Genomic DNA, 221084 nt, shown 5'->3' with positions numbered 1-221084 from the left:
AGATCCTAAGGTCCGACCCCACCCGCCTGACCCCGGCCGCCGGGCTCCGTCCGGTGGCTCAGGACAGCGTGCTGCCAACCGCGGGGCTGGTGGTCGGGCCGGGCGAGCTGGCCTACGTCGCCCTGCTCCCCGAGGTCTACCGGCTCCACCGGCTCGAGATGCCCGCCGTGCTCGAGCGGCTCTCGGCGCTGGTCCTCGAACCCCCTATCCAGCGAATCCTGGACAGTTACGGCCTCGACCCGTGGGATTTCGTCCAGAGCCCGAAGAGCGCCATGACCCGCGCGCTCGGTGAAACCCAGGCCACCGCCCGGAAAATTCGCGACTCGCTGGCCCGCATCGAGCAGGAATTCGAGGACCTGTTGCTCGCCGTTATGGCGCTCGACCCTACGCTCAAGCGGGCCGCACTCCGGAGCCGAGAGCGAGTGCGCGGCGAACTCACCCGCCTCAAAGACAAAGTGGCCCGGAACGAGCTTTTGAAAAACGAAGTGGTTCGCGGCCATTTCTCACGGCTCTGCCGGCACCTCGTGCCCGAAGGGAAGGTCCAGGAAACGATCGTCCCCTACCTCAACTACGTCCTCAAACACGGCCACTCGGCCATGCGTCAGCTGGAAAAAGCCCCCGATCAAGGCCGGGCCAACATTGTCATCGGCAGCGAAGAAGGTGAATCGCATGAACGAATTGCCCATCGAAGTCTTTGATTTTCACGCCCATCTCCCCTACCGCGGGAGCAGCCTCTGGGGAGGCTGGGGGAAGAGGTTCGCCCGCAGGTTTGGCGAGGCGAAACTGCGACTTTGGGCCGAAAAGAACGCCGAGGCGCAAAAGGCCTGGTGGCGGGCCTACGGCTTTCCCTTTCCCGAACGGCCGCAGCCACCGCCCGAGCAGTGCGCCGCGCATTACGCCAGAGAAGTCGAGACCCTGGGGCTTTTGGGAATGGTCTTCGTCACCGGCGGTGGCAACGAGACCCTGGCCGGGGCGCTCGCGCCTCACCGCAAGCTCTTCGGGTTCGCCCACCACGACCCTTTTTTGCCCGACGCGGCTCAAAAACTGGAAGAAGCGGTGGTGCAGCTGGGGCTCGTCGGCTACAAGGTCTTCGCCCCGGCACTCAGCGGTTCCATCGCCGATCCGGCGCTCGATCCGGTTTGGGAAACCGCGGAGCGGCTCGGCATCCCGGTGCTGATCCACTTCGGCCCCCTGGCCGGGGCCATGGGGGTGGCCGCCGGTGAAAACATCAACCCTCTGGTCCTGCACGACGTCGCCAAGGGGTTTCCCAGGCTCAAGTTCATCATTCCCCACTTCGGCTGCGGATACACCCGCGAACTTCTGCACCTCATGTGGGCGGCCGACAACGTCTATGTCGATACCTCGGGCAACAACGAATGGCGTCGGTACCAGTGGCCGGTGCCCACCATCAAGGATCTCTTCCAGGCCTTTTACGAAGTCTTCGGCGCCGAGCGGATCGTCTTCGGCACCGACAGCTCTCACCTCCCCCGGGGCTGGGTCAGGGCCTACTTCCAAGAGCAGTTCCGAGCGACGAACGAGCTCGGCCTGGCCGAGGATGAGATGCGAGCGATCTTCTCCGGAAACGCCCTGCGTCTCCTGAACCTCAAGCCGGAAACGCTCAAGGCAGGGGGTTCGCTCGCCGGGGCCGGGGAACGGTAGACTCCATTACGCGATGGACGATCTGCTCGCTTCGCTCAACGACGAACAACGACGCGTTGTCCTCCACCACCTCGGCCCGGCCCTGGTGGTCGCCGGGGCCGGCTCTGGGAAAACGCGCACCGTGGTCCACCGGATCGCCTACCTGATCGCCGAGCGCGGGGTTCACCCGGCGGAGATCCTGGCCGTCACTTTTACCAACAAAGCCGCTCAGGAAATGCGGGAGCGGCTTGAAGCGATGATCGGCCGGGCGGCGAGCGAGCTCTGGGTGGCCACCTTCCACGCCGCCGCGCTCAGGATTCTCCGCGTCTACGGCAACCGGATCGGCCTACCGAGCGGCTTCCCGGTTTACGACGACGATGATCAGCTCTCGCTCATCAAAGCGATCCTTGCCGATCTCGGCCTCGAGGCCCGGCCCACCGCCGTCCGCAGCTGGATCGACCGCGTCAAATCGAGCATGGCCGGCAGCAACACGACCCGCTGGGTCGAGGCCCTGCCCGAGTGGGTGGCCGGCCTCCACCGGGAACGCTTCGCCGAGGTCTTCAGCGCCTACCAAGGCCGGTTGAAGGCACTGGGGGCGGTCGATTTCTCCGATTTGCTCCTCCGCACCATCGAACTCTTCCAAAGCAACCCCGAGGCGCTTCGCCGGGTGCAGAGCCGGGCACGCTTCATCCACGTCGACGAGTACCAGGACACCAACCCCGCCCAGTACCGGCTCACCCGCTTGCTCGCCGGCGAAGCGGCCAACCTCATGGTGGTCGGCGACCCCGACCAGTCGATCTACGCCTTCCGGAGCGCCGACCTCCGGAACATCCTTCGCTTTACCGAAGACTACCCGGGCGCCACCGTCTATCGGCTGGAAACCAACTACCGCTCAAGCGCCGCGATCCTCAAAGTCGCCAACGCGGTCATCGAAAAAAACGAAGCCCGACTCGAGAAGGTGCTCAGGCCCTCGAAGAGCGAAGGCGAACCGGTGCGCCTTTTCGCGGCCTACGATCACCGAGACGAAGCCGAGTTCGTGGCCAGCGAAGCCAAATCCCTGTTGGTGCGCTATCGCCCGGGCGAAATCGCTGTCCTCTACCGGACCAACGCGCAGTCGCGGGTTTTGGAAGAGGCGTTCAGACGCGAAAACGTCCCCGCCAAGGTGGTGGGTGGGGTCGGGTTCTTCTCGCGCAAGGAGATCAAGGACGTCCTCGCCTACGCCCGCGCCGCGCTCAATCCCCGCGACGACGTGGCCATGAAGCGCATCATCAACACCCCGCCGCGGGGTCTGGGGGCGAAAAGCCTGGAAAAGATCGAAGCTCAGGCGAAAGAGAACGGCCTTGGGTTCCACGCCGCCTTGCGCCTGGCGACGACGATCCTGGCACCCCGCCAGGCCCAGGCGGTCCGCGGCTTTATTGAACTCCTGGACACCCTGGCGGAGCAGGCGGATAAACTCGGGCCACGGGCCTTTTTTGAGCTGGTGCTCTCGGAAAGCGGTTATAAGCAGGCCTTGGCCCTCGAGGCCAGCGGCAAGGAGCGGCTGGAAAACCTCGAGGAGCTGCTCCGCGCCGCCGGCGAGTGGGAGGAGGCCCAAGGTGGCACGGTGGCCGAGTTCCTCGACGAGATCTCGCTCACCGCACGCGCCGAGGAACCGGGGGGCCCAGAGGGCGACGCCGTCAGCCTGATGACGCTCCACAACGCCAAGGGTCTCGAGTTCCCGGTCGTCTTTTTGGTGGGGGTCGAGGAGGGACTCTTGCCCCACCGTTCGAGCACGACCCTGGAAGCCCTGGAGGAAGAACGACGGCTGTTCTACGTCGGGGTCACCCGGGCCATGGAACGCCTCTACCTCTCCTACGCCCGCGAGCGCGAAACCTACGGCCGGCGGGAGAAGACCCAAAAGAGCCGCTTCATCGAAGAGATCCCGGCCGGGCTGCTCCAGCCGGTCCACACCGCCAGCGCCCCTCCCCCAGCCCCGAAGTCACCCCGGCCGACGGCGAGCAGCCACGCCACGTTCAAGGGCGGCGAGCGGGTCAGGCACCCCCGGTTCGGCGTGGGGGTCGTGGTCGCGGCCAGGGGCGAGGGCGCCCGGGCCGAGGTCACGGTTCACTTTGACGGGGTCGGTCTCAAGAAGCTTTTGGTGAAGTACGCCGGGCTCGAACGTCTACCGGGGCCTCGAGGTAGCGACGGCCCCAGCGCTCGATCGCGGCGATAACCGCATCAAGGTCCCGCCCGGCTTCGGTGAGCCGGTAACGGGTCCGAGGCGGCATGCTGGAGAGCACTTCCTTTTCCACCACGCCGATCTCCACCAACTGCTCCAGGCGCTGCGCCAGCGTGGTGGGGTTGACGCCTCCAACCGCCCGGGCCAGCTCGTTGAACCCTTTCGGGCCGGCGAGGAGGGCACGGACGATGTGCAGCGTCCACTTGCCTTGCAGCACGTTGATGGCTTCGTAAACGGGGCAAAATGCCCGATCCTCGGTCACTTCTGTATTCTACCACGACCAAGTGATATGTGTTTCATAGCACTTGACAAAATGTAGCCTTAGAAATAGGGTGTCCTTTGGAGGTGAGAGCATGAAGATCAAGGTCACCGCGCTGGAAAACGGCCCCTACCTGGTCCCAACCGGGGGGAAGTACGCGCTCAACGGCGAGGAGAAGGAAGGCAAACAGGTCGCGCTTTGCCGCTGCGGCCATTCCAAAAATAAGCCCTTCTGCGACGGGGCCCACAAAGAGGCCGGATTTACGGCCCCGGCGGCCGAGATCGAAATCGAGGTCGAATAACAAACGGGCAGCAAAGCATCACGCGCACCCCACTCGGCGGTGCGCGCGCTTTGCTGCGGGACTCGGGCCGTCATTACAGGCGGGGTTCGCTCTTTCGAACATCAACCACGGTTTCGCCCGCGGCCTTCAGCCGCTCCGGGACGTCCTCAGCCCCGTCGCCGGTGACGCGCATGACGATCCGGCGCAAGCCACCGTGCATTCCCGCCGTGGCCACCGAAACGATGTTCGCCGGCGGAACCGCCTGCGCCGCCCTGGCCAGCGCACCGGGGCGGTCGGGGGTATCGAAGGTAATCCGGAGCCCTCCTTCCTTCAGCCCCATGACCTCGATGAAGGATTTGAGCACATCGGTGATGGTGATGATGCCGACCAGGCGGCCGCCCTCGAGGACAGGCAGACCGCCAATTTTATACTCTTCCATTAAAAGAGCCGCTTCCTCCAGGGGCTCGTCAACCCCCACCGTGATCACCGGCTTGGCCATCACCTCACTGACGGTGAGCTTGGACAGGAGGTAGTTGAGCTCCCACACCGAGAGGGTGGTCGCCTTTGACGGCATGGCGTCTTTCAGGTCCTTATCGGTAACGATCCCCACCAAGCGACCGTTTTCGACCACGGGCAGGCGTCGGAACCCCTTCTCCTTCAAATGGCGCATGGCTTCGAGAACCGGCGTATCCGGTCGGATCGTCACCGGATCCGGCGTCATCCACTCACGAACCAGCATTCTCCACCTCCACGGAACGATTATAGTCATGGGTTTACGAACAAACGTCCCCGCTCTCACCGCTCTCACCGCACCTTCACCCGCACGGCCTAGACTTTCCAGCATGAAACGGTCTTACCTCGCCTTATTCGCGCTGGCGCTTCTGGCCCTCGCCGCCTACCCCTATGCACAAAACAAGAACGTGCCAGCACGCGTCGGTTTCGTCGATGCCGAAAGCCTCATCCAGGCACATCCCGCCTATCCCGAGGTCCAAAAACTCCAGCAGCAGGCCGATGCCGCCATGCGCCCGTTGATCGAAAAGCTGACCCCGCTGGAACAAAAGCTCCGCGCCGGAACCGCGACGGAAAAGGAGCGGCAGGACTACCAGACCCTGAGCCAGGCGCTCAAGAAGGTGCAGGACGAATGGCGTCCAAAGATTCAGGACAAACTGAACCCCATCGTCAAGGATGTCGACGCCGCCATTGCCCGCGTGGCCGAGGCGCAGGGGTTTTCCGTGGTGATGAACCGGCGCGTCGCCGCTCAGTCGAACCTGGTGGTCTACGCCGCGCCCTCCACCGACCTTACCGAAGCGGTCATTCAGGAACTGCAAAAAACGAAACCTTAAAATCACGCCAAACGCGCCGTGCCCCCCGGAAAAATCCCGGGGGGCATGCGTATACGTCGCAGGGAACGGGGTAGAATAAGCCCGCATGGCGCGGCCAAAGAAGAAGAAAAGGAACGTCTCGCGTGGTGATGCCGAAGCCCTGGCGCTGGTCCTCTTTGGGTTTTTCCTTTTTCTGGCCGCCAGCCTCTATCCAGCGAAGCCGCTCTCGGGGGAGCTCGGCCAGGCAGTGAACCGGGCGCTGAAGACCGGTCTGGGGGCCGCGGCTTACCTGCTCCCCATTCCCCTCGGGCTCAGCCCCTACTGGATCCTGGCCCGAAAACCCCTCGGCGGGCTGATCCGGGGGAGTGCGTACGCTTTTATCGCAGCGTTGCTCGCCCTGCCGCTCCTCGCGCCCCTCGACCCCGGGCTCGGCGGGGAAGCCGGGCGTTTGGCGTATGAGGCCCTGGTGCGCGCCCTGGGCTCCGTCGGCCTGGCCCTGCCCGTGCTGGGCATCCTCCTCACCTACGACCTGGCCCGGCGCCGCCGCCCTTTGGAAACGCTCGTTCGCGTGAGCCGGGCGCTCGGAGCGCTCTGGCGTATCTACCGTGACCACCGTCAGAAAAAGGCGGAGCGAAAACGCCTCAAGCGACAGAGCGCGGCATTGCTCCGGGAAGCCACGTCGCTGCTCGAGCGCTATCCCGAACACACCTCGCTGCAAACGCTCGTCGCCGACCTCAAGCAACTCCTCAAAAAGCCCGACGCCGAGGCGCTCGAAGCCTGGCGAACCCTGCTCGATACCTTCCGGGACGAGCGGGTCTACGAGCTCCGGATCCGCCTCAAGGAAGAACCCCTACCCCTTTTGGCGGCGATCGAGCAGGACCTCAAGACACTCAGAGAAACCAGCACACGGGCCCACCCGCGGTTACGGCCCCTAGAAGAGCGCCGCCGGGCACTCATTCTCGAGTTCAAAGCCCTGCTCGCGCGGGCCCGGAACCTGCACCGCGAGCTCGATGGCGCTCTTTCGCGCCTCGAGAGCGACGACTTTTCCCTCGAGGCCGAACTCGAAGCCCACGAAGCACGAAAAAAGGCCTGGCAGTCCCTGGCCGAAGAACTCGAAGACCTCAAAACCCGAGCCGAGCGGTTCGAACTCTGGCGGACCTGGCTCCTTAAAGCCCCCGAAGAGGCGGTAGCGGCGGGGCTTAGGATCCTGTCGTCCCAGGGGATGCGGGCCCTTCCTCCAAAGATCAGCCAGGCGGAGGACGAAGCGGGGCTTGAGATCGAGCTGCCGGATCCGACCCCTAAAGCCGAACCCGACACCGGCCGCCCAAAATCCGAGCCCAAAGCGCCGCCCCCACCCACGCCGATTCCCCTCTCCCGGGAACTGGCCCCGCCCCCGCCCGAGCTCTTCGACCCCCCCACCAGCACCCAGGTCGACCGCGGGGCCCTCGAGGCCGAGGCCGCCGAGCGCGCCGAGGTCATCAACAAGACGCTCACCCAGTTCGGTTTGAAAGCCCGGGTCGTGAACTGGGCCCGGGGTCCCGCCGTGACCCGCTACGAGGTGGAGCCGGCACCGGGGGAAAAGATCGCCCGCATCGCCAGCCTGGCCAACGACATCGCGCGGGCGCTCGCGGTTGGCTCGGTCCGCATCGAGGCCCCCATCCCGGGCAAGAGCGTGATCGGCCTCGAGGTCCCAAACCGGGACCGCGAGCTGGTCCGCTTTTCGGAAGCCCTGACGAACAGCAGCTACCAGCGATCGAGGGCGGCTTTGCCGCTCATCCTCGGTAAGAGCATCGAAGGCGAGTACTGGGTCAAAGACCTGGCCAAGATGCCGCACCTCCTCATCGCCGGTTCAACCGGCTCGGGGAAGTCGGTCAGCGTCAACACGCTGGTCATGAGCCTGCTTTGCAAGTACCTCCCCACCGAGCTCCGGCTTTTGATGATCGACCCCAAGATGGTCGAGCTCACCCCCTACGACGGCATCCCGCATCTCGTGCGCGGGGTCGTCACCAACCCAGCCGACGCGGCGGGCGTCCTCCTCGGGGCCGTGGCCCACATGGAGCGACGCTACAAGATGATGAGCCAGGTCGGGGCGCGGAACCTGCAGCAATTCAACCGCAAGATGCGCGAAGCCGGCGAACCCACGCTTCCCTACCTCATCATCGTCATCGACGAGCTCGCCGATCTGATGATCACCAGCCCCAAGGAGGTCGAGCAAGCCATTTTGCGCCTGGCCCAGATGGCCCGCGCCACCGGCATGCACCTGATCCTGGCCACCCAGCGGCCCAGCGTGGACATTCTGACCAGCCTCATCAAGGTCAACATCCCGGCCCGGATCGCCTTTGCCGTCTCCTCGAGCCACGACTCCCGGACCATCCTCGACTCCACCGGGGCCGAGCGCCTCACCGGTCAGGGCGATATGCTCTTTTACCAGCCGGGGCTGCCCAAACCGGTCCGCCTCCAGGGCCCCTACCTCTCGGATCAGGAGATTCACCGCGTGGCGGCTTTCCTCAGGCAGCAGGAGTTCGAGGACGTCTTCGTCGAGAAATACGGCAGCGACTTCGACGGACCCCCGATGTTTGGCGAGCACGAAGCCAAAACCCCGGGCCAGCTGGATTTCTCCGACCCGCTGCTCGAGGCCGCGGCCCGCATCGTGGTCGAGGAGGGCCAGGGGTCGGTCTCCAGGCTGCAGCGCCGGCTCTCGATCGGCCACGCCCGGGCTGGAAAGCTCATGGATCTCCTCGAGGCCATGGGGATCGTCGGCCCGCATCAGGGATCGAAACCGCGGGAGGTGCTCATCGGTCCCGACGAGCTTCCAGAATACTTCGGCAAGGCCCAGTGAACCCTGATTCTTGCGCATAATGAGGTATGCGCCTCCAACTGGAACCGCTGCCGCGGAAGGTCCTTCGTGCCCGGTTTCGCTGGCAGATCCCCGAGCGCTTCAATATCGCCCAGACCCTCGAGGCCTCGGCCGAGCTGCACCCGGACCGAACTGCCCTCATCGAGCCCGAGGGCAGACGGGTGAGCTTTTGGCAAGCGAGCAACCTGGCCGCCCGGCTGGCGGGTGGCCTCGCCGACCTCGGGGTTCGCCCCGGCCAGGCGGTGATAAGAAGGGTACCTTTGGTTCAAGGCGCGAAAAGACGACCTTATCAACGTCGCTGGTTATCGGATCGGCCCCTTCGAAGTCGAAGAAGCCTTGCTCTCGCATCGCGATGTGGCCCAGGCGGCGGTGATCGGGGTCGACGACCCCGAGCGCGGCCAGCGGATCGTGGCTTTCGTGGTTCTCAGGCCCGGGACCGGGCCAAATCCAAAGCTCGAGGCCGAGCTCAAGTCGCGTGTCAGGCAAAACGTCGGCCGCCACGCCACGCCGAGCGAGATCCGCTTCCTCGAAAACCTACCGACAACCGTCACCGGAAAGGTTCAGCGCCACCGCCTCCGGGCCCTGCTCTAGGGGCAGCGACCGAGGCGCCCCCGTTCGCCCGTCACCTAAGCGTGCACCCCGGCGCGATAGACTGGGATCGAGGTGCCAGAAACTATGGAGCATGAACGCATACCGATTGAGGTGTTCTTTGGTGACCCGGAAGTCATGCAGGTCGAGGTTAGCCCCGACGGCCGCTACGTGTCCTACCTCGCCCCCTGGGAAGGGGTGAAGAACGTCTGGGTCATGGACCTCAAAACCAAGGAGCACTGGCCGGTGACCCGGGACCGGGGTCGCGGAATCGCTTTCCAGGGTTGGATGCCAAACGGCGAGCAGATCATTTATCTCCAGGACGAAGCCGGCGACGAGAACTGGCGGATCTATGCTGTCGGTTTGCGGGGCGGAGAACCCCTGCTGCTGACCCCGGGCCAGGGCGTCCAGGCCAGGCCTTTAAAGATCCACCCCAATTTTCCCGACGAAATCCTGGTGCTGGTCAACGACCGAAACCCCACCCTGCACGACGTCTACCGGGTGAACACCCAGAGCGGCGAGCGGTGGAAAGTTCTGGAGAATCCTGGATTCGTTGACTTTTTGGCAGATGAAAACTTCGAAATTCGCCTTGCTTACCGCCAAACTGAAGACGGGGGCGGCGAGGTCCTGGAAAAGCAGGGGAAAAAGTGGGCCCCGCGCCTCAATTGGGGGCTCGATGATGATCTCACCACCCGTCCCCTCGAGGTCCGGGGAAACACCCTTTACCTGATGTCCTCGCTGGGGCGCGACACCGGCGCCCTGGTGGCCTTCGATCTGACCAGCGGCGAGGCCCGCGTGCTCGCCGAGGACCCCAATTACGACCTCCCCCACTTTGGTCTGTGGGGCTCGGGACTGCTCTTCCACCCCAGCGAAAAGACTCCGGAAGCGGCGGCGGTCATGCGCGATCGGCTGGGTTGGATCCCGCTGCAACAGGAGGTCGCCGACGATCTCGAGCGGCTCGGGGAGCTCGAGGCCGGCGACTTCTACATCACCAGCCGCGACGCCGAAAACAAAAAGTGGGTGGTGGCCGTGGTCTCCGACCGCAAAAGCCCCCGCTACTACCTCTACGACCGGGGTGCGAAAAAGGCCTCACTGCTCTTTGTCACCCGGCCCAGGCTCGACGAGTACACCCTGGCCGAACGCAAGCCCGTCCGTTACCGCGCCCGCGACGGCCTCGTGATCGAGGCCTACCTGACCCTTCCACCCCATAAGCCGCCCAAAAACCTGCCGGCGGTGGTCCTGGTCCACGGCGGCCCCTGGCATCGGGATGAGTGGGGCCTCGATCTGATGGCGCAGTGGCTCGCCAATCGCGGCTTCGCCGTGCTGCAGCCCAACTTCCGCGGCTCGACGGGCTACGGGAAGGCCTTCGTCAACGCCGGCAATAAGGAATGGGGCCGCAAGATGCAGCACGACATCACCGACGGCGTCCGCTGGCTGATCGAGGAAGGCATCGCCGATCCCAAGCGCATCGGCATCATGGGGGGTTCATACGGCGGTTACGCGACCCTCGCCGGGCTCGCCTTTACCCCCGAGCTCTACAGCGCCGGCGTCGACATCGTCGGCCCTTCAAACCTCTTCACGCTGCTGGAAAGCGTGCCCCCTTACTGGAAACCCATGCTGGCCCTCTTTTACGAACGCATGGGCCACCCGGAAAAAGACCGGGCGCTTTTGAGGGAACGCTCACCGCTCTTTTCCGCGGATCGGATCCAGGCCCCCTTGCTCATCGGGCAGGGGGCGAACGACCCCAGAGTCAAGCGGGCGGAGAGCCTGCAGATCGTCGAGGCGCTCAAGGCCAAGGGCAAGCCGGTGGAGTACGTTGAATACCCCGATGAGGGCCATGGCTTTTTCAAGGCCGAAAACCGTCTCGACTTCTACCGGCGGGCCGAGCGTTTCCTCGAGACCCATCTCAAACCCTGAGGCCCGGCGATGCCTTCGCACACCGATCTGAGTGCCCTCTACAGCGCCCTAGGCGAGGAAGGGCTCAAAAAAGCCCGCTGGCAGGAACACATGCGGGCGCTTTCCCGGCTCTTCGGGCTCATCTTTACCCTGCTTTGGGCTTGGATTTGGCTGGCATCCGGGGCCTCGGTCGGGCTCGGCCAGCAGCTCGGCGACAACGTCTGGGCCTTCGCCCTCATCTACCTGCTACTCTTCCAGGTCTTCACCCTGCCCCTCGACCTCGTCTTTGACCATTTCCTGGAGGTCCGGCTGGGTACGACCCGACAGGGGTTTTGGGGCTGGCTGTGGGACTGGTTCAAAGGAGCGTTGATCAACACCGCCGTCTTTTCGCTGTTTTTCGGCCTCGCCTACACCGCCTTCAGGCTCTGGCCCCGGGCCTGGCTGCTCGGGGCCCTGGGCAGCGTCGCGGTTTTGCTGGTTTTGATCTATCTACTGCAGTACGTCCTGCTACGAAGCCAGTTCAAGACCGAGCCCCTCGAGGACCGAGAACTCGACGCGCGCCTCAAACGCCTCTTCGCCAAAGCGGGCTTCGCCTATGGGGGGGTGGAGGTGGTCCGGGCCGGGGAAAAGACCAGCCGGGGCAATGCGGCGCTGGTACCGAAGGGCGGCGCCCTCAAGGTGGTGCTCTTCGACAATCTCCTCGAGGCCCTCTCCCCCGAGGGCATCGAAGTCGTCGTGGCCCACGAGCTCGGCCACCGGGCGCACAGGGACATCCTCTGGCTGCTCGGGTTCTACGGCCTCCTGTTCCTCTCCGGACTCGCCCTCGCGCACAGTGCGGCGGCCTGGGTCGCAAGCAGCCTCGGGGTCGGCCCCAGCGACGCCGCAACCCTCCCCGTCTTCCACGCCACCCTCATTCTCTGGCTCCTCATCACCGAGATCGCGGCCAACGCCTTTTCGCGACAACGCGAATTCCTCGCCGATCGCTACGCGATCGCCCTCACCCAAAACCTCCCCGCGTTCGAGGAGACCTTCATCACCCTGGCCCGGCAAAACTTCGCCGACCCCGAGCCCCCAGCCTGGATCGAGTGGCTTTTTCACAACCACCCCTCGATCGCCAAACGAATCGCCGCCGCCAAAGAGGCGATGGCCGGCCTTAAGGCCTAAAACGCGCCCCGGGGCCTGGCCCCGGGGCGCCCATCTTTTCGCTCAGGAGAGCGCCTCTTTCACCAGCTCGACGATCTCGTCAATGGTATCGGCGATGGGCACGCCGGCGTCCTCGAAGGCCTTGACCTTCGACTCTGGCGTTCCCACGTCGCCCATGATAATGGCCCCGGCGTGGCCCATGCGCTTGCCCTTGGGCGCGCTCTTCCCCGAAATGAAGGCCACCACCGGCTTCTTCATGTTCGCCTTGATCCACTCGGCAGCCTCCTCTTCATCGGATCCACCGATCTCGCCAATCACCACCACCGCCTCGGTCTCGGGATCGTCGTTGAAAAGGGGCAGGAGGTCCTTGAAGGTGGTGCCGATGATGGGGTCACCACCAATTCCGACGGTGGTGGTGGTCCCAAGGCCCGCCGCCGAGAGCGCCGCCGCCGCTTCGTAGGTCAGGGTCCCCGAGCGGCTGATGATCCCCACCCGGCCCCGCTTGAAGACGTGGCCGGGCATGATGCCGATCTTGGTCTCGCCGGCCGAGATCAACCCCGGGCAGTTCCCACCGATCAGGCGCACGCCGAGCGCCTTGATCTCCTTGACCGCGGCCACCATGTCGAGGGTGGGGATCCCCTCGGTGATCAACACCACGAGCCCCACCCCGGCGTGGGCGGCCTCGAGAGCCGCATCGGCCGCCGCCGCAGCCGGAACGAAGATAATCGAGGCGTCGACTTCGTGGTGCGCAAGCGCCTCCTTGACCGAGTCGTACACCGGAACGCCGTGGACCTCCTGACCGCCCTTGCCTGGGGTCACCCCGGCGACGATGTTGGTGCCGTAGTCGAGCATCTGACGCGCGTGGAACGAACCCTCGCGCCCGGTGATCCCCTGGACCAGCACACGGGTGTTCTTGTCGACCAAGATCATGCTTCACCCTCCACCATGGTGACGATCGCCCGCGCCGCCTCGACCGACGTCGGGTACATGTACACCGGCTTGCCCTCGAGGAGCTTCTTCGCCTCTTCTTCCGCCGTACCGGCGACGCGCATAACCACCGGCACCTTCACCACGCCGTCCTCGAGGGCGCGGATCACGCCCTTGGCCACCTCGTCAGCGCGAGTGATCCCGCCGAAGATGTTGATGAAGATCCCCTTCACGTCGGGGTCTTTGGAGACCAGCTTGATGGCGTTGTAGACCACGTCGGCCTTGGCCCCGCCCCCGATATCGAGGAAGTTCGCCGGCTTGCCCCCCACCCGGTTGACCAGGTCCAGGGTGTACATCACCAGTCCGGCACCGTTGCCGATGATGCCCACCTGACCGCTGAGCTTGACGTAGGCGAAACCGTAGTTCGAGGCCTCGACCTCGAGGGGATGCTCGGCCTCAACCTCCCGCAGCTCGGTGAGGTCGGGGTGGCGGTAAAGGGCGTTGTCGTCGAGGTCGATCTTGGCGTCCACGGCGATGATCTGGCCCGCCTTGGTCACCACCAGGGGGTTGATCTCGGCCAGCGAAGCATCCACGCCGACGAAGGCCTTATAGAGCTTGACCAGCACGTCGGCGAGACGGTTGATGTTGCCCTCGAGCCCGGCCTTGAGGATGACCTCGCGCGCCTCGAAGGCCCGGAGCCCTTTATCGGGGTCCACGGCGAACTTGACGATCGCCTCGGGGTTTTGGCGGGCCACCTCCTCGATGTCCACGCCGCCCTCGCGGCTGACCATCATCACCACCCGCTGACTGGCGCGATCGATGATGAACCCCGCGTAATACTCCTTATCAATCTCAACCGCCTCGGCCACCAATACCTTCTTGACGGTGAGCCCCTTGATGTTCATGCCCAGGATCTGGGTCGCAGTCTCGAAGGCCTGGTTGGGGTCCTGGGCGATCTTCACGCCACCCGCCTTACCCCGGCCCCCGACATGCACCTGGGCCTTGATCACAACCGGTTTCCCGATTTCCAGGGCGATGCCCTTGACCTCCTCCGGCGTAAACGCGACCTTGCCGGGGGGCACGGGAATCGCATAGCTCGCCAGAATTTCCTTTGCCTGGTATTCGTGAAGTTTCAACGCCCACCTCCAGTCAACAACATTCCAACCGTGGGCGATTATAACGCGCCCGGGGCGCCTCAGGCGCCGAGCCTGGCAAAGACCATCCTGCCCTCGGGCTTTTGCACCACCCTGACCACGGTGGCCGAAACCCAGCTGCCCTTCATCTCCGCCGCACCTTCGACGACGACCAGAGTACCGTCGTCGAGGTACCCGATTCCCTGGCCCGGCTCCCGCCCCTGGCGTCGGATACGCACCCGCAGGCTCTGACCGGGCAGAAACCGGGGCAAGAGCGCGGCGGCCAGCGCATTGACGTTCAAAACCCTGAGGCCGTAGGCCCTGGCCCTCGCCCCCAGGGCGTTGTCGTTGGTCACGATTCCCAGCCCCTGGCTGCGGGCAAAGCTCAGGATCCGATCATCCACGGCCCCGTCTCCGCTCTCGTCCAGGACCAGCAGGCCAAAAGGCCCGAGCGCGTCGATCGTCGAAAAACCCCGCCGGCCCCTGGCCCGCACGGCGGGGTCGGAGCTGTCGGCGAGCGTTTGCAACTCCTCTAAAACGAAGCCGGGGACGATCAGCGGCCCCTGGAGGAACCCAAGACGGACGATCTCGACCAAACGGCCATCCACCAGCACCGAGGTGTCGAGCAAAAGCCCGCCCTCCGGCCGGGGCCGCTGCTCGCCCAGCCGCCGAAAACATACGGCCCCCACGGCCAGCGCACCGAGCGCCAGGGTCAACCAGGCGGCCCACCCGGAAAGGGGAAACCACCACAGCACGAGCCCGATCAGGGCGAAAACGGCGAAGGCCGAAAGCCCCGCCCGGGCCACCGCCCGCGCCTCGAGGGCCTCAAGACGCGCCGCCAAAGCCCGAAGGGTGGGCGAGAGTCCGAGCAAGAGCGACGCCCCCGCCAGTCCAGCCGCGACCCGAAGTGGGGGCGTTGCCCCAACGCCCCCGGCCAGAAGATACGCCAGCAAAGCGCCGGCCAGCGACCACCACACCACGGCACTCACCCCGCATCAAAGGTCTGGCGCACCGCGTCCTCGACCCCGCGAAGCCCAAGCGGCGAGAGCACCCGGGAAAACCCCGCCCGCTCGGCCTCGGCGAGCCGACGCTCGAGGCCCACCACGCTGCGCAGCTCCCCCGCGAGCCCGACCTCCCCGACCACGGCGAGGTCCTCGGGAACCGGGCGCCCGACCACAGCCGAATAGACCGCGAGGACCACGGCGAGGTCAAGGCCAGGATCCACCACCCGGATGCCCCCAGCCAGGTTCACGTAGACGTCCAGATGACCGAGCCGCAAGCCAAGCCGGCGCTCGACCACCGCCAGGGCCACGTCCACCCGCCGCTGATCGAGCCCCTGCACCACGCGTTTGGGGGCGGCGTACGGACTTTTGGCCGCCAGGGCCTGGACCTCGAGGGCCAAGGGGCGTTCGCCGGTCACCGCCAGCCCCACCACGCTCCCCGGCACACCCACGGGACGCTCGGAAAGAAACGCTTCCGAGGGGTTAGTTACCTCGACAAGCCCTCGATCCTCCATGCGAAAGACCCCCACCTCCCCGACCGGGCCAAAACGGTTTTTCTGCCCCCTGAGCACGCGAAAAAGGCCCGCCGTCTCGAGGTAAAAGGTGGCGTCGACCACGTGCTCGATGGTCTTGGGCCCGGCCACCGTACCCTCCTTGGTGACGTGGCCTACGAGCACCGCGACCGCGCCGGTGCGCTTGGCCGCCTGGGTCAACGCCTGGGTCGCGGTGCGGACCGAGACCAGCGAACCGGGAACGCCCCCGGCCTCAATGCTCTGGATCGAATCCACGAACACGAGCCCCGGCCGGAGTTCGTCGATCAGAGCCAGCAAAGCCTCGAGTTCGGTCTCCCGGACCAAAAGGAGCCGGTCCGAAACCCCAAGGCGCGCCGCGCGCAAGCGGATCTGCGCCGGCGACTCCTCGCCGGCGACATAGAGCACTTCCAAACCCGAGGCCATCAAGCGGTCGGCGAGCTGCAACAGCAGGGTGCTCTTGCCGACCCCGGGCTCGCCACCCAGGATCAGCGATTCTCCGGCGACAAACCCCCCGCCGAGAACCCGGTCCACCTCAACAAAACCGCTGGGGATGCGCCGTTCCTCCTGGCCCGACACCTCCCCCAGGCGGATCGCCTTGGCCCGATGAGCACTCTTCGCGGGGGTTTTTTCCGCCTGCTCTTCAGCAAAGGAACCCCAGGCCCCGCAGCCGGGGCAGCGTCCGAGGGGTTTGGCCGCCCGGTAACCGCACTCGATGCAACGATAACGGGGCCGCGCCATGGCTAGCCGCGGCCCCCAAAGGCTTCCGTCGCCGTCGATCGAAGGATCAAGGGCACCCCCAGCACGCGGCGCTCAGGCCAGGCTGAGCGCTTCCTCGAAAGCGAGTTCGCCGTCCTTCACAGTCACGAAGATCCGGAGTCCGGGGTTTTTGAGCACCGCCAACGAGAGCGGGTCCTCCACCTTTTCCCGGATCACGCTCCGGAGCTGGCGCGCCGACCCCTCGCCCTTGGCGTGCTCGACCACCCAGGCCGCGACCTCGGAGGCGAAGCGAACCTGAACCTCCCTCGAGGTCATCTCCTCGGAGATCTCGTCGAGCATCATCTCGGCGATCCGAACGAGCTGTTCGTCGGTGAGGGGCTTAAAGCGGATCACCTCATCCAGACGATCGAGAAACTCCGGGGTAAAGAGCGCTTTCAGGGGCGACTCGGTGTCGATCTCCCGGCCGGTAAAACCGATGCCCGGCCCCACGTTGAAGCCGGTGTTGGAGGTCATGATGAGCACCACGCGGCGGAAATCGACCGTTCGCCCCAGGCCGTCGGTGAGCCGGCCTTCGTCGAGGACCTGCAAGAAGGTGTTGTAGATGTCGGGGTGGGCCTTTTCGATCTCGTCCAAAAGGACGACGCTGAAGGGCTGCCGGCGGATGGCCTCGGTCAGGCGCCCGCCCTGCTCGTACCCCACGTACCCGGGCGGGGCGCCGATGAGCTTGCTGATCGAGTGGGGTTCGGAAAACTCGCTCATATCGAAACGGACCAGGGCCCGCTCGGAGCCAAAGAGGACTTCGGCCAAGGCCCGGGCCATCTGGGTCTTCCCCACCCCCGAAGGCCCCACGAAGAGGAAGCTCGCGGCCACCCGGGTCCGCCCGCCAAGCCCCACCCGCGAGCGGCGCAGCGCGGAGGCCAGCGCCCGTACCGCCTCCTCCTGCCCGACGATGCGTTTTTTGAGCTCGGCCTCGAGTGAAAGCAGCTTGGCGTCGTCGCGGTCGTCGACGTAGATCCCGCCCCAGGAGTCAACCACGCTCTCGACGTCTTCACGGGTCACGCGCGGGGTCCCGTCTTCATCCTCGGCCACGGGAAGCCCGAGCGAGGCGTTGAGCCGGACCCGGCTCGCGGCCTCGTCGATCAAATCGATGGCCTTGTCCGGGAAGTTGCGCCCGGGGAGACTGCGAATCCCGATCCGGACCGAGAGCTCAAGGATCTCGTCGGGGATCGCCACCCCGTGGTGGGCCTCGTAGCGGGGACGCAGCCCTTTGAGGATCTCGAGCGTCTCCTCGGGCGAGGGTTCGAGAACGATCACCGGCTGGAAGCGGCGCTCAAGCGCGGCGTCCTTCTCGATGTAGCGGTGGTACTCGCCGGTGGTGGTGGCGCCGATGACCTGGATCTCGCCCCGGGAGAGCGGTGGTTTCAAGATGTTGGCCGCATCCAGCGTCCCCTCGGCCCCACCGGCACCGATGAGGGTATGGAGCTCGTCGATGAACGCGATTACCTTCGCGCTCTTGAGCTCCTCGATGATCTGGCGCAGCCGCTCCTCGAACTCGCCGCGGTACTTGGTCCCAGCCACCACTCCCGCGAGGTCGATCTGCACCACCCGGGCCCCGCGCAACACCGGAGGTACCCGACCCTCGACGATCGCCTGGGCAAGGCCCTCGACGATCGCTGTCTTGCCCACGCCGGGGTCACCGACCAGGACCGGATTATTCTTCGTCCGGCGGGCCAGAATCTGGATGACCCGGTTGATCTCCTCGGTCCGGCCGATGACCGGATCGAGCTTTCCTTCGCGGGCCTCCTTGGTTAAGTCGCGCCCATACTCGTCTAAAAAAGGGGTCTGCTGCGCCTTCTCCTTGGCCTGAGTCCCGCCATCGGCCTGGGCCAAAACCCGCCAGCGGATGGCGTCCACGTCGCGCGCGAAGTGGGTGAGAATTCGGTAGGCGACCCCGTCGCCTTCGCGAATGATCCCCAGCAAAATGTGTTCGGTCCCAATGACTGGGCTGCCCATGCTCCGGGCCTCGGCGCTGGCCAGCTCCATCACCCGGCGGGCCCGCGGGGTGATCGCCGGAGGCTCTCCGGCGCGGATGCCCTCCCCCCGACCCACGAGCTCCTCGACCATGCGCCGCATGACCTCGAGGCTCGCCCCGTATTCCGCGAGGATCTTGGCCGCCGTGCCCCCCTCGCGCATCAGACCCAAGAGGAGGTGCTCCGGGCCAATCATCGAGTGACCCAGCCGGCTCCCCTCCTCCCGGGCGTAATGGAATACCAACCTTGCGCGATCGTCGTACCTGTTCAACGCCAAAACCCCTTTCGTAGCATGAAAACGACCGTCCTCGCCTTAAAGCTATGATATAGTATCTGCGCTTTCACGGAGGGCGACTGAGCCTCCGCTCACCAATAAAAGGGGGAGCCATGCGTTTCCAAAACCTGGTGTTGAATCTCCACGACTTCTGGGATCGTCAGGGCTGCGTGATCACCGAGCCCTACGACATCGAGGTCGGCGCGGGCACCTTCTACCCCGCCACCTTTTTCGGCGCCCTCGGCCCCAGGCCCTGGCGCGTGGCCTACGTCGCCCCCTCGCGACGACCCCAGGACGGCCGCTACGGGGAAAACCCCTACCGCTTTCAGTACTACTGGCAGTACCAGGTCATCCTGAAGCCCTCACCGAGCGACGTCCAGGAGCTGTATCTGGAAAGCCTCAAGGCCCTGGGCATCGATCCGAAAGTCCACGACATCCGCTTCGTCGAGGATAACTGGGAATCCCCCACCCTGGGTGCATGGGGGCTCGGCTGGGAAGTCTGGCTCGACGGCATGGAGATCACCCAGTTCACTTACTTCCAGCAGGTGGGCGGTGTTGACGTCAACCCGGTGAGCGTGGAGATCACCTACGGCCTCGAACGCATTGCCATGTACCTGCAAAAGAAGGTGCACGGCTTCGAGATCGAATACGCCCCCGGGGTGACGATCGGTGACCTGCGTAGGGATTTCGAGATCGAGCACTCGATCTACAACTTCGAGGCCGCGAGCATCGAAAAGCTGCGCCGCTGGTTCGATGACTACGAGGAAGAAGCCGCCCGGCTGCTCGAGGCCAATCTGGTCTACCCCGCCTACGAGTTCGTCTTGAAGGCCTCGCACACCTTCAACCTCCTGGACGCCCGCGGCGCGCTTTCCCACGCCGAGCGCCAGGCCTACGTGCAGCGCGTACGGCGGCTTGCGGAAAGGTCGGCCCGAGCCTATCTCGAAAAGTTCGTGGAGGAACACCGTGAAGCTGCTGTTTGAGATCGGCACCGAAGAGCTCCCCGCAGACTACGTCGACCAGGGTCTTAAGGCGCTCCAGGCCCTGGTCGAAGCCAAACTGAAGGAAGCCCGCCTTGACTTTGGCCAGATCGAAGGGTTTGCCACCCCCCGCCGCCTGGCCCTCCGGGTCAGCGACCTCGCCGAACGCCAGGCCCGCCTCGAGGCCGAGCGCCGCGGCCCCCCCGCCGCCGCCGCCTTCCGCGACGGCAAACCGACCAAGGCCGCCGAAGGCTTTGCCCGGAGCCTGGGCCTTCACCCCGACGATCTCTACGTTAAGGACACCCCCAAAGGCCCCTACGTCTTCGCCCGAATCGTAGACGAAGGGCGCCCTGCCCGCGACGTCCTTCCCGAACTCTTGGCCGAGGCACTCCTGGAGCTGCCGGCCACGAAAAAGATGCGCTGGGGCAACGGGGAAGGGCCCTTCGTGAGGCCGGTCCGCTGGCTCGTGGCCTTGCTGGATGGCGAAGTGGTCCCGGTGTCGGTCTTTGGATTGGAGGCGGGCCGCACGAGCCGGGGCCACCGCATCATGGCCCCCGAGCCCCTCGAACTCGATGCCCCGGAGGGCTACGAAGACGCCCTGCGCGCGGCCAAGGTCGAGCCGAGCCAGAAGGCCCGGCAGGAACGCATCGTCTTCGAAACCCAGACCCTGGCCCTCTCGGAGGGCCTCGAGGCCATCATTCCCGAAGACCTGCTGGATGAGATCACCGGACTCGTCGAATGGCCCGTCGCCATCATGGGGCGCTTCGGCGAGACCTACCTCGAACTGCCCGACGAGGTGCTGGCCACGGTCATGATCCACCACCAGCGGTTCTTCCCGGTGCGCGCTCCCGGGGGTCGGCTCACGAACCGATTCATCGGCATCGCCAACAACGAACGCGACACCAACGCCATCCGCGAGGGTTACGAGGGCGTGCTCAAAGGGCGGCTCGACGATGCCGTCTTTTTTTGGCGGGCCGACCTGAAACTTCCCCTCAAGGCTCACCGCGAAAAGCTCAAGGGCATGGCCTTCGCCCGGGACCTCGGCACCATGTGGGACAAAGCCGAGCGGGTGCGCCAGGCGAGCGTCCGCTTGGCGGGCAAGCTTAAGACCGATCCCCAGGTTCTGGAGCGGGCGGGCCAGCTGGTGTTCGCCGACCTCACCACCCAGATGGTCTACGAGTTCCCGGAACTGGCGGGGACGATGGCCAAGCACTACGCCCTGAAAGCGGGCGAAGCCGAAGCCATTGCCCAAGCGCTCGAGGACGCGACCCGCCCCGAAGGGGCCCAGGACGCCCTCCCGGTCACCACCGAAGGTGCGCTGCTCTCGGCACTCGATAAAGCCGACACCCTCATTGGCTTTTTCGCCCTCGGCAAGCGCCCAAAAGGCTCGGCCGATCCCTACGGGCTGAGACGAGCGGCCTTTGCCCTGGTCCGAATTCTGGGCGCGAAGGGCTGGCGATTACCCCTTCGGCACTTCTTCGAGGCGGCGAGCCAGGCCTACGGCGACTGGGGGCATCCTGTCCCCGAGCCCGCCGTTCGGGAAGCGGAACGCTTCACCTGGGAGCGCCTGGAAAACCTGCTGACGGCTGCCGGGCTCCCGGTGCTCGCGGTGCGGGCGGCCATGGAAGAAGGGGCCAGCGTTCGCGACGTCATGCTCAAGGCACTCATCCTGCGCACGCTGGTCTACGACCCTCGCTTTACCGACCTCTTTCTCCTCTATAAACGCGCAGCCAACCTGGCCCGGGAGGCCCAGAGCGCGCTCGACCCCGACCCCAGCCGCTTTGCCAGCGAAGAGGAAACCGCGCTCTATGAGGCCCTGCCCGCGGTCGAGACAGCGGTCATGCGGCTGCTGCTCGAAGGCGACCGAGCCATTCCCCCTTGGGATCCGGCCGCGCCCCTCCCCGAGGTGGACCTCGGGGTCTTTCGGGAAGCGCTGGAAGGCATCGCCGCCTTTAAGGCGGTCCTCGACCGATTCCTGGATAAGGTTTTGGTCATGGTCGAGGATTCGTCGGTTCGCGAAAATCGACTGGCGCTGCTCAGAAAGGTCCGAGACGCTCTGCAAAAGCTTGGGGCCCTCGAGCTCCTCGGCGGCTAACCGCCCTGCCGTGGCTTTTGCCACGGCAGGGACCCCGGGAAAACCTCGCGCGGCCGCATTGCTCGCAAACGCCGAGAGAGGATCGTCCGGGTGACAAGGCGCCTGGGGCGTGCTAACGTGTCGGCATGCGAGTTGCGGTTGTTGGCGCCACCGGCGCGGTGGGGCGCGAGATCCTCAAGGTTTTGGAGGCCCGGCGCTTCCCGGTCTCCGAGCTCCGGCTCTACGCGAGCCCGAAATCGGCAGGCACCGAGCTGACCTTCCACGGCGACGCGGTCACCGTCGAGGTTCTCCCCGAGGGGCCGCTGCCGGTTGATATCGTCTTGGCGAGCGCGGGAGGCAGCCTCTCCAAACGCCTCGCCCCGATCTGGGTCGAGGGCGGGGCGCTGGTCATCGACAACTCGTCGGCCTGGCGTTATGAGCCCGAGGTTCCGCTGGTCATTCCCGAGATCAACCCGGAAGCGGCGAAAAGGCACCGGGGCATCATCGCTAACCCCAATTGCACCACTGCGATTTTGGCCATGGCGCTGTGGCCGCTGCACCAGGCCTTCCACGCCACTCACGTGATCGTGAGCACCTACCAGGCCGCATCCGGCGCCGGAGCCGCGGGAATCGACGAGCTCCTGGCAGGAACGAGGGCCTTCCTCGAGGGCCGCCCGGCCAAGGCCCAGGTCTTCGCCCATCCCCTCGCCTTTAACGTCATTCCCCACATTGACCGTTTCCTCGAGAATGGCTACACGCGCGAGGAAATGAAGGTGGTTTGGGAAACCCAGAAGATCTTCAGCACCCCCGGCCTCAAAATCAGCGCCACCGCAGTTCGGATCCCCACCCTCCGCGCGCACGCCGAAGCTGCCACCGTGCGCTTTGCCAAGGCCGTCGAGCCCGAGGCCGCCCGTCGGGTTCTCGCTCGTGCCCCCGGGGTGAAGCTAGTGGACGATCCCCAAAACCAGCGCTACCCCATGCCGCTCACCGCGACCGAGAAATGGGCGGTCGAGGTCGGACGGATCCGGCAAAACCTGGCCCTGGACAACGCGCTCGATTTCTTCGTCGTCGGCGACCAGCTGCTCAAGGGGGCGGCGCTCAACGCGGTCCAAATCGCCGAGCTCTTCTTATAACTATTGATAATCATTGCCATTATAGATAAACTGGAGGCATGAGCGCTTGGACCATCGAACGCAACGACCCCAAGTTCGTCCTGCAAGTGGTGCAACCGGCCCTCCTCGGGTTGATGGACGGGTCGGTTTCGACCCTGGGGCCGCTCTTCGCCGCCGCCGAGATCACCAAGCAACCCATGGATGCCTTTTTCGTCGGTCTCGCCGCCTCGATCGGTGCCGGCCTTTCCATGGGGCTGGCCGAAGCCCTCTCCGATGACGGTAAGGTCACCGGCCGCGGCCACCCCTGGCTCCGGGGCGGCATCACCGCCCTCGCCACCGTCTTTGGGGGCATGCTGCACACCCTTCCCTTCCTCATCCCCAACATTCAGGTCGCCCTGAGCCTGGCCTATGCCATCGTCGTATTTGAGCTCATCACCATCGCCTACATCCGCTATCGCTATATGAAAAGCCCTTTGAGTCCCACCGTGATCCAGGTGGTTCTCGGGGGCGGGCTCGTCTTCCTCATCGGGCTCTGGCTGGGACGGATGGGCGCCGGGTAAAGACCGAATTTCCCAGATGCCCCCGGCCCGAAAACGCCCGGCCGGGGGTAAACTTGTTGTAAGGGGGTCCTATGGATAGGGTCTACAAAAAGATCACCCTGGTCGGCACCAGCACCGAGAGCTTTGAAAAAGCGATCGAGAACGCGGTTGAGCGGGCGTCAGAGACGCTCCGGCATTTGGATTGGTTCGAGGTCAAGGAGCTCCGCGGCCGGATCGAGGAAGGGCGGGTTTCAGAGTTCCAGGCGGTCATCGAGGTTGGCTTCCGTCTCGCCGACCACTAAGGCCATGCGGTCGCTCGTCGAACCGACCTGGTATATCCTCGAGGACCCAGAGCGCCCGGGCGAGCACATCACCCTGACCGCTGCCGGCAAGAAGTACGTTCTGGCCTGGCTCAACGAAGCCGAAGCCCGGGCGTTCCTCAAAGGGAACCCGGCGGCCCAGGGGATGCAACCGGCGAGCCTCGAAACCCGGGAGCTCAAGCGGACCTTCCTCGAGGCGGCCAAACGCCTCGAGGCCACCCACGTGCTCTTTAGCTACCTCCCGGGAATGCACCAGGCGCCGGCGGCGAGCATCGCCGCCCTGGAAGCCGCACTCCTGGAAACGCTCGAGTCGCTGACGGGCTGACGGTGATCGGAAACGGGGCGCGATTCCTTCCGGTCCTGACCCTCTTGCTTGGGCTCGCCCTCGGCCAGGGGCGGATCGGCCTCGAGGTCGAGGGCATTCACGCGCTCTTTTGGCACCCCGACGGCAGGATCTTCCTCGGCCACCACCAGGGCATCGCCGTCTCCTCCGACTGCGGCCGGCGCTGGAGCGACCTTCTGCGCCAGCCCGAAGCCGAGGTCCTTACCTTCGCCTACGACGGCAATCGCATCATCGCCGCCGGGCACGGAACCTACGCCGTCATCAGCCCCCGTGGGAACGTCCGGCTCAAGGCCCTCGAGGGCCTGCCTTCGGAAAAGATCGACGCCTACGCCATCGACCCCCTTCGCCCCTGGCAGCACTACGCCTGGCTCCGGGGCCAGGGCCTCTTCTTTAGCCAGGATGCCGGGTATCGCTGGACGCGCCTGGAAACCGGAGGCCTCCCCCTCCCCGACCCGCGGGAAAAGCGCATGGCCCACGCGCTCGCCGTGGATCGAAAGGGCCAGATATTCGTCGGGGGGATGGGCTTTGGCATCTGGTGGCGACCCGAACCCGGCACCGCCTTTGCGCCCCTCGCGACCCCGGTCGCCGAGGTGACCGCGCTGGCGATCGACGCTTTGGGCCGGCTTTGGATGGGCTCGAAAAGCGGGATCTGGCTCCGCACCGATGGCCGCTGGCGACGGCTGGCCGAGGGCGTGGTCATCGCCCTTGCGGTCCAGCCCTCGAGCCCGCCCAAAGCAGCCTGGATCGACGCATCCTGGCGGCTGCACTTCATCACACCGCCCTAGGTCATCTCCGGCAATCACGGTCTTAAAAGCCCCAGGTGCGTCATCAAGGTCCGATTGGCGGCCGATTGAAAACCAAGCCGAACACCAGATCCAGCCCCCTCAAAATCACAAACAGGATCAGGAAGTACCCCGCTGCGGCGAGGAGCGCACGGAAAACTCTCTGGGCCTTTGCCTTACGGTAGGCCTCATAACCTCCAATCGCCGCTGCCAATCCAGCCAGGGGCAAAACTTGAAGTCTTTCATCGGGGACAATGATTCCCATAGTAGCCCCCAGGATCAAGCCCGTTAAGAACATCGAGAACCGTGTCAACTTCCACCCCGCCCGCATTTCGACCCCCTTGGGACAAACAGCGTTCCCGGGCTTACCCACACCGAACGCTCCCGATTTTTAAATACCATTGTCTGGCCAAACGTGCGCTCCAATTGGGGCATCCCTGCATGCCGCCCAAGCGGCCACCCCACCGGATGGCAGCCGGGGCGGTGCCTCGGCTTCCCGGGTTTTGTCGTGGGGCTGCGGGCGGCCCAGCCCCCAAGGAATACGCGCACGGCCCGCCGGGCCGTGCGCGAGGTGTGGCCTTTGCTGGCTCAGAAGGGGTAGTTCTCGGCCTCGAGGACCGCGTCGGCCACCTTTTTCTGGATGCCGATCCGGTTCACGGGGTCGTGCTTGGTCAGCCGACGGGCGGCGCTCATCAGCATGCGCAGATCCGAGCCCTCCTCGAGGTAAGGGAGCAGCCCCTGCGCGGTGACGCTCGCCTTCGCAAGTTCCTCGGTGAGGTAGTACTCGGTGGCGAGGCGCGAGAGCGCGTCGCCGCGCTTTTTGGCCCTAAGCAGCGCGCTCTCGGCCGCGAACGCCGCGGTGGCGATGTCGGCGACGCGGAGGAGGACTTCCTCCTCCTTGGCGATCTTCTCGCCGAACTTCTGGGCCGCGAGACCGGCGGTCATCAGCGCCAGCTTCTTGAGGCCATCGACGTAGCCATAAAGGCGTTCGAAGTCGTCGGCTGGAGGCTCGCCGAACGCTGGTTCCAAAAGCTCTTCTTGCAGCTTGGTCGCGGCCTCGTAGAGCGGCAGCTCGCCTTTGAGCGCCCGCCGGAGGAGCATTCCGGGGATCAAAAGGCGGTTGATCTCGTTGGTCCCCTCGAAGATGCGGTTGATCCGGCTGTCCCGGTAAGCGCGCTCGACGGCGTATTCCTGGATGTAGCCGTAGCCGCCGTGGATCTGCACCGCCTCGTCGACGACGAAATCGAGCACTTCCGAGCCGAAGACCTTGGCGATCGAGGCCTCGACCGCGAATTCCTCGATCGCCTCGACCGTGGCCGCCTTGCCCAGACGCGCGATGGTCTCGTCGATGAGGCCCACGGTGCGGTAGACCGCGCTCTCGGCCACGTAGGTGAGAATGGCCATGCGGGCCAGCTTTTCCTTAATGGCCCCGAACTTGGCGAGGGGAAGGCCGAACTGCACCCGCTGCTTGGCGTACTTGGCAGCGTCGCGCAGGGCCACCTTGGCGCCGCCGACGGCGCCGGCGCCGAGTTTGTAGCGGCCCACGTCGAGGACCAAAAAGGCGATCTTGTGGCCCTTGCCGATCTCGCCGACGATGTTTTCCGCCGGGACCTTGACGTCCTCGAGGATCACCTGCCGGGTCGAGGACGAGCGGATGCCCATCTTGTGCTCTTCGGGACCAAAGGAAAGGCCGGGGGTGTCACGCTCGACCAGGAAGGCGGTGAAGTGCTCCCCATTGATCTTGGCGAAGACGGTGAACAAATCGGCGAACCCGGCGTTGGAGATGAACTGCTTGGTGCCGTTTAAGAGGTAGTACTTCCCATCTTCCACCGGGGTGGCGGTGGTCTTGATGCCGAGAGCGTCGGACCCCGCGCCGGGCTCGGTGAGGGCGTAGGCGGCCACCCACTCGCCGGAGGCCAGCTTCGGCAGGTACTTCTGCTTTTGCGCTTCGGTGCCGAAGTAGACGATGGGCAGGGTGCCGATGCCGGTGTGGGCACCCACGGTCACGGCGAAACCGCCGGCCTCGGAGAGGTTTTCGGCGATGATCGAGCTGACCACCTTCGGCAGCTCAAGACCTCCGTACGCCTCGGGGATGTCGGGGGCAAGCAGCCCCTGCTCGCCCGCCTTTCGCATGAGCCTCGGGCTCTCCTCGAGCATCCGCGCCTTATCGGTCTCCATCTCGTCGAGGACCGGCAAGACCTCGCGCTCGACGAAGGTGCGGGTGGTCTCGGCGATCATGCGGACGGTCTCGTCGAAGTCCTCGGGGCTGTACACATCGTCCGCCCGCGCCAGCAGCCAGCCGCCGCCTTTCTTCCAAAGGGGTTGTTCGCTCATCGTTTACCTCCCGTAAACCTCAAAGATTCCGGCAGCCCCCATGCCGCCGCCGATGCACATGGTGACCAGGCCCAGACCGCCCCCGCGGCGCCCGAGCTCGTAGACGAGCTGGGTGGTCAGCTTGGCCCCGGTGGCGCCAAGGGGGTGTCCGAGGGCGATGGCTCCGCCGTTCACGTTGGTCTTTTCCTCGGGCATCCCAAGCTCACGCATCACCGCCAGCACCTGGGCGGCAAACGCCTCGTTGAACTCGATGAGGTCGATGTCCGACATGGTGATCCCGGCCTTTTCAAAGGCCTTGGGCACGGCGTACACCGGTCCTACGCCCATGATGTCCGGAGCCACCGCCGCCACCTGGAAGGTGATGAAGCGCGCCAGGGGTTTAAGGCCCAGCGCCTCGGCCTTCTCCTTGCTCATGACCAGCACCGCCGCCGCCCCGTCGGAATAAGGGCTGGCGTTGCCGGCGGTAACCGTCCCGCCAACCTTAAAGGCCGGCTTGAGCTGGGAAAGCTTTTCCACCGTGGTGTCGGGTCGTACGGTCTCGTCCTTTTTGAACTCGAAGGTCTCGACCTGTTTCTTGGTCCCCTTATAGCGCACCCGCTCGACCTGAATGGGCACGATCTGATCGTCAAAGCGACCCGCCTCCCAGGCCTCGGCCGCGAGCTTGTGGCTGCGGTAGGCCCAGCGGTCCTGGTCCTCACGGGAAATCCCCCAACGCTCGGCCACCCGTTCGGCGGTATAGCCCATGCCGATGTAGGAGGAGTAGGTCTCCGCCGACCAGGTTTCGGGGGTGAGGTCCGGGTGCAACCGGGTGTGGTAGCCGCTCATCGGCACCTGGCTCATCATTTCGACCCCACCGGCCAGCACCGCGTCGGCCATACCGCTCATGATGGCCTGGGCGGCCATGGCGATGGTCTGCAGGCCAGACGAGCAAAAGCGATTCACCGTGGCGCCCGGAACCTCAACCGGCAGCCCGGCGCGAAGGAGCGCCAGGCGGGCGATGTTCAACCCCTGGGCCGCCTCGGGCATGGCGCAACCCCAGAGCACGTCGTCGAGCAGCTTGGGATCGACGCCCGACCGCTCGACCGCCGCTCGCATCACCGCCGCCGAAAGATCCACCGGGTGAACGCTGGCCAAGGCTCCGTTCTTCTTACCCCGAGCCACGGGGGTACGGACTGCACTGACAATAACCGCCTCGCGCATACTTCCTCCTTAGTTCCTCATCGGCTTCCCGGTCTTCAAGGTGTGGAGCACCCGCTCGAGGGTCTTCTTCGTGCCCGCGAGCTTCAGGAAGGCCTCACGCTCGAGGTCCAAGATGTCGTCTTCGCTGACCTCGCGGGGTGGTCCGTCACCACCGGAGAGCACGTAGGCCAGCTCGTTGGCGATCTTCAGCTCGTGATCGGTGATCTGACCGGCCTCCCTGAACTGCCAGGCCGCGTACTTCAGGTTGCCGAGCGCCTCGGCGCCAAGGGCCACGATCCGGCGCTGCCCACGAACCGGCGGCACGTAGCCGGGCGCCAGCTCGAGCACTCGGCGCTTGGCCTCGGCGATCAGGCGATCCCGGTTCATGACCACGCGGTCGGAACCGCGGAGATACCCGAGGTTTTTGGCCTCGAGGGCGCTGGTCGAGGTCTGGGCCATGGCGATGAGCCCGAAGGCACGCTTTGCGGCCTCAAAGGGGTCGGCTTCCGGGTAGGGCTTGAGGTCCTCGCTGAAGCGGAAGAGCAGTTCCTTGGTCCCGCCGCCGGCCGGGATCAGACCAACCCCCACCTCAACCAACCCCATGTAGAGCTCGGCGTGGGCCACGACCTCATCCGCGTGCAGCACGTACTCGGCGCCGCCGCCCAGGGTGAGGCCGAAGGGGGCCACCACCACCGGGAAGGGCGCGTATTTGAGCCCCATCGTCGCCCGCTGGAAGCTGCGCACCGCCAGGTCGAGCTCGTCCCAATCGCCTTCCTGGATGAGCATGGCGATGAGGCCAAGGTTCGCCCCGGCCGAGAAGGCGCGCGGGTCGTCGTTGCCGACCACCAAGCCCACCAGACCTTCCCGCTCGATGTAGCCGAGGGCCCAGTCGGTGAGAGAGAGGATCCCCTCGCCCACGGTGTTGACCTTGCTGTGGAACTCAAGGAGCAACACCCCGTCGCCGATGTCGACCAACGAGGCCTCTTTGTTCTCCTTCACCACGCGCCCCTCGGATTTGGCCTCGGCGATCACCAGCGCGCCGGGCACCGGGGCGAGCGGCTGGTAGCTCCCGTCGAACGCCAGGTGGCGCTTTTGTCCATCCTGCGTTTTGTAAAAGCTCCCTTCAGCCTTGGCGAGCAGTTCGGGTTCGGCGAAGCCGAACTCCGTCAGGAGGGCGCGGACCGTATCCACCCCCACCGCGTCCATCTGCTCGAAGGGCCCGAGCTCCCAGCCGAAGCCCCAGCGCATGGCGCGGTCGATGGCCACGATGTCGTAAGCGATGGCCTCGGCCTTTTCCAAGGTGTAGTGGGTGGTCACGGCGAAAAGCTTTTTCATGAAGGCGCCGTATTTTTCCGGCAGCTCGAGGACCGCCTTGAGCCGCTCGGGAAGCGGCTTGTCTTTGATTTCGGCGTATCCGGGAATCCGGGGCTTTTCCTTCGGCCGGTACTCGAGGGTCTGGGGATCGAGGGTGAAGATCGCCTTGCCCTCTTTCTTGTAAAAACCGGCCTTGGTCTTCTCCCCGAGCCGCCCCATGGCCACCAGCTTTTCCACCCACTCGGGGAGGGCGAAATCCTCGCCAGTGGCCTCAGCCAGCCCGCTGGCGACGTGGCGCAGGACGTCGAGGCCGGTGAGGTCGGCGGTGCGGAAGACGGCGCTCTTCGGTCGGCCCACGAGCGGCCCCAGCAGGGCGTCGACCTCGTCGATGGTGAGACCGAACTCTTCCATCAGCCGGACCGCCTGCACCATGCCGTAGACCCCGAGGCGGTTGGCGACGAAGCCCGGCACGTCCTTGGCCCGCACGATCCCCTTACCCAAAATGCGGTCGCCGAAAGCCTCGATGGCGGCGATCACCCCGGGGTCGGTGTCGGGGGTCGGGATGATCTCGAGCAGGTGAAGGTAGCGGGGCGGGTTAAAAAAGTGGGTCCCCAAAAAGCGCTTCCTAAAGCCCTCGCTCCTGCCCTCGGTGAGAATCTTCATCGGGATGCCCGAGGTGTTGGTGGAAACGATGGCCTCGGGCTTGAGGATGGCCTCGAGCCGCGCAAACAGCTCTTGTTTGGGCTCGGGTTTTTCGATGATGGCCTCGACCACCCAGTCCACGTCGCCCAGCTTTTCCAGATCGTCGCGGGTGTTGCCGATCTCGATCAGCCGAGCCCGCTCCTTCGCCATGAAGGCTGCGGGGCGCGCCTTCATGGCCCGCTCCAGACCCTTTTTCACGATGGCGTTGGGATCATCGCCGTCGGCGGGAATATCGAGGAGCACCACCGGCACCCCGGCGCTGGCCGCGAGCGCCGCGATGCCGGCCCCCATGGTCCCCGCGCCTACAACTCCGATCTTGCGAATGCGCATGCCCACCTCCTTATACCGAGTATAAACTTATACCAAGCCGAGGCGCTCGTCCAGGTCACCGCCAATTCGGGGCCCGAGGTGTCGCCAGGCGAGCTGTGACCACCCCTCCATCCGGGGAAGCAAATCGTCGAGCTCGCGCCCGCTGACCAGGCGGCCCTCGAGTTTTTCGCGCTCCCGAACCTCGGGCTTGCGGTCGGCCTCGACCAAGAACAACACCCCCACGTGCACCCGCTCAACCGGGGTGGTCGAGGTCAGAATGAGCCCCATTCGGCGCAGGGACCGGGCTTTAATCCCCGCTTCTTCCCAAAGCTCGCGGTAAAGGGCCCAGGTCACTGGATCCCGGCACTGATCCCAGAGGTTGATGTGCCCCCCGAGCCCGATGGAGAAGAGCCCGGCCAATCGTTTCTCGCCACCGCCCCGGATCCGCCGGGTGAGGAAGACCCGGCCCCGGTAGGTCACCACCGCGTAGGGGATCACCTGGCGGTAGGTCGGGTCCTCTTCCATCTGGTGACGAAAGCGGTAAAACCCTTCCCGAGTCAACCGCGACCACAACGCCCCATCGAGGGGCAGCACCCGTCCCGAGGGATCGGGGAGCGCCCGGGCGGGGAGAACGTAGACGAGCTCCATTCCCACACGTTACCCTGACCCGCAAGCGGTGCTGAAGGGGGAAGCGAACTGGGTATAATCTTATACCCGGTTTAAGGGGCACGCGGTGTCCTTCTATCGTAAGCTCGAAGGTAAGGAGGAAAACATGGAAAGGCCCTGGCACGCCCACTATGACCCTGGGGTACCGCCTAAGGTGGACTACCCCAAAGCCCCGCTTTTCGACCTGGTTCGTAACGCGGCGGCCCAGTTTCCCGGGAACATCGCCCTGGACTTCATGGGCAAACAGATGACCTACAAGGCGCTGTGGGAAGAGACCCGCCGCTTTGCCCGCGCCCTCCAGGACCTGGGGCTCCAAAAAGGCGACCGGGTCGCGATCATGCTCCCCAACTCGCCGCAGTTCCTCATCGCTTTCTTCGGCACCCTACTCGCCGGCGGCGTGGCCGTCAACACCAATCCCCTCTACACCCCGCGCGAGCTCGCCCACCAGCTCGGGGACTCGGAAGCGAAGTTCCTCGTCATGCTCGATCTGCTCTGGCCGCGCTTTGCCGAGATCGAACGCGAGGTCCCGACGGAGGTGGTAATCACCACCGGGATCCAGGACGCGCTCCCCTTCCCCAAAAACCTTCTCTACCCCTTCAAGATGAAGCGGGAGGGGAAGTGGGTCAAGGTTCCCGCGCACCCCAAACGGAGGGCCTGGAAAGCGCTGCTCGCGGGGAGCCCGCCCGAGCCGTCGCCGGTCGAGGTGGACCTCGAGGCCCTCGCCCTCCTGCAGTACACCGGCGGGACCACCGGAACTCCGAAAGCCGCGATGCTCTCGCACCAAAACCTCATGGCCAACGTGCACCAGGTCCTGGCCTGGGCACCGGGGCTTGAGCCGGGCAAGGAGGTCATGCTCGGGGTGCTCCCCTTCTTCCACGTCTACGGCATGACGGTCTCCATGAATTTCGGCCTGGCGCTCGCGGCCAAGATCGTATTGCTGCCCCGCTTCGAAATCGCCCAGGTCGTCCGGGCCATCGAGCAGCATAAGGCCACCCTCTTCCCCGGTGTCCCCACCATGTACGTGGCCTTCAACACCTTCCCGGGCATCGAGCAGCGCAACATTCGCTCGGTCAAGGTCTGCATCTCGGGCGCGGCCCCGCTGCCGATCGAGGTGGCGGAGCGCTTCGAAGCGCTCACCGGCGCCAAGCTGGTCGAAGGCTACGGCCTCTCCGAAGCCTCGCCGGTGACCCACTGCAACCCCATGTTCGGCAAGCGCAAAAAGGGATCGATCGGGCTCCCCCTGCCCTCGGTCGAGGCCCGGGTGGTGGGCCCCGACCTCGAGACCCGGGCCGTGGGTGAGATCGGCGAGCTCGCGGTCAAGGGGCCGAACGTCATGCAGGGCTACTGGAGGCGCCCCGAGGAGACCAAGGCGGTCTTGCGCGATGGCTGGCTGCTCACCGGCGACGTGGCCAAGATGGACGAAGAGGGCTACTTCTACATCGTCGACCGCAAAAAGGACATGATCATCGCCGGCGGCTACAACATCTACCCCAGAGAGATCGAAGAGGTGCTCTACCAGCACGAAGCGGTCCAGGAAGCGGCCGTGGTCGGCGTGCCCGACCCCTACCGCGGTGAAACGGTGAAGGCCTACGTGGTGCTCAAGGAAGGCTTCAAGGACAAGGTGAGCGAAGCGGACCTCGAGGCCTTCGCCCGCGAGCGGCTGGCCGCCTACAAGGTGCCAAAACTCTGGGAGATACGCGACGACCTCCCAAAAACCGCGGTGGGCAAGATCCTCCGGCGCGCTCTGCGGGACGAAGAAGCCAAAAAACCCAGAGAAACGTAGGCGCTTCCGTACAATGGAAACATGAACAGCAAGGGGGTCTATGCGTTTGGAGGACTGGGTGTGTTCCTGGTCCTCCTTTTGATCTGGGCTGGCGTTGGCGTCAGGATCATCGATAACCGGCACGTCGGCTGCCGCATTCGCCTGGGTCAGATCCAAAACCAGGAAACCCCGCCCGGCGTGCACTGGGCCGCGGTGCCTATCGAAAGCTTCGCCGAGGTGCCGATCTACACCCAGATCCTCGATTACAAAGGCGTCGAGGTCCTGGCCAAGGACGGGCTGCGCATCAACATGGACATCACCGTGGGCTACCGGATCCGCCCCGAAGAGGCCTGCGAGGCTTACCTGCAATACACCGATATCGAGAACGGTTTGGTGGTGCCTCAAATCCGATCGGCGCTTAGGAAGGTGGCCTCGACCTACCTGTCGACCGAGTACTACGAGCTCCGGGCCAAGGTCGACGCCGGCATCGTCCAGGCCCTCGAGGGCCTCAAGAGCCCCTACTTCGAGATCGTCCAGGTCAATATCCGCAACGTGGTGTTGCCGCAATCGGTGATCGAGGCCATTCAGCGTAAGATCGTGGCCAAGCAGGAAGCCGAACGCATGCAATTCGTTTTGGAAAAGGAGCAAAAGGAGGCCGAGCGCAAGAAGATCGAGGCCCAGGGCATCGCCGAGGCCAACAAGGTCATCGCCGGCTCGCTCACCGAGTCGTACCTGAAGTGGTACCAGGTCCAGGCCATCAAAGACCTCGGCAACTCGCCGAACACCACCTTCATGATCGTGCCCTACGACTCGAACCTCTTCCCGATCCCCACCTATCCGGTCCCGGGTTCCAAGGCCAAACCCTAGGTGTAACTTGAGGCATGGAACGTTCGTGGCGTATCGGCGGCCCCCAGGGGTCCGGCATCGAGACCGCGGCCATGCTCTTCGCCCGGGCGCTCGCCCTGGGCGGGCTCAGCGTCCTGGGCCGGCGCGAATACCACTCCAACATCATGGGGCGGCACAGTTATCTCGAGGTCCGCTTCGGAGAAACGCCGCCGCTGGCCTTCCCCGGAGCGGCCGATCTGCTGGTCGCCCTCGAGGCTGAGACCCTGGCCCGCCACCTGGGCGAGGTGCGACCGGGCGGGGCGGTGCTCTATCCACCCGAGGTTGAAGGGTTCAGGCTCTCGAAACTCCCCTTTCTCGACACCCGACCGCGGGAAGAGCTGGCCGCAAGGCTCGGCGAGGCGGACCCCGACATCCGGATGATTTTGGACGCTTTTCGTCAAAGCGGCGTTGAAACCATTCCCATCCCCTTCGAGAAATACGCCACCCAAGCCGGCGCGGCGCTCGGGCTCCGCCCCATCGCCGCCAAGCGGGCGACCAACACCGCGGCCGTCGCCTCAAGCCTCGCCTATCTCGGGTACCCCCAGGATTTCCTCCTCGAGGCCCTCACCCGGCAGTTCAGCGACAAACCCGAGGTGCTCGCGCTCAACCGCGAGGTGGTGGCCACGGCCTACGCCCAAAAGCTGCCAAAACCGCCTTTTGAGGTCCCTGGCCTGAGGGTAAAAAAACCCCGCCTCTTCCTCACCGGCAGTCAGGCCGCCGCCCTGGGGAAGCTGGCCGGGGGGCTTTCCTTCCAGACCTACTACCCCATCAGCCCGGCCACCGACGAGAGCTTTTACCTCGAGGCCCACCCCCAGGGCGGCGCCACCACCGTCCAGGTCGAGGACGAGCTCGCCGCCGTCACCATGGCCATCGGCGCGGCGATGAGCGGCGCCCGGGCTGCCACCGCCACCAGCGGCCCCGGTTTCTCGCTGATGGCCGAGGCGCTGGGCTTTGCTGGAATCACGGAAACGCCGCTGGTGGTCACCCTCTACCAGCGGGGCGGCCCCTCAACCGGCCTGCCCACCCGCAACGAGCAGGGGGACCTCCTCTTTTCCATCTTCGCCGGCCACGGCGAATTCCCCCGCATCGTGATCGCCTCCGGAGACCTGGAGGAAGCCTTCTTCGACGCCGCCTGGAGTTTGGAGCTGGCCCAGGCCTATCAGACGGTGGTGATCCACCTCCTCGACAAGGAACTGGCTTCCCGCTTTGCCACCGTGGATGAAAAGGCGCTCTCCACGCCGGAGATCCAGGAACGAAAGGCCGGGCTGGAGGGTTCAAGACCGCTCCTCCGTTTCGACCTCGACGCGCACGTGCCCTTGGGTACAGCGGGCACCCACTACTGGATCACCTCCGACGAACACGACGCCTTTGGCCACATCAGCGAAGACCCGGTGGTGCGGAGGCGGATGATGGAGAGGCGCGCCCAAAAGCTTGCGCGCGCCGCCCGCGAGGTCCCGGACGAACTCAAATTTCATCTCTACGGAAGGGGCGAAAAAATCCTCGTCGGCTGGGGATCGGTCAAGGGAGCGGCGAGGTGGGCCACCCAGCGCGCGGGCTGGCGCTACCTCCACCTTCGCTGGCTCTGGCCCTTCCCGGAAGCGGTCGCCGAGGTGCTCGCGGATGCCCCCTTCGCCGTGGTGGAAGAGAACCAAAGCGGGCAGCTCGCCGAGCTCATCCGCCTGGCGAGTGGGCGCTCCCCCAACCTCGGCGTTCATAAATTCACCGGCCGCCCCATCTTCGGCGAAGAGCTGCGCCGGGCCCTCGAGGGCGCCCAAGGGCCCCGGGTGGTCTTGATGGAAGGAGTCTGAAGATGATCAATCCCGACTGGTGTCCAGGTTGCGGGGATTATGGCATCCTCAGCGCGCTCAAGATGGCCCTCAACGAGCTCGGGATCCCGCCCGAGAAAAACGTCGTGGTCTCCGGCATCGGCTGCTCGGCGAAGACGGTCCATTACATCGACGCCTACGGCGTCCACACCCTCCACGGCCGGCCGCTGCCGATCGCCCAGGGTATCAAGCTCGCCAACCCCGAGCTCAACGTGGTCGCACTCGCCGGCGACGGCGACGCCCTGGGCATCGGGGCCGGACACTTCGTGGGGGCGGGGCGGAGAAACGTCGACCTCCTCTATCTCGTCTTCGACAACGAGGTCTACGGCATGACCAAGGGCCAGGCCTCGCCGACCCTGTCCCTTGGCGCCAGGCCCAAAAGCCTTCCCCGCCCCAACATCCAGGGAAAGGTCAACCCCTTGCTCATGGCGCTCGCCGCCGGATTCACCTTCATCGCCCGCGGCTTTGCCTTCGATGTGCAAAGCCTCAAGACGCTGATCAAAAAAGGCATCGAGCACCGGGGCCTGGCCATGATCGACGTCCTCCAGCCCTGCCCGACCTACAACGACCTGCACACCCGGGCGTACTACGCCGAGCGCACCTATGACCTTGCCGAGACGGGCTACGACCCCGAACTCCCCGCCGGGGCCGACGCGGCACTGGTGGCGAGCAAGATGGCCGGTTTCTCCGCCAAGGCCCTGGAGTGGGAACCGCGCATTCCGGTCGGGGTCTTCTGGCAACAGCGCCTGCCCACATTCGAAGAGCGCCTGGCCGAATTCGACCCGAACTATCCCCAGATCCCCCCGGCCAAACGGCCAGTCAGGAGGGATCTGGGCCCCCTCCTCGCCGAACACCGGCTATAGTTGGGCCATGCGTTCGCCCTGGGCTCAGCTCGTCGACGTTGAGCGGGTGGCCCTCTTTCCCCCGCCGGGCCCCATCGAAGCCGAGATCGCCGTCCCTGGCTCGAAGAGCGTCACCAACCGCGCCCTCCTGCTGGCCGGGTTCGCCGGGGGCCCCTCGAGGCTTGTGGGCATCCTCAAAAGCGACGATGCGTACTGGGCCGTCGCGGCGCTCAAGACGCTGGGCATCGACGTCGAGGTCAGCGGCGATACCGCCGTGGTCGCCGGCGGCGGCCCGCGCGTTCGCGAGGCCACGCTCCAGGTAGGCTCGGCGGGGACGCTGGCTCGCTTCCTGAGTGCGATGCTGGCGCTGACCCCCGGCCGCTGGCGGATCGAGGCCAGCCCCCAGATGCAACGGCGACCGATCCAACCCCTCCTCGAGGCCCTCGAAAGCCTCGGGGCCACCATCCACGCCCTCAAGACCCCGGGCCGCTTTCCCCTCCTGATCGAAGGCCGCAAGCTGCCCGGAGGCGAGGTCCGAATCTCGGGGGCCACCTCCAGCCAGTTCGTCAGCGCCCTCCTCATGGCGGCGCCCCTGGCCCAGACCCCGATCGAAGTCATCGTCGAAGGCGGCATCGTCCAGGCCGACTACGTACGCATCACCCTGGAAACCCTGGCCGCCTTCGGCATCCGCGCCCAGGCTTCCCCCGACCTCACCAGGATCACCGTGTTCCCGGGCGCCTATCCGGGCCGCGACCTGGCCCTCGAGGCCGACGCCAGCTCGGCGGCCTACTTCTTCGCCCTGGCCGCCGCCAGTGGGGGACGCATCCGCGTCACCAACCTCGGCCAAAACACGCTGCAGCCTGACCTCGAGTTCGTCGAGGTGCTGCGCCGCATGGGAGCCAGGGTCACGAAAACCCCCGATTGGGTCGAGGTCCAAGGCCCTCCCCAACCGCTCAAAGGTGGGTTCACCGTCTCGCTCCGGGCGATGAGCGACCAAACCCCCACCCTCGCCGTGCTGGCCACATTTGCCGACGCTCCCATCCGCATCAGCGAGGTGGCCCACGTGCGGCACCACGAGTCCGACCGTATCGCGGTCATGGCAGCCGAGCTGAAAAAGGCCGGCATCAAAGCGCTCGAACACGCGGATGGGCTCACCGTCGAGCCCGGCCGGCCCAAACCCACGCTGCTCGATTCCCACGACGACCACCGGGTGGCCATGAGCCTCGCCCTGCTCGCGCTCCGGGCCCCGGGCCTTGCCATCCGCCAACCGGGAACGGTTTCCAAAACCTTTCCCGATTATTTTGGTTATCTGGAACGTTTAGGATTTCGTCTGCGGTTGTATACTCAAAGGCCATGAGTGCGAACAACGCCCCCGAACCGCGATACTGGGAGAAAATGCGTCTCGTTGCTGAGACCTTGAAGGCCGTTGACGGACCGATCTACATCATCGCCCACATCGACCCCGACGGCGACGCCCTGGGCAGCACCCTCGGCCTCTACCGGGCGCTCAAAAAACTCGGCAAGGAAGCCTACTGGATCATGGAGCCACCCCGCTTCCTCCGCTTTATTCCCAGGGAGGATGAGTACACCGACCCCGTGACCGACCTCCCCGAGAACGCCACCCTGGTGGTCCTGGACTCGGGCGACAAGGACCGGGCCGTCGGTGCGCCGGTCGCTGGGTTCGTGATCAATATCGATCACCATGGCTCGAACTCGCGCTTCGGGCACATCCACGTCGTCGACCCCACGAAACCGGCGGCGGCGATGATGGTCAAGGACCTCATCGACCTGCTGGAGGTCCCTTGGGATGAAGACATCGCCACCCCGGTACTGACCGGTACCATGACCGACACCGGCTTTTTCAAGAACGCCAACACCACCCCCGAGGTCTTCCAGCTGGTCTCCGAGCTCATGAGCTACGGCGTGAAGTACCCCGAGCTCGTCGACCGGCTCTCCTGGCGGCCACCGGAATACTTCAAGCTCACTTCGCTGGTGCTGGGAACGGTCCGGTTCCACTTCGACCACCTGGCGGTCAGCGCCCACGTGACCCAGGCCATGACCCAGGAAGCCGGCGCCAGCGAGGAGGACACCGACGACTTCGTCGGGCTTTTGAAAACCGCGGAGGGCTCGGTGGTGGCCATCTTCTTCAAGGAAAAAGAGGACGGGGTCAAGCTCTCGATCCGCTCCAAGGGCGGGGTCAGCGCCCAGCGCATCGCGCTGAAGCTCGGCGGTGGCGGCCATGTTCCCGCCGCGGGCGCGACGCTTTTGGGCGTCACCTTGGAAGAGGCGTACGCCAAGACCCTGGCCGCGGTCGAGGAAGAGCTCAAGCGAACCGGCTACCTCTGAAACGCCCACCCCAAAGGGGGCTGAATGCGAACCCAAGTGCAGATCGAAGAAGTGGCGAGGGGGATCTGGCGCCTGAGCTTGCCGATCCCCTACCCGCTCAAGCACGTCCATGGCTATCTCCTCCGGGGTGACGGCGCGGCCCTGGTCGATACCGGTCTCAAGGCGGGGGCCCTCGAGGCCGCGCTGGCCGAGCTCGGCCTCGGTTTCGGCGATCTCGACGCGGTTTTCATCACCCACCACCACCCCGACCACTACGCCCTCGCCGGACGCCTGGAGGCCCAGGGGGCCCAGGTTTTGATGCTCGAGGAAGAGATCCGCCGCGGCCACGCCTTCTGGACCGACTTCGAGACCTGGCGCGACGCCGGACACTGGGCCTTCCTGGACCACGGGGTCCCCGAGGCCTACATCGAGGGATTTGCCCGCGAGATGGACGAAACCCGGAAGCGGGTCTTTCCGCCCGAGTCACCGAGGGGCCTCCAGGACGGCCAGACAGTGGAGCTCGCCGGCATGCGCTTTCGGGTCCTCGCGACTCCCGGCCACGCCGAGGGTCAGGCCGCCCTCTATCGCGAAGATGGGGTGCTCATCGCGGGGGACGCGATCCTCGACCGGGTGAGCCCCATCATCGCCCGCTGGGCCTACAGCAACCCCGATCCCCTGGCCGACTTCCTGGGTACCCTCGAGCGGCTGGCCGAGCTGGAGGTGGGTCTCACCTTGAGCGGCCACTTCAACCCCCCCGACCTCAAAGCCCGAACCAAAGCCCTCCAACGCCACCACGCCGAGCGCCTGGAGGCCACCCTCGAGGCCCTCAAAACGGGGCCCAAGACGGCCTGGGAAGCCTCGCTCGCGCTCTTTCCGGGCGAGCTGCCACCCACCCAGCGCCGCTTCGCCTGGGCCGAAACCCTCGCCCACCTGGAGCACCTTCGATACCAGGGTGAACTCGCCCGCATCCCCGGCCGCCCCGTGCGCTACGCGCTGGCCACCGGGTGAGGCCCATTCAGACCAAAATGATCCGCAGGTCGTTGAGGTTATTGGCGGTGGGGCCGGTCTGAACCAGATCCCCGAGGGCGGAGAAGAAGCCGTGGGCGTCGTTTCTGGCCAGGTAGGCCGCGGGATCGAGGCCGAGCGCCAGGGCCCGGTGGAACGAATCCGGGGTGAGTAGGGCCCCGGCAACGTCGGTATTCCCGTCGATACCATCCGAATCCACCGCCAGGGCCCACACGCCCTCGGGGCCCAGGTAGAAAAGGAGCCAGAGCAAAAACTCCTGGTTGCGCCCGCCCCGGCCTTCACCCCTCACCGTGACGCCGGCCTCGCCACCGCTCAAAAGGGCAAAGGGCGGCCGGCGGGGCAAGCCACGCTTGCGCGCGCTCAAAATGATCTCGGCGTGGACTCGGGCAAGGTCCCTGGCCTCGCCGGTCAGGCGGTCGGAGAGGATCAGGGTCGGAAAGCCCTTGTCCTCGAGATAGTCGGCGGCCGATTGCAAAAGATCGGCGTTCGAAGCGAGGATTTCGGTTTCCACTCCGGAAAACACGGGCGCGCCCGGTTTTGGCGTTTCCGGGAGTTCACCCCGGGCTCCGGCCTCGAGGTGAGCCCGGGCCTTCTTGGAAGTGACGCCGTAGCGGTCGAGGACCCCCAGCGCGTCCTCGAAGGTGGTGGGATCGGGCACCGCGGGCCCCGAGGCGATGGTGCTGGGATCATCGCCGGGAACGTCGGAAAGCAGCAAGGCCCGGACCCGGGCCGGATAGGCGGCCTCCGCCAAGCGCCCGCCCTTGATGCGCGAGAGGTGCTTGCGCACCGCGTTGATCTCGTGGATCGAGGCGCCGCTCTTCAAGAGTTCCCTGGTCAGGCCCTGCTTTTCCTCAAGCGTCACGCCCCAGGGCGCGGCCCAAAGGGCACTCCCCCCTCCCGAAACGAGCAGAAGCAGGAAATCGCCGGAACCCAGGCTTTGGGCCAGGGCGAGCGCTTCGTCCGCCGCCGCCTCCGAATTGCGATCCGGAACCGGGTGGCCCGCCTCAACGAGACGCATTCGCGAAAGCTTGCCCGCATGTCCATAACGGGTCACCCCAAAGCCGATCGCGTCCGGCCAGACCTCCTCCACCGCCTTCAGCATGGGCCAGGCCGCTTTACCAACCGCCAGCACGTGGGCGCGGGGCGGCGGTGGGCCGAGGGCTTCGCCGACCAGACGGTAGGGATCGGTGGCGAACAGCGCCCGATCGAGGGCTGCCCGGAGCAACTCGCGCACGCCCCAAGCTTACCCCGAGCCGCCAGGCGAGTGCCTACGGGCTTACCAACACACCGATGCAAGATTGGCGCTCGTTCGCCTTTCCCCCGGGTCCCCCCCGCCGCGTTTTGCCGCGGCGGGGGACTCAGAAGGCCAGGTAGGCCCGCTGCACCGCGGGATTCTCGCGGAGGCTCGAGGCGGAGCCCTCGAGGACCACTCGGCCGTGCTCCAAAACGTATCCGCGATCGGCGACCTCGAGGGAAAGGGCCACGTTCTGTTCCACCAGGAGCACCCCCACGCCCCGGCTTCGCACCGATTCGAAAACCGAGAGCACTTCCTGGGCCAGGTTCGGGGCCAGGCCGAGGCTAGGCTCGTCGACCAAAAGGACCTTCGGCTGCCCCATCAGCGCCCGGGCAATGGCCAGCATCTGCTGCTCACCGCCGGAGAGGGTGCCGGCGAGCTGGTTTTTCCGTTCCGCAAGCCTGGGAAACAGTTCGAAGACCCAGGCAAGGGAGGCTTCAAAGGCGTCCATGGCCAAGAAGGCGGCCCCGAGCCTGAGGTTTTCAATCACCGTCATCAGCGGGAAAAGCTGTCGCCCCTCGGGCACGTGTCCGAGGCCCATCCGTGCCCGCGAAGCGGCGCTCGTGGGCCCAAGGTCGACCCCGTTCAGCCGCACCTGCCCCCGCCAGGGCCGGCAAAGCCCCGAGATCACCCTCAGCGTGGTGGTCTTGCCCGCCCCGTTGGCCCCGAGGAGCGCCACCAGCTCCCCGGGGCCAACGGTGAGCGAAACCCCCCACAGCACCTGCGCTTTACCGTAGCCGGCCTCGACGTCCAAAAGCTCAAGCACCGCGATCCTCCCCCCGACGCCCGAGGTAGGCCTCGCGCACCCTGGGCTGCCGCGCCACGGCCTCATACGTGCCCTCGGCGATGACCTCCCCGTGATCCATCACCACCACCTGATCGGCGAGCGCCCGGACCACCGGCATCACGTGCTCGATGAAGAGAATGCTCACGCCTTCTTCGCGCAGGGAACGGATGAACGCCACCGTCTCCTTGGCCTCCACGGGCCTGAGCCCGGCCATGACCTCGTCGAGCAGGAGCAGCTTGGGCCGGGTGGCCAGGGCCCGCGCGACCTCGAGGCGCTTGTCCTCGACCAGCGTCAGGTTCGAGGCCACCTGATCAGCATGAGCGGCAAGGCCCGTACGCACCAGCACCTCATCGACCCACCGCCGGGCCTCGGCCACCCCGAGGCCCGGCGAACCGAACAGCGCCCCCACCATGAGGTTCTCACGCACCGTCATCTCGGGAAAGGGCTCGACGATCTGAAAAGCCCGGCCAAGCCCCAGATGCGTTCGCCGTTCGGGTGGCATACGGGTGATATCGCGGCCCTCGAGGAGAATCCGGCCCTTGCTGGGGCGAATGAGCCCCGAGATCAAATTGAGCAAGGTGCTCTTCCCCGCCCCGTTCGGGCCGATCACCGCCAGAATCTCGCCCGCGTTTACGGTCAAACTCACCTCGCTCACTGCGAGGAGACCGCCATAGGCCTTGGACACGCCTTCAACCCTGAGCACGATGCCTCCAAAGCCTCACCAGGCCACCGGGGAGAAACAGCACGGTCACCACCAGCAACACCCCGTAAACGATGAGGTACCCCTGACCGATCTCCAGCCTGAGGAAATTCTCTAAACCCGTCAGCAAAAGCCCGCCCAGGAGCGGACCGGTGGTGGTATAGAGGCCACCGAAGATCGGAATCACCAGCGCCTCCACCGCGCGAACCAAGCCAAAGGCATCGTACGAAGTAAGGAAGAGCGCCTTCTGGGCGTAAACCCCGCCGGCGAGCCCTGCGAGGAAGCTCGAGACCACGAGCGCCCCCAGCTTGACCGACGTCGCGGGAACGCCGAGCACCCGGGCCACCGCCTCCCGCTGCCGAACCGCGGCCGCGGCGAAGCGCCAGCGACTTCGCTCCAAAAGCAGACTCGCCCCTACCGCCACCGCGAGAACGGCCAGCGCGAGATAGTAAACCGCCATCGGAGCCCCGGGGAAAGCGGCTGGCAGGGGGTACCCCCACGGCCCGCCGAGAAACTCCACCGGCGCCTTGAGCACCAGGGTGCGCATCACCTCGCTGTAGGCCAGCGAAGCAATGGCGAAGTAAATGCCGAGGAGCCGGAGCGTGAGCGCCCCCAGCAAGGCCCCGTTGATGGCCGCGGCGACGGCGCCGAGAAAAAGCGCGACAAAAGGCCCTGTCCCGTGGTTCATGGCGTAGGCGGTGGCGTAGGCCCCAACGCCAAAAAAGGCCCCGTGAGCCAGGGAAAGCTGCCCGGTCCGGGCCATGAGGTCCCACGAGAGCGCGAGGGCGGTGATCACAAAGGCAAAGGGGGCGGCATCCAAAACGAAAGCGCGCCACACCCCAAGCGGCACCGCGGGCAGCAAAAGGGCCAGGAGGAAGACGAAGCCGACGAGCCTCACACCACCCTCCAGCTCCGAAGCACCAGCGCGGCGAAGATCACGAAGAAGAAGACCGCCTCGACCCACCCACCACCACCAGGGACGTAGGTGGAAACGAACGCCTCGGCCAAAGCCAGTACCAGCGAGGCCCAAAGCACCCCGGCGATGTTCCCGAGCCCGGCCATCACCACGATGGCAAAGGCCTTGAGAGTGTAGATGAACCCAACGGTGGGACTGGCGTAGAGCATCACCGAAAGCATCACCCCGGCCAGGCCGGCGAGGGCCGCGGAAAGGCCAAAAGCGAAGGCATAGACGTTTTCGATCTCGATTCCCAAAAGCCCCGGAGCCATCCGGTTTTGCGCCACCGCCCTCACGGCCAGCCCCCAGCGACTCCTCTTTAAAAAGGCGTGCAGCAGGAATAGGAGCAGATAGGAGAGGACGAACGAGATCAATGGCACCCAGCCGAAGGCCAAAAAACCCAGCGAGAGCGAGGCGCCTTGGTAGGGGGGGTTGACCACGCGGGTATCCCCGCCAAAGAGAAGCAAGGCCAGATTTTGCAAGACGATGGACAGACCAAACGTCAGCAGCATCTGATTGAGCTCCGGGGCCAGCAACACCGGGCGGATCAGCCAGCGATACACGAGGGCGCCGGCCAAAAAGAGCGCCAGGGCAGCGATGCCCAGCGAGAAGACCGGGTCCACCCCGCGCGCCACGAAGAGCAAATAGCTGAGGAACGCCCCGATCATCAAGAACTCCCCGTGGGCGAAGTTCACAATGCCCACGACCCCGAGAGCGATGGCGAGGCCGCTCGCCACCAGGGCATACACCCCGGAGGCGAGCAGGCCGTTCATGAGCGTTTGCAAAAAGAGTTCCACGTCGCTCCCCGCATCACATCAAACCGGCTTTAGGGGGCCATGGGGTAGCGCAACTCGACGACCGCCTTTCCCGGCGGGAAGACCGGGTAGCGGGCGCCCGAGAGGTACTGGAACTGGAACCAGACCTCGCTGCCAAACCCCTGGTATTTGGTCTTTCCCGTACCCGAGGGCCCGAAACTCAAGGGACCGAACGGGGTATCCATCTCCACCTGGGCCAGGGCCGCCGCGATCGCAGGCTTCCCCTCACCCTGCGCCCGCGCCAGCGCCCACGCGAGCGACTTCACGATCACGTACCCCAGCGGCGCCATGTACTCCTCGGTGACCTCGCCGTACTTCTGCCGGTAGGCCCGGACGAAGGCTTTCGACTCCACGTTGGCCACGGTGGGCAACCAGGCGGTCATCCCGGCCACGCCGCTGGAGAGCGGGCTCTGCTCGAACCCCTTGGGCCAGGAGGGCGGGGCGCCGTAGATGAGCTTGGGGTTCAATCCGACCTCGCGCGCCTGGGCGGCGATGGGCAAAGCATCCACGTCGTAGCCGATCCAGTAGAGAATATCGGGGCCAAAGGCCTTAAAGCGGGTGAGTATGGAGGTAAACTGACCCGAGCCCGCCTTATACGGCGCCGTTTGCACCGAGTAACCCATATCTTGGAGCTGCTTTCGGTAGACCTTGATGCCGGCAGACCCAAATGGCCCGTCCTCGTAAAGCACCGCCACCTTCTGGGCTCCCTTTTCCTTCCGGAGGTACTGGAAAAACCCAAGCGCCGCCTGAACGTTGTTGTAATCCCACGGGTGGTAGTGGAAGAAATAGGGATAGCCCTGGTAAGCATTCTCGACCACAGAGCTGGCCGCCCCGATCACCAAAAAGATCGGCTGATAGCGCTTGATGGGGCCTGCCAGGGCGTAAGTCACACCGGAGGACAGGCCGCCGATCACGATGTCAACCTTGTCCACGGTAAGCAGCTTGGTGAGCGCCGGGACCGCTTTGGCGGGATCGGTGCCCGAATCGGCCACCTTAAGCTCGATCTTGAACGCGCCCTTGGCGTTGATCTCGTCGACCGCGAGTTGGATTCCGCTCAAAGCGGCCTGACCGGAGACCGAAGCCACACCCGAAAGCGGCAGTAATACCCCCACCTTCACCGTCTTGGCCGCAAAGGCCATACCCAAGAACGCCGCCAGTATGAAAAACACCCCAACCTTTTTCATTCCTCTCCTCTCCTTTCCTCGATCGGCTGGTAAAGCACCTTAGCCTCCCCTTCCAGCACCCGTTCCCCGCGCTGGTTGACGCAGATCGTCTCCAAGGTGAGCACCTGACCGCCATCGTCACGATCCCGCACCTGGCGCACATAAGCCGTGGCGGTGACAGTGTCGCCCAGGTAAACGGGCTTTAAGAACTTCAGCGACTGCGCCAGGTACACCGCCCCCGTCCCCGGAAGCCTGGTACCGATCACCGTCGAGATAAGCCCCGCGGTCAAAATGCCGTGGGCGATGCGGGCGCCAAAACGGGTCTTGCGGGCGTACTCGGCATCGAGGTGTAAGGGGTTGGTGTCCCCGCTCACGCCGGCGAAAAGCACCACGTCGGCTTCGGAGATCGTCTTCGTGAACGAAGCCCGGTCCCCAACCTGAAACCTCATCGCCCCACCTCCGAAAACGCCATCCGGAGCATCTCCCCAAGCCGCGCCGGGGCCTCGATCATCGGGCTGTGACCGACGCCCTCGAGGACCCAAAGCCGCCCCTTTGGAAACGCCTGGGCGGTCGCCTCGGCCATCTCGGGGGTGATGAGCGCGTCCTGATCCCCGCGTATGACAAAGACAGGTTTGGCGTAGGTCGCGGTTTGGCCCTCCACGCCCCAGGAGGCAAGCGCCTTGGCATTGCCGGCAAACCCCGCCGGGTGCATCCCCTGGGCCAGGTCAACCAGGCGCTCGAAGTACGGGGGCTTCCGGCTCGGCATCGTCGCCGCCAGCGCCTCGGCCAGCGCCTGCCGATCGTCGCGGTAGCCCTCGAGGATGGGGTAATAGGCCTCGGGGGTGGGATATCCCCCGGGCGGCGCGGAGTCCAACAAAACGAGGGCTGGGAAGCGATCGGGCTCGCGCAGGGCAGCTTCCATCACCACCGCGCCGCCGAGCGAGTGGCCCACCAGTATGGGGGTTCCGAGGCCGAGCCGGTCGATGAAGCCAAGGAGCACCTGGGCATAGATCGGAATGCTGGGCACGAAGCCTTGCGGGGCCTCACTCTCGCCAAAACCCGGAAGATCCGGGGCGATCATCCGATACCCTGGCCACTTGAGGCCCAGGATCTCCTGCCACCATGCCTTGCCGGCAAAGTTGCCGTGCACCAGGACCACCGGTTGCCCATTGCCTGTTTCCAGATAGCTAAGCATGATCCGCCTCCAAAAATTCCCGAACCGCACCGAAAAACCGCTGCGGGTCCTCGAGGGGCGCGAGGTGACCGAGGCCCTCGAGGACCAAAAAGCGCGCACCGCGAATGGCGCTGGCCGTCTCCCGTCCGTAACTCGGGGGAAAGAGCAGGTCGGCCTCCCCCGAGAGCACCAGGGTCGGGACCTCAACCTTCGCGAGTGCCGGGGTGAGGTCGCCAAGGGTGAGGAAGCCGTCGAGAAGCCTTTCCTGCGCAGCCTCCGTCGGGGCCATGGCCCGTGCCTCGGCCAGCGCTTCTTCGCTCAACAGCCCGGGGTTTTGGGCCAAGAACCGACGCCCGTAAAGCCAGGGCAGCGCCACCTTGAGCCTGAGCTCGGTCCCGCCCACGGTCAAAGCCGCTCGCCAGCTCTCAACCTTGGCCCGAACGAGCGGGTCGAGCCGCGAAAGCGTCGCCGCCAGGATGAGCCTTTGGAGCCCGGACGGGCGCCCACTGGCAAACACTTGCGCCACCACGCCACCGTTGGAAAGACCGAGTACGCTGTAGGTTTCGATGCCCAGGGCTTCAAGCAAAGCTCGAAGGTCGGCGGCGTGCACCTCCGGGGTGTAGATGCCGGGCGGGGCCAGAGAGTTCCCTTGGCCGCGCATGTCATAGCGGAGCACGCGATACCCTTCCAAAAAGCCGAGCAGGGGCGTCCAATGGGTCGTTTTCTGGAAGATGCCGTTCAAAAGCACCAGCCAGGGCCCGTGCCCGTCGGTTTCGAAATAGAGGCGGATGCCACGAACCTCAACCGTCGGCACGTTCACCCCCGTAGCGCGCCGCGATCTCGCGCTTTAGGATCTTCCCGGCGCCCGATTTGGGCAGCGACGGCAGAAAAACCCACCGCTTCGGCACCTTGTAAGCGGCGAGACGCGTCTTTAAGAAATCCTTCAACGCATCTTCGTTGGCCTTGGCCCCGGGCTTGAGGACGACCGCGGCGAGGCCCACCTCGCCCCACTTGGCATCGGGTACGCCCACCACCGCGGCCTCGAGCACGTCCGGGTGATCGTAGAGGACCCGCTCGATTTCAGCGGGGTAAACATTCTCCCCGCCAGAAACGAACATCTCCTTTTTCCGTCCCACGATGTAGTGCCGACCCGCCTCGTCGCAATACGCCAGATCGCCGGTGCGAAGCCAGCGCCGACCCTCAGCCTCTACAAAGACGGCGGCGGTTTCATCCGGCCGCTCGAAATACCCCTGCATCACCACCGGCCCCGAAAGCCAAAGCTCGCCCACCTCCAAGGGGCCAAGCCGCTCGCCGCTCGAACCGGCGATCCGGGTCCAAAGGTGGAGCACCGGCCGGCCCACCGCCTCGGGGTAGGCCTCGGCTTCGTCGAGGTCAAAGGCAAAGCAGTTCACCCCGGCTTCGGTGAGTCCGTAGCCCTGCTTGAACCGGACACCGACGCGACGAAAGGCCTCGCGTACCGGGGCCGGACAGGGCGCCCCTCCGGAAATCGCAAAGCGAACGCTGGAAAAGTCGGTCCGGGCAAAATCCGGATGTTGGGCCAGCATCTGAAACATGGTGGGCACCATAAAGAGCACCGTGGGCCGGAACGATGCGACCCAGGCCAGATACTCGCCGGGATCAAAACGCTCCTCGATCAAGACCTCGGCCCCGAGGTACAAAAGGGGCGTCGTAAGGGCGTGGAGGGCGGCATGGAACATCGGCGTGGCCACGATGTAGCGGTCGCTCGGGGCAAGCCCCCAGGAAAAGACGGTGTTCTTGGCATTGATCAAGAGCTGCCGATACGGGATCATCGCCGCTTTTGGCCTGCCGGTGGTGCCGCCGGTAAAGAGCAGCATGACGAGGTCTTCGGGGCCAAGCCTCGGCGAGGCAAACGCCACCGTTTTCCCTTCGGTGAGGACCGAAAGTGGCAGCGCACGGGGCCCCAAATCCTTGATCCGATCCCCAAACTCATCGGCATAAAAGAGCCACTTGGGACGCACGTAGGCCACCAGATCCGCGATCTCGGGCGGCGCCAGCCGCCAGTTGAAAGGAACGAGAACGTGGCCGAGGCGCGGGGCCGAAAAAAGGAGGTCAAGGTAGGCCAGGTGATTGGGCGCCAAAAGCCCCACCCGGTCCCCCGGTTCCACCCCCAGTGCCGCCAGGCGACCGGCGGTTTTTTTCGCTCGCGCCTCCAGGTCGCGGTAGGTGTACCACCGCCCCCGGAAGTGCACCGCACGGCGTTCCGGGTGGTAAGCCGCGAGGCGGGCGATGAGATCGAGGTTGAGTTCCATCTACGCCTCCCTCCGGAAAACCGCAGCCCCCCAGTGGTAGCCGACCCCGGCCACCGCGCAGGCCGCGAGCCCACCTGGGGGAATCCGACCGTCCTCGAGGGCCAGCTTGAAAGACAAAATGGGGTCCAGCTGGCCCAAATGACCGTAGCGCTCGAGGTAGATGCTCTTGTCTTCCCCCAGACCGAGCCCTTCGAGCACCGCCGCGTGGGCCGAGCGTTTCATGTGCAAAAGGGCGAGATAGCTGAGCTCTCGGGCCTCGCACCCCGCCTCGCGCAATGAAGCCTCAATGACCTGCAAAAAGTTGGGCAGGCTCACCTGGGCCAACCGCGCTTTCAGCCATTCCGGATCGGTGACCTTGAGGCGGTACTGGTCGAGGTTCTCCCGCGTGAGGGGGTTCCGAGTTCCGCCCACCGGCACCAGAACCGCCTGCGCCAGCGACGAATCGGTAAGCAAACGGGCAGAAAGGAGGCGGAGCCCTGGGCCGTCCCGGCCAACCACCACCGCACCCCCGGCTGCCCCCAGGTCATACATGAAACGCACGTGGGGATCGCTGTAGTCGATCAGGTCGCCGTTGCGGTAACCGCCGGCGATAAGGACCTTCCCAGCCCGGCCCGTGACCAAGAGCCCCTCGGCCAGGAGCAAGGCAGTGACGAAGCTCGCGCATTTTTGATTCACGTCGAAAGCAAATGCGTGCTCGGCCCCAATTTCCTTCGCGATATAAGCGGCGCTCACCCACACCGGGTAGTCCTTGTGCTCTTCGGTGATGGAGATGACGACGTCAACCGCCTGCGGACGAACACCGGCATCGGACAGCGCTTCTTCGGCGGCCCAAATGGCCATCGCCGCGGGGTGATCGTCGGGCCCGGGCACTGGCTTTTCCAAAATCCCCAGCTTTTCCCGGACCACCCACTCCGGAAGGCCGCTTTTGCGAGCGATGTCCGCCGCGTCCATCCGTGACTCCGGTAAGTAAAGCCCAAGCCCCTCGATCAAAACCATCCGATTGATTCCCCTTCGCTTTGGCCTAACCCTAGCAAACCCCTGTTACAAACCCGTTACACACCCGGGGAAAAGCCCGCCTGCTAAACTGCGGGGAAGCCGATGCGCTATTTCATTCCCGCGACCCGACTTTTACCCCCGCGGATCCCCCACGAGGTCCGTAGGCCCAGGGTGCGTAATCTCCTTTTTTCTCGCTGGCAGGAAAGCCCGGCCGTGATCCTGGCCGCTCCAGCCGGCTACGGTAAGTCGGCGCTCCTCGCACCCCTGGCCGAGGTCTGGGTCACCCTCGGGGAAGAGGCTCGCGACCCCGCAGTGTTCGTCTGGCACCTGCTCGCCGCCTACCGGGACCGGATCCCGGGCAAAACCGTTGAGGCCAGGCTCATGGGCGGAGACTGGCCGGGGGCCGCGCGCGCCCTGGCCGAAGCCCTCACCACGCTGCCTCCCCACACCCTGGTCCTCGACGAGGCGCACAAGGCCCCGGCCCGCGAAGGGCTATCGATCATCAAGGCCCTCCTGAACACCCCCGGGCTCCGGCTGGGGCTCGCGGGACGGCGGGCGGCGCCGTGGGAAGCGCTGGCCAGCGTCATCGGGCCCGAGGCCCTGGCGTTCGACCTCGAGGAGGCGCTCGCCCTGGCTCGGGCGCTGGCGCCGAGCATGGCGGCGTTCGACGTCGAGCGGGCCTGGCGGCTGGTGTCGGGATGGCCGCTGGGGCTTCGGGTGCTGCTGCGCTGCGCCGCCCGAGGCATGCTGCCGGAACGGGCCGTCTTTGAACCCCCGGAACCCGAGAGTATCAGCGCCTACCTCCTGGCCGGCCTCGAACCCGAGATGGCCACGCTGGCCGCCCGTGCCGCGGCCTTCACCGAAGTCGGGCCCGAAGAAGCCGAGCGACTGGGCTTCGAATTCGAAGCGCTGGAAACCCTGGCCGAAGACCTCCTCCTCGAGCGGGTGGGGCAGCGCCTACGCTTTCACCCCCTGGTTCGTTCAGCCCTGCTCCGCACGCTCCCACCCGAAGAAGCGCGTTCTTTGGTCATCCGGGCCGCGAAACACAAGGGCGGCATCGAAGCCGCAGTGCACCTGATCGAAGCTGGCAGGTATCACGAGGCCGCCGAACGCCTCAAGGCCGAAGGCACGCGCTGGTTGGAGCAAGGACTCAACCACAGCGTGCTGTACCTGACCGACCGCCTCACCGGTCACGCCGACCTCACCCTTCTCCGCGCCGAAGCCTTACGGCAAGCCGGGCGCTACGCCGATGCTGAAGTTTTGTTTCTCGAGGCCGCACAGCAGGGCCAGGCCGAAGCGCACTTCGGTCTGGCCCGGCTCTACCTGGACACCGTCGAACCCGCCAAGGCCTGGCCACATCTCCGGGCCGCCCGCGACCTGTTCCCCTGGGAAAACGTCAGACCGCTCTGGGCGGAAAACGCGCTCAACGCCGGGCGGATCGGTGAAGCCTTAAAACTCGGCGCCCAAGGGCCACGGGCGCTTTTGCGCAGCGGCCGGGTTGAGCTGGCGCTTGCGGCGGTGCGAGAAATGGACGAGACACCGCCCCCCCGACCCTCGAAAAACCACCGGGAAGGACGCCTTTTGCTGGCCCTACTCGAGGCGATCGCCGGCGATGCCAAAGCCGGGCTCACGGCAGCCGAGCACGCCCGGGCCCGGGGCGAGGAACTCGGTAGCCCCTTCGTGGTGGCCCTGGCCGAGGCCCGGAGGGGGCACGCGCTTTTGGCCATGTCGCGCTGGGACGATGCCGGGGCCGCCTACCGCCAGGCCCTCGCCCTTTCCGAGGGAGGACCGGCCCGGCTCACCGTCGAAGCCCTCGCCGGGCTTGGCAGCCTCGGCGACGACCGGGCCCTCGAGGAAGCCCTCCGCTTGGCGGAGGCGAGCGGCGATGCCTGGGTCCGAGCGTTCATCTCAACAATGGCGGCCTACGCCCGGCTGCGCCAGGGCAAAGGCTACCCCCTCGCCTTTCCCCCGAGCGAAGATCCTTTCCTCGACGCACTGGCTCGGGCGTACCCTTGGCAGCCCGGGGACGTCGGTCTCCTCGAGCGCCACCCCTTTCTCCTGAACGACACCCTGTTTGCGCCGCCCATCGAACGCAGCCGCCACGCGCTCTGGCAAGCGGGAAAGCTCGAGGTCGACCATCATCCGGGGGTGTGCGTTGAGATCCAGGCCCTCGGGCCTTTCCGCGTCCGGGTGAACGGCCAGCCGCTTCGCTTCAAACGGGCAAAGGCCCGCCTGCTCCTCGCGCTCATGGTGGCTGGGGTTGAAGGGAAGACGGCGCTGATGGAGGCCCTCGAGGTCTCATCGGGAGAATTTCGGGTCCTGTGGTCGGAGCTCTTGCGCCTCCTCGAGCCCGGACGTCCACCCAGGAGCCGGGGCTATTTCCTTGCTCCCTACCGCCTCGTCTCCCGCCCCGAGCTCAGGATCGACCTTTGGCAAAGCGACGTCTCGCCCGAAACCCAGGCCGAGAGCGACCGGGAACCCTTTGCCGACCTCGATCATCCGAGACTCGACGAGGCCCGCATCGCCTTCAAGGAAAAGCTGAGGCAACGCCTCATCGATCGAGGCACGGTCCGGTCTCTGCTGCTCGCCGTGAAGCTCGATCCTCTCGACGAAGCGCCTCTTGAGGCCCTGGAACACCTGGGAGACTCGCGGGCCTATCGGGAAGCACGTGAACGCCACGAGCGTGCGCTCCGCTCGCTGGGCCTGGAACGCGCCGATCTCGGCGGGCTCGCTTGAAAACACGAACCAAGAACTGAGGACGGGGCAGAACCCCGTCCTGATGGTGGGCGGTACTGGACTTGAACCAGTGACCTCCCGCTTGTAAGGCCGACTCTTGTGCTCAAGGAGTCCTACAGCAAATCGCGACCTGTATCGTTCTAGACGCGCTTTTCTCCACTTCTCCCACAGCACAAAAGCAAGTTTCTCTCCCCTATTCACGTGCAACTTTAGGGGTAGTTAAGGGGTAGCGTTCTTTGGAATGAATCTCACGCATTGCCTTTCGAAGATCCTCTTCGGAGACTCGGGTGTAGTAGGCCAGGGCGGTGTTCAGGTTTCGGTGCCCGGCGAGGACGGCGGCAAGCTTGGGGTTCCTAGTCTCGCGGATCACCCGAGTGATGAAGGTGCTTCTCAAGTCATGCAGGCGAATTCCTTCCACTTCCGCCTTCTTGAGGATCCGAACCCAGGCGCGGCGGAAGTTGTCGGGATTGATCGGCGTCCCGCGCTCACTCGGGAACACCAAGCCATCCGGGTGGTAGAGCCCTTCGGCCATGAGCGAAACGCGGTGTTCGAGTAGCACATCGACGACATCCGGGAGAAGTGGGAGGTCGCGAATCGAACCTGAGGTCTTCGTGGCGCCAATCTCAGCCCGGCCCCTGGCAAGCGTGTTTTTCACCACCGCGCGGCGGATGCGTAAGGTGGCTGTCTCGAAATCAACGTCCGGCCACATGAGCCCAAGGAGCTCGCCGCGGCGGAGTCCAAGGGCGGCAGCCAGGTAAATCGCTGCATAGTATCGCGTTCCCCGGGCGGCGGCGAGAATGCGGTCGAGTTCCTCTACCATGACTTCACGGCCGACTTCACGCGGCTCCACTTTAGGCAGGACGGCCTCGCTCGCCGGATTCGCCTTGAGCCGTCCGTAGCGCACCGCCCGACGAAGAGCCTGCTTCAGAAAGTTGTGGACGTGCTGGATCACCGAGCGGCTATAGCCCTTGCGGGCGAGCTCCCGGTAGAAGGCTTCGATCCGCTCGGTGGTGAGCTCCCCGAGGCGTGCCCCACCCATATAGGCGGTGATTTTCTTGATGTAGTTCCGATAGTTGGCGAGGGAGTTCGGGCGCCTGCCTTCGTCCTCCAAAAACTCTAGATGGGCCCAAAGCCACTCCTCCAGAGTCGGGCCGGCCTCATCCTGTAACTCCCCAAGGGCATGGGCTAGCGCAAGACGTCGCCGTTTTTCTTCGGCCCGCCGCTGGTTCGCCCGGTTCCTCGGACCAGGCGAGTACCACGAGCGTCGCTTCCCCCCTACCGTGAGCCGGATCTCGTAGACACCCAGATCGGCGCGCCACCGCACAGAGCCTTGCCCCTTGCTACGTCTTGACATCGATCATTCCCCTAGAACTTGAGATAAAAAGAACAGAACAGCGGATACCCCCTGCAGGCGGGATCGGTCTCAAATCTTGACATGACTCATATGCTTTAGTAAATTCTAGATAGGGACTTGCGCAGGACGCCTCCGGGCCTCCTGCGTAAAGTACTTTTTGGACCCCAAAAGCGTTTCTCATTTCTCAACCCTCCAGGTACCCGAGGAGATCAAGAACCTTGCCCAAATCGGCTTCTGGCTCAAAGGTCAAGAGATGCAAACTAGCTAGGCGATAGCGGAATAATTCGCGGTCATTCAGTTGGCGTTGATCAAGCGTTCCAACATCCTCCTGCGCCCCGAGGAATAGGTTTCCCCCACCTATCACCTGGGGCGCTACCAGATCTTCAAACCATTTCGAAATCTTTGGGCGGGGTGTCCGGCAGTATCTTCGTTCCAATAAGTAGTTCCCTAGTACGTACCCAGCAAAATCAGCGATCGATAGGAGAAGGCTAGTCCGCTTAGCCTTCGCTGAGGGTGCATCAAGAAGCCTCTGAAGATAACCGACCTGCCGCGACCCGGTATAGACCGACGAAAGTGACAGGGCCTTATCTATTTCAGGCCGCTCCTCCTCAAATATGACGTACCCAAACGCATCCATAGCACGCAGCTGACTATCCACCCATTCAAGCAGTGTCAAAAAAGCGAATTGGCGGAATCCCCTGAACCTTTTTACCCGCTCTGGGTTTTTGCCAGTTTTCATCAACGCCTTCCGTGCAATCTTAAGAAACGAGTCCTTGTCAAAACTTACTGAGGCGTAAAGGACACCCGCATTTCGTGCGGCATCCAATACCTGTTCAAAAATGTCAAACGCCTCATCAGGCTCTAGCGTCTTCCCGGTCGGAGGTTTACGGTAGTAGCCGCTTCGCTGGTAGATCTCTACCGCGTGTAAGTGCGGTGGCCCTTTTAGACCCACCCTTGAAGCAAGCCTATTCGCAACCTCTAACAGCTGTCGCTCAAGCCAAATCCAGCGGCTGTCAGCCGGAACAAAGGCCGCTTGAAGGTGATAAATAGGCTGCTTTGGCGTGTCCAGCTTGTCTCCCGTATTCCCAAACTCATCAACGTAGATGAGAAAAGCCGGTGAATTTGTACTAGCCATCTCTCTCTCCTCTTAGCGCGAGATGGGTTCTCACGTGTAAACCACTGCGCAGCAATAGTGGTAGACTCTTACCTATATGGCAAGCACGCGCACGTCTATCGAGTGGACGGAGAAGACGTGGAACCCGACGACGGGCTGCACCAAAGTGAGCGCGGGCTGCAAGTATTGCTACGCCGAGCGCATCACGAAGCGCTTTCCGAACCACTTCCCCAACGGGTTTCGCTTTACCCTTCACCCCGAACGGTTGAACGAACCTCGGCGGTGGAAGAAGCCGAGCTTGATCTTCGTCAACTCCATGAGCGACCTCTTCCACGAGGAAATGCCCCTCGACTTTCTGAAGCAGGTCTTCCAGATCATGCGCGAGACCCCGTGGCATATCTACCAGGTGCTCACCAAACGGCACGAGCGATTGGTGGAGGTTGCCCCGGAACTGGAGCCCTGGCCAGAGAATGTCTGGATCGGAGTTTCGGTCGAGAATGCCAGCTATAAGCACCGGATCGACTACCTCCGCCGGACCCCCGCTGCTGTGCGCTTCATTTCGTTTGAACCGCTGATCGGCCCTATCGGCGAAGTGGACCTCACCGACATTCACTGGATCATCGTCGGCGGGGAATCGGGGCCGAAGCGCCGACCAATCCGCGAGGCGTGGGTTATCGAGCTTAGGGACCAGGCACTTGAGCAGGGTGTGGCGTTCTTTTTCAAGCAGTGGGGTGGGTACACGCCGAAGGCTGGGGGGCGGGAACTGGATGGCAAAGAGTGGAATGAAATGCCCCAGGCTTTGGAGAAACATATCGCATCACTCCGTAAGGGGATCGGGCAAACGCAGGGTTTCGCCCTTTTCGGGATATAGGTGCGTGACACTTCTCCGCTTTGGCTGATTCTCTGGTCGCTCAATTAGCACGAACCCTTTTTTTGAGAGAGATATTACGGTGGCTTCGAAGTCTCTCCATCTCACGTCCATGAACTCTTCTCGACGCCACAAAGCGGCAGCGACGTCGAGTACTGGTATTGCGTCATTTAGCCTTTCAGCCAAGAAATTCAAGATTGCTTCTTCAGCCGTGGGGACAGGCTTTGAGTCAGGCAGCTTAAGCCCAAGGCCCTTTTCCTTAACCTCCTTCACCGCTGCGTCTCTTTTAGTGGCCCCAGCCGCCTTCACAGCCCTGTCAATTTCCAGCCTTGCCTTGGGATGGTGACTTACGTGTATGAGGTGGTATAGGCCCCCTTCCTTGGTCGTCTCAACGCGGAAGGGAAAGACAAAGGTATCAAGATGCCGTTGAAGTCTATGGCTCAATTCCTCAGCATAGACACGCACCAGGCAGTTCTGATTAGGTTCTTTCTCGAAAAAACAATGCAGCCAGGCAGAATTCCCGAAGACGGAATTGAGTGCTTCCGATTTAGAGCCATCACTTAAAAAACGCGCCATGTGCTGGCTCATGAAAGTAATGAACAGCTCTCTGTGCCTTGCCTTTCCCAACTCGGAAATTAATCGCATCGGAATGTCCTTGTATCCGAAGGGGTCAATGAAGATGAACGTCGGACAAGCCTTGGGTTTGCACCTTCTTTCCAGTTCTTTAAGAACGTCACTAATGTGTTCTTGAAATGTCCCGCATTTAATGATGGGCAGCCCAAGCTTAAGCTCCTTAGCTAGACTCCGAGCAGCATGTTGCAGAGCTAGGCAATTGTCACGGTCCGCTTCGATAAAGGCGAAAGAGACGGGAGCCTTCAATGCACCCTTGCGTTGGAGATCTGCGACCAGCTCCATGGCCAGAAGTGGTGATCCTTTAGAGCCGTCGTCAAAGCAACCACGTCCGGCAAATCCGTCTACGTATATGAAGCCAGGAGCCTTCCCCCCTAGGATCTTCCAAAAGGCGGGGAGATACTTCTCTAGGACCGCATGTTTAAGCTCAGTCTCCACGTAGCCCTTCTTCCAAAACTTCCTCGGCTGCCTACGAGACATTCAACGCCCCCTCACCGCACCTCCTGGTAGCTCACCTTCCCGTACACCTGCCCCACGATCTTGGCCACGTTTTCGATGGGGATACTCTCACCCTCGGGGTTGTCGGACATCAGCCAGTAGCGGTCGCCGATCTTGCGTAGGCGCTTGACGGTGTAACCGTCGCCCACGAGCTCGACAAGGAAGACCTTGCCCGGGATCGGGTCGGTAAGGCTCGTATCCACGAGCACCCAGTCACCGTCTTTAATCGCGTCCTCGCCGCCGTCGTCCATGCTGTCGCCATCGACCTGGAAGGCCATCGTGTTGGGCCGCGTCAGCTCTTTTTGTACCGGGATCGCATACTCCATAGGCTTGCCACCGTTTGCCGCGCCCACGACGGGCACCATGACCAGCCCGCCGGGAATCACAGGATGTCCCCTAAACGTTTCTCCTTCCCCCTCCTCTTCCTTCCTATGTGCCATCCCCGGCAGCTCCAGGCCGGTGGCCTCGGCGAACTCTTCGGGAGTCCACTCGAGGGCGCGCAACAAGGCAAACAAGCGTTCAGCTTTTAAAGACAAAGGGTTTACTTTCCCGCGTTCAAGGTCGGAGACGGTGCGTTGAGCCAGTAGGTCTCTTGTCCTTGCTGCAACCTCTTCTTGTGTAAGGCCGAGCAGTTTTCGCCTTTCATGAATAGCGATAGCCCACCTCGGCCCATTCTCTTTTACCAACACACCGCTAGCGTACATACGCTTAGCATCTGATGCTATCCGTTGACCGCTAGTGATACTTGACTTGATAGCGATGGATCACTAGGCTGAAGGTATGACCGAGCTGAGGTTTCTAACGACCGATGAGGTTGCCATGCTCACGCGACGCTCGCGCGACACCGTGCGACGTTGGATTAGGGAAGGGCGCCTCCGTGCGGTCAAGGTAGGCGGAAGACTCCTCGTGCCGGAGTCTTCTTTTTTGGCGATGATTAGCGGTGAGTCGCTAGCGGTAGAAGAGTCGTCGGGTCATGTCAGCCCCGGCGGGGGGAAGGAGGAGAAGTGACGTGGAAGCGGTCCATCGCACTTGGCAGAGGGGTTTGCAAGAGTCGCCCTACCGGGAAGCGCCTTCTTGCTCAGTTAAGAGCCGTAGAAGCCGACGGCGGAGTTCGACTCGTTGTTCTCGCCTTTCCTCGAAGGGGGCCAGCGAATGAGTGGTGTCTGCGTCATCAAAAAGTTCAGTAAGGAGCCTGTGCGCTTCCACTTCAGCGATCTCCGCAAGCTCTTCTTCATCGAACCCGGCCATGCGAAGCCGGGCATGGTCCACAAACACATCGTGGGCGATTTTCCTCAAGTCGCCATCAGGTATTTCTTGCTTCCGCTTCTTGAGTCCGTGCCTAAGCACGGCATTTCGGACGGCCAGGGACATGACTTCCGTCGTCAGAACCGCAATGACGTCCTCGTAATAGTCCATTCGCTGTTCCATCAGGAAAATCATGGCTTCAAGATCGGCAAGACGCTTTTCCAGTTTCTTGCTCATGGCAAGAGCTTATCCGCTGTCAGCGTTCTCTGGCGGCGGATTCGACCCGGCGGGGGGAAGGGGGAGAAGTGATGCCTGGAGCCGACATTGGCTGGACCTTGAAACGTACGGTTGGGCCTTTGGATGTCGAGGTGTACATCAGGTCTATTCCGGGAGCGGATCCGTGGGAGGTCGCGCGGGACGCTATCACCGTCCGCGACGCGATGCGTGCGGCGCTGGAAGCCCTGACAGTCCCGGCCAAGGTAAGCGCTCACGTGCCGGATGCCTCTCCTGTGTCGGAGGGCGGGGACACTGAGTTTTCACTGGTCGAACGCCTTGGCAAGTTAACCGTCAGCATCGTTGTGTCGTTCAAGGCGGAAAATCGTCGCCTTCCGGCGGCGGAGGATCTGGCTGCTCTCCGGGTTCGGATTCGGTCCCTATCGAAAGTCCTGGAATACCTGCGCCCCCGCTTTGATCGGATTCCACCTCCGGAAGATCTCCATCCAGCCCTGGGGAGTGATGACTGATGCGAGCCCAAATGCCTTGTCAAACTGTCGAGGATCTCATCAGAGCCGAGGAAGCCGCGAGGAAGAAGCTAGACAGCCTGTACAACGACCCCGAGCTTCTTGACGCGCTCGCGCGCGATCCAGACCCGGAGTTTCACGCGCTGGTTGACCGCCAGCGTAAAGAGGCGACGGCTGAATGGAAACGCGTGCGCCTGGCCCTGGAAAGGATCACGCGCCTGCCCCTCGACTGGGAGAGGGGGGGGCGGGAATGGAGGCGCGATGAACGACGTGCGCATGCAGACCCCGATCTCATGGCGCAACTTGATCTCCTGCCCGATCTGCGGCGGTAGCGGCTTGTTGCCCACTCCGACGATGACTAACGCGGCGAACACGTGCCCAATGTGCCTTGGCGCGGGGCGCGTGTGGATCTTGGTCCGTCAAGTCAAGTTGGACCGGCTTGCCTTCGAGGTTTTGGGTCCTGCCGAGGGAGGTCAGACAAATGCCTGAACGCGTAATCGTCCTAACCGAGGAACAACTGGAGCAGGTCCTGGCCGCAGCGTTGCGCCCGATCGAGGCCAGGCTTGAGCAGCTCCTTTTGAAGATCCGCATGCAGGAGGCCAAGGCCAACGCGAAAGCGCTTGGCTTCCGGGATGCAGCCCGCTACCTCGAACTGCCCGAGGCCGAGATCCGACGCGCGTACCAGGCCGGGCTACTGCGCGAACGCATTCGCAGGGGCCCGCGCGGCAAGATCCTCTTCGACAAATCCGAACTCGATCGCTTCTACGCCGAACATTACGGCGAAACAGCTGCTGGCCGCTCTCGCACGAAGAGCGTGGTCTGAAGGGAGGAGAGCATGTGGGTACATGTCGGAAATCTCGTGATTAATCTAAATCAGACCAGCCACCTTGAAGTCGAGGAGTACGACAATTACGCGTACCTCATGGCCTATTTGGCGACATCGAACCCCGGGGGGCAGCATTGGGTGCGCATCGCCGAAGGGCACCCCGATGAAATGTACGCGCTCCTCGGCGGAATCCTGGGCAACCTGCAGGCGGGTGTCGCCGTCCTCGACCTCGACCGCTGGCGCATGAACCGAGAACGCGTACTGCGTCAAATGCAGGCCGGCGCCGAGATGGAGGGGGTGAGCCCATGACTCTGGGCCTGTCCATCATCCCAGACCCCCGCCCGGGCCGCCCGGCTTACGACGCGGTGATCCTCCAGGGGCACGATGTTATTGACAAGCGCCGCTTCGAGGACCGGGCGCAAGCCGAGCGCTGGGCTCGACGCCGGATCTTCGAACTCTTCCCTCAGCTCCTCACCCTGAAGGAACGGATTGAGTCCGCAGGGTACACCGTCCGCACAGAGCCGGCGCCCCGCGACGGTGAAACAGGGTGGTACGCCATTGCCAAGGCTTACGGCAAGACCGTAGGGGTCGGCTACGGCGAGACCGAAGACGCCGCCCTCAGAGACCTTGCCGGTGAGCTCGGCCTGGAGGTGCCCCGGTGAGCGGCTGGGATTGGCTTGCGGTCACTGTGGCCTTACTCGCTGTTTCCGCCGCCATCGGTTACGCCGTCCAGAGCTCGCTCGTGGAGGCCTTTCAGAAGGGGTACAAACAAGGGCACGAAGAAGGCTTCTCCAAAGGCGTTTTCGAAGCATCACACGGGGTACGAGCACACAGTACGGAAAATCCACAAAGCACAGTACGCACAGCACACAAAAAGGCCGAGGGAGACGAGAAGAAGGGCCCCTCGGCCTAGACGCACTGCACGGAGTGGCGTTCTGCACAGTGTACAGACCACATCACGAGGTGAGGATGAAAACGTTAGCGCGAGGACCGATCAGGATCACAAAACCCCTGGCCAAGCTCCCGTCCGATGAGGCCGAAACGGTTGCCAAAGCGCTCTTCGCCCTTCGGCGTGTGGTGGCCGAACGCGCCCGGCGCGGAGACCGCCACTGGGCGCCCCTGGAGCTCCTTGGCACCGGCCAACGAATCGCCATCCGGGCTCGCCCGGGCCCCTTCGGCCTGCTTACCGAGGCCCTGCTTTGGGGCAAGGCCCCTCGCCCGACCCGGGATGACGCCGAGGCCCTGGCTGAGCTGCTCGGCCTCCGTTACTACGTCGTCGACTGGCTGTTCTTCACCTGGTACGTCAAGGAGGCGTCCTATGCCGCCGGAAGCAAGCCCGGAGTGGCTCCCGCGACTGCTTGAGGGGCTCGGCTACAGGGTGCCGCGCCATGTGCGGCCCCTGGATGCCAGGCTCGATCGCTACGGCGACGCTCGCTACACCTTCGAAGTGGACTATGGCAGCGGCCCAAGGCGGATCGAGCTCCTTGAGGAGGATCTGGGCTCCCTCTTGTGGAAGGTCGAGTCCCCGCGTCCCGACCCCATGGACGACCCCGAGCTCGCCCGGCTCACCCCGAGCCGGGGTGCCTTCGGCGAAACGTGGGCGAAGAGCGCCCACCCCGTCGTTGCTCGGATTGAGAAGCGGACGGCGCTTCGCCGGGCGGCGTCCTGGTACCGCCCGGCGGAGGCCCCGGCCTGGCTCAGGGAGCGCTTAGCTGAGGTGGAGGGTGGTCCGGGCTTGTCAAATGGTGCAAATCACGCCGCTACTGTGGGGGAGGCATTTCTTCATGACCCCACAGTATGGCTGACCGCCACGCTAGAACACCGTCCCGGGACCTTACACTTAAAGATCGCGGGCCGGCTAACGCCCGCCCCCACTAAAGCCCGGCGCGGAGAGATCCGCCGGATTACCGCCGGCTCGATGCGGCGCTTGGCGGCCGTCACTCGCGAGTTCGAGGCCCAGGGGAAGGTGCCCGAGTTCATGGTCACCGCGACCTACCCCAGTGACTGGCAAGGGGCACTTGGCGCCGACAGAGCCTTCCTTGCTTCTTACCAGTCAGCCCTGAAGGAACTCGAACGATGGTCCAAGCTCTGGGCCTCGGTGAAAAAGCAGTACCGGCAGACCGGGCGCATGCCCCAAAGTCATCGCCTCATCGAAGCGAGTTACCACGAAGCGCTCAGCACAGTCGCTCGCATGGCCAAGGAGTTGCTTCGAAAGCTCCCTGACGGCAGCCTGGTCAAGCGGCATCTGGACGCATTTTTGAAAAGGTTCGACCGTCGCTTCGGCCACAAAGTGCTCGCTGAGGTGCCCGACCGCGAAGCCGCCGAGGCCCTCGCCGAGCACTACCAGGAAGAGGGGGACTACCCTCTCGTCAAGGTCCGAAAGCGGAAGAAAGGAGGTTTTGAGGTGATCGCCGTTTTGTACCGAGTGCTCTGGTGGCTCGAGTTTCAACGGAGGGGTGCTCCGCATCTGCACTTCATGTTCTTCGACGTGGTAGACATCGACCTCGATGAGGTTCGCAGCTGGGCCGGCCAGGCGTGGGCCGGCGTGGTTTGGGGGCTTAGGAGTCTCAGCCGGTACCTCTCCGCAGAAGTGGGCCAGGCCTATGACACGCTAAGGACGCTCTGGGGCAAGGAAGCGGGCGAGGCTTTTTTCGCCGAGTGGCTCCGCGCCAAGGGCCTCGACTTCGAGGTGTGGAAGCACCTGCGGGCCGGGACCAGGGTCGAACGCATGAGAAAAGAGCACTGGGGCTATGTGAACAAGGAGGTAGTGGGCGGCGCCGCGAAGGCATATCAACGCCGGGTCCCGAGGCTCTACCGAAATGTCGGTCGCTGGTGGGGATACCGCAACTACCGGCGGCAGAAGCCTAAGCGGCTGGAGATCCCCATGAGCGACCCGCGGGCGGTCGGGCTGTTGCTCGACGCCCTAAAGCACGCCGCTGAGTTAATTCCAAAACCGGCGTTCAAGTTCAAGCAAAAGTTCGAGCGAGGCCTCCAGGCCATCGCCCAGGGCGAACCATATGCCTACTTCTCCCTCTGGGGCGAAGCCGGGGGAATCGCTCTCGCCAAGGTAGAAGCGGCTCTCACGGCATAAGGAGGGAACATGTCAGTAGCAAAACGGAACAAAAAGACCGTACGCCCCCGCTGGTATCGGCGAGGCGAAATGATCTACAACGGGCTCATCCGCAAGCGCGATCCCCTTTCTCTCGCTGACCTCACGAACGAAGAGCGCCTGGCCCTGATCTTCGGCCAAAAGAAGGGTGTGCGGGAGCTCCTTGAGTACGCGGAGGGGGAACTCCTGAACTTGGTGGGGAAAGACGTGCGGGAACTGGAGACCATCCCCGGCGTCGGCCCGGCTCTCGCAGCAAAAACGGCAGCGTTGCTCTACCAGTTCGGCCTCTTTTTGCAACGGCTCCAAGCCCGGGAGGTAGGGGAATACTGAGTAATCAGCACAGTGTATACGTACAGTACGCTAGACTTCCCCCTTCGGAAGCGGAAAGCATAAGTCGATGCTATTGCGCGCCGGACGACAGTACCGCTTCAATGTGCTCGACCCTCAGCGGGGGCAATGGCCCCCAGGCTGGCAAAGTCGCGTTGCCTCTGCCCTTGCCCGCCTCGGCTATGGAGGAACGTTGATATGGTTGCGCGATCCGGTGCCCTGGTGGACCGTGTTGCCCTCCACGAAGTGCGGGGGCGACGCGGTCGTCGTGTGGCTTGATGTGGAAGTGCGGCGCCAGGACCTCGACACCGCCCTGCTGGAAGCGGCACTCAACGCGGCGATCGGGTGCATGGAGCTCGGCCAGGTGGGAGAGCGGCCAGACACTCCGCCCGACCACGCAACTGACCCTAGGCCCGCGACCGGGGGCCCCCGCTGGTGGCGGGCGCTCTTAATCGGCGGGGCCATCTACTTGGGCATGTCGGTCCTGGCCACCGCCGCCAACGCGGGCGCGGCTGTTCGGCGCCTCGTGGGAGGGAAACGTGCTTAGCGGAGATCTTGCGCGAGTCTACAACGCCCTAAAGCGGCGTGGCCGTGCGACGCTGCCCGACGATCTGGCCGCCGATACCGGCCTCCCCGCTGCCAAAGTGCTCGGCTTGCTCACCCAGCTCGAACTCAGGGGCCTGGTCGAATCGGCCGGCGGCCGGTATCGGGCGGCAGCAAAGCCAAAGCAAGCCGCGAGGCCCAGGGCCAAGACAAAGGCAAGGGCCAAGACCAGGGAAAAAGGGGCTTCGAAGCCGGTCAAATCCCGCCGCGTGTGCCACGTGCTGTGGTTCGACGCTCGCGGCCGATTTACTAGCCCGCCAAAGGACCACCGCGAGCAAAAAAAGCCGCGGATCGTTAAGAGATCCCTGCTCCAGGACGTTGACGGCAATGGGCAAGCCGTAATTACTCAGGCGGGCTATCGCGTGTTATCTGTGCGCTTTGTGCCCCCGCGAGACATACGCCAGGCCCTGGCCGATGCCCGGCGCCGGGGAGACACTCTCTACATAGAGTCCTATCGCAAGTGGAAAGAGGCCGTCGAGGCAGACCTGGCTCAGCAGGCCCAGAAAGAACTCGACCGCCAGCGCGCCCGCGAAGAGGCGCGGGCCCTCGAATCGGCCTACAGATCCGAAAAGGCCAGGATGGCGGCGAAGACCCGGGCGAAGCGCCGTGGAGCCCTCACCGACGAAGACCGGCTCAAGGCCCGGGCCCTCGCCGACTCCCTCGGCGTGCGGATCGAGTCCGCCAGGCTCGAACTGGCCGCCACGCGCAAGGGCACGAAGAAAGCGGAAAGAATCAAGCGGCGCATTGCTCGTTGGAGCAAGGCCCGGCAACAGCTACTCAAGATCGCCGCGGGCAAGGCATATCGCTGGCCGAGCAAGTCGGAGGTCCGTTGATGTCGAAGATCGAGATCCCAGGCCTACCGTCAGAGGACAAGCCCCTGACCCTCGACCCCGTTGACACCCCTTCGGAGGAGTCTAAATACGAGGCGCCGGGGACTTTGATCGAGGAGCTCGACCCGGTACTAGAAGCGGCGACTCTATCCCAACCGGAGATTCCTCCAGAACCACAGGATGAACGGCAAAAAAACGATCCACCCACCACGGATGCCCTGGACTCCACCAACACCACCCCTTCTCTTTTCGCCCCCCGGAAGCAGGCCCCGGCCGGCATCATCGCCGCCGGGATCGTGGCCATCTTGGGGGGCTTGGCCGCAGTGATCTTAGGAGGAGGAAAACATGGAAGAAGCCAAGGAACAACTCCCCAACCCGCTGGAGGAGGCGGATCTACCCCCGGCCCCCTCGGAGACGACTACTACGCCCGGCTCTTCGGACTCAAGTGAAGGCCCAGAGTTCTCCCCGCTTGAAGCCGAGCCCCCGACCCATGAACCCGAGTTCGAGCCCTTGCCCGGCCCCGAGCCCGCGGAGGTCGAACCCTTCACTGGCGAGGAGATCGCGCGGGGGGTGGCCTTAGCCGCAGTCGTCGGCCTGCGCTTCAAAACACCAGAAGAGGCCGAGGCCTTTGAGCGCTCCTTCGTGGCCGCGGTCCCGATCATGCCCACACCCGCCATCCTCGATGCCCTTGGCGTTGGCGAAGCCCTTGCGTCCTACGGTATCCACAAAGGCATGGTCGCCGGCCCCGACGCCTTCACAGCGCTCCCACCTTGGCTCCGGTTGATCCTCGGTGCTGGTTATCTTGCCTTCGCGGTCTACTCCGGTGTCCGGCCGGCGAAGGAGGTGCATGGTGCGACTAAAACCGAAGGCCAGGCCCCTACTCATGTTCCTGGCGCTCACCCTGCCGGGGCTGGCCTGGGCGAGGAGGTACTTCGTGGACCTTTCGAAACTGCCGGCGCGCTGTGAACCCTATCGGGAGGCCTTCGCTACTGCACTTCGTGCCTACCCGGTGCCCCCGGAGCTCCTGATGGCCCTCGTTATCCAGGAATCCGGCTGCGACCCCTTGGCCAGGCGGCATGAGCCGCGCTTCCAAGCGGCGTACGTAACCGGAAACCCCCGCTGGGACGCGGCCCGGGCCCTGGGATGGACCGACGAAGCCTTGGCGACCTCGTGGGGACTCACCCAGATTTTGGGCGCCACGGCCTGGTCCCTCGGCTGGCATTATCCGCCGGACGCCGAAGGCGGGGTCACCGAGCCCGCGGCGAACCTGCGGCTTGGGGCCAAGTACCTGCGGATGCAGCTCAAACGCTACGGCAATGTGTACGAGGCCCTGCTCGCCTATAACGGCGGTCACGGAGCGGTCCTCGCCTACCGGTCGGGCCAGTGCTACAACTGCGACTACGCTGAGCGGATCCTCGATCTCAAGCGCCGGATCGAAGGGGGTGCGCTGGCTTGATGACGGTCTTTCCTTTTGCCGTTGCCATCTTTGGGCTCTATAACACCGCCGTGGTCTACTGGGAGCTCAGAAAGCCAGGGTCCAAAGTCTGCCCCAAGTGTGCCTACACACGGATGGTGTTGGGGACGGCCCTCGCGGCTTGGGGTGCCTACGAGGGGCTCAGCCCCTGGAGGTGACATGGCGGGGAGACAAACGTTCCGCATTTTGATCATTGGCAAGACAGGCTCCGGCAAAAGCACGCTTGCCAAGGCCATCTTGCGCCGAATGGAAGGCCGATACAAAAAGCTCGTGATCGTGAACCGTAAACGCGAGTTCGCTGAGTTCGCCGAGCGGGGATTCTCGGTCGGCGAAGCGGGCGACCCTGAGCCGGCCTTAGCGAAATACGACAGAGTCCTTTTTCACGTGACCGGCTACGATCCCAGGCCCTTCCTTGACGCTCTTGGCCAGGCCATCATGCGCCGCCGCGACGTCCTCCTCGTGGTCGACGAAGCCCACCAGTTCTTCGAACGGGCGCGTGTTCCTAAAGGACTTTTCGAAGTGCTCACTGGGGGCAGGGAAGCAGGGCACAATTCCATTTTCATTACCCAGATGCTTAGGGGATCAATCGGGGGGATCGACCCCGGCGTCCGGCGCCAGGCATCCCACCTCGTTGCCTTTCGCCTCACCGAACCGAATGAGGTCGCCGCCCTCACCGAGCAGTTCCCCGAGCTCGGCGAGCAAGTTCGCACCCTTAAGCGCCCTGAAAACGGCCTGCCCCCCGAGTACGGGGTCAAGGACCTCGACCGCGAGCGCGCGGGCTTGGTCCTCAGGGACCCCGCCGACCCTCGGCGGCGGCGGTGGGTGGAGCTGTCATGAGAATTTGTTGGGACACGTGGAACATCGGGCACATCGCGAGGCATGGGTCCGCAAGGTGGAAGTTGAAGAGGTGCTGCGGGACCCACGCCGCTACGGAGCCCCGTCCCGCACGGGGCTCTTTTTACATTCCGTACAGTACGTACATACTGTACGCGTCGGTAGTTTTCCGTACAGTACGCTTTACAAGGCCATCCTCATGGTCTAAGCCTGTGACCATGAGGAGGTCCATGTGGCGAGAAAATCCTTAGTGCTACCGATGCCGAACGTCGGGTCGGCGCAGATGGCCTTTTCAAAGGCCCTGGGTGAGCTTGTCCAGGTCGAAACCGCGGCTCTCGTCGGCGGGGTCCTCGCCGAGCCCGTCATGGAAAAAGCCGCCTTCTCCAGCGCCCGGCAAATCTTCGGGAACTCCGGCGAGGGGCTTTCCGATCAAGAGCGCTTGGCACGTCAGCTCTTGCGGGTTGCCCTGGGGCTCCTCGGGGGTTATCTGGCCGCAACAGGCAAAAAGGTGGAAGTTCGGGCTCTTGGCACGGGGCTCATGGCAGAGGCCACCGTGAGCCTCCTAAAGGGATTCGGCCTCGCCATCGTTTGAAGGAGGTATCGAGATGCAGCATGTCGCAGGAGTGCGCAAGGAAATCATCACCAAGTCGAACCCCAACTTCGGAGTGCTTGGCACTGGGGTTGCTAACCGGAAAATCGCCGTCGCGAACTACAAGGTCCCGGCCAATACTGCAGTCATGCTGGAAAACGGCGCCCAGCTCGTCATGAAACTGGCCGATGCCTCGGGAAACGAAATCAGCCGCGACTCGTACGTTTACCTCTACAAAAAACAGTCGGGCTTTGACGGCGAACAGTTCATCGCGAAGATTCCCTACTCGACCTTCTTCGACCTCGCCGTAGGCGATCAGCGAAACGAGCGCTACAAGGACTCTACGCGCGTAAACTTTGCCATCGCGAAGCCGGCGGTTTTCTTCGGTCCGGATGACGAGCTCCAAATCTGGGTCGAGTCCGCGGACGTGGTCGACATGAATAACGCCGCGAGCCTCTTCGAGCTTGAAGTCAAGGTCAAACAGGTTTAGGAGGCGTGATGATGCGCATCTTCGGAAAACGGCCGCCTTCCCCTCCTGCGGGCCCAGGGCGAAATGCCCCTGCACTGCCCCCGCACGCCGTGCAGCGAGCTTTGATCGATACGCGGGACTTCGAGGCAGGCGAACCCTGGCGGGCTGACGCGGACGTTATCATCGCCCGCTTCCGGGTCCCTGAGGACGCCGCATTCCTCATCGGCTCGCAGGCAAGGATGGAGCTCTACCTGCGCAATCAGGCGACGAGTGCAGGCTACGACAACTCTACCGGGGGCTCCGCCTATACCCTCACCGTCAACACGCCCGGGATTGTTCAGACCAAAATGCCGTCTCCCGCGTTGCCATCCGACCGACATCCCGAAGTCATCGCCTACGCCGACAAGGGGTCGGGTTTCGAGCTCGTCCCCGTCCAAGGGATCGATTACAACGCCGGAACTGTTTCCCTCTCTGTCCCTGCCGGTGAAACCTGGACTGCGGTCGAGGTTTACTACATCGGCTCCCAGGGCGAGCTTCGCATCTACGTGGTCCGCGAAGGCGGGGGCATTAAGGACTGGATCCCCATCCACAACAACTCCTTCGCCGCAATTCACACGCTCGATCAAGCCTCCGCTGAGGAACGTCTCGTGATGGGGAACCCTGCAGGTTTGGTCGAGGGATTCCACCTCGCGCTCCAGGTCCGGACCCCTTACCCGCTGGTCTGGAACGATAGGGCACGCCATTACGTCAAGATCGAAGCCGCGGCGGTTCGTGTTCCTGGTGCCGATAAAGACCAGCTCCGGCGGGTCCTGCATCTGCTTGCAACTGGAGGTCTGTGATGAACACCTACACCACCCAGGACACCGGCCAGTACGGATACGACTGGATGAACGCGGCCCACGACCTTAACCGGCTCCTGGGGGAGTTTTTGCCGACCCTGCAGGAGTACGGCGATGCCTTCGGCTTTCTGCCGCAGAAACCCGAACCTCAGACCGTTACCGTACAACCCGAGCCGAAGGCCTGGTACGAGGATCTGCCCCCCTGGGTTTGGGGTATCGGGGCCGCGGTAGGAACAGTCCTGATCCTCAAGCTCCTGGAGGGATAGGAGGCAGGGCGTGGAACCGATCTCGGCGGTCCTGGGACTGCTCGGCGGAGTTTTCAACTACCTCGGAGTGGACCGGCAGGCCTCCGCCGCCGAGGCCATTGCTCGTGAGAGAAGCGCGACCGCTCGGGCCTGGTACGACACACTGACCCAGGGATGGCTAAGCCAGGAACGCGTGAATGAAATCCGAGCCTGGTTCGGGCGCGACGTGGCCTGGACCGAAGGCGACGTCCAACGGACCCGCATCTTCTACAACTACCAGGCCCTGGCAACTGCAAGGGGCACGCTGATTGCGCTTGCTGGTGCATCGCTGATCGGTTTCGCCCTCTACCTCGCTACGAAGGAGGAGTCATGAAAAGCTGGTTCCTGATCCCCGTCGGGGCCGGTGCGGTGCTCCTCGGTTACGGGCTCCTGAAGGGAGGCCCGGTCCCTAAGGCCCTCACGCCCCTTAAAACGGCGCCAGTTGATCCTCAGACCTTACCCAAGCACGACCCCGGCGTCATCCCCGGGCAAACCCAGGGCCAGGCACCCGAGCAACCAGAGGCTCCCACGTACTGTCAACTGCTCACTGCCTACCGGCAAGATCTCCGACGCTACAAGACCCAGCAGGATGACGCAAAACGCCGGATGGACGAGGCCCTCCGTGAAGCGCAGCAGGTTTGCGACGAGTTTGCCTGGAACGCTTCCTGGCGCTATCGCTACGAAGGATTCCTTGGATCGAACGGCTGGACCGATTTCTCCAAAGCGAAGTCGAAGGCCTTAAAAACGAGCTGCGTCGAGTACGTGAAAGGCGTGGTCACTAAACCAGGAACGCCCAGCATTCCCAAGCCGCCCACCCGGGGTGCTTACTGGTACGACGGCTCTTACACCGGGGTAGCGAACAAGATCCGCGCTCTCCAGCAACAGGTCGAGGACGCCCGTGCAGCCCTGCCCGGCCTGAGGCAAAAGTACGCCCAGGCCAAGGCCGACTTCGACAAAGCAAAGGCCAAAGTGGCCGAGCTGACGAAGAGGATCAGTGACCTCGAGGCCCAGGGGGTGTTCTGCTGATGAACGACTTCCTCCAACTCCTCGCGTCTCTTGACATCGGCAAGGCCAGTTTTCTGGCGTTCACCCTTCTGGTCATTTGGCGAGAACAGGAGGCGGTACGAGTCCTGCGCAAAATCGAGCGCCACGTTGCTGAGAGTAAGTACCTCATCCAGGAGACCAGAACCTTGATCCACCAGAACACTAGGGCGCTTGAGATCTTCGCCGGGGTCCTTCGGCGAAGGGGCATCGAGGTCCGAAAGGAGGAGCTGACTCATGACGCTTAAGCTCTTAAAACTGCTCGTTTTTGCAGCCGGCGCCTACGTGGTCGCGGACTGGGTAATGAGCCGGCGCAATCCCGCCCCGCGTAGCGCTGAGCCGCCGCCCCAGTACCCAACCGACCCCTTTTACTGCTACGAGAACCCAGACGATCCGCTGTGCAAGGACTTCGTGGGCATATGAAGCGCTACGCCACGGCAGCCGCTGTCGCCTTGCTTGCCTTAGCTCTCTGGCGCTGGCACACCAAGCGCCCCGTGAGCGAGGCCTATCGGCGAGCGGTGGCGAGTCTAGGAGGTGATCGATGGACGTTCGAGATCTGATTCCGCCCAGCCAAGTGTGGCTGATTTGGCTGATCCAGGCCGCCCTCACCGTGGGGGTAGTCATGTTGGCGGTTAACTTCCTCGCCGGGGTCGTCGCGATGGTCCCCGGCGTAGGACCCGTGCTCGCTCAAGTGCTCCGGATCATCGGGGGTCAGTACCAAAAATGGCTGACTGAACATGTACCCAAAGCAGCCGAGCAGGCCGTCCTTGCTGTCGAAGAGAAATATCGCTCTGCCGAAGACCTCCCACCCGAGGAGCGTGCCCGCCGCAAAATGGAAGAGGCCCTCAAGCTCCTGGACACGCTGGCTCCCGGCCTCGACCGCGAGACCGCAAAGCGGATGATTGAGGCCGCCCTTGCCAGGATTCGCCCTCAGTACGAACAGAAAGCCGCCTTGACCCCGTCCCCGAGCACGAAAGGAGGTGGGGTCGATGCCCGCTGACAAGCTCCGCCCCAAGCGTGAGTTTAAACGGGGATTCTGGTGGACCCTCGGCTCGGTCTTTGCCTATGCCTTGCTGGGGGCAGGAACCTACCTGGCCCTCGCATATCTGCGCCAGGAGAGCGAGAGCCCCGCAGCAAGTGGCACCATGCTACTCGGCGAAATCGACCAAGGCGGCGGCTGTGCAACCGGGGCCTGCCCTGAGGTTTGGGCGAGGTGACCATGCTGGGAATCGACATTCAAGGACAACTTACAAAACTGCTCTCCTCACCCGAGGTCCGGCGTGTAATGGGATGGCTGCAGGCGAAGCTCGATCGAATTACGGACGCGCTTACCGCGCAAGAACGGATGCTCGCTTATGAGCATGGCCTGCCGGTGCGCAACGTGCCCCCGCATGATCCCCGCCGTCTTCCTTTTGTCCAGCGTGCCGAGGGGGCAACGAACGTTCGGTTCAACATCTCCCCCGCACTGGGCAAGCCGGTAACGCGGGGACACGTCATCAACTACGGGGACACCAAGGCCCTACTCGCGTTCATCAAGTCCAACAACGGCGCCGAGGAGCGGGTCGAGTACTTGCTGCTACCCGGCACGACCCTAGACTTCACCTTCTTCTTCGATGCCCTCGAAATCCAGGACGCCGGCGACGGCCCCGTGAGCGTCCAGGTCCTCGCGCAATAGAGGAGGCCTCCATGCGCCGATATCACGGCTGGCTCTTCTACCTTGGCACCGCGCTCGGCATGCTCTGGCTCCTTGGCAAGGCAATGGAGGCGGCAAAGGAGGCCTTTGCCCATCCCCGCTATAAGGAGGTGCCCGAGCCGTGAAACTCCGCCCCCTGATCGGCCGCCGAGGCGGCGACTACGCCCCGGAGCTCGCCCTGGCCCCGGGGCCCGCGGCCATCGGCGACGTGGGCGACGGGAGCTTCCTCGCGGCCTACGGCTACGCTTGGCTCGCCGAGCTCGACAAGGACGCTAAGGCTCTACGGCTCTTCCAGGCCCAGGCCGGCGCGCCTTGGCGCCGAGACGCCGACCCCACGGGCGCCGACTGGGTCGAGGTGCAAGCGCCGCCCCTCCAACATCCCGTGAACGAGATCCGTCACTTGGCCCTAGCGTTTGACAACGCGGGCTACCCCGTCGTGGCCTACGAACGCTCCGGCGAGCTCTGGCTCATCGCCTGGGACTCGACCACCACCAAGTACCAGACCCTGGGCCCCTACCCCGGCGTGGACCCGGTGCTCATCGCCGAGGCCGAGGCCCGTTACGACCTGGAGGCCTCCGACCTCGCGGGCGCCGACGTGGTGCTGCTCTACCTGAGTCCCGACCGCCTCGCCGTCAACATGCGGCTCGCCTCGCAGGGATTTGCGACCGAGACCATCGTCGAGACCCTCACCGAGCCCGCCTACCTCGACCAACTCGTCGCCCTGCCCTGGCAGCTGGAGGCCCTGGGCAGCCTGGCCAGCGATCCCAAGGGGCATGGCCTTGTACTGCGCTCGGACCTCTACCCGATCCGCATGCGGGATAGCCTTGACCCCGTGTCCTTTTCGGGCCCGGCGCCTGATCCCAACCCCCCAATCATCTACGTCACCACCGGCAATGTTGGCAACTACGTCCCCGTCAACACCGATCAGCTGGACCCCGTGTCCTTTTCAGGCCCGGCGCCTGATCCCAACCCCCCAATCATCTACGTCACCACCGGCAATGTTGGCAACTACGTCCCCGTCAACACCGATCAGCTGGACCCCGTGTCCTTTTCGGGACCATCTGGAGGTAGCTATGACCCAGCCTAATATTTGGACCCCCAGCCCTGACAATAACCTCGCCGCTCTCGCCCGCCGTATCCGCATCCGCCCGCGCATCCCTCCACGCGCCCGCGTGGGGATCCACTACGAGCCCCAGTATCTGCACTGGCGGGTAGTCAATCCTGATGGCAGCATTGCTCAAGAGGGCGAGCAACACAATCTGCTCCTCGACGTGTACAAGTCACTGGTGGGCGCCTATGGCATCATCGGCGCCGATGCATACGCATATGGCAAGGCATATGGACTGGCTGGCTATGCCGTGGTTGGCTCCGGGAGCTCTCCCCCTGCGCCGAGCCAAACGGGCCTTGATAATGAGATCGCACGGATAGGCCCCACCAATAGCCGCAATCTCGCCGGCATAAGTATCGTTTCTGATGGAGTCTACGATCTGCACTATATCCGTGAGTATCCCGCTGGCACTTTTAACGACGCTCCTTTGACTGAGTGGGGATTCTCGCCGTCGGGCACCCCCGGGGACCCCCTAATGAGCCGCGAGCTATTCAGGGACGCGAGCGGCTCCCCGACTACCGTCATCGTCTCGTCGAGCCAAAAGCTACAAATGCACTACTACGTGCGGATTACGTTGCAGCCGACGACCCCCCAACCTGCAAGCATCTCCATATCCGGCATCGGCACGCTGACGGGGCAAGGATTGCTGCAGAGATGGGCCCTCGACCCTGCATATGCCTCTGGGCCGTTGACGTTTGCGGACAACTTTGCAAGGGCCATAGCCAGCTCAATAATCCACAACGAGGGACCATACCAATATAGAACAGGCATTAACGCCCAAATAGGAGTATTAAATCAGGCCACCGATCTAACGTTTGACTCTTCCATCTCATCGCCGTCGCGCTCGACCAAAACCCCAGGCTACAACTCGGCATCGGCAAACGGCCGGCCGACGATCCCGGTCATATTCAACGCGACCGAAGCGGTAAGTACGATCTACGGGTTTCTAATCGGGTTATACGATCCTGGGTACTACACGCTGTTCGCACGATACGTATTCCTGCTTGACGCCGGACAGGAGTTCACCAAAGACAACGCCCACACCCTGACCATCGACAGCTTCACCCTGACCTGGTAGGAGGCCATCATGCCCACTTTTGCCTCCAGACCCTACGTCTCACCGCCCACGGACCCAGTCCCCGCAGTCCAGGCCGTGATCGCCCCCGCGGCTGGCAAGGCCTACTCGCACGCCGGCGGGGGCACCGCTAGGGGCTCTACCGCGACGTACATCGCCCTCCGGGCCTACCTCTGGTACGGCCGCGGGGGGTGGACGACCCTCAACCGGGGTCGCCGCGGCATACGTCGCACGTACCACGGCAACGAGGACGGGCTCCAAATCCAACGATGATGCATAAGGGGTAGTTACGGGGTAGTAATCAAGGGCCGGGGTAGTTCCTCCGGCCCTTGATTATCGTGGTGGGCGGTACTGGACTTGAACCAGTGACCTCCCGCTTGTAAGGCGGGCGCTCTGGCCAGCTGAGCTAACCGCCCGCGCACCGATAGCTTACGGGAGGCCGGGGCCTTCATACAAGACACGACCCGAGGGTGACAGATTCCGACCTCGGCGCTAAAATGGGGGTTTGGAAGGGGGCACGGTCGCGCCCCTCGAGTGAGGGGTGAGGAAAGTCCGGGCACCGGAGGGCAGGGTGCCAGGTAACGCCTGGGCGCCGTAAGGCGACGGAAAGTGCCACAGAAAACAGACCGCCGATCCGCCTTCCCTCGCCGGGAAGGGTCACGGAGGCAAGGGTGAAACGGTGGGGTAAGAGCCCACCAGCACCTCGGGAAACCGAGGTGGCTCGGTAAACCCCACCCGGTGCAAGGCCAGGAATCGGGGAGAGCTGGACCCGGCTCGCTCGAACCCGAAGGAAAGGCCGCTTGAGGCCGGCGGCGACGCCGGTCCCAGATAGATGACCGTGCACGACAGAACCCGGCTTACACCCCTTCCCAAGGCGGGCCATTTGGCCCGCCTTGATCGTGCCTTGACCTTTTAGGTGGGAAAAGGTGGGAAGCTTCCCCGCTATAGTGGGAAGATGTGGTAGGCTTATGGGTAAGGGAGGGAAAAAAGCGAAGCGGCGCCTCGCTCGGGGGTTCGATCTATGCCTTTTGGGGAGTACACCTATTCACTCGATGACAAGGGAAGGGTGGTGGTCCCGCCCCCCTTCCGCGACTTCCTGCGCGACGGCCTGGTTCTTACCCGCGGGCTCGAGGGCTGCCTCTACGTGTTCCCCCTGGCCACCTGGTCCCGGATCGAACGCCAGCTCGAGGGCCTGCCCCTCACCGACAGCGAAGCCCGGCGGTTCGTCCGCTTCTTCTACTCCGGGGCCCACAAAACCAAGCTCGACAAAGGGGGTAGGGTCCTGATTCCCCCGAATTTGCGCCAGTTCGCTGGTCTCGAATCGGGCGTCGTGGTTGCGGGGGCGCCCGACCGTATCGAGATCTGGTCCGAAGCCCGCTGGTGGGAGGACCTCAAGAAAACCATGGCCTCGCCCCCCAACCCTGAAGTCTTGAGGAATTTGAGCGGATGACCGCAAGAACCATCCACGCACCGGTTTTGCTTGAGCCCGCACTCGACCTGCTCCAGGTTGAGGCGGGAAAGCTCTACGTCGACGCCACCTTCGGCGGCGGGGGGCACACCCTGGCGATGCTGGAACGCGGCGCCAGGGTCATCGCCCTCGATCAGGATCCAGCAGCGATCGAACGGGCCGAAGCCCTGGCTAAGGATTACCCCGACGCCCTCACCGCCGTGCACGCCAATTTCCGCGACCTCGCGATGGTCCTCGATTCGCTGGGCATCGATCGGGTCGACGGAATCCTGGCCGACCTCGGCATCTCCAGCTTTCACCTCGAGGACCCCTCGCGCGGATTCGCCTACCGCCACGACGGACCTTTGGACATGCGCATGGGCGACGAAGGACCCACCGCGGCCGAGATCGTCAACACTCTGCCGGAGGAGGCGCTGGCGGAGATCATTTTCCGTTACGGCGAGGAGCGAAAGGCCCGAAAGATCGCCAAGGCCATCGTCGAGGCCAGGCGAAAGTCCCCTATCCAGACCACCCAGGCTCTGGCCGACATCATCCGCCAGGCCGCGGGCTTTCGCCGAGCCGGCCACCCGGCCCGAAAAACCTTCCAGGCCCTGAGGATCTACGTCAACGACGAGCTGGGGGCGCTCGAGGCGCTCCTCCACTCCAGCGCCCGAGTGCTCGGCGTCGGCGGTCGCCTCGTCATTATCAGCTTCCATTCCCTCGAGGACCGCATCGTGAAGCGTTTTTTCCGCGAAAGCCCCGACTTCGAGCCCGTGCGCAAAAAACCCATCGTTCCCGGGGCCGCCGAGGTGGCGGCAAACCCCCGGGCCAGGAGCGCCAAACTCCGGGGAGGCATCCGGCGATGAAGACCGTCCTTCGATGGGGCTTCCTCCTCAGCTTGTCCCTGGTCTTGCTGGCCGCGCTGGGCTGGCGGGTTCAGAGCCTCAAGCGTCAGGCAGAGCAGCTCTACCAGGAGAACCTGCGCCTCAGCGAGGAGGCGCGCCGCCTTGAAGCTGATCTCGCCCGGGCGAGATCGCCGGAACGCGTCCTCCGCTGGGCCCGGGCCAACGGCTTCGTGCCCCTGCCCCAGGGGAGGTGGACGCGATGACCGATCTCGGGCTCAGACGCACCTGGGTCGCCGCACTCTTCGCGCTCATGTGGATTCTTATTTTTGGAGCCGGGTTCTATCAGTTGATCGCGGCTTCCAAGCAAAACGCGCTGCCCCGGATCGAACCTCCGCCACGCCCGCCGGTCGTTCGCGGTCGGATCCTCGCCGCCGACGGCACCCCCCTGGCCCTGAGCCCAAGCCCAGGTACGCGGCTCTACCCGCTCGGGGCCTTTGCCGGACAAGTCGTGGGGTACACCGAGCGCTATCGCGACCCTGAATCCGGGGAGTGGGTCTACGGCCGGGGACTCTCGGGCGTCGAACGGATCAGCGAGCTCCGTCTGGCAAGAGGCGAGGACGTCCGACTCACCATCGACCCGATCGTCCAGGCCCTGGCCGAGGAAGCCCTTGATCGCGGCGTTGAGAAAACCCGGGCCAAGTGGGGCGCGCTCATCGTCCTCGATGCCAAAAGCGGCGCCATCCTCGCCGCCGCCAACAACCCGACCCTCGACCCCGAAAGCCCCCGCGGCCGCCCCGGCCAAGACCCCCGACTCTTCAACTACGCCTTTCGCTACCTCATCGAACCCGGGTCCACGGTCAAACCGCTCACCGCGGCCGCGCTGTTGAATGAGGGCAAGGTCACCCTGGAGGAAAAGATCCCCGTCCCTTACCGGCGCAAGGTCGCCGATCGCTGGATCCGCGACTGGCGGTGGCACCCCGTCCAAAAGCTCGATCTGGCCGACATCCTGGCCAAATCGTCCAACGTCGGGATCAGCCTCCTCGCCGAACGGCTGGATCCCAAGGTTCTCTATCGCTACTTCGAGCGGCTTCACCTCGACGACGCCAACCTCCTGCCCGGATTCAGTGAACGGCCACTGGTCAAACCCCCATCGGCGTGGGGTCCGGTGGAGTACGCCAATGCCAGCTTCGGTCAGGGATTCGCCATCACCCCGCTCCACCTCGCCGCCGCGTTCAACTCGCTGGCCGACGGCCGTTACAAACCCCCCCTCCTCTTCGCCGGCCAAGCGGAGGCCCCCGCCCGGGTCTTCAGCCCTGGGGTCGCGGAACGGTTGCGGGGCATTCTCAGCCAGCGGATCTCGCCCGAGGCCCGCATCCCCGGTTACCGGGTCGCCGGCAAAACCGGAACCGCCCAGATCGCGGTCCCCGGAGGGTACGATCCAAACCGGGTGGTGGCGCTGTTTGCCGGGTTTGTCCCCGCCGATACCCCGCGGGTGACCGCGGTGGTCGTTCTCTACGACCCCGAGGTTGAAAAGGATCGCCGCTTCGGCGCCTACCTGGCGGCGCCGGTCTTCAAGGAACTGGCCGAGGGCCTCTTCTCGTACTGGGGCGTACCGCCGACCTGGTAGTATGAACTTGGGTGAGTGGGTTGTGCAAATACCTCAACATACTCAATACCTAGACCCCGGATGGGTGGCCCAGGTCACCGGAGGACGCCGGCACGAAAAGGCCCGCCCGGCGTCGGACCTGGCCTGGGACAGCCGCAGTCTCACCCCGGGGAGCGCCTTCGTCGCCCTGCCCGGCCAGCGCACCCACGGCAACGCCTTTTTGGAGGACGCCCTGGCCCGGGGGGCGGCCTTTTTGCTCACCGATCTGGCGCGCCCCGAAGCCGTCGAGGTCGCCGACCCGTACCGGGCCCTGATCCTCCTCGGCCGGGCCCTGCGGCGGCGATTTTCCGGGCCGGTGGTCGCGGTGAGCGGCAGCGTTGGCAAGACCACGACCAAGGAATCGCTCGCAAGAGCTCTGGGCTACGCCGCCACCGCGGGCAACCTCAACACGGTCCCCGCCCTGGCCCGGTTCTTCCTTCACCTCAACCCAAAGGCAAAGGGCGCCGTGGTCGAACTGGGAATCGATCGCGTCGGGGAGATGGACGATCTGGTCGAACTCACCGAGCCAGAGATCGGCGTGCTCACCGCCATCGCCCCCGCCCACCTCGAGGCCTTCCGGGACCTCCAAACGGTGGCCCGGGAAAAGGGGAAGCTCCTGACCGCCTCAAAGCTCAAAATCGCCGAGGTAGGGGCCGCGCGTTGGCTTGACCTCGAGGGCGTACGCACCTATGGGTTTCACCCTGAAGCCGATTTCCAGGGACACGACCTCCGCTACGGTCTTTGGGGCACCCGCTTTGTCTACCGGGGCAAGCGGGTCCATCTCCCCTACCCCGGTCTCGGACCCGCGCTCGGGGCCCTGGCGGCGCTGGCCGTGACCGAGATCCTTGGCCAGAGCATCAGCGATGCCATCGAGCGGCTGGGCGCGCTCAGGCTGCCTTCAGGCCGCCTCGAGGTCATCCACGCCAAAGATCTCACCATCATCCACGACGCCTACAACGCCAACCCTGCCTCGGTCCAAAGCGGTCTGGAACTGCTTAAGCAGGTCCCGGGGCGGAAAGTGGTGGTGCTCGGCACCATGCTCGAGCTCGGCGAGAGCGCACCGGCCCACCACCAAAGCGCCGCCCGGGCGGCGGCCGCCGTGGCCGACGAGCTGATCTTCGTCGGCGACTTCGCCGAAGCGATGCAAAAGGCAGCCGGGCGGGGCTCGGTGGCGAGAAGCGTCGCTGAAGCGGCAAAACACCTGCAAAGGGTGCGGCGTCCCGGCGACGTGGTCTATCTCAAGGCCTCAAGGGGCCTGCGCCTGGAACGATTGCTCGAGGTGATCGATGGGTAGGCGGAGGGTAAGCGCAAGGCTCTTTCCGGCGGGCCTGCTCCTGGCAGGCCTCCTCGCCGCCTGCGCACCCACGACCTCCCAGCCCACCCCGAACGTCATCCTCATCCCCGGCGGCACCATCCGGGGACGCTGGGTGGAGTGGGGCACCTCGCGCTTCCCCCTCCCCGCGCCCCCGCTTCTGGCCGCCGCCAACGGCGATGCACTCTATGTCGCCTACGCCGACCAGCTCCTCTTTTTCCGGGGCGGCACCTTTGTGGAAAGCTTCCGACTCTCAACGCCTCCGCGTTTTCTCCACGCCTTTCCTGAGGCCGTGGTCGGACTTGCAAATGAACTCTTCGTCCCCGGAGCAAAAAAGCGCTTTCCCTACCCCGCCCGGGATGCCCGGGTGCGAAAAGGCGTGTGGTGGACCGATGGCGATGCCTGGTACGGTAACCGCAAACTGGCCAGCGGTCGGTTCCGCATCGTGGTGGCCGACGATACTCGGGTCGCCTTCCTAGGCAAAGAAGCGTTCTTTCCCGGCATCGGCCGCTTTCCGATCCCCCGGTTTCATGCCGCAGCGCTGGCGAGCAACCTCTACCTCCTGACCGACGAGGGCCTTGTCGCCTACACCCCGACCGGGCTCCGCATCGCCCGCCGTCCGGGCGCCTACCTGGCCCTTGCCGCCCGAGCCGGGGAGGTTTGGGTTCTTGACCGCCAAGGCGAACGCATCCATCTCAACCCGTATCTGGAGGAAACGCCATGAGCGTGGTCACTGCGTTCATCCTCAGCTGGTTCCTGGTCGGCCTTGAAGCGAGGCTGCTCCGGGCGTTCAATCTGGGAAAACGCGTCCGACAAGATGGCCCCGAGAGCCACCTGCAAAAATCGGGGACCCCGAGCATGGGCGGGCTGGCCATCGCTCTCGCCGCGGCGCTGGTGTGGTGGCGATACGGCGGCGGCGAGCTCGCGGTCGCGCTCCTCACCCTGGGCTTTTTGCTGCTCGGGCTCCTCGACGACCTGGCCGGGGTCATCCTGCGACCGCTCAAGGCCCGGGAAAAGCTCGTACTCCAGGTCCTCATCGCCACCGCCTTCGCCATCCACATCTCGGCCACGGTCAGCTACGCCCCCTGGCCGGCGCTCGATTTCGCGCTCTTTGTCCTGGCCATCGTCGGCACCGCCAACGCCATGAACTTCACCGACGGCCTGGACGGCCTGGCCGCGAGCGTGGGAATCATCATCCTCCTCCCCTTCCTGGGCTTGCCCCTTGGCGGGGCATTCGTCGGGGCGCTGCTCGGCTTTTTGTGGCACAATGCGCCACCCGCTCGGATTTTCATGGGCGATGCCGGGTCCCAGGCCCTGGGCGCGCTCATCGCCGGGCTCTTCCTGGTGCAGGGCAAGCTCTTTTTCCTCCCCCTCGTCGCCATCGTGCCCGTCGCCGAAGTGCTGAGCGTGATCGTCCAGGTCATTTATTTCCGGGCCACGGGGGGGGAGCGGATCCTCCGCATGGCTCCGCTGCACCACCACTTCGAACTCGGGGGCTGGCCCGAGGCCAAGGTTGTCTTCCGCTTCGCGGTGGTCACCGCCGTGGCCACAGCGCTGGCGACGGCGCTTTGGGGGGCATGATGCGGCTGGTCTTCGGTCTGGGACAAAGCGGGCTCGGCGTCCTGCGTTTTCTCAAGCGTCACGGGATTCCGGCCCGCTTCTACGACGAACACCCGAGACCAGAGCACCTCGAGGCCGCCCTTGCCCTGGGTTTTGAAGCCGATCCTGACCCGGCGCCGGGGGTTTACCAAGAAGTGATCGCCGCCCCCGGGGTACCCATCGACCACCCCCGCCTGAGGACACTCGGCGCCCCGGTCATCGGCGAGGCCGAGCTGGCCTCGCGCCTTGGCAAGGCCGAGATCATCGCCATCACCGGGACCGCTGGCAAGACCTCGACCACCACCTTCACCGCCCACCTGCTCCGCGCCCAGGGCCTTTCGGCGCTGGAAGGCGGCAACATCGGCACCCCTTTGGTCGACGTCATCGACCGGGCCGAGGTCGCGGTGGCCGAGCTCTCGAGCTTCCAGCTCGAGCGCATCCGCGACTTTCATCCCCGGGTGGCGGTCCTGTTAAACCTCGGTCGCGACCACCTCGACCGGCACCGCACGCTCGAGGCCTACCACCGAGCCAAGCTCAATCTCCTCAAAAACCTCACCTCCAACGACGTGGTGGTCTACAATGCCGCCGACGCCAAGATCGTCGAGGCCCTCGAAGAAACCCCGGCCCGGCGTTTTCCTTTTACCCCTCAAGCCACCCCGCGGGAAACCAACCTCGAGGCCGCCCGTCGAGCGGCCATCGCCTATCTCACGCTCCGCGGCGGGACGATCGATCCAAAGTCGATCGATGAGGCGCTCCGCACCGCCCCCACCGTCCCCGGCCGCTTCGAAGTCGTCGGCCAAAGGGGCGGCGTCGTCTTCATCGACGACTCCATCGCCACCCGAACCCTGGCCGTTCGGGCAGCGCTCGAGGCCGCCCCGGCGCCGGTGGCCTGGATCCTGGGAGGCATCGACAAAGGCGCCGACCCCCTGCCGCTTCGACCCCTGGTGCAGGCGAAGGTGGCCCTGATCCTCGCCATCGGGCGCGACGGCCCCAAGCTGGCCCGAAGCTACGCCGACGCGGTTCCCGTGGTCGAGATCACAGCGTCGGGTAAGGAGGCGTTTTCCCGGGCGATCGAAATCGCGCTCTCCCGCATCGACCGTGGCAGCGTTCTCCTGGCCCCGCTCGCGGCTTCCTTCGACATGTTCCGCGACTATAAGGCGCGTTCCCAAGCTTTTCGGGCTGCGGTCAAGGAGGTGCTATGGACCCCTACCTCCTCCTAGCCCAACTCCTCCTGTCCGGCTTCGGCCTCGTCGTCGTGGCGACGGCGGCCCCGGGGCTCTTCGTGTCGCACGCCGCGAAGATCAGCGTGGCGTTGCTGGTGACGCTGGTGGTCTCGAGAGCTTCGCTACCCTTTTTCCTTAAATGGGCCCGCTGGTTCTACGCCGGGGCGGTCATCCTGCTTTTCCTCGCCATTCTCATCGGGGTCGATGTTCGCCCGGGCAAGGACTACGCCCACCGATGGCTGGTCTTTGGCGGCATTTCCTTCCAGCCGGCCGAGCTCAGCAAACTCCTCCTGGTGTTTTACCTGGCGAGATTCTTCGAAGACCACGGCACCGACTACCCGGTACTGGGCCCGGTCACCGTCATCGCCCTGGCGGTGTCGCTGGTGGCCATGGAGCCCGACTTTGCCACCGCGGCCTTCCACTTGATCCTCGCCCTGTTCATCCTCCTGGCCATCGGCGTGCCCTGGCGCCGCCTCTTTGCCATTGGGATCTTCAGCTTCCTCATCGCTATGAGCCTTCAAAGTCTCTACCTCAGCCGCTTCGGCCACGTGCTCGAGCGCTTCCGCGAATTCTTCTCCGGAGAACAGGGGGTCTACCAGGTGGTGCGGGCCAAGGAGGCCATCGTCGCCGGCGGACTCTTTGGCCAAGGGCCCGGCGCCAGCATGCCCTATGTCCCCTACGCCTACAACGACATGGCCTTCGCCACGCTGGCTTTCGCCCTGGGCTGGCTCGGGGTCACGCTGCTCTTTTTGGCCTATGGCATCATCTTCTTCCGCGGGATGCAGATCGCGGTGAACCTGCAGGGCGGCATCAGCGTGGTCGCGATGGGCATGACCGCCGCCATCACCCTGCAGGCCGCGGTGCATACCGCGGTGGTCCTCGGCCTCCTGCCGACCACCGGCATCCCCTTGCCGATGATCAGTTACGGTGGCACCTCGCTGGTGGCCAGCGGGCTGGCCCTGGGGTTTTTGCACGCGGCCTCGAACGCCGCATTTCCCCGCGGCAAGACCGAGAGAAGGGAGGCGCGATGAAGATCGCCCTCACCGGTGGCGGCACCGGCGGCCACATCTTCCCCGCCATCGCCGTGGGCGAAGCTCTTGCCCGGCGGGGCCACGAGGTCTTCTACGTGGGCTCGAGCGGCCTTGAATCCCGGCTGGCCCCGAAACACTTCCCCTTTTACGAAATCGCCGCCGGCAAGCTCGATCGTACCGCACTCCGCCCGGCCGAAGCCCTCAAGGTGGCAAAGGGCCTCGCCCAGGCCCTGGCTCTGGCCAGGCGGATGCGCCCCGACGCGGTCTTCGCCACGGGGGGCTACGCCGCCTTTCCCTTCGCCTTCGCCGCCAGCACCTTGGGCAGTCCCCTGATTCTTCACGAACAAAACGCCGCCCTGGGCCTGGCCAACCGGCTCCTCGTCCGGCGGGCCCGACTCCTGACCCTCGCCGTACCGGCAAACCTCCCGCCCATGCTCAAGGCTCGCGCCCAGGTGGTCGGGATGCCGGTGCGTGAGGTTCGGCACCCCCGCGAGGCGGCCAGACGCCAGCTCGGGCTCGACCAGCAGCGGCCCACCCTCCTGGTGCTCGGAGGCAGCCAGGGGGCACGGGTGTTCAACCAACGCCTGCCGGCGTTGCTCGCGCCCTTCCTCGACCGCATTCAGGTGGTCCACCAAACCGGAATCCGCTGGCTCGAGGAAACCCGGGCCACCTTCTCGCACCCCCATTACCACTTCGTGGACTTCCTCGACACCACGCTCGCCTGGTCGGCCTCGGATCTGGCGGTCACCCGTGCCGGGGCCATGACCCTGGCGGAAGCCGCCTACCATGGAGTACCGTTGATCATCGTGCCGCTGCCGAGTTCGGCCGGCGGCCACCAGGAAAAAAACGCACGGCTCTACGAAGCCCGGGGGGCGGCGAGGGTGGTGTTGCAGGAGAGGATCGAAGCGCTGGGCGAACACATCGAGGCGTTGCTCGACCCCGAAACCCGAAGGGCCATGCGGAAAGCCCTTCAAACGCTCAGCCCCGCCGGAAGCGCCGAACGGCTGGCCTCGTTGATCGAATCGTGCTTGAAAGGAGTCACCGCGTGAAGCAAGGCACCCACCTGCACCTGATGGGCCTCGAGGGCATCGGAATGAGCGCGCTGGCCCGGGTCCTGGTTGCCGAAGGCCACAGGGTCTCGGGCTGCGACCTGCGCCCGGCGGAAAACGCAGGGGCGCTGGCGGCTATCGGGGTTGATGTTTTCCCGGGACATGACCCCGACCATCTGCAAGGGGTGGACCGGCTCGTCGTCTCCAACGCGGTTCCCGAAACGCACCCCGAGGTTCGGGCGGCGAGGGCGCGGGGCATCCCGGTGCAAAAGCGCATCGAGCTGCTGGCGGAAATTCTGGCCCGTGCGCGTAGCATCGGCGTCACCGGAACCCACGGCAAATCGACCACCACCGCCATGCTGGGCCAGATCTTCCTCGCCGCCGGGCTCGACCCCACGGTGCTGGTTGGGGCCAGGGTCCCGGATTTTGGCAGCAACGCAAGAATCGGCCAAGGAGACTACCGGATCGCCGAGATCGACGAGTCCGACCGGCTGTTCCCCAAGGCCAGAGTCGATGTCGCGGTGCTGACGAACCTCGAGGACGACCACATCGGCGACACGCGTCCCAGCTATCATCCCAGCGAAGCGGCGCTGCGCCAGGCCATCCGTCGCTGGCTCGAACGCGCCGGCAAAGTGGTCTACAACGCCGACTGGCCTCATCTTTCCCGACTTTTGCCCGACACCGAGCGGATCGGTTTCGGACGCCAGCGGGGTGAACTCAGGGCCCAGGCGCTTCGCCTCGAGGCCACCGGGAGCACATTCTCCCTGGTCTATGACGGGCAGGTCCTCGGCGAGATCCACCTCCACCTTCCGGGGGCCCACAACGTCGAAAACGCCCTCGCCGCGGCGGCTGCGGCGGTTTCAGAGGGCATCGCGTTCGAGGCCATTCGGGCCGGGCTCGGCGCCTTCAAAGGCATCGGGCGTAGGTTCGAGCGGGTGGGGCAGATCGGCGAGGTTCCAGTCTACGACGACTACGCCCACCACCCCACCGAGGTTGCAGCGACGCTCCGCACCGCCAAACAAACCGGGCGCCGGGTTCGCGCGGTCTTCCAGCCCCACCGCTACCGGCGCACCGCCCAGATGTGGCATCGGTTCGCCGAAGCGCTGGCCATCGCCGACGAAGTCGTGGTCCTGGAGATCTACGCCGCCGGCGAAGCCCCGATCCCTGACGTGAGCGGCGAGAAGATCGCCCGGGCGCTCCAGAGCCGCGGGGTGACGGCATCCTACATGGGCTGGGACGAAGCCCTCGACCACCTCAGGCAAAGCCTCGAGAATCGAGACCTCATCCTCACCATCGGGGCCGGAGACGTATGGCGCCTGGCGCGCCAGCTGGTCCAGGCGGGGGAAACGGTATGGAGGTGAAACGCGTTCACTTAAAGGACTTCACCACCCTGGGCGTGGGAGGACCGGCCGAGCTCTGGCTGGTCGAGACTCTCGATGACCTGGCCCGGGCCACCGAAGCCCCCTACCGGATCCTCGGCAACGGCTCCAACCTGCTGGTGGCCGACGAGGGGGTCCCCGAGCGGGTAATTAAGCTTGGGGGCGAGTTCGCGAGGTGGGACCTCGACGGTTGGATCGGGGCCGGGGCACTCCTGCCCCAGATCGTTCAGGAAGCGGCGAAACGGGGCCGCTCGGGCCTCGAGGGCCTGCTCGGGATTCCGGCCAGCGTCGGCGGCGCCGTCCGGATGAACGCCGGCACCCGCTTCGGCACCATCGCCGAGGCACTGGCCGAGATCGAGTACTTCCACGAGGGGCGCCTCATCCGGGTAGGGCCCGAAGCCCTGGACTTCGGCTACCGGAAGAGCGGGCTACCCGAGGGCAGCGTGGTGACCCGGGTTCGCCTCGATCTCAAGCACCGTCCGAGTACGGAAATCCTCGCCCGCATGCGGCGGGTGGACCAGGCGCGAAAAGGCCAGCCGAAGCGCAAGAGCGCCGGCTGCGCCTTCAAAAACCCGCCGGGGGACGCCGCCGGCCGGCTCATCGACCTCGCCGGCTTCAAGGGCCTGCGGCGGGGCCAAGCCATGGTCAGCACCGAGCACGGAAACTTCATCGTAAACTTAGGGGGAGCGAGCGCCAAGGAGGTCTGGGCCTTGATCGAAGAAATCCGCAAAACGCTCCCGTTGGAGCTGGAATGGGAGGTTTGGGGGAGGTTTCCATAAGATGGCCCGCTTCCTCGCCGCCCTGATCCTCGCCGGCTTGCTCATTGTGGCCGGGTGGCTGGCCTTCCCCGTGCGCGAGGTCGTGGTCGTCGGCAACCGGGCCCTCCCCGCGACCGCCGTGGCCCGGATCGCAGGACTCTATTCCGGCGCCCCCTGGCTGTACTTGGGACCGGCGACCGCGAGGAAGCTTGAAAACCATCCCCTGATCGCGAAAGCAAAGATTTCCCGGCCGAGCATCGGGCTGGTGGTGATCGAAATCCAAGAACGCCGTCCCCTGGCCTATCTCGACCGCACCCTGGGCATCCCAAGCGGGGCCAAGGCGCGGCTGGTACTCGATGCCAGCGGCTTTCCCCTGCCCAATTACAGGCGGGGTGGCGTGCGTTTGCTCGGGTACGGACCCGACCTCGACCAGGCACTCCAACTCGCCCAGCGTTTCCCCGACGCCCGAGTCATACGCTACTCGCCCCTGGGATTTGGCGTAGACTTTGGAAGGAGCACGCTTTGGGCACCCACGGCACGCGAGTTGCTCCGTGCCCCACGCCCGAACAAGGGGCGGCTTCAGATGTACGCTTGGGGGGTGAGCGTCCGCCAATGAACGAGCGTCTTCTCCTCGGACTGGACATCGGCACCACGAAAGTCACGGCAGTCATCGGCGAACTCGCCACCGACCACGTTCTCGACGTCATCGGCGAGGGGAGCGTGCCCTCCGAGGGCATGAAGCGGGGCGTGGTGGTGAACCTGGAACGCACCGTCGAGGCCATCCGCGCCGCGGTACAGGCCGCCGAACGCGTTGCCGGGGTGAAGCTCGAACGCGCCTACGTGGGGGTGGGCGGGCCCCAGCTGGCCAGTTTTACCAGCCACGGCCTGGCCGCGATTCGCCGGGGCCAGACCATCACCCCCGCCGACGTCGAACGGGCCATCGAACAGGCCCGGGTCTTCCCCCTCGAGGGCGACCACGAGCTTTTGCACGTGATGCCGCTTGAATTCAAGGTCGACGGCCAGGAAGGCATCCATGACCCGGTGGGGATGGCGGGCGTTCGCCTCGAGGTCGAGGTGCTGCTCGTCGCCTCGGCCATCGGACCGCTCTCCAACCTGCGCCGCGCGGTCCAGGCCTCCGGGCTCGACCTGGCGGGGCTGGTCGCGGTGCCGTATGCCAGCGGCCTTTCGGTCATCCGCCCCGATGAAGCGGAGATGAACGTGGTGGTCCTCGACATCGGCGGCGGCACCAGCAACCTCGCCTACTTCAAGGACGGTCGACTGGCCTTTGCCAAGGTCATCCCCATCGGCGGCGAGCATATCAGCAACGACATCGCCACGCTCCTCAAGATCCCCTTCGAGGAGGCCGAGCGGATCAAGCAAAAATACGGCGCCGCCGTGCCCGAGCTCGCCGACCCGGATCTGGTGCTCGAAATCAACCAGTCGGGCCACCCTGCGGGAGGCATTCCCGCGCCCGAACTCGCCCGCATCATCCGACCCCGCGTCCGGGAGATCTTCATGCTGGCCCGCAAGGCGCTCGAGGAGGCGGTGGGGCCGATCGAGGTGGTCGCGAGCAAGCTCATCGTCACCGGGGGCTCGGCGCTCCTCCCCGGCGTCAACGAGCTCGCCCGACGCGACTTCTCGCTCCCGGTGCGCCTCGGCCGCCCGGGCGGCGTCGAGGGCCTGGCCGATATGGTCTCTTCCCCGGCCCACGCGGTCGCCGTTGGCCTCCTCCACTACGCCAAGCAGTACGGCGACGAGAAAAAGCTCCACCACAGCCACCTGGTCAAGAAGTCGCCGTACAAAAGCAACGCTTCCCCGGTGTGGGAACGAATCAAGTCGTTTTTTAAGGATTTCTTTTAGAGTGGAGGAAAGATGAACGGAGCGGTCATCAAGGTGATTGGCCTGGGCGGTGCTGGGAACAACGCCATCAACCGCATGATCGAAGCCGGTTTGTCGGGTGTCGATTTCATCGCCGCCAACACCGATGCCCAAGTGCTGGCCAAGTCGCTCGCCGATCTCCGCATTCAGCTGGGGGATAAGCTGACCCGCGGTCTGGGCGCGGGGGCGAACCCCGAGATCGGCGAGAAAGCGGCTTTGGAAAGCCAGGACCTGATCGCCGACCACCTCGACGGCGCCGACCTGGTGTTCATCACCGCCGGGATGGGTGGCGGCACCGGCACCGGCGGCGCGCCGGTGGTCGCCGAGGTGGCGAACAAGCTGGGGGCCTTGACCATCGCCGTGGTCACCCGCCCCTTCAACTTCGAAGGCCCCAAACGCCGTCGGGTCGCCGAAGAAGGCATCGCCAAGCTCAGGGAGCGGGTGGACGCCATGGTGGTGGTCAACAACGATCGCCTGCTTTCCGCGGTCGACAAAAAGGTGAGCCTGAAAGAAGCCTTCCTCATCGCGGACCGCGTTCTCTACCACGGTGTGAAGGGCATTACCGACGTCATCAACCTGCCGGGGATGATCAACGTCGACTTCGCCGACGTTCGGGCCATGCTGACCGACGCCGGCCAGGTTCTGATGGGGATCGGTGCCGGCAAGGGCGAAAACCGGGTGGACAAGGCCGCGGAGTCGGCCACCACCAGCCCGCTGCTCGACCGCACCATCGAAGGTGCGCGCCAGCTCCTCATCAACGTCGTTGGCGACGAGAACCTCTCGCTGGCCGAAGCCTCGGAGGTGGTGGAAAAGATCCGCAGCGCCACCGGCCTCGAGGAGCCGGACATCCTCTACGGCATCACCTACGAGCCCAAGGCCACCGACGAACTCCGGGTCATCCTCATCGCCTCCGGTTTCAACGACGCCACCGGCGGGGGTTACGTCCGCTCGGGGGGCCTGGAGCAACCCCGGAGCTTCGATCCGACCGACTACGAGATCCCGGCCTTCATTCGCTACGGCGACGCCGACCTCTCAAACCGCTAGGCGCTGGCGCGTAGGCGATCGCAGGACAGAAAACCCCCGTGGTCGCGACCACGGGGGTCGTTCGTTGAGCCGTGCCACCTGAGCGGGCTCTTCTTAGGCGCTGGCGTAGAGCTCGGTGGTGAGGTATTTGTAGCCGGCGTCGGGGCTCACGGTGACCACCCGTTTTCCGGGGCCGAGCTCACGGGCAATCTGCAGCGCGATCAGCACGTTGGCCGACGAACTCATGCCCAAAAAGAGCCCCTCTTCCCGCGCCAGCCGGCGGCCCAGGGCGAAGGCATCATCCTCGGTGACGGTGCGGACCTCGTCGAGCAGGTCGAGGTCGAGGTTTTTGGGTATGAAACCCGGCCCCATCCCCTGAAAGCGGTGGTTCTCGACCGGACCACCGGAGAGCACGGCCATGGTCGCGGGCTCTACGGCCACCACCCGCACGCCGGGATTTTTCTCCTTCAGGAAACGTCCGACCCCGCTGATCGTCCCCCCGGTTCCCGTTCCGTAGACGAAGACGTCGATCTCGCCCCCCATGGCCTCCCAGATCTCGGGCCCCGTGGTGCGATAGTGTGCCTCCGGATTGGCCGGGTTTTCGAACTGGTTCGGCATGTAGGCGCCGGTCTCCTCCACGATCTCGAGTGCCTTCTCGATCGCGGCCCGCATGCGACGGGCCGGGTCGGTGGGAACGACCTCGGCCCCGTAGGCGCGCAGGATACGCTTGCGCTCCTCGCTCGCCGAACCCGGCATGGTGAGGGTGAGACGGTAACCGCGGCTGGCGGCGATCATGGCCAGCGCAATCCCCGTATTCCCCGAGGTCGGCTCGACGATGCGCTGTCCCTTGCCCGGCACCAAGATCCCTTCCTCTTCGGCCCGGCGGATCATAAAGAGCGCCGGGCGATCCTTGACCGACCCGCCGGGATTTTGGCCCTCGAGCTTCACCCAGACCTCGGCCATCTCCGGCGTCACGACGCGGCTTAACCTGACCATTCCCGTCCGGCCAATCAAATCTTCAATCCTCATGAAACTCCCCTCTCAGCCACTATACTGAAAGGGCTTCCCCAGGAAGGGAAGGGAGTTTGTTGATGAAAGTAGAAAGAAATAAAGTCGTCACCATCGTCTATACGCTTCGCACCAACGGTGAGGTCGTCGACCAGGGCGAGCTCGCCTATCTGCACGGCCACGGTCAAATCATCCCCGGGCTCGAGGAGGCCCTCGAGGGCCGCCACGAGGGCGAGGCGTTCGCTGTCAGCGTTCCCCCCGAGAAGGGCTACGGCGAACCCAACCCCGAAGGGATCCAGGTCGTCCCCAAATCCGCATTCCCAGAGGGCAGTGAGGTCGCGGTGGGCGAACAGTTCTACGCCCAGGACCCCTCAGGCCAGCCCCTGCCTTTCGTCATCACCGCGGTCGAAGGCGATGAGGTCACCATCGACTTCAACCACCCCCTGGCAGGCCAGGTGCTCGACTTCGAGGTCGAGATCACGGCGATCCGCGACGCCAGCGAAGAGGAGCTGGCGCACGGCCACGCCCACGGCCCCGAAGGGCACCACTAGACTTCCGGGAAGCGAGTGCCGGCCAGCGTCACGCTGGCCGGTTTTTTCCTTTTTGGTAAGTTGATGGCATGGTACCTGTCAGCACGTTTTCGATCGTGGCCCGCGATCCCCAAACCGGCGATCTCGGCATCGCCGTCGCCAGCAAATTCCTCGCCGTGGGGGCGGTGGTGCCCTTCGCCGAAGCCGGCGTCGGAGCGCTGGCCACGCAATCCTACGCCAACACCACCTACGGGCCACGGGCCATGGCTATCCTGAGAGCCGGCGGGAGCCCGAAGGCGGTCCTGGAGGCCTTCGAACGGACCGACCCGGAGCTCGCCCAAAGGCAGTTCGGCCTGGTGAGCGCGAAAGGGGAATCGCTGACCTTCACCGGCGACGCCTGCCACCCCTGGGCCGGGGGGCGCTCGGGCGAGGGTTTTGCCGCCCAGGGGAACCTTCTGGTCGGGCCCCAGGTCATCGATGCCATGGTCGAGACCTACCAGAGCAAGGCTTCGCTACCCTTCCCCGAACGGCTGCTCGAGGCCCTGCTCGCCGGCGACCGCGCCGGGGGCGACCGGCGGGGAAGGCAGTCGGCGGCCCTTTTCATCGTGGGCGTCGATAAGGGCTATGGCGGGTTCAACGATCGCTGGATCGACCTGCGCGTCGACGACCACGAAGACCCAGTGCCGGAGCTCGCGCGGCTGCTTTCCATCCACCGTCTCCTCTTCTCACCGCCCAAGGCCCCCCGTCCCCTGACCGAGGCCGACCTTCGCTGGCTCACCGAGCTCCTTGCCGAAAAGGGTTTCCTGAATCGGCCCGTTGACCACTGGAACGACGAGGTCGAGACCGCGTTCAAGGCCCTGCTCGGACAGGAGAACCTCGAGGAGCGCTACCGGGGCGGCCCCGAGGTGGACGAGGACGTGCTCAACTATCTGAAGGAGAAGTTCCGGTGAAAACGGTGCGGAGCGCGGGTGGGGTGGTCCTGAACCGCAAAGGCGAAGTGCTGCTGATCCGCGACCGCAACGGCTACTGGGTCTTCCCCAAGGGCCACATCGAACCGGGCGAGACCCCCGAGCAGGCGGCGGTGCGGGAGGTCAGGGAAGAGACCGGCATCGAAGCGCACATCATCGCGCCGCTCGGCGAGACCCGGTATGTGAACGACCGGGGCGTGCCCCGGGAGGTGGTGTGGTTCCTTATGGAGGGTGAGGGACAGCTCGCGATCGAACCCGGCCTCACCGGGGGAGGGTTTTTCCCCGAGGAGGAAGCCCAAGGCCTGATCGCCTTCCCGGAAGACCTCGAGCTCTTGGAGCGCGCCTATGCCCATCGTGCCTTTTGAAGACAGCCACCCCAACATCGATACGAGCGCCTTCGTGGCGGAAAACGCCACCGTCATTGGCAACGTCACCGTGGGTCCCCGGGCCTCGATTTGGTACGGGGCGGTGGTTCGAGGGGACCTCGAGGCCATCGTGATCGAAGAGGGCAGCAACATCCAGGATGGCGCCGTCATACACGCCGATCCCGGGGACCCGACGCGGATCGGCCCCTGGGTCACGGTCGGTCACCGGGCGGTGGTCCACGGAGCCACGGTCGAAGAAGGCGCGCTGATCGGTATCGGGGCCGTGGTCTTAAACGGCGCCCGCGTGGGCCAGGGGGCGGTGATCGGGGCCGGGGCTGTGGTTCCTCCCGGAGCCTTCATCCCCCCGGGGATGCTGGCCCTCGGCGTGCCGGCGCGGGTGGTGCGTCCGGTGACGCCACCCCAGAACGCCCGGCGCTACGCCGAGCTGGCCGAGCGGTACAAGCAGCAGGGCCTTTAAGTCCCCCGCCGTAGCTTTTGCCACGGCTAGGGGGACTTAGCCCCGGGCAAAGTGCGAATATCCCGCCCGGCGCAAAGGCTGGCCACGATAACAAACGCCCGCCGGACCATCCTCAACCCGGCCGCAGAAACAAAAGGGGACCCCGAGCGATTCCAAGAGGCCCTCCACCAGGCCTCGCCCCTCGGGCCTCACCAGGACCACCGCCTCGAACTCTTCCCCGCCGTAGAGCACCAGATCCTCCCAAAAAAGCCCCGCTCTGTGGGCGTAGCGCAAGACCGCGGGGTGCTGCGGCAGGCGGTCGAGGGCGAAGCGGACGCCGCTCGCCTCAGCGAGCTGCCACAACGTGAGGGCAAGGCCATCGGAGCTGTCGGCGCTCCCGGAGAGGAAGGGACGGAGCTGGGCCAGGGCGAGCAGGGCCAGCCTCGCCCGGGGCCAGTAGCCGGCCTCGGCGATCTCGGGAAAAGCCTCGAGCGAAACCCCCCGGTCGTGTGCGTCGATCGCGGCACCGGAAAGTCCCCAGCGGTCCCCGAGCAGCAAGATCCAATCTCCCGCCCTGGCCGATCGGGGCAACGGTGTCGCCACCGCCAAGCCCATGCCCGCGGCGGCGAGCGCCTCCGGACCACGATTGGTGTCGCCACCAAGGAAGTCAGCGCCGTAGGCCCTCGAGGCCCGGGCCGCTCCCCGCACCCACGCCACCGGCCGCGCCACCTCGGCATCGCCGGGGACGAAGAGACTCAGCACGAACCCCACCGGGCGGGCCAGCTTGGTCAGCAGATCGGAGGCCACGGCGGTCACCGCGCGCCAGCCGAGGGCTGCCTCCGGCATCCCGGCCAGACGGACCGCCTCGGCGGTGAAGGCGTCGGTCTTCAAAAGCCACGCCTTTCCTCCAAGCCACACCCCGCCAGCATCGTCCCCCACCGGGAGCGCCGCCGCGCGAACCCCCGGCCTGGAAAAGGCAGCAAGCTTTTTCAGTAAACGGGACTCCCCGTACTCGTCGAGGCGCATAGTGCCATCATGACGTAGAATGGGCGCCGATGCGCGTGCGCGTAGACCTGTTGCCCCGAGCGCCCTATCCCGACGTGGTCATTTTGGTGGATGTGCTGCGTGCCAGCACCTCGGTGACCATGCTGCTCGCCCAAGGCGCGACCGAAGTCCTGATCACCCCGAGCCTGCGCGCCGCCAGAGCCTGCGCGAAGGGCGCGCTGCTGTTTGGCGAGCGCGAGGGGATTCCACCCGAAGGCTTTCACCACGGCACATCGCCCGCCGAGATCGCGGGTCTGTCCGTGAACGGCCGGCGGCTGATTTACACCAGTGAGAACCTGCCCCAGGCCCTAGAGGCCGTCCGGGAAGCCCGGGCGGTGTTCCTCGGCGGCTTCCGCAACGCCCGGGCAGTGACCGAGGCCGCCCTGGCGCTGGCCCGGGAGGAGATCGCGATCGTCGCCGTCGGCCACCACCGGCGCGAAGCGCTCGATGACGCCATCGCCGCCGGTTTTTTGGCCAAGCGCATCGTGATGCAACGGCCACAAGCCACGCTGGTGGATGCCGCCCAGATGGCCATGGCCCTCTTAAAAGCGTTCCCCGACCCCCAGGAAGCGCTCTGGCAATCGGCCGCGGGGCAGTTTCTCACCGGCCTCGGTTTCGTTGACGACCTGGCCCTGGCCAGCCTGATCAGCCACGACCGCGCGGTGCCGGTTCTAGAGGGGGTCGAGGACTGCGCCGATCGCCCCTTCTACCGCTTCGTCCGCTATGAGGCTTGAACTCCTGGGCCTGCCCCTCGATCCGGTGGACATGCAATCGGCCCTCGCCCGGATCGAAGGGTTCCTCAACACACCGACCACCGACACCGTCGTGACCCTCAACCCGGAGATCGTCGTCCGGGCGCAGAGAAATCCTGATCTCCAGGCGGCCATTCGCAAAGCCTCGCTGGTGACGCCGGACGGGGTGGGCGTGCTTTGGGCCATTAAGAAACTCTATGGACAGGAACTCCCGGAACGGGTCACCGGCATCGAACTCACCGAGGCGCTCTTTAAGCGTTTCGGTGGGCAAATCCGGGTCTTTTTCCTCGGCGCGAAGCCCGGCGTGGCCGAGCAAGCGGCGCGAAACGCCCACGCGCGCTACCGGGTTCGCGTGGCGGGGACGCACCACGGCTACTTCAAGGACCCGAGCAGCGTTTTGCGAACCATACGCGCTTCAGGCGCCGATCTGCTGCTTGTGGCTCTGGGCGAGCGCCAGGAAGTCTTCATGGAACGATACCGCGACGTCCTCGGGGTCCGCGTGGCCATCGGCGTGGGCGGGACCCTCGATGTGCTGGCGGGCAAGGCCAGGCGATCGCCGGCCTGGACCCGCCGCCTGGGCCTTGAGTGGGCCTGGCGCGTGGGGACCGACCCCCGCCGCTGGCGGCGGGGGCTCAGGCTGGTTCGCTTCGTCCAGCTGGTCAAGGCCGAGGCCCGACGCCAAGGCTGAGGGGGAATGCCCCTGACCCCGGCCGGGTGGGCACTGCGCTAGGGGGTTTCCACCACCTCCCGGCTTCCCACGCCGGCGACCAGCTTGTTCAGGGCGTCGAGGTAGGCCCGGGCCGAAGCCTCAACGATGTCCGGGGCCACACCCCGCCCCCCCACGACCACACTCCCCATGCGCAGCCGGACCGCCACCTCGCCGAGCGCCTCGGTGCCCCCGGTGGTGGCCTCGATGCGGTAGGCCTCGAGGGCGGGGCTCATCTCCACCGCCCGCGCGATCGCCCGGTAGACCGCGTCCACCGGACCATCCCCGGTGGCCGCTTCCTGCACCTCACCGGAAGGGGTCCGGACCCTCACCGTCGCCACCGGGGTCAGCTGGGTCCCGGCGTGTACCTGCAGGTCGAGCAGCTTGAAGTGCTCGGGCGCGCGCGTGCGCTCGTCTTCGATGAGCGCCACCAGATCCTCGGCCGAAACCGTCTTCTTGCGTTCGGCGATCGCCTTGAAGCGGGTAAAGAGCTGCTTGATCTCCTCGTCGGTCAGTTCGTAGCCGAGCTCCTGCAAGGCCTGGCGGAAGGCGTGCCGGCCCGAATGCTTGCCGAGCACCAAGACCGCGGCCTGACGCCCTACGAGTTCGGCGTTCATGATCTCGTAGGTCTCCCGGGCCTTGATCACCCCATCCTGGTGGATCCCCGACTCGTGGGCGAAGGCGTTGGCCCCCACCACCGCCTTGTTCGGGGGCACGACCATCCCGGTGAGCTGGCTCACGAGGCGGGAAGCGCGGGAGAGCTCACGGGTGTTGACCCCGGTCTCGGCCTGGAAGAAGTCGCGCCGGGTGTAAAGGGCCATGACGATCTCCTCGAGGCTGGCGTTCCCGGCCCGCTCACCGATGCCGTTGATCGTGCACTCCACCTGGGTGGCCCCGGCCCGGACCGCGGCCAGGGAATTCGCCACCGCCATGCCCAGATCGTCGTGGCAGTGCACGCTCCACTCCACCCCTTCGGCCCCGGGAGTGTGCTCGATGACGTAACCCACGAGCTCGGCGAACTCCCACGGCACCTGATACCCCACGGTATCGGGGATGTTGATGACCGTGGCCCCGGCACGGATGGCCTCGCCAAAAATACGGACCAGGAAGTCGGGATCACTCCGCCCGGCGTCCTCGGCCGAAAACTCCACGTCGTCGACGAAGCCCTTGGCGAAGGCCACCGCCCAGCGGGCCCGCTCGACCACCTCATCCGGGGTGAGGCGCAGCTTTTTCTCCATGTGGATGGGGCTGGTGGCGATGAAGGTGTGGATGCGCTTTTTCGCTGCCGGGGCGATGGCCTCGGCTGCCCGTTCGATGTCGGGCTTTGCCGCCCGGGCCAGCGCCGCGATCACCGGACCCTCGACCGCCTCGGCGATGCGACGCACCGCCTCGAAATCACCCTGGCTTGCTATGGGGAAACCGGCCTCGATCACGTCCACGCCCAGCCTCGCCAGCTGCTGGGCGATGGCCAGCTTTTCATCCGGAGTGAGCGCCACGCCCGGTGACTGTTCGCCGTCCCTGAGCGTGGTGTCGAAAATCTTAATCCGCCGCATCGGTCTCCTCCTCAATCCGCGCCTTGATGAAGGGCATCATGGCGCGGAGCCTCTTGCCGACATCCTCGATCGGGTGCCGGGCCCAACGCCGCCGGCCGGCCTCGAGCACGGGCCGCCCGGCACGGTTTTCTAAAATCCATTCCCGGGCAAACTCACCGTGTTGGATCTGGCGCAAGACCTCGCGCATCCGTTCCTTCACCTCATCGCCGATGACCACATCGCCACGGGTGTAGTCGCCGTACTCGGCGGTGTTCGAGATCGAATACCGCATCCCGGCCAGGCCGGATTCGTAGATCAGATCGACGATGAGCTTGACCTCGTGCAGGGTTTCGAAGTAAGCGACCTCCGGCTGATACCCGGCCTCGACCAGGGTCTCGAACCCGGCGGTGATCAAACGGGTGAGCCCGCCACACAGCACCGCCTGCTCCCCGAAGAGGTCGGTCTCGGTTTCCTCGGCGAAGGTGGTGGTCAACACCCCAGCCCGCGTCGCCCCCAAGGCCTTGGCGTACGCCAGGGCGGTGGCCATCGCCGCCCCGCTCGCGTCCTGGTGAACCGCAACCAAAGCGGGCACCCCCCGCCCGGCCTCGTACTCGCTGCGCACGAGGTGGCCGGGGCCTTTGGGCGCGACCATCCAAACGTCGAGGTCCGGCCGGGGTCGGATCTGTCCGAAGTGGATGTTGAACCCGTGGGCAAAGGCCAGCGCCGCCCCTTCCCGCAGGTTCGGCTCGACGGCGCGGGCATAGACTTCAGCCTGGACCTCGTCAGGAAGCAAAACCATGACCACGTCGGCCCGCAAGACCGCTTCCTCGACCGTCAGCACCTTAAGGCCGCGCCCGACCGCCTCTTCCCAACGCCGGGAGCCCTTGCGCAACCCGACGACCACCTCGATCCCCGAATCTCTGAGGTTGAGGGCGTGGGCGTGCCCTTGCGAACCAAACCCCAAGACCGCGACCGTCTTCCCCTTCAGAAAACCCACATCCGCATCGTGATCGTGATAAACCTTCATACCGCCTCCCTTTTTGCCTTCAGCCTCAATACCCGCTCACCGCGGTCCATGGCCACCGCCCCGGTCCGCATGGTCTCGAGGATCCCGTAGGGGGCCATTTCCTCGATGAATCGGGTGATCTTGGCTGGATGCCCCGTCACCTCAAAGGTGAGCGCCGTCCGCGCCACGTCGACGATTCGCGCCCGGAAGGCCTCAGCGATCTCCTTGAGCTCAAGGCGTTCCTCGACGCCCGCCACGTGAACTTTGACCAGCGCCATTTCCCGCTCCAGATGCGGCCCCTCGTGATCGACCACCTTGAGCACCTCGATGAGCCGGTTGAGCTGCTTTTCAACCTGTTCGATGGTCCGGTCATCGCCGTAGACCACGAAGGAGATGCGGCTCACCGAAGGAATATGGGTGCGGCCCACCGCCAGCGATTCGATGTTGAACCCCCGGCGCGCGAACATCGAGGTGATGCGGGTCAGCACCCGGGGATGATCCTGGACCAAAACGCTCACCAGGTGCCTCATCGCTCGACCTCCTCTGGGGCCTCGAGGATCATATCCTCGGCGCTGCCCCCGGCCGGGATCATGGGATAGACCGCCTCGTCGGGGGCGACGTCAAAGACGGCCAGGAACGGCCCTTCGACCTCGAACATGCGTGCCACCGCATCAGCGAGCGCATCCCGGGAACGGACCGAAGTGCCCTCGATTCCGTACGCCCGGGCCAGTTGGACGAAATCGGGGTTCGAATCGGCGAGATAGACCTCGCTGTAGCGATCGTCATAGAAGAGGTCCTGCCACTGGCGAACCATGCCCAGATAGCCGTTGTTCAGGATGACCATTTTGATGGGGAGACGGTACTTCACCACCGTCGCCAGCTCCTGCATGGTCATCTGGAAACTCCCGTCGCCGTCAAAGAGCACCACGGTGCGCCCAGGGTGGGCGATCTGGGCCCCGATCGCCGCCGGCAATCCAAACCCCATGGTCCCCAGGCCCCCCGAGGTCAAAAAGCTCGCCGGGTGCTTGACCGGGTAGAACTGGGCGGCGAACATCTGGTGCTGGCCCACCCCGGTGACCACGATGGCCTCGCCCCCCGTGGCCTCACCGACGGCGCGAATGACCTCTGGGGAACGCAGTGAAGCGCGCACGGGCACCCGCAGCGGATAAGCTCGCTGCCACTCCCGGATCTGCTGCCACCAGGCCTCGAGCGAAAGCGGCTTGGCCCCTTCGGCGAGTCGCTCCGCCACCCAGCGGGCATCGCCGACCACGGGAATCTGGGAATCGACGACCTTGCCGATCTCGGCCGGGTCGATATTGACGTGGACCACGGTCTCGGCATTGGGGGCGAAGCGGGCCACGTCGCCGGTCACCCGGTCGTCGAAGCGGATGCCGATGGCGATCAGCATATCCGCTTGCTGAATGGCCAAATTGGCCGCCGCGGTCCCGTGCATCCCGGGCATCCCCAGGAAATGCGGGTCATCGGCGGAAAGGATGCCCAGGCCGTGCAGGGTGGTGGTGGTGGGAATGCCGGTGACCTGGACGAAACGGCGAATGGCCTCGGCCGCATGCCGCGCCCCGCCGCCAGCGATGAGAATGGGCCGCTTTGCCGCCTCCAGCGCCTTGAGCGCCCGCTGGATCTGCCGGGGATGGCCGCGGTAGGTCGGCTTGTAACCCGGCAGGTCCACGCGATCGGGGAAACGCCCGGTGAATTCAGCGTTTTGGACGTCCTTGGGCAGATCGATGAGCACGGGGCCGGGCCGACCAGTACTGGCGATGTAGAACGCCTCCTTGACCACCTTGGGAATTTCATTGACGTCGGAGACCAGGTAGTTGTGCTTGGTCACCGGCATCGTCACCCCGGTGACGTCGGCTTCCTGGAAGGCGTCGGTCCCCACCGCGGTGGTTGGAACCTGGCCGGTGATCGCCACCATCGGCGTCGAATCCATCATGGCGTCGGCGAGGGCGGTCACCAGGTTCAGGGCGCCGGGTCCGCTGGTCACCATCGCCACCCCAACCCGGCCGCTGGCCCGGGCATAGGCCGCGGCCGCGTGCCCCGCGCCTTGCTCGTGACGTACCAAGACGTGCCTGAGATCCGGCCGATGATAGAGCGCATCATAGACCGGCATGATGGCCCCGCCGGGATGGCCGAAGATCACTTCGACCCCTTCCCTGCTGAGCGCCTCGAGAAGTACTTCTGCCCCCGTCATACCTCACACCCCTTTCCCAAAAACGCGCGCCCCCGGAAATCCGGGGGCGCGTCTTGGGTCTCGATGCATCAACAGGCAACCGACCCCGCCCCCGGCCCGGGAATAATTAGGCCTAGAACGAGGGCGAAATCGGTACCGTAGCTCCGCATCTTAGCGCCGATTCTATGGGAGGGGCTCATCCCTGTCAAGCCGAAGCCGCCGATGGCTATTCCCCCTCGACCTTGAAACGCCCCTTGGCCCAAACCCGACCCTCGGTCTCAAGCGACACTTCAATCGTCCCCGAGCGATCGGGGGCCTTGAGCTCCAAGGTAAAGGTGTAATCGTCGATCCGGCGCATGGGGAATCGTTCTCGGTCGACGACCAAAAACGCCCCCTTGACCGCGGTCAAGAAAAGGGCCCTCACCCCCACGGCCTCGCCCGGACTCACGAAGGCGGGCTGGAGCTCGAGCCTGGCCAGCGGCCCCGGTCGCACGACGGCGAGCAGGTTCTGCTTGCGCTCTTTCTCGCCCCGGCGTGCGACCACGTTGAGATAGATCGCCCCCTTGGCGTCGGCAGGCAGCGGGATGTTCACTTCCCAGACACCGTCGTCTGCCGAGACCATGTCGAAACGCTTTGTCCCCATCACCACCCAAACCACATCGGCCCCTTTGGCATCGGCGCTGATGCGCAGGTCGGCGCCGGGAGGGAGCTGAGGGGTCAAAAGTCGGGCCCGCAGAACGAGATCCTCGGCCGCCAGCGTCTTTCGGAGCTCTCGGATCACCGGGACCGCACTCAGCGCCACCCTTGGCAGGGGTCCCGGCGCCAGGACGAGCCGAACCGGAGGTGAGGGCTCCTGAAAGCGCCGCAGATCCTCGCGACGAAGCATGAGGCTGTAGCTCCCCGGAACCAGTCCACCGGCCTGAAAGATACCGCGACCATCGGTCCAGGCCACCTTCACCCCATCCGCCCCGCGAATGTCAACGCGCGCGTAAACGACCGCCGCCTCATCGTCGTCGAAGACCCCGTTGCGGTTGGTGTCGTACCAGGCCTGTCCGACCACGCCGGCGACCGTCTCGACCGGGATATCGAGCCGGGTTCTGGCCCCCTGGTCCACGCGGACTTCGATGGCCCGCAAGAGGCTCAAGTCGGTGGGCAGAGCCAGCACCCGCACCAGGTATCGTCCCGGGTAGGCCTCGACCTCATACCTCCCCGAGCCCCCAACGACGCCACTGGCATCGGCCAGGGCGACCCGGCCGGTCGAGACCGCCTCTTCCCCGGTATCCCGAACCCCGTTTCGGTTCTCGTCCCGGTAGACCTCGCCATACACCCTGCCCGTGGCCCGCCCCCCGAAAAACGCGATCACCGGTTCGGGCGTGGCAAACCCGCCGCGCAAAGCGAGCTTCGCGCCCAGCCGCCAGGTAAGCTCGCCGTCGTAGGTCACCTCCGAAAAGGCGGAAAGCTCGCTCCCGTAGGCATAGCTGAGGCGGGCCCGTCCCTCGGTGGTGTCGGTTTGAAGGTCGTAACGGTAGCGGCCCTCGAGGAGCCAGTCCTCAAAGAAGTACTCCCCATTCAGGTGAATAAGCGATGGCCACGGGGTGCCACCCAGCCCGGCGGCGATGCTGTAGCCCGGCTCGCGGTAACCGAGTGAAACCCCCCAGCTCGGATCCCCGGCCAGGAAACCGAGCGATGCCCGGGCTGAAAATCCACCAAAGCGGCCGTCGAGGCTGGTTCCCACCACGGCCCGGCCACCGCGAACGCCAACGTTGGCCCGCCAGGCGATGGGCAGCTCGATCGACTCGTAGAGGAGGCCGAGACGGGCATAGAGCTTCCCGTCGTAGGAAACGGTGGGCTCGACGAAGCTTTCAGGGCCTACGCGGCCCCTGAGCGAGGCGCTCACGGTGAACTTTTTCTGTCCGAAATACCCTTCGACGCGAAATCCGAGTGGATCCTGCTGCCGGCTGGTCGCAACCAAGCCCCCCGAGAGCTGACCCAGCACATAGGCGGTGCGACCGTCGAGGGTGAACGCCGCCTGTTCCATCTTGACCCGGATTCCTGCGGTCCCCGAGGCGGAGGCGGACCCTCCACGGAAATTGCCGGTCAATCCCGCCCAGGGCAAAATTCGGATCCCCGGAACCACCGCCCAGTCGAGCCCGGCCCTTAGCGATCCGAGACCAGAACGGTAACTGGCGTGCAAAAAGCCGATCTCTCCCGAGAGGGAGCCGCCGATGGTGAACGGCCCCTGCCAGTCCGGGGCGCTGACGTAGAGCTCCAAGGGTCCGAGCTCGCCCTCAAGCCTCGAGGTACCCCCGGCGTAGCGGTAACCCAAGCGCCAGTCGGGACCCCAGAAGTTGATCTGGGCCCCGAGATCGGGGGAGAAGCTGGTTCCGGACCCGAGGCGGATGTAATCGGAGAGCGAACCGCCGAACCCGGTGCCCAGTTTCCAGGAAAGCCCGTTGGGGTCGTACCCGATCCCAAGGCCGAGGTTGTAGGAAAGTACGGGGCCTCTGAGCCCATCCGCCCCCGCGAAGGGAAGGATCTTGGTGTAGATGAGGGCGTGGCGCTTGTAGTCGGGATCAAGGCTTGAACGCAAACGGATCGTCAAGGCGTCGTTCTGCTTGCTCGTAGCCACCAGGGTGACGGTCACCTCGCCGACCTCAGCGGGAGCAAGCCGAAGACGCTTGGGCGTAAAAGTAAAATCCAGCGAGCTGCTCAGGTCAAAGCTCACGTTGTCCACCGCGTTGCCCCGGTTTTCCACGCGGATGACGTAGACCACCTTTGAGCCCTGCACCACCGTTTTTCCCCTTGGCGCCGCGATGCGGAGGTCGGGGCGCGGTCGCACCCAGACCTCCACCCGCGAACTGGCGAGGACCGTTTGGCCGCCCAGTGCCTGAACGATCACCTCATAGCGTCCCGCGCGGATGTTCGGACCCAGGAGGACGTTGGCCAAAGCTCGCCCGCCTGCGAGCGAGGGCACGGACATCAGCCGAAAGCCTGGGGGCAAGATCACACGCAGCTGAACGTCGGCAAGGGGACTCTCGATGGGAATAGAGAGAAAGCCCCCCGGGTCCACCTCCATCCGCTCGGGCGTCCGTACCTGCGCCAACGAGACCGACGACAGAGCGGTCGCGATCACCAAGAGGAATAAGGAAAGTTTGTGCACCGCGCCCCCTAGGGTCTCGCGAGGGTGAAGGTCAGGTTTCCACGATAAAAGCCTGGGCGTTCGTTGCCCTCAAGCCGCAGGCGGAGCTCGACCAGGTACCGCTCGTAGGCCTCGCTCGGGCCCTGTCCGACGAAAAGGACCACCGCGTTCCCGAGGGGAAACCAGATCCCTCCGTCGACGCGCATTTCGATTCGGTCAGGATCGATGGCCCTCCCCGACTCGCTCACCAGCGGAGTGAGCGTGGCCGAGAGGAACCATCCCCCGTCGATGTTGCTAAATACCCGAAGTTCGAGGGGCCCCTCGGGGGTGGTGGCCGGGTAATAGGCGGGAAACTCGGCCGGAGGGTAGGCGGTCTGTCTCAGGTCAAAGACCAAGCGATCGCTGCTCAGCATGAGCGCGCTGCCGCCGGGCATTTGCAGCTCGACCGGCACCTGAGCCAGGGCCACCAAAGCCAGCAGGCCCAAAGCCACAGCAAGAACCCGCCTCATCGAACCTCAATGCTCCCCTCGCCCGCGACCAGGTCGCTCTGGCCGTAGTCGAAGACCGCTAACGTCACGTACCTCCCCGGTTCCAGCGGCTTTTTGAGAACGGCCCCGACCTCGTGGGTCGAGCCGGGCAGGCTCGGGGCGTCGCTGAGACGGGCGGTCTGAACCAGAACGCCCGTCTCGGTCCGGACCTCCACACGGCCGCTCAGGCGAAGCGCAGCGTTCCCATCGTTTTCGAAGGACACCCGAATCTCTGCCGGATTGTCGCCCTTTGGCGGCTGGTAACGCATGCCAACGATCGCGCCCGAGCGCTTGAGCGGTGGAATGTTGACGTAGATCACGTGCCCAACGCGAACGCGGAACCTTACCCCGACACCGGCGGTGTTCTCGGCCGCGTTGGCCGGCTCCGAGTCAAAGAACACGATGCCCCAGTAGCTCCCCGGTTCAGCATCCTCGGGTATGGTCAGCGTGTACCGAACCTCCTGGGACGCCTTGGGGTTCAGACGGAACTCCAACGGATTGACCGAGATCCAGGGCAGGAGCGACCTGGGATGCGAGGCCGGCGGCAGGTAGACCGCGTTTCCCTTGGGATCGAGCAGGAAATCGTTGAAGCCGACCGTGACGGCGAGGATTCCTCTATTCCCCGGGTGGTCCACCTGGATCGAACGGGTGATCACCTCACCCGGTTGGGCGTCGAAAATCGTCCTCGGGGGGCTTACGCCAACCCCAGTCTGGGCCAGGGCCATCCCATAGAGGGCGGCCAAGGCGAGCGCGAAACTGAATTTCGTAACTGTACTCATGGTTTATTCTACCTCACTTCATAATGAGAACCCGGGGCCAGGCCCCGGGTTCCATGGGTTTCGATCAGATAGGATCGATGCGGAAGGTAATGGTGAAGACGTACGTTCCTGCAGTCTCGGTTCCATCGAACCAGAAACCTTCGGTGATGTAGTCATCGAGCCAACCCGCGAAACGACCGCCGCGGATCTTCAGCCACTCGATGGGCGAACCGTCGTCGCCGTTCCCAGGCGTCACTTCGAGGAACGGCGTGAACGTCAGATCACCCTGGGGAAGCGGCTCGGGCCGGTCGTGGAAGAAGAGCCGGCCGTAACTGGCATCACCCAGCGGGTAGGGGCTTTGGATGTTGACCTTGAGGTCAAACTCACACCCGGTTGAATTGCCGTCTTCCTGACCGGCGGTGGAAACCCAGTTGTTACAGAACTTCTGGACGATCTTCTTGTTGATGCAGACCAGCGTACCCTTTTCATCGCCACCGATCCGGCCATCATTATCGAAATCGTAGATGGCGGGGTAGGTGTCGATGGGCTGGAGGTCGCCGTTTTGGTAGGCGTCGAAGACGTCCTTGGAGTCCACCGTGCCGTCACCGTTGTAGTCGCCGAAGTCTTTCGGGACCAGGAAGCACCCTTCACCGGTTTCGTAACTGCCGAGCGGAGGGCTATTCAAATCAAGGTCCCAAAGCGTCTCGGTGATGTGCAGGGCGACCCGCGGGGGAACCGTCACCTGGATGTTCTCGGTGGCGCTGGCCTCGCTGTCGCCGACGTTCACCACCTCAGCCGGCGTTTGGGCGTAGCCAAGCCCCAGCGCGACGAGTAAAAGTGCGAAGAATCCTGTGCGCATAGGCTACCCCCTAAAGGCTCGAAAGCACGAAGTTGACCGTGATGTCGTAGGTGCCCGAAGCCTCGGTACCGTTGAACCAGAAGCCCTCGAGGATCAGGTCGTCAAGCCATCCGCCGGTGGTGCCACTGCCCTGAGCAACGACGTCCGGACCGTAAGGAAGGGTCGCGGTCATGAAACCGTCGGCCGGGCCGTTGGGCATGATGAAGTCGCCAAGACCGAAGATGCCAAAGCCTTCACTGGCGGGGCTCGTCACTTCGACGGAAAGCTGCCAGCCATCGGGGTTGTTGGAGAACTTCTGGAGGATCTTGGTGTTCAGGCAGAGCACGGTGCCCTTCTCTTCGTTGCTGATCGCGCCATCATCGTTGTAGTCGTAGATGGCCGGGTAGTTCATCGCCGGGAGCAACTCGCCTCCGCTGGCCAGGAAGCCCTGTAGATCCTGAGGCGTCAAAACGCCCTTCGGAACCAGGTAACAGCCCTCATCGGGGAGCGCCGGGTCGTTCGGGTTATAGGTGTAAGAATTCGGAGCCGAGGGGAATTCATCGGCGCCAAGATCGACGACCCAGCTCGCCTCGGTCAAATGGAGCGCGTAACGCTCGGGGATGACCACGTTGATCTCTTCGCTCACGCTCGCGCCTGAGTCATCGCCAACGGTCCACGCCTCGGGGCTACCCGTGCCGTTTTCGCCGTTCGCTGAAGAAACCGCCAATGCGCCGAGCGCCAGTACTGCAAATGCTGCTGTCCAATGCCTTTTCATTCTGATCTCCTGTTCCAGGAATCTTTTGCCGAAAAATCTATGATCTGCCGAATGCCATTTCCTCTAAAGCAGCGTGAGTGAGTAGACGAGCACCCCCTGGTAGTTGCCGGGCGCCTCGCTGCCATCCAGCCGCAGCTTGATCCCCAGCGTGACCGACTGCCATCCGCCGGCATACCCCCGGACCGCCTCGAGGAGAACCCCTCCACCAACACCAGCCGGCGCCGGACAGATCACCGAAGGTGGCCAGTCCGGAGCCTCACCGAGACACTTCCACTCGGGCGAAGGCGGATTGGCGTTGCCCGAGCCGGTCAGGATCGAGTGCACGGCCAGGTGGTTCTCGCCGAGCGTGCGTCCGCTCGTCGGATCCTCCAAAGGCGCGAGCACGGCGACCGAGAGGTCCCAGTTGCTCTGGGTGGTGAAGATGCTCAGTCGAAGCGAAGGGTGGGTGAAAAACTGCGGGAACTGTTTCGAACCCGGAATCACCATGCCCCACTCGTTGAGTTTGAGCGGCGGATAAGGCCGTCCCTCGTCGTCGAGGAAGCGACCCTCAGGAAGCTCTGGGTAGAGCGAGGGGCAATGCACGGGCACCGCGCCCAGTGTGGCGCACCGGAGGTCGAAGTAGACCGCGGTGTCCTCGGGTCTCAGGCACAGGCTGGGGTCGGTCGGGCTGTTGTCGCAGTAGGGGGGTTGCCCCACCGAACTGCTGCCAGAGCTGGCGAGCGCCATCCCCATGGCCGGGGCCGCGCCGATGTACATCACCGCGCTGTTTTGAGGAACCCGTACTTCGATTTGCTCACTGACCTCTGCACGCATCTGGGACACAGACGTCACCGCCAAGGCAAAGCCCAGCAAGAACAGTAAGGCCCAGATGCTACCTCGTGCCATTTGACCACCTCCCTTTCCTAGCCACATCCGAATATTAGTCCCCGGTGAGTAAAACCGGCCTTCACGGCCAAAGACCCGCAGCCAAGGTCCACTCGGGCTGTGGTAGGCTGGGCGTTAAGGTCAAGCGGCCAGTCGCGGGCACCCTTTCACGCCAGCTTCACGCCAGCCTTTACGCGCCGTCACCGCAAAGCCCGAGGAGTTCATTCATGCAGGAAGCAACGCTTCATTTATACGGTCAGGCCCGCCTCGAAAACCGAGGAAACCCAGTTTCGCTCGGAAAGAAATCGCTCGCCATCCTTTACTATCTGGCCATCGAAGGGCCGACCCCCCGGCGCAGGCTGGCGCGCCTGCTTTGGAACCACAACGCCGCCCTCCAAAACCTGAGGGTCGAGCTGGCCAAGATCCGCCGCGCCCTCGACGACCCTTACTGGGCTCGCGGCGACGATGTGCTGGTGCTGCCGGCCCGGGTCCGCCTCGAAGAAGATGGCGAAGGGCTGCCCTTGGAGGGCCTGGAAAACCTCGAGGTCCCCTGGGACAGCTGGCTCGGCGCGCTTCGCTCGCGTCTTTTCGCCGCGCAACCCTACGGCTTCCTCGAGGACCTCCCCGAACCCTCGCTCCTCATCATCGAAGCCCCGACCGGCGCCGACGTCAGCACGCTCATTCACCGCATCGCCGCCGCGCGCGGCCTGGAGATCCGGAAAACTCCGCCCCAAAGGCAACGAGCGCTCTATCTGCTCCAGCGCGAGGTGGACATCGAGGCCTGCCTCAACTGCGGCGGGCTTTTGGTCTACGTGCGCTCCCACTTCGGAGAAGACCCGAAAAGCCTCCTGACCCTCCGGGCCAGCTACCCCCCAAAGCGCACCCGCTACGTCCACTACCCCCGGCTCACGTTCGAGGAAGCCAAGAATCGCGCGGAGCACATGAGTTTTTCCGAACAAGCCCGGTTTTTCCTGGCCACCGGCGGGGTCGAGCGCCACTTCGCTGAAGCAGCCGGGTCCGGCCGCCCCTACCCCCGCAGCCTGGTCGCCAGCTACCACCTCGAGGCCCGCCGCCTCACGCACCCGGCGCGAAGCTGTCTTGAGCGGCTGGCCATCCACCCCGGACCCATCGGCGACTGGTTGGTCGACGCCGTTGAAGCCGAAGGCCACCTCGACGAACTGATCGTCCGCCGCTGGCTCAAGATGAGCCCGGAAGGTCTGCGCTTTTCCGATCCCGTCGCCCGACGGGCCCTGGCTTCCGGGCTCCCCCAGGATCTCAAGACTCGGCTCCACCGGCGGATCGCCCAGGCCGCCCGCAACCAGGGTGAGGGCCTGGCCGAGGCGTACCACCGAATCTCGGGCGGGCTGCCGCTCGAGGGCACCTCGCTGCCCAAACTCGATCTTTGGGCCGAGCTCAGCCTCAAGGCCTTCCGGGGGCAAAAGCCAGACCATCGCCACGCGCCGGCACCCGAGCCCCTCGAGGTGGGCGCGGAGATGCTCTCCCCCGAACCCATCGCCCGCGGCCCCGGAACCGAGATCGGCCGCCGGGGTATCTGGTTCATCCGCGACCTTCACCAGTCCGAACCCAGCCAGGTCCACCTCGAGGCCTTCGAAAATGAACCCGTGGTTTTGCGTTTGCGGCTCAACGCCTACCTTGAAAACCCGCTCTACGTCGGGCTCGACGGTCAGAGCCTGCCCCTTGAACTGAGCGCCGGCCACACCCGGGTCCACTTCGCTCCCGTGACCGGTCCTTACCGGGAAGGCAATATCCTGGTCCTTCCCCTCGGAAACGGGGACTACTGGTTCGACCTCGCCCCCGACCTGCCCCTTACCCTGCAAAGCCGGGCCGCGGCCGGGGTCATCGGGGTCGAGCTGAGCTTCCACCGGGTGACCTCAAGAGTGCTCACCCGGCAGAGCGCGGCCCCAAGGGTCACCGGGTGGAGGATCGGATCAGACGCAAAAACTCCCCGCGGGTCTTGGCATCGGTCTTAAACACCCCCCGCATCGCGCTCGCGGTGGCGGTTGAGTGCTGCTTTTCCACCCCTCGCATCATCATGCAAAGGTGAACGCCCTCGACGACCACCCCGACCCCCTCGGGCTCGGTGACCGAAGCCACCGCCTCGGCGATCTGAACCGCGAGGCGCTCTTGAATCTGCAAGCGCCGGGCGTACATATCGACGATTCGGGCGAACTTGGAAAGACCGAGGACCTTCTTCCGGGGAATGTAACCGATGTGCACCTGCCCGAAAAAGGGCAGCAGGTGGTGCTCGCACAGCGAGTAGAACTCGATGCCCTTGACCACCACCATCTCAGATCCCTCGGCCTCAAAGAGCGCACCGTTGACCGCCTCGGCGAGGTTTTGCCGGTAGCCTCTGGTCAAAAAGGCCCAGGCCCGGGCCACGCGCTGGGGGGTGTCCTTGAGCCCTTGGCGAGACGGGTCCTCGCCGATCAAGCGCAGCCAGGCCTCGACCAAGGTGCTCATGCGATCGATATCGAGATCCGTTTCAAACACCAATCCGGTGTCTTCCAGCTCGACTGTTTTTTCAACCCTTTCCATACCGCCTCCGAATCGTCTAAAGCCCGCGCGCGCTCACGGCGCCTATGCCCAAAGCCTAGCAGCGAAGGCGGGGGCCATTGGTTGCCTAGGAGACGAAGCCGGCATCAGAGGTTCCACCCTCCCGAGACCTCCAGTACCTGCCCGGTGAGGTAGCCCGAGTCTTTGCGGACGAAAAAGAGCACCGCCCGGGCCACTTCCGAAAGCGTCGCCGGCCGGCCCATGGGCAGCTCATCGAGGGGTTTGGTCACCGAATTCTCGGCCACCCCCGGGCTCACGACGTTGACCGTAATACCCTCGCCCGCCAAACGCCGGGCCAGGGCCTTGGCGTAGAGCACCACCCCGGTCTTGGCCACGAAATACGGGGTGATATGCGTCTTCGAGGTGATCTGCCCGCTCCCGGCATACCCCAGGAAGATGACCCGACCCCACCCCCGCTGGCGCAGGTAGGGCAGCGCCGCCTGGGTCACGAAGAACGCCGAGTTCAGGTTGGAATCGAGGATGGCGAGCCATTCCTTCGGGCTCACCGCCTCGATGGGCTTATAGAGGTAATCCCCCACGTTGTTGACCACCACCTCAAGCCCACCAAGACCCTGTCCGACCGCCCGGACCACCGCCTCAGCCTCGAACGCGTCGGTGAGATCGCCACGAACGGCGAGGGCCTTTCGACCCAGACGCCGGATCTCCGCCACGACCGATCGGGCCTCGTCGAGGCTTTTCCGGTAGTGCACCGCCACGTCACAGCCCGCCCGGGCGAGCTCGAGGGCGATCGCCCGCCCGATGCCCCTTGCTGCCCCGGTCACCAGGGCTCGCACGTTACGAAGCTCACTCACCAGAAACCTCCAGGTATGTTTCGAGCAAACGCTTGGTGTAAACGTTGAGCGGGTAGTCGAGCCCCGCCCGGGGCTCGACCCAGGCCCAGCGTACGATCTCCTCGTTGGGGCGAACCGTCTCCTCCGCGGTCCGCGCCAGGTAGTTGAGGAGGATGAAGTGCGCCGGTTTGTGAAAAGCCGGATCAAGGATCATCTCCTGCACCAGGACCAGTCGCAGATCCGAGAGCAAAAGTCCCACTTCCTCCTCAAACTCACGTAAAAGCGCGTCCTCCATGGACTCGCCCCATTCGATCTTGCCCCCGGGGACGCCCCAAAGCCCCCGCCACTTCGTTGTCTCGACCAACAGCACGCGGCCCGAAGGCCCGGTTACCAACGCCGCGACCGTGGGAATCGGATGCGCCATATGTGGCCAAGATACAACGCGAAAACGAAAACCGCCTCGGCGATGACCAGCCCCACATACGCCGGACTCCACCCCAAAAACGCCAGCAGCGCCAGCGCCGTGTGCTGGCTGGAAAGCCCGAGGTTGGCGAGGAGTTGCCGCAACCAAGGGGGTGGGTCGCCGAAAAAAAAGACCCGGCGAAAGAAAGCATCCTGGGGCCCGAACACCGAACGGTAGAAGGCCTCGAGCCAGGTTGCCCACGGCTCGGGACCCCGCGACGGGGGGAGCTGACCGGAGCTATTTAGGACGTAGTCGGCAGAGAGCAAAAGCGTGAGCAGGGCCAAGGCTATAAGCGCCTCGAAAAGCGCCCCGGCCCGGAGACCCAAGGCGACGAACAGGCCGACGTTCGTGAAAAAATCGACCTCAGTATCCAGGTAGCGCCCGAGCTGGGTGGCCTGTCCCCGCACCCGGGCCAGCTGGCCGTCGGCGTTATCGAGCGTGGTGCGCACCAAGAGCAACACCGCAGCGAGGTCGTCGCTCCCGGCCAGGAGCATGAACGCGGCGCCCAGACCGATCGCCCCCTGCACCAGCACCAGGTGCTCTGGCCGCACCGGGCTCCGGTGAAGGGCGACGACCACAAGGTGCGCCAATGGCCGGTAGAAATAAACGGCCACGAGCTCGACCCCGCGTCGTGGCTTCAAACTCCTACGGTACACGGCGCCACCAGCCCGAAGGACACCTCGTCCCACCCACCCCGGCCACGGCGGCCCGGCTCGGATAGACGTACATCCACGCCGGCACCCGCCGCCCGGCGAGCTGGACCCAGACCCGCACCCGTTCGTATTCCTCGCCGACAGCCTCGAAGGTATCGAGGCGGGCCAGTGCGAACTCGAGGTCGCGATAATAGTGCAGCTCTCCCCAAACCCGGCCCCGCCCGGCCTTGACCGCTGCCGGATAGCCAAGCGCCAGGTCATAGAGGATGAACCCGTCGACGTAACCCGGCACACTTTTTCGCCAACCGGCCGAGCGCGCCACGGCGAAGGACCGCGCCCCCTTTCGGAGGGTCCCGTAGACGAAAACGCCAACCGGATCCGGCTCAGGCGGTCTCCTCAAAGCGATACCCCTTGGGGACCACCACCACGCCCGCGGGCGTGATCGTGAACCCCCGTTCCCGGTCGGCCTCGAGGTCATAGCCAATCTCGGTTCCCGGCGGAATCCGCACGCCCTTGTCCACGATCACCCGGCGCAACCGGGCCTTCCGACCGACCTCCACCCCGTCGAAGAGCACCGAGCGCTCGACCAGGCTCCAGGAGTTGACCTTCACCCCGCGAAAGAGCACCGACTCCCGGACCGTCCCGCCGCTCACCACCACGCCTCCGGCGATCAGCGAATTCACGGCCTGCCCCACCCGCCCCGCCTCCTCGCGAACGAACTTCGCCGGCGGGCTGAAGAGGTTCGCGGTACGGAGGGGCCAGTCGGGGTTATAGAGGTCGAAGGAGGGCCGTTCGGTCACCAAATCCATGCTGGCCTCGAAATAGGCATCCAGGGTCCCCACGTCGCGCCAGTAGGTGTTTTGCCCTTCACCGGGGATGGGGTTTTGGAAAAAGTCATAGGCGAAGAGAGCGTAGCCTTCGGCCAGGGCTTTGGGCAGGACGTCCTTGCCGAAATCATGCGTGCTCTCGTCGTCCTCGGCATCCTCCAGCAATAACGACCGCAGCGCCTCGGTCTTAAAGAGGTAATTGCCCATCGACACCAGCGCCCGGGAAGGATCGGTGGGCATCGGCTTCGGGTGTTCCGGCTTCTCCTGGAACGAGAGAACCCGCCCCCGCTCGTCCACCTCGATGACGCCGAAACGGCTGGCTTCCTCGATGGGCACCGGGTAGGCGGCGAGGGTCACGTCGGCCCCGGTATCGAGGTGGAACTCCACCATGTGCCGGACATTCATCTTGTAGATGTGATCCCCGCCGAAAACCGCCACCACTTCCGGCGAGTGGTTTTCCACCAGGTGCAGGTTTTGGTAAATGGCGTCGGCCGTGCCCCGGTACCAGACCGGCCCGAGCTCCTCGTAGAGGTACATCTGGGCTGGAACCAGCACGATGAAATGATCGTCGAGGAACGCCCCGAGGCGCCAGTAACGCTGGATGTGCTCGGTCAGGGACTGGGCCTTGTACTGGATGAGGACGTAGATCGAATAGATGCCGGAGTTGACCAGGTTGTTGAGGACGAAGTCCACGATGCGGTACATGGCCCCGAACGGCACCGCGGGTTTGGCCCGCTTGGCGGTGAGCGGGTAGAGCCGCGTTCCCCTGCCGCCAGCCAGCACCATCGCCAGCACATCGATTCGCCTCGGCATGGCTTCAGGCTAAAGTAAGGGACGTGCGCCGCGCAAACGCCGAGGCGATCCGGCTCCAGATCCCGATGCCGCAAAGCCCCGAGCCAAACCCCGACCCCCTCTTCGGCCAGCCCGAGGCCAAGGCGGCCTTAAAGGCCGGTTTTCTGCTGGGCCACCCGGTGCTGCTCGAGGCCCCTGAATCGTTCCTGATCGGTGCGCGCCTCGAGGCCTTCTTCGCCCCCCTCCTTAAGTCGCTCCCCGAAGACCCCCCGCTGGTCCTCGAGCCCGATTCGGGCGGGTGGCGTCTGGCCGACCGGCCTGGAGAGAAAGCCGCGAGGGTGCTGCACCGGGGCGGACGGCCCGGCTTCTTCTACGAACCCTATCCCACCTTCAGTCATATCTTCGGGGATTTCGCCTACCGCGAGGGGCCTCATGGTCCGTGTGCCAGCCCAGCGGACTTCCACCCCGGCACTCTCCTTAGGGTGGGGAGCGGGGTAGCGGTGCTCGAGGCGAAACCCATCGCTCAAAACGCCACCCTTCGCGACGCCCTCGTGGAGGCGATTCGCCTGCGGGCCTTTAAACCCCGGGCCCCAAACCCCTGCCCCGGGCCCTTGCCACCCGAGATTCCGCTTCGCGCCCGGGTGGTCCTGGTCGGCGACGGCGAGGCCCTCGAGACCATCGCCGCCAGCCTCAAGCGATTCGAGTGGGCCCGCTTGCGCGTCGATCTTCCCCTTTCGCCCCGCACGCTGGCCTGGCTCTGGGGAACGCTCTCGCGATTTTTCGGCCCCGTGACCCGCGACGATATCCAGGCGCTGGCGCGCCACCTGGCGCGAAAAGCGGGGCACGCCGAGCGGCTCAGCAGCGAGATCGGCGAGGCGGTTCGGCTCCTCGAAATCGCCGCCAAGTCCCGCCAACCGCTGCCAAAGGTCATCGCCAATGAGCGACGCCGTCAGGCCCTGAGCCAAAAGCGCTACCTCAAAGAGGTCCTCGAGGGTCAGTGGCGGCTTCAGCTCAACGGACACCGCATCGGCGAGGCCCTCGGGGCCCTGGTCATCGAGGAAGGCGACGCCCCCTACGGCCAACCGGTCAGAATCACCGCCACCGTGGCCCCGGGCCGGGACGGGATCATCTCCATCGAGCGCGAGAGCCAGCTCGCCGGCCCCCTTTTTTCCAAAGCCGTGCTCACGCTGAGCGGTTACCTTCGCGGGCACTACGCCGACGTCGGGGCGCTCTCGGCCACCATCAGCCTGGTCTTCGAACAACTCGGCGAAGAGATCGACGGCGACTCCGCCGGCCTGGCCGAGCTGCTGGCGGTGCTCAGCGCCGCCTCGGGCCTCCCCTTACGGCAAGACGTGGTGATCACCGGCGCCATCGACCAAAAGGGGAACGTCCTGCCGGTCGGCGGCATCATCGAGAAAGTCGAGGGGGTCTTCGCGACCGCGAACGCCCTGGGGACGAGCGGCGCCGGCATCGTCATCCCGATCGCCAATCGGAAACACCTCGTGGCCTCACCCGCCCTGGTCCGAGCGGTGGAAAGGGCGCGCTTTCACATCTACCTGGCCCAAAGCGTCGACGAGGTCATCGCCTTCATGACCGGGAAACCGCCCGGGCTCGTCCACCAGCGGGTCCGGGAGACCTTTCGCCACTACCTCAAGCTGGAGTCCGGGGGGGCCTAGGGAAAAGGGCTTCTCATTTTCCCCGGTTAGGATAGGAACGATGAAACGACTGGTCAAACTGCTCCCGCTCCTTGCCCTGCTGCTGGCCGTCGCCGCGGCGCAAAAGCCAGCCACGGACCCGTTCGACCCGCTGTTTTGGTCCGGAGCCGATCTGGCCGCGGTGAAAAGCGCCATTCCCGCTGATCTCGTCAACAAAACCGATCGTTTCGGCCGTACCCCCTTGCATTACGCCGCCGCCCTCAACCCGAGGCCCGAGGTGATCGAGTTCCTGGTCAAAGAGGGCGCCGAAATCGATAAGAAGGACCTGCTCGGCTACACCCCGCTCATGTACGCCGCGGCCTTCAACGAAAACCCCGAGGTCGTCAGCATGCTGGTCAAGCTCGGGGCCTCGCTCAAGGCCAAGGACCTCGAGGGCCGCAGCGCCATCCACCTGGCGGCGCTCAACAGCAAATCGCCCAAGGTCATCCTGACGCTCATCGAGCTGGGCGCCGATCCCACAGCGAAGGACATCTACGGCAAAACCGCACTCGACTACGCCCTGGAAAACCCCGACCTCAAATCCAGCGAGGCGATCGGGGCCCTGCAAAAAGCCCCCAAGGGCCAGTGAAGCGATCCGACCATGGCCCAAACCTCGCGGCGAATCCTGAGCCCGGCGAACCGGACGGTGAAGTCGCTGGCCAGGCTCAAGCGGCGCCGCGCACGCGAACAAAGCGGGGAAATCCTCATCGAGGGGGCGCGCGAGATCTCGCGCGCCCTTACGCGGGTTGCCCCCCTCGCCTTCCTGGTCTGGGAAGAGAAGATCACACCCGAGGAAGCGCGCGTTTTGCAAACCCACCCCGACATCCCGCGCATCCTGTTCTCGGAAGCGGCCTTTCAAAAGATCGCCTACCGCGAAAACCCCAGCGGGCTCATCCTCCACGCCCGGGTGGAAACGCCGCGGCTCGAGGCGCTCTCTCCGGGCCCATTGGTCCTGGTCGCGGTGGGCATCGAAAAACCAGGCAACCTGGGGGCCATGATGCGGACCGCCGATGCCTGCGGGGCCGGCTTGATCGCGGCCGAAACCAACGTGGACCCCTACAACCCCAACGTGATCCGGGCCAGCACCGGGGTGGTCTTTACCCTCCCCTGGGCCCTGGCCAGCCGCGAGGCAGCGCTGCGCTGGCTCCGGGCCAGGGACTACACCCTGGTGGCGAGCTCACCGCACGCGCGCACCGCTTACTGGGCGGTCGATTTCACCGGACCCACCGCGATCATCGTCGGCCCCGAGCACACGGGGCTCGATGAAGCCTGGCTGCATGCGGCTCGGATCCAGGTCACCATTCCCATGTACGGCCAGGCCGACAGCCTCAACGCCTCGGTGAGCGCTGCCCTCTTGCTCTACGAAGCCCTGCGTCAACGAAACTCAAATCTTTACCCGCCAGCTTGACAATGCAAGCGGGCACGCCCCATAATTGCATCTGGAGCTTGGCACTTGAGGCATGAGAGTGCCAACGCCAGTGTAAGGAGGGGTAAGCATGGCAACGCAGGTACAGATCAAGATCAAACCGCTCGGGGATCGGGTGGTGGTGAAACCCATCGAGGAAGAAGAGGTCACCAAGAGCGGTATCGTGCTCCCCGACACCGCCAAGGAAAAGCCCCAAAAGGGCGAGGTGCTCGCGGTCGGTACGGGCAAGCTCCTCGACAACGGCGAGCGGGTGCCGCTCGAGGTCAAGGTGGGTGACGTCGTGGTCTACGCCAAGTACGGCGGCACCGAGATCGAACTCGACGGCGAAGAGTACGTGGTCCTCTCGGAGCGCGACCTGCTCGCGGTCATCGAGAAGTAGGAGGTGAGGGAAAATGGCGAAGATTCTCGTTTTTGACGAAGAGGCCCGTCGGGCACTCGAGCGCGGCGTCAACGCCGTGGCCAATGCGGTGAAGGTGACCCTGGGCCCCCGTGGCCGCAACGTGGTCCTGGAGAAGAAGTTCGGCGCCCCCACCATCACCAAGGACGGGGTGACCGTCGCCAAGGAAGTCGAGCTCGAAGACCACCTCGAGAACATCGGCGTCCAGCTCCTCAAGGAGGTGGCGAGCAAGACCAACGACGTGGCCGGTGACGGCACCACCACCGCGACCGTCCTGGCGCAGGCCATCGTCCGCGAGGGCCTGAAGAACGTCGCTGCCGGCGCCAACCCCCTCGCCCTCAAGCGCGGCATCGAGAAAGCCGTCGAGGCCGCGGTCGAGAAGATCAAGTCGATGGCCATCTCGGTCGAGGACCGCAAGGCCATCGAGGAGGTCGCCACCATCTCCGCTAACGACCCTGAGATCGGCAAACTGATCGCCGACGCGATGGAGAAGGTGGGCAAGGAGGGCATCATCACCGTCGAGGAGTCCAAGGGCCTCGAGACCGAGCTCGAGTTCGTCGAGGGCTACCAGTTCGACCGGGGCTACGTCTCCCCCTACTTCATCAGCAACCCCGAGAGCATGGAGGCGGTCCTCGAAAACCCCTACATCCTCATCGTCGAGAAGAAGGTCAGCAACGTCCGCGAACTCCTGCCCATCCTCGAGCAGGCGGCCCAGACCGGGCGTCCCCTGCTGGTCATCGCCGAGGACGTCGAGGGTGAGGCTCTGGCCACGCTGGTGGTCAACAAGCTGCGCGGCACCCTGAACGTCGCCGCGGTGAAGGCCCCCGGCTTCGGCGATCGTCGCAAGGAGATGCTCAAGGACATCGCCGCCGTGACCGGTGGCCAGGTCATCAGCGAGGAGCTCGGCATCAAGCTCGAAAACGCCACCATCTCGATGCTGGGTCAGGCCGAGCGCGTCCGCATCACCAAGGACGAGACCACGATCGTCGGCGGTAAGGGCAAGAAGGAAGACATCGAGGCCCGCATCGCCCAGATCAAGAAGGAGCTCGAGGTCACCGACTCCGAGTACGCCAAGGAGAAGCTCCAGGAGCGGCTGGCGAAACTCGCCGGCGGCGTGGCGGTGATTCGGGTCGGTGCGGCCACCGAGACCGAGCTCAAGGAGAAGAAGCACCGCTTCGAGGACGCCCTGAACGCCACCCGGGCCGCGGTGGAGGAAGGCGTGGTTCCCGGCGGCGGCACCACCTTCCTGCGCGCCATCAAGCAGGTTGACGAGGTCATCGCGGGCCTCGAGGGCGACGAGGCGACCGGGGCCAAGATCGTGCGCCGGGCGTTGGAGGAGCCGACCCGGCAGATCGCCGAGAACGCCGGCTTCGAGGGCTCGGTCGTGGTCAGCCAGATCCTGGCCAAGACCGACAACGAGCGCCTCGGCTTCAACGCCGCCACCGGCGAATACGTCGACATGATCGACGCCGGCATCATCGACCCGGCCAAGGTCACCCGCAGCGCGTTGCAAAACGCCGCTTCCATCGGCTCGATGGTGCTCACCACCGAGGCCGTGGTGGCCGAAAAGCCGGAGAAGAAAGAAGCGGCGCCTGCCGGTGCCAACACCCCCGACATGGACTTCTAACGCCCGATCGAGGGCGAACCGGGGCCCGGGCTGTTCCGGGCCCCGGTTCACTCTTAACCCAGACCAAAAGAGCCGGACCGATCGGGTCCGGCGAGCGCATTCACGGACCGGCCAAAGCCCGAGTGAACCCCTAGCCCCCGGCGTTCAGCCGCAGCCTCACGAAGCGGGGCAGTTGAAAGAGGGTTTGGTGGCGCTCGGGGTCGTAGTACTCAAGGTCGAGCGCCGCGGCCCGGACCTGATCCACCCGCTCAAAATCGACCCCGCCCTTGACCCCTACCAGGAAGGCCCAGGGCGAGGCGTAACCGATCACCGGGAAACTGTAGGCCCAGACCCGGTCGAACACCTCGCGCATCCGCCGATGGGCACCCAAGAGCTCGTCGGTAAAGAGGTAGACGCTTCCCGCCTGGGTGACGAAAATCCCATCGCGTTTGAGGGCGGCGTAGGCTTTTTGGTAAAACTCGTGAGAAAAGAGTGCCTCAGCCGGCCCCACCGGGTCGGTCGAGTCAACGATGATGGCGTCGAACGCCCCCTCACTCCGTTCGAGATAATCGGCCCCGCTCTCGACGCGCAGGCTGGCCCGGGGCTCGCGATCGGCGAAGAGCCTCTCCAAAAGCTCTGGGGCCACCCGCAGGTGGGCCTTGGAGACCGAGAGCACCTCGGGATCGAGCTCCACCATCACCGCCCGCGAAACCTCGGGGTGGCGGAGAACCTCCCGCAGCGTTCCCCCATCGCCTCCGCCAATGACCAACACGTCGCGGGGATCGGGGTGTGCGAGCAACGCCGGGTGCACCAGCGGTTCGTGGTAGCTCCTCTCCCCTTCCTCGACCAGCTGAACCGTTCCATCGATGACCAGCATCCGCCCAAAGCCCGTGGTCTCGTAGACTTCGATCTTTTGGTAAGGGCTCGTCTTCTCCACGAGCTTAGCGCGGACTTCGAACCCCACACCGTAACCCCTCGGGTACCACTCGATGAACGCCACCGCCGCCTCCTCGCCTCTCGGACCCGCGCCCAGCGCCCTTCAGTAGGGGAACATCACCACCGCGGCCACCGCGGCCGCGGGCTTTTCGGCCACCCGGGTCGAGGCCACCGCAACCCGGACGTCCTGCAGTGGCCATCCGCGCTGGGCAAAGCCTTCCCGAACCATGGCCTCGACCACCTCACGGGCCGCCGCTTCCGTAACCTCGCCGCTGTATTCGTAGATCAGCCCGCCCGCGCCATCGGGACGGAGCCCAACGCCCAGGGCCGCCGTGACCTGGACCCCCGGGGTCTCCGACGCCGCGTGGGCGTACACCGTCGGCAGGAGCATGCCGATGGGGATACGCTCGGGCAAACGCTCAACCCACTCGACGTGCGCGGGGATGACGCTTGAGAGCTTGACCAGGTTGACGTTGCCAATCCCCATGGCCAAAAGCGCGTTATCAAAGGCGTTGAGGGGGGTTCCGCCCTCAGCGCTCGCAGACAAAAGCACCGCTTTCCTAGGTGTCGTCCAACTCAATGCCGTCCCCCTTCCTCGGCCCGGATCGCGCCAGGGCCAAGCCCCGAGTCTACTGCCTTTGGTCGGAATGTGCCAGCCCGGGGAGCCAACCCGCGGCCAGGGCCTTGAGGCCGATGGCGCGGTAGACCAGCTGCGCGGCGGTCATCTCGGCAAAGAACATCCCGTTCGGGGAAAGCTCAACGAAATCCATCCCCACCACTTCCTTTTCCGAAAAGACGGCCTCGAGCAGGCCAAGAACCTCAGGGTAGCGCAGTCCACCGGGCAATGGGGTCCCCACCGAAGGCATCTCCGAAGGATCGAGAACGTCGAAATCAAAGCTGATGTAAACCCGGTCGGGGAGGGCCGCGAGAACCGCCTCGATCGGCAGTCCCTCTTTTTGGATCCGGTGCGCGGGGAAGAGCGCGATCTCGTTTTCCCCGATAAAACGGTGGGACGCGTACGATACCGCACGCTGGCCGACCTGAACGATCGGGACGCCAAGCTCAAACACCCGACGCATGACCGAGGCGTGGGAGAGGTGAGAGCCCTGCCATTCCGGGTAGAGATCGTCGTGGGCGTCAAGATGGAGCACGCCGAACGCCGGCCAGTGCGAAAGATGCGCCCGCACCAGAGGCAGCGTGATCGAATGGTCGCCCCCAAGGGCGACCAGGAATTTGCCAAGTTCGAGGTAATGGTTGGCCGCATGCTCGATCTCCTCGTGCGAGCGCCTCGCATCCCCGGCAATGATCGGAACCTCCGGTGCAGCGTGGATTCCAGCCCCCGAGGGATCGATCCCCAAAGCGATGTCAAAAAGTTCGAGTTCCTTGCTGGCGGCAAGGATCGCCTCCGGCCCCCGCCGCGCCCCGGGGAGCCAGGACAGCGAAAGGTCGTAAGGAACGGGGAGCACAACGACCCGGGCCTCATCAACTGGGACTTGAAACTCGCCAAAGGCCATCACAAGAACACAGCATATCGTTGTTCAGCTGCCTCGACCTTCCATCGCGCACTCAGGCGCTCGGGCCCGACGATTGCCGCTCCAAATCCTGAACCAGCTGAACGATCGAGGCCGGCGACATGGGCTTTCCGATGAAATACCCCTGGGCCAGGTCACACCCTTCCCGCTTGCACCACGACAGCTGGTGCTCGGTCTCGACTCCCTCGGCCAGCGCCTTCAGCCCCAGCTCGTGAGCCAGGGTGGTGATGGTGCGGGCGATGGCCTCGCTCGCCAGGTGGCTACCGATTTCCCGCACAAACCCCTTGTCGATCTTGAGCTCATCCAGGGGAAGTTCCCTCAAGTAACGGAGTGAGGAATAGTCGGTCCCGAAGTCATCGACCGCGATTTTGACTCCGAGCTCCCGGAGTTCTCGCAAAACCGGCGCCGCGTGGTGGGGGTTCGCGAGGACGCGCTCGGTGATCTCCAGGGTGAGGAGGTCGGGCGGCAACCCGTAGCGTTGGAGCAGCTGCATGAGCAACTCGGGCAGGTCGAGCTTCCAAAAGCTCGGCGGCGAGAGGTTCACAGCGATTCCGATCCGCAACCCCTCCCGGTGCCACAGCGCCGCTTGGCGGATCGCTTTTTCCAAAGCATAGCGGTCGATCTCAGTGATCAACCGCGTCTTTTCCGCCAGGGGGATGAAGACGTTCGGGGATATATTCCCCCTCCGGGGATGCGTCCAGCGCAGGAGCGCCTCCACCCGGACCAGGTCGTTTTTGCGCATGTCGAGAATCGGCTGGTAGTGGAGCACGAGCTCGTTGCGATGAATGGCCTCGCGCAACGCGCTCGCCAGGTCAAGGCGCTCGGGGCTCGGCAGCGCCTCGCGAGGATCGAAGATGCAAAACGGCTCCCCTTCGCCTTTCGCCCGGTACATGGCGGCATCGGCCTTCCGAATCAGCTCCTCGAGGTCGCTGCCGTGACTGGGAAAAAGGGCGATGCCGACGCTGGCGTGGAGGGAAAACCGGTGACGTCCGTTGGTAAAGGGAATTTCGAGGAGCTCGTTGATCCGCTCGGCGACCCGCTCGGCCTCGCGACGACCGGCGTTTGGCAGCAATAAGATGAACTCGTCGCCCCCCACCCTCGCCAATACATCGCTCTCCCGCGTCGCCTGGCGAAGTCGGTTGGCCACCGTCCTGAGCACCTCGTCCCCAACCTCGTGCCCCAGAGCATTGTTGACCTCGCCGAAGTTGTCGAGATCCAGGAAGAGCAAGGCCACTGGGAAACGCTGACGGCGAGCCAAGGCCAAGATCTTCGGTGCTTCGACCTCCAAAACACGGCGGTTGCCAAGGCCGGTGAGGGGGTCGTGGAACGCGAGGTTTTGGATCCGCTCGGCGTAGGTGAGCTTGCGAATGGCGCTCCCCAAAACACTGGCTACGGTCTCGATAAAGGTCATCTCATTGGGGCCAAAGGTCTTGGGGTGCCGGTAACCGACGATCAAAACGCCCCAGGGGCGACCTTCCCCCGGTATCGGAGCCAACACGGCCGCGTTCACATCGGCGTCGCACCAGATCGAATCCAAGCCTGACGCTTCCGCTTGGCAGAGGTCTGACAGGCTCACGGTCTTCCCGCTGGAAAACGCCCGGCCAATTTCCGACTTGGAAACCGACAGCGTGGGCTTTGTCTGTCCACTGGCTGAAAGACCGGTTCCCTCCTCCATCACTAAAAGTTCATCGCGGGGATCGTAGCGACCGATCGCGGTGTGACTGGCCTGGAGGACTCGCTGAATGACGGAGATCGTCTTTTGGAAAAGGCGCGTGAGCTCGTTAGAATCGACCGCGAGGGTCGCGAGGTCAAAGAGCGCCACGTGCTGCTCCACCAACCGCCGCAGCGACTGGTTGGCCTCGACCTGGTCGGTGACATCGAGGAGGTAGCCGAGGAGCACTGGTTTTTCATCCTCCTCCTGATCGATGAGCCGCCCCTCCGAATAAAACCAGCGGTACTGACCCTTGGCATGGCGGAGACGATAGGTAAGGGCAACCTCACCGGCCTCGAGGAGCCGGGCGGTGGCGCGCCGGAAGGCATCCCGGTCCTCGGGGTGGATGTGCTGGGCCTGCTCGGAAGGCACGCCCCCGAGGAGCTCTTCTGGCTGGTAGCCCAGGATGCGCTCCGCGTTTGGGCTGATGTAGGTGAGGCGGAACTCAGGCCCCTCGCGCCGAAACATCACCACCGGTCCCGAACGGATCAGGGTTTCAAGCTGGGCCAGGGCCAAGTGGAGCTCGCGGTGAACCTCGGCCAGCTCGGTGTTTTGCGCGCGAGCCACGTCCAAGAGGCGACGGACCCATCCGGCGACCACGCCGGCGGCGAGCGTGATGATCAACCCCGGCGACTCCCCCATTACGAACTGGGAGAGCGTGAAGGGATCGTGCACCCTCGAGTTGAGGAAAAAGTGGAGGGGGATGTTGAGGATCCCCGCCCCGGCCCCCAGGTGAGGCCCCAAAAACCAGCCCACGAGCCCGACCCAAACCAGCGAAAGCGCGGTCTCGCCACCTTCGGCATTGTGGTGAACAACCGGGAAGAACACCAAGTAGCCGATGAAGCTAAGCCAAAACAAGATCCAAGCGTAGCCTCGGATCCTACCTCGCTGGGTCAGGTGCTCTTTCGCATACATTCCTCAAGCTCCCAAGCGCTTCCCATGCAGCCGCCTTCGCCTGCGCTTGCGCTTTTTCTCACCAAGCCTATCCGAGGCGAGCACCAGCCCAGTAGGGTCATAGGACCCACTTCTTTCATCTTTCGCTCATGCAGCTCAAACACCGCCCTCGCCACCGGGTCAATCAGCGAGAAGGCCGGTGGTAGGGATGTCCGGCCAAAAGCGTTTGGACCCGGTAGAGCTGTTCGAACAACACCAAAAGGGCGAGCTCGTGTTGGAGCGTGAACCGGGACAGGGCCAAAATCCAGTCGGCTCGAGAAAAAATCGCGTCGCTGTGACCTTCGGCACCCCCAATCAAAAAAGCGACCCGCTTTTTCCCAGCGTTCATCCACGACCAGTAGCGCTGAGCGAAGGCCTCGGTCGTCGGCAGATCTCCCCGCTCGTCAAGAACGATCCGAAACGCACCCTGACTCTGGCGCAACATCGCGGACTCGTCCCCAACGGCGACAAGGGAAATTTTTGCATACCTCCGCAGCCTTTTTGTATATTCATCGACACCCTCCCGAACGAAACGCAGCCGGGGCTTGCCGATCGTGAAAACCTCCACTTTCACTGATCCACCTCCCCTCCCCAGGTATAATGTCTCTCGTAGGAGCGGTCCGTGAGTAGGAAGGCGACGATGATCATCACGGAAACCGCTGCCCCGGCCCCGGTGCAGCGCACCGGGGTCTTTGTTCCCGGGTGCAACCCACCCCGGAACATGGGCTCATCCTGACCAAGGGTGGGCTTCCTGAGTGCGGTAACCCCGGCTCAGGGGAAAGGGGAAAGGCATGATACAGGACACATGGATGTTCCAACCGTTTACCGAAGAGCCGATACGGCTCATCGATGAAAAAGGCAACTGGATCGGGGACTTCGAGCTCGACCTATCGGAGGACACCCTCCTCACCCTCTACCGAAACATGGTCGCGGGCCGGCTCCTCGATGAGCGTTATATCGTCCTTCTCCGAACTGGGAAAACCAGCTTTGTTGCCCCGGCCGCGGGCCACGAAGCTGCCCAGGTCGGTATGGCCGCGGCCATCCGGCCCGGCTTTGACTGGGTCTTCCCTTACTATCGCGATAAAACCCTCCTCCTCTCCCTGGGGTACCCCGCCGAGCAACTCTTTGCTCAGATGGCAGGGACGGTGCTCGATCCCAACAAGGGCCGTCAGATGCCAGAACACCCCGGCCACAAGGATCTCAATGTCTTCACCGTGGCCTCCCCCATCGCTTCCCACGTCGTCCCCGCAGTCGGAGCGGCTTTGAGCATGAAGTTCCAGGGGACGGGGCAGGTGGTCCTGACCACGTTCGGCGACGGGGCGACCAGCGAAGGCGACTGGCACGCGGGCTTGAATTTCGCCGGTGTGCAGGGCGCACCCATCGTCTTCGCAGCCGAGAACAACCGTTACGCGATCAGCGTCGACTTCTCAAAGCAATCGGCCTCAGCGAGGATTGCGGATAAAGCCCACGCGTACGGCATGCCCGGATACGTGGTAGACGGCATGGACGTTCTGGCCAGCTACTACGTCATGCGTGAAGCGGTGAGCCGAGCACGCGAAGGGCTGGGCCCGGCGCTGGTCGAACTCCTGGTCTACCGCTACGGGCCGCACTCCTCAGCGGACGACGACAGCGTCTATCGACCGAAGGAAGAGGTCGAGGCCTGGAAGAAGAGGGACCCCATCACGCGCTTTGAACGCTTCCTGGAAAAACGGAAGCTCTGGACCCCCGAATTCGGCGAACAGGTGCGGGATGAAGAGCGGAAAAAGCTCGAAGCGGCTGAGGAGAAAGCCCTCTCTGCCCAAGCCGTTCCGCCCGAGTGGATGTTCGACGACGTGTACGCCGAGCGCCCCTGGCACCTCGAGGAACAAAAGCGCATCCTGCTCGAAGAACTCTAAGGAGGGACCATGGCCACGATGACCATCGTTCAAGCTGTCAAACGTGCCCTTGACGAAGAAATGGCCCGCGACGAACGGGTGGTGGTGTTGGGCGAGGACGTGGGCAAGCGCGGCGGCGTGTTCCTCGCGACCGAGGGGCTCTATCAGAAATACGGCCCTGACCGCGTCATCGACACCCCCCTCTCGGAAGCCGCCATCATCGGGGCGGCGGTTGGCATGGCCGTTCACGGTCTGCGACCGGTCGCCGAGATCCAGTTTGCCGACTACGTCTTCCCTGGCTTCGACCAGCTGGTGAGCCAGGCGGCAAAAATCCGCTACCGCTCTGGCGGACAGTTCCAGGCCCCGATGGTGGTGCGCATGCCCTCCGGCGGCGGGGTCAAGGGTGGTCACCACCACTCCCAGTCCCCGGAAGCCCACTTCGCCCATACCGCGGGGCTGAAGGTCGTGGTCCCCTCGACCCCCTACGACGCCCTGGGGCTTTTAAAGACCGCGATCCGCGACGACGACCCCGTCGTCTTCATGGAGCCCAAGCGGCTTTACCGGTCCATCAAAGAAGAAGTTCCAGATGAAGAGTACACGCTCCCCTTTGGCGAGGCGGCGATCCGCAGGTCTGGGAACGACCTGACCATGATCACTTACGGCGGGCCAACGGTCGAAAGCCTCAAAGCCGCTGAGGAGCTGGAAAAAGCTGGTGTCCAGGCAGAGGTGATCGATCTCCGAACCCTCGTGCCCTGGGACAAGGAAACCGTCCTCAACTCGGTGGCCAAGACCGGGCGCGCCCTGGTCATCGCCGAAGCGCCGCGTATGGCGAGTTTTGCGAGCGAGGTTGCGGCCACCATCGCCGAAGAACTGCTCGACCAGCTCCTCGCCCCGCCGATCCGCGTCACCGGTTTCGACACCCCCTATCCCTACATTCCCGACCGGCTCTACATGCCGACGGTGACTCGAATTCTTAACGCCGCCAAAAAAGCGCTCGAATACTGAGGAGGGAAAATGCCCAAGGAAGTCCTGCTCCCCGAACTGGCCGAGTCGATCGTCGAAGGGGAAATTCTCAAATGGCTGGTTGAAGAAGGCGATGAGATCAAAAAGGACCAGCCCATCGTTGAGGTCATGACCGACAAGGTCACGGTCGAGCTCCCGAGCCCCTACGAGGGGACGCTGCTCAAAAAACTGGTGCAGGAGGGCGATGTGGTCCCGGTTCACGCACCGATCGCCCTGATCCAGGAAGCCGGGGAATCGCCTGGGGAGGCGGCGCCCCCGGCAGAACAACCCCAATCAGGGTCCGAAGAAGAGGGTGAACGGGTGCTCTTCAAACCCGAGAGTGGGGACCTGGAGGTGAAAAATCCCTTCGCCACCAAGGAGCCTGCAGCCGCCTCGGCACCGGTGGCGATCGCCGAGCCCGAGGTACGCGCCGGCACCAACGCTTATGGCCGCGTGCTGGCGGTGCCCGCGGCCCGGAAACTGGCCCGGGAACTGGGAATCGACATCCGCGAGGTCCCCGGTTCGGGCCCGGCGGGTCGGGTGCGGGTCGAGGATGTCAAGAAATTCGCTGAAGGGAGAAAAGCCGCACCCGAGCCCAAAGCCCCGCCGGTGGCCACCGGTTTCCCACCCCCGGTGCAGTACAAAACGCCCGCCGGCTACGAAGACCGCGAGACGCGCCAGCCCCTTCGCGGCCTCAGACGGGCCATCGCCCAGCAGATGGTCGCGAGTCACCTCTACACCGTGCGCACGCTGACCGTCGACGAAGTCGACATGACCGAGCTGGTGGCGCTCAGGGAGCGACTGAAACCCCAGGCTGAGGCCCAGGGCGTCAAGCTGAGTTACCTCCCCTTCATCTTCAAAGCCATCGTCCTCGGCCTGAAGAAATTCCCCCAGCTCAACAGCTCTCTGGACGAGAGCAGGCAAGAGGTCGTTCTCAAGCACTACTTCAACTTCGGCATGGCGGTGGCCACCGAGCAGGGCCTCGTGGTCCCGGTCATCAAGGACGTTGACCAAAAACCGATCATCGACCTGGCGCGAGAGGTGCGGGAGCTTGCGGAAAAGGCGAGAAGCGGGAAGCTGGCCCCCGAGGACATCACCGGCTCGACCTTCTCGATCACCAACATCGGCTCGATCGGAGCGCTTTTTAGCTTCCCCATCATCAACGTGCCCGACGCGGCGATCCTAGGCGTGCACACCATCCAGGATCGGCCGGTGGTGAGAAACGGCGAGATCGTCGTCCGCAAGATGATGTACCTCTCGCTCTCCTTCGACCACCGGCTGGTGGACGGCGCCGAAGCGGCGATGTTCGTTCGAGAAATCATCAAGTACCTCGAAGACCCTGAACTCATGCTCCTCGAGGCGCTCTAGTCCGTGGAGGAACGATGGAAAATTACGATCTGATCGTCATCGGCACCGGCCCCGGGGGTTATCACGCCGCTTTGCGCGCCGCCCAGCTCGGGTTAAAGGTCCTGGCCATCGAGAAGGGCGAAGTGGGCGGGGTGTGCTTGAACGTCGGGTGCATTCCCACCAAAGCCCTGTTGCACGCCGCCCAGGTGCTCAAGGAAAGCGAAGGCGCGAGCGCTTTTGGGCTCGTGCTCGAGAAAAAAGCTCTGGATTTGGAAAAACTCGGCGCCTGGCGCGACGCGGTGGTCAAGAAGCTCACCGGAGGCGTGGAGTTCCTCTTTAAGAGCTCCGGAGTCAAACTCAAGCGGGGCACCGCCAAGCTCGTGGGGCCGAACGAGGTAGCAGTCGGAGATTCGCGGTTCTCGGCCAAGCACATCCTCCTGGCCACCGGGAGTAGGCCGGCCGAACTCCCGGGTTTTCCTTTCGATGAGCAACGGGTGGTGAGCTCGACCGGCGCGTTGAAGCTGGAAAACGGCGTCCCCAAACGCTTCCTGGCCATCGGCGCCGGGGCGATTGGGCTTGAGTTCGCGGCGATCTACCGAGCGTTCGGGGCCGAAGTCACCGTGGTCGAGTTCATGGATCAGATCCTTCCCGGGAGCGATTCTGAAGTCGCCGGTATGCTGGCCAGGGCCCTCAAAAAACAGGGCGTCAAGATCAAGACCGGGACCAAGGCCACCGGATTCGAGGAAAAGAAGGATGGCCTCCACGTAACCCTGGAAGCGGTGAGCGGGGGCAAGACCGAAACCCTGGTGGTCGACAAGATCTTGGTCGCCGTCGGCCGGAAGCCCAACTCCGAATCGCTCGGCCTCTCGGCGGCCGGCATTCAACCGGACGAAAAGGGCTTCATTCCGGTCAACGATCGCATGCAGACCAGCCACCCGAGCATTTACGCCATCGGGGACCTCACCAAACCGCCCTTGCTCGCCCACAAAGCCATGCGCGAGGGCATCGTGGCCGCCGAGGTCATCGCCGGACACAAAGCCGCCTTCGATCAGATGATTCCTGCCGTTGTCTACACCTTCCCCGAGTTCGCCTCGGTCGGGCTCAGCGAAGAGGCCGCCCGGGCTCAGGGCATCGAGATCAAGGTCGGCAAATTCCCCTTTACTGCCAACGGACGGGCGCTGACCCTCCAGGAAACCTCGGGTTTGGTCAAGATCATTTCCGACGCCGAGAGCGACGTCGTCCTCGGGGTCCACATCGTCGGCCCCGGAGCTTCGGAAATGATCTCGGAGGCCACCCTGGCCCTGGAGATGGGCGCGCTCACCACCGACATCGAGCTGTCCATTCACCCGCACCCCACGCTCTCGGAATCGCTGATGGAAGCCGCCGCCAACGTGCACAAAGCCGCGATTCACATCGTCAACAAGTAGCTCCAGCGCTTCCGGGCGGCGCGCCCCGGCCGGGGCGCGCCGCCCGCTCGATCCGGCAACCATGGGGACAAAGGTGGTTTCCTTCCATGCAATAATGATGATGTGGGGAACAACCGTCAGGGATTCACGCTCATCGAGCTGCTCGTCGTGATTGCCATCCTCGGTATTCTTCTCGCCTATGTCACCTTTCCCCGCAAAGAAGGCGTCGAGACCAACCGGCTGGCGAACGACGCCGTCAACCTCCTCCAGCGGGGACGCTACGAAGCCATTAAGCAAAACGGCTACACCTTCATTCGAATCAACAGCGACAGCCTTGAACTCTATCTGGACTCGAATGCCGATGGGGCGCTGCAGGCCGACACCGACCGTCGCCTCGAACGCCTGGCGACCGGCAGCTATCAAACGCCGCTGACGCTTGATTCCAACTACCCATCCGGCATCCTCCGCTGGAACCCTCGAGGGCTCCCGGAAAAGGAAAACGGCGCTCTCGGGGCCGGACGTATCACCATCCAAGCCCAAAACATCGCCAAGAGCATCTGCATCAGCGCCGCCGGTCGAATCCGCATCGCTGACGGAGGGAGCTGCTCATGAAATCCACCAAAGGTCTGACCCTGATCGAGATCGTCTTCGCCCTGTTCATCTTCGTCGTCGCTGTCCTCGGCGCCGTGGCACTGCAACGAACAACGCTCCAGAGCACCTACGAAGCCCGCGCCGTCAAGCGGGCCACGGCCATCCTCGAAAATAAAATCGAGCAGATCCGGGCGCTTCCCTCGCAGGTCAATGACCTCTGCCAGACCGGCGAGGGCACCGCCGGTTTTACCCTCGACTGCACACCCACCCCCTGTACGCTCCAAAGCGACGGCGCCGTGCAGTGCTCATCCAGCGTGAGCAAACCCGACCTCTATCGAATCGAACTCTCGATCTCCGGGCCGGGACTGCGCCAAACGATCACGGCCACGACCTATGTCAGCGCAGGGAACTAGCATGAAGCGATCGGCCGGTTTCACCCTGATTGAGCTGGTGGTGGCCACGGCAGTCTTCGCGCTGCTCGGGATCTTCCTGGTCATGGCCATCAGCTCCGCCAACAAGGCACGCAGCCTGCAAAAGGCGCTCAGCGCCCTCGAGCAGGACACCGGCGTCGCTGCCGAGTTGCTCCGAACCGACCTCGCCCGGGCCGGGTTTCGCGGAGACCTCAGCGACGACACCTTCGGTTGCTTAGACTTGGGCGCGAGCTCAAACCAGTGCCAGTGGACCAGCGATCAAAAAGCGAAAGCCCTGGCCTGGATCGGGAACAACTGGCAGCAGCTCCGCGACGGGAGCGCAAACCTCCCCACGCTCGAGGTCACCTCGGGCAAAGGCGGGAGCGACGAGCTCAGCATCCGCTTTCTTTCACCGATTAAGCAAAAGCCGGCGGGATCGACTTCAAAGAAGCGCTACCCCGCGATCTACAAGGACGCCGGTGGCTGGCCCTACCTCCACTACGGCCTCCAGGTGGTCCGCTATAAGCTGGGAACGAGCAGCGGAAGCACGGGCTACACCCTCAAGCGAGAAGTCGACGAGTACGTATGCCCGCAAAACGCCGGGGTCGACGTGACGCAAGACCCCGCCCCCGCCGTGGACTGCACCCGAACCACCAACGGCAGCGCCCAACCGATCATTCTCCTCGAGGCCGAAGACTTCCAAGTCTTCTTCCTCAACAAAAATGGAAGCTGGCAAAACACCCGTCCCCCAGCCGGCGATACCGTGGCCGTGGGGATTTATCTGCGCACGGTCTATCCCGGCGCCGTCGGTCCCGAACGCTGCGGGCCCTGGCCATCGAAGAACGCCGAGGCCCTGCTCCCCGACACGCCCTCGGCGCTTGGCATCGCCAGCACCACCTATACCGGTCGCGCGTGCAAACAACCGAGAACGGAACGGGTGTTAACGGTATCTTTGTCCAACCCCCAAACCTGGTAAACTAGTAATGAATTTAAGGAGGGCCAAATGCAGGGCAAGAGTGGAAACAGTGGGGTTGCGCTGATCGCGGCGCTGGGGGCAGCGGCGGTCATATTGGTCTTCGGGTTTGCATCGCTCTATATGGCGCGGACGAACAACCAGATCGCCCGCAATGTGAATTTGCACACCCAGGCACGACTGGCCGCTGACGGCGGCCTCGATCTGGCGATCGCCGCGCTCAAAAAGGGCGTCACACCCCCGAGCACGCTCGAACTCGGAGACTACACCATCGCCATTTCCCTCAGCAACGAAGGCGACCTCACCGTTGTCACCGCTAAAGCCAGCGGCCCCCAAAACAGCAGCTACACCGGCCAGGTGGTCCTTTCCAGCAAGGCCACGCAAGACGATTACCTCCCCCTCCTGGTGAGCGAGGGCGAAACCGCCCTCTCCGGAAGCGCCAAGTTCCAGGGTGGGCTCTGGGCCAACGCCGGCTGGAGTTTCCGCACCGATGACGTCACCTTCGCCACGCCAACCGGCTCGCTGCTTGCACACGCCGACTCCCGGGTCTACGCCGGCAAAGGCCTCGATGATTACACCTGCAGCGTCAGCGGAACCGCGGCAGATTTGTACTGCCAAAACGGCGAACCGGTCAAAAAGCGTCTCATCGATCCCGTGAACGTCCCCACACCGCCCTACGACGCGATCGGCACCTGGGTCGCAGGGCTCATCGCAACCCCGACCCTCCCGGATTCGCCCCAAACCAGCGCCCCCGACTTTGAGACGCTCTGCCCGGGTGACGACGAGGAACTCTCGAGCTTGCCCGCGCTCTTTGGAAGCCCCGGCGAGAAAGAGAAAGGCGACGATAAGGATAAAGAGAAGAAGGGCGATGACGACAAGCCCAAGATGAAAGAGAAATCCGAGACGCTCACGATTACCGCCGACAACGTCGCCGACTATAACGGCAAAACCACCTGCGCGAAATCGATCGTGCTTGACACCCGAAAAGGTGACTTCACCGTGGACGGGGCGACGCTCCTCGCCACTGACCATATCGTCCTCGAGGGGCCGGGGGCGCTGACCCTGAAAGATAGCGTCGTCGCCAGCCGCGAAGGCAAGATCTGCTCGGGGGGCGACGACTGCGAGGATGACGACCACCACCACATGGAAGGCGAGAAGGGCGAAGGTGATCACCACGAGTCGAGCGAAGCCCCGCTCTCGCTCTTGAAATTCGAGGGCAACGTGACCCTTTATGCCCCCGAGGCGATCGACCTCAAGCTCAAGGACGTTCTGGTCAACGCTGGAAGCGAGACCATTCTCTGGGCCAAGGGCGGCAGCGAAGAAGAGAAGGAAAAATCGGATGACGATGACAAAAAGCACGAGCACGGCATGGAGAAACACGGCGACGATGAAGAGTCATCCCACGCCGGCGACATTCGAATCGACCTGAGCGGTGAGGGCACCTTCGGCGTCCACGGCCAGCTCCACCTCACCGCCTCCAAAGGCAAGGTTCTGCTCAAGGACATCAAGGTCGCCGACATCGAAAGCGGCGCCAAGCTCCTGGCCAAGGCCGGGAAATCGATCGACCTGGCCTTCACCGGCAAGAGCGTGGTCACGATCGACGGTGAGCTTCATCTGACGGCCGACGACCAGGTCCAGATCGAAAGGGCCAAAGGCCTGGTCCTCGCAAGCACCGCCAAGCTCCTGGCCAAGGCCGGGCACGACGTCCGCATTGACCTGGGCGGCGACAGCGATCTGACCGCTGCCGGCGAGATCCACCTCACCGCCGGCGAAGACGTTCGTTTCGAGGAATTCAAAACCCTGAACATCCAAAGCGGCGCCAAGCTCCTGGCCAAGGCTGGAAAGGACGCCGTGTTCTCCTTCGAAGGGAAAGGCGCCCTGACCCTTGACGGTGAAATGGGGCTTCTCGCCGAGAAGGACGTCACGTTCAACGACCTCAAGACGCTTTCGGAAGACGGTGGGGTGTTCAGGGCGAAGGCCGGTGAGGATATTCAGCTTTCCGGGTCAGATTCGGTCGACCTCGCCCAAAGCACGCTGTGGGCGGGCGGAAAGATCGACCTCCGTGGCAAGTCGGGCCTCACCCTGAACGGAGCCTCAATCACCGCCAAGGGAACCCTCACCCTGAACGACGAAGCCTCTGAACCGATCCGCATCGCCTGCAACAGTTCAAGCGTGGAAACGGCACTGGTGGCCAAGGCAATGAATCTCCGGGGACGCCTCGAGGGCAACGACGCGAGCAGCCCGGCCTGCGGGTTCTTCTGGGCCGGGGGCAACATCGAGGTCGACCAGCTGCAACAGTTCAAGGGCACCATGCTGAGCGAGGGGGACATCGACGTCACCTTCGCAGGGGGCGGTGCGACCCTCACCGCCATCAATCCCGACCTGGAACTGAACAGCGCGCTCGTCAGCATGCTCGTGGGTCGCGGTGACATCAACCTCGCCGACTTTAAGCTGCCAAGCCTGCCCGCCTACGCGGTTTTGAGCCGGAAATAAGTCAGCTTTCAACATGTCGTTGTCGAAGGCCGGGGCAAAGGGCCCCGGCCTTCGGCCTGCCCCGGTGGGTGCCTAAAGCAGCTTCCCCGGGTTTACGAGCCCGGCACTGTCCCAGCGCCGCTTGATCGCGCGCATGGCCTCGAGGGTTTCCGGGTCGACGGCCTCGCGCATGAAGGCACGCTTCATCAGGCCGACGCCGTGTTCACCGGTGATCACCCCACCAACCGAGAGCGCTACCCGGGCGATCTCGTGCGCGAGCTCATGCACACGGCCCACGTCATCCTCCGGTCCGTAGAGGATGTTGGGGTGGAGGTTCCCGTCCCCGATGTGGCCGAACTGCACCAGCGGAAAGCCGGCAGCATCCCCCAGATCGCGAATGCGGTGGACAACCTCCACCAGCTTCGATCGCGGCACCGCGATATCCTCGTTGAGCTTGAGGGGCCGAATCCTTCCCAGCGCGGGGCTGATGCCCCGGCGAGCCTGCCAAAGACGGGCCGCTTCTTCCGGGCTCTTGGCCCGCTTCACCCGCCCCCGGTGTGCAGCAAAAGCCTCGGCCACGATCTCGAGTTCCTCCTCCACCACCTCGAGGTCATCCCCGTCGGTATCAACCAGGAGCATGGCGCCGGCCTCCACGTCGAGACCGTAACCGAAGGCGGCCTCGACCGCCTGGAGGCACCCCTGGTCCATGAACTCGAGCTTCGCCGGGACCACCCCCTGCCGGATCGCCTCGAAGGCGGCTGCGGCTGCGTCTTCCACCGTGGGGAAGGTGGCGCTTAACGTCCGCACGTACCGCGGCACCGGCTCAAGCCGCAACACCGCCTCGGTGAAGACCGCAAGCGTCCCCTCGCTGCCGATCAAGAGCCCCGCCAGGTCATGGCTCGCCCTTCCCAGCCGGTGGACCTCCCCGGTCGCGCTCACCACTTCGACTTCCAGAACGTAGTCGCCGGTGACGCCCTTTTTGAAGCACTGGGGCCCCCCGGCGTTTTCCGCCAGGTTACCCCCAATGGTGCTCATCTGGTAGCTCGCGGGGTCCGGGGGGTAATAAAGACCGTACCGCCTCGCCGCTTCACTCACCGCGGCGGTCACCACCCCCGGGCCGGCGACCGCGAGCCTCCGATCGGGATCGATGGAGAGACGTGTCATTCGGTTCGTCGCCAGCACCACCCCCTCCGCCGTCGGCACCGCACCCCCGGAAAGGCCGCTGGCCCCACCGCGGACGAAAACGGGCAGCCCTTCGGCATGGGCAAAGCGCATCGTCTCCACCACGTCCTCCCGATCCTCGGCGAGTACGACCACGAGCGGGATCTCGCCGCTGGTGATGGCGTCGTAGCGGTAGAGAACCCGCTGGGCGAGGTCGGTGATCACCTTGGCTTCGCCAATCCGCCGGGCCAAACGTCGTACGTTGGGCATCTCCAGTAGTCTAGCGCTATGAAGCACTGGCTGGTGAAGTCAGAACCCGGTGAATACTCGATCGACGATTTCGCACAGGAAAAACGCGCCATCTGGGATGGGGTCCGGAACCACCTGGCCAAACGGCACCTCATGGCCATGCAGCCGGGCGATCTGGTCCTCTTTTATCACTCGGGCGTCAAACCCCCGGGGGTGGTTGGCCTGGCCCGGGTCAGCCAGGCCCAGATCCCGGACCCCACGCAGTTCGACCCCGGCTCGAAGTACTTCGACCCCAAAGCGACCCCAGAGGCGCCACGCTGGATCACGGTTGAGCTCGAGCACCTCGAAACCTTCCCCCGCATGGTCCCGATCACCGAGCTACGCGAGCGCTTTTCCCCCCAGTCGCTGATCCTTTTGCGCCGGGGCAACCGCCTCTCGGTCATGCCGGTGCCAGAGGAGATCTTTGGCGAGATCCTCCGCATGGCCGGCTCGCGCTATTTCGAAGATGGCGACTAGGCGAACGCCGGCGCCGTTTTCAACATACCGACGCGAGATGGGCGGTCGTTCGCGTTTTCCCTGGGCCCTCTCCGTCGCTAAATACTTGCTCGGTCATCAGCGGCCTTTCGAAGGCCCTCCCAGACCACTTGCGAAAGGTGTTTGACCTCGACGCTGGGCCCAAACCTGCGAGCGCCGAGACCGAGCTGCAACAGACAGCCGGGGTTTTCCACCGTGAGGACCTCGGCTCCGGTCTCGGCAACGCGGGCCATCTTCTTCTCCAGGATTCGCATCGAGGTTTCGGTGTGGGTAAGGTTATACACCCCGGCCGAGCCGCAACACTCGGTGCTGCCGGCGAGGGGCGCGAAATCGGCCACCCGGTCCAGGATGAACTCGGGCGCCTCCTTCACCCCCTGGGCGTGACAGGCGTGACAGGCGTGCTGGTGGGTGGTCGGGAAGGGGAAACGGATGCTTTCCGGCAGGCCCGCCGCCTCGAGGAACTCCGAAAAGAGGCGGACGCGCTTTGAAACCCGTTCGGCCTTATCCCGGTATTCCGGGTCGTCGGCAAAATGACGGGCGTACTTTTTGAGCTCCGCCGCACACGCCGCGCAATCGGTCACGATGAAATCAGCATCGAGCTCGGCGTAGTGGTCGATGTTGCGCTTGGCCAGCCGTTCGAACCCCTCCAGGTCCCCCTCTTCGATGTGCGGCGCCCCGCAGCAGGTGGTCTCACGGGGAATCACCACTTCATACCCGACGGCGCGGATCACCTCCACCGTCGCCCGGCTGGCTTCGGAAAACACCAGGTTCATCACACAGCCGAGAAAAAATGCCACCCGGCCGCGCGTTTCCCCTTCGGGAGAAAGTTTTTTGGGCCCGAAAAGCCTTAAAGCCGGCGCCACCCTTTCCGGAAGCAGCGACTCGGCAAAAGCCAGTCTGGAAAGGCCAAGCCGTTCAAGGAGCCTCGACCGCCGCAGCCAGCGCTGCAACCCCGAGCGCTGGTATAAGACGATCAGCACGTTGGCCAGATCGATGAGCAAGGGGGAGTAGAAAAAGGAAAGGGCGAGGGCCGTAAGACGGTCCTTGGGACGCCCCCCTTGGAGCGCCACCCGGGCATCGAGCGCCGCCTCCCCGGGTTTGACGCCGTTCGGGCACACGCTCTGGCAGGCCCGGCAGTCCAGGCAGTCGTAGGCGGCCTCGAGGACCAGCTTTGCCTCGGACTCGGGCACCAGGCCCTGGGCGTAATCGGCATAGAGCAGGACCCGCCCTCGAGGCCCCTGGATCTCGCTGCGGAAAATCTGGTAGGTGGGGCAAACCGAGGTGCAGAGCCCGCAACGCACGCAAAGCTCGGCATCGGCGACGAGTTTGTCCAGATCGAGCCCCATAGATCGAGCTTATACCAGCCCGCTAGACGACGCGGCCATGGCAGTGCTTGTACTTCTTCCCGCTGCCACACCAGCAAGGGTCGTTGGGCTTCAGCTTTTTATCCTTCTTGACCGGCTGCCGGCGACGCGGGGTCTCCTCGGAAGCATTCGCCGCGGCCTGGGCGGCGGGCTTTTTGGGTACGGGCACGTAGACCTGGGGTTTCGGCGGTTCGGCCTCCACCTTAAGCCGGAAGAAGAACTTGGTGGCCTCGGACTTGATGAAGACGATCATGTCGTTGAAAAGCCGTGTGGCCTCGAACTTGTACTCCTGGAAGGGGTCCTTTTGCGCATACGAGCGCAGCCCAATGCCCTGGCGCAGAACATCGAGGTTATGGAGGTGTTCCTTCCAGGCGTTGTCGACGATGGAGAGGATCACGAAGCGCTCGACGGCGCGCATGACCTCGGATCCGAGCTCGGCCTCGCGCTTCTCGTAGGCCTCGAGGGCAAAATCCACGACCGCCTGCACCCCATCTTCGGCCTTCTGGGCGCGCAGGGCCTCGAAATCAAAGGCCTCGAATGCGGGGATGAAGTCCACCAGGGCCGCCTTGAGCGAGGCGAGGTCCCAGTCCTCGGGGTGGATCTCGGCATTCAGGTAATTCTCGGCCAAAGCGGCGATGGTGTCCTCCACCATGGCCAGCGCCGCTTCTTTCACCTCCTCGTCCTTGCCCAGGAGCACTTTGCGACGCTGCTCGTAGATGACCTCGCGCTGCCGCGCCATCACGTCGTCAAACTGCAAAAGCTGCTTGCGGATGGCGAAGTTGCGGTCCTCAACGCGCTTTTGCGCTCGCTCGATGGCGCTGGCCACCATCTTGTGCTCGATCGGCTCGCTGTCGTCGAAACCCATGCGATCGAGCATGCGAATCACCCGCTCCGAGGCAAAAAGCCGCATCAGTTCGTCGTCGAAGGAAACGTAGAACCTCGAGGACCCCGGATCGCCCTGCCGGCCCGAACGGCCCCGCAGCTGGTTGTCGATACGGCGCGACTCGTGCCGCTCAGTCCCCAGGATGTGAAGCCCGCCCAGCTCCTTCACCAGCTGCTCATCGGCCTCGCACGCCTGTTTGATCTTCTTGACTTCCTCGATCAGCGCATCGTCGATGCCGAGCTCGCCGGCCAGGGCACGAGCCTCGTCGTCCTTGCCCATCATGAGCTTTTTAATGAAGAGCTCGACCTTCCACTCGTAACGGTCGAACCCGTGCTTTTGCAAAAGGTCGGCGGCGAGGTACTCGGGGTTGCCCCCCAGCTTGATGTCGGTACCGCGGCCGGCCATGTTGGTGGCGATGGTCACCGTTTTCGAGCGACCGGCCTGGGCCACGATCTCCGCTTCCCGCTCGTGATACTTAGCGTTCAAGACCTGGTGAGGGATCCCCTTGCGGATGACCTCGAGGGTGTGGGTGGCACGCTTGAGGTGCTCCCAGGCCTCCAGGAGCGCGCCCTTGGCCCCCTCGAAGAGCGGTTCGAACTGGGCCAGCTGGTCGTCGCGGAGGTTCGCCGGCCGCGTCAGCAACTTTTTCAACCGGTCCCATTCCTCGCCCTGTTTGCCTTTGATCGCCTTTTTCAAGGCCTCGGCGCGCATCTCAAGCCGGGGCAGGTAATGACGGGGCTCTTTCAGCATCGCCGAAAGGCGCTCGGATTTCTCGATGCTGATCGTACCCACCAGCACCGGCTGACCGCGTTCGTATTTCTCGGCGATCTCCTCGACCACGGCCAAAAACTTCCCCCGCTCGGTGCGGTACACGAGGTCGGGGTAATCCTGGCGAATGACCGGCTTATTGGTCGGCACGACGATCACGTCCATGCCGTAGATTTCCTGAAACTCCTTTTCCTCGGTCTTGGCGGTGCCGGTCATGCCAGCGGTTTTGTCGTAGAGGCGGAAGAAGTTCTGGTAGGTGATCGTGGCCAGGGTCTGGTTCTCGCGTTCGATCTTGACCCCCTCCTTGGCCTCGATCGCCTGGTGCAAACCCTCGCCGAAGCGACGGCCGGGCATGAGGCGCCCGGTGAACTCGTCGACGATGATGACCTGCCCATCCTGGACGATGTAATCCTGATCCCGGTGGTAGAGCTCCTTGGCCCGGATCGCCTGGATGAGCATGTGGGCGATCTCCATGTTCTCAGGGCTGAAAAGGCCCTGCACCCCGAGCATCTTCTCCGCCCGTTCGATCCCCCGCTCGGTGAGCTGAACGTGGCGCTGCTTCTCATCGATGGTGTAATCGCCAGTGGGTTCCTTGTCCTTCTCTCCGGGCTCGGGCATCTCCCCGCGCTCGAGCTTCCCAGCGATCTCGGCCAGGCGGTAGTAGAGGTCGGTGGCCTTCTCGGCGGGGCCGGAGATGATCAGCGGCGTCCGGGCCTCGTCGATCAGGATCGAGTCCACTTCGTCAACGATGGCGTAGTGCAGGGGATGATCGTGGCGCAACACCAGCTGGTCGGGGCTGAGCGACATGTTGTCGCGGAGGTAGTCGAACCCGAGTTCAGAGTTGGTCACGTAGGTCACGTCGGCCAGGTAGGCCTCGCGCCGCTCGGGCGGCGTGGCGTCGTGCTGGATCGAGGCCACCTTCAGGCCGAGTCCCCGGTAGACCGGGCCCATCCATTCGGCGTCACGGCGGGCCAGGTAATCGTTCACCGTCACCAGGTGAACCCCCTTGCCGGTGAGCGCGTTCAAGGCCACCGCCAGGGTGGCGACCAGGGTCTTCCCCTCACCGGTCTTCATCTCGGCGATTCGCCCCTCGTGGAGCACCGCGCCGCCGATCAGCTGCACGTCGTAGTGACGCATGCCCAGGTAGCGCTTGGCCGATTCTCGGGTCAGCGCGAACACCCGCGGCAAGAGTTCATCCAGCGACTTGCCGCCCTCCTGGTGCTCGCGACGCAAGCGCGCGTATTCGGCCGCCAGATCCTCGATCTTTTCCACCTCGGCCTCGAGGGCGTTGGTGGGTTCGACGACCGTCTTGTAGTAGCGCTGCACCTCTCGCTCGTTGTTGTCAAAGATTTTCTTGAGAATTCCAAGCATAAGCTTCCCCTATTGTACGCTCAAAGGTGAGAGTCTTCGGCATCCAAGGGAAGGTAGGGCACGGCTTCCAGTGCCCAGGGGCTCGGCGTCGGGTTCCGCTGCCAGCGCAGCGCCGCCGCCAGCGCCACCATGGCCCCGTTGTCGGTGGCCAGCTCGGGCGGGGGAAAAAAGAGACGGAGCCCGGTCTCCGAAAACCGCTTCCGCAAAAGCCGGTTCGCGGCCACGCCCCCCGCCACCACCACCGCCTTCCGACCAAGCTGGCGTGCGGCCCGCAAAACGGTGGTCACCAGGCTCTCGACCACCACCCGCTGGAACGAAGCGGCGATATCCGCCTTGGCATACCCCTTCTCAACGAAACGCGCCGCCGCCGTCTTGAGGCCGGAAAAGCTGAAATCAAAGCCGGACTGGCCCTTGAGGGGGAGGGTAAAGGGGACCGCATGGGGATCGCCCTGCTCGGCCAAAGCCGCGAGCGCCGGTCCCCCCGGATAACCGAGCCCCAACAACCGGGCGACCTTGTCGAACGCTTCCCCGGCGGCATCGTCGCGCGTAGCGCCCAGGAGAAGGTAACGACCGGTTTCGGGGACGTCGAAGAGGTGGGTGTGCCCTCCGGAGGCTAAGAGCGCCAGATAAGGCGGTTCGAGGTCGGCCTCGGCCCGGGCCGCGGCCAGGTGGGCCTCGAGGTGGTGCACACCGAGCCAGGGTATGCCGAGGCCGAAGGCCAGCCCCTTGGCATAGCTGAGCCCCACCAGCAGCGGCCCGACCAGCCCGGGCCCCCGGGTCGCCGCCACCAGGTCGAGGTCACCCACACCGATCCCAGCCTGGCGCAGGGCCTCGCTAACCACCCGATCGATAACGCGGGTATGCTCGCGAGAAGCGAACTCCGGCACCACCCCGCCAAAGCGGGCATGCATCTCGCTTTGGGAAGCCACGACGTTCGCGAGCACGCGCGTACCGCTCACCACTCCGACGCCGGTATCGTCGCAGGAGGTGTCAATGCCAAGAATCACCACGCCAGACCCACCTTAACAAAAAGTGCTAAGCTTAAAAGTTGCGGCCGCGGCAGCGGGCGTCAAGGAGTATCGATGAACATGCCGGCGACCAACCGCCAATTTCGGGCCATCCCCACGCCATACGGCAGCGTATACGCCCGGGCCGGGATTCGCGGCTACGCCGACCGCCGCTACGAACTCCTGGCGGAGACCATCGAGGCCGAAGGCCGGGTGCTCGACCTCAACCCGGGGATCGGGCTCGTGGCCCTGCGGGTGGCCGGGGGCGGCCTCGAGGTCACCGTGGTCGAATCCAGCCGGGCCAACCTCCTCGCCCTCGAGCGAACGCAAAAAGACCAGCCCCGCTGGCAACTCGTGCCGGGACTCCCCTGGGACGTCGAAACGGGCGCATTTTCCACCGTGGCCCTGGTCCTGCCCGCCGAACGCGGCAGCCGGTTCGTCCAGGCGGCGCTGGCCTCGGCGGGAAGGGCACTGATCGCCGGCGGGCGTCTTTGGATCGCGGGCGAAAAGAAGAAGGGGTTCGAACAATATTTCAAGTGGGCCAAGCGCGAACTCGGGTACGGGCTGGTGGTTCGGCGAGAGGGACCGCTTCGAATCGCGGTTTTGGAAAAGGAGCGCGAACCCGACCTCCCGCCGCTCTGGCACCGCTTTGAAGCCAGGCTGCGTGACCAGAACTTCATCTTCCACACCCTCCCCGGCGTTTTCTCGGAGCACCGGGTCGACCCCGCCAGCCAGCTGCTCCTGGAAAGCCTCCCCGAGCTCACGCCCGGGACCCGAGTGCTCGACCTCGGCGCGGGTTACGGGGCGCTCACCCTCCCGCTCGCGGCCAAGGGCGCCCACGTGCTGGGGCTCGAGGACGACCTGGCCGCCGTGCGTTCCGCCCACCAAAGCCTTAGGGCCAACGCGTTGCAGGCGGAAATTTACCACTCCGACGTCGACGAGGCCTTGAAAAACGCGGGAGAATTTGATATGGTGGTTACGAACCCCCCGTTTCACGTGGGGGGAAGCGTCATTCTCGATGTGGCGCGCGCCTTTATCGAAGCGGCCTACCGGCATACGCGTAAGGGCGGAAGGTTCTACCTGGTGGCGAACCCGTTCTTAAAGTACGAAGCGCTGATGGGCGCGGTGTTTGGGAACCACCGCGTTCTCCGTGTGGCGCGCTACAAGGTGCTGGTATCGGAGCGCTAAGGAGGCCTATGGCGAAGAAAAAGGAAAGCACGGCGACGCTGGAGAGCAAGGTCCTGGAAAACCAGACGGTGCAGCGGCTTTTGAAAAAGGGCCGGAAATCGGGCAGCCTCTCGGAAGAGGAAGTCCGCATGGCCATGGAAGAAGCCCTCCCCGAAATGGGCGAGGAAGCCTTCGAAGAATCCTACGAAGAGGTCCTCGATTACCTCGAGGGCGAAGGCGTTGACGTCGTCCCCGAGGACCCCGACGTCGAGGTCTCAGACGACGTCGTCGAGGAAGACGACGAAAGCCTTCCCACCCGGGTGTCCACCTCGGACCCGGTACGCCAGTATCTCCACGAAATCGGCCAGGTCCCGCTGCTCACGCTCGAGGAAGAGGTGGACCTCGCCCGCCGGGTCGAGGAAGGCGAGGCGGCGATCCAGAAGCTGGCCGAGTTCACCGGCTTGGACGCCGACACCATTCGCGAGGTCATCCGGGCCCAGATCCGGCACGGGGGACGCGTGCCGCACATCCCCGGTGTCGACAAAAAGGTCGACGACGCCATCATCCAGGAGGTCGACGCCAAGCTCCGCAGCCTGCCCAAAGAACAAAAGCGTTACCTCCATATCGCCCGCGACGGAGAACTCTCCCGCCAGCACCTGATCGAAGCTAACCTCCGCCTCGTGGTCTCGATCGCCAAGAAGTATACCGGTCGGGGCCTATCGTTTTTGGACCTCATCCAGGAAGGCAACCAAGGGCTCATCCGCGCGGTCGAGAAGTTCGAATACCGCCGCCGTTTCAAGTTCTCGACCTACGCCACCTGGTGGATTCGTCAGGCCATCAACCGGGCCATCGCCGACCAGGCGCGGACCATCCGGATCCCGGTCCATATGGTGGAGACGATCAACAAACTCACCCGCACCGCCCGCCAGCTGCAACAGGAGCTCGGTCGCGAGCCCAGCTACGCCGAGATCGCCGACGCCATGGGGCCCGGATGGGATGCGAAAAAGGTCGAGGAAACCTTCAAAATCGCCCAGGAGCCGGTCTCGCTCGAAACCCCGATCGGCGACGAAAAGGACTCCTTCTACGGCGACTTCATCCCCGACGAACACCTCCCCTCCCCGGTGGACACCGCCGCCCAGAGCCTGCTCTCGGAAGAACTGGAAAAGGCTCTTTCCAAGCTCAGCGAGCGCGAGGCCATGGTCTTGAAGCTGCGTAAGGGCCTCATCGACGGACGGGAGCACACCCTCGAGGAGGTCGGCGCCTACTTCGGGGTCACGCGGGAGCGGATCCGTCAGATCGAGAACAAGGCGCTGCGCAAGCTCAAGTACCACGAGTCGAGGACCCGAAAGCTCCGGGACTTTCTTGACTGAGTACCCCGTCGTGGCTTTTGCCACGACGGGGCCCAAAAACGGGTACGACCGCCAATCCGGCATCGGTACGTTGAAACGTTCGTGCGCGCACTTAAGCCCTGACTGGTGGTGACATGCGGGTTTTCGACGCCAAGAAAACCGCGGCCCTCCTCCCCTACCGTGAGCTGGCCGAGGCCGTTGTCTCGGTACTCAAGGCCTACGAGGAAGGGCAAATCTTCGCCCCGCCGCGGACCCAGCACCGGCTTCCACGCGGCGGGGCACTCCTCTTCATGGCCGCCTGGGCCGACGACATCGGGATCGTGAAGCGGGTCGGCGTGCACCCCGGGCAGGCGGAAACGGTCCAGGCCGAACTCACCGTGTTCGACGCGGAAAGCGGCGTGCCGCGTCTGCTGCTCGAAGGCAAGACGCTCACCGCGAGACGCACCGCTGCCCTCACTCTCGCCGCAGCAATGCATCTGGCACCGGCACCCGAAGGTCCGCTGCTGCTCGTTGGCGCGGGGCGCCAGGCCCGGGCCCACCTGGAGGCACTGGCCGGCCAACTCGGAACCCGCAAGGTATGGATTGCCTCGCGCGGTCGCGAGCGAGCGGAAAAGCTGCTGGCCCGCGCCAGGGAACTGGGGCTTGAAGGTGCGATCGTAAACCAGCCCGAGGAGGTGCTCCCCGAGGCCCGCCTGATCGTCACCGCGACCACGAGCGAGGTGCCTTTGTTCGAAGATCGCGTCGCCTCGGACGCCTTCGTGGCCGCGATCGGCGCCTTTACCCCAGAGGCCGCCGAGCTACCGCCAGAGCTCGTCCGCCGGGCCTACGTCGTCGTCGATACCCTCGAGGGCGCCCAGAACGAGGCGGGGGATCTGATCAAGGCCGGCGTCGACTGGGAGCGCGTGGTCCCCCTGAAAACCGCCCTGTCCCGGAAGACGCCCCAAGGCCCGGTCGTCTTCAAAAGCGTGGGCCACGCCATCTTTGACCTGGCCGCGGCAAGGGTGGCGCTCCAGCGCCTCGGCGCCGGGGCTTAAGGCCCGATCGCCCGGAAGGCCAGGCGGATCCGCCCGGTGGTGGTCAGCGTCGCCGTCGCCACCACCGCCACCTCCGGGTTCTCTCCCTGGAGCGTGGCCAAAAAGGCATTGAGCTCGCGGTCGGGAATCCGCCCCTCCTCGAGGTGCGGTTCCGGAACCCCCAGCGCCCTCAGCCGGGCCTCAGCCGCCCGCCGAAGCTGGACCAGGGCCTGGAGCGCCTGGCCCCGGTCCCGCGGCAGACGGGTGCGCGCCACCACCGCGCCGGTCTCAAACAGGATGCGGGTGGGCACGAAGGCCACGTCCACCGCGAGCCGCCCGTCGGGCGTTACCCCCGTGACCTGCACCATGATCAGCCCGGGGGCGCGCCAGGTCTCGGTCACCACCTTGACCGGGGCAAGATCGGGTAACCCCATCAGCTTGGCCATCGCCGCCGCCTGGGTGAGCGCTCGCGAAAGCTCATCCTGGGGCTTTTCCCCCGGATTCAGGAACGCTTCAGCCAAGACCCGGCCCTCGAGCGCCTGGGAAAGCCCCTTTTCCAACTCGCCGCCCCGGCGCTTTAACTCGCTGACCTGACCCTTGAGCCGGGCGGCCTCGAGGCGGCTCCGCTCCAGCAGCTGGGTGAGCTGTTCGTTCTCGCTGCGCAGCTCCCGGTTCCTCGATTCCAGCTGGCGGCGAAGGGCGTCGAGTTCGGTGAGATCGGCCTGGAGCGTTTGCGCCTGACGGCGGAGGGAGCTCACTTCCTTGCTGAGCGTTTCCTGCTCGGACTTCAAGGCGGCGAGGGCCTTCATGGCCTCGCTCGCCCGGCGCTCCGCCTCGCGCCTCGCGGCATCGAGGTTTTTGACCTCGAGGGCCAAACGCGCCTGTTCGTCCTGGAGATGGGCAAGCTCGGCCTCGGTGGCTCTGGCCTTCGATTCCAGGTCTGCGAGGGCTTTTTCGCGGTCGGCCAGCTGTGCCTCCACCTTGGCGAGTTTTTCCTTGAGCGCCGCCCGGGTCGCCTCGACTTCCGCCAGTCGCTTTTGCGCCAGTTCAAGCCGCTGCGTGAGGTCGCGCTCGCGAGTTCGCAGCCGTTCCTCCTCGGCAAAGGCGCGGGCAGCCTGGGCCTTCAAGTTTTCGACCTGTTCGGTCAGCCGGTCGCGCTCGGTAAGCAACTGGTCACGCTCGAGGCGGACTTTTTGCGCCTCCAAAATCGTCTCCCTCGCGTCTTTGGCCAAGAAGAAAAAGGCGAAAAAGACCACCACGGCGATAATCATGCCGCTGACCACCGCCACCACAAGGCCGGTGGTCCGGGGCCTGAGACCAAAAAGCCGCACGTGCTTCCGGCCCACCCGACGCCCGACGACGTCCCCGGCGTAGGCGATCAGCCCGCCGAGCGCGATCAGCGCCAAAAGGATGGGCCAGAGACTCATCGCTAAAGCTCAAACTCGTCGCCGAGGTAGTAGTTCTTGGCCCCAGTATCCCGGGCGAACTCCTCGGGCGTTCCGTGAAAAACCACCTGACCGTCGTACATCAGGTAGACCCTGTCGGTGATCGCGAGGGTTTCCCGTACCGAGTGGTCGGTGATGAAAATCCCCACCCCGCGCCGTGCCCTCAGCTCTTCAATCAAGCGCTGGATCTCGCGCACGCTCTTGGGATCGACGCCGGTAAAGGGTTCGTCCAGGAGGATGAAGTCGGGGTCGGTCGTGAGGGCCCGGGCAATCTCCAACCGGCGCCGCTCCCCACCCGAGAGCATGTAGGCGTACTTATCTTTGTGGCGGGTGAGCCCGAATTCGTCCAGGAGGGCCATGGCCGCCTCCAAGCGCTGTTTTTTCGGGAGCGGTCGGTACTCGAGGATCGCGAGCAGGTTTTCGAGCACCGTCATCCGGCGAAAGGCCGAAGGTTCCTGGGGCAGATAGCCAAGCCCCATCCGGGCCCGCCGGTACATGGGCATCCGGGTCACATCGACGCCCTTGAGCTCGATCCGACCGGCGTTGGGGCGCACGAACCCCACGACCATGTAAAACGTTGTCGTCTTCCCCGCCCCATTGGGGCCGAAAAGCGCCACGATCTCGCCCCGGCCAAGCTCCAGGTCAACGCCCCGCACCACCTGCCGCTTACCGTAACGCTTGCGCAGACCCCGGGCGACCAACCGCGCCCGCCGGGCCCCCTCGACCAAGTTCGCAGCCGCGCTCATCGCTACTGAGGTTAGCACACTCGTCTGAAACCCCGATGACACACCCGAGGACCGCCCTGGCGATTAAGCTGGGAATGTGCGATGGATCGGCTGGATTCTTCTCGTTTTGGCAGCGCTTTTGCTCCTGCCCCTGATCGGCCCTTTGCTGGTCGTCGGCGGGTTGGTGGTTTTGGCTGTCCTGGTGGCGCTCGGTGTCGGCCTTTTGCCCCTTTTGCTCCTCGGCGCGCTCTTGCTGATTCCGGTTCTGGCCCTGATCGGGGTCGGGCTGGCGCTGGTGAAGATCGCCCTGCCCCTGATCCTGCTCGGGCTCGGCCTGTGGTTCCTCACCCAAGGGGGGCGGCGGGGCTGAGATGAAGGGGTTACTCCTCGCCCTCGGCGGAGGCGGCATCCGCGGATTTTTCCACGTGGGCGTGCTCCGCATCCTCCGCGAGCACAACATCCCACTCAGCGGGATCGCGGGGTCCTCAGCCGGTGCGCTGGCCGCGGCGAGCTACGCTTTTGGCCTCGAACTTCACCCCGACGCGCTGGCGGAAAAGATCCTCGACCCTGACCTGGCGAGTCTCACCAAGGTGAGCGGCGGCCCACTCGGCATCGCCCAGGCCGGGACCTTGCTCTTTCGGGCCATGCGCCGCCCCGCGCTCGCCTCGCAGGGAAAAATCGCCCAGGGGCTGAAAACGCTCTTTGGCGATCGCAGAATCGAGGAAGCGAGCGTCCCCCTGGCGGTCGTCGCCGCCGACCTGCTCACCGGCGCGCTGGTGGTGTTCCGTCGGGGGCCGCTCGTCCCGGCGCTCCTCGCCTCCAGCGCCATCCCCGGCATTTTCCCTCCGGTCGAGATCGATGGCCGTTACCTGGTCGACGGCGACATCGCCGAAAAAGTTCCGGTGAGCGCCGCCAGAATGCTGGGCCGGGGGCGGGTTTTGGCCATCGACGTTTCGAACCCGGCGCCGACCGAACCGCCGCAAAGCAGCCTGGACACCGTGCTCCAGTCGGGGGAGGCCTCGAGGATGCGACTCAAGGACCTGGCCCTGAAATCAGCCGATATGGTGCTGCGCCTGCCCATCACAACGCCCATCGACACCTTCGACCAGGACCAGATCCCCTTTGTCTACGAGCTGGGCATGGAAACCGCCCGCGCCCATCTGTCAGAGATTCGCGCCCTTCTCTCGCCCTGGCGGCGAATCCTCGGGGGGTGGCGGCAAAAGCCACACCCCGGCGAATGAGGCGATCGCGAGCAGGAAAAACCCCGCGCCCACCCCCGGGTCACCGAGGCGGAAGGCAACCCCGGCGGCCCAAAACAAGAGGCCCGGGCCGATTCCAACCCGCATGACGGCCGCCCGCCAGGCCAGGCGATCCTCGGCCCGGGCCGCGGAGACCAGACTCCAAAGGTAGATGCCCCCAGCGATGAGCCCGATGACGGCCGCTGCCGGGGCCGCTGGAATCTCGGTCGCTTTCCAAGGCAGGAGCAAAAACAGGGGCAAAAAGACGAGCATGAGCCCCAGTTCGAGGAAAAACAGCTCCCACGCTTCCCGCCACGATCGCTTCACTTCCCCGTTCCGACGCATGGGCTAGTGGTGCAAGATCCTGGCCAAGAAGGCCTGGGTGCGTTCGTGCTGGGGATGGGAGAAAATCTGGTCAGGCACGCCTTCTTCGACAATTCGCCCCTCATCCATGAAGATCACCCGGTCAGCCACGTCTCTGGCAAACCCCATCTCGTGGGTCACCACCAGCATGGTCATACCGGAGCGGGCAAGCCCCCGCATCACGTCGAGCACCTCGCCCACCATCTCCGGGTCGAGCGCGCTCGTGGGCTCGTCGAAGAGCATGATCTTGGGTTCCATGGCCAGGGCGCGTACGATCGCGGCCCGCTGTTGCTGCCCCCCCGAGAGCTGGGCCGGGTACTTGTTCGCTTGATCAGCGATCCCCACCCGCTCCAGGAGCTCCATCGCCTTGGCCACCGCCTGCTCCCGGGGGATCTTACGCACCCGCGTCGGCGCGAGGATAACGTTTTCCAAGATCGTCATGTGGGGGAAGAGGTTGAATTGCTGAAAGACCATGCCGACTTCACGGCGGATGGCTTCGATGTTCCTCACATCCTCGTTGAGCTCGACGCCGTCGACAACGATCCGCCCCTTTTGCACCGGCTCCAGACGATTGATGGTGCGGATGAGCGTGCTCTTCCCCGAGCCCGAAGGGCCGATGATAACCAGAACCTCGCCCGGTGCGACCTCGAGGCTGATGTCCTTCAAGACGTGCAGTTCGCCGAACCACTTGTTCACGTTTTCCATGCGGATGATGGGTTCCATTCGACCCTCCATTTTAGCGACTTCCAAGGCCCATGGCTTTTTCCACCCGCCTCGAGGCGTAGGAAAGAACCGCCGCCCCGATAAAGTAAACCAGCATCAAGAAGAGGTAGACCTCCCGCTCAAGGCCCAGGTACTTAGGGTTGGAAAGCGCCACCTGAGCCATGGAAAGGAGGTCAAAAAGACCGATGATCACCAGCAAGGACGTGTCCTTGAAGATCGCGATGGCCTGGCCGATCAGGGCGGGGATCACCGAGCGGATCGCCTGGGGGAGAATGATGTAGGTCACCGTCTGGTATCCGGAAAGCCCCACCGCCCACGCCGCCTCCCACTGCCCTTTGGGCACCCCTTGCAGCCCGCCTCGCACGTACTCTGCAAGGTAGGCGGCGGCGAAGAGGGCAAAACCAGCGATGGCCCGGATCATCTGGGGCACCCGCAGATTCTCGGGCACGAAGAGCGGCACCATGATCCAGGCCAAAAAGAGCACCGTGACCAGGGGAACGCCGCGAATGAGCTCGATGTAGAGCGTCGAGAGCAAGCTGATCACCGGCATCTTGCTCGTCCGGCCGAGCGCGAGGATGAGCCCGAGGGGGAAGGCGATCACCACGGTGCTTACGGTCACCACCATGGTGAGGAAAAAGCCACCCCAACGATTCATCGGCACCCCGGAGGCCACGTCCAGCGCCAAGAGAAAGGCAAGGAGCCACATCACCGGAAGGAACTTCCGCAAGCCGGAAAGGCGTGTGCCGAGAGGATAGGCGGCGAAGAAGGCGGCCAGGGCCAGGAAGAGCCAAAGCCGGGTGCCCGGCATCACCACGGGCCAGGCCAGCCCCCAGACCAGCAAGGCCAGCGCGAGCGCCCTCGACAAAGCCGGCCCCCAACGGCGCGCGAACACACCGAAAGAAAGACCCATGAGCCCGGTGGTGATGGTGAGCGCGACCCACAGCCGCCAGACCTCCTCCGGGGGATAGGGGCCGACCATGAGCAAGCGAAAGTTGTTCGGGATCACGAACCAGCGCGCCTCGGTGAACGCCCAGATCGACACCGAACGGAGGAACGCGATCAGCAAGCCACCCACGCTCAGGGTGAGGAGGGTGTTCCACCACCCGTCGAAGAGGTTTTTGCGCATCCAGACCGCGAACCTCATCGCGATGCCCCCTTCAGCGCCACCCGCCGGTTGTAGGCGTTGACCAGCGCGCTAATGGTCAGGCTCATGGTGAGGTAGGCCGCCATAACGATGACGATCCCTTCCAAGCTGCGCCCCGACTGGTTGGCGATGGTGCCGTAGACGTTAAAGAGTTCGGGATAACCCACGGCGATGGCCAGCGAGGAGTTTTTGGTGAGGTTGAGGTACTGGTTCCCAAGCGGTGGCACGATGATCCGCATCGCCTGGGGCAAAATCACCAGGCGCAGGGTCTGCCCGTAACTGAGCCCGAGGCTCGCTGCCGCTTCCCACTGCCCCTTGGGCAGCGACTGGATGGCGCCACGCACGATCTCGGCGATGTAGCTCGCGGTATACACCACCAGCGAGAGCAGCACCGCCGCGAACTCGGGGCTCATCTGCGCCCCGCCGATCACGCGGAAGCCGCGCTTTTCGGGGAAGGAGACCTCGAGCGGCGCCCCGGCGATAAAAAACCCACCGATGATCAAGGCCGCCGCCAAGAGCCACAGCGGCGAGCGCCTCCGTTTCCAAAAAAACCCCAGAACCAAGGTCGCGAGCCCGCCATAGAGAAAGAACTCGTAGCGCCCCCAGGCCGCGGTCGGTACCGGCCAGGGCAGGTAAACCCCCTTTTGGCTCACGATGGTGCCGAAGTACTCACTGGCCTGCCGGATCGGGGGCAGTTTCAAGATCGCCCCGAAGTACCAAAAGAACATCTGCACCAGGAGGGGGGTATTGCGAACCAGCTCGACGTAGGCGAACGAGAGGCGATTGACGAGCCAGTTCGAGGAAAGGCGCCCGACCCCAACCAGCACACCGACGATCGTCGTCAGGACGATGCCGGTCGCGGCCACCCGGATGGTGTTGTAGATCCCGGTAAAAAAGGCCTGCCAGTAGGCGTCGGAAGGCTGGAAGGGCCGGAGGAGCATCCGACCACCCTCGATGACGATGGTCTTCCCCTCGCTGATCGAAAACCCAGCTTCTTCCCCCAGGAAGCGGAAGGTAAAGGGAATCCCCCGCGAAACCATGCCCTGGTAGGCGGTATAGCCAAGAAAGAACAACAAAGCGAACACGATCGAGGTCGCGGCGACCTGAACGAGGATGCCGATCACGCGAACGTCCTGATAAAAAGCGACTTTTCTTGTCTTCATAACGCCGCACCATTCACGGGGCAAGAGCGGCCCCGGCGGGTCGCTCTCCCTTCGCTCTTTCAGTCCCTTTGCCCATGGCTCGATTCACAACGCGCTGTACCTCGGGAACCGTGAAGCGCAAAGCGCCCCGGCACGTTTTGCGGGATTAACGGAAGGGCGGCGAATACATGAGCCCGCCACGGGTATAGAGGTCGTTGAGGCTCCCTTTGCGGGGGATGTAGAACGGCGAGTTCGGACCCAAGTGCCGGTCGTAAATCTCGCCGTAGTTCCCGACGTGTTTGATGATGCGAACCACGAAGTCGTTGGAAAGCCCGAGGCCTTTCCCCAGGTTCCCCTCAACGCCCAAAAAGCGCCGGAACGAAGGCTTGTCGCTTTGAAGCGCCTGGTCGACGTTGGCCTGGGTGATCCCGAACTCCTCGGCCTGAATGGTGGCGTAGACGATCCAGGTCAGGGCGTCCTTCCACTTCGAGTCGTTTTGGAAGGTGAAACCGGCCAGGGGCTCTTTGGAGAGCGTCTCCGGCAGGATGGTCAGGGCTTCGGGATCGGGCGCCTTCGCCTTCCATCCGACGAGCCCCGATTTGTCGGTGGTCACCGCGTCGCAGCGCCCGGAGAGGAAGGCGTTGAAGACCTTGTCGAAGGATTCGAAGGTAAGGAGTTTATTGCCCTGCCAACCCTGGGACCGGACGAAGTCGGTCCAGTTCTTCTCGGTGGTGGTGCCCTGGTTGGTGCAGACGGTGGCGCCCTCGAGGTCATAGACCGAGTTCACCCCGAGTTCCTTTTTCACCATCACCCCCTGGCCGTCGTAGAAGTTCACCGGCAGGAAATCCACCCCCACCGACCCGTCGCGGCTGGTGGTGATGGTGGTGTTACGGAAGACGACGTCCACCTCGCCGGTCTGGATGGCGTTAAAACGCGCCTTGGCGGTCAGGGGCACGTAGTCGACCTTCTCGGGGTCGTCGAAGAGCGCCGCCGCCACCGCCCGGCAGAAATCGACGTCGAACCCCACGTACTTACCGGTCTTCTCGTCCACATAGCCGAACCCCGGCGCCTTGCCGTTCACGCCGCAGATCAACTTGCCCCGCTCCATGACCACGTCGAGGCGGGATTTTTGCGCCATGCCCAGCGCGCCGAAACCCAGTGCCACCAAACCAATAAGAACAAGCAACTTTCGCATAGATACCCTCCCTGAGTGAACGCACTTACTATAGCCATCCCTCCGGCCGGGCGCAAGGACCGCAAACTTATGCTTACGTCGCCCCTTCCGAACGCAAGCGGCGCTCCAGCCAGTCGGTGAAGAAGGTGAGGATGGTGGTCAGCAGGAGGTAGACCGCGGCCACCGCCAGGTAGATGGGGACCGGGCGGAAGGTGGCCGAGATGATGCGCTGGCCAGCCATGACCAGCTCGAAAAGGCCGATGGTGTACGCCAGCGAAGAATCCTTCAAGAGCGCCACCACATTGTTCACCAACGGCGGCACCACGATCCGGACCGCCTGGGGCACCACGATGAATCGCATGACCTGCGGCTGGGAAAGCCCCAGCGATTGCGCCGCCTCCCACTGCCCCCGGGGGATGGCGAGGATCCCGGCCCGGATCACCTCGGCGTTGTAGGCCCCGACGTTGAAGGAAAGCGCGATGAAGGCCGCCCAGTAGTCGGTGAGGATGTCCTCGATGGGCGGGAGGCCGAGCGGCTCGAGGTTCTTCCACACCGGGGCCAACAGGTAAGGCAGGCCGTTATAGGCGAAGAGGATCTGCACCAAAAGCGGCGTCCCCCGCACCAACCAGACGTAGAAGGCCGCCGGGTAACGGAAGAGCGGGTTCGCCGAGAGCTTGGAGATCCCGGCCACCAACCCCAGCGCCAGGCCCATCAGGGCGCTGATCACGGTGAGCTTGAGGGTCACCTCGCCGCCCCGACGCAAGGAGTCGGCGTAGAAGGGGATCTTCTCTGGCGTGAAGTTCACCGAGTTGAGGTAGAACGCAAGGCCTCGGGAAAGCAACTCGAAGAAAAGCAGCCAGGCCGAAAAACCGGCCACGAGCAAGAGACCCACGAAGAACGCTATACGCAGGTATCGCAAGTCGGCCTCCAACTTCAAAAGGGCCCTGGGGTCATCCAGGGCCCTGGCCATCGTGGCTTACTGGCAGCGGATGTCCTTTCCGAACCACTTCATGGAGATCTGGGCGTAGGTGCCGTCGGCCTGAATCAGATCGAGCGCCATATTGAGCGCCCGCAAAAGCCCCTGGTTCCCCTTGGCCACCGGGATGCCGATCTCCTCCTTGTTCAAAAGGCCCGAGAGCTGGAGCGACACCCCGCGCTTTTTGACCACCTCGAGGGCAGTGAACTGGTCGGTCACCCAGGCATCGACCCGCCCCGAGAGCAGGGCCTCGAGGGCGTTGGGGTTGGTGGGGAAGGTCTTGACTTCCTTGACTCCGGGCGCCTTTTCCACCACGAAGTCGTAATAGGAAGTGCCCACCTGCACACCGACCACCTTGCCCTTGAGGTCGGCCAGGCTCTTCGGGCCGCCGGGTTTTGAGACGATGAGGTTACCGGTGCAGTAGTAGGGGTTGGTGAAATCGACCGCTTTTGAGCGCTCCGGGGTGATGGTGTGCGAAGCGACCACGAAGTCGAAGCGCCCCTGGTTGAGCGCGATCAAGAGGGTATCGAAGGGCTGGGCCTTCCACTCCCCTTTGAGGCCGAGCTTTTCGACAAGGGCGTTCCCGATGTCGATGTCAAACCCCACCAGGTTGTTCTGCTCATCGAAATAGTTAAAGGGCGGGAACTCGCCCTCGGTCCCCACGATCACTTTCCCCGACGTCACGATCTCGTCGAAGGTTCGGTAACTCGCCGCCAAAACCAAAGAGCCGAGCGCCGCCAAAAGGGCGAGCGCAAGAACCGATTTCTTCATACGAATCACCTCCACGGCAAAATTATACAGGTCTCCTTGCCGTAGACTAAGCCAGTGGATGTCACGCTGACCGTAGAAAAACTCATCCCCGGTGGGTTAGGCCTTGCGCGAACGCCGGAGGGCGTAGCGCTGGTGGCGGGCGCCCTCCCCGGCGAAACCGTCAAGGCCAGGCTCATACGGAAGAAAAATCACCTCGAGGGCGAGGTCTTAAAGCGGCTCACCACCTCTCCCCTGCGCGTCGATCTGCCCCTGCCCCCGGGGGCCGACCTCCCCATGCGCTACGAGGCTCAGCTTGAAGTAAAGCGCGCCTTCGTCGAAGAGTCGCTGCGCCGAATCGGCAAGGTCGAGGCCGAGATCCGCCCGACGACGCCGAGCCCGAACGAACTCGGCTACCGAACCACCGGCCAGTACCTCATCCTCCCCACCGGGGGCCTCGGGCAGAGAAAACCAAAGAGCAGCGAGCTCGTCCCGCTGAAACAGGACCTCCTGGCCGAGGAGCACCTCAACCAGGCCTTCACTCGCCTCGCTTCGTGGCCCCTCGTGGGGCCGGTCGAAGTCGTGATTCAAAGCAGCATTCACGAAAAGGGCGCGCTCGTCGGTCTCATCGGCGGCCACCCCCAGGCCCTGCAAAAGGCGGCCCGGGCGCTGGTTCAGGAGGGAATTGCTGGCGTGTGGTGGGGGGCCGAGGACCCGCGGGGCCGGTTTCGGGGCACAATCCGGCACCTCGCGGGGCGAAAGGTACTCATCGAGGCCTACGGGCGAATCACCGCCCCCGTCGACCCGGTGAGCTTTTCCCAGGTGAACCCCCTGGCGGCCGGGCGCATGTACGGCCGGGCCGTGGAGTTGGTCGAGGGGGGTGAGCGTGCCGTCGAACTGTACGCCGGGGTGGGCGTGCTAAGCCTCATGCTGTCCGAGAAGTTTCGGGAGGTCGTCGCGGTGGAGATCAACCGCCGGTCGGTCCAGCTTGGACAGAAAAACGCCACCAAGCTCGGCCTGGAAAACGTCACCTTCCACCGCGACGACGCGAAGAACGTCGCCCGATTCCTTCCCGCCGATCTGGTGGTCCTCGACCCGCCGCGAAGCGGTCTCGACCGCGATTTGATCGAAGCCCTCGGTCAAACGCCACCGCCTGAGATCGTCTACATCGCCTGCGACCCCAGCACCTGGGCCCGGGACGTGGGCCGACTGGTGACGCAGGGGTACCGACTCTGCTATGTCGAGCCCTTCGACTTTTTCCCCTACACCCACCACGTCGAGATCCTGAGCCTTTTGGTCCACGAATCACCCTGCGACCGCCGAATCGTGGCACAATAGGCCTATGAAGGCCAAAGCCGCTCTTTGGCTCCTCCTGCCGGTCCTCGCCGGGTGCAGCTTCCTGACCCCCGAACGCCCCTATTACAACGCCCACGAGGTCGAGCTCCTCACCGAAAATTCGAGCGAGCGGTTGGTCTACTTTTACGGCGATGCGATGGAAATCCGCCTCGAGGGCACGCCGCTCCGCCTTGTACCCCAAGGCCCTGCCCAGTTCGGACCCCTCGAGGTCAACGGCATGCCTTATTACCGCGAGGTAAGCCCGCCCACGCGCCCGCGCCTGGAGGCCCTCGAGGACATCGGGGGACAGTACTTCGAGCTCCGAGTGGGCACGGCCATCCTCGGCGCGTGGCTGTTTGATGGCGACCGCTGGTACCGGTTGAGCACTGCCCTGGCGACCGGTGCCGACGTCGCCGTTCGTCCCGAACCGTTCACCCCCGGTTTCCAAAGGCTCACCTACAGCGAAGCGAAATCGGTGCGGCGCATGATCGAAGAACTCGGCAACAACGGCCCGGTGGTGGTTTTCGAACGATCGGCACCGAGCTCGCCCCCGTACGACTTCGAACCCGCACCCTGGGTTTACCGCCGCGCGTCGCTCCGCATCCAAACCTCGGTGCCAAAAGTTCCACTTTCACCGGCGCTCATCCGGCCCTGGCACGTCCTCGCCAAAGGCAGCTACGCCAGCTACAGCGACCGCCAACCCCTGGGCCTCCTGGCCTGCACCCAGGCGGCCTACCTCCAGATCTGGCAACGCGCGACCGGGAACCAGCTGCCCCGCCCGCCACTGCCGGACCTGAAGTACCCGAGATCATGCGTCGCCGCCTTTTTCTGGGGCCTCAAACCCACCGGGGGCTACCGGATCGACGTGGCCAGCGTCGAGGTCAAAAACGGCCTGGCGAAGATCCGCCTCCTCATGCAAGAACCCTCGCTCGGCGCCCGGGTCACGCAAGCCCTAACCAGCCCCTATATCCTGGTGGAGATCAAAGGAACCCCCTCCGAAGCCTGGTTCTACGACCCCTCGGGCCGGCTCTTGGCCCAAGCGAAAGCCGAATGAGCCGGGCCCCAAGCGTCCCCGCCACGGCTTTGACCACGGCGGGGAGCAAGGCCACGAAAACGACCGCACGCCCGGCAGCGGTCGGTCGGAAGGCCCGTGGGTGCTTACTCAGTTTTTGCCGCGATCTCGAAGCGGCAGCGCCTGCCCCCGTCGGAAATGCGCTCGACCAGGCGGACGGGCAGGCCGAGGATCGTCTCGAGCGCACGCTCCTCCGCCAGGCAGAGCTCCTGGTGCTGGGTCGAAAGCCCAAGGCGGGGGCACGTGAGCTGCTCGATGAAGAGCGTGCCGTCCTCCTCGACCACCCTCGCCGCATAACCCTGGGCCTTGAGGAAACGGACCAGCGCGTCGAGCCGCTCGCGCCCCACGCCCCCCAGCCCGTTCAGCCCCTCGCGCAAACGCCGGCACTGGTCGTCGGCGAGGAGCCCCACCAGCATCTCCGAACCCAAATTTCGCTTGACGACCTCGATCAGCGAACCACACATGCGGGCGTAGGGACCCTCGGCATCCACCGACCGCCACAGCCGCTTGGGGCGGCCGCGCGAACCGTTGCGCTTTTCCTCGTAGCGAACCAGGGACAAGGCCTCGAGGTCGCGCAAGTGCCGCTGGATCGCGACCCTTGAAATTCCAAGCTCTCTGGCAATCTCCCCGACATCGGCCGGGGATTGCCGCAAACGCTCGAGGATCCTCCTTTTGGTCGCCCCCAGTGTACCTTCCATCAAACCCACTCCCAGGGTAGGCAATGCCCGACCACTGGGTTAGGAGAGGGGTTACATTGGCGTGATACACTCAGGGCATGGCCCGGGAGGAGTAGGCCCGGCTCGCCCGACAGAGCGGGACCCCCGTGGCTGAGAGGGGTCCTCGGGAAAGAAGGGCTGAACGTCGCCCGGGTGGCGTCGCGGGAGGAACGGGGGGAGAAATACCCCATTCGAGCTACGCTCGAATGGGGGCCCCGGAAAAAGCCAGACGAAGGCAAGGTCTTTGTCGAACACCGGGGAAAACCCCCTCAGTAGAGCCCGCCGGGTGCGCCCGTGACAGCGCGAAGAGGGCACGCTCCCAGGCGGGAGCGTGAAGCGCGGTGGTACCGCGGGGCGTACGCCTCGTCCGCGCAAACGGCGTGGGGGAGGATTTTTTATGCTCGAAAAAGGCTACGATCCGCATCAGGTCGAACCCAAGTGGGCCGAGCGCTGGGCCAAGCAGCCTTTTCAGGCGGACCCCAAAAGCGGCAAACCGCCGTTCGTGATCGTCATGCCGCCGCCCAACGTTACCGGTGTCCTCCACATGGGGCACGCGCTCGACAACGCCATCCAGGACGTGATCATTCGCTATAAGCGGATGCGGGGGTTTGAGGCCCTCTGGGTCCCCGGAACCGACCACGCCGGCATCGCCACCCAGGTGGTGGTGGAACGGCTGCTCATGAAGGAAGGCAAGCGCCGGCACGAGTTGGGCCGCGAGAAGTTTCTGGAGCGGGTTTGGCAGTGGAAGAAGGACTCCGGGGGCCAGATCATCCGCCAGCTCAAACGCCTCGGGGCCAGCGCCGACTGGACGCGGGAGGCCTTCACCATGGACGAGGCCCGCTCGCGGGCCGTGCGCTACGCCTTCGTCAAGTACTACCACGAGGGCCTGGCCTACCGCGGCGAACGCCTCCTCAACTGGTGCCCCCGCTGCGAGACCACGCTCTCCGATCTCGAGGTCAACAACGACCCGACCCAGGGCACGCTCTACACCCTTCGCTATCCCCTCGAGGACGGCGGTGAAATCAGGATTGCCACCGTACGCCCGGAGACGATCTTCGCCGACGTGGCCATCGCCGTTCACCCCGACGACGAGCGCTACCAGCATCTCATCGGCAAAAGGGCCCGGATCCCCCTCACCGAGATCTGGATCCCGATCATCGCCGACGAGGCGGTGGAGATGGAGTTCGGGACCGGCGCCTTAAAGATCACCCCCGCCCACGACCCCACCGACTGGGAGATCGGGCAGCGCCACGGCCTGCCCGCCCCGAGCGTGATCGACCTCGCGGGCAAACTCACCGGCGAACGGGTACCCGAAAACTTCCGCGGCCTCGATCGCTTCCAGGCCAGGAAGCTCGTCGCCGAAGCGCTCAGGGAAGAAGGCCACATGGTGGAGGAAACGCCGTACGAGATCGCGCTTTCGACCTGTGACCGCTGCGACACCGCGATCGAGTACGCGCTCTTTCCCCAGTGGTGGCTCAAGATGAAGCCGCTGGCCGAAGCGGTGATCGAGCGCCTCGAAGCCGGGGACATCCGCTTTTTCCCCGAGCGCTGGCGGCGGGTTAACGTCGAGTGGTTCAAGAACATCAAAGACTGGAACATCTCCCGTCAGCTGTGGTGGGGCCATCAGATCCCCGCATGGTACTGCCCCGAGGGGCACGTCACCGTGCCCGAACTCGAGCGCTTTGACGAGGATCCCACGGCGTGCGCGGTCTGCGGCTCAAAGGAACTGAGGCGCGACCCCGACGTCTTCGACACCTGGTTCTCCTCAGCCCTCTGGCCGCTTTCGGTCTTCGGCTGGCCGGACAAAACCCCCGATTTCGAGGCCTTCTACCCCACTCACGCCCTCGTCACCGGCTACGACATCCTCTTTTTCTGGGTGAGCCGGATGGAGGTCTCCGGCTACCACTTCACCGGCCGTCGCCCCTTTGAAAACGTCATCCTCCACGGCCTGGTGCTGGATGCCAAAGGGCAGAAGATGTCGAAATCCAAGGGCAACGTGGTCGACCCTCTGGAGATGGTCGAGCGCTACGGGGCCGACGCCCTCCGCTTCGGGCTCGTTCACCTGGCCACCGGCGGTCAGGATATCCGCTTCGATACCCGCTGGCTGGAGATGGGGCGCACCTTCGCCAACAAGCTCTGGAACGCCACGCGCTTCGTGCTCATGGCGAGGGAAAACTTCGTGGAAAAGGAGAACGAGCCCACGCTGGCCGACCGCTGGATGCAGACCGTCCTCGCCCGAGGGGTCGATGAGATCACCAAACTCATGGAGCGCTTCGACCTGGCGCTCGCGGCCCGGGAGATCTATCAGCTCACCTGGAGCGAGTTCGCCGACTGGTACATCGAAGCGGCCAAACCTGCCCTCAAAGCGGGGAACCGTGCCACCCTGGAAGGCCTCGAGCGCACCCTCACCACCATCTTGAAGCTCCTCCACCCCTTCATGCCGTTTGTCACAAGCGAGCTTTTCGCCCACCTCACCGGCGACGAGGACCTGGCCAGGGCGCCCTGGCCCGAAGCCGGCGAATCCGACGGCGAGGCCCTTGAGGCCTTCGAAACCCTCAAAGCCGCCGTCACCGCGACCCGGCGCCTCAGGGGCGAGCTGGGGATCGACCCCTCAGAACGCATCATCGTCCACCTGGAAGGACCTGGGGCTTCCATCGTGCTGGAGGCCTCCGAGGTCTTCCGGTTCCTGGCCAAGGCCGAACCGAAGATCGGTTCAGCCAAGCGAGCACTGGCTGCCGTCACTCCCTCGGTCACCGTTTATCTTGAGCCCCAAGGGCTGGTCGACGTCGAGGCCTGGCAAAAAAAGCAACAAAAGCGCCTTCGGGAACTCGAGCGACGCCTCGCGGCCACGGAAAAGAAACTCGCGAGCGAGGGCTTCCGCAAGCACGCCCCCGCCGAGGTCGTGGCCTTCGAAACCCAGCGGCTGGCTGAGACCAAAAGCCAGATCGAACGAATTCAGGAAAACCTTCGCCGGCTCAGCCAAACAGGTTGAGTCGCGGACCGTCGCCGTCAGCCTCGGGGGCCTCGAGGACACCGTACATGCCCTTGAGGTTGACGGTGACGAACTCCAGCGACTGATCGGCCCGAACGCCCGCGAACGCGTCGGGCTGGGACAGAGGGTAGACGGTCACGTCAAAGAGCGTTTGAAAGGCCTTGGTGGCCGAGAGGTAGTCCGAGATCCGGGCACCGTGCGGGACCTCCAGGCTCCCGGAGAGCACGTGGTTGGGAAAAAGAAACGCCATATACCGGCGATCAACCGAGAGCGTGGTCTTCGGGTGAGAGGGACGCCCACCCACGACCCAGAGCACCTGGAGTTTGGTGACCGCGAAGAACTCGAGCTGCCACGGCGTGCGCTCGGCCGCCTTCGCCCCAACACCCACGGTGGGGAAGATCGTCACCTCGGTCAAGGGCAGCAGGGCTTTGTTCTGCAAGTTGAGCACGTCGGCGGTGGAGCTGCCGAGGGGCAGGTGGATCGTCCCCTCGATCCTATAGCGCTGGGTGTAAACCCTGACCTGGAATTTTTCCCGTTTGAACTTGTACATCCCATGCCTCCCAAAGCCCGATGAGCGCCTCGCACAAAAGCCCCGAATCCCCGTAGCGGTAGGCCCAGACAAACCGTTGCGCAAAAGCGTCCACCGTGGCCAACAGGCGGTAGGTCGGCGAGTCGTAGGGGTCGTCCCGGCCACCGAGCTCTTCGATGATCACATTGTACGGGAAAGGCGGTGTCTGACCGCTCGCCTTGGCTGCCAGCGCCCGGCGAAACCCGGTGAGCGTCACCCTCGGCGTCGAAAGCGCCTGGAGCCACTTTTCCCCCAGGGCCAACGCGGTCCCGGGTTGGATCTGAACCCGGCGCTCGGGAAGGGCCAGCCAGAGCCGGGCTTCTTCCGGCGCCGCCAGCAACGCCCCCCGCGTTTTTAACCAGGCCGCGCCCTCGCCGCGGGCGAAGACCGGAACTTTGTCGGTCACCGCCTGCCTGAGCGCCTGGCCGAGCGGTAGGCGCGCCAGCGGGCAGTCCTGACCCTGGCCATGGATGGGCCCCGGGTCACGATAGGCCTCGGCCCGGAGCTCGAGGCTCGCCGAGCCGTTCCACTCGTTCAAAACCACCGCCGCCGCGACCTCGACCTCGCCTCGGAGCCCTTCCCCGTTGTCGCGCCACTTGATCACCCGCAGGCCCTCGAGGGCAAACCCCACGTGCTTTCCCCCGGAAAGCGGTCGCACCCGATCCGGCATCCCGCGGAGGTGGAAGAGGGGTTCGGGGTTGCCCTCCCCAATCGGCTCGAACCGCTCAAGCGCCTGCCAGATCTCGGGGAGCGCCTCCCGGCTCAAAGGGCCCTCGAGCCAAAGCTCGGGCCGGGGCTTGGGCTGAGCCTCGACGTAGGCATAAATGGCCTCGCGAAAGGCCGGAATCGCCGCCTCATCGATGGAAAAACCGGCGGCCTGGGCGTGGCCCCCGTAGCCTTTCAGCGTATGCGCTGCCGCCGCTAACGCTCCCACCGCGCTCACCCCGGGGACACTCCGAACCGAACCCTTTCCCTGAGCGATGATGAACACCGGCTTGTAGGTGCGCTCGAGGATACGGCTGGCCACGATGCCCATCACGCCGGGATGCCCCTCGGGATCGTAGACGACGTGGGCCGGGGCGTCATGATCGAGGGTAGGAAGCAATCGGGCGAGCATGGCCTCCTCGACGCGCTGGCGCTCCTGGTTGAGGGCGTCGAGACGGGCCGCCAGCCGATTGGCCTCGAAGAAATCGTCGGTGAGCAGAAGAGCGAGCGCCGTCTCGGGCTCGCCCAACCGGCCGGCGGCGTTGATCCTGGGGGCGATCCGGAAGGCGACCTCGAGCGCCGTTTTCTGGGAAAGGTGGCGCTCGGCGAGGAGACGGAGTCCGAGGTGCTCGGAAGCGGGCAGGCGTGAAAGCCCTTCACGGACGATGGCACGGTTCACCCCGAGCAGCGGAGCGACATCGGCGATCGTACCCACCGCGGCCAGGTCGGAAAAGGCAAGGGGCGGGGGCTTGCCAAGGCGATCGTAGACCGCCCAGAGCAGAAAAAACGCCACGCCCGCTCCGGTGGGCTTGGGGCGGCCCTCGAGGCCGGGGTCGTAGGCGGGGTGAACGACGGTGCCAGGCGGGGGGGCATCGCCCGGTGTGTGGTGATCGGTCACCACCACGCTGACCCCGTCCTCGACCAGGCTCTTGAGCTCCGCGTGGTTCGTGATGCCGCAATCGACGGTAACGAAGACATCGGCCTCGGCGGCGTGCTCGGGCACCCGCGCTTCGGAGATCCCGTAGCCTTCCTCGCGCCTGGGAATGAAGGGGTGCACCTCCGCGCCGAGGGCTCGCAAGCCCTTCACCAGGATCGCGGTCCCCGTAATCCCATCGGCGTCGTAGTCGCCGTGCACCCGAATCCGCTGACCCCGCTCGATGGCCTCGACCAAAACACGCGCCCCTTGATCGAGGGCGGGAAAGCGCCAGGGACTGAGCTCCGGCTCGAGGTCCGATCGCCGGTGAAACCCCCGCCCCCAAAGGGCGGCGGCCATCATCGGCGGGACGCGAAACGCCTCCACCAGGCGCACCAACGTTTTGGCCTCCGGCCAAGGACGGGCGCGCCAACGGGGTTTCATACGCCCTCGAGGCCCTCCAGATTGCGATCGGGGATCCGGGGTACCTCCTCAGGCAGCTCGGCCCGGAGGGATTTGAGCTCCTCCTCCAAGCGAGCCTTTTCCCTGATCAACGCCCGCCGCTCGGCCTGCGCCCGGAGATGGAGGGCGGGGAGCCAGATGAAGACCAGCAAAGCCCCGTAAAGGAGCGCCCCTCCAACCCAGATCCACACCGGCAAAGCGGGCAGGCCAGGCAAGGCCAGCTGCACCTCCGGCTGCCAGAGGGCCAACGCACCGACGACGGCAAGCGCCACCAGCAAGAGCACGGTAAAAACCCAAGCGAGCACACGCATTGGCCTCAGTATACGCCGCCCTCCCGGGGCGCTTTTCCCGGGAGGGCGCACGGGGCCTATGCAGCGCAGTCCCTCTCAGGCCTTCGCGCTCCGGCGAAGCTGGGCGCGGGTTCGCTCCTTCCACCAGGCGACCAAGGAGCCCACCACGTAGATCGACGAGTAGGTCCCCACCACGATGCCGACGATCAGAGCGATGGAGAAATCCCTCAGGACCGAACCGCCAAGGAAAAACAGCGCCAGGAGGGGGAGCAGTGTGGTCAGCGAGGTCATCACGGTGCGGGAGAGGGTCTGGTTGATCGAAAGATCGACCATCTCGCGATAGGGAATCCCCCGCAGCGTGCGCTGGTTCTCGCGAATGCGGTCGGAGATGATGATGGAGTCGTTGATGGAGTAACCGATGATGGTGAGCAACGCGGCCACGATGGGAATCGTAAACTCAAGACCAAGCAAGCTGAAGATCCCCGCCGTGATGGCCACGTCGTGGGCCACGGCGATGACGCTCGCCACCCCGAAACTCCAGTCAAAGCGAAAGGCCATGTAGGCGAGGATCAGCCCCAAGCCCACGAGCACCGCGAGCAGCGTGTTCTTCCTCAGTTCGGCCCCGATCGCCGGACCCACGGTATCCGAACGGAGGACCTGGCCGGAAAAGCGCTCTTGTAGGAAGCGCGAGAGCTCGATTCGCTCGGTCTGACTCAGCAAGGGCACCTTGACCGAGAACTCCTTGTAGGTGGCGGCGGGCGCCTGCACCTCGGTGATCACCGCCTTCTTCCCCGTTACCTTGGCGATGCCTGACTCATCCAGGGCCTTACGCACATCGGCCACGGTCACGCTCTGCGGCGTCCGCAACAGATAGGCCGTTCCCCCGGTGAAATCGATGCCGTAGTTGAACCCCCGGATGAAGACCACCCCCGCCATCACCAAGGCAAAAACCAGGGTCGCGGGCGTGATGAAGCGAGCTTCCTTGAGGAAGGGGATTTTCGTCCCCCACACGTAATAGGGGGGCGTGACCTGGCGGCGATCGGCGATCACGTCGAGCAGCCAGCGGCTAAAGATCAGGTTGGAGAACACGGCGACCACGATACCGATCGCCAGCATCACCGCAAAGCCCCGAACCGGACCGGTGGCGTAGTTGTAAAGCGCGGCCGCGGCCAGAAGGGTCGAGATGTTGGCGTCGAGGATGGTGACCGTCGAATGCCGGAAACCATCGTTGATCGCCGAGCGAAGCTTCTTGCCGAGTTTGAGCTCTTCCTTAATGCGCTCGAAGGAAAGCACGTTGCCGTCGACGGCAGCACCCAGGGTAAGGATGAAGCCGGCGATACCGGGGAGCGTCAGCGTGGCGCCGAGGCCGGCCAGTGCGCCCAGAACCAAAATCGCGATGTAGATCAGGCCCACCGCGGCAACGCTACCGAACCAAAGACCGTAGTAGAAATAGAGCGCGACGAAGATCAGCAAAACGCCGATCAGCGAGGCGTTAATGCCCGCCCGGATCGCGTCTTTCCCCAAGGTGGGACCGATGGCACGGACTTCCTCGACCTGTACCGCCACCGGAAGCGAACCCGAACGCAACACCAGCGCGATCTCGGTGGCCTCTTCGACCGAAGAAAGCCCCTCGATGACCGCCTGCCCGCCCGTGATCGCGCTGCGAATGACCGGCGCCGAGTACACCCGGCCGTCGAGCACGATCGCCAGGCGGCGGCCAATGTTCTTCCGGGTAATATCGGCGAACTTCTTGGCGCCCTCGGGGTTAAACTCCATCGAAACCTGAGGCCGGCCGAACTGGTCAAAGACCACTCGCGCGGTCTTGAGCTCAGCCCCGGTCATGAGCACCGGGCCCAAATCCTCGGGCTTAATGAGCTGCGCCTCAAGCTCGGAGCGCTTGAGGCGGGGGTTTTCCCGAAGCCGCTGGTTGATCTCCGAAACCGTCAGCCCGGGGGCCCCGTCCTTCACGATCCGAAACTCGAGGACCGCCCGCTGCCCCAGGAGCTTGAGCGCCCGATCCTGATCCTGAGGTGAAAGCCCCGGCAGCTCGATGACGATTCGATCCCGACCCTGGATCTGAATGAGCGGTTCGGCGACGCCGAGGCCGTTGATCCGGTTCTCCAAAACCGTACGGACCTGCTCGAGCTCTTCCTGGGTGGGGTTGGGGTCGCTGGTCTGCAAAACGATACGCAACCCCCCTTGCAAATCCAAGCCAAGCTTGAAGCGCGGCTCACCGGCTGGCGCCCAGGGCTTCCAGATGGCCACCAGCGCCGCCAGAAATACCGCGAGCAGAAACAAACCCGTTACGCTACGGGACTTCATCGCAATGACACCTCCTTGCCACATTCATACGCCTATCCGTTTTTCAAAGACCCTCCAAAGCGAGAAAAGAACGGCCCTAACCGCCGTCGAGGTTTAAGCGGGCATAGAGAAGATAGATGCGCCGGGGCGGGTGGGGCGAACGCTGACGGAGGCTCCGGCCCGCCGTGACCCTTTGCCAGAGACGCTGGCGGAAAACCGCGGGGACGAACGGGAAACCCGCCGTCGGCGGCCCCGAATGGCCTTGTCCCACCCACCAGGCGCCGGCGCTGGCCAGCCCCGGCGCGTCCGAATTCGCCGGGGCATAGACCAAGGGAATACCGGATACCGCCAGGACCCAAAGTCCAAGGAAGAGTATCCCTGCCCGCAAACGGCGCCTGGCGTCAAACCCCGGCAAAACGTCTCCCCTACGGCTCAGCTGCGCGTTCTCGCGACCTCAATGACCTGCAACGCCTCGAAAATGTCACCCTCGGTGAAGTCGTCAAAGCCCGCGAGCTTGATGCCGCACTCGTATCCGGCGGCGACCTCACGCACGTCTTCTTTGAACCGCTTGAGCGACTCGATCTTGCCCCGCCAGAGCTCCTGGCCGCCCCGCAGCACCCGGACTTCCGCCGAGCGCACGATCTTGCCGTCGGTCACGTAGCACCCCGCGACCTTGCCCCCCTTTGGCAGCTGGAAAACCGCCCGCACCTCGGCGTGGCCCAGGACCTCCTCTTCATACTCGGGTTCGAGCTGGCCCTCAACCATCTTGCGAACCTCGTCGATGAGGTCGTAGATGACCTTAAAGGTTTTGAGAACCACGCCCTTTTGCTCGGCCTTCTTCCTGAGAGCGCCGGGGGGGTTGACGCCGAAGGCGAAGATGGCTGCGTTCTCAGTGGTCGAGGCCAGCAAGATATCGCCCTCGGTGGGGGCACCGAGGTCGGCGTGCAAAAGCTTGATCTTCACCTCGCCGCCGCCCTCGCGGGCCAGGATGCCCTTGATGGCCTCGAGGGAGCCCTGGGTATCGGCGCGCAGGATCAGGTTGATTTCGTTTTGCTCGCTCTCCTGCATCTGGCGCAGGAGGTCGGCCATGCTGCGGGCGCGACTCGCCCGCTGTTTCGCGAGTTCGCGCTCCCGCTTCTCTTCACGCCGTTCCTCGGCCACTTCCTTGGCCGCCACCTCGTCAGGCACCCACTCGACCTCGATCCCCGCCGTGGGCAGGTCGCGGAATCCCAGGACCTGAACCGGGGTGCCGGGTCCCGCCTGTTTGCGTTGATTGCCCGAGGAATCGATCATGGCCCGGATCTTGCCCCACACGTCGTCGGCCAGGACGTAGTCGCCCACGGAAAAGGTCCCCTGCCGAACGAGCAGGGTGGCCAGAATCCCGGCCTTCTTGTCCACCCGGGCCTCGAGGATAACGCCCCGGGGCTCGGCCTTGGGGTCGGCCCGGAGGTCCTCCATCTCGGCAACCAGGATGATCATTTCCAAGAGGTCATCGACCCCTTTCCCCGTCTTCGCGCTCATCGGCACCACGATGGCATCCCCACCGTAGGCCTCGGGGACGAAGCCTTCCTGCATGAGGTGCTGCATGACGCGGTCAACATCGGCCGTGGGCAGGTCGATCTTGTTGATGGCAAAGATCATGGGCAGGCCCGCGGCCTTGGCGTGTGCGATCGCCTCCTTGGTCTGGGGCATGATCCCGTCGTCCGCCGCGATGACGATGACCGCGATATCGGCCACCTTGGCCCCGCGCTCACGAATGGTGGTGAACGCCTCGTGACCGGGGGTGTCGATGAAGACCACCTTGCCCTCGGGGGTCTCGACCTCGAAGGCGCCGATATGCTGGGTGATCCCCCCGGCCTCGCGCTCGGCCACCCGGCTGTGGCGCAAATAGTCCAGAAGGGTCGTCTTCCCGTGGTCCACGTGGCCCATGACCACCACCACCGGAGGTCGCTTGGGCCAAGCCTTGCGCCGCGCCTCCTCGGCCCGTCGCCGCGCCTCCTCGCGCTGCTCGTAGACGATTTCGCGGACCGTCTCCGCGGTCTCGACGTCGAGGGTGGAAGCGTGTGACTTGTACTCCACCCCCATTTCGTCGAGGATGTCGAGCAGCTCCTTGGTTTCCATGCCCAGTTCACGGGCGAGCTGGTATATCCGCATTTTCTGCACGCGACCCACCTCCTAACCTGGTCCGGAGCATCTCCGAGAGCACCCGGGCCTGATGCCTGGCAAAACGCCTGAGCTTCTTCTCATCCCAGCACTCGGGCCGGTCGGGGCACACATAGGCGCCCCGGCCGGGCTTTTTGCCGGATTCGTCCAGCACGAAACCCTCCGGGGTCACGACAATGCGCAGCAACTCGTGCTTCGGCCTGCGCCGACGACACACGACGCACATCCGCACCGGTACGTGACCCCGTGCGCCCATCACGACTCCTCGTCAGCCTCGTTTGGTTCCTCGACGAACAGGCTCTCGAACTTGGCCTTGGCCTCTTCGCTCACCCGCACGCCCTCGTCGGCCTCGGCCGCCTTGGCCAGCGCCTGCTCGAGGTCGCTGATCTCCTCGGCTTCCTTGAAGTCGATCTCGAAACCGGTCAGTTTGGAGGCCAAACGAACGTTCTGACCGCCGCGACCGATCGCGACCGAGTGCTGGTCCTTGCTCACCCACACCAGGGCCCGTTTTGACTCGGGGTCGAGCTCAATCTTGCCCACCGTCGCCGGGGAGAGCGCGTTGCGGATGAACTCACGGGCGTTGGCGCTCCAGGGCACCACGTCGATCCGCTCTCGGCCGAGTTCGGCGCTGACCGACTGGATGCGCTGGCCCTTGTGACCGATGCAAGCCCCGATGGGGTCCACGTTGGGGTTGTGGCTGGTGACCGCGATCTTGCTCCGGCTCCCGGGCTCGCGGGCCACGGCCTTGATCTCCACCGTACCCTCGGCGATCTCCGGGACCTCCTGCCGCATCAGGTACTTGAGCAGCTCGGGGTGGGCCCGGGAAACGATGAGCGAGGGCCCTCGAGCGCTCTTTTTTACCTCCTTGAGGTAGACCTTGATGCGCTGGCCCGGGTGGTAGCGCTCGGTCGGTATCTGTTCTCTCGGCGGCATCAGGGCCTCGCCCCGCCCGAGATCGACGTAGACGTTTCGGCGATTGTCGACCCGGGAAACCTGCCCGGTCAGCACCTCGCCTTCCTTGTCCTTGTACTCCTCGTAGATACGGTTGCGCTCCGCTTCCTTGAGGCGCTGGGTGAGGACGTTTTTGGCGGTGAGCACCGCGATGCGGGAGAACTCCTCGGGGTCAACCGGGAACTCCATCTCATCCCCAAGCCCGACCTCGGGATCGTACTTGCGCGCCTCCTCGAGGGCGATCTCGCGCTCCGGGTTCTCCACCTCCTCGACGACGGTCTTCACCTCGATGACCTCGATGGTCCCGCTGCGGGGATCGAGGTGCGCCTCGACCACCGGCCCCCGCCCCTCGTCGATGTCCTTTTGCCGGTAGCCCTTCTGACGCAAGTAGGCCTTGGCCAGCGCGTCTTCGAACGCGTCGATGAGTTCATCGGCGCTCACGCCCCGCTCGAGGGCCACCTGCTCCAACGCCTCTACAAACTCCTTATTCATCTCCCTGTTCTCCCTCCAAAATCCTCGCGCCGTGCCCTTACCTGGGCGTCTTTGGCCACTCGGCCAGGTTGGCTCTAAAGGTTCCCAGCTTCAAGGTTCGCGCCTCGCCACTCGCCAGCACGAAAGTCACCGAATCCTCATCCACCCGGGCAATCGTGCCCTGAAAACGCCCGCTCGCCGTCCTCACCCGGGCCTTGAGCCCCAAAAACCGCTCGAAGTGGCGCCGCTTCAAAAGCGGCCGGTCGGGGCCCGGCGATTCGACCTCGAGCCGGTAGCGCCCGGGAATGGGGTCCAGCCGGTCGAGCTCGAGGGAGAGGATCCGGTTGGCCCGCTCGAGGTCGGCCACGGTAATCGCCGCCTCATCCGCCCGATCCAGGCGGACCCTGAACACCCGACCCCGGCCGCTCCCCAGGAGCACCGCCTCGAGGACCTCATACCCAAGCGGCTCCAGGACATCCTTCGCGATCTTCTCCAAAGACTCACCCATGGTCTCACCCAAAAAGGGGTGGGTCAAAACCCACCCCCATTCAGCGGGAGCTCACACATTGGCAGTATACACCCGGATAGCATAGGCGGCAACGAGCCCACGGAGCGGGCAAGATTGGCGGTCGTTTGCTGCGTTCGCGGCGGGGGCTCAGCGCTGGCACACCGGGCAAAAGTGCGTGCTCCGCCCGCCGATTTTGATCCGGACAATGGGCGTTTCGCACCGGCGGCAGGGCTCGTCCGCCCGGGCGTAGACCATGTGGGCGTGCTGGAAGTACCCGGGGCGGGCATCGGGCAAGCGGTAGGCGCCGTCGCCGAGTGTGGAGCCACCGGCCTCGAGGGCCTCGGCCAAGACCCGGCGAATCGCAGCGACGAGCGCCTCGACTTCCGCCAACTCCAGGGTGTTCGCCGGGCGGTCGGGGCGGATGCCGGCGGCGAAGAGCGACTCGTCGGCGTAGATGTTGCCCAGGCCGGCGATCACCGTTTGATCGAGCAAAACCGCCTTGATCGGGCCGCGCCTTCTCTCGAGCCGCGCTCTGAGCAAAGCCGCAGAGAATCCGGGGTCGAGTGGCTCCGGCCCCATCTGAGCGAGCAAGGGTATGCGACGTTCGTCGCCCTCTGCGATCACCCACCAGCGGCCAAAGCGCCTGGGATCGTGGAAATAGAGCACCCGATCGCCAACCTCCCACACCACCCGGGTGTGCCGGGTGGGCCGGAGCCGGAAGCCGCCGCTCATCCCCAGGTGCACGATGAGCTCCCGATCTTCCTCGAGGCGAAAACGCAAGAACTTTCCCCGGCGGCCGGCCTCGATCACCCGCAAACCCTTCGCCGCCTCGGTGTCCAGGTAACGCGCGGGGTCGCTGTGGACGATCCCCCGGATCCGACGCCCCTCCACCAGCGGGGCCAAAAAACGCCGCGTGACCTCGACCTCGGGGAGTTCCGGCATCGCCCCCTACACCCAGCGCTCCAGGGAAACCCGGCCTTCGTAGAGGGCCTTGCCTACGATCACGCCGTCAACCCCCAGCTCGCTTAAGATCTCGAGGTCGCGATCGGAGCCTACCCCGCCACCGACGATGAGTTCCCCCGGCCACGCCCGGCGCATGGTGGCCATGAGCGTGGGATCAACACCGAGGAGGGTGCCATCCCGGCGCACATCGGTGTAGATCAAGGCCCGCACCCCCTGGTGCCAAAGCCGGGCGGAAAGCTCGGTGGCCTCGAGGGCCGTTCGCTCCTGCCAGCCGGCGACCACCACCGTAAGCCCGCGCGCATCCACGCTCACCACGACCTTCTCGGGCCCCAGAGTCTCGAGCATTGAGGCCAGCACCTCAGGCTGCCTCACCGCCACCGTCCCCACCACCACGCGGCGGGCCCCAAGTGCCAGCAACGCCTGCGCTCGCTCAAGGCTACGAACCCCGCCGCCAACTTCAAAGGGGACGTCGAGCGCCGTCGCGACCCGGCCGATGACCTGCTGGTTGTCTCCTCGCCCCAGGGCGGCGTCGAGATCGACGAGATGGAGGAACGAAGCCCCCTTGGCCTGCCAGTGGCGCGCGGCCTCGAGAGGATCCTCGAAATAGACCGTTGCCCGCTCGGGATCCCCCTCAAAGAGCCTCACCGCGCGCCCACCCTGGATATCAACCGCCGGTATCACCCGCACGCGAAAACTATAAACGATAAACTGAGCCCGGAGAAAAGCCTGATGCCGAGCGTCGCCGCCCTCTACCAGGTTCATAAGCGCTATCGCGCGCACCCCGCCCTCCGGGGCGTTGACCTCACCCTAAACCGTGGCCAGGTGCTGGCCCTCCTCGGCCCCAACGGCGCCGGAAAGACCACGCTGGTCAAGATCCTCTCCGGTCTGATCCGCCCCGATCGGGGACGGGCCGAGCTCTTCGGCCGGGACCCCGGCGACCACCGCGCCCGCCGCCTTTTGGGGATGACCCCCCAGGAAACGGGATTTCCACCCACCCTGCGGGTTCGGGAGGTCATCGAGCTGGTCCAGGCCCACTACGAAAACCCGCTCCCCCTCTCGCCCTTGCTGGCGAGGCTGGGCCTCGATCGTCTTGCCAGCCGAAGCACCGCCGCGCTTTCGGGCGGCGAAAAGCGGAAGCTCGCCGTGCTCCTGGCCTTTGCCGGAAACCCGAAGCTGGCACTGCTCGACGAACCCACCACCGGGCTCGACGTTGAAAGCCGCCGAGCCTTGTGGCGGGAGATCCGCGCCTTTCGCGAACGGGGCGGCACGGTTCTCCTCACCACCCACTACCTCGAGGAGGCCGAGGCGCTCGCCGATCGGGTGGTCATCCTCCACCGGGGCCGGGTGCTGGCCGAGGGCAGCGTGGCCGAGATCCGGGCCATGGTGGGCGTCAAAAAGGTTCGCTTTACGAGCCCGCATCCCCCCTCGCTCCCCGGGTTTGAGACCATTCGCGAAAACGGCACCCGGATAACGATCTACACCAGCGACGCCGACCGGCTCGTCCGCATGCTGGTCACGAACGGCCACCCCTTCTCAAACCTCGAAATCACCCCGGTCAGCCTCGAGGAGGCTTTCCTTAAGCTCACCCAGGAGAAAACGTGATGCGCCTCGTCGGAATCCACCTTAAGGCCGAGCTCCTCGCTCTCTTCCGAGTGCCGGGCTTTCTCATCCCCTCCATCGGGTTTCCCCCGCTCTTTTTCATCATGTTCGCGGCGCCGAACGCCACGAACACGCAGGTCGCCAACCAGCTCACCGCCAGCTTCATGACCTTCGCCGTCTTTACGGTGGTCTTCTTCCAGTTCGGCGTGAACACGGCGCAGGAACGGGAAAATCCCTGGTATACCTACCTCAAGACCCTTCCCGCTCCGCCCATGACCCGAACGCTCGCCCTGCTCGCCACCGGCCTCCTCTTCGCCGCGATGGCGGCGCTGGCCGTAGCCCTGACCGGGTCGCTTTCCACACCCCTCGAAATCAACGCCGGAACCTGGACCCGCTTGTCGCTGGCACTCCTTTTGGGCGCCGTGCCCATGGGCTTGCTCGGCGTCTCGCTCGCCTACCTCTTCTCTCCCCGAGCCGCGCTTCCGGTGGCAAACCTCATCTACCTCCCGCTCTCCTTCCTGGGCGGTCTGTGGATGCCACCGGAGATCCTACCCCGGTGGGCGCAGAGCATCAGCGTTGCCTTGCCAACGCGCCACTGGGCGGAACTCGTCTGGGCCTCGGTCCGGGACCGCCCCTGGCCACAAACCAGCCTTCTCTTCCTCGCGCTTTACACCCTGGCGTTTGCCACCCTGGCCGGTTGGGCCTGGCGGCGGGCGCGTCCAGAATAGGCAGTCGCCCGGGGCAAAGACGGCCCAGCCCGCCACCATGCCCCGTCCCCGGTCGGGCTCTTTAGAGAATCCGCCGTCCCAGGAGGCTCGCCGCCAACCCCACCATGATCTCGGCGGTTCGGTTCTTCCGGTCCAGAATCGGATTCACCTCGACCAGGTCCAGGCTCGTCACCAGCCCCGACTCGGACAGGAGCTCCATGAGCAGGTGGGCCTCGCGGAAGGTCAAGCCGCCGGGAACCGGCGTGCCCACCCCGGGGGCGATCTCGGGATCGAGGACGTCGGCATCGAAGGAAACGTGGACCTGGGGCAGGCCCGAGAACTTCTCGATCACCTCCTCGGCGATGCGGGCAATGCCCAGGCGATCCACTTCGGTCATGGTGTAAACCGTCACCCCATGGGTCTTGAGCAAGCGGCGTTCGTCGGGATCGAGCGAGCGAATGCCGACCAAAACCACATCCTCGGGGTGAACCTTGGCCCCCTCGCCGCCGACACCGGTCAGCCGCCGGTCGCCGATCCCCAGGAGGCTCGCCAGCGGCATTCCGTGAACGTTGCCGGAAGGACTGGTCTCGGGGGTGTTGAAGTCGCCGTGCGCGTCTACCCACAAAAGCCCGGTGCGCCGCCCCCGCGTCACCCCGGCCACCGAGCCGATGGAGATGGAGTGGTCGCCACCCAGAATGAGCGGGAACACGCCCCGTCCCAGCGTCGCCAGACGGGCATAGAGCCGCTCACACGCCGCCCGGATCTCGTCGACGTGGTAGGGCGGTTCGCTGCGTTCGGCAAGGGTCTCGACCACCGGAACCTCGATGTCGCCGAGGTCGAGCACCTGGTACCCGAGCTCGGCGAGCGCCTCGTGCAGCCGCGCGTAACGCATCGCGCTCGGCCCCATGTCCACACCCCTTCGCCCTGCGCCGAGATCCATCGGAACACCCAAGATCGCCACGGTTTCCATACCAGGTCAATGGTAGCAGAAAAACCCAGATCCCGCGTTCCTGGCGCTTTCCTATATTTATGCATAGCGTGTGCATACGCCTTGACAAAACCGGGCCCCGGTTCTAACGTGGGAGGGATGGACCTGAAGCGGATCCAAAGCATCAACCTGGCCCAGATCCTCGAGGCCCCGGGCACTAAGGAAGCGAGCGGGGTGATTGAGGACGCCATCGGCCTGGAGAAAGAACGGATCGCGCTCGCCGAAGAAGCCAAGTGGTCGGTCACCGTGACCAACGTCGGCGAGGAGTTCTGGCTGGCCGGCGAGATCCACGGCACCGCGATGATGGAGTGCCGGCGTTGTCTCGCCCCCACCCCGGTCCCGGTGCACGCTTACTTCCAGCACCTGCTCCGTTACCAGCCCGGCACCGAGGGCGTGCAGCTCGTGGAAGAACCGGAAGAGGACGTTTACTTTTTCGGCGCGCCCGACCTCGACCTCTCGGGGTTTTTGGCCGAAGCCTTCGTCGTGGAATTGCCGCTCGCGCCGCTTTGCAAGGAAGACTGCGCCGGGCTTTGCCCGGTCTGCGGCGCGAACCGGAACGAAGTCGACTGCGGACACGCCCAGGAAGCGGAACCGCCCCACCCCCTCTCGGGTCTGGGAGCGCTTTTGACAAAACTCGACTAGCGAGGAATCTGTTATAATGCCCAGTCGGCCTTGCTTGAGGCCAGAGGAGGATTGCAATGGCCAAACACCCGGTGCCTAAGAAAAAGACTTCCAAATCGCGCCAAGGCAAAAGGCGGAGCCACCACGCGTTGACCGCACCCAACCTCAGCCCCTGCCCTCACTGCGGCGCGCCCAGGCCTTCGCACACCGTTTGCCCCGAGTGCGGCTACTACAAAGGCGAGAAGGTCCTCGAGGTCTCGGAGGCTTAACATGCCCGTCGGGCTTTTAGCCCTCGGGACCTACGTTCCGAGTAAGGTTCTCACCAACGAGGACCTCGCTTCCTTTTTGGACACCTCCGACGAGTGGATCACCAGCCGCACCGGAATCAAGGAACGTAGAATCGCCGAGATCAACGAGTTCGCCTACGACCTCGCCGTCAAGGCGGTGGAGGACCTCCTCGCCCGCCACGGCGAGGCGGCCCTCGAGGGCGTCGACCAGGTGGTGGTGGCCACCAACGCGCCCGACGCCTTCTTTCCCAACACCGCGGCCCTGGTCCAGAATCACTTCGGGCTGAACGCCGCCGCCTACGACCTCCTGGCCGGTTGCCCGGGCTGGCTCTACGCGCTCGCCCAGGCAACCGGTCAGGTGCAAATGGGCCTGGCGAGGAAGGTTTTGGTCATCGGCGCCGAGGTGCTTTCGAAAATCACCGACTGGCGCGATCGCTCCACCGCCGTCCTCTTCGGCGACGGCGCCGGGGCCGCCATCGTAGGACCGGTCCCCGAGGGCTTTGGCTTTCGCTCCTTCGTTCTCGGTGCCGACGGCAGCGGCGGTGGCGCGTTGCACATGGGGGCCCTTGCGAGCAGCCTTCCCGGCGGCGTCCGCACCGGGCGCACCATCTACATGAACGGCCGGGAAGTGTTTAAGTTCGCGGTGCGGGTGATGGACACCGCCACCATCGAGGCCATCGAAAAAGCCGGACTCAAAAAGGAAGACATCAGCCTCTTCGTTCCCCACCAGGCCAACCTCCGGATCGTCGACGCGGCGCGTGCGCGGCTCGGGCTGGACTGGGAGCGGGTGATCGTCAACCTGCACAAGTACGGCAACACCTCCACCGCCTCCATCCCCATCGCCCTCAAAGAGGCCCTCGAGGCCGGCAAGGTTCATTCGGGCGACCATCTCCTCTTCGTCTCCTTTGGCGCCGGGCTCACCTGGGCGGCGGCGGTGCACACCTGGTACGAGGCCTAGGAGGACGCGATGATCGCAGCACTCTTCCCCGGACAGGGCTCCCAGAAGGTGGGGATGGGACAACGCCTCTACGCGTACTCTTCGGCAGCCAAAGACGTTCTCGACCGAGCCGAGGCCACCCTGCCCGGCTTGCTCTCGCTGATCTTCGAGGGTCCCGAGCAAACCCTGACCCTGACCGAGAACGCCCAGCCAGCGCTGCTCGCGGTGGGTTACGCCGCGTTTCGCGCCTACCTGGAAGCCGGGGGGCAAGCGCCAAAGGCCGCGGCCGGGCACTCGCTCGGGGAGTGGACCGCCTATGTCGCCGCTGGCAGCCTTTCCCTCGAGGACGCCCTCCGCCTGGTCAGGCTGCGCGGACAGTTGATGCAGGCGGCGGTACCGGTCGGCCGCGGCGCCATGGCCGCGGTCTTGAAGGTCGACCGGGAAGCGGTCGAGGCTGCCCTCGACGGGCTTCAGGGGGTCTGGATCGCCAACCTCAACGCCCCCGGGCAAACAGTCATCTCGGGGTACCGGGAAGCGGTGGAGGAAGCGGCCAGGATGCTCAAGGCCAAGCGGGCCCGGGTGGTCTTTCTCAAGGTCAGCGCCCCCTTCCACTCGCCGCTGATGCAACCGGCAGCGGAAAAGCTCGCCGCCGCCATCGAAGAGACGGCCTTCAACGACCCCGCCTTTCCCGTCTACGCCAACGTCAGCGCAGAGCCGGTCACCGACGCTCAGACGGCCAAGGCGTTGCTCATCGAGCAGGTCACCGCTCCGGTGCGCTGGGTCGACATCCTCACCCGGCTTGGGGCCGACGGTTTCCGCACCTTTTTGGAGTTCGGATCGGGCAACGTCCTGACCGGCCTGCTCAAGCGAACCCTCCCCGAGGCCCGGGCGCGGAGCATCGAGGGACCCGACGAGCTCGCGGATACGGTATAAAGGACGCTATGGAAGTGAAACGCGCGCTGGTGACGGGCTCGAGTCGGGGCATCGGCCGATCGATCGCCCTCGAGCTGGCCCGTCGGGGTTACGCGGTGGCCATCCATTACGGCCGCCGAAAAGAACTCGCGCTCAAGGTAGCGGAAGAGGTCGCGGCCGAGGGAGCGCCGCGGGTTGAGGTCTTCGCCGCTGACCTGTCGGATCAGGACCAGGCCAAAGGGCTGGTCGCCGCGGTGATCGAAGCGTTCGGTGGCCTCGAGGTGCTGGTCAACAACGCCGGAATCACTCGCGACGGGCTTTTGGTCCGGCTCAAAGACGAAGACTGGTCACAGGTCATCGCCACCAACCTGAACGCGGCCTTTTTCACCACTCGCGAGGCCATCAAGCACATGATGCGGAAAAAGTACGGCCGCGTCATCAACGTGGCCAGCGTCTCGGGGCTGCTCGGCACCCCCGGCCAGGCCAACTACGCGGCGGCGAAAGCGGGGCTCATTGGGTTCACCAAAAGCGTGGCCAAGGAGTACGCCGCCCGCGGCATCACGGTCAACGCGGTGGCGCCCGGATTCATCGAAACCGACATGACCGCGAATCTCCCCGAAACCCTTCGCGAAAGCTACCTTGCGCAAATCCCCGCCGCTCGATTCGGAAAACCGGAGGAAGTCGCCAAGCTGGTGGCCTTCCTCGCCAGCGACGATGCAGCCTACATCAACGGGCAGACGATCTGCATCGACGGCGGTCTCACCCCCCACTGAACGCCCGTGTTAAAATCCCCCCCTGGAGGCGGACTATGGACGTTTTTGACAAAGTCAAGGCAGTGATCGTGGAAAAACTGGACGTCGAAGCCGAAAAGGTGGTGCCCGAGGCCCGCTTCATCGAAGACCTCGGGGCCGATAGCCTCGACATCGTCGAGCTGATCATGGGACTGGAAGACGAGTTCGGCCTGGAGATTTCCGACGAAGAGGCGGAAAAGATCCGCACCGTCGCCGACGCGGTCAACTTTATCCAGTCCCGCATGGGATAGGACCATGTCTCGGGTCGTGATCACCGGCCTCGGTCCGGTGACGCCGATCGGCGTAGGCGCCGAGGCTTTCCACCAGGCCCAGCTCGAGGGGCGAAGCGGTGTGCGCCGCATCACCCGCTACGACGTGGAAGCCTACCGGCTTCCGGTGAAGATCGCGGCGGAAGTCGACGTCGAGGTCGAGCAGTACCTCGGCCGCAAGGAGATCAAGCGGCTGGACCGCTTCGTTCAGCTCGCCCTCATCGCTGCCGAGCTGGCGCTCAAGGACGCGGGGATCGACCCTGAAAAGGAAGACCCCGAGCGGGTCGGCACCCTGATCGGGAGCGGCATCGGCGGTATCCAGACCTGGGAGGATCAGTTCAAGATCTACTTCGAGCGGGGGCCCCACCGGCTCTCCCCCTTCTTCATCCCCATGGTCATCGCCAACATGGCCTCAGGCCACGTGGCCATGCGCTGGGGCTTCCTGGGCCCCTCCTCGACCGTGGTCACCGCCTGCGCCACCGGTGCCGACGCCATCGGAAGCGCTTATGAGGTCTTGCGCTCGGGCAAGGCCGACGTCATGATCGCCGGCGGCAGCGAGGCGGCGGTAACTCCCATGGCCATCGGTGGCTTCGCGGTGATGCGCGCCCTTTCCACCCGCAACGACGAGCCGGAAAAGGCCTCGAGGCCCTTCACCAAAAGCCGCGACGGCTTCGTCCTCGGTGAGGGGGCGGGCGTTTTGGTTCTGGAAACCCTCGAACACGCCAAGGCCCGCGGTGCCCGGATTTATGCCGAGCTGGTCGGCTTCGGGCGCAGCGCCGACGCCCACCACATCACCGAGCCCCACCCCGAGGGTCGCGGCGCGCTGCTGGCCATGAAAGCCGCCATCGAGGACGCCGGCATTGGCCTCGAGGAGGTCGACTACATCAACGCCCACGGCACCAGCACCCCGCTCAACGACCGGGCGGAAGTCCTGGCCATCAAAAAGCTGTTCGGTGAGGCGAGCAAGCGCCTCGCGGTTTCTTCCACCAAGTCGATGACCGGCCACCTGCTGGGGGCGGCCGGAGCGGTCGAAGGCATCGCCACGGTCCAGGCGCTCTATTCCGGCATCCTCCCCCCGACCATCAACTACGACGACCCCGATCCCGAGCTCGACCTCGACTTCGTTCCGAACGAACCCCGCGAGCAACCGATCCGTTACGCGCTCTCGAACTCGTTCGCGTTCGGCGGCCAAAACGCGGTGCTCCTCTTCAAGCGATTCGAGGACTGAGCGAGTGCCCATGGGCGTTTCAACACGCCGGGAAGAGTATGGCCACCGTCCACGTTTTTAGGGCTCCCGCCGTGGCTTTGGCCACGGCGGGGTCATGAACCCGGACAGACACATGTGAGACCGAATCGATAAGAATGTGGGGACCACTCCAGGAGAGAGGAGGTCCCCACGTATGCAGCTTACAACGGTTGGCCGGGAGGTATGGAGGGGGGCGAGGAAAGCCCAGGTGCTCCAGGAGGCTGGAGCGGGCGACCCCACGGTCCAAGACCGTCTGCGAAAGCTCAAACAAGTCGAGGCGTTCCGGAAACACAAGGTGGGCTGGTCCGAGATCCAGTCCCTGGTGGGAATCAGCCGAGCCACCTACTACCGCTGGAAAAAGCGACTCAGGGAAGAAGGCCTCAAAGGCCTTGGGCCCAGATCCAAACGCCCAAGGCGGTTGCGACGAAAGCTCCACTGGACGCCCGAACTTCTCATTGCGATTGAAACTTTGAGGAAGCAAAACCCCACCTGGGGCCGCTGGCCGATCTGGCTGGCCTTGGGGAAGCAAGGCTTTGGGGTTAGCGAACGCACCGTGGGCCGCATCCTGGCCCACCTGGGAGCGCACCGTCGTGTTGAAAGCGTGGCCGCCTTCCTGGCCCGGGCGAGACGGGGGAAGGTGAAGCGAAGGCCCAGGCGCCCCTACGCCAGGAGGAAACCCAAAAGCTACGTCGCCTCCTCACCCGGCGACCTGGTTCAGGTGGACACCCTTACCGTGACCCTAGGACCCGGGGAGGTCGTCAAGCATTTTTCGGCGGTAGACCTTTACACCCGCTTTTCCCTGGCCGAGGTGCACACCCGGGCCACCGCCAACCTGGCAGCTGGCTTTCTGGCCCACCTCATCACCCAGGCCCCCTTTCCCGTCAGGGCCATTCAGGTGGACGGTGGCAGCGAGTTCATGGCCGAGTTTGAGGAAACTTGCCAACGTTTGGGTATCGAGCTCTTCGTGCTGCCCCCGAGAAGTCCCAAGCTCAATGGCCACGTGGAGCGGATGCAGCGGACCTTCAGGGAGGAGTTTTACACCCGGCCGTTGCCTTCCCGGATCCCCGAGCTCCAAAGGGAGCTCGACGCCTATCTGGACTACTACAACCGCAGGAGGCCCCATCGTGCGCTCAACGGCCTTGCGCCTCTTGAGTTCCTGGCTAGAATGCAAGCGGAGTCGGTCCCCAAAAGAGTCTCAGATGTGTTGACCGATTACAGGTCATTCGCCCGGCCGTGCTATACTCTTAATCCGGCCCCTGGGGCCGGACTTTTTAAGGAGGTCGAGAGTTGAGGAAACTTGTCACCTCGGAATCGGTCACGGAAGGACACCCGGATAAACTCGCGGACCGCGTCTCCGACGCCATTTTGGACGCGCTCCTCGCCCAGGATCCCGGCTCACGGGTCGCGGCCGAAACGATGGTCACCACCGGCCTCGTCTTCGTGGCCGGCGAAATCACCACCAAAGGTTACGTCGACATCCCGGGGCTGGTTCGCAAAACGGTGCGCGAGGTGGGCTACACCCGGGCCAAATTCGGCTTTGACGCCGACACCTGCGCCGTCATCACCGCGATCGACGAACAGAGCCCGGACATTGCCGGCGGGGTGAGCGCCTCATACGAGGTTCGGGTGTTCAACTCCTCGGACCCCAAGGACAAGCTGGGGGCCGGAGATCAGGGGCTGATGTTCGGCTACGCCACCAACGAAACACCGTCGCTCATGCCCCTGCCCATTACGCTGGCCCACGCGCTGACCATGCGCCTGGCCGAGGCGCGGAAATCGGGGATTCTCCCCTACCTCCGCCCCGACGGCAAGGCCCAGGTCACGGTCGTCTACGAGAACGACCGCCCCCTCTTCGTCAAGACCATCGTGCTTTCCACCCAGCACGCGCCGGATGTTGACCGGGAAGCGATCGAAAAGGACATCGTCGAGCAGGTCATCAAGAAAGCAATCCCGGAAGGGCTCTTGAGCGAGGAGACCGAGTACCTGATCAACCCCTCGGGCAAGTTCGTTCTGGGCGGACCGCACGCCGATGCCGGTCTTACCGGCCGGAAGATCATCGTCGACACCTACGGCGGGGTCGTCCCCCACGGCGGCGGCGCTTTCTCCGGAAAAGATCCCACCAAAGTCGACCGTTCGGCGAGCTATTACGCCCGTTACATGGCGAAGAACATCGTGGCCGCAGGCCTCGCCGACCGGGCGCTGGTCGAACTCGCCTACGCCATCGGCAAAGCCCGCCCGGTCTCCATTCGGGTCGAGACCTTCGGCACCGGCAAGCTCGCCGACGACAAGCTCGCCGATCTCGCCGCCCAGGTCTTCGACCCCCGACCGGCGGCGATCATCGAGGAGCTCGACCTGCTCCGGCCGATTTACACCCCGACTTCGGCCTACGGCCACTTCGGACGCGAAGGGTTCCCCTGGGAATCCACCGCCCGCGCCGAGGAACTCAGGCAGAAAGCAGGGGTTTAAGCCCCCAATGGAAAGGCCCGGGCCAAAGCCCGGGCCTTTTTTCTTCCTCCCTGCCACCCCCCTGGGGGCACCGGCTCTCGCGGCGCCCCCAGGGCCGGTGGCAGGTTCAGTACTGCTTGATGGCCTGGACGAGCTTGGTGACCACGTCCTTGGCGTCGCCAAAGAGCATGCGCGTGTTGTCCTTGAAAAAGAGCTCGTTCTCGATGCCGGCAAATCCCTTGCCCCGACCTCGCTTGATCACGATCACGTTGTGGGCCTGATCGACGTCGAGGATGGGCATGCCGTAAAGCGGGCTGCCCTCGCGGCGAGCGGCGGGGTTCACCACGTCGTTCGCGCCGATCACCAAAGCGACGTCGGCGGTCTCGAACTCAGGGTTGATGTCCTCGAGATCATAGAGCTTGTCGTAGGGGACACCGGCCTCGGCAAGGAGCACGTTCATGTGCCCGGGCATGCGGCCGGCCACGGGGTGAATGGCGAACTTCACATCCACACCGCGCTTGCCGAGCTCGTCCATGAGCTCCTTGATCTTGTGCTGGGCCTGGGCCACCGCCATACCGTAGCCAGGCACGATGATGACCTTGGAGGCATAAGCCATCATCGCCGCCACGTCATCGACCCCAATGGGCTTCATCTCGCCCTCGATCTCGGCCTCCTGCTCCACGGCGCCAAAGGCACCAAAGAGCACGTTGGCCAGGCTGCGGTTCATGGCCTTGGCCATCAGCTGAGTGAGCAGAGTGCCCGCCGCGCCCACCACCGTGCCCGCCACCATCAGGGCGGGCTGGGAAAGCGCGATCCCCTCAAAGCCCACCGCAAGACCGGTGAAGGCGTTGTAGAGGCTGATCACCACTGGCATATCGGCCCCGCCGATGGGCAGCGTCATGAGCACCCCGAAGATCAACGCCATGACGAAGAACAACATGATCAGGCTCACCGGCTGGGTGAAGACCAACACCGCGCCCAGGACCGCGGTGATCGCGAGCCAGATCAGGTTGAAGGCCTGCTGCCCCCGGAAGGTGATCGGGCGTTCCTTCATTAACCGCTGCAACTTGGCAAAAGCGATGAGCGAACCGGAAAAACTCACCGCCCCGATGAGACCGCCGAGCGCCGCCAGCGCCGCCAGCGCCGGCTCCAAATTGCCGCCCAGCAGCTCGACTGCGGCGATCGTCCCGGCCGCGCCACCGCCCATGCCGTTGTAGATCGCCACCATTTGGGGCATGTCGGTCATAGCCACGACCTTGGCCGCCCACCAGGCCACGCCGCCACCCAGCACCAGGGCGACCACCATCAGCCCCAGGTTCTGCATGCCTGGCCAAAGGAAGGTCACGAGGACCGCCGCGGCCATGGCGATGCCGGCGTAGACCACGCCCTGCCGGGCGGTTTTGGGATGGCTCATCTGTTTGAGCGCGTAGATAAACGCAAAGGCGGTGACGATGTAGACGGCTTGGATGATCCAGGTCATGCCTCGCCCCCCTTGCCTTTGCGCTCAAACATCTCCAGCATGCGCTCGGTGACCGCATACCCCCCGGCGGCGTTGGCTGCCCCGAGCAAAACCCCGGCAAAGCCAATCGCCTGCTCAAGCGGTGTGGTGGCATGGCCCAGGGCGAACATCGCCCCCACCACCACCACGCCGTGGATGAAGTTGGACCCCGACATCAGCGGCGTGTGCAGGATCACCGGAACGCGGCTGATCACCTCGTAGCCGGTAAACGCTGCGAGAATGAAGATATAAAGCGTTGGCCAAAAACCCAGGTCGATCATTCCGCCTCCTCAAGCAGCTTCCTGGTGGGTTCGTGCTTGATTATGCCGTCCCAAACCAACACACTCTTGGCCAAAATCTCGTCGTCCCAGTCCGGCTGCAAAGCCTTTCCGTCTCCCGTCAAGAGCGAGATGAAGTTGAACAGGTTCTTGGCGTACATCTCGGAAGCGTGAACCGCAAGCTGGGATGGGACGTTGGTCGGGCCGTAAATCGTCACCCCATGGTGAACCACTTTCTCACCGGGAACCGTGAGCTCGCAGTTGCCACCCGACTCCGCCGCCAGGTCGATGATCACCGCGCCCGGGCGCATCCGCTCAACCATGGCCTCGGTGACCAGCCGCGGCGCGGGCCGACCAGGAATCTGAGCGGTGGTGATCACCACGTCGGCGCGGGCCACCGCGTCCTCGACCATCTGACGCTCGCGGGCCTTTTCCTCCTCCGTCAGCTCCCGCGCGTAGCCGCCCTCGGTCTCGGCGTCGATATCGAGCTCGAGGAACTTCGCGCCGAGCGAACGCACCTGTTCTCCCGCAGCACGGCGCACGTCGTAAGCCTCGACCAGGGCACCAAGACGCCGGGCGGTGGCGATCGCCTGCAACCCCGCCACCCCCGCACCGAGGACCAGGACCAACGCCGGCCGGATGGTCCCCGCGGCGTAGGTCAGCATGGGGAAGAACTTAGGCGAGAGCTCGGCGGCAAGCAGCGCGGCCTGATACCCCGCCACCGTCGCCTGGCTCGAGAGCACGTCCATGGCCTGGGCGCGGGTGATGCGCGGGATCAGCTCCAGGGCGAATGCATTGACGCCCTTTTCAACCAGACGGCGTACCCGGTCTGGGTATTTGTGGGGCTGAAGAAAACCAACGACGATCGAGCCTTCGCGCATGCGCGCGACCTCATCCTCCGCCGGTGGCTGAACTTTGAGGACCAAGTCAGCCTCGGCGAAAAGAGCATCTCGATCATCGATGAGCTTGGCCCCAGATTGCTCGTAGGCCTCGTCAACAAAGAACGCCTCCAGGCCTGCGCCCCGTTCAACCCATACCTCATACCCCTGTTTGTGCATCCTCGCTACCACGTCAGGGGTCACCGCCACACGGCGCTCGCCTGGCACCGACTCCTTTGGGACCGCTACGCGTATCGCCATCTCCCCTCCTTTGAAGAACGCTCTACCCAAGTGCGATTATAACGGCGCTTTCCCGAACATCCCCGAGGTAGGATTGTCCTCATGGAGTTCTTGCAACGCCTGCGAAACCGGGCCAGTGTCCGGGACTACCAAAGGACGCCGATCCCCGAAGAAGACGTGTTGGCGATGCTCGAGGCCGCCCAGCGGGCGCCCACCGACGCCACGGCCCAGCTCTACACCATCCTTCGGATCAAGGACCGGGCCCTGCGGTCCGAGCTCGCCCGGCTCGCTGGCGGCCAAAAGCACATCGAGGATGCGGCCGAGTTCTTCGTCATCCTGGCGGATGTCCACCGCCTTGAGAAGCTGCTCGAGTTCAGGGGCGAGTCCATGGGGCGCTGGCCGCGCACGGCGCTCCACTTCGCCATCGTCGACGCCGCGCTCGCCGGGGCCAACCTGGCGACGATGGCCGAGACCCTGGGGTATGGCATCTGCTGGATCGGGGGGGTGCTCAACCGACCGCTTGAGGTGGCCGAGCTCCTGGATCTTCCGCCAGGAGTCTTACCCGTCGCCGGGCTCACCGTCGGCGTTCCCGTAGAGCGACCAAAGCCCAGGCCGCGACTCCCGCAAAGCCTGGTGGTCCACACCGACCGCTACCGGGACTACTCGCGAGAAAGCCTGGAATCGGCCTACGAGGCCATGGCCCCGATCAGCCGGAACGGCGACTGGCTCAAAATCCTGAAACACTACTTCGCCAAAGGTGGCGTTATGGAAGCGCGCGACGCCGGGTACGGCCAGCTCGTCGCACGGCAGGGCTTCGCGCCCGACTTCACGTCCGCTGCGGCCGCCGCGCTAAAGGCGCGCGGACTGTCAGCCGCCTCGCTCGGCGAAGCGATCGAGGCCTTGCTCGAACGGGGCTGGCGGGGAGCGCTCTTCCAAAATGAGGGAGAAGGTCAGCACGTGGTCTGGATCGAAAAGGAGGACCAGGCCCACCGGGGCGAGGGGGATTCGCCCGGCGAGGCGCTCGCCGCCGCCATCGAGGCCGCCTACCCCGACCCCCACTGATTCAAGGCGGGGGGCGGCCTTTAAGTGGCGGCCCTGATGACGCCCGCGGCCTCGAGGGCGGCAAGCGTTTCCTGATCCAGACCCAGCACCCGGCCGAGGACCTCGAAGGTGTGCTCCCCGAGCCGCGGCGGGGGTCCGGCGGGCTCGGCCGGGGTGCCCTGCATCCCCTTGAGCGCATCGGCCACCAAGGGAAGCGTTCCAATCGTGGGGTGCTCGACTTCCCACACCACCCCCCTGGCCCGGGCCTGGGGATCGCTGAAGGCTTCCGCGAGGTCGTAGACCGGCGTCGCCGGCACCCCGACCCGGTTGAACATGGCCAGCCACTCATCTCGCGGCTTTTGCCGGAAAACGGCTGCGAGTTCCCGAATCAGCGCCTCGCGGTGCCGAACCCGGTCGGCGTTGGTGGCAAAACGGGCGTCGCGGGACAGGTCCTTCCGCCCCATGGCCTCGCACATCCGGACGAACTGCGCGTCGTTCCCCACCGCAAGGATGAACCACCCGTCCGCGGCTTCGAAGGCTTGGTAGGGAACGATTTGCGGGTGCTGGTTGCCGAGCCTTCTCGGCGCGTTCCCCGTGATCAGGTAGCTTTGGGCCTGATTTACCAGCGCCATCAAACCCACCTCGAAGAGCGAAAGATCGATGTATTGCCCCCGACCGCTCCGCTCGCGCTCCAGCAATGCGGCGAGAATCGATGAGAGGGCGGCCCACCCGGTGAGGACATCGATGAGGGCCACCCCCACCTTCATCGGCGGCCCCTTGGGGTCCCCGGTGATGCTCATCAACCCGGTCATGCCCTGGAGCGCCACGTCGTAGCCCGGCTGATTCGCCCTCGGCCCCCACTGGCCAAAACCGGTGATCGAGACGTAGATGAGACGGGGATTCACGCCCCTGAGCGACGGTTCGTCGAGCCCGTACTTCTTGAGCCCGCCCACCTTGAAGTTCTCGACCAGCACGTCAGCCTGCTGGGCCAGCGCCCGAACCAGCTCGGCGCCCCGAGGATCCTTGAGATTGACGGCCAGGCTCTTTTTGCCCCGGTTGGCCGAAAGAAAGTACGCGCTCTCGCCGGCCACGAACGGCGGCCCCCAGCGACGGGTGTCGTCCCCCGTGAGCGACTCGATCTTCCAGACCTCGGCGCCCAGATCCGCCAGGATCTGGGTCGCGAACGGTCCGGCCAAAACGCGCGAGAGATCGAGAACCCGGGTCCCTGATAGAACGCCCATGCCCCCAGCCTAATCACCCTACCCCGGCGCTCGCCATGCACCGGGCGCAGGCGGGCCAGGGGCGTTTAGAGCGGCAGGTCGCGCCCTAAAAGTTCTCTGAGACCCGGGGCGATTCCCTGCCGCCAGGTCACCCAGTTGTGTCCCGAGGGGCGCTCGCGGTACGCGTGCGCCAGGCCCCCTTCTGCCAGCATGGCGGCGAAGCGGCGAGCCGGGGCCAGGAGCCATTCCAAAAGACCGACCTCGATGTATACCCGACCCGAAAGCGCCTTTTCCGCCAACCGCTCGGTCAGCCATTCCGGGTCGCGGTGCGCATCGCTCCCTCCCGGTCGCGCGCGGAGCGCCGGCGAGTGCGCCATAGCGAACGAGAACGCGGCTTCTTCACCCCAAAGCCAGAGCGAGGCGAGGCCCCCGAGCGACGCCCCCCAAAGCCCTGCGGAAAGCCCGTCGCCAAAGCGCGGAAGCAGCTCCTCGAGGACCAAAGCCCGGTACGCGGGATCAAAACGATACTCCCGGTTCCGGTCCGACGGCTCGATGAAGACGATTCGAACCGGGTGTATTTCCCCGGAGCGAATCAGGGCCTCGGCGATCTCAGCCATCTTCCCGATCCGGAAAAACGCGACCCCGTCCTGGACAAAAAGCACGGCCCTCGGTTTTTCAGCCGGCTCGTAGACGATCAAACGGCGCGGCTCACCGAAGGCCCTGGATTCGAACTTCATCCTCTGCAATCGACCCGGCGGGACCCCAAGCCGCGGCGGGGCCTCGTAGCGCCAGCCGGGAAGGACCACGGCCCGGGCGTAATCCCACCAGGGGTTTTCGGCCAAGTGCGTTGCAGCGGGGTCCGGAAAGGGCCGTCCCTCGGCGTCGAGGTAGGCGTATTCGATGTAGCTTCCGGGCGGGAACGCGCGCCTGACGGGGCCGGAGACTGGAATCGGCCTTCGCAGCCAGTCGGTAAAATCGCCCACCAACGCCCGTGCCCCCGGGGGTGGAAAGAAGGTCACGTAACGACCTCGGATCTCAACCACGCCACCATTTTGTCATCTAAGACGCACTCGCCCCGACCCAAAGGGGGGTAAGTTGAGGCCGGAGGTTTGAGACTATGGCGATCAACGTTGGTGATCATGTTCCCAGTGCTGTGGTATTTGATAGGGACTTACATCCCGTTGACCTGGCGAGCTACGGACGGGGCAAGCCGCTGGTGATTCTTTTCTTCCCCGGCTCGTTCACCTCGGTCTGCGAAAAGGAGCTTTGCACCTTCCGCGACCAGATGGCGCTCTACAACGAGATCGGTGCCGAAGTGGTCGGCATCAGCGTCGACACCCCGTTCTGCCAAAAGGCCTTTGCCGAGAAAAACAACATCGGTTATCCCCTCCTTTCCGACTTCAACAAAGAAGCGATTCGCGCCTTTGGCGTGGTGCTCCCGGAGCTCAAGGGGTTGAAAGAACTGGCCCAGCGTGCGGCGTTCGTGGTCGACGCCGACGGCATCGTCCGCTGGCGCTGGGTTGCGGACAACCCGGGCCTGGAGCCCCCCTACGACGAAGTCGCGGAAGCGGTTAAAAAACTCTAAGCGGAAAGCGGAGTGTTCCAAAAAGGCCCGCCGCGCCCGAGGGCGCGGCGGGCCTTCAACGCCTGGTTGCAGGATCGGGCGAGCGGTTCATAGCATAAGGCATGCGTGCAGCCTATATCGAAGCTTTCGGAGAAACCGATGTTCTCAAGGTCGGCGAGCTGCCCCTTCCCGAGCCCGGCCCCGGTGAAGTTCGGGTACGGCTCGTGGCCGCCGGCGTGAACCACCTCGACGTCTGGATTCGAAAGGGCGTAGCCAACCCCAAAATCAGCTTCCCCCACGTCCTCGGCGCCGACGGGGCCGGCGTCGTGGACGCGATCGGTCCCGGCGCCGACGACACGCTCCTCGGCAAGGAGGTGGTGCTCAACCCCGGGGTTTCCTGCGGGCGGTGCGAGGCCTGCCTCTCGGGGGCGGATAACCTCTGCCCCGGCTATCAGATCCTCGGCGAGCATCGTCACGGCAGTTACGCAGAGTACGTCATCGTGCCCCAAACCAACGTCGCGCCCAAACCCAAAGCCCTGAGCTTCGAGGAAGCGGCGAGCTTCCCCCTGACCTTCCTCACCGCCTGGCAGATGGTGGTGGACAAACTCCGCGTCAGCCCGGGCGAGACCCTCTTGGTGATGGCGGCAGGCAGCGGGGTCGGCGTCGCCGCGCTCCAGATCGGCAAGCTCTTCGGCGCCAGGGTCATCGCCGCCGCCGGGAGCGACGAAAAACTCGCCCGGGCTCAAACACTCGGCGCCGACGAGGTGGTGAACTACAACGAGCCCGGCTGGTATAAGGCGGTTCGAAAGCTCACCGGGGGCCAGGGTGTGGACGCCGTCGCCGATCACACCGGGCGCGACTACTGGGAGTCGGTGATCAAGGCCACGCGCAACGGCGGGCGAATCGCCCTGGTTGGCGCCACCAGCGGCTACCAGGCAACCACCCCGCTCGGACACATCTTTTACCGGCAGCTCACCATCTACGGATCAACCATGGCCTCAAAATCGAGGCTCTTCCGAATCTTGCGCTTGATCGAAGCCGGGAAGCTCCGCCCCGTGGTCGCCGACGTCCTGCCGCTGGCCGAGGCCAGGGAGGCGCACCGTCGCCTCGAGGGCCGCAGTGTGTTCGGCAAGATCATCCTGCGGGTAAGCTAAGGCGATATGGAACGACTGGCCATTTTCATCGATGGGTCCTTCGTATATTCCGCCTCCCGGCGCATGGGGTGGAACGTCGACCACCGCAAGACCCTCGCTTATTTCCGCGAGGGCCACGCTTTCTACAACGCCTTCTATTACGCCCCGATCACCGACATCAACGACGAACGGCAAAAGAAATTCCTCGACGCCCTGGCGTTCATGGGCTATACGGTTCGCTGGCGAGAGGTTCACTCCGAACCCCGCTTCGACGCCGTCATCGCCACCGACCTCCTCCTCACCGCACCGCGTTGGGAGGTCGCAGTCCTCGCCGCCGGCGAAGCCGGGCTCGCCGCCCCGGTGGAGGCGGTCCGCGCCCTGGGCAAGGAAGTCTGGCTCCTCGGCATCGACGACAGCATCGATCTTGAGCTGCGGTCGGCCGCGGACCGTTTCCTCGACCTCCGCGAGCTCCGGCACGAGCTGGAACGGGAAGCGGGGGGGCGGCGCATCTACCCCGCCATCGACACGCCGGAAAAAGACGAGGGCGAGGTCTAAAACGCCCCCTGCCCGGATCCGGGCAGGGGGCGCGGTCGAGTTCGAGGCTAAGCTTCGGCGCCGTTTTCGGCCTCGACCAACTCGATGATCGCCAGCTGCGTCCCGTCGCCACGGCGACGCTTGGCCAGCTTGAGAATACGGGTATAACCGCCTGGCCGGTCCTTGTAACGGGGGGCGATCTCGTTGAAGAGTTTGCGAACGACCTCGAGGTCGTGAATGTCGCGAATGACGAGCCGGCGCGCGGCCAGATCGCCCCGCCGGGCCACGCTGATCAGTGGCTCGACGAACCGCCGCAGCTCCTTGGCCTTGGGGATCGTGGTCTCGATCCGACCGTGCCGCAACAGTTGGGTCGCCTGGTTGCGCAACAACGCGAGCCGGTGGCTCGAGTGGCGACCGAGTTTTCTTCCTGCTTTCCTGTGTCGCATCGTTTCACTCCTTTAAGGAAAGCCCGCGCGCCGAAAGGCGCTGCAAGATCTCGTCAACGCTGCGCTCACCAATACCGGGGATTTTCTTGAGGTCACGCAGGGAGAGCACGAGCAGATCCTCCACGGTGTGCACACCCTCTTCTTTGAGGTTATGCAGCACGCGGGTGCTCAGCTCGAGCTCCTCCAAGGGGGTGCGCGATTCCTCCTGCTCGCCGGCCTCCTCCGTCGCCTCGGCGGGCTCCGCCTCAACCACCTCACCGGCCGGGGCGAAGAAGTTGAAGTGCTCTTGCAAGATCTCGACCGCCTGCGAGAGCGCGGCTTGCGGGGAAACGGAGCCGTCGGTCCAAATCCTGAGGGTCAGCTTGTCGAGGTCGGTCCGCTGACCGAGACGGGTGTCCTCGACGTGGTAGGCCACCCGGCGCACCGGCGAGAAGAGCGCGTCCACCGGGATCGAGTTGATGCGGTCCTTGATGTTATGGCGCTCGGCGGGGACATAACCCACGCCCCGATCGACGCGAACTTCCATGACCAGGCGCGCCCCATCGCCAAGGGTGGCAATGGGAAGGTCGGGGTTCACGATCTCGGCGTCCGAAGGGACTTCGAAATCGGCGGCCCTGACCTCCTTCGGCCCTTCGGCCCGCAGGCGGAGGGTGACGGTTTCGACCTCGGGGTCGAGGATCTTCACCACCAACTCTTTGAGGTTAAGGACAATCTGAACGACGTCCTCGCGCACCCCGGGCAAGGTCTGGAACTCGTGCAGCGCGTCCTCGATGTAGACGCTGGTCACCGCGGTTCCGGGAATCGACGAGAGCAGGACTCGCCGCAGCGGGTTGCCCAGCGTCACGCCAAAACCGCGCTCCAAAGGCTCGAGGACGAACTCTCCATAGTTGCCCTCGACCTTGGCCTCAAAACGAGGTGCCTTGAGCTTCGTGGTCTCCATCATCACCTCGAGTAGTACTCGATCACCAGTTGCTCGTTGACCGGGAGTGCCAGGTCCTCACGGTCGGGCAGCCTCAGGAACTTGCCCTCGAGCTTATCGGGGTCAAAAGCCAGCCAGGGGCTGCCCTTGCGTCCCTTGGCGAGCTCGACGTTGGCCTGGATGGTGTCGAGGTTCTTGGACTTTTCGTACACCGCCACCGTGTCGCCGGGTTTGACGCGGTAGCTCGGAATGTCGACGCGGCGACCGTTGACGGTAATGTGCCCATGGCGAACGATCTGGCGCGCCTGCCGGCGGCTGGCAGCGATGCCGAGGCGGTAGACCACGTTGTCGAGACGCGACTCGAGGAGGTGCAGGAACACCGTACCCGTCACGCCCTTTTTCTTGGACGCCTCTTCGAAAAGGCTCCGGAACTGACGCTCGTTGAGGCCATAGATGCGGCGCAGCCGTTGTTTTTCCCGCAGACGGATCGCGTAGTCGGAAGGCCGGCGGGAACGCTTCTGCCCGTGCTGACCGGGCGGGTAAGGCCGGCGCTCCAAAGCGCACTTCGGCCCGTAGCAGCGCTCACCCTTGAGGTAGAGTTTAATGCCTTCCCGTCGGCAGAAACGGCACACTGGTCCAATGTATTTACCCATATCTCACTTACCCCCGCTTTTTCTTCTTGGGACGGCAGCCGTTATGCGGAACCGGGGTATCGTCCACAATCGACCGCACCTGCAAACCCGAAGCCTGCAGGGCCCGGATGGCCTGCTCGCGCCCGGCACCGGTGCCCCGGACGATGACGTCGACGGAAGTCATCCCGTAGTTTTGGGCTTTCTTCGCCGCGTCCATGGCCGCGAGCTGGGCCGCATACGGCGTCCCTTTGCGGCTTCCCTTATAGCCGATCACCCCGCCCGAGGACCAGGTGAGGGGATGCCCGTCGGGGTCGGTGATGGTCACGATGGTGTTGTTGTAGGTGGCGTGGATGTAGGCCTTGCCGTGCGCCACCTGACGCTTGGTTTTCTTCTTGACCGCTTTTGTTTTTTTCTGACGCTTGGCCATACTCTCCTCCAAGGAGTATCGACTGGCCGGAAATTACTTCCGGGGGGCTTTCTTCTTACCAGCAACCGTGCGCTTGGGCCCTTTGCGCGTCCTCGCGTTGGTCCGGGTCCGCTGACCGCGCACCGGCAACCCGCGGCGGTGCCGGAGGCCACGGTAACAACCGATGTCCATCAAACGCTTGATGTTGGCCTGCACCTCAGCACGCAGCTCGCCCTCGAGTTTCCAGGTGTTCTCCACGTATTCACGCAGCTTGACGACTTCCTGGTCGGTGAGGTCCTTGACCCTCCGCTGGGGATCGAGCCCCACCGCCCGCACCGCATCCTTGGCGCGCGCCCGGCCGATGCCATAGATGTAGGTCAGCGCCACGCTCACCGGCTTGTCCCTGGGAATTTCTACGCCTGCAATCCTTGCCATTCACCTCACCCCTGACGCTGTTTGTGTTTGGGGTTCTCGCAGATCACGTACACGCGACCGTGCCGCCGTATGACCTTGCACTTATCGCAGATCTTTTTGACCGAAGCCCTCACCTTCATCGCTTTTCCTCACTTCCGGTAAACGATCCTGCCCTGAGTTGGATCGTAGGGGGAGATCTCCACGACCACACGGTCACCGGGGAGGATGCGGATCCAATGCCGCCGCATCTTACCGGACACGTAGGCCAAGATCTCCGGCCCTGAATCGAGCTTCACCCTGAAGCGCGTGCTCGGCAACGCCTCGAGCACCACACCCTCAGTGCGAATGGTGTCCTTCTGCTTGGCCACGACCCCTCCTAAACCTCCCCGGTCAGAATCCGGGGTCCTTCCTCGGTAATCGCCACCGTGTGCTCGTAGTGGGCAGCCAGGTTCCCCTTGCCGGCACTGGCCGTCCAACCATCGTTCAATATTACTACATTTGCCGGGAAATGGGTCACCATCGGCTCAATAGCGAGCACCATTCCCGGGCGCAGCTTGGGACCGGTGCCCGGACGGCCGAAGTTGGGTACGTGGGGATCCTCGTGGAACTCCCTCCCGATGCCGTGCCCGACGAACTCGCGGACCACCCAAAAGCCAGCGTCCTCGACGTGCTTTTGCACCGCGGCCGAGATGTCGCCGATGCGACCGCCCGCCCGTGCCGCGTCGAAGCCTTTCCAGAAGGCTTCCTCGGTCACGCGAATCAGGCGCAGAGCCTCAGGAGAAACACGCCCTACGGGAAAGGTTTTGGCCATGTCCGCGGCGTAGCCGTCGTAATAAAGCCCAAGGTCGATCGAGAGTAAGTCGCCCTCCTCCAAAGGCCTCGAGTCGGGGATGCCGTGGACGACCACCTCGTTCACGCTGGCGCAAATGGTCGCGGGAAAACCCTGGTAGCCGAGGAAGGCGGGCTTTGCCCCGCGGGCGAGGATCGCTTCTCTCGCGACCTCATCCAGAAAGGCGGTGCGCACGCCGGGCCGGACATGGGCCGCGACCTCGGCCATCACCTCGGCCAGGAGGCGACCGGCGGCGGCCATTTTCTCTATTTCTTCTGGCCGCTTGATGACGATGGCCACGAAGACGCCTCCAATGCTTCGATAATTCGCCGGGTCACGGCCTCGACCTCGCCCACGCCTTCAATCCGCAAGAGCACGCCCCGACCGGCGTAGTAATCGATCAGCGGCGCGGTCTGACGGGCGTAGACCTCGAGGCGACGCCGGATCGCCTCCTCGGTATCGTCGGCCCGTCCCTCCTCGCGGGCCCGTTTGCTCAACCGGGCCACCAGCTCCTCGGTGGGCACCTCCAGGAGCACCACCGCGTCGGTGGCCAGGCCCAGGTCGCGGAGCAGGGCCTCGAGGGCCTCGGCCTGGGGAAGGGTGCGGGGAAAACCATCGAAGATGATCCGCGCCGCCGGGAGTTTTTCAATCTCCTCCCGGATGATGGCGAGAATGAGATCGTCGGGGACGAGGTCGCCGCGCGCCATGATCGGGGCCACCTGCCGGCCCAGATCGGTTCCCCGCTTGACGTGGTCGCGAAGGATATCGCCGGTCGAGATCTTCTTGAGTCCGAAATGCTCGGCGAGCCTGGCCGCCTGGGTACCCTTCCCGGCCCCCGGCGGCCCCAGGAAGATGAGAACCATTGGCTGATTCGTGCTCAAAAGCTTCGCCTCCCCTTAATCCGGCCCTTGCTCAGGAAGCCTTCGTAGTTCCGCAGCATCAGCTGGCTCTCGATCTGCCGCAGGGTATCGAGCGCCACGCCGACGACGATCAGCAACCCAATGCCCGAGAAACTAAAGGCCTGAACCCCGGTGATGTTCATGATGATCTGCGGCAACGCGGTGACGAGGCCCAAAAAGAGTGCGCCCCAAAGGGTCAGACGGCTGATGATGTGCTCCAGGAAACGCACCGTCGGCTCACCCGGACGCACCCCGGGGACGAAGCCGCCGTACTCACGAAGGTTGTCGGCAATACGACGGGGGTCGAACTGCACGGCGGTGTAGATGTAGGTGAAGAGGATGACCAGGATGACCTCGATGATCAAACCGCTGGCCCGGGTGGGGTTAAAGAACGAGGCGATGCTCTGGGCCAAGGCACTCTCCTGGAACGGCGCGGTCAGGAAGATCGGGATCTGAATGATGGCGGCGGCAAAGATGATCGGGATCACGTTGGCGGCGTTGAGCTTGATGGGCAGATAGGTGCTCTGGCCACCGTAGACCTTACGCCCCACCACCTTGCGCGCATACTGCACCGGGATCCGGCGCTCGGCCATCGTCACCGCGACCATCCCGGCAAAAGCGGCGATGATGAAGGCAAAGAAGAAGAGCAGCTGCAGCACACCGATCTCGCCGGCGCGAACCAGCCCCAGCACCCGCAGGATCTGAGGCGGCCAGGTGGCCACGATCCCGGCGTAGATGATGAGCGAGACGCCGTTGCCAATCCCGTACTCGGTGATCCGCTCGCCCATCCAAAGAAGCAGCGCCGTCCCCGCAACCTGGGTCACGACCACGATGAAGCGAAAAGCCCAACCGGGTTCCCAACCGGGCAACAGGAACTGGCCGTTGTTCGACTCAAGGAAAGCGACAGCGAGGAAAAGGGCCTGGAAGGCGGCCAGGGCCAGGCCGCCCACCCGGGTGTATTGCTGGATGATCCGCCGCCCCTCTTCCCCTTCGCGCTGAAGTTTCTCCAGCGACGGCACCACCGTAACCAGAAGCTGCATGATGATGGCCGCGGTGATGTAGGGCATGATGCCGAGGGCGAAGATCGAGAAGTTTCGGAAATTCCCACCGGAGAACAGGTTGATGATGCCGAAGATGCCGCCCGCCTGGGTCCCCAAGAACCCCTGGATCTTCTCGATATCCACCCCGGGGTTGGGGATGTAGGTGCCCAGGCGGAAAAATCCGAGCATCATCAGGGTGAAGAGAAGACGCTGGCGCAGCTCGGGGATGATGAAAGCGTCTTTGAAGGCCCGAAGCATTCTAGGCCCCCTTGCCTAGAAGTTCGACCTTCCCACCGGCGGTCTGAATCTTCTCAAGCGCGCGCTTGCTCGCCGCGTGCACGAGCACGGTGTAGGCGGCCTGAACCTCGCCGTGCGCCAGGAGTTTCACCGGCCGATCCTTACGCACGAGCCGGGCCTCGACCAGCTTCTCGGGGGTGATTTCGCCACCCTCGGGGAACTTGCGCGCCAGATCGCGAAGGTTGACCTCTTCGTAAACAACGCGGCGGATGGCGCCCGGAACCTGACCACGCATGCCGCGTTTGGGCAAACGCATCACCAGCGTGGAGCGCCCGCCCTCGTGCTTGGCCGGGTTCTTGGTGCCGCCCGAGCGCGACTTCTGGCCCTTTTGACCCCGGGTCGCGGTCTTGCCGTGTCCCGAAGAAGGCCCGCGGCCCACCCGCTTCTTGCGCTTGGTCGCCCCCGGGTTCGGGCGAAGATCGCCGAGCTTCATTCCTTCACCTCCTCCACTTCCACGAGGTGCCTCACCTTGTGAATCATCCCCCGAACAGCGGGATTGTCGGGCAGCTCGTGGACCTTATTCATCCTGGTCAGCTTAAGCGCCTTGAGCGTTGCCTTTTGGTCCTTGGCGTAGCCGATCGGGCTCTTGACCAAACGCACGCGGAGACGAGCCATCAGCCCACCTCCTTCCTCAAACGGCGTGCCTCATCCCAGGTCTGCAGCTGCCTGAGGGCCTCAAGCGTGGCGTAGGCGACGTTAATGGGGTTTCGGCTCCCCAGGGCCTTGGTCAGAATGTCGGTGTAGCCCGCCAACTCTAAGATCGCGCGAGGGACCGCCCCGGCGATGACACCGGTCCCCGGTGCCGCCGGGCGCATGATGACCCTCGTCGCACCGTATTCGACCTCGATCTCGTGGGGGATCGTGCCGTTCTCGATGGGGACCTCGATCATGTTCTTCCGCGCCACGGCCTGGGCCTTTTGCACCGCGAGCGGCACCTCTTTCGCCTTCCCCAGGCCCACGCCGACGCGACCCTGGCGATCTCCCACCACGGCCAGCGCACCGAAACGGAAGCGCCGACCGCCCTGGTAGGTCTTCGCCGTACGACGGATCATGATCATCTTCTCTTCAAAGTCGGTTTCCGGCATGTCCCCTCCTTAAAACTTGAGTCCACCCTCGCGCGCACCCTCGGCCAGGGCCTTTACGCGGCCGTGGTACTTGTAAGGACCGCGGTCGAAAACAACCTCCTCGATGCCCTTCTTCAGCGCCTTTTGAGCGATGTCGCGCCCAACCTCCCTCGCGACCTCGCTCTTTTTACCCTGGAGTTTGAGGGCGAGACTGGAGCTGGCCGCCAGGGTCACCCCTTGCTCATCGTCGATGATCTGGGCGTAGATGTGCCTCAGGCTGCGAAAAACGCTCAAGCGCGGCTTGCCCTTCGAAGTGCGCCGGATCTTGTTCCGGGTGCGAAACTTACGCCGATCGTATGCGCTCAATCTGGCCATGGTTCCTCCTACTTCGTTGTTCCAGCCTTACCCGGCTTGAGGCGGACGACTTCTCCGGCATAGCGGATACCCTTGCCCTTGTAGGCATCGGGCGGCCTGATCGCCCGGATATCCGCGGCGACCTGTCCCACCAGCTGCTTGTCGATGCCCGAAACGCGGATCTTGGTGGGCTCGGGCACCTCGATGGTGACGCCCTCCGGAGGCTCAAAGATCACGGGGTGGGAAAACCCTACGCTCAACTCAAGCGCGCGACCGCTGAGCTTGGCCCGGTAACCAATACCTTTGATCTCGAGCTCCTTGGTGTAGCCCTGGGTCACGCCTTGAACCGCGTTGGCAATCAGCGTACGGGTCAAACCGTGCAGGCTGCGATGGCGGCGGCCGTCGCTCGGGCGCTCGACACGGACCACACCATCCTCGACGACTACGCGCATATCGGGGTCGATGGCCACGGTGAGGCTGCCCTTCGGCCCCTTCACCCGCACCTCTCTCCGGGCGACCTCCACGGTGACGCCCTGCGGGATCTGGATGGGTTTCTTCCCGATTCGGCTCATCACCACACCTCGCAAACGACCTCGCCGCCGACGCCCGCGCGGCGAGCCTCACGATCGGTCATGACGCCTTTGGAGGTAGAGATGATGGCAATCCCCAGCCCGCGCTTCACCACCGGAACCTCCCGGGCCGAAACGTACACCCGGCGGCCGGGCTTGGAGACCCGGCGGATGTGCTTGATGACCTGCTCCGGGCGACGCCCGCGGGCCGTCTTGCGCACCGGCCCGTATTTGAGCGTGAGCCGCAGGTAGGGACGCCCACCGATTTCTACCACCTCGTAAGCCTTGAGGTAGCCTTCCTTGACCAGGATCTTCGCGATTTCTTCCTTGAACTTCGACGCCGGAACGTCCACTGTCTCCTTAAAGACCATGGTGGCGTTCCGAATCCTGGTCAGCATATCTGCGATTGGGTCGGTCAGCATTGTCTCTCTCCTTTATCGCTACTCGATCGCGAGCGGTCTCGAGGGAATCCCCCCGACCGTTCCCGCTACCAGCTGGCCTTCTTGACCCCCGGAAGCTGCCCTTTGTGCGCCAACTCGCGGATGCAAATCCGGCACAGCCCGAAGTAACGGTAAACCGACCGCGAACGCCCGCACCGGGCACAACGCGTGTACGCGCGCACGGAAAACTTGGGCTTCCGCTTCGCCTTTTCGATCAGTGCTTTCCTGGCCATCTTTACTCCTACTGTTTCTTGAAGGGAAAGCCGAGCAGTTCCAAAAGCGCCCTGGCTTCCTCGTCGGTCTCTGCCGTGGTGACGATCGCGATGTCCATGCCCCGCGTCTGGTCGACCATGTCGTAGGTGATCTCGGGAAACACCAGCTGCTCGCGAATCCCCAGGTTGTAGTTCCCCCGGCCGTCGAAGGCGTTGGGATCGATGCCCCGGAAGTCACGGCGCCGCGGCAAGGCCACGTTCAAGAGCTTTTCCAGAAAGATCCACATCCGGTCCTTGCGCAGGGTCACCTTGATCCCGATGGGCATACCCTTGCGGATGCGGAAATTGCTGATCGACTTCCGGGCCCGGGTAATGATCGGCTTCTGACCGGTGATGAGGGCGAGTTCCTTGGCGGCCTTTTCCAAAATCCGGACATCCTCCTTGGCCTCGCCAAGACCCTGGTTCACCACCACCTTCTCAAGCCGGGGCACCTGCCAAATGTTCTCGTAGCCGAAACGCTTCAAGAGCTCGGGGCGAACTTCTTCCTCGTACTTTTTCTTTAACCCTACGTTCAATGGCATCCTTCACCTCACGAATCCAGCGCCGCGCCGCAGTGGTTGCAGATGCGCACCTTGGTGCCATCGTCGAGCACCTTGCGCTTCACCCGCACCGGCCGCCCGCACTGAGGACAGAGCACGCGCACCTTCGCAGCGTGGATGGGGGCTTCCTGTTCACGGAACCCGCCCTGTGGATTCTCCTCGCTGGGGCGCACCGCCTTCTTCACCACGTTGACGCCCTCAACCAGGACCCGGAAGCGCTTGGGAAACACCGCGATTACCCGGCCGGTCTTCCCCCGGTACTTCCCGGAAACCACCACCACCGTATCGCCTTTTTTCACGTGACGGACACGCATCAGAGCACCTCCGGCGCCAGGGAGACGATCTTCATGAACTTCTTCTCCCTGAGTTCACGGGCGACGGGCCCGAACACGCGCGTACCCCGGGGCTCACCCTGATTGTTGATGATGACCGCGGCGTTGTCGTCGAAGCGGATGGCCGAGCCGTCCGGCCGTTTCACTTCCTTCTTGGTCCGCACGACCACCGCCCGCACCACGTCGCCTTCCTTGACCTGGCCCCGGGGAATCGCCTCCTTGACGGTGGCCACCACCACGTCACCGACGCTGGCATATTTCCGCCCGGAACCGCCCAGCACGCGGATCACCAAGATCTTTCGGGCGCCGGTGTTGTCGGCGACTTCGAGCACAGACTCCTGCTGAACCATCACTCACCCCGCTTCTTGCGTAGGAAATAACGCTCCACCAGGTCGTGTCGCCCCTCTTCGAGACGACGTACCACACGCCAGCGCTTGCGACGGGAGATGGGACGGCTCTCGATGATCTCCACCACATCCCCTACCTTGTAGGCGTTCTCCTCGTCGTGGGCGAGGTACTTCTTTGAGCGCCGCACCACCTTGCCGTAGAGCGGATGCGGAAACTGTCGCTCGACAAGGACGGATACGGTCTTGTCCATCTTGTCGCTCACGACCACGCCTGTGAGAACTTTCTTCGGCATCGTCTACTCCCTGACCTCGAGCTCCTTCTCGCGAAGGATGGTTAAAAGACGGGCGATCTCTCGCTTGGTCTCCCGGATGCGATGGTTCTGGGAAAGCTGTCCGATGGAGGCCTGAAAGCGCAGGTCCATGAGCTCGCGCTTTTTCTCGACCACCTTCTTGCGGATCTCCTCAGGGGTCATGTTGCGGATCTCATTGGGCTTCATCGTAGGCATCGCGCACCACCACCTTCGTCTTGATGGGAAGCTTGTGGGAAGCCAAACGGAACGCCTCCCGGGCAGCCTCCTCGGAGACCCCCGCCACCTCGAACATCACCCGTCCCGGCCTCACCACTGCGACCCAGCCCTCGACGTTGCCCTTCCCTTTACCCATACGGACCTCGAGGGGCTTTTTGGTGTAGGGCTTGTCGGGGAAGATCCGGATGAAGATCTTGCCACCCCGCCGGAAGTGGCGCACCATCGCCACACGGGCCGCCTCGATCTGCTGAGCGGTGACCCACGCCGGTTCCATGGCCACGAGGCCGAACTCGCCAAAGGCCACGTAGTCGCCGCCTTTGGTCGCGCCTCTCATCCGGCCGCGGTGCTGTTTGCGATACTTCACCCGCTTAGGCATCAGCATCGCCGGACTCCTCCTTCTTTACGCGTCGGCGAACGGTCGGCCGGCGGCGCCGCGGACGTTCAGGGCGAGCCTTGGCCGCCTTCATCACCGGACGTTCTCCGATCTTTTCGCCGAGGAAGACGTACGCCTTTACCCCCAGTACGCCGTAGGTGGTCCGGGCCAGGGCGGTGCCGTAGTCGATGTTGGCGCGGAGGGTATGCAGCGGCACCCGACCATCCGCCGCCCACTCGGTCCGCGCCTGCTCGGCGCCGCCGATGCGACCGGAGACCACCACCTTCGCCCCCTTGGCGCCGGCTTCCATCACCCGCTGCACCGCCTGCTTGATCGCCCGCCGCACGGCGAAGCGGCGCTCGATCTGCTCCGCCACCCGCTGGGCCACGAGCGGGGCCGACAGGTTGGGATTGGGCACCTCCTGGACGTTGAGGGCGATGTTTTTACCGGGGAAGAGTTTTTCAAGCTCCGCCCGGAGTCGTTTGATAGTCTCGCCGCCGCGACCGATGACCACCCCGGGCTTGGCCACATGGACGGTCACGCTCACGTTGTCGGCAGCGCGCTCGATGTCGATCCGGGCCACCCCGGCGTGGTAGACCTCACGCTCGATGAGCTCGCGAATTCGCCGGTCCTCCTCGAGGAGGTGCTTGTAATCTTTCTTGTTGGCGTACCAGCGGGACTCCCAGTCGCGGGTGATCCCGAGACGGAAGCCCACCGGATGAATCTTATTCCCCATGCCGTTCCTCCAAAACGATGGTGATGTGGCTGGTCCGCTTCTTGATGATGTCCGCCCGCCCGCGCGCGCGAGGCAGCACCCGCTTGAACGCCGGCCCCTCGTTGACGTAAGCCTCCTTGACGTAGAGGGCGTCTTCGAGCAGGTCGTGGTTGTTCACGGCATTGGCAATGGCGCTCTTCAGGACCTTGCGCACGGGGTGCGCCGCCCGTTTGTTGAGGTAACGCAGGATACGGTCGGCTTCCTCCGCTTTCTTGCCACGGATCAGGTCGACCACCAAGCGCACCTTGCGGGGGGACATGCGAACATAGCGTGCTGTGGCTTTGGCCTCCATGACCCCTCCTTACTTCTTCTTGGTGGCCTTGGCGTCCTTGCCATGGCCCCGGTAGGTGCGGGTGGGCGCGAACTCGCCGAGCTTGTGGCCGACCATGTTCTCCGTAATGTAGACGGGAACGTGCTGGCGACCGTTGTACACGGCGATGGTGTGGCCCACCATCTCGGGAACGATGGTGGAGCGGCGGCTCCAGGTCTTAATCACCCGCCGTTCCCCACGCGCGTTTAAAGCCTCGACCTTCTCCAGAAGGTGGTCATCTACAAAAACGCCCTTTTTCAAGCTACGCGGCATGTTTCACCCCTACTTCTTTCTCCGCGAAATGATGAAGCGGTCCGAGGGCTTGCGCTTTTTCCGCGTCTTGCGGCCTTTGGTCTGCCAGCCCCAGGGCGAAGCGGGCGGGCGGCCCCTGGGCGCGCGCCCTTCACCACCACCGTGGGGGTGGTCCACCGGGTTCATCGCCGAGCCACGGACGTGGGGCTTGCGCCCAAGCCAGCGGCTGCGCCCAGCCTTGCCCAGGGTGATGTTCTTGTGATCCGCGTTCCCGACCACGCCGACGGTGGCGTAGCACTCGGCGTGGATCTTGCGAAGCTCACCCGAGGGCAGGCGGAGGATGACGTAGTCGCCCTCGCGGCCCTGGATCTGGGCCCCGGTCCCGGCGCTTCGGGCAAGCTGAGCCCCCTTGCCCGGGACCAGCTCGACCGCGTGCACCGTGGTGCCAACGGGGATGAAGCGAAGCGGGAGAGCATTGCCGACCTCGATCGGTGCCTCCGGCCCGCTCACGACGCGCATCCCGGGCTTGAGGCCGTCGGGGGCGATGATGTAGCGCTTTTCCCCATCGACGTAGTGCAGCAAAGCAATCCGGGCCGAACGGTTGGGGTCGTACTCGATCGCGGCCACTTTGGCGGGGATCCCGGCCTTATCGCGTCGCTTGAAGTCGATGATGCGGTACAGGCGCTTGTGGCCGCCGCCGCGGAAGCGAACCGTGATGCGCCCCTGGTTGTTGCGCCCACCGGTCTTTTTGAGCGGCTCGGTCAGCGACTTCTCGGGCCGTTTCTTGGTGATCTCCGAGAAGTCGGCCACCGTCATGAACCGGCGGGATGGCGTGTAGGGTTTGAACTTCTTAATCGCCATGCCTCACTCCTAAATCAGCCCTTCCAGGGCCTCGATCTTCTGGCCGGGGGCCACGGTCACCACGGCCTTCTTGCGGTCGGGCCGCTTGCCCTCATAACGCCCCAGGCGCTTTTTCTTACCCCGGACATTCATGAGGTTGACCTTGACCACATCGACCTTAAACGCTGCCTCGACGGCGTTTTTAACCTCGGTCTTGGTGGCGTCTTTGTGGACCCAGAAGGTGTACTTGCCCGCCTGATAGCCCTGATAGGCCTTTTCCGAAAGCACCGGCTCGAGGATGACGTCGTACGGAGTCTTCACGCCTCACCTCCGACACCCGCCCGCGAAAGGGCTAACTGGAAGGCAGGTTCGTCCATCACCAGGCGCTCGTGACGGAGAATGTCGTAGACGTTGATGCCTTCCGGTTCGAGGACGCTCACCCAGGGCAAGTTGCGGGCTGCGCGGCGAACGAGCTCGTTTTCGGTCACGAGCAGCACCCGCTCGCTGCCATCGAACCCGTTGGCCTTGGCCCAGGCCAAGAACGACTTGGTCTTGCCCTGAACCCCGTCGAAAGACTCAACAACGGTGAGCTTGCCGTTGCGGGCCCGGTCGCCAAGGGCCATCGCCAGCCCTTTGCGGCGCACCTTCTTCGGCAGGGTGTAGCTGTAATTGCGGGGCTTGGGCCCGAAGGCGACACCGCCGCGGACGAAGATCGGAGCGCCGCGGTCGCCGTGGCGAGCCCGGCCGAGGCCCTTTTGTGGCCAGATTTTCTTGCCGGAAAAGCTCACCTCGCCCCGGGTCTTGGTGCTCGCGGTCCCCGCCCGACGCTTGGCCAACTGCCAGCGCACCACCTCCCACAGGATGTGGACGTTGACCTCTTCAGGAAGGCCAACCTCACGCGTCTGGCGGCCCTCTTTGGTGATCACTTCGACCGCGGGCATCACTTCACCCCCCGCTTCGTGGTCTCGCGCACGATCACCAACCCGCCGTTGGGCCCCGGGATCGCGCCCTTGACCAGGATCAGGTTCTCATCGGGAATCACGTCGACGACCTCGAGGTTCTGGATGGTCACGCGTTCGGCGCCGTAGTGACCGGCCATCTTCTTCCCCTTGTAAACGCGTCCGGGGGTCTTACGGTTCCCGATCGAACCCGGGTGCCGGTGAATCTTGTGGGCGCCGTGCGAGTCCGGTCCGCCGGCGAAGTTCCAGCGCTTCATCACGCCGGCAAAGCCGCGACCTTTGGAGGTACCGGTGACATCCACACGTTCACCGGGCTGGAAAATGGCCACCGTGACCACGTCTTCTTCGGGGTTAAAATCGCGGATCTCCCTGAGGTAACGGACCGGCTCCACCCCCGCGCGCTTGAAGTGGCCGCGCATGGGTCGGTTGACCTTTTTCTCCTTGACCGGCAGGTACCCGAGCTGTACGGCCAGGTAACCGTCCTTTTCAGGCGTCCGGCGTTGCACCACCGGGCATGGCCCCGCGTGGATCACGGTCACCGGGACCGCGCGATCGCCGCGCCAGATCTGGGTCATCCCGACCTTGGTGCCGAGAATCCCCTTCACTTGCCACCTCCCACGGTTTTGATCTCGATTTCGACGCCGGTGGGAAGATCGAGCGCCATCAGGCTCTCGATGGTCTTCTTGTTGGGGTCGATGATGTCCACCAGGCGGTTGTGGGTCCGAATTTCAAAGTGCTCGCGCGAGTCCTTGTGCTTAAACGGGCCACGGAGCACGGCGAAACGGCGGACCCTCGTCGGCAGGGGCACGGGACCGGAAACCCGGGCGCCGGTTCGACGCGCGGTTTCAACGATCTTACGCGCCGAGGCATCCAGGCTTTTGTGGTCGAAGCCCCTGAGCTTGATGCGAATCCTAGGCATGCCTCACCTCACTCCAAGATCTTGGTGACGACGCCAGCCCCAACGGTGCGGCCGCCCTCGCGAATGGCAAAGCGCAACCCCTCCTCAAGCGCAATCGGCTTGATCAGCTCCACCGTGAAGCTCACGTTGTCACCAGGCATCACCATCTCAACACCCTCGGGCAAGGTCACCACACCCGTCACGTCCGTCGTCCGAAAGTAAAACTGCGGACGATACCCCGTGAAAAACCCCGTGTGGCGACCCCCCTCCTCCTTCTTCAAGATGTACACCTGCGCCTCAAACTTGGTGTGCGGCGTAATGCTCCCAGGCTTCGCCAAAACCTGGCCCCGCTCAACCTCGTCCCGGGCAATGCCCCGAAGCAGCGCCCCAATGTTGTCACCCGCAATCGCTTCCTTCAAAACCTTCCGGTGCATCTCAAGCCCGGTCACCACCGTCTTCTGCGTGGGCCGCAAACCAACGATCTCAACCTCCTCGCCAACCGTCAGCTTCCCGCGCTCCACACGACCCGTGGCAACCGTCCCGCGACCAGTGATCGTAAACACGTCCTCCACCGGCATCAAAAATGGCTTGTCAATGTCCCGCTCAGGCTCGGGAATGTACTCGTCCAAAGCGTCCAAAAGCTCCCAAATCTTGTCAACCCACTCGTTCTCGCCACGCTTGGTGTTCGGGTTCTCGTGCAACGCCTCCAACGCCTTCAGCGCCGAACCCCGAATCACCGGCACATCGTCCCCAGGAAACTCGTACTGGTTCAAAAGGTCCCGCACTTCCATCTCGACGAGCTCCAAAAGCTCCTCGTCGTCCACCATGTCAATCTTGTTCATGAACACCACAATGTACGGAACCCCAACCTGACGCGCCAAAAGAATGTGCTCACGGGTCTGCGGCATCGGACCGTCAGCCGCCGAAACTACAAGAATCGCCCCGTCCATCTGCGCCGCACCCGTGATCATGTTCTTCACATAGTCCGCGTGCCCCGGACAGTCCACGTGGCTGTAGTGCCTTTTTGCCGTCTCGTACTCCACGTGCGCCGTGTTGATCGTAATCCCGCGAGCCTTCTCCTCCGGCGCCTTGTCAATCTGGTCGTAGTCCGCAATCTCAACGTTCGGGTTCTCCGCCGCCGCCGCAAACGTGATCGCAGCCGTAAGCGTCGTCTTCCCGTGGTCAACGTGCCCAATCGTCCCTACGTTCACGTGCGGCTTCGTGCGCTGAAATTCCTCCTTGGCCATGGCCCTCACCTCACCCTTTCATGAGCTTTTCTTGAATTTGTTTGGGAACCTCTGCGTAGTGATCGAAGAACATGACGAACGAAGCCCTACCCTGGGTCTTCGAGCGCAGGTCGGTGGCGTAACCGAACATCTCGGAAAGCGGCACGTAGGCCCTCACGATCTGAGCGTTGCCCCGGGGTTCCATGCCGAGGATGTGCCCGCGCCGCGAGTTCAGATCCCCGATGACGTCGCCGAGGTACTCCTCGGGGGTCACCACCTCGACCTTCATGATCGGCTCGAGGATCGCCGGGGCACCCTTCTTGACCGCCTCCTTGATCGCCATCGAACCGGCGATCTTGAAGGCCATCTCCGAAGAGTCAACCTCGTGGTAACTCCCGTCGTAGAGGGTCACCTTCAGGTCGACCACCGGGAAACCGATGAGCGGCCCCGACTGCATGGCCTCTTCGATGCCTTTTTGCACCGCGGGGATGTAGTCTTTGGGCACCACACCACCGACGATGGCGTTGACGAACTCAAAGCCACTGCCCCTGGGGAGCGGCTCGGCCTTGATCTTGACGTGACCGTACTGGCCACGCCCGCCGGTCTGACGGATGAACTTGCCCTCGGCGTCGACGGGGACGGTAATGGTCTCGCGGTAGGCCACCTGAGGCTTGCCAACGTTGGCTTCGACCTTGAACTCGCGCTTCAAGCGGTCGACGATGATCTCGAGATGCAGCTCGCCCATCCCCGAGATGATGGTCTGGCCCGAATCGGGGTCGGTATGGACGCGGAAGGTGGGGTCTTCCTCGGAAAGGCGCTGCAGCGCCATGGCGAGCTTTTCCTGGTCGGCCTTGGATTTGGGCTCGATCGCTACGTCGATCACGGGCTCGGGGATATCGATGGACTCGAGGATGACCGGATCATCCTTCTCGCCCACCAGGGTGTCCCCGGTAATGGTGTCCTTAAGCCCCACCACCGCGCCGAGGTCACCGGCCTGGAGCTCTTCAACCTCCTCGCGGTGGTTGGCGTGCATGCGCAAGAGACGCCCGATGCGCTCCTTCTTGCCCTTGGTGGCGTTGTAGACGTAGGAGCCGGCCCGCATGGTGCCCGAGTAGATGCGCACAAAGGTCAAACGGCCCACGTAGGGGTCGGCCATGATCTTGAAGGCCAGCGCCGCGAGCGGCCCCTCGGGATCGGGATGGCGCTCGACCTCGCCGCCTTCGGGGGTGTGCCCTTTAATGGGGGGAACATCGAGCGGCGAGGGGAGGTAGTCGACCACCGCGTCGAGGAGGAGCTGAACGCCTTTGTTTTTCAGCGCTGAACCCAGGAAGACGGGGGTGATGTCCAGGGAAAGGGTGCCGCGACGAATCGCCTGCTTGATCTCGTCCTCGCTGACCTCCTCGCCCTCGAGGTACTTCATCATGATGTTCTCGTCGAAGTCGGCGGCGGTCTCGATCAGCTTCTCGTGCCATTCCTCAGCTTGCTCGCGGAATTCCTCGGGGATATCGCCCTCCCGAATATCGGTCCCCAGGTCGTTGCCGTAGGTGATGGCACGCATCCGGACCAAATCGATGATGCCGGCGAAGGAATCTTCCTGCCCCATCGGCAGCTGCATCAACACCGGCCGCGCACCGAGGCGATCGCGCATCGAGTTGACCACCAGCCAGATATCGGCCCCGGTCTTGTCCATCTTGTTGGCGAAGGCGATGCGGGGCACACGGTATTTATCGGCCTGGCGCCACACCGTTTCCGATTGGGGCTCGACCCCCTGCGAAGCGTCGAAGACCGCCACCGCGCCGTCGAGAACCCGCATCGAACGCTCGACCTCGATGGTGAAGTCCACGTGACCCGGGGTGTCGATGATGTTGATGCGGTGTTCCTTCCAGAAGGCGGTGGTCACCGCGGCGGTGATGGTGATGCCCCGCTCGCGCTCCTGCTCCATGAAGTCCATGGTGGCCGCGCCCTCGTGGACTTCACCGATCTTGTGAATCCGCCCGGTGTAAAAGAGGATACGCTCGGTGGTGGTCGTCTTGCCGGCGTCGATGTGAGCGGCAATCCCGATATTTCGGGTCTTCTTGAGATCGAACTTGGTGTAGTCGAACGTCTTGCTCGCCATACTCACCACCGGTAATGGGCGTAGGCTCGGTTGGCCTCGGCCATGCGCTCGACTTCCTCGCGCTTTTTCACCGCACCGCCCTTGCCCTCGGCCGCGTCGATCAACTCGGCGGCAACGCGCTCGGCGGCGGTACGCTCGGGGCGGTTATTGGCGGCGATCACCAGCCAGCGCAAAGCCAGCGACTGCTGGCGGCGCGGGCTCACCTCGACCGGGACCTGGTAGTTGGAGCCGCCCACGCGCCTCGAGCGGGTCTCCATACGGGGCTTGACGTTCTCCACCGCCGCCTTAAACACCTTGAGGGGTTCCTGACCGGTACGCTCCTGGATGATGCGGCAAGCATCGTAGAAGATTCTCGCGGCGAGGTTCTTCTTGCCGTCGCGCATCAGCCTGTTGATGAAGGCGGTGACCACCACGTCCCCGTAGACCAAGTCGGGTGGCAGCTTCCGGATTTCAGCTCTTCTTCTGCGTGCCATGGCTTACTCCTTGGGTCGCTTGGTGCCGTATTTCGAGCGGCTCTTCTTGCGGCCCTCAACCCCAGCGGCGTCGTAAACGCCACGAACGATGTGGTAGCGCACGCCTGGGAGGTCCTTCACACGACCGCCACGCACCAAAACCACCGAGTGCTCCTGCAGGTTGTGCCCCTCGCCGGGGATATAGGCGGTAACCTCATACCCAGAGGTCAAACGCACCTTGGCCACCTTTCGGAGCGCCGAGTTCGGCTTCTTGGGGGTCACCGTACGAACGACGGTGCACACACCCCGACGAAACGGGCTCCCCTTCAGGGCCGGAACCTTCCCCTTCTTGGGCTTGACCTTACGGCCGTTTCGTACAAGCTGGTTAATCGTCGGCAAAGCACCACTCCCTTCCTTGTGTCGCCCCCGTCTTTCAAAGACCCTTCGGGACTCGAAAGCCCAAGCCCCGATTTTAACCGCCTCCTTTCGTCCCGTAAAGGGGCCTTCGCGGAGGCGGCCCTAGCCCAGGACCAGGGACACCCTGGGCCAACCCAAGCTTTCTAAGTATAGTCTTTGCCAGAGCCTATGTGCAAGATACGGGCCCGGGCGGCACTGGCCAAACACCCGCGTTTTCGGCCCATACCAGCTGGGAAGATGGTGGGTATCACAATCCGTATGAGAGTTTATGCACAAAATCTCACATTCTCTTGACAAACGAAGGGGCGAACGTTATCGTAAACAGCGGAAAAACGCTTTCAGGAGGTGGGAATTATGAAGAGGAAAAGCCTGTTTCTGGTTGCACTTTTGGCGCTGGCCCTGAGCAGCGGTGGCCTTGCCGCCAAGGTGTTCATCACCATCGGTTCCGGTTCGATGACCGGCGTCTACTACCCGGTCTCGAGCGGCATCGCCAAGATGATCAATACCTACCTGGCCAAGGACGGCATCCGCGCCAACGCCCGGTCGACCGGCGGCTCGGCCTTCAACGTTAAGGCCATCGCGAACGGTCAGCTCCAAGCCGCGCTGGCGCAAAACGACGTGACTTACTTCGCTTACAACGGGCTGACCCAGACCTTCGAGGGCCGTCCGGTGAAGGCCATCCGCGGCATTGGGACCCTCTACCCCGAGTTCCTGCACATCCTGGCCCGCCCCGGCTCGGGCATCAAAACCTTGGCCGACCTCAAGGGCAAGAAGGTCTACGTCGGTGACATCGGCTCCGGCGTGGAACAGACCACCAAGCGCGTCTTCGAGGCCGCGGGGTTGACCTTCGGCGACCTGGCCCAGGCGGTCCGCGGCAAGGCCGGCCAGGCTGTAGAACTCCTTCAGGACGGCAAGATCGACGCCATGTTCTACGTGGTGGGTGCTGGCTCGGCCGCCATGCAGCAGGCGACCGAGATCGCCAAGGCCTACTTCGTCCCCCTCCCCCTCGACATCATCCAAAAGCTCATCAACAAGTACCCCTACTACACCCAGGTCATCATCCCCGCCGGCACCTACAAAGGTCAGGACCTCTCGGTCCCCACGGTGGGCGTGAAGGCGACCTTCATCATCTCGAAGGACATCCCCGACGAGGTGGTGTACAAGATCGCCAAGCTTCTCTTCGTGGATAAGGTCGACGAGTTCAAGGCCATCCACCCGGCCCTCGGCACCTTCTTCAGCGTCAAGAAGGCGCTCGACGGCCTGACGATCCCGCTCCACCCCGGGGCCGCGAAGCTCTACAACGAGCTTGGCATCGAAATCCCCGACCTCGCCAAGCCGGTCAAGTAACGCCCCAGCGTGGCAGACTTCTCGGGAAAGCCTGGTCTTCGTGGCCAGGCTTTCCTTTAAACTTCTTGGGAAAGGAGGAGGCCGTGTCCGAAGAACATCCCCGTGATCCAAACGACAAGGCACCGAACATCGACGCCGAGCAGTTGATGATGGAAGTCGAGTACGGGGGGCGAAATCCCATCGCCTGGCAAAAGACGATGATCTTCGTGGTCGCCGTCGCCTGGTCGATCTTCCAGCTCTACGCCTCCTGGCTCGGCAAGATCGACGCCATGACCCTGCGGGCCATCCACCTGGCGTTCGCCTTCGCCATCAGCTTCCTCGCCTATCCTTCCAAGAATGCCCGACGCGACGTCTGGCTCTTCCTTATCGGGCTGGGCTATGCCGCCTATTTCCTGATCGGCAACCGCGTCTCTCTCGGCGCGTTCCAGGCCGGTGAATACACGGTGAGCCTCAATCTGGTGGCCATCCTTGCCGTCACCGTTGCCGCCGGTCTCCTCCTCACCCGGCGCGTCAACATCAAAGGCCCGTCCGAGAAAATTCCAGCCTATGACTGGCTGATCCTGATCGCCGGACTCGCGGGCACGCTGGCCATTCCCATCTTCCTCCAGCAGATCGTCGTCTATCAGGGGGGCGTCCCCACCACCCGGGATATCGTGCTCGGAACGCTCACCCTCTTCATTCTCACCGTGGCCGGGCTGCGGGTCGTGGGCCCGGCGCTGATGATCATCGCCTGGGTGATGATCTTCTACGCCATGACCGGCCCGGCAGGGGTGTTCAAGATCGAGCTGCCGGACGTTTTGTACCTCCATAACGGCGCGACCTGGGATAACATCATCCAGCAGCTCTACCTCACCGACCAGGGTTTTTGGGGCGTCCCGCTCGGGGTCTCGGCGACGTTCGTCTACCTCTTCGTCCTCTTTGGCACCCTGCTCGATAAGGCGGGGGCGGGGAAGTTCCTCGTCGACCTGGCCTACGCGGGGCTCGGCGCCTACCGGGGCGGGCCGGCGAAGGCGGCGGTGATCGCAAGCATGCTCACCGGCATCATCTCGGGTTCTTCCATCGCCAACGTGGTCACCACCGGGACCTTCACCATCCCCCTTATGAAGCGGGTCGGCTATCCCCCCGAAAAGGCCGGCGCCACCGAGGTCGCCTCCTCGGTGAACGGGCAGCTCATGCCGCCGGTGATGGGTGCTGCTGCCTTTATCATGGCCGACTTTTTGCAAATTCCCTATTCTAAGCTCATCATCTACGCCTTCGTGCCGGCGATCCTCACCTATTTCGGGCTGTTTTTGGTGGTCCACCTCGAGGCCATCAAACTCGGCCTCAAAGGGCTCCCGAGGCACGAGCTCCCGCCCTTCCGGGCGACCCTCCTGGGTGGGCTGCACTACCTGATGCCCATCGTCTGGCTGCTCTACGAGCTGGTGGTTCTCCAACACACGCCTTCCCGCTCGGCCCTCAATGCCATGTTCCTGCTCATCGCGCTGATGTTTTACCAGTACGCGCTGCCGGGGCGCATCGCCTTGCTCCTCGCCTCGACCGCCACCTTCTTCCTGACCGCCTTCTTCTACCTGGCGGGGGTACCGGGGCTCGAGCACGTCACCCTCGAGCTCACCAAGGGGGTGTTCCTCGAGTTCAAGAATCTTGACGTGATGTACACCTCGATCCTGGTCCTCTTCATCGGGATCGTTGCCGTCGGTCTTTTCGGCAAGCGCTGGGGACCGGGGCTGAAATCGAGTCTGAGCGGGTTTGGCCGGGACCTCCTCGAGGGCCTCGAGGCTGCGGGGCGCAACATGAGCACCATCGCCGTGGCCACCGCGGCGGCGGGAATCATCGTGGGCATGGTGGCCATCACCAACGTGGGCTACGGTCTCACCCAGATCGTCGAATCGCTCTCGGGCGGCCAGCTCGTCCCCGCGCTCTTCATCGCCATGCTGGCCTCGCTCCTCCTGGGTCTGGGGCTCCCCACCACCGCCAACTACATCGTGATGGCCTCGCTGGTCGCCCCCGTACTGGAATACATGACCCAGCAGCACGGCCTGGATGTCCCCCTGGTTGCGATTCACCTCTTCGTGTTCTACTTCGGCATCCTGGCCGACGACACGCCACCGGTGGGTCTCGCCGCGTATGCCGCCGCGGCGATCGCCCGTTCGGACCCGGTGCGAACCGGCATCCAGGGCTTCGCCTACGACATGCGCACCGCGCTGCTGCCCTACGTCTTTATCTTCTACCCCCAGCTGCTGCTCTTAAACCTCAAGAGCCCCTGGGAAGGGCTCTGGGTCGTCCTCACCGGCTTTTTGGGCATGGCCGCGTTCGTTATCGGGAACCAGGGCTACTTCCTGACCTACATGCGCGGCATCATCGGCTGGGCCGCCCGCATCGCCATGATGGTCGCCGGCTACCTCCTGCTCACCGCGAACCTGAAAAACGACGCCATCGGCGCCATCACCGTCGTGGCGGTGCTGCTCTGGCAGATCTGGAGGACCAAGCGGGAGCAGCCAGCGACCGCCGGGGCCACGGCCTGAGCGAGCGCGGATTTCTCTAGGGTTTGAAAAGGCACCCCGCCGCGGCGCTGGCTGCGGCGGGGCGATCTTCTTACGCCGGCTGAGGGGCCGGAACGGCCACCTGAACGCGCGACCTCAAAGCGGTGAAGACCACCTTTACCGCCCGTTTTTTGACCGCCGAACGCAAGGCCTCGGGCCAGGCCTCGAGCACGTAAGCCCGGCCAACCATCCGCTCAACCCCGACCAGGGCGGGGAGCATGGTCACCGCGTCGGCGAAGTCGGCGTTCGAGTAGGTATAGCTCCCGACCCAGGTGAGCTCGGAAAACCAGTGGGGGGAGAAGTCGTGCCTGACCTCACCCGCAGCCCCGAGCAACAGAACGAGGCCGCCCTCAACGGCGGCCCAGGCCGCCTCGTCCAAACTTCTGGCGGTTCCCGCGGCTTCCACCACCGCCTCAAAGCCGCCCCGGTAAACGCTCCGGCCCAAAAGGGGGCGGTAGCTCCGGGCCGGTGCACGCTCAAGGGCCGCTTCGCTGCTCGAGAACACCTCGTCCGCCCCCAACGCCCTCGCCAGATCGGCCTGCGACGCCCGGCGTGCCACCGCCACCGCCTTGCCGGTGAACCCGAGCTCGCGCAGCACCCGGAGCGCCAAAAGCCCGATCGTTCCCGCACCGATAACGAGGAGATTGGTGGGCCACTGGTACCGCCCCTCACGCAAAAACGCCCGCCGCACACCCCTGAGCGCGACCGCCAAAGGCTCGGCCAGGACCGCGCGCACGTCGGGGACAGCGGGATGCACCTCGTAGAGCCGCTCCGACCGGGCCACGATCCACTCACCCCACCCCCCGGGGAAGTCACGGTTGTAGCCGAGCATTCCGGCTGCGATCTCGCCTTCGGCGACGTTCTGGCAAAGACCGTCTTCCCCTCGTTCGCAGGCAGGGCAGGCGGGAAGCCCCCGCTCGTGGCAGGCGAGGAGGGGATTCACCGCCACCCTCGTCCCTCCCACCTCGGCAAGGATCTCGTGCCCCAACACCGCCGGAAAGGAGAAAAAAGGCGAGAGCCGGGGCGAATTCTTGCCAAAGAGCAATCCTAGATCGGAGCCGCACACGCCAGAAAGCCGCACCCGGGCCCGGACCCACCCCGGCGGCGGCTCGGGGTCGGGCAGGTCCACGAGTCTCAGGGGCAGGGCCTCCACCGGGAAACGCTTCCCCAAAAACCTGGCCCCCAGAAAACGGGGAATGCTTGGATGGTACTGCAACGCCCGCGTGGGCACCACCTCCCCGATCAGCTCATGGGGACCTGACGCACGAGCTTGCCATCGATTCTGGAGAGGATATCCTCGATCGAACGGCCGGTGATGGTGAGCCCGTGATTTTTGAGCCCGACCACCGCCCTCGAGGGATCCGGAGCCTCCCTGATCTTTTCCGCCACCGCTTCCGCGAGCTGGTAGGTCCCACACGGGTAGTTGAAGGGGGTCGAGGGCACCCCCGCCATCCAGGCGTGAACGTGAATGATGGCACCGACGTCGGGGTGTTCCCGGTAGATCATCCAGTGCTCGATCGCATCCACGCTCACCCGGCGGGGAGTGATGTTGGGCGGGACCTGCAGGATCATAGCGTTCTTCTCGGGATCGTAGTCCTTCACCATGAGGATGTCGCGACCGATCTCGCGGAGATTCGACTTATCGACCCCAGATGCGCTCATCCAAAAGCGGTGCGAATCCTTGCGGACCGAAAGGTTCCCGTAGGAAAGGCCACCGATCCCGTAAAGCCGCTTGACGTGCCGCAAATCCTCGGGCGGCAGGATCTCCTCGATGGGGAAGGGTGCGGGAAGCAGATCCCATTCGGCGAGTTTCCGCCCCGCGCGGGCCAGCTCCGCCGTGAGCGCGTCCCCCTCCCAAAGCTCCGGCTCGAGGTCGGGCTCGAAAATATTATCGATCACCAGGACGCTGCAGGCGATCGGGTTGATGCGCGCGTACACACGGTCGAAGAAACTCGGACCCTCGGGCTCGACGTAGTGACCGAGCTCGAGCGTCAGGAAATGCGCCCCCTCGCCCGGGGTGTAAGCCACCATCATGTTGGAAAGCGCCCGCACCAGGTAGGGGTAGAGGGTCTTGATCGGATCCTCGGGCATTCGCATCAAGGCCATCACGCTTACAACGAAGGTGGCCTTGGCCCGCCTGCGATAGGGCTTTGGGTGTTCAGGGTCGATGAAGTTGATGACCAGGCGGGGGGATTCATGCTGGGGGTCAAAGGCGTAGCCATTTTGCAAAAAAACCGCCTTGATTCCTTCGGCGAAGCCCTTGAGCTCCGGGGGGATCTCTCCGTGGAAAGCAAAGACCGCGGCGTCCGTCCGCTCCATAACACCTCCTCACGCTAGCACCCCCAGTCTATCAACCCCTGGCCAAGGCGGCGTCTCGCGGCGATAATGATCCACGTGCGACCGCTCGGGGCCAGAATCGCATCGGCCACACCCCAAAACCTGGTGCCGTTTTACGAAACCGTCGGGTTTGCCCTGATCGAGGCCAGGCCAGAGCGAATCCGGATGGCCGACGCCGGCGGAGCCGAAGTCTGGCTCGAGACCGCCAGGGAGGTTCCGGGTGCGGTCCTTGTGTGGCCCGGCGAGGTAAGGGTTTTCTACGACCTCGAGGGCAACCTACACCGGTCCGCCAGCCAGCCAACCCCGACCGACATCCGGGGCCGGGCCCGTCTCCACGCCGTCCTCTACGGCGTGGTCGACCTGGTCGAAAGCGGAGCCTGGTACGAGGCCCACCTTGGCCTCGCCCAGCGCTTTTACGACGAGGCCTCGGACTGGCTCGAGCTCGGCCCCGACGGAGGGGTGGGGGTCGCGCTCACCTTCCTGGCCAGCGATGAACGGCGGGGTGTCCTGCTCCTGATCGCCCCCGACGTTCGCGACGAAGTCGAACGCCTGCAAAAAGCCGGCTTCCCCCCCATCTGGACCCGACGCACCGCCTGGGGTCGGCTCGCCGCCTGGGCTGACCCCGAGGGCAACCCCCTGGTCATCATCGACCGTAGCGGTAGCGGTTGAGATCGCGGAGGTGGCCCTGAAAGGTCTCGTTGAGGTAGAGCTTGCCCCTGGCGTGGAAGAAATAGAGGTAGGGGCGGCCCCGGGGTGAGGTGCGTTTCGGCGAGAGCACGGCGGAAAGCGCCGCCTCGCCCGGGTTGTTGATCGGGCCCGGGGGAAGGCCGGGGTGTCGGTAGGTGTTGTAGGGGGAGTCGACGTCGAAGTCTCCCGCGCTCCGGTCGAGTTCGGGCAGGCGTTTGCCAAGGGCGTAGGCCACCGTGGGATCGGATTGCAAGGGCATACCCCGCGCCAGACGGTTGAGGAAGACCCCCGCGATCCATGGCATCTCCGAGGCATTGCCTGCCTCGGCCTGCACCAGCGAGGCCAGGGTGACCCAGGCGTGGACATCGAGCCCCATGGCCGCGAGCTTTTCCCGGCGGGCGTCCGTCAGTTCCCGCTCGAAGCGCGTAAGCATTGCCCGCACCAGTTGCTCGGGGGATGCGTCGGCGGGAAAATCGTAGGTGTCGGGGAAGAGGTAGCCCTCAAGTCCCGCAGCCCGGTCGTAGCCCGGCTTCAGGCCCGGCGGCGGGAAACGCACCAGGGTCAAAAACCCATCGCCGTCAAACCCCTTCTCCCGCAGCGCCGCCGCCTGGTCGACCGCCCGCCACCCTTCGACGAAGGTGACCCGGATCATCACCGGCTTCAACGCCGGCGAGACGAGCTGCTCTAAAACGGCGATCGTACCGTCGCCCTTGAGGCGAAACACCCCGCTCGGGAGCGCTGACGCACGTCCCGACACCCGCGCCAGCCAGGCGAAGGCCCTGCCGTCCCGCACCACACCGGCTTGGGCCAGCAGCTCGCCCACCGTACTCGCCCCGGCGCCCCTGGGAATCCGCACGATCGCCGATCGACCCGTGGGGCCGATGCGGTCGTAGACGCCAAGCGCCAGCACCAGGACGGCCAGGGCCACGAGGACGAGCACCCGAGCGCGAACGAACCCCGCCGCCCTAAGCATTTCGCTCCAGGTAGGCCTCGAGGATCAGCACCGCGCTCATCTCGTCAAGGCGTCCCTTCTCCCGCCGCTTGCGTTTGGAGAGCCCCCGCAACCTGAGCTGGGCCAGCCGGGTGGTAAAACGCTCGTCCTCGTAGACGACCAGGATCCCCCGGGCCCGCAGGGCCTCCCCCAACGCACGCACCCGCTCGACCTCGGGGCCGGCCTCGCCGCCGGTTCGCAGGGGCAAACCCACCACCACCCGTTCCACCCCCTCCTCGGCGAACCAGGCCATGAGGCGCTCCACGTCCTCGCCGAGCGAGCGCCGGACCAGGTAACCGCGGCCGAAGGCAAGGGGGCGGCCGAGCTCGCCGACCGCCCGGCCGATCCGAACCTCACCCACGTCGAGCGCCGCGACCTTCTCCCCCACGCTCACCTCAATCGCCAGCGGCCGGTACCCCCGCCAGCAGCTCGGGGAAGGCTTTCAGGGCGCGCTGAAGGTCGAAGCCACCGCCCTGGGCCATGGCCGCCCGGCCACCCCCTTTGCCGCCGCTATGCTTGGCCAGCCCCTTTAAGAGCTCTCCGGCCGAGAGCCCCCGCGCCTGGGCCTCACGGCTCACCTTGAGCACCACGAAACCCTCCGACGCCACCAGCACCGCATCGGCCCCGCTCCGATCGGCGAGTTCATCGGCGGCGCGGCGGAGCGCCGAGGGATCGAGGCCGGAAAACGTCGCCACGGCGTAACGCCAGGGGCCTGCCTCCCGGACCGAGGCCCCGGCGCCGAGCTGCGCCCTGGCCAGTTCGAGCTTTAAGCGCTCGATCTCCCGGGCCTGGCCCTTGAGCTCGGCCTCCATGCGCGCCACCCGGTCCTCGAGGCGTTCGGGCGTCACGCCCAACCGGCGGGCAAGCCGACCCAGCTCGGAAAAGCGCGACCGCACCTCCCGCACCGCGACCTCACCGGCGAGGGCCTCGATGCGGCGAACCCCGGCCGAAACCGACTCCTCGGATCGGATGAAGAAATAACCGATCTCTCCCGTCCGCCGCACGTGGCACCCGCCGCAGAGCTCCATGCTGCGAACCTCACCCTCAACGAGACCGGCGCTGGGCGCTGCGCCCTCAACCCTGACCACGCGAACCACATCCCCGTATTTCTCGCCAAAAAGGGCCATGGCGCCCATCTTCCGCGCCGCCTCCAGCGGCATGAACTCCCAGCGCACCGCGAAGTCGGCCTGGATCCAGCGGTTGACGAGCAGCTCGATCTTGGCCAGTTCCTCGTCGCTCAGGGGTTCGGGATGGGTGAAGTCAAAGCGCAACCGGTCGGGGGCCACCAGGCTTCCCGCCTGCCGCACGTGTGGCCCGAGCACGGCCCGGAGCGCGGCGTGCAGGAGGTGGGTCGCCGTGTGGTGGCGCTCGGTGGAACGGCGACGGGGATCCACCTTGGCCCGGACCTCACTGCCCACCTCGAGCTGTCCCTTGGTGACCAGCACGTGGTGCAGGTAAAGCCCCTGCGGGCTCTTGGTCGTGGTCTCGACCTTAGCCTCACCCCCCGGCCATTCCAAAACACCGAAGTCCCCGATCTGCCCGCCGCCTTCTGCGTAAAACGGGGTCCTCGAGAGCACGACCACGCCTTTTTCCCCTTCCCTCAGGGATTTGATGGCCTCCTCACCCTGCAGGATCAAGAGGACGCGCCCCGAATCCTCAAGCGTCGCGTAGCCGGTGAATTCGGTCGTGCCGTGGGTCTCGGCGATCTCATCCAGCGCCTCGGCGTTCTTACCGAAGATCTCATCGGCAAAGGCAGCCGCGCTTCTCGCGCGTTCCTGCTGTGCCCGCATCGCCCGGGCAAAGCCCTCGCGGTCGACCTCGACGCCCCGCTCCGCCGCGATCTCGAGCGTCAGGTCGAGGGGAAAGCCGTAGGTGTCGTAGAGCTTAAACGCCTCTTCACCCGAGAGCACCGCCCCTTCGGGCAGGGATCGAAGCAGCGCCTCGAGCCGCTCGATGCCGGCCTCGAGGGTGGCAAAAAAGCGTTCTTCCTCGAGGCGAATGGCTTTTTCGATTGCCAAGAGCCCTTCCCGCATCTCGGGATAAAAATCGCCCAGGAGATCGGCCACCGTGGCCGCCAGGCGATGCATGAAGGGCTCGCGGAGGCCGAGCAAGTAGCCGTGGCGGACGGCCCGGCGCAAAAGACGCCGGATCACGTAGCCCCGGCCAGTGTTGCTGAAAACCGCGCCATCGGCCAGCGCCGCGACCACGGCGCGGATGTGATCGGCGATGACCCGGTGACTCACCGAAGCCTGGCCCCGGTAGGGAACGCCGCTCCACTCCGCCACCCGGTCGATCAGGGGCTTGAAGGTGTCGGTGGCGTAAAAGTCCTCGACATCCTGCATGATCGCCGCCACTCGATACAGCCCCATCCCGGTGTCGATGTTCTTTTGCGGCAGCGGCTCGAGCACCCCCTTGCCCGGAACCGGGCCCGAGCGGTTGTACTGGGTGAAGACGAGGTTCCAGATCTCGACGAAGCGATCGCCGGAACCGGTGTTGGGGCCGGTCTCGTCCGCCGACCCAAACCCCGGACCCCGGTCATAAAAGATCTCACTGCAGGGGCCACAGGGGCCGTTGGGGCCCTCCGAAATGGCGCTGGCCGGCCAGAAGTTCTCCGCCTCGCCAAAGCGGAGAATCCTTTCCTCGGGGACGCCAACCACATCGCGCCAGATCGCGTAGGCCTCGTCGTCGTCCTCGAACACCGTCACCCACAGGCGCTCGGCATCGAGCCCCAGCCAGCGGGCATCGGTCAGGAACTCCCAGGCCCACTCGATCGCTTCGCGCTTGAAGTAATCGCCGAAGGAGAAGTTGCCGAGCATCTCGAAGTAGGTATTGTGCCTGGCGGTCCGGCCGACGTTTTCGATGTCGCCGACCCGGAGACACTCCTGACAGGTGGTGACCCGTGGCCACTCGCCCTCATGCCCCGGGAAGACGGGCCTTGCCCCCATGAAATAAGGCTTGAGCGGGGCCATGCCGGCGCTGGTAAAGAGCAAGCTGGGGTCATCCTCGGGTATCAACGAGAACGAGGGCAGGACCAGGTGCCCCTTTTCCTTGAAGAAGTCGAGGAATTTCTGGCGAATCTCCGCGGTGGTCATCGCTCGAATTATAGCGGCAAGTCACGGGGCTCGCCGCACGAGAGTGCGGGCTTTTCAACATCAAGCTCACCTCGGCCGCGGTTAAGCTGGGGTTTGTGGAAACTCTGGCACTCGTGTTTCGGAACCTGAAGGCCCGCCCCGTCCGGAGCGCGCTGACGCTGGCGGGCATCATCGTGGCCACGGCCTCGATGGTTCTCTTTCTCTCCTTCGGCGAAGGGCTTCGCAAAGCGCTCTCGGCCGAGATGGAAAAATTCGGCCCCCAAATCCGGGTCGTGGCCGAGGACACAGGCGTTTTCTCGGTCCCAAACCCGGAACTCAGCCCCGAGGTCTACCAAAAACTCAAGGCCCTGGCCCCGGAGCTCGGCCTCACCCGGCTGTTCCCCAACGTGGTCTTGATGAAGGGATCGGGCTTTGACCCGGCCACCACGTTCCTCTTCTACGGGCTCACCAAAGGAACGACCCCGAAAGACATGGCGCCCGACGCACAGGTGGTCGCAGGCCGTCTCGATCCGTATCCGAACGGCGCGGTGGTGGGCAAACAAAAAGCCGAGGCCGGGGGGCTCAAAATTGGCAAAACGCTCCGTCTTTCGCGGGGCATTGAGCTCCCGGTGGTGGGGATCTTTGACGCCGGCGGGGGGCTCGCCGACAGCTTCATCTTCGTGCCCATCGACGTGCTGCAAAAGGTGTTGAATACGCAAAATTACTCGGTCATCCATGCCTACGTCGCCCCGGGGCGCACGGTCGACGAAGTGGCCCGGGAAATCGAGCGACGCATCCCGGGCGTGGACGCTCAGTCCACCACCGAGGCCGTCAAATACGCGGAGCGAGCCATTAAGATCGGCGACGTGATCCGCTTTGGCATCAGCCTCATCTCGCTCGTGGTCGGCGGCCTCTTGGTGGCCAATACGGTGATGATGAGCGTTTACGAGCGGATTCGCGAGTTCGGCGTGATGCGCGCCATCGGTGCCCGTCGCCGCTTCATCTTCCGGCTGGTCCTGCTCGAGGCCCTCTTCCTGGCGGCCCTCGGAGGGACGCTGGGGGTGATCCTCGGCATCGTCGGCTCCCAGATCGTCAACCTCTACACCACCGAGGCGGTGGGGCTCGCGCTCTCGGCGGTGACCTCCCGGCTGGTGCTCTTTTCCCTCGCCATCGCCCTCACCCTGGGCATGGTCGCGGGGCTGATCCCGGCCCGGGTCGCAAGCCGCATCCCGGTGGTCGAAGCCCTGGGGAGGGTCTAGGATGATGAACGCCACCACATTGCCCAGCCAAAAGGCCACGCCGTCCAGAGTCCTAAAGGCGGAAAATCTCACCAAGCGCTACCGCCAGGGGCAGGTTTGGATCAACGCCCTGGCCGA

Annotated in this window: 239 protein-coding genes, 1 tRNA gene, 1 other RNA gene and 1 pseudogene (2 of these 242 running past the window's edge); 118 read left to right on the top strand and 124 right to left on the bottom strand. The window is 64.6% G+C overall.

The genetic code is table 11. From position 1 onward, the window contains the following. The 3 genes in view from bshC to ACZ5BT_RS10420 are tightly spaced (at most 13 nt apart) and all read left to right on the top strand, a layout consistent with a single transcriptional unit that may run on beyond the window. Positions 1-698 carry the 3' end of a bacillithiol biosynthesis cysteine-adding enzyme BshC gene (gene bshC / locus ACZ5BT_RS10430; RefSeq protein ID WP_464884526.1) on the top strand. 886 nt of this gene lie to the left of the window's left edge, so 698 of the gene's 1584 nt are visible here — the last part of the coding sequence; its start codon lies beyond the left edge, outside the window; it ends in the stop codon at positions 696-698. Further along, the gene (locus ACZ5BT_RS10425; protein WP_464884525.1) at positions 670-1659 is read left to right on the top strand and encodes an amidohydrolase family protein; all 990 of its coding nucleotides are present in this window, start codon (positions 670-672) and stop codon (positions 1657-1659) included. Before bshC ends, ACZ5BT_RS10425 begins: the two co-directional genes overlap by 29 nt. A gap of 13 nt (positions 1660-1672) precedes the next feature. Beyond that, entirely contained in the window at positions 1673-3850 is a 2178-nt protein-coding gene (locus ACZ5BT_RS10420; RefSeq protein WP_464884524.1) for an ATP-dependent helicase, read from the top strand. Here the strand turns inward: ACZ5BT_RS10420 and ACZ5BT_RS10415 are convergent. After that, a complete protein-coding gene (locus tag ACZ5BT_RS10415) occupies positions 3762-4118 on the bottom strand; it encodes a winged helix-turn-helix transcriptional regulator (RefSeq protein WP_464884523.1) in 357 nt (118 codons plus the stop codon). The genes ACZ5BT_RS10420 and ACZ5BT_RS10415 overlap by 89 nt on opposite strands. A gap of 91 nt (positions 4119-4209) precedes the next feature. Between ACZ5BT_RS10415 and ACZ5BT_RS10410 the strand changes: the two genes are divergently transcribed. Continuing rightward, positions 4210-4416 carry a CDGSH iron-sulfur domain-containing protein gene (locus tag ACZ5BT_RS10410; RefSeq protein WP_464884522.1) on the top strand — a complete coding sequence of 69 codons (207 nt, stop codon included), beginning with the start codon at positions 4210-4212 and terminating at the stop codon, positions 4414-4416. Between the two features lie 73 nt (positions 4417-4489). Here the strand turns inward: ACZ5BT_RS10410 and ACZ5BT_RS10405 are convergent, their stop codons facing one another. Next, a complete protein-coding gene (locus tag ACZ5BT_RS10405) occupies positions 4490-5134 on the bottom strand; it encodes a CBS and ACT domain-containing protein (protein ID WP_464884521.1) in 645 nt (214 codons plus the stop codon). A 103-nt stretch (positions 5135-5237) separates the two neighbouring features. On the opposite strand from ACZ5BT_RS10405, the gene ACZ5BT_RS10400 reads away from it, so the two are divergent. The 5 genes from ACZ5BT_RS10400 (at position 5238) to ACZ5BT_RS10380 (ending at position 12222) form a co-directional block, all read left to right on the top strand. Further along, positions 5238-5738: an OmpH/Skp family outer membrane protein gene (locus ACZ5BT_RS10400; RefSeq protein WP_464884520.1), complete on the top strand. Its 501-nt coding sequence runs from the start codon at positions 5238-5240 to the stop codon at positions 5736-5738. Positions 5739-5823: 85 nt separating this feature from the next. Continuing rightward, positions 5824-8556 carry a DNA translocase FtsK gene (locus ACZ5BT_RS10395; protein WP_464884519.1) on the top strand — a complete coding sequence of 911 codons (2733 nt, stop codon included), beginning with the start codon at positions 5824-5826 and terminating at the stop codon, positions 8554-8556. A gap of 306 nt (positions 8557-8862) precedes the next feature. Beyond that, complete coding sequence (locus ACZ5BT_RS10390) at positions 8863-9165, top strand: AMP-binding enzyme (RefSeq protein ID WP_464885820.1); 303 nt, start codon at positions 8863-8865, stop codon at positions 9163-9165. Between the two features lie 84 nt (positions 9166-9249). Beyond that, positions 9250-11079 carry a S9 family peptidase gene (locus ACZ5BT_RS10385; RefSeq protein WP_464884518.1) on the top strand — a complete coding sequence of 610 codons (1830 nt, stop codon included), beginning with the start codon at positions 9250-9252 and terminating at the stop codon, positions 11077-11079. 9 nt (positions 11080-11088) lie between these two features. Continuing rightward, positions 11089-12222: a M48 family metalloprotease gene (locus ACZ5BT_RS10380; protein ID WP_464884517.1), complete on the top strand. Its 1134-nt coding sequence runs from the start codon at positions 11089-11091 to the stop codon at positions 12220-12222. Between the two features lie 42 nt (positions 12223-12264). Here ACZ5BT_RS10380 and sucD read toward each other — a convergent pair whose 3' ends face one another. The 5 genes from sucD to ACZ5BT_RS10355 form a co-directional block, all read right to left on the bottom strand. After that, entirely contained in the window at positions 12265-13131 is an 867-nt protein-coding gene (gene sucD, locus ACZ5BT_RS10375) for a succinate--CoA ligase subunit alpha (protein WP_464884516.1), read from the bottom strand. Continuing rightward, positions 13128-14264 (bottom strand): ADP-forming succinate--CoA ligase subunit beta, encoded by a 1137-nt coding sequence (sucC, locus tag ACZ5BT_RS10370; RefSeq protein WP_464884515.1) that lies wholly within the window; start codon positions 14262-14264, stop codon positions 13128-13130. The genes sucD and sucC overlap by 4 nt, the downstream gene beginning before the upstream one ends. 59 nt (positions 14265-14323) lie before the next feature. Further along, positions 14324-15250: a TRAM domain-containing protein gene (locus ACZ5BT_RS10365; protein WP_464884514.1), complete on the bottom strand. Its 927-nt coding sequence runs from the start codon at positions 15248-15250 to the stop codon at positions 14324-14326. Beyond that, positions 15247-16533 carry a DNA repair protein RadA gene (gene radA / locus ACZ5BT_RS10360; protein WP_464884513.1) on the bottom strand — a complete coding sequence of 429 codons (1287 nt, stop codon included), beginning with the start codon at positions 16531-16533 and terminating at the stop codon, positions 15247-15249. Before radA ends, ACZ5BT_RS10365 begins: the two co-directional genes overlap by 4 nt. Positions 16534-16605: 72 nt before the next feature. Further along, a complete protein-coding gene (locus ACZ5BT_RS10355; RefSeq protein WP_464885819.1) occupies positions 16606-18813 on the bottom strand; it encodes an ATP-dependent Clp protease ATP-binding subunit in 2208 nt (735 codons plus the stop codon). A gap of 116 nt (positions 18814-18929) precedes the next feature. Here ACZ5BT_RS10355 and ACZ5BT_RS10350 point away from each other — a divergent pair, with 116 nt between their 5' ends. The 7 genes from ACZ5BT_RS10350 to ACZ5BT_RS10320 all read left to right on the top strand — a co-directional run bounded on the left by ACZ5BT_RS10350 (position 18930) and on the right by ACZ5BT_RS10320 (position 24966). Continuing rightward, a complete protein-coding gene (locus ACZ5BT_RS10350) occupies positions 18930-19796 on the top strand; it encodes a glycine--tRNA ligase subunit alpha (protein WP_464884512.1) in 867 nt (288 codons plus the stop codon). Continuing rightward, positions 19780-21888 carry a glycine--tRNA ligase subunit beta gene (glyS, locus tag ACZ5BT_RS10345; RefSeq protein ID WP_464884511.1) on the top strand — a complete coding sequence of 703 codons (2109 nt, stop codon included), beginning with the start codon at positions 19780-19782 and terminating at the stop codon, positions 21886-21888. Before ACZ5BT_RS10350 ends, glyS begins: the two co-directional genes overlap by 17 nt. A gap of 125 nt (positions 21889-22013) precedes the next feature. Beyond that, positions 22014-23000: an aspartate-semialdehyde dehydrogenase gene (locus tag ACZ5BT_RS10340; RefSeq protein ID WP_464884510.1), complete on the top strand. Its 987-nt coding sequence runs from the start codon at positions 22014-22016 to the stop codon at positions 22998-23000. A 38-nt stretch (positions 23001-23038) separates the two neighbouring features. Continuing rightward, positions 23039-23539, top strand: coding sequence for a VIT1/CCC1 transporter family protein (locus ACZ5BT_RS10335; RefSeq protein ID WP_464884509.1), 501 nt, complete (start codon positions 23039-23041; stop codon positions 23537-23539). Positions 23540-23610: 71 nt separating this feature from the next. Next, positions 23611-23820 carry a dodecin gene (locus ACZ5BT_RS10330; RefSeq protein WP_464884508.1) on the top strand — a complete coding sequence of 70 codons (210 nt, stop codon included), beginning with the start codon at positions 23611-23613 and terminating at the stop codon, positions 23818-23820. A gap of 4 nt (positions 23821-23824) precedes the next feature. After that, on the top strand, positions 23825-24163 hold the full coding sequence (locus ACZ5BT_RS10325) for a DUF3234 domain-containing protein (protein WP_464884507.1): 339 nt from the start codon (positions 23825-23827) through the stop codon (positions 24161-24163). A 2-nt stretch (positions 24164-24165) separates the two neighbouring features. Continuing rightward, positions 24166-24966, top strand: a complete 801-nt coding sequence (locus tag ACZ5BT_RS10320) for a hypothetical protein (RefSeq protein ID WP_464884506.1) — start codon at positions 24166-24168, stop codon at positions 24964-24966. Between the two features lie 43 nt (positions 24967-25009). On the opposite strand, the gene ACZ5BT_RS10315 is transcribed toward ACZ5BT_RS10320, so the two are convergent. From ACZ5BT_RS10315 to ACZ5BT_RS10295, 5 genes are all read right to left on the bottom strand, one after another. Continuing rightward, on the bottom strand, positions 25010-25228 hold the full coding sequence (locus tag ACZ5BT_RS10315) for a hypothetical protein (RefSeq protein ID WP_464884505.1): 219 nt from the start codon (positions 25226-25228) through the stop codon (positions 25010-25012). A 323-nt stretch (positions 25229-25551) separates the two neighbouring features. Then, positions 25552-27297 carry an acyl-CoA dehydrogenase family protein gene (locus tag ACZ5BT_RS10310; protein ID WP_464884504.1) on the bottom strand — a complete coding sequence of 582 codons (1746 nt, stop codon included), beginning with the start codon at positions 27295-27297 and terminating at the stop codon, positions 25552-25554. A gap of 3 nt (positions 27298-27300) precedes the next feature. Next, a complete protein-coding gene (locus ACZ5BT_RS10305) occupies positions 27301-28497 on the bottom strand; it encodes a thiolase family protein (protein WP_464884503.1) in 1197 nt (398 codons plus the stop codon). Positions 28498-28506: 9 nt separating this feature from the next. Beyond that, complete coding sequence (locus ACZ5BT_RS10300) at positions 28507-30822, bottom strand: 3-hydroxyacyl-CoA dehydrogenase/enoyl-CoA hydratase family protein (protein WP_464884502.1); 2316 nt, start codon at positions 30820-30822, stop codon at positions 28507-28509. Between the two features lie 27 nt (positions 30823-30849). Further along, positions 30850-31449 (bottom strand): NUDIX domain-containing protein, encoded by a 600-nt coding sequence (locus tag ACZ5BT_RS10295; protein WP_464884501.1) that lies wholly within the window; start codon positions 31447-31449, stop codon positions 30850-30852. A gap of 124 nt (positions 31450-31573) precedes the next feature. Here ACZ5BT_RS10295 and ACZ5BT_RS10290 point away from each other — a divergent pair, with 124 nt between their 5' ends. From ACZ5BT_RS10290 to ACZ5BT_RS10260, 7 genes are read left to right on the top strand one after another with little or no spacing between them, the layout of a single operon-like run. Beyond that, positions 31574-33250, top strand: coding sequence for a long-chain-fatty-acid--CoA ligase (locus ACZ5BT_RS10290; RefSeq protein WP_464884500.1), 1677 nt, complete (start codon positions 31574-31576; stop codon positions 33248-33250). A 21-nt stretch (positions 33251-33271) separates the two neighbouring features. Next, entirely contained in the window at positions 33272-34096 is an 825-nt protein-coding gene (locus tag ACZ5BT_RS10285; RefSeq protein WP_464884499.1) for a prohibitin family protein, read from the top strand. Between the two features lie 14 nt (positions 34097-34110). Next, entirely contained in the window at positions 34111-35922 is a 1812-nt protein-coding gene (locus ACZ5BT_RS10280) for a 2-oxoacid:acceptor oxidoreductase subunit alpha (RefSeq protein WP_464884498.1), read from the top strand. A gap of 2 nt (positions 35923-35924) precedes the next feature. Continuing rightward, entirely contained in the window at positions 35925-36803 is an 879-nt protein-coding gene (locus ACZ5BT_RS10275; RefSeq protein WP_464884497.1) for a thiamine pyrophosphate-dependent enzyme, read from the top strand. Between the two features lie 7 nt (positions 36804-36810). Next, positions 36811-38139 (top strand): 3-phosphoshikimate 1-carboxyvinyltransferase, encoded by a 1329-nt coding sequence (gene aroA / locus ACZ5BT_RS10270; RefSeq protein WP_464884496.1) that lies wholly within the window; start codon positions 36811-36813, stop codon positions 38137-38139. Continuing rightward, the gene (locus ACZ5BT_RS10265) at positions 38136-39128 is read left to right on the top strand and encodes a DHH family phosphoesterase (protein ID WP_464884495.1); all 993 of its coding nucleotides are present in this window, start codon (positions 38136-38138) and stop codon (positions 39126-39128) included. Before aroA ends, ACZ5BT_RS10265 begins: the two co-directional genes overlap by 4 nt. A gap of 24 nt (positions 39129-39152) precedes the next feature. Next, entirely contained in the window at positions 39153-40115 is a 963-nt protein-coding gene (locus tag ACZ5BT_RS10260; RefSeq protein WP_464884494.1) for an MBL fold metallo-hydrolase, read from the top strand. A 7-nt stretch (positions 40116-40122) separates the two neighbouring features. Here the strand turns inward: ACZ5BT_RS10260 and ACZ5BT_RS10255 are convergent, their stop codons facing one another. From ACZ5BT_RS10255 to ACZ5BT_RS10205, 11 genes are all read right to left on the bottom strand, one after another. Next, complete coding sequence (locus ACZ5BT_RS10255; protein WP_464884493.1) at positions 40123-41367, bottom strand: glycerate kinase type-2 family protein; 1245 nt, start codon at positions 41365-41367, stop codon at positions 40123-40125. 124 nt (positions 41368-41491) lie between these two features. Then, positions 41492-42199 carry an ABC transporter ATP-binding protein gene (locus ACZ5BT_RS10250; RefSeq protein ID WP_464885818.1) on the bottom strand — a complete coding sequence of 236 codons (708 nt, stop codon included), beginning with the start codon at positions 42197-42199 and terminating at the stop codon, positions 41492-41494. Beyond that, entirely contained in the window at positions 42186-42917 is a 732-nt protein-coding gene (locus ACZ5BT_RS10245; RefSeq protein WP_464884492.1) for an ABC transporter ATP-binding protein, read from the bottom strand. Before ACZ5BT_RS10245 ends, ACZ5BT_RS10250 begins: the two co-directional genes overlap by 14 nt. Next, positions 42904-43812 (bottom strand): branched-chain amino acid ABC transporter permease, encoded by a 909-nt coding sequence (locus tag ACZ5BT_RS10240; protein ID WP_464884491.1) that lies wholly within the window; start codon positions 43810-43812, stop codon positions 42904-42906. Before ACZ5BT_RS10240 ends, ACZ5BT_RS10245 begins: the two co-directional genes overlap by 14 nt. Further along, positions 43809-44666: a branched-chain amino acid ABC transporter permease gene (locus tag ACZ5BT_RS10235; protein WP_464884490.1), complete on the bottom strand. Its 858-nt coding sequence runs from the start codon at positions 44664-44666 to the stop codon at positions 43809-43811. Before ACZ5BT_RS10235 ends, ACZ5BT_RS10240 begins: the two co-directional genes overlap by 4 nt. 29 nt (positions 44667-44695) lie before the next feature. Further along, positions 44696-45868, bottom strand: a complete 1173-nt coding sequence (locus ACZ5BT_RS10230; protein WP_464884489.1) for an ABC transporter substrate-binding protein — start codon at positions 45866-45868, stop codon at positions 44696-44698. Next, entirely contained in the window at positions 45865-46296 is a 432-nt protein-coding gene (locus ACZ5BT_RS10225; protein ID WP_464884488.1) for a MaoC family dehydratase, read from the bottom strand. The genes ACZ5BT_RS10230 and ACZ5BT_RS10225 overlap by 4 nt, the downstream gene beginning before the upstream one ends. After that, positions 46293-47042: an alpha/beta fold hydrolase gene (locus ACZ5BT_RS10220; RefSeq protein ID WP_464884487.1), complete on the bottom strand. Its 750-nt coding sequence runs from the start codon at positions 47040-47042 to the stop codon at positions 46293-46295. Before ACZ5BT_RS10220 ends, ACZ5BT_RS10225 begins: the two co-directional genes overlap by 4 nt. Further along, positions 47035-47835: an alpha/beta fold hydrolase gene (locus ACZ5BT_RS10215; RefSeq protein WP_464884486.1), complete on the bottom strand. Its 801-nt coding sequence runs from the start codon at positions 47833-47835 to the stop codon at positions 47035-47037. Before ACZ5BT_RS10215 ends, ACZ5BT_RS10220 begins: the two co-directional genes overlap by 8 nt. After that, complete coding sequence (locus ACZ5BT_RS10210) at positions 47822-49312, bottom strand: class I adenylate-forming enzyme family protein (RefSeq protein ID WP_464884485.1); 1491 nt, start codon at positions 49310-49312, stop codon at positions 47822-47824. The genes ACZ5BT_RS10215 and ACZ5BT_RS10210 overlap by 14 nt, the downstream gene beginning before the upstream one ends. Continuing rightward, the gene (locus ACZ5BT_RS10205; RefSeq protein WP_464884484.1) at positions 49313-50308 is read right to left on the bottom strand and encodes a 3-oxoacyl-ACP synthase; all 996 of its coding nucleotides are present in this window, start codon (positions 50306-50308) and stop codon (positions 49313-49315) included. It abuts the gene before it with no gap. Positions 50309-50479: 171 nt separating this feature from the next. On the opposite strand from ACZ5BT_RS10205, the gene ACZ5BT_RS10200 reads away from it, so the two are divergent. Continuing rightward, on the top strand, positions 50480-53044 hold the full coding sequence (locus ACZ5BT_RS10200) for a hypothetical protein (RefSeq protein WP_464884483.1): 2565 nt from the start codon (positions 50480-50482) through the stop codon (positions 53042-53044). Between the two features lie 193 nt (positions 53045-53237). Here the strand turns inward: ACZ5BT_RS10200 and ACZ5BT_RS10195 are convergent, their stop codons facing one another. Next, positions 53238-54368, bottom strand: coding sequence for a tyrosine-type recombinase/integrase (locus ACZ5BT_RS10195; protein ID WP_464884482.1), 1131 nt, complete (start codon positions 54366-54368; stop codon positions 53238-53240). A gap of 214 nt (positions 54369-54582) precedes the next feature. Then, positions 54583-55533, bottom strand: a complete 951-nt coding sequence (locus tag ACZ5BT_RS10190) for a hypothetical protein (protein WP_464884481.1) — start codon at positions 55531-55533, stop codon at positions 54583-54585. 76 nt (positions 55534-55609) lie between these two features. Here ACZ5BT_RS10190 and ACZ5BT_RS10185 point away from each other — a divergent pair, with 76 nt between their 5' ends. After that, positions 55610-56383 carry a DUF5131 family protein gene (locus ACZ5BT_RS10185; RefSeq protein WP_464884480.1) on the top strand — a complete coding sequence of 258 codons (774 nt, stop codon included), beginning with the start codon at positions 55610-55612 and terminating at the stop codon, positions 56381-56383. Here the strand turns inward: ACZ5BT_RS10185 and tcmP are convergent. Next, positions 56330-57490, bottom strand: a complete 1161-nt coding sequence (gene tcmP, locus ACZ5BT_RS10180; protein WP_464884479.1) for a three-Cys-motif partner protein TcmP — start codon at positions 57488-57490, stop codon at positions 56330-56332. The two genes, ACZ5BT_RS10185 and tcmP, sit on opposite strands and share 54 nt — an antisense overlap. Positions 57491-57501: 11 nt before the next feature. Beyond that, positions 57502-58212 carry an XRE family transcriptional regulator gene (locus ACZ5BT_RS10175; protein ID WP_464884478.1) on the bottom strand — a complete coding sequence of 237 codons (711 nt, stop codon included), beginning with the start codon at positions 58210-58212 and terminating at the stop codon, positions 57502-57504. A 76-nt stretch (positions 58213-58288) separates the two neighbouring features. Between ACZ5BT_RS10175 and ACZ5BT_RS10170 the strand changes: the two genes are divergently transcribed. Next, positions 58289-58516, top strand: coding sequence for a helix-turn-helix domain-containing protein (locus ACZ5BT_RS10170; protein ID WP_464884477.1), 228 nt, complete (start codon positions 58289-58291; stop codon positions 58514-58516). 48 nt (positions 58517-58564) lie between these two features. Here the strand turns inward: ACZ5BT_RS10170 and ACZ5BT_RS10165 are convergent, their stop codons facing one another. After that, on the bottom strand, positions 58565-58990 hold the full coding sequence (locus ACZ5BT_RS10165) for a hypothetical protein (RefSeq protein WP_464884476.1): 426 nt from the start codon (positions 58988-58990) through the stop codon (positions 58565-58567). Positions 58991-59061: 71 nt separating this feature from the next. Here ACZ5BT_RS10165 and ACZ5BT_RS10160 point away from each other — a divergent pair, with 71 nt between their 5' ends. The 11 genes from ACZ5BT_RS10160 to ACZ5BT_RS10110 all read left to right on the top strand — a co-directional run bounded on the left by ACZ5BT_RS10160 (position 59062) and on the right by ACZ5BT_RS10110 (position 65637). Continuing rightward, positions 59062-59496 (top strand): hypothetical protein, encoded by a 435-nt coding sequence (locus ACZ5BT_RS10160; protein ID WP_464884475.1) that lies wholly within the window; start codon positions 59062-59064, stop codon positions 59494-59496. A gap of 11 nt (positions 59497-59507) precedes the next feature. Further along, the gene (locus ACZ5BT_RS10155; RefSeq protein ID WP_464884474.1) at positions 59508-59825 is read left to right on the top strand and encodes a hypothetical protein; all 318 of its coding nucleotides are present in this window, start codon (positions 59508-59510) and stop codon (positions 59823-59825) included. A 149-nt stretch (positions 59826-59974) separates the two neighbouring features. Then, entirely contained in the window at positions 59975-60316 is a 342-nt protein-coding gene (locus ACZ5BT_RS10150; protein ID WP_464884473.1) for a hypothetical protein, read from the top strand. Between the two features lie 12 nt (positions 60317-60328). Further along, positions 60329-60628 (top strand): hypothetical protein, encoded by a 300-nt coding sequence (locus ACZ5BT_RS10145; RefSeq protein ID WP_464884472.1) that lies wholly within the window; start codon positions 60329-60331, stop codon positions 60626-60628. Further along, positions 60625-60981, top strand: a complete 357-nt coding sequence (locus tag ACZ5BT_RS10140; protein WP_464884471.1) for a hypothetical protein — start codon at positions 60625-60627, stop codon at positions 60979-60981. Before ACZ5BT_RS10145 ends, ACZ5BT_RS10140 begins: the two co-directional genes overlap by 4 nt. A gap of 307 nt (positions 60982-61288) precedes the next feature. Then, a complete protein-coding gene (locus ACZ5BT_RS10135) occupies positions 61289-61681 on the top strand; it encodes a hypothetical protein (protein ID WP_464884470.1) in 393 nt (130 codons plus the stop codon). After that, positions 61638-63410: a hypothetical protein gene (locus ACZ5BT_RS10130; RefSeq protein WP_464884469.1), complete on the top strand. Its 1773-nt coding sequence runs from the start codon at positions 61638-61640 to the stop codon at positions 63408-63410. The genes ACZ5BT_RS10135 and ACZ5BT_RS10130 overlap by 44 nt, the downstream gene beginning before the upstream one ends. A 9-nt stretch (positions 63411-63419) precedes the next feature. Next, on the top strand, positions 63420-63758 hold the full coding sequence (locus ACZ5BT_RS10125) for a hypothetical protein (protein WP_464884468.1): 339 nt from the start codon (positions 63420-63422) through the stop codon (positions 63756-63758). 190 nt (positions 63759-63948) lie between these two features. Then, the gene (locus tag ACZ5BT_RS10120) at positions 63949-64302 is read left to right on the top strand and encodes a hypothetical protein (protein ID WP_464884467.1); all 354 of its coding nucleotides are present in this window, start codon (positions 63949-63951) and stop codon (positions 64300-64302) included. After that, entirely contained in the window at positions 64295-65191 is an 897-nt protein-coding gene (locus ACZ5BT_RS10115; protein ID WP_464884466.1) for a DprA-like winged helix domain-containing protein, read from the top strand. The genes ACZ5BT_RS10120 and ACZ5BT_RS10115 overlap by 8 nt, the downstream gene beginning before the upstream one ends. Beyond that, entirely contained in the window at positions 65191-65637 is a 447-nt protein-coding gene (locus ACZ5BT_RS10110; protein WP_464884465.1) for a hypothetical protein, read from the top strand. Before ACZ5BT_RS10115 ends, ACZ5BT_RS10110 begins: the two co-directional genes overlap by 1 nt. A gap of 127 nt (positions 65638-65764) precedes the next feature. On the opposite strand, the gene ACZ5BT_RS10105 is transcribed toward ACZ5BT_RS10110, so the two are convergent. Continuing rightward, complete coding sequence (locus ACZ5BT_RS10105) at positions 65765-66037, bottom strand: hypothetical protein (RefSeq protein ID WP_464884464.1); 273 nt, start codon at positions 66035-66037, stop codon at positions 65765-65767. 1 nt (position 66038) lies between these two features. Here ACZ5BT_RS10105 and ACZ5BT_RS10100 point away from each other — a divergent pair, with 1 nt between their 5' ends. From ACZ5BT_RS10100 to ACZ5BT_RS10025, 16 genes are all read left to right on the top strand, one after another. After that, complete coding sequence (locus ACZ5BT_RS10100) at positions 66039-66644, top strand: transglycosylase SLT domain-containing protein (protein ID WP_464884463.1); 606 nt, start codon at positions 66039-66041, stop codon at positions 66642-66644. Positions 66645-66821: 177 nt separating this feature from the next. Continuing rightward, the gene (locus tag ACZ5BT_RS10095) at positions 66822-67499 is read left to right on the top strand and encodes an AAA family ATPase (RefSeq protein WP_464884462.1); all 678 of its coding nucleotides are present in this window, start codon (positions 66822-66824) and stop codon (positions 67497-67499) included. A gap of 256 nt (positions 67500-67755) precedes the next feature. Next, positions 67756-68088, top strand: coding sequence for a hypothetical protein (locus ACZ5BT_RS10090; protein WP_464884461.1), 333 nt, complete (start codon positions 67756-67758; stop codon positions 68086-68088). A gap of 13 nt (positions 68089-68101) precedes the next feature. After that, positions 68102-68575 (top strand): hypothetical protein, encoded by a 474-nt coding sequence (locus ACZ5BT_RS10085; protein WP_464884460.1) that lies wholly within the window; start codon positions 68102-68104, stop codon positions 68573-68575. An 89-nt stretch (positions 68576-68664) separates the two neighbouring features. After that, positions 68665-69393 carry a hypothetical protein gene (locus tag ACZ5BT_RS10080; RefSeq protein ID WP_464884459.1) on the top strand — a complete coding sequence of 243 codons (729 nt, stop codon included), beginning with the start codon at positions 68665-68667 and terminating at the stop codon, positions 69391-69393. After that, the gene (locus tag ACZ5BT_RS10075) at positions 69393-69659 is read left to right on the top strand and encodes a hypothetical protein (protein WP_464884458.1); all 267 of its coding nucleotides are present in this window, start codon (positions 69393-69395) and stop codon (positions 69657-69659) included. The genes ACZ5BT_RS10080 and ACZ5BT_RS10075 overlap by 1 nt, the downstream gene beginning before the upstream one ends. 10 nt (positions 69660-69669) lie before the next feature. Then, complete coding sequence (locus tag ACZ5BT_RS10070) at positions 69670-70011, top strand: hypothetical protein (protein ID WP_464884457.1); 342 nt, start codon at positions 69670-69672, stop codon at positions 70009-70011. Then, positions 70008-70703: a hypothetical protein gene (locus ACZ5BT_RS10065; protein WP_464884456.1), complete on the top strand. Its 696-nt coding sequence runs from the start codon at positions 70008-70010 to the stop codon at positions 70701-70703. The genes ACZ5BT_RS10070 and ACZ5BT_RS10065 overlap by 4 nt, the downstream gene beginning before the upstream one ends. Further along, positions 70703-70966, top strand: coding sequence for a hypothetical protein (locus ACZ5BT_RS10060; protein WP_464884455.1), 264 nt, complete (start codon positions 70703-70705; stop codon positions 70964-70966). Before ACZ5BT_RS10065 ends, ACZ5BT_RS10060 begins: the two co-directional genes overlap by 1 nt. Next, positions 70956-71141, top strand: coding sequence for a hypothetical protein (locus ACZ5BT_RS10055; RefSeq protein ID WP_464884454.1), 186 nt, complete (start codon positions 70956-70958; stop codon positions 71139-71141). The genes ACZ5BT_RS10060 and ACZ5BT_RS10055 overlap by 11 nt, the downstream gene beginning before the upstream one ends. Positions 71142-71259: 118 nt before the next feature. Further along, entirely contained in the window at positions 71260-71718 is a 459-nt protein-coding gene (locus ACZ5BT_RS10050; protein ID WP_464884453.1) for a hypothetical protein, read from the top strand. Next, a complete protein-coding gene (locus ACZ5BT_RS10045; protein ID WP_464884452.1) occupies positions 71708-71935 on the top strand; it encodes a hypothetical protein in 228 nt (75 codons plus the stop codon). The genes ACZ5BT_RS10050 and ACZ5BT_RS10045 overlap by 11 nt, the downstream gene beginning before the upstream one ends. A 2-nt stretch (positions 71936-71937) precedes the next feature. Then, positions 71938-72393 (top strand): hypothetical protein, encoded by a 456-nt coding sequence (locus ACZ5BT_RS10040; RefSeq protein ID WP_464884451.1) that lies wholly within the window; start codon positions 71938-71940, stop codon positions 72391-72393. An 11-nt stretch (positions 72394-72404) separates the two neighbouring features. After that, positions 72405-72536 (top strand): hypothetical protein, encoded by a 132-nt coding sequence (locus ACZ5BT_RS10035; RefSeq protein WP_464884450.1) that lies wholly within the window; start codon positions 72405-72407, stop codon positions 72534-72536. Next, positions 72533-73498, top strand: a complete 966-nt coding sequence (locus ACZ5BT_RS10030) for a hypothetical protein (protein WP_464884449.1) — start codon at positions 72533-72535, stop codon at positions 73496-73498. Before ACZ5BT_RS10035 ends, ACZ5BT_RS10030 begins: the two co-directional genes overlap by 4 nt. Next, positions 73485-74597, top strand: coding sequence for a hypothetical protein (locus tag ACZ5BT_RS10025; protein WP_464884448.1), 1113 nt, complete (start codon positions 73485-73487; stop codon positions 74595-74597). The genes ACZ5BT_RS10030 and ACZ5BT_RS10025 overlap by 14 nt, the downstream gene beginning before the upstream one ends. Positions 74598-74933: 336 nt before the next feature. On the opposite strand, the gene ACZ5BT_RS10020 is transcribed toward ACZ5BT_RS10025, so the two are convergent. After that, a tRNA-Val gene (locus ACZ5BT_RS10020) sits at positions 74934-75010 on the bottom strand. A gap of 89 nt (positions 75011-75099) precedes the next feature. On the opposite strand from ACZ5BT_RS10020, the gene rnpB reads away from it, so the two are divergent. The 16 genes from rnpB (at position 75100) to ftsZ (ending at position 89804) form a co-directional block, all read left to right on the top strand. Continuing rightward, positions 75100-75470: RNase P RNA component class A (rnpB, locus tag ACZ5BT_RS10015), an RNA gene on the top strand. 145 nt (positions 75471-75615) lie between these two features. Continuing rightward, positions 75616-76044: a division/cell wall cluster transcriptional repressor MraZ gene (gene mraZ / locus ACZ5BT_RS10010; RefSeq protein ID WP_464884447.1), complete on the top strand. Its 429-nt coding sequence runs from the start codon at positions 75616-75618 to the stop codon at positions 76042-76044. Continuing rightward, positions 76041-76907 carry a 16S rRNA (cytosine(1402)-N(4))-methyltransferase RsmH gene (gene rsmH, locus ACZ5BT_RS10005; protein WP_464884446.1) on the top strand — a complete coding sequence of 289 codons (867 nt, stop codon included), beginning with the start codon at positions 76041-76043 and terminating at the stop codon, positions 76905-76907. The genes mraZ and rsmH overlap by 4 nt, the downstream gene beginning before the upstream one ends. Beyond that, entirely contained in the window at positions 76904-77149 is a 246-nt protein-coding gene (locus tag ACZ5BT_RS10000; protein ID WP_464884445.1) for a hypothetical protein, read from the top strand. Before rsmH ends, ACZ5BT_RS10000 begins: the two co-directional genes overlap by 4 nt. Further along, positions 77146-78513, top strand: a complete 1368-nt coding sequence (locus tag ACZ5BT_RS09995) for a peptidoglycan D,D-transpeptidase FtsI family protein (RefSeq protein WP_464884444.1) — start codon at positions 77146-77148, stop codon at positions 78511-78513. Before ACZ5BT_RS10000 ends, ACZ5BT_RS09995 begins: the two co-directional genes overlap by 4 nt. A gap of 64 nt (positions 78514-78577) precedes the next feature. Further along, positions 78578-79825 carry a UDP-N-acetylmuramoyl-tripeptide--D-alanyl-D-alanine ligase gene (locus ACZ5BT_RS09990; RefSeq protein ID WP_464884443.1) on the top strand — a complete coding sequence of 416 codons (1248 nt, stop codon included), beginning with the start codon at positions 78578-78580 and terminating at the stop codon, positions 79823-79825. Further along, positions 79818-80567 carry a hypothetical protein gene (locus ACZ5BT_RS09985; RefSeq protein ID WP_464884442.1) on the top strand — a complete coding sequence of 250 codons (750 nt, stop codon included), beginning with the start codon at positions 79818-79820 and terminating at the stop codon, positions 80565-80567. Before ACZ5BT_RS09990 ends, ACZ5BT_RS09985 begins: the two co-directional genes overlap by 8 nt. Then, on the top strand, positions 80564-81424 hold the full coding sequence (locus ACZ5BT_RS09980) for a phospho-N-acetylmuramoyl-pentapeptide-transferase (RefSeq protein ID WP_464884441.1): 861 nt from the start codon (positions 80564-80566) through the stop codon (positions 81422-81424). Before ACZ5BT_RS09985 ends, ACZ5BT_RS09980 begins: the two co-directional genes overlap by 4 nt. Continuing rightward, positions 81424-82662 (top strand): Mur ligase family protein, encoded by a 1239-nt coding sequence (locus ACZ5BT_RS09975; RefSeq protein WP_464885817.1) that lies wholly within the window; start codon positions 81424-81426, stop codon positions 82660-82662. The genes ACZ5BT_RS09980 and ACZ5BT_RS09975 overlap by 1 nt, the downstream gene beginning before the upstream one ends. Further along, entirely contained in the window at positions 82641-83696 is a 1056-nt protein-coding gene (locus tag ACZ5BT_RS09970; RefSeq protein WP_464884440.1) for an FtsW/RodA/SpoVE family cell cycle protein, read from the top strand. Before ACZ5BT_RS09975 ends, ACZ5BT_RS09970 begins: the two co-directional genes overlap by 22 nt. Then, positions 83693-84745, top strand: a complete 1053-nt coding sequence (murG, locus tag ACZ5BT_RS09965) for an undecaprenyldiphospho-muramoylpentapeptide beta-N-acetylglucosaminyltransferase (protein ID WP_464884439.1) — start codon at positions 83693-83695, stop codon at positions 84743-84745. Before ACZ5BT_RS09970 ends, murG begins: the two co-directional genes overlap by 4 nt. Beyond that, positions 84742-86106, top strand: a complete 1365-nt coding sequence (gene murC / locus ACZ5BT_RS09960) for a UDP-N-acetylmuramate--L-alanine ligase (protein WP_464884438.1) — start codon at positions 84742-84744, stop codon at positions 86104-86106. The genes murG and murC overlap by 4 nt, the downstream gene beginning before the upstream one ends. After that, positions 86097-86903 carry a UDP-N-acetylmuramate dehydrogenase gene (locus ACZ5BT_RS09955; protein ID WP_464884437.1) on the top strand — a complete coding sequence of 269 codons (807 nt, stop codon included), beginning with the start codon at positions 86097-86099 and terminating at the stop codon, positions 86901-86903. Before murC ends, ACZ5BT_RS09955 begins: the two co-directional genes overlap by 10 nt. A 1-nt stretch (position 86904) precedes the next feature. Beyond that, the gene (locus ACZ5BT_RS09950) at positions 86905-87498 is read left to right on the top strand and encodes a cell division protein FtsQ/DivIB (protein ID WP_464884436.1); all 594 of its coding nucleotides are present in this window, start codon (positions 86905-86907) and stop codon (positions 87496-87498) included. After that, the gene (ftsA, locus tag ACZ5BT_RS09945) at positions 87495-88742 is read left to right on the top strand and encodes a cell division protein FtsA (protein ID WP_464884435.1); all 1248 of its coding nucleotides are present in this window, start codon (positions 87495-87497) and stop codon (positions 88740-88742) included. The genes ACZ5BT_RS09950 and ftsA overlap by 4 nt, the downstream gene beginning before the upstream one ends. Before the next feature lie 12 nt (positions 88743-88754). Then, entirely contained in the window at positions 88755-89804 is a 1050-nt protein-coding gene (ftsZ, locus tag ACZ5BT_RS09940; RefSeq protein WP_464884434.1) for a cell division protein FtsZ, read from the top strand. A 93-nt stretch (positions 89805-89897) separates the two neighbouring features. Here the strand turns inward: ftsZ and cysK are convergent, their stop codons facing one another. Further along, the gene (gene cysK, locus ACZ5BT_RS09935; protein WP_464884433.1) at positions 89898-90812 is read right to left on the bottom strand and encodes a cysteine synthase A; all 915 of its coding nucleotides are present in this window, start codon (positions 90810-90812) and stop codon (positions 89898-89900) included. A gap of 62 nt (positions 90813-90874) precedes the next feature. Here cysK and ACZ5BT_RS09930 point away from each other — a divergent pair, with 62 nt between their 5' ends. The 4 genes and pseudogenes from ACZ5BT_RS09930 to ACZ5BT_RS09915 all read left to right on the top strand — a co-directional run. Beyond that, positions 90875-91342 (top strand): FKBP-type peptidyl-prolyl cis-trans isomerase, encoded by a 468-nt coding sequence (locus tag ACZ5BT_RS09930; protein ID WP_464884432.1) that lies wholly within the window; start codon positions 90875-90877, stop codon positions 91340-91342. A 68-nt stretch (positions 91343-91410) separates the two neighbouring features. After that, positions 91411-92271 carry a DUF1028 domain-containing protein gene (locus ACZ5BT_RS09925; RefSeq protein WP_464884431.1) on the top strand — a complete coding sequence of 287 codons (861 nt, stop codon included), beginning with the start codon at positions 91411-91413 and terminating at the stop codon, positions 92269-92271. Next, positions 92268-92654 (top strand): NUDIX hydrolase, encoded by a 387-nt coding sequence (locus ACZ5BT_RS09920; RefSeq protein WP_464884430.1) that lies wholly within the window; start codon positions 92268-92270, stop codon positions 92652-92654. The genes ACZ5BT_RS09925 and ACZ5BT_RS09920 overlap by 4 nt, the downstream gene beginning before the upstream one ends. Further along, positions 92635-93120, top strand: a pseudogene (locus tag ACZ5BT_RS09915) (gamma carbonic anhydrase family protein); the annotation flags it as partial. The gene ACZ5BT_RS09920 and the pseudogene ACZ5BT_RS09915, both read left to right, overlap by 20 nt. Before the next feature lie 48 nt (positions 93121-93168). Here the strand turns inward: ACZ5BT_RS09915 and ACZ5BT_RS09910 are convergent. Then, positions 93169-94137 (bottom strand): thiamine-phosphate kinase, encoded by a 969-nt coding sequence (locus tag ACZ5BT_RS09910; protein ID WP_464884429.1) that lies wholly within the window; start codon positions 94135-94137, stop codon positions 93169-93171. Between the two features lie 29 nt (positions 94138-94166). Here ACZ5BT_RS09910 and ACZ5BT_RS09905 point away from each other — a divergent pair, with 29 nt between their 5' ends. After that, entirely contained in the window at positions 94167-94889 is a 723-nt protein-coding gene (locus ACZ5BT_RS09905; RefSeq protein ID WP_464884428.1) for a 2-phosphosulfolactate phosphatase, read from the top strand. Then, entirely contained in the window at positions 94879-95595 is a 717-nt protein-coding gene (locus ACZ5BT_RS09900; RefSeq protein ID WP_464884427.1) for a WecB/TagA/CpsF family glycosyltransferase, read from the top strand. Before ACZ5BT_RS09905 ends, ACZ5BT_RS09900 begins: the two co-directional genes overlap by 11 nt. Before the next feature lie 38 nt (positions 95596-95633). On the opposite strand, the gene ACZ5BT_RS09895 is transcribed toward ACZ5BT_RS09900, so the two are convergent. The 10 genes from ACZ5BT_RS09895 to ACZ5BT_RS09850 form a co-directional block, all read right to left on the bottom strand. Next, complete coding sequence (locus tag ACZ5BT_RS09895; protein WP_464884426.1) at positions 95634-97166, bottom strand: 2-isopropylmalate synthase; 1533 nt, start codon at positions 97164-97166, stop codon at positions 95634-95636. Beyond that, complete coding sequence (ilvC, locus tag ACZ5BT_RS09890) at positions 97153-98172, bottom strand: ketol-acid reductoisomerase (protein ID WP_464884425.1); 1020 nt, start codon at positions 98170-98172, stop codon at positions 97153-97155. Before ilvC ends, ACZ5BT_RS09895 begins: the two co-directional genes overlap by 14 nt. Beyond that, positions 98169-98681 carry an acetolactate synthase small subunit gene (gene ilvN / locus ACZ5BT_RS09885; protein ID WP_464884424.1) on the bottom strand — a complete coding sequence of 171 codons (513 nt, stop codon included), beginning with the start codon at positions 98679-98681 and terminating at the stop codon, positions 98169-98171. Before ilvN ends, ilvC begins: the two co-directional genes overlap by 4 nt. Continuing rightward, on the bottom strand, positions 98678-100360 hold the full coding sequence (gene ilvB / locus ACZ5BT_RS09880) for a biosynthetic-type acetolactate synthase large subunit (protein WP_464884423.1): 1683 nt from the start codon (positions 100358-100360) through the stop codon (positions 98678-98680). The genes ilvN and ilvB overlap by 4 nt, the downstream gene beginning before the upstream one ends. 205 nt (positions 100361-100565) lie before the next feature. Further along, entirely contained in the window at positions 100566-103499 is a 2934-nt protein-coding gene (locus ACZ5BT_RS09875) for a hypothetical protein (RefSeq protein ID WP_464884422.1), read from the bottom strand. Positions 103500-103507: 8 nt separating this feature from the next. Further along, positions 103508-103987, bottom strand: a complete 480-nt coding sequence (locus tag ACZ5BT_RS09870) for a hypothetical protein (protein WP_464884421.1) — start codon at positions 103985-103987, stop codon at positions 103508-103510. Beyond that, entirely contained in the window at positions 103984-104784 is an 801-nt protein-coding gene (locus tag ACZ5BT_RS09865) for a fimbrial biogenesis chaperone (protein WP_464884420.1), read from the bottom strand. Before ACZ5BT_RS09865 ends, ACZ5BT_RS09870 begins: the two co-directional genes overlap by 4 nt. A gap of 64 nt (positions 104785-104848) precedes the next feature. Continuing rightward, a complete protein-coding gene (locus ACZ5BT_RS09860) occupies positions 104849-105622 on the bottom strand; it encodes a hypothetical protein (protein ID WP_464884419.1) in 774 nt (257 codons plus the stop codon). Between the two features lie 10 nt (positions 105623-105632). Then, positions 105633-106376, bottom strand: a complete 744-nt coding sequence (locus ACZ5BT_RS09855) for a hypothetical protein (RefSeq protein WP_464884418.1) — start codon at positions 106374-106376, stop codon at positions 105633-105635. A 63-nt stretch (positions 106377-106439) separates the two neighbouring features. Further along, the gene (locus ACZ5BT_RS09850) at positions 106440-107261 is read right to left on the bottom strand and encodes a hypothetical protein (protein ID WP_464884417.1); all 822 of its coding nucleotides are present in this window, start codon (positions 107259-107261) and stop codon (positions 106440-106442) included. 206 nt (positions 107262-107467) lie between these two features. On the opposite strand from ACZ5BT_RS09850, the gene ACZ5BT_RS09845 reads away from it, so the two are divergent. Then, on the top strand, positions 107468-109231 hold the full coding sequence (locus ACZ5BT_RS09845; RefSeq protein WP_464884416.1) for a hypothetical protein: 1764 nt from the start codon (positions 107468-107470) through the stop codon (positions 109229-109231). On the opposite strand, the gene folE is transcribed toward ACZ5BT_RS09845, so the two are convergent. The 6 genes from folE to glgC all read right to left on the bottom strand — a co-directional run bounded on the left by folE (position 109170) and on the right by glgC (position 113361). Further along, entirely contained in the window at positions 109170-109796 is a 627-nt protein-coding gene (gene folE / locus ACZ5BT_RS09840; protein WP_464884415.1) for a GTP cyclohydrolase I FolE, read from the bottom strand. The two genes, ACZ5BT_RS09845 and folE, sit on opposite strands and share 62 nt — an antisense overlap. Positions 109797-109900: 104 nt before the next feature. Continuing rightward, positions 109901-110626, bottom strand: coding sequence for a bifunctional dihydropteridine reductase/dihydrofolate reductase TmpR (tmpR, locus tag ACZ5BT_RS09835; RefSeq protein WP_464884414.1), 726 nt, complete (start codon positions 110624-110626; stop codon positions 109901-109903). Further along, the gene (locus ACZ5BT_RS09830; protein WP_464884413.1) at positions 110619-111029 is read right to left on the bottom strand and encodes an NUDIX domain-containing protein; all 411 of its coding nucleotides are present in this window, start codon (positions 111027-111029) and stop codon (positions 110619-110621) included. Before ACZ5BT_RS09830 ends, tmpR begins: the two co-directional genes overlap by 8 nt. Then, a complete protein-coding gene (locus ACZ5BT_RS09825) occupies positions 110993-111709 on the bottom strand; it encodes a CDP-alcohol phosphatidyltransferase family protein (protein ID WP_464884412.1) in 717 nt (238 codons plus the stop codon). Before ACZ5BT_RS09825 ends, ACZ5BT_RS09830 begins: the two co-directional genes overlap by 37 nt. Before the next feature lie 4 nt (positions 111710-111713). Continuing rightward, positions 111714-112199 carry a gamma-glutamylcyclotransferase family protein gene (locus ACZ5BT_RS09820; RefSeq protein ID WP_464884411.1) on the bottom strand — a complete coding sequence of 162 codons (486 nt, stop codon included), beginning with the start codon at positions 112197-112199 and terminating at the stop codon, positions 111714-111716. Continuing rightward, on the bottom strand, positions 112105-113361 hold the full coding sequence (gene glgC, locus ACZ5BT_RS09815) for a glucose-1-phosphate adenylyltransferase (protein ID WP_464884410.1): 1257 nt from the start codon (positions 113359-113361) through the stop codon (positions 112105-112107). The genes ACZ5BT_RS09820 and glgC overlap by 95 nt, the downstream gene beginning before the upstream one ends. A gap of 23 nt (positions 113362-113384) precedes the next feature. On the opposite strand from glgC, the gene ACZ5BT_RS09810 reads away from it, so the two are divergent. The 5 genes from ACZ5BT_RS09810 to groL all read left to right on the top strand — a co-directional run bounded on the left by ACZ5BT_RS09810 (position 113385) and on the right by groL (position 118484). Next, positions 113385-115016 carry a S16 family serine protease gene (locus tag ACZ5BT_RS09810; RefSeq protein ID WP_464884409.1) on the top strand — a complete coding sequence of 544 codons (1632 nt, stop codon included), beginning with the start codon at positions 113385-113387 and terminating at the stop codon, positions 115014-115016. A gap of 40 nt (positions 115017-115056) precedes the next feature. Then, positions 115057-115623 (top strand): ankyrin repeat domain-containing protein, encoded by a 567-nt coding sequence (locus ACZ5BT_RS09805; protein WP_464884408.1) that lies wholly within the window; start codon positions 115057-115059, stop codon positions 115621-115623. Between the two features lie 12 nt (positions 115624-115635). Then, complete coding sequence (locus ACZ5BT_RS09800) at positions 115636-116442, top strand: TrmH family RNA methyltransferase (protein ID WP_464884407.1); 807 nt, start codon at positions 115636-115638, stop codon at positions 116440-116442. A gap of 88 nt (positions 116443-116530) precedes the next feature. Then, positions 116531-116839, top strand: a complete 309-nt coding sequence (groES, locus tag ACZ5BT_RS09795; RefSeq protein ID WP_464884406.1) for a co-chaperone GroES — start codon at positions 116531-116533, stop codon at positions 116837-116839. Between the two features lie 13 nt (positions 116840-116852). Next, entirely contained in the window at positions 116853-118484 is a 1632-nt protein-coding gene (gene groL / locus ACZ5BT_RS09790; RefSeq protein ID WP_464884405.1) for a chaperonin GroEL, read from the top strand. A 130-nt stretch (positions 118485-118614) separates the two neighbouring features. Here the strand turns inward: groL and speE are convergent, their stop codons facing one another. From speE to ACZ5BT_RS09765, 5 genes are all read right to left on the bottom strand, one after another. Beyond that, the gene (gene speE / locus ACZ5BT_RS09785) at positions 118615-119463 is read right to left on the bottom strand and encodes a polyamine aminopropyltransferase (protein WP_464884404.1); all 849 of its coding nucleotides are present in this window, start codon (positions 119461-119463) and stop codon (positions 118615-118617) included. A 39-nt stretch (positions 119464-119502) separates the two neighbouring features. Beyond that, positions 119503-119979 (bottom strand): pyruvoyl-dependent arginine decarboxylase, encoded by a 477-nt coding sequence (locus ACZ5BT_RS09780; RefSeq protein WP_464884403.1) that lies wholly within the window; start codon positions 119977-119979, stop codon positions 119503-119505. Positions 119980-120028: 49 nt separating this feature from the next. Then, positions 120029-120913 (bottom strand): agmatinase, encoded by an 885-nt coding sequence (gene speB / locus ACZ5BT_RS09775; RefSeq protein ID WP_464884402.1) that lies wholly within the window; start codon positions 120911-120913, stop codon positions 120029-120031. Between the two features lie 52 nt (positions 120914-120965). Then, positions 120966-123500 carry a sensor domain-containing protein gene (locus ACZ5BT_RS09770; RefSeq protein WP_464884401.1) on the bottom strand — a complete coding sequence of 845 codons (2535 nt, stop codon included), beginning with the start codon at positions 123498-123500 and terminating at the stop codon, positions 120966-120968. A 220-nt stretch (positions 123501-123720) separates the two neighbouring features. After that, positions 123721-124149 carry a 23S rRNA (pseudouridine(1915)-N(3))-methyltransferase RlmH gene (locus tag ACZ5BT_RS09765; RefSeq protein WP_464884400.1) on the bottom strand — a complete coding sequence of 143 codons (429 nt, stop codon included), beginning with the start codon at positions 124147-124149 and terminating at the stop codon, positions 123721-123723. A 217-nt stretch (positions 124150-124366) separates the two neighbouring features. On the opposite strand from ACZ5BT_RS09765, the gene ACZ5BT_RS09760 reads away from it, so the two are divergent. The 8 genes from ACZ5BT_RS09760 to ACZ5BT_RS09725 all read left to right on the top strand — a co-directional run bounded on the left by ACZ5BT_RS09760 (position 124367) and on the right by ACZ5BT_RS09725 (position 133671). Then, on the top strand, positions 124367-125470 hold the full coding sequence (locus tag ACZ5BT_RS09760; protein ID WP_464884399.1) for a thiamine pyrophosphate-dependent dehydrogenase E1 component subunit alpha: 1104 nt from the start codon (positions 124367-124369) through the stop codon (positions 125468-125470). 9 nt (positions 125471-125479) lie between these two features. After that, positions 125480-126454 (top strand): alpha-ketoacid dehydrogenase subunit beta, encoded by a 975-nt coding sequence (locus ACZ5BT_RS09755; RefSeq protein WP_464884398.1) that lies wholly within the window; start codon positions 125480-125482, stop codon positions 126452-126454. Between the two features lie 9 nt (positions 126455-126463). Further along, entirely contained in the window at positions 126464-127819 is a 1356-nt protein-coding gene (locus ACZ5BT_RS09750; RefSeq protein ID WP_464884397.1) for a dihydrolipoamide acetyltransferase family protein, read from the top strand. A 14-nt stretch (positions 127820-127833) separates the two neighbouring features. Beyond that, on the top strand, positions 127834-129225 hold the full coding sequence (gene lpdA, locus ACZ5BT_RS09745) for a dihydrolipoyl dehydrogenase (protein ID WP_464884396.1): 1392 nt from the start codon (positions 127834-127836) through the stop codon (positions 129223-129225). A 102-nt stretch (positions 129226-129327) separates the two neighbouring features. Continuing rightward, positions 129328-129816 (top strand): GspH/FimT family pseudopilin, encoded by a 489-nt coding sequence (locus tag ACZ5BT_RS09740; RefSeq protein ID WP_464884395.1) that lies wholly within the window; start codon positions 129328-129330, stop codon positions 129814-129816. Beyond that, complete coding sequence (locus ACZ5BT_RS09735; protein ID WP_464884394.1) at positions 129813-130208, top strand: type IV pilus modification PilV family protein; 396 nt, start codon at positions 129813-129815, stop codon at positions 130206-130208. Before ACZ5BT_RS09740 ends, ACZ5BT_RS09735 begins: the two co-directional genes overlap by 4 nt. Position 130209: 1 nt before the next feature. After that, entirely contained in the window at positions 130210-131181 is a 972-nt protein-coding gene (locus tag ACZ5BT_RS09730; RefSeq protein WP_464884393.1) for a PulJ/GspJ family protein, read from the top strand. A gap of 27 nt (positions 131182-131208) precedes the next feature. Beyond that, positions 131209-133671 (top strand): hypothetical protein, encoded by a 2463-nt coding sequence (locus tag ACZ5BT_RS09725; RefSeq protein ID WP_464884392.1) that lies wholly within the window; start codon positions 131209-131211, stop codon positions 133669-133671. A gap of 72 nt (positions 133672-133743) precedes the next feature. Here the strand turns inward: ACZ5BT_RS09725 and ACZ5BT_RS09720 are convergent, their stop codons facing one another. Next, entirely contained in the window at positions 133744-135081 is a 1338-nt protein-coding gene (locus tag ACZ5BT_RS09720) for an FAD-binding oxidoreductase (protein WP_464884391.1), read from the bottom strand. An 18-nt stretch (positions 135082-135099) separates the two neighbouring features. Between ACZ5BT_RS09720 and ACZ5BT_RS09715 the strand changes: the two genes are divergently transcribed. Continuing rightward, positions 135100-135576: an EVE domain-containing protein gene (locus ACZ5BT_RS09715; RefSeq protein ID WP_464884390.1), complete on the top strand. Its 477-nt coding sequence runs from the start codon at positions 135100-135102 to the stop codon at positions 135574-135576. A gap of 77 nt (positions 135577-135653) precedes the next feature. Here ACZ5BT_RS09715 and ACZ5BT_RS09710 read toward each other — a convergent pair whose 3' ends face one another. Genes ACZ5BT_RS09710 through tsaD form a run of 3 tightly spaced genes read right to left on the bottom strand, consistent with a single transcriptional unit; the run spans position 135654 to position 140990 of the window. Beyond that, positions 135654-136940: a (Fe-S)-binding protein gene (locus tag ACZ5BT_RS09710; protein WP_464884389.1), complete on the bottom strand. Its 1287-nt coding sequence runs from the start codon at positions 136938-136940 to the stop codon at positions 135654-135656. A gap of 22 nt (positions 136941-136962) precedes the next feature. Further along, positions 136963-139980 carry a preprotein translocase subunit SecA gene (secA, locus tag ACZ5BT_RS09705; protein WP_464884388.1) on the bottom strand — a complete coding sequence of 1006 codons (3018 nt, stop codon included), beginning with the start codon at positions 139978-139980 and terminating at the stop codon, positions 136963-136965. Positions 139981-140000: 20 nt separating this feature from the next. Beyond that, positions 140001-140990 (bottom strand): tRNA (adenosine(37)-N6)-threonylcarbamoyltransferase complex transferase subunit TsaD, encoded by a 990-nt coding sequence (gene tsaD, locus ACZ5BT_RS09700; protein WP_464884387.1) that lies wholly within the window; start codon positions 140988-140990, stop codon positions 140001-140003. A gap of 72 nt (positions 140991-141062) precedes the next feature. Here tsaD and ACZ5BT_RS09695 point away from each other — a divergent pair, with 72 nt between their 5' ends. From ACZ5BT_RS09695 to ACZ5BT_RS09685, 3 genes are all read left to right on the top strand, one after another. Beyond that, positions 141063-142175 (top strand): methyltransferase, encoded by a 1113-nt coding sequence (locus ACZ5BT_RS09695; protein ID WP_464884386.1) that lies wholly within the window; start codon positions 141063-141065, stop codon positions 142173-142175. Positions 142176-142183: 8 nt separating this feature from the next. Then, positions 142184-143524 (top strand): RNA polymerase sigma factor RpoD, encoded by a 1341-nt coding sequence (gene rpoD / locus ACZ5BT_RS09690; RefSeq protein ID WP_464884385.1) that lies wholly within the window; start codon positions 142184-142186, stop codon positions 143522-143524. A 113-nt stretch (positions 143525-143637) separates the two neighbouring features. After that, the gene (locus ACZ5BT_RS09685; protein WP_464884384.1) at positions 143638-144537 is read left to right on the top strand and encodes a delta(1)-pyrroline-2-carboxylate reductase family protein; all 900 of its coding nucleotides are present in this window, start codon (positions 143638-143640) and stop codon (positions 144535-144537) included. Here the strand turns inward: ACZ5BT_RS09685 and ACZ5BT_RS09680 are convergent. Both ACZ5BT_RS09680 and lptB read right to left on the bottom strand, forming a co-directional pair. Continuing rightward, positions 144534-145943, bottom strand: a complete 1410-nt coding sequence (locus ACZ5BT_RS09680) for a DUF3084 domain-containing protein (RefSeq protein ID WP_464884383.1) — start codon at positions 145941-145943, stop codon at positions 144534-144536. The two genes, ACZ5BT_RS09685 and ACZ5BT_RS09680, sit on opposite strands and share 4 nt — an antisense overlap. A gap of 2 nt (positions 145944-145945) precedes the next feature. After that, entirely contained in the window at positions 145946-146707 is a 762-nt protein-coding gene (lptB, locus tag ACZ5BT_RS09675; protein ID WP_464884382.1) for an LPS export ABC transporter ATP-binding protein, read from the bottom strand. Between the two features lie 76 nt (positions 146708-146783). On the opposite strand from lptB, the gene ACZ5BT_RS09670 reads away from it, so the two are divergent. Both ACZ5BT_RS09670 and ACZ5BT_RS09665 read left to right on the top strand, forming a co-directional pair. After that, complete coding sequence (locus tag ACZ5BT_RS09670) at positions 146784-147056, top strand: hypothetical protein (RefSeq protein WP_464884381.1); 273 nt, start codon at positions 146784-146786, stop codon at positions 147054-147056. A 1-nt stretch (position 147057) separates the two neighbouring features. After that, entirely contained in the window at positions 147058-147927 is an 870-nt protein-coding gene (locus tag ACZ5BT_RS09665; protein WP_464884380.1) for a patatin-like phospholipase family protein, read from the top strand. Here ACZ5BT_RS09665 and ACZ5BT_RS09660 read toward each other — a convergent pair. The 7 genes from ACZ5BT_RS09660 to ACZ5BT_RS09630 form a co-directional block, all read right to left on the bottom strand. Beyond that, positions 147850-148251: a hypothetical protein gene (locus tag ACZ5BT_RS09660; RefSeq protein WP_464884379.1), complete on the bottom strand. Its 402-nt coding sequence runs from the start codon at positions 148249-148251 to the stop codon at positions 147850-147852. The two genes, ACZ5BT_RS09665 and ACZ5BT_RS09660, sit on opposite strands and share 78 nt — an antisense overlap. A gap of 21 nt (positions 148252-148272) precedes the next feature. Further along, positions 148273-149010, bottom strand: coding sequence for an amino acid ABC transporter ATP-binding protein (locus ACZ5BT_RS09655; RefSeq protein ID WP_464884378.1), 738 nt, complete (start codon positions 149008-149010; stop codon positions 148273-148275). Between the two features lie 13 nt (positions 149011-149023). Next, positions 149024-150154: an amino acid ABC transporter permease gene (locus ACZ5BT_RS09650; protein WP_464884377.1), complete on the bottom strand. Its 1131-nt coding sequence runs from the start codon at positions 150152-150154 to the stop codon at positions 149024-149026. Then, a complete protein-coding gene (locus tag ACZ5BT_RS09645; protein ID WP_464884376.1) occupies positions 150151-151317 on the bottom strand; it encodes an amino acid ABC transporter permease in 1167 nt (388 codons plus the stop codon). The genes ACZ5BT_RS09650 and ACZ5BT_RS09645 overlap by 4 nt, the downstream gene beginning before the upstream one ends. Positions 151318-151462: 145 nt before the next feature. Further along, a complete protein-coding gene (locus ACZ5BT_RS09640) occupies positions 151463-152491 on the bottom strand; it encodes an amino acid ABC transporter substrate-binding protein (protein ID WP_464884375.1) in 1029 nt (342 codons plus the stop codon). 73 nt (positions 152492-152564) lie between these two features. After that, positions 152565-153389: an amino acid ABC transporter permease gene (locus tag ACZ5BT_RS09635; RefSeq protein ID WP_464885816.1), complete on the bottom strand. Its 825-nt coding sequence runs from the start codon at positions 153387-153389 to the stop codon at positions 152565-152567. A 57-nt stretch (positions 153390-153446) separates the two neighbouring features. Continuing rightward, positions 153447-154217 carry an ABC transporter substrate-binding protein gene (locus ACZ5BT_RS09630; protein WP_464885815.1) on the bottom strand — a complete coding sequence of 257 codons (771 nt, stop codon included), beginning with the start codon at positions 154215-154217 and terminating at the stop codon, positions 153447-153449. A 54-nt stretch (positions 154218-154271) separates the two neighbouring features. Between ACZ5BT_RS09630 and ACZ5BT_RS09625 the strand changes: the two genes are divergently transcribed. Both ACZ5BT_RS09625 and ACZ5BT_RS09620 read left to right on the top strand, forming a co-directional pair. Then, positions 154272-155531, top strand: a complete 1260-nt coding sequence (locus ACZ5BT_RS09625) for a class I SAM-dependent RNA methyltransferase (RefSeq protein WP_464884374.1) — start codon at positions 154272-154274, stop codon at positions 155529-155531. Between the two features lie 4 nt (positions 155532-155535). Next, positions 155536-156582, top strand: a complete 1047-nt coding sequence (locus tag ACZ5BT_RS09620) for a protease complex subunit PrcB family protein (RefSeq protein WP_464884373.1) — start codon at positions 155536-155538, stop codon at positions 156580-156582. A 104-nt stretch (positions 156583-156686) separates the two neighbouring features. Here ACZ5BT_RS09620 and ACZ5BT_RS09615 read toward each other — a convergent pair whose 3' ends face one another. Further along, on the bottom strand, positions 156687-157298 hold the full coding sequence (locus ACZ5BT_RS09615; protein ID WP_464884372.1) for a helix-turn-helix transcriptional regulator: 612 nt from the start codon (positions 157296-157298) through the stop codon (positions 156687-156689). Between the two features lie 415 nt (positions 157299-157713). On the opposite strand from ACZ5BT_RS09615, the gene ACZ5BT_RS09610 reads away from it, so the two are divergent. Further along, complete coding sequence (locus ACZ5BT_RS09610) at positions 157714-160308, top strand: valine--tRNA ligase (protein WP_464884371.1); 2595 nt, start codon at positions 157714-157716, stop codon at positions 160306-160308. Here the strand turns inward: ACZ5BT_RS09610 and ACZ5BT_RS09605 are convergent. The 11 genes from ACZ5BT_RS09605 to hisA form a co-directional block, all read right to left on the bottom strand. Beyond that, complete coding sequence (locus ACZ5BT_RS09605) at positions 160292-160858, bottom strand: DUF6812 domain-containing protein (protein ID WP_464884370.1); 567 nt, start codon at positions 160856-160858, stop codon at positions 160292-160294. The two genes, ACZ5BT_RS09610 and ACZ5BT_RS09605, sit on opposite strands and share 17 nt — an antisense overlap. Then, on the bottom strand, positions 160803-162938 hold the full coding sequence (locus ACZ5BT_RS09600; protein WP_464884369.1) for a single-stranded-DNA-specific exonuclease RecJ: 2136 nt from the start codon (positions 162936-162938) through the stop codon (positions 160803-160805). The genes ACZ5BT_RS09605 and ACZ5BT_RS09600 overlap by 56 nt, the downstream gene beginning before the upstream one ends. After that, positions 162935-163267 carry a LapA family protein gene (locus tag ACZ5BT_RS09595; protein ID WP_464884368.1) on the bottom strand — a complete coding sequence of 111 codons (333 nt, stop codon included), beginning with the start codon at positions 163265-163267 and terminating at the stop codon, positions 162935-162937. The genes ACZ5BT_RS09600 and ACZ5BT_RS09595 overlap by 4 nt, the downstream gene beginning before the upstream one ends. A 75-nt stretch (positions 163268-163342) precedes the next feature. Continuing rightward, entirely contained in the window at positions 163343-165568 is a 2226-nt protein-coding gene (secD, locus tag ACZ5BT_RS09590) for a protein translocase subunit SecD (protein WP_464884367.1), read from the bottom strand. Between the two features lie 76 nt (positions 165569-165644). Continuing rightward, positions 165645-165962, bottom strand: coding sequence for a hypothetical protein (locus ACZ5BT_RS09585; protein ID WP_464884366.1), 318 nt, complete (start codon positions 165960-165962; stop codon positions 165645-165647). A gap of 17 nt (positions 165963-165979) precedes the next feature. Continuing rightward, positions 165980-167710: a translation initiation factor IF-2 gene (gene infB / locus ACZ5BT_RS09580; RefSeq protein WP_464884365.1), complete on the bottom strand. Its 1731-nt coding sequence runs from the start codon at positions 167708-167710 to the stop codon at positions 165980-165982. Next, on the bottom strand, positions 167676-167966 hold the full coding sequence (locus ACZ5BT_RS09575; RefSeq protein WP_464884364.1) for a YlxR family protein: 291 nt from the start codon (positions 167964-167966) through the stop codon (positions 167676-167678). The genes infB and ACZ5BT_RS09575 overlap by 35 nt, the downstream gene beginning before the upstream one ends. Continuing rightward, positions 167966-169153: a transcription termination factor NusA gene (gene nusA / locus ACZ5BT_RS09570; RefSeq protein ID WP_464884363.1), complete on the bottom strand. Its 1188-nt coding sequence runs from the start codon at positions 169151-169153 to the stop codon at positions 167966-167968. The genes ACZ5BT_RS09575 and nusA overlap by 1 nt, the downstream gene beginning before the upstream one ends. Positions 169154-169190: 37 nt before the next feature. Then, positions 169191-169640, bottom strand: coding sequence for a ribosome maturation factor RimP (gene rimP / locus ACZ5BT_RS09565; protein ID WP_464884362.1), 450 nt, complete (start codon positions 169638-169640; stop codon positions 169191-169193). A 147-nt stretch (positions 169641-169787) separates the two neighbouring features. After that, positions 169788-170582, bottom strand: coding sequence for a bifunctional DNA-formamidopyrimidine glycosylase/DNA-(apurinic or apyrimidinic site) lyase (gene mutM, locus ACZ5BT_RS09560; protein ID WP_464884361.1), 795 nt, complete (start codon positions 170580-170582; stop codon positions 169788-169790). Positions 170583-170588: 6 nt separating this feature from the next. After that, positions 170589-171290, bottom strand: coding sequence for a 1-(5-phosphoribosyl)-5-[(5-phosphoribosylamino)methylideneamino]imidazole-4-carboxamide isomerase (gene hisA / locus ACZ5BT_RS09555; protein WP_464884360.1), 702 nt, complete (start codon positions 171288-171290; stop codon positions 170589-170591). Positions 171291-171332: 42 nt separating this feature from the next. Between hisA and ACZ5BT_RS09550 the strand changes: the two genes are divergently transcribed. Together ACZ5BT_RS09550 and ACZ5BT_RS09545 are read left to right on the top strand one after the other, a co-directional pair. Next, positions 171333-172205, top strand: a complete 873-nt coding sequence (locus ACZ5BT_RS09550; protein ID WP_464884359.1) for an ABC transporter ATP-binding protein — start codon at positions 171333-171335, stop codon at positions 172203-172205. Then, positions 172205-172930: an ABC transporter permease gene (locus ACZ5BT_RS09545; RefSeq protein WP_464884358.1), complete on the top strand. Its 726-nt coding sequence runs from the start codon at positions 172205-172207 to the stop codon at positions 172928-172930. The genes ACZ5BT_RS09550 and ACZ5BT_RS09545 overlap by 1 nt, the downstream gene beginning before the upstream one ends. Positions 172931-172991: 61 nt before the next feature. On the opposite strand, the gene rocF is transcribed toward ACZ5BT_RS09545, so the two are convergent. Then, positions 172992-173879: an arginase gene (rocF, locus tag ACZ5BT_RS09540; RefSeq protein WP_464884357.1), complete on the bottom strand. Its 888-nt coding sequence runs from the start codon at positions 173877-173879 to the stop codon at positions 172992-172994. A gap of 117 nt (positions 173880-173996) precedes the next feature. Between rocF and ACZ5BT_RS09535 the strand changes: the two genes are divergently transcribed. From ACZ5BT_RS09535 to metK, 9 genes are all read left to right on the top strand, one after another. Then, positions 173997-174539 (top strand): YceD family protein, encoded by a 543-nt coding sequence (locus ACZ5BT_RS09535; protein WP_464884356.1) that lies wholly within the window; start codon positions 173997-173999, stop codon positions 174537-174539. A gap of 56 nt (positions 174540-174595) precedes the next feature. Continuing rightward, complete coding sequence (gene rpmF, locus ACZ5BT_RS09530) at positions 174596-174787, top strand: 50S ribosomal protein L32 (RefSeq protein ID WP_464884355.1); 192 nt, start codon at positions 174596-174598, stop codon at positions 174785-174787. A 1-nt stretch (position 174788) separates the two neighbouring features. Then, positions 174789-175763, top strand: coding sequence for a beta-ketoacyl-ACP synthase III (locus ACZ5BT_RS09525; protein ID WP_464884354.1), 975 nt, complete (start codon positions 174789-174791; stop codon positions 175761-175763). Positions 175764-175772: 9 nt separating this feature from the next. Next, positions 175773-176675: an ACP S-malonyltransferase gene (gene fabD, locus ACZ5BT_RS09520; protein ID WP_464884353.1), complete on the top strand. Its 903-nt coding sequence runs from the start codon at positions 175773-175775 to the stop codon at positions 176673-176675. Between the two features lie 14 nt (positions 176676-176689). Further along, complete coding sequence (gene fabG / locus ACZ5BT_RS09515; RefSeq protein ID WP_464885814.1) at positions 176690-177427, top strand: 3-oxoacyl-[acyl-carrier-protein] reductase; 738 nt, start codon at positions 176690-176692, stop codon at positions 177425-177427. 35 nt (positions 177428-177462) lie between these two features. Continuing rightward, positions 177463-177696, top strand: coding sequence for an acyl carrier protein (gene acpP, locus ACZ5BT_RS09510; RefSeq protein ID WP_464884352.1), 234 nt, complete (start codon positions 177463-177465; stop codon positions 177694-177696). Positions 177697-177700: 4 nt separating this feature from the next. Further along, positions 177701-178942 (top strand): beta-ketoacyl-ACP synthase II, encoded by a 1242-nt coding sequence (gene fabF / locus ACZ5BT_RS09505; RefSeq protein WP_464884351.1) that lies wholly within the window; start codon positions 177701-177703, stop codon positions 178940-178942. 172 nt (positions 178943-179114) lie between these two features. Beyond that, on the top strand, positions 179115-180251 hold the full coding sequence (locus tag ACZ5BT_RS09500) for an integrase core domain-containing protein (RefSeq protein ID WP_464884350.1): 1137 nt from the start codon (positions 179115-179117) through the stop codon (positions 180249-180251). Continuing rightward, the gene (gene metK / locus ACZ5BT_RS09495; protein WP_464884349.1) at positions 180248-181426 is read left to right on the top strand and encodes a methionine adenosyltransferase; all 1179 of its coding nucleotides are present in this window, start codon (positions 180248-180250) and stop codon (positions 181424-181426) included. Before ACZ5BT_RS09500 ends, metK begins: the two co-directional genes overlap by 4 nt. 106 nt (positions 181427-181532) lie before the next feature. Here metK and ACZ5BT_RS09490 read toward each other — a convergent pair whose 3' ends face one another. From ACZ5BT_RS09490 to ACZ5BT_RS09480, 3 genes are read right to left on the bottom strand one after another with little or no spacing between them, the layout of a single operon-like run. Beyond that, positions 181533-182885: an NAD(P)(+) transhydrogenase (Re/Si-specific) subunit beta gene (locus tag ACZ5BT_RS09490; RefSeq protein WP_464884348.1), complete on the bottom strand. Its 1353-nt coding sequence runs from the start codon at positions 182883-182885 to the stop codon at positions 181533-181535. Continuing rightward, positions 182882-183184 (bottom strand): NAD(P) transhydrogenase subunit alpha part 2, encoded by a 303-nt coding sequence (locus tag ACZ5BT_RS09485; protein ID WP_464884347.1) that lies wholly within the window; start codon positions 183182-183184, stop codon positions 182882-182884. The genes ACZ5BT_RS09490 and ACZ5BT_RS09485 overlap by 4 nt, the downstream gene beginning before the upstream one ends. Continuing rightward, on the bottom strand, positions 183181-184320 hold the full coding sequence (locus ACZ5BT_RS09480; protein ID WP_464884346.1) for a Re/Si-specific NAD(P)(+) transhydrogenase subunit alpha: 1140 nt from the start codon (positions 184318-184320) through the stop codon (positions 183181-183183). Before ACZ5BT_RS09480 ends, ACZ5BT_RS09485 begins: the two co-directional genes overlap by 4 nt. Before the next feature lie 81 nt (positions 184321-184401). On the opposite strand from ACZ5BT_RS09480, the gene ACZ5BT_RS09475 reads away from it, so the two are divergent. Then, positions 184402-185361: a nitroreductase family protein gene (locus tag ACZ5BT_RS09475; RefSeq protein WP_464884345.1), complete on the top strand. Its 960-nt coding sequence runs from the start codon at positions 184402-184404 to the stop codon at positions 185359-185361. Between the two features lie 20 nt (positions 185362-185381). On the opposite strand, the gene ACZ5BT_RS09470 is transcribed toward ACZ5BT_RS09475, so the two are convergent. Next, positions 185382-186581 carry a CaiB/BaiF CoA transferase family protein gene (locus ACZ5BT_RS09470; protein WP_464884344.1) on the bottom strand — a complete coding sequence of 400 codons (1200 nt, stop codon included), beginning with the start codon at positions 186579-186581 and terminating at the stop codon, positions 185382-185384. 65 nt (positions 186582-186646) lie between these two features. Then, complete coding sequence (locus ACZ5BT_RS09465; protein ID WP_464884343.1) at positions 186647-187603, bottom strand: alpha/beta hydrolase-fold protein; 957 nt, start codon at positions 187601-187603, stop codon at positions 186647-186649. A gap of 74 nt (positions 187604-187677) precedes the next feature. On the opposite strand from ACZ5BT_RS09465, the gene ACZ5BT_RS09460 reads away from it, so the two are divergent. The 3 genes from ACZ5BT_RS09460 to ACZ5BT_RS09450 all read left to right on the top strand — a co-directional run bounded on the left by ACZ5BT_RS09460 (position 187678) and on the right by ACZ5BT_RS09450 (position 189812). Beyond that, the gene (locus ACZ5BT_RS09460; protein WP_464884342.1) at positions 187678-188145 is read left to right on the top strand and encodes a redoxin domain-containing protein; all 468 of its coding nucleotides are present in this window, start codon (positions 187678-187680) and stop codon (positions 188143-188145) included. A gap of 101 nt (positions 188146-188246) precedes the next feature. Then, a complete protein-coding gene (locus tag ACZ5BT_RS09455) occupies positions 188247-189278 on the top strand; it encodes a zinc-binding dehydrogenase (RefSeq protein ID WP_464884341.1) in 1032 nt (343 codons plus the stop codon). Between the two features lie 6 nt (positions 189279-189284). Continuing rightward, a complete protein-coding gene (locus ACZ5BT_RS09450; RefSeq protein ID WP_464884340.1) occupies positions 189285-189812 on the top strand; it encodes a LabA-like NYN domain-containing protein in 528 nt (175 codons plus the stop codon). A 47-nt stretch (positions 189813-189859) separates the two neighbouring features. On the opposite strand, the gene rplQ is transcribed toward ACZ5BT_RS09450, so the two are convergent. The 35 genes from rplQ to rpsL all read right to left on the bottom strand — a co-directional run bounded on the left by rplQ (position 189860) and on the right by rpsL (position 208717). Beyond that, positions 189860-190237, bottom strand: a complete 378-nt coding sequence (gene rplQ, locus ACZ5BT_RS09445) for a 50S ribosomal protein L17 (protein ID WP_464884339.1) — start codon at positions 190235-190237, stop codon at positions 189860-189862. Between the two features lie 4 nt (positions 190238-190241). Next, positions 190242-191177, bottom strand: coding sequence for a DNA-directed RNA polymerase subunit alpha (locus ACZ5BT_RS09440; protein ID WP_464885813.1), 936 nt, complete (start codon positions 191175-191177; stop codon positions 190242-190244). A 2-nt stretch (positions 191178-191179) separates the two neighbouring features. Beyond that, on the bottom strand, positions 191180-191809 hold the full coding sequence (rpsD, locus tag ACZ5BT_RS09435) for a 30S ribosomal protein S4 (protein ID WP_464884338.1): 630 nt from the start codon (positions 191807-191809) through the stop codon (positions 191180-191182). 7 nt (positions 191810-191816) lie between these two features. Beyond that, positions 191817-192215, bottom strand: a complete 399-nt coding sequence (gene rpsK / locus ACZ5BT_RS09430) for a 30S ribosomal protein S11 (RefSeq protein WP_464884337.1) — start codon at positions 192213-192215, stop codon at positions 191817-191819. 33 nt (positions 192216-192248) lie between these two features. Beyond that, positions 192249-192629, bottom strand: coding sequence for a 30S ribosomal protein S13 (gene rpsM / locus ACZ5BT_RS09425; RefSeq protein ID WP_464884336.1), 381 nt, complete (start codon positions 192627-192629; stop codon positions 192249-192251). Between the two features lie 5 nt (positions 192630-192634). Continuing rightward, positions 192635-192748 (bottom strand): 50S ribosomal protein L36, encoded by a 114-nt coding sequence (rpmJ, locus tag ACZ5BT_RS09420; RefSeq protein WP_013704484.1) that lies wholly within the window; start codon positions 192746-192748, stop codon positions 192635-192637. Between the two features lie 9 nt (positions 192749-192757). Then, complete coding sequence (gene infA / locus ACZ5BT_RS09415) at positions 192758-192976, bottom strand: translation initiation factor IF-1 (RefSeq protein ID WP_464884335.1); 219 nt, start codon at positions 192974-192976, stop codon at positions 192758-192760. A gap of 8 nt (positions 192977-192984) precedes the next feature. Beyond that, a complete protein-coding gene (gene map, locus ACZ5BT_RS09410; protein WP_464884334.1) occupies positions 192985-193737 on the bottom strand; it encodes a type I methionyl aminopeptidase in 753 nt (250 codons plus the stop codon). Beyond that, positions 193704-194300 (bottom strand): adenylate kinase, encoded by a 597-nt coding sequence (locus ACZ5BT_RS09405; protein ID WP_464884333.1) that lies wholly within the window; start codon positions 194298-194300, stop codon positions 193704-193706. The genes map and ACZ5BT_RS09405 overlap by 34 nt, the downstream gene beginning before the upstream one ends. Positions 194301-194314: 14 nt before the next feature. After that, on the bottom strand, positions 194315-195634 hold the full coding sequence (gene secY, locus ACZ5BT_RS09400) for a preprotein translocase subunit SecY (RefSeq protein WP_464884332.1): 1320 nt from the start codon (positions 195632-195634) through the stop codon (positions 194315-194317). Between the two features lies 1 nt (position 195635). After that, entirely contained in the window at positions 195636-196106 is a 471-nt protein-coding gene (gene rplO / locus ACZ5BT_RS09395; RefSeq protein ID WP_464884331.1) for a 50S ribosomal protein L15, read from the bottom strand. Continuing rightward, on the bottom strand, positions 196103-196288 hold the full coding sequence (gene rpmD, locus ACZ5BT_RS09390) for a 50S ribosomal protein L30 (protein ID WP_464884330.1): 186 nt from the start codon (positions 196286-196288) through the stop codon (positions 196103-196105). Before rpmD ends, rplO begins: the two co-directional genes overlap by 4 nt. Next, the gene (gene rpsE, locus ACZ5BT_RS09385) at positions 196288-196758 is read right to left on the bottom strand and encodes a 30S ribosomal protein S5 (protein ID WP_464884329.1); all 471 of its coding nucleotides are present in this window, start codon (positions 196756-196758) and stop codon (positions 196288-196290) included. The genes rpmD and rpsE overlap by 1 nt, the downstream gene beginning before the upstream one ends. A gap of 9 nt (positions 196759-196767) precedes the next feature. Continuing rightward, positions 196768-197112 carry a 50S ribosomal protein L18 gene (gene rplR / locus ACZ5BT_RS09380; RefSeq protein ID WP_464884328.1) on the bottom strand — a complete coding sequence of 115 codons (345 nt, stop codon included), beginning with the start codon at positions 197110-197112 and terminating at the stop codon, positions 196768-196770. A gap of 8 nt (positions 197113-197120) precedes the next feature. Then, complete coding sequence (gene rplF, locus ACZ5BT_RS09375; RefSeq protein WP_464884327.1) at positions 197121-197663, bottom strand: 50S ribosomal protein L6; 543 nt, start codon at positions 197661-197663, stop codon at positions 197121-197123. Further along, positions 197663-198082, bottom strand: coding sequence for a 30S ribosomal protein S8 (rpsH, locus tag ACZ5BT_RS09370; protein ID WP_464884326.1), 420 nt, complete (start codon positions 198080-198082; stop codon positions 197663-197665). The genes rplF and rpsH overlap by 1 nt, the downstream gene beginning before the upstream one ends. A gap of 65 nt (positions 198083-198147) precedes the next feature. Continuing rightward, the gene (locus ACZ5BT_RS09365; protein ID WP_464884325.1) at positions 198148-198333 is read right to left on the bottom strand and encodes a type Z 30S ribosomal protein S14; all 186 of its coding nucleotides are present in this window, start codon (positions 198331-198333) and stop codon (positions 198148-198150) included. A gap of 8 nt (positions 198334-198341) precedes the next feature. Further along, the gene (rplE, locus tag ACZ5BT_RS09360; RefSeq protein ID WP_464884324.1) at positions 198342-198893 is read right to left on the bottom strand and encodes a 50S ribosomal protein L5; all 552 of its coding nucleotides are present in this window, start codon (positions 198891-198893) and stop codon (positions 198342-198344) included. 8 nt (positions 198894-198901) lie between these two features. Further along, positions 198902-199225, bottom strand: coding sequence for a 50S ribosomal protein L24 (gene rplX / locus ACZ5BT_RS09355; protein WP_464884323.1), 324 nt, complete (start codon positions 199223-199225; stop codon positions 198902-198904). Then, a complete protein-coding gene (rplN, locus tag ACZ5BT_RS09350; protein WP_464885812.1) occupies positions 199225-199593 on the bottom strand; it encodes a 50S ribosomal protein L14 in 369 nt (122 codons plus the stop codon). The genes rplX and rplN overlap by 1 nt, the downstream gene beginning before the upstream one ends. After that, positions 199593-199883: a 30S ribosomal protein S17 gene (rpsQ, locus tag ACZ5BT_RS09345; protein ID WP_464884322.1), complete on the bottom strand. Its 291-nt coding sequence runs from the start codon at positions 199881-199883 to the stop codon at positions 199593-199595. Before rpsQ ends, rplN begins: the two co-directional genes overlap by 1 nt. A 3-nt stretch (positions 199884-199886) precedes the next feature. Then, entirely contained in the window at positions 199887-200087 is a 201-nt protein-coding gene (gene rpmC, locus ACZ5BT_RS09340; protein WP_464884321.1) for a 50S ribosomal protein L29, read from the bottom strand. After that, on the bottom strand, positions 200074-200499 hold the full coding sequence (gene rplP, locus ACZ5BT_RS09335) for a 50S ribosomal protein L16 (RefSeq protein ID WP_464884320.1): 426 nt from the start codon (positions 200497-200499) through the stop codon (positions 200074-200076). The genes rpmC and rplP overlap by 14 nt, the downstream gene beginning before the upstream one ends. Then, positions 200486-201226 (bottom strand): 30S ribosomal protein S3, encoded by a 741-nt coding sequence (rpsC, locus tag ACZ5BT_RS09330; RefSeq protein ID WP_464884319.1) that lies wholly within the window; start codon positions 201224-201226, stop codon positions 200486-200488. The genes rplP and rpsC overlap by 14 nt, the downstream gene beginning before the upstream one ends. Then, entirely contained in the window at positions 201216-201557 is a 342-nt protein-coding gene (gene rplV, locus ACZ5BT_RS09325) for a 50S ribosomal protein L22 (protein ID WP_464884318.1), read from the bottom strand. Before rplV ends, rpsC begins: the two co-directional genes overlap by 11 nt. A 9-nt stretch (positions 201558-201566) precedes the next feature. Beyond that, positions 201567-201848 (bottom strand): 30S ribosomal protein S19, encoded by a 282-nt coding sequence (gene rpsS, locus ACZ5BT_RS09320; RefSeq protein ID WP_464884317.1) that lies wholly within the window; start codon positions 201846-201848, stop codon positions 201567-201569. A gap of 9 nt (positions 201849-201857) precedes the next feature. Then, positions 201858-202688, bottom strand: a complete 831-nt coding sequence (rplB, locus tag ACZ5BT_RS09315; RefSeq protein WP_464884316.1) for a 50S ribosomal protein L2 — start codon at positions 202686-202688, stop codon at positions 201858-201860. Between the two features lie 9 nt (positions 202689-202697). After that, positions 202698-202988 (bottom strand): 50S ribosomal protein L23, encoded by a 291-nt coding sequence (locus ACZ5BT_RS09310; RefSeq protein WP_464884315.1) that lies wholly within the window; start codon positions 202986-202988, stop codon positions 202698-202700. Next, the gene (gene rplD, locus ACZ5BT_RS09305; RefSeq protein ID WP_464884314.1) at positions 202985-203608 is read right to left on the bottom strand and encodes a 50S ribosomal protein L4; all 624 of its coding nucleotides are present in this window, start codon (positions 203606-203608) and stop codon (positions 202985-202987) included. The genes ACZ5BT_RS09310 and rplD overlap by 4 nt, the downstream gene beginning before the upstream one ends. Continuing rightward, the gene (gene rplC, locus ACZ5BT_RS09300) at positions 203608-204231 is read right to left on the bottom strand and encodes a 50S ribosomal protein L3 (RefSeq protein ID WP_464884313.1); all 624 of its coding nucleotides are present in this window, start codon (positions 204229-204231) and stop codon (positions 203608-203610) included. Before rplC ends, rplD begins: the two co-directional genes overlap by 1 nt. Next, positions 204228-204545 carry a 30S ribosomal protein S10 gene (rpsJ, locus tag ACZ5BT_RS09295; protein WP_464884312.1) on the bottom strand — a complete coding sequence of 106 codons (318 nt, stop codon included), beginning with the start codon at positions 204543-204545 and terminating at the stop codon, positions 204228-204230. The genes rplC and rpsJ overlap by 4 nt, the downstream gene beginning before the upstream one ends. A gap of 8 nt (positions 204546-204553) precedes the next feature. Further along, positions 204554-205771: an elongation factor Tu gene (gene tuf / locus ACZ5BT_RS09290; RefSeq protein ID WP_464884311.1), complete on the bottom strand. Its 1218-nt coding sequence runs from the start codon at positions 205769-205771 to the stop codon at positions 204554-204556. A gap of 10 nt (positions 205772-205781) precedes the next feature. Continuing rightward, entirely contained in the window at positions 205782-207866 is a 2085-nt protein-coding gene (gene fusA, locus ACZ5BT_RS09285) for an elongation factor G (RefSeq protein WP_464884310.1), read from the bottom strand. 2 nt (positions 207867-207868) lie between these two features. Further along, complete coding sequence (rpsG, locus tag ACZ5BT_RS09280) at positions 207869-208339, bottom strand: 30S ribosomal protein S7 (RefSeq protein ID WP_464884309.1); 471 nt, start codon at positions 208337-208339, stop codon at positions 207869-207871. Positions 208340-208342: 3 nt separating this feature from the next. Further along, the gene (gene rpsL / locus ACZ5BT_RS09275) at positions 208343-208717 is read right to left on the bottom strand and encodes a 30S ribosomal protein S12 (RefSeq protein WP_464884308.1); all 375 of its coding nucleotides are present in this window, start codon (positions 208715-208717) and stop codon (positions 208343-208345) included. A 372-nt stretch (positions 208718-209089) separates the two neighbouring features. Between rpsL and ACZ5BT_RS09270 the strand changes: the two genes are divergently transcribed. Next, positions 209090-210082: a TAXI family TRAP transporter solute-binding subunit gene (locus ACZ5BT_RS09270; protein WP_464884307.1), complete on the top strand. Its 993-nt coding sequence runs from the start codon at positions 209090-209092 to the stop codon at positions 210080-210082. A gap of 83 nt (positions 210083-210165) precedes the next feature. Next, complete coding sequence (locus ACZ5BT_RS09265; RefSeq protein ID WP_464884306.1) at positions 210166-212604, top strand: TRAP transporter permease; 2439 nt, start codon at positions 210166-210168, stop codon at positions 212602-212604. Between the two features lie 70 nt (positions 212605-212674). Here the strand turns inward: ACZ5BT_RS09265 and ACZ5BT_RS09260 are convergent, their stop codons facing one another. Both ACZ5BT_RS09260 and ACZ5BT_RS09255 read right to left on the bottom strand, forming a co-directional pair. Further along, positions 212675-213853, bottom strand: a complete 1179-nt coding sequence (locus ACZ5BT_RS09260; RefSeq protein ID WP_464884305.1) for a zinc-dependent alcohol dehydrogenase — start codon at positions 213851-213853, stop codon at positions 212675-212677. Positions 213854-213864: 11 nt separating this feature from the next. After that, positions 213865-214941, bottom strand: coding sequence for a class II aldolase/adducin family protein (locus ACZ5BT_RS09255; protein WP_464884304.1), 1077 nt, complete (start codon positions 214939-214941; stop codon positions 213865-213867). Between the two features lie 75 nt (positions 214942-215016). On the opposite strand from ACZ5BT_RS09255, the gene ACZ5BT_RS09250 reads away from it, so the two are divergent. After that, a complete protein-coding gene (locus tag ACZ5BT_RS09250) occupies positions 215017-215628 on the top strand; it encodes a VOC family protein (RefSeq protein ID WP_464884303.1) in 612 nt (203 codons plus the stop codon). Here the strand turns inward: ACZ5BT_RS09250 and mltG are convergent. Genes mltG through alaS form a run of 3 tightly spaced genes read right to left on the bottom strand, consistent with a single transcriptional unit; the run spans position 215603 to position 219729 of the window. Continuing rightward, complete coding sequence (mltG, locus tag ACZ5BT_RS09245) at positions 215603-216619, bottom strand: endolytic transglycosylase MltG (RefSeq protein ID WP_464884302.1); 1017 nt, start codon at positions 216617-216619, stop codon at positions 215603-215605. The two genes, ACZ5BT_RS09250 and mltG, sit on opposite strands and share 26 nt — an antisense overlap. After that, positions 216612-217025 carry a Holliday junction resolvase RuvX gene (gene ruvX, locus ACZ5BT_RS09240; RefSeq protein ID WP_464884301.1) on the bottom strand — a complete coding sequence of 138 codons (414 nt, stop codon included), beginning with the start codon at positions 217023-217025 and terminating at the stop codon, positions 216612-216614. The genes mltG and ruvX overlap by 8 nt, the downstream gene beginning before the upstream one ends. A 7-nt stretch (positions 217026-217032) precedes the next feature. Then, positions 217033-219729 (bottom strand): alanine--tRNA ligase, encoded by a 2697-nt coding sequence (alaS, locus tag ACZ5BT_RS09235; RefSeq protein WP_464884300.1) that lies wholly within the window; start codon positions 219727-219729, stop codon positions 217033-217035. A 95-nt stretch (positions 219730-219824) separates the two neighbouring features. Between alaS and ACZ5BT_RS09230 the strand changes: the two genes are divergently transcribed. Both ACZ5BT_RS09230 and ACZ5BT_RS09225 read left to right on the top strand, forming a co-directional pair. After that, complete coding sequence (locus tag ACZ5BT_RS09230) at positions 219825-220967, top strand: ABC transporter permease (RefSeq protein ID WP_464884299.1); 1143 nt, start codon at positions 219825-219827, stop codon at positions 220965-220967. Between the two features lies 1 nt (position 220968). Then, a protein-coding gene (locus ACZ5BT_RS09225) for an ABC transporter ATP-binding protein (protein ID WP_464884298.1) crosses the window boundary here: on the top strand, positions 220969-221084 show its beginning. The gene runs 634 nt beyond the window's last position; the window shows 116 of its 750 coding nt (coding positions 1-116); it begins with the start codon at positions 220969-220971; its stop codon lies off the right edge, out of view.

The organism is Vulcanithermus mediatlanticus, assembly GCF_055385885.1.
This window is presented reverse-complemented; position numbering and strand designations above follow the sequence as displayed.

What these genes read in the sequence shown, in the direction of transcription:
- ACZ5BT_RS09730 (WP_464884393.1), top strand. Translation starts at nt 130,210, where the DNA reads ATGAAGCGATCGGCCGGTTTCACCCTGATTGAGCTGGTGGTGGCCACG.
- ACZ5BT_RS10315 (WP_464884505.1), bottom strand. Translation starts at nt 25,228, where the DNA reads ATGGGAATCATTGTCCCCGATGAAAGACTTCAAGTTTTGCCCCTGGCT.
- ACZ5BT_RS10055 (WP_464884454.1), top strand. Translation starts at nt 70,956, where the DNA reads ATGACGCTTAAGCTCTTAAAACTGCTCGTTTTTGCAGCCGGCGCCTAC.
- ACZ5BT_RS10330 (WP_464884508.1), top strand. Translation starts at nt 23,611, where the DNA reads ATGGATAGGGTCTACAAAAAGATCACCCTGGTCGGCACCAGCACCGAG.
- ACZ5BT_RS09475 (WP_464884345.1), top strand. Translation starts at nt 184,402, where the DNA reads ATGGAGTTCTTGCAACGCCTGCGAAACCGGGCCAGTGTCCGGGACTAC.
- ACZ5BT_RS09650 (WP_464884377.1), bottom strand. Translation starts at nt 150,154, where the DNA reads ATGAGGTTCGCGGTCTGGATGCGCAAAAACCTCTTCGACGGGTGGTGG.
- ACZ5BT_RS09365 (WP_464884325.1), bottom strand. Translation starts at nt 198,333, where the DNA reads ATGGCCAGGAAAGCACTGATCGAAAAGGCGAAGCGGAAGCCCAAGTTT.
- ACZ5BT_RS09525 (WP_464884354.1), top strand. Translation starts at nt 174,789, where the DNA reads ATGCCCGTCGGGCTTTTAGCCCTCGGGACCTACGTTCCGAGTAAGGTT.
- ACZ5BT_RS09900 (WP_464884427.1), top strand. Translation starts at nt 94,879, where the DNA reads ATGAGGCTTGAACTCCTGGGCCTGCCCCTCGATCCGGTGGACATGCAA.
- ACZ5BT_RS09985 (WP_464884442.1), top strand. Translation starts at nt 79,818, where the DNA reads ATGGGTAGGCGGAGGGTAAGCGCAAGGCTCTTTCCGGCGGGCCTGCTC.
- rplN (WP_464885812.1), bottom strand. Translation starts at nt 199,593, where the DNA reads ATGGTTCAGCAGGAGTCTGTGCTCGAAGTCGCCGACAACACCGGCGCC.
- fusA (WP_464884310.1), bottom strand. Translation starts at nt 207,866, where the DNA reads ATGGCGAGCAAGACGTTCGACTACACCAAGTTCGATCTCAAGAAGACC.
- ACZ5BT_RS10145 (WP_464884472.1), top strand. Translation starts at nt 60,329, where the DNA reads ATGTGGGTACATGTCGGAAATCTCGTGATTAATCTAAATCAGACCAGC.
- rplP (WP_464884320.1), bottom strand. Translation starts at nt 200,499, where the DNA reads ATGCTGATGCCTAAGCGGGTGAAGTATCGCAAACAGCACCGCGGCCGG.
- ACZ5BT_RS09665 (WP_464884380.1), top strand. Translation starts at nt 147,058, where the DNA reads ATGAAGGGGTTACTCCTCGCCCTCGGCGGAGGCGGCATCCGCGGATTT.
- ACZ5BT_RS09955 (WP_464884437.1), top strand. Translation starts at nt 86,097, where the DNA reads ATGGAGGTGAAACGCGTTCACTTAAAGGACTTCACCACCCTGGGCGTG.
- ACZ5BT_RS10160 (WP_464884475.1), top strand. Translation starts at nt 59,062, where the DNA reads ATGCCTGGAGCCGACATTGGCTGGACCTTGAAACGTACGGTTGGGCCT.
- rocF (WP_464884357.1), bottom strand. Translation starts at nt 173,879, where the DNA reads ATGGAAACCGTGGCGATCTTGGGTGTTCCGATGGATCTCGGCGCAGGG.
- ACZ5BT_RS10425 (WP_464884525.1), top strand. Translation starts at nt 670, where the DNA reads ATGAACGAATTGCCCATCGAAGTCTTTGATTTTCACGCCCATCTCCCC.
- ACZ5BT_RS09800 (WP_464884407.1), top strand. Translation starts at nt 115,636, where the DNA reads ATGGCCCAAACCTCGCGGCGAATCCTGAGCCCGGCGAACCGGACGGTG.
- rpsQ (WP_464884322.1), bottom strand. Translation starts at nt 199,883, where the DNA reads ATGCCGAAGAAAGTTCTCACAGGCGTGGTCGTGAGCGACAAGATGGAC.
- ACZ5BT_RS09865 (WP_464884420.1), bottom strand. Translation starts at nt 104,784, where the DNA reads ATGAGTACAGTTACGAAATTCAGTTTCGCGCTCGCCTTGGCCGCCCTC.
- rpmD (WP_464884330.1), bottom strand. Translation starts at nt 196,288, where the DNA reads ATGGCTCGTCTCCGCGTGCGTTTGGTCAAGAGCCCGATCGGCTACGCC.
- ACZ5BT_RS10050 (WP_464884453.1), top strand. Translation starts at nt 71,260, where the DNA reads ATGGACGTTCGAGATCTGATTCCGCCCAGCCAAGTGTGGCTGATTTGG.
- ACZ5BT_RS09715 (WP_464884390.1), top strand. Translation starts at nt 135,100, where the DNA reads ATGAAGCACTGGCTGGTGAAGTCAGAACCCGGTGAATACTCGATCGAC.
- ACZ5BT_RS10385 (WP_464884518.1), top strand. Translation starts at nt 9,250, where the DNA reads ATGGAGCATGAACGCATACCGATTGAGGTGTTCTTTGGTGACCCGGAA.
- rplF (WP_464884327.1), bottom strand. Translation starts at nt 197,663, where the DNA reads ATGAGCCGAATCGGGAAGAAACCCATCCAGATCCCGCAGGGCGTCACC.
- secY (WP_464884332.1), bottom strand. Translation starts at nt 195,634, where the DNA reads ATGCTTCGGGCCTTCAAAGACGCTTTCATCATCCCCGAGCTGCGCCAG.
- ACZ5BT_RS10155 (WP_464884474.1), top strand. Translation starts at nt 59,508, where the DNA reads ATGCCTTGTCAAACTGTCGAGGATCTCATCAGAGCCGAGGAAGCCGCG.
- ACZ5BT_RS09735 (WP_464884394.1), top strand. Translation starts at nt 129,813, where the DNA reads ATGAAATCCACCAAAGGTCTGACCCTGATCGAGATCGTCTTCGCCCTG.
- ACZ5BT_RS09450 (WP_464884340.1), top strand. Translation starts at nt 189,285, where the DNA reads ATGGAACGACTGGCCATTTTCATCGATGGGTCCTTCGTATATTCCGCC.
- ACZ5BT_RS09600 (WP_464884369.1), bottom strand. Translation starts at nt 162,938, where the DNA reads ATGAAACCCCGTTGGCGCGCCCGTCCTTGGCCGGAGGCCAAAACGTTG.
- ACZ5BT_RS10380 (WP_464884517.1), top strand. Translation starts at nt 11,089, where the DNA reads ATGCCTTCGCACACCGATCTGAGTGCCCTCTACAGCGCCCTAGGCGAG.
- rpsE (WP_464884329.1), bottom strand. Translation starts at nt 196,758, where the DNA reads ATGCCGGAAACCGACTTTGAAGAGAAGATGATCATGATCCGTCGTACG.
- ACZ5BT_RS10150 (WP_464884473.1), top strand. Translation starts at nt 59,975, where the DNA reads ATGCCTGAACGCGTAATCGTCCTAACCGAGGAACAACTGGAGCAGGTC.
- rpmC (WP_464884321.1), bottom strand. Translation starts at nt 200,087, where the DNA reads ATGAAGCCCAATGAGATCCGCAACATGACCCCTGAGGAGATCCGCAAG.
- ACZ5BT_RS10025 (WP_464884448.1), top strand. Translation starts at nt 73,485, where the DNA reads ATGACCCAGCCTAATATTTGGACCCCCAGCCCTGACAATAACCTCGCC.
- ACZ5BT_RS10210 (WP_464884485.1), bottom strand. Translation starts at nt 49,312, where the DNA reads ATGGAACTCAACCTCGATCTCATCGCCCGCCTCGCGGCTTACCACCCG.
- ACZ5BT_RS10325 (WP_464884507.1), top strand. Translation starts at nt 23,825, where the DNA reads ATGCGGTCGCTCGTCGAACCGACCTGGTATATCCTCGAGGACCCAGAG.
- rplR (WP_464884328.1), bottom strand. Translation starts at nt 197,112, where the DNA reads ATGGCCAGATTGAGCGCATACGATCGGCGTAAGTTTCGCACCCGGAAC.
- ACZ5BT_RS10295 (WP_464884501.1), bottom strand. Translation starts at nt 31,449, where the DNA reads ATGGAGCTCGTCTACGTTCTCCCCGCCCGGGCGCTCCCCGATCCCTCG.
- ilvC (WP_464884425.1), bottom strand. Translation starts at nt 98,172, where the DNA reads ATGAAGGTTTATCACGATCACGATGCGGATGTGGGTTTTCTGAAGGGG.
- tcmP (WP_464884479.1), bottom strand. Translation starts at nt 57,490, where the DNA reads ATGTCTCGTAGGCAGCCGAGGAAGTTTTGGAAGAAGGGCTACGTGGAG.
- aroA (WP_464884496.1), top strand. Translation starts at nt 36,811, where the DNA reads ATGCGTTCGCCCTGGGCTCAGCTCGTCGACGTTGAGCGGGTGGCCCTC.
- rpsK (WP_464884337.1), bottom strand. Translation starts at nt 192,215, where the DNA reads ATGGCCAAGCGTCAGAAAAAAACAAAAGCGGTCAAGAAGAAAACCAAG.
- ACZ5BT_RS10105 (WP_464884464.1), bottom strand. Translation starts at nt 66,037, where the DNA reads ATGCACCTCCTTCGCCGGCCGGACACCGGAGTAGACCGCGAAGGCAAG.
- ACZ5BT_RS10280 (WP_464884498.1), top strand. Translation starts at nt 34,111, where the DNA reads ATGGAACGTTCGTGGCGTATCGGCGGCCCCCAGGGGTCCGGCATCGAG.
- ACZ5BT_RS10185 (WP_464884480.1), top strand. Translation starts at nt 55,610, where the DNA reads ATGGCAAGCACGCGCACGTCTATCGAGTGGACGGAGAAGACGTGGAAC.
- lptB (WP_464884382.1), bottom strand. Translation starts at nt 146,707, where the DNA reads ATGAGCGCGGCTGCGAACTTGGTCGAGGGGGCCCGGCGGGCGCGGTTG.
- ACZ5BT_RS09845 (WP_464884416.1), top strand. Translation starts at nt 107,468, where the DNA reads ATGCAGGAAGCAACGCTTCATTTATACGGTCAGGCCCGCCTCGAAAAC.
- rplD (WP_464884314.1), bottom strand. Translation starts at nt 203,608, where the DNA reads ATGCCCGCGGTCGAAGTGATCACCAAAGAGGGCCGCCAGACGCGTGAG.
- ftsZ (WP_464884434.1), top strand. Translation starts at nt 88,755, where the DNA reads ATGAACGGAGCGGTCATCAAGGTGATTGGCCTGGGCGGTGCTGGGAAC.
- ACZ5BT_RS10300 (WP_464884502.1), bottom strand. Translation starts at nt 30,822, where the DNA reads ATGCGCATTCGCAAGATCGGAGTTGTAGGCGCGGGGACCATGGGGGCC.
- ftsA (WP_464884435.1), top strand. Translation starts at nt 87,495, where the DNA reads ATGAACGAGCGTCTTCTCCTCGGACTGGACATCGGCACCACGAAAGTC.
- alaS (WP_464884300.1), bottom strand. Translation starts at nt 219,729, where the DNA reads ATGACCACCGCGGAGATTCGCCAGAAATTCCTCGACTTCTTCAAGGAA.
- ACZ5BT_RS10265 (WP_464884495.1), top strand. Translation starts at nt 38,136, where the DNA reads ATGAGTGCGAACAACGCCCCCGAACCGCGATACTGGGAGAAAATGCGT.
- ACZ5BT_RS09550 (WP_464884359.1), top strand. Translation starts at nt 171,333, where the DNA reads ATGCCGAGCGTCGCCGCCCTCTACCAGGTTCATAAGCGCTATCGCGCG.
- ACZ5BT_RS09910 (WP_464884429.1), bottom strand. Translation starts at nt 94,137, where the DNA reads ATGCGCCTCGACGAGTACGGGGAGTCCCGTTTACTGAAAAAGCTTGCT.
- ACZ5BT_RS10060 (WP_464884455.1), top strand. Translation starts at nt 70,703, where the DNA reads ATGAACGACTTCCTCCAACTCCTCGCGTCTCTTGACATCGGCAAGGCC.
- sucD (WP_464884516.1), bottom strand. Translation starts at nt 13,131, where the DNA reads ATGATCTTGGTCGACAAGAACACCCGTGTGCTGGTCCAGGGGATCACC.
- cysK (WP_464884433.1), bottom strand. Translation starts at nt 90,812, where the DNA reads ATGAGGATTGAAGATTTGATTGGCCGGACGGGAATGGTCAGGTTAAGC.
- ACZ5BT_RS10190 (WP_464884481.1), bottom strand. Translation starts at nt 55,533, where the DNA reads ATGGCTAGTACAAATTCACCGGCTTTTCTCATCTACGTTGATGAGTTT.
- ACZ5BT_RS10225 (WP_464884488.1), bottom strand. Translation starts at nt 46,296, where the DNA reads ATGAGGTTTCAGGTTGGGGACCGGGCTTCGTTCACGAAGACGATCTCC.
- ACZ5BT_RS10090 (WP_464884461.1), top strand. Translation starts at nt 67,756, where the DNA reads ATGCCGAACGTCGGGTCGGCGCAGATGGCCTTTTCAAAGGCCCTGGGT.
- ACZ5BT_RS09820 (WP_464884411.1), bottom strand. Translation starts at nt 112,199, where the DNA reads ATGACCTCGAGGCCGACCGGGAACGGGGGTTCACGATCACGCCCGCGG.
- ACZ5BT_RS10065 (WP_464884456.1), top strand. Translation starts at nt 70,008, where the DNA reads ATGAAAAGCTGGTTCCTGATCCCCGTCGGGGCCGGTGCGGTGCTCCTC.
- ACZ5BT_RS10170 (WP_464884477.1), top strand. Translation starts at nt 58,289, where the DNA reads ATGACCGAGCTGAGGTTTCTAACGACCGATGAGGTTGCCATGCTCACG.
- ACZ5BT_RS09270 (WP_464884307.1), top strand. Translation starts at nt 209,090, where the DNA reads ATGAAGAGGAAAAGCCTGTTTCTGGTTGCACTTTTGGCGCTGGCCCTG.
- ACZ5BT_RS10305 (WP_464884503.1), bottom strand. Translation starts at nt 28,497, where the DNA reads ATGCGCGAGGCGGTTATTGTCAGTGCAGTCCGTACCCCCGTGGCTCGG.
- ACZ5BT_RS09870 (WP_464884421.1), bottom strand. Translation starts at nt 103,987, where the DNA reads ATGAGGCGGGTTCTTGCTGTGGCTTTGGGCCTGCTGGCTTTGGTGGCC.
- rpsC (WP_464884319.1), bottom strand. Translation starts at nt 201,226, where the DNA reads ATGGGGAATAAGATTCATCCGGTGGGCTTCCGTCTCGGGATCACCCGC.
- ACZ5BT_RS09680 (WP_464884383.1), bottom strand. Translation starts at nt 145,943, where the DNA reads ATGAGTCTCTGGCCCATCCTTTTGGCGCTGATCGCGCTCGGCGGGCTG.
- ACZ5BT_RS10395 (WP_464884519.1), top strand. Translation starts at nt 5,824, where the DNA reads ATGGCGCGGCCAAAGAAGAAGAAAAGGAACGTCTCGCGTGGTGATGCC.
- ACZ5BT_RS09630 (WP_464885815.1), bottom strand. Translation starts at nt 154,217, where the DNA reads ATGAAGAAATCGGTTCTTGCGCTCGCCCTTTTGGCGGCGCTCGGCTCT.
- groES (WP_464884406.1), top strand. Translation starts at nt 116,531, where the DNA reads ATGGCAACGCAGGTACAGATCAAGATCAAACCGCTCGGGGATCGGGTG.
- ACZ5BT_RS09725 (WP_464884392.1), top strand. Translation starts at nt 131,209, where the DNA reads ATGCAGGGCAAGAGTGGAAACAGTGGGGTTGCGCTGATCGCGGCGCTG.
- rplE (WP_464884324.1), bottom strand. Translation starts at nt 198,893, where the DNA reads ATGCCATTGAACGTAGGGTTAAAGAAAAAGTACGAGGAAGAAGTTCGC.
- ACZ5BT_RS09710 (WP_464884389.1), bottom strand. Translation starts at nt 136,940, where the DNA reads ATGGGGCTCGATCTGGACAAACTCGTCGCCGATGCCGAGCTTTGCGTG.
- ACZ5BT_RS09535 (WP_464884356.1), top strand. Translation starts at nt 173,997, where the DNA reads ATGGACCTGAAGCGGATCCAAAGCATCAACCTGGCCCAGATCCTCGAG.
- ACZ5BT_RS10405 (WP_464884521.1), bottom strand. Translation starts at nt 5,134, where the DNA reads ATGCTGGTTCGTGAGTGGATGACGCCGGATCCGGTGACGATCCGACCG.
- rpoD (WP_464884385.1), top strand. Translation starts at nt 142,184, where the DNA reads ATGGCGAAGAAAAAGGAAAGCACGGCGACGCTGGAGAGCAAGGTCCTG.
- tuf (WP_464884311.1), bottom strand. Translation starts at nt 205,771, where the DNA reads ATGGCCAAGGAGGAATTTCAGCGCACGAAGCCGCACGTGAACGTAGGG.
- ACZ5BT_RS10275 (WP_464884497.1), top strand. Translation starts at nt 35,925, where the DNA reads ATGATCAATCCCGACTGGTGTCCAGGTTGCGGGGATTATGGCATCCTC.
- mutM (WP_464884361.1), bottom strand. Translation starts at nt 170,582, where the DNA reads ATGCCGGAACTCCCCGAGGTCGAGGTCACGCGGCGTTTTTTGGCCCCG.
- ACZ5BT_RS09490 (WP_464884348.1), bottom strand. Translation starts at nt 182,885, where the DNA reads ATGACCTGGATCATCCAAGCCGTCTACATCGTCACCGCCTTTGCGTTT.
- rpsS (WP_464884317.1), bottom strand. Translation starts at nt 201,848, where the DNA reads ATGCCGCGTAGCTTGAAAAAGGGCGTTTTTGTAGATGACCACCTTCTG.
- ACZ5BT_RS10075 (WP_464884458.1), top strand. Translation starts at nt 69,393, where the DNA reads ATGAACACCTACACCACCCAGGACACCGGCCAGTACGGATACGACTGG.
- ACZ5BT_RS10110 (WP_464884465.1), top strand. Translation starts at nt 65,191, where the DNA reads ATGTCGAAGATCGAGATCCCAGGCCTACCGTCAGAGGACAAGCCCCTG.
- ACZ5BT_RS09645 (WP_464884376.1), bottom strand. Translation starts at nt 151,317, where the DNA reads ATGAAGACAAGAAAAGTCGCTTTTTATCAGGACGTTCGCGTGATCGGC.
- rpmJ (WP_013704484.1), bottom strand. Translation starts at nt 192,748, where the DNA reads ATGAAGGTGAGGGCTTCGGTCAAAAAGATCTGCGATAAGTGCAAGGTC.
- ACZ5BT_RS10125 (WP_464884468.1), top strand. Translation starts at nt 63,420, where the DNA reads ATGTCAGTAGCAAAACGGAACAAAAAGACCGTACGCCCCCGCTGGTAT.
- ACZ5BT_RS10095 (WP_464884462.1), top strand. Translation starts at nt 66,822, where the DNA reads ATGGCGGGGAGACAAACGTTCCGCATTTTGATCATTGGCAAGACAGGC.
- ACZ5BT_RS09970 (WP_464884440.1), top strand. Translation starts at nt 82,641, where the DNA reads ATGGACCCCTACCTCCTCCTAGCCCAACTCCTCCTGTCCGGCTTCGGC.
- ACZ5BT_RS09605 (WP_464884370.1), bottom strand. Translation starts at nt 160,858, where the DNA reads ATGTACAAGTTCAAACGGGAAAAATTCCAGGTCAGGGTTTACACCCAG.
- rplX (WP_464884323.1), bottom strand. Translation starts at nt 199,225, where the DNA reads ATGCGTGTCCGTCACGTGAAAAAAGGCGATACGGTGGTGGTGGTTTCC.
- ACZ5BT_RS09720 (WP_464884391.1), bottom strand. Translation starts at nt 135,081, where the DNA reads ATGCCCAACGTACGACGTTTGGCCCGGCGGATTGGCGAAGCCAAGGTG.
- speB (WP_464884402.1), bottom strand. Translation starts at nt 120,913, where the DNA reads ATGGCCTTTGGCGAGTTTCAAGTCCCAGTTGATGAGGCCCGGGTCGTT.
- acpP (WP_464884352.1), top strand. Translation starts at nt 177,463, where the DNA reads ATGGACGTTTTTGACAAAGTCAAGGCAGTGATCGTGGAAAAACTGGAC.
- ACZ5BT_RS09980 (WP_464884441.1), top strand. Translation starts at nt 80,564, where the DNA reads ATGAGCGTGGTCACTGCGTTCATCCTCAGCTGGTTCCTGGTCGGCCTT.
- ACZ5BT_RS09685 (WP_464884384.1), top strand. Translation starts at nt 143,638, where the DNA reads ATGCGGGTTTTCGACGCCAAGAAAACCGCGGCCCTCCTCCCCTACCGT.
- murG (WP_464884439.1), top strand. Translation starts at nt 83,693, where the DNA reads ATGAAGATCGCCCTCACCGGTGGCGGCACCGGCGGCCACATCTTCCCC.
- rpmF (WP_464884355.1), top strand. Translation starts at nt 174,596, where the DNA reads ATGGCCAAACACCCGGTGCCTAAGAAAAAGACTTCCAAATCGCGCCAA.
- ACZ5BT_RS09485 (WP_464884347.1), bottom strand. Translation starts at nt 183,184, where the DNA reads ATGATCGACCTGGGTTTTTGGCCAACGCTTTATATCTTCATTCTCGCA.
- ACZ5BT_RS10400 (WP_464884520.1), top strand. Translation starts at nt 5,238, where the DNA reads ATGAAACGGTCTTACCTCGCCTTATTCGCGCTGGCGCTTCTGGCCCTC.
- rplO (WP_464884331.1), bottom strand. Translation starts at nt 196,106, where the DNA reads ATGAAGCTCGGCGATCTTCGCCCGAACCCGGGGGCGACCAAGCGCAAG.
- ACZ5BT_RS10290 (WP_464884500.1), top strand. Translation starts at nt 31,574, where the DNA reads ATGGAAAGGCCCTGGCACGCCCACTATGACCCTGGGGTACCGCCTAAG.
- ACZ5BT_RS09620 (WP_464884373.1), top strand. Translation starts at nt 155,536, where the DNA reads ATGAAGGCCAAAGCCGCTCTTTGGCTCCTCCTGCCGGTCCTCGCCGGG.
- rpsJ (WP_464884312.1), bottom strand. Translation starts at nt 204,545, where the DNA reads ATGCCTAGGATTCGCATCAAGCTCAGGGGCTTCGACCACAAAAGCCTG.
- glgC (WP_464884410.1), bottom strand. Translation starts at nt 113,361, where the DNA reads ATGCCGAGGCGAATCGATGTGCTGGCGATGGTGCTGGCTGGCGGCAGG.
- ACZ5BT_RS09930 (WP_464884432.1), top strand. Translation starts at nt 90,875, where the DNA reads ATGAAAGTAGAAAGAAATAAAGTCGTCACCATCGTCTATACGCTTCGC.
- rplQ (WP_464884339.1), bottom strand. Translation starts at nt 190,237, where the DNA reads ATGCGACACAGGAAAGCAGGAAGAAAACTCGGTCGCCACTCGAGCCAC.
- ACZ5BT_RS10040 (WP_464884451.1), top strand. Translation starts at nt 71,938, where the DNA reads ATGCTGGGAATCGACATTCAAGGACAACTTACAAAACTGCTCTCCTCA.
- rpsG (WP_464884309.1), bottom strand. Translation starts at nt 208,339, where the DNA reads ATGGCACGCAGAAGAAGAGCTGAAATCCGGAAGCTGCCACCCGACTTG.
- rimP (WP_464884362.1), bottom strand. Translation starts at nt 169,640, where the DNA reads ATGGGTGAGTCTTTGGAGAAGATCGCGAAGGATGTCCTGGAGCCGCTT.
- ACZ5BT_RS09405 (WP_464884333.1), bottom strand. Translation starts at nt 194,300, where the DNA reads ATGGTTCTCATCTTCCTGGGGCCGCCGGGGGCCGGGAAGGGTACCCAG.
- rpsH (WP_464884326.1), bottom strand. Translation starts at nt 198,082, where the DNA reads ATGCTGACCGACCCAATCGCAGATATGCTGACCAGGATTCGGAACGCC.
- ACZ5BT_RS09695 (WP_464884386.1), top strand. Translation starts at nt 141,063, where the DNA reads ATGAACATGCCGGCGACCAACCGCCAATTTCGGGCCATCCCCACGCCA.
- ACZ5BT_RS10035 (WP_464884450.1), top strand. Translation starts at nt 72,405, where the DNA reads ATGCGCCGATATCACGGCTGGCTCTTCTACCTTGGCACCGCGCTCGGC.
- ACZ5BT_RS09440 (WP_464885813.1), bottom strand. Translation starts at nt 191,177, where the DNA reads ATGGAGACCACGAAGCTCAAGGCACCTCGTTTTGAGGCCAAGGTCGAG.
- ACZ5BT_RS09755 (WP_464884398.1), top strand. Translation starts at nt 125,480, where the DNA reads ATGGCCACGATGACCATCGTTCAAGCTGTCAAACGTGCCCTTGACGAA.
- rsmH (WP_464884446.1), top strand. Translation starts at nt 76,041, where the DNA reads ATGACCGCAAGAACCATCCACGCACCGGTTTTGCTTGAGCCCGCACTC.
- ACZ5BT_RS09500 (WP_464884350.1), top strand. Translation starts at nt 179,115, where the DNA reads ATGCAGCTTACAACGGTTGGCCGGGAGGTATGGAGGGGGGCGAGGAAA.
- ACZ5BT_RS10045 (WP_464884452.1), top strand. Translation starts at nt 71,708, where the DNA reads ATGCCCGCTGACAAGCTCCGCCCCAAGCGTGAGTTTAAACGGGGATTC.
- ACZ5BT_RS10350 (WP_464884512.1), top strand. Translation starts at nt 18,930, where the DNA reads ATGCGTTTCCAAAACCTGGTGTTGAATCTCCACGACTTCTGGGATCGT.
- ACZ5BT_RS10165 (WP_464884476.1), bottom strand. Translation starts at nt 58,990, where the DNA reads ATGAGCAAGAAACTGGAAAAGCGTCTTGCCGATCTTGAAGCCATGATT.
- ACZ5BT_RS09950 (WP_464884436.1), top strand. Translation starts at nt 86,905, where the DNA reads ATGGCCCGCTTCCTCGCCGCCCTGATCCTCGCCGGCTTGCTCATTGTG.
- rplV (WP_464884318.1), bottom strand. Translation starts at nt 201,557, where the DNA reads ATGGAGGCCAAAGCCACAGCACGCTATGTTCGCATGTCCCCCCGCAAG.
- radA (WP_464884513.1), bottom strand. Translation starts at nt 16,533, where the DNA reads ATGGCGCGGCCCCGTTATCGTTGCATCGAGTGCGGTTACCGGGCGGCC.
- ACZ5BT_RS10260 (WP_464884494.1), top strand. Translation starts at nt 39,153, where the DNA reads ATGCGAACCCAAGTGCAGATCGAAGAAGTGGCGAGGGGGATCTGGCGC.
- ACZ5BT_RS09255 (WP_464884304.1), bottom strand. Translation starts at nt 214,941, where the DNA reads ATGGAGCGGACGGACGCCGCGGTCTTTGCTTTCCACGGAGAGATCCCC.
- ACZ5BT_RS10285 (WP_464884499.1), top strand. Translation starts at nt 33,272, where the DNA reads ATGAACAGCAAGGGGGTCTATGCGTTTGGAGGACTGGGTGTGTTCCTG.
- ACZ5BT_RS09850 (WP_464884417.1), bottom strand. Translation starts at nt 107,261, where the DNA reads ATGGCACGAGGTAGCATCTGGGCCTTACTGTTCTTGCTGGGCTTTGCC.
- ACZ5BT_RS10135 (WP_464884470.1), top strand. Translation starts at nt 61,289, where the DNA reads ATGAAAACGTTAGCGCGAGGACCGATCAGGATCACAAAACCCCTGGCC.
- fabF (WP_464884351.1), top strand. Translation starts at nt 177,701, where the DNA reads ATGTCTCGGGTCGTGATCACCGGCCTCGGTCCGGTGACGCCGATCGGC.
- ACZ5BT_RS10175 (WP_464884478.1), bottom strand. Translation starts at nt 58,212, where the DNA reads ATGTACGCTAGCGGTGTGTTGGTAAAAGAGAATGGGCCGAGGTGGGCT.
- ACZ5BT_RS09480 (WP_464884346.1), bottom strand. Translation starts at nt 184,320, where the DNA reads ATGGCGATACGCGTAGCGGTCCCAAAGGAGTCGGTGCCAGGCGAGCGC.
- ACZ5BT_RS10230 (WP_464884489.1), bottom strand. Translation starts at nt 45,868, where the DNA reads ATGAAAAAGGTTGGGGTGTTTTTCATACTGGCGGCGTTCTTGGGTATG.
- ACZ5BT_RS09925 (WP_464884431.1), top strand. Translation starts at nt 91,411, where the DNA reads ATGGTACCTGTCAGCACGTTTTCGATCGTGGCCCGCGATCCCCAAACC.
- rpsD (WP_464884338.1), bottom strand. Translation starts at nt 191,809, where the DNA reads ATGGGTAAATACATTGGACCAGTGTGCCGTTTCTGCCGACGGGAAGGC.
- ACZ5BT_RS09470 (WP_464884344.1), bottom strand. Translation starts at nt 186,581, where the DNA reads ATGGGCGTTCTATCAGGGACCCGGGTTCTCGATCTCTCGCGCGTTTTG.
- ilvN (WP_464884424.1), bottom strand. Translation starts at nt 98,681, where the DNA reads ATGAGGCACCTGGTGAGCGTTTTGGTCCAGGATCATCCCCGGGTGCTG.
- ACZ5BT_RS09995 (WP_464884444.1), top strand. Translation starts at nt 77,146, where the DNA reads ATGACCGATCTCGGGCTCAGACGCACCTGGGTCGCCGCACTCTTCGCG.
- ACZ5BT_RS09575 (WP_464884364.1), bottom strand. Translation starts at nt 167,966, where the DNA reads ATGGGCGCACGGGGTCACGTACCGGTGCGGATGTGCGTCGTGTGTCGT.
- ACZ5BT_RS10340 (WP_464884510.1), top strand. Translation starts at nt 22,014, where the DNA reads ATGCGAGTTGCGGTTGTTGGCGCCACCGGCGCGGTGGGGCGCGAGATC.
- folE (WP_464884415.1), bottom strand. Translation starts at nt 109,796, where the DNA reads ATGGAAAGGGTTGAAAAAACAGTCGAGCTGGAAGACACCGGATTGGTG.
- ACZ5BT_RS10310 (WP_464884504.1), bottom strand. Translation starts at nt 27,297, where the DNA reads ATGAGCGAACAACCCCTTTGGAAGAAAGGCGGCGGCTGGCTGCTGGCG.
- ACZ5BT_RS10335 (WP_464884509.1), top strand. Translation starts at nt 23,039, where the DNA reads ATGAGCGCTTGGACCATCGAACGCAACGACCCCAAGTTCGTCCTGCAA.
- ACZ5BT_RS10000 (WP_464884445.1), top strand. Translation starts at nt 76,904, where the DNA reads ATGAAGACCGTCCTTCGATGGGGCTTCCTCCTCAGCTTGTCCCTGGTC.
- ACZ5BT_RS09895 (WP_464884426.1), bottom strand. Translation starts at nt 97,166, where the DNA reads ATGCGGCGGATTAAGATTTTCGACACCACGCTCAGGGACGGCGAACAG.
- nusA (WP_464884363.1), bottom strand. Translation starts at nt 169,153, where the DNA reads ATGAATAAGGAGTTTGTAGAGGCGTTGGAGCAGGTGGCCCTCGAGCGG.
- ACZ5BT_RS10130 (WP_464884469.1), top strand. Translation starts at nt 61,638, where the DNA reads ATGCCGCCGGAAGCAAGCCCGGAGTGGCTCCCGCGACTGCTTGAGGGG.
- ACZ5BT_RS09545 (WP_464884358.1), top strand. Translation starts at nt 172,205, where the DNA reads ATGCGCCTCGTCGGAATCCACCTTAAGGCCGAGCTCCTCGCTCTCTTC.
- ACZ5BT_RS09595 (WP_464884368.1), bottom strand. Translation starts at nt 163,267, where the DNA reads ATGCGTGTGCTCGCTTGGGTTTTTACCGTGCTCTTGCTGGTGGCGCTT.
- rplB (WP_464884316.1), bottom strand. Translation starts at nt 202,688, where the DNA reads ATGGCGATTAAGAAGTTCAAACCCTACACGCCATCCCGCCGGTTCATG.
- ACZ5BT_RS09760 (WP_464884399.1), top strand. Translation starts at nt 124,367, where the DNA reads ATGATACAGGACACATGGATGTTCCAACCGTTTACCGAAGAGCCGATA.
- ACZ5BT_RS10140 (WP_464884471.1), top strand. Translation starts at nt 60,625, where the DNA reads ATGACTCTGGGCCTGTCCATCATCCCAGACCCCCGCCCGGGCCGCCCG.
- ACZ5BT_RS09905 (WP_464884428.1), top strand. Translation starts at nt 94,167, where the DNA reads ATGCGCGTGCGCGTAGACCTGTTGCCCCGAGCGCCCTATCCCGACGTG.
- ACZ5BT_RS09640 (WP_464884375.1), bottom strand. Translation starts at nt 152,491, where the DNA reads ATGCGAAAGTTGCTTGTTCTTATTGGTTTGGTGGCACTGGGTTTCGGC.
- ACZ5BT_RS09615 (WP_464884372.1), bottom strand. Translation starts at nt 157,298, where the DNA reads ATGGAAGGTACACTGGGGGCGACCAAAAGGAGGATCCTCGAGCGTTTG.
- ACZ5BT_RS09830 (WP_464884413.1), bottom strand. Translation starts at nt 111,029, where the DNA reads ATGGCGCATCCGATTCCCACGGTCGCGGCGTTGGTAACCGGGCCTTCG.
- ACZ5BT_RS10410 (WP_464884522.1), top strand. Translation starts at nt 4,210, where the DNA reads ATGAAGATCAAGGTCACCGCGCTGGAAAACGGCCCCTACCTGGTCCCA.
- fabD (WP_464884353.1), top strand. Translation starts at nt 175,773, where the DNA reads ATGATCGCAGCACTCTTCCCCGGACAGGGCTCCCAGAAGGTGGGGATG.
- secA (WP_464884388.1), bottom strand. Translation starts at nt 139,980, where the DNA reads ATGCTTGGAATTCTCAAGAAAATCTTTGACAACAACGAGCGAGAGGTG.
- ACZ5BT_RS10085 (WP_464884460.1), top strand. Translation starts at nt 68,102, where the DNA reads ATGCAGCATGTCGCAGGAGTGCGCAAGGAAATCATCACCAAGTCGAAC.
- secD (WP_464884367.1), bottom strand. Translation starts at nt 165,568, where the DNA reads ATGAAGTCCCGTAGCGTAACGGGTTTGTTTCTGCTCGCGGTATTTCTG.
- mraZ (WP_464884447.1), top strand. Translation starts at nt 75,616, where the DNA reads ATGCCTTTTGGGGAGTACACCTATTCACTCGATGACAAGGGAAGGGTG.
- ACZ5BT_RS09750 (WP_464884397.1), top strand. Translation starts at nt 126,464, where the DNA reads ATGCCCAAGGAAGTCCTGCTCCCCGAACTGGCCGAGTCGATCGTCGAA.
- ACZ5BT_RS10205 (WP_464884484.1), bottom strand. Translation starts at nt 50,308, where the DNA reads ATGGTTTTGATCGAGGGGCTTGGGCTTTACTTACCGGAGTCACGGATG.
- lpdA (WP_464884396.1), top strand. Translation starts at nt 127,834, where the DNA reads ATGGAAAATTACGATCTGATCGTCATCGGCACCGGCCCCGGGGGTTAT.
- ACZ5BT_RS09460 (WP_464884342.1), top strand. Translation starts at nt 187,678, where the DNA reads ATGGCGATCAACGTTGGTGATCATGTTCCCAGTGCTGTGGTATTTGAT.
- ACZ5BT_RS09860 (WP_464884419.1), bottom strand. Translation starts at nt 105,622, where the DNA reads ATGCGCACAGGATTCTTCGCACTTTTACTCGTCGCGCTGGGGCTTGGC.
- ACZ5BT_RS09610 (WP_464884371.1), top strand. Translation starts at nt 157,714, where the DNA reads ATGCTCGAAAAAGGCTACGATCCGCATCAGGTCGAACCCAAGTGGGCC.
- ACZ5BT_RS10420 (WP_464884524.1), top strand. Translation starts at nt 1,673, where the DNA reads ATGGACGATCTGCTCGCTTCGCTCAACGACGAACAACGACGCGTTGTC.
- ACZ5BT_RS09655 (WP_464884378.1), bottom strand. Translation starts at nt 149,010, where the DNA reads ATGGAACCCATCATCCGCATGGAAAACGTGAACAAGTGGTTCGGCGAA.
- rpsM (WP_464884336.1), bottom strand. Translation starts at nt 192,629, where the DNA reads ATGGCAAGGATTGCAGGCGTAGAAATTCCCAGGGACAAGCCGGTGAGC.
- groL (WP_464884405.1), top strand. Translation starts at nt 116,853, where the DNA reads ATGGCGAAGATTCTCGTTTTTGACGAAGAGGCCCGTCGGGCACTCGAG.
- ilvB (WP_464884423.1), bottom strand. Translation starts at nt 100,360, where the DNA reads ATGACGGGGGCAGAAGTACTTCTCGAGGCGCTCAGCAGGGAAGGGGTC.
- ACZ5BT_RS09975 (WP_464885817.1), top strand. Translation starts at nt 81,424, where the DNA reads ATGCGGCTGGTCTTCGGTCTGGGACAAAGCGGGCTCGGCGTCCTGCGT.
- ACZ5BT_RS10220 (WP_464884487.1), bottom strand. Translation starts at nt 47,042, where the DNA reads ATGCTTAGCTATCTGGAAACAGGCAATGGGCAACCGGTGGTCCTGGTG.
- ACZ5BT_RS09455 (WP_464884341.1), top strand. Translation starts at nt 188,247, where the DNA reads ATGCGTGCAGCCTATATCGAAGCTTTCGGAGAAACCGATGTTCTCAAG.
- mltG (WP_464884302.1), bottom strand. Translation starts at nt 216,619, where the DNA reads ATGCTTAGGGCGGCGGGGTTCGTTCGCGCTCGGGTGCTCGTCCTCGTG.
- ACZ5BT_RS09805 (WP_464884408.1), top strand. Translation starts at nt 115,057, where the DNA reads ATGAAACGACTGGTCAAACTGCTCCCGCTCCTTGCCCTGCTGCTGGCC.
- ACZ5BT_RS09855 (WP_464884418.1), bottom strand. Translation starts at nt 106,376, where the DNA reads ATGAAAAGGCATTGGACAGCAGCATTTGCAGTACTGGCGCTCGGCGCA.